We start from the raw sequence: 230686 nt of genomic DNA, 5'->3' as shown, positions 1-230686 counted from the left end.
GACTTGGAGAAAACGACTGAAGACAATACCCACACCCCGCATTTGTCCAGCAACGTAGGTGAGGGAGATAAAAATGGCTGCAACTACCGCCACCAAACGCGCCAGGTTAGAATCGTAGCGATCGCCTACAAAATCCGGCACCGTGTACTTACCAAATTTTCGCAGATAGGGAGCCAGCAACAATGCTAGCAGCACATAGCCACCAGTCCAGCCCATCAGATAAATAGAACCGTCATAACCCAAAAAAGAAATCGATCCCGCCATTGAAATAAAAGACGCTGCGGACATCCAGTCAGCAGCGGTAGCAGCACCGTTAGCAATTGATGGTATCCCCTGACCTGCTACAAAAAAGTCTTTCGTATTTTCAACTCTTGATTGCCAACCAATATAAATGTAGATTAGAAAAGAAAGTCCAACCAACAAAATAGTCCAAATTTCAACTGACACAGTTTTTCCTCACTTCCTGATATTGTATTTGCGGTCTAGCTTGTCCATTTGGAACGCATAAATGAAAATCAATGCCACAAATATCAGGATTGATCCTTGCTGCGCCATCCAAAAACCAAAAGGTACGCCAAAAAAACGGATCGCATTCAACGGCTGAACCAACAAAATACTAAAAACGAGGGAAACCAGCGCCCAGACAATTAAAAGATTACGAATTAAAGCAGTATTAGCACGCCAATAAGCACGGCGCTCAAGTTCATCCATCGTTGTTTACCCTAAGTGCAACAAAAATAATATCAATAAGCCGATATTTTAATAGCGAATTCTTATGTTATTTTTTATTTCTTTATTAGAGGATGTTTTAAAAGTCTTGGGCGAATATAATAGAGCCTCCGGCACCCGCAGGGTACGCTACTACACTGGCATTGTCCACCGACCTTAACGAAAAATCAACATTTTTAACCCGCGCAGGCGGGTTTTGTCTGTCTAGCCAAGCCACTGCGTTGGGGAGACAGCGCCGTGGTGAGGCAGTCCGATCTTGGGGGTCTCCCCCAGGAGGAACTGCCGAAAGGGTTTCCCGACTTGAGGCGACTGTCGTCGGCTCCGCCGACTTGTTCGCGCAGCGTCTCCCCTTGGGAGAAGCAAGTGGTGCGCGACTTCTAGTCGCCAGGGCTAGTAATAAATTAGACTTTACAAACATCCTCTTAGATATATAAAATTTTTAACCGTAAGAGGTCATTTATAAAGTAAACATACAACAACAGTAAGGTGTATTAGGCGCATATTACGAGCTAATTCATTTTTATATATAAAAAAAGTACTTTAACTAAAGCTTTTTCCGCAAACACCAATGAGAATTTACGGGAAAATAAAATGTAGCTTATTTAACCGTTATTATTAACAAAGTTAAAATTTTATTAATCCAAATATTCCCTATTAATTGTCAATACCATAATATCCCTCTTCCATCAAACAGGGAATTACAAAAATAATTTCCTAATTTTGAAATCCAGATTTGATAAAGGTTTGAACATTTTATTACTAACAAAATATGGTGAACATTTTGAAACGTTAATAAATCGCTCAAACCCCTGTTAAATAAAGGCTTCAAATTTTGCGTTGCCTAGAGTCATGGAAGAGGGATATAGTAGTTTACGCAACTTTATTTGAGAAATATACCAAAAAATTTGGTTTTAACTAATTTTAACGACTTCTAACTAGTTTTAACTAGTTTATGCTTTCAGCCGGAACTTTAGTTCACGGCTGTTGGCAATTAGTACAATAGCAGTTTTCAGATTTTACTCAAACTTCCCAACCAAATAGATTAGCTACTTGATACACAAGATTCATTGGCTCAAAAGGCTTGTCTAGCACACCCAAAATCCCTAACTGCGAAAATTGCGCTCTGTCTTCAGGCTGGAGTTTTGCTGTCAAAAAAATCACTGGAATATATTGGGTCGCAAAATTTGCTTGTAATTTTTGAAATGTTTCAATTCCACTCATTTGTGGCATAGAAACATCCAAAAGTATACCATCTGGATTTTGAGCCTCAGCCAATTGCAATCCTTCCTGGCCTGAACTAGCAAGTAAAACTTCCCATCCGGCAATGTCTTCTAAGCAACCCTGAATCACAGCTTGAATTGCATTTTCATCGTCAACGACCAGCACTCGTTTCGTAGACATAACTTAAAAAAGTTCCTAATTTTTGATCACGTATTTAGTGCGAGGGGCAATGTAAAGAAAAATGTACTACCTTGACCTAATCTGCTCTCTGCCCAAATGTATCCCCCATGTTGCCGTATAATTTTCTGGCAAATGGCGAGTCCCAGACCTGTACCACTTTTTTCCCGCGCATTGGAAGCATCGACTTGTTGAAACCAACCAAATATACTCTCTAATTTATCTGCGGGAATTCCCTGTCCTTCATCTTGTACCTGAAACAGGATATAAGGTGGTGTGAGGAAGTTAAAAATAGAACGATTGGCAAGATGGGAAAATATTTGTGCTTGAGTTTCTTTTGTCTCAATTAATTTATTACTGACAGAAATAGTGGTATGAGGTTCAGAAAACTTAATCGCATTGCTCAACAGATTTGTCAAAGTTTGAATAATGGCATCAGAATTAGCCCAAACTTCTACAGAGAGAGGTTTAACATTAAGATTGATGTGCTGTTTTTGGGCGATCGCTTGCATAGTATCCGCCGAATCTATAATTAACTTAGCCGCATCGCAGCGTTGTTTCACCAGCTTCATCTCGCCAGACTCTAATTTTTCTAGACAAAGAATATCATTAACTAACCGTACCAAACGCTCTGTTTGAGAGGCAGCAATATTCAGCATCTGGCTACGCTTGTCTGGCTTTTTGTCATAGACTTTACCCGCTAATAATCCCAAAGAACCATGTATTGCTGTTAATGGAGTTCGCAATTCATGACTGACAATGGAGATAAAATCCCTTTTTACTTGCTCAACCGCACGAATTTTTGTCACATCTTCTACAGTACCAATGTAACCACTCAAGTTCGTCTTCTCCATCAACATAGGAGCAAGTATAATTCGCGCATAGCGAGTTTTACCATCTTTGTGAAGATAGCGAATCTCGTGATCAAAAGTTTCTGGTATATCTTTGAAAACCCTCAACCATTGATTTAACAACTTCTCTTTATTATCCGCATTAATCAGTGCTAACCAACTTTGTCCCATCACTTCTGCCATCGTCAACCCAAAAATTTGTAGAAAACAGGGATTAGCATAAGTACATATCCCCTGTTGATCAATCACAAACAAACCTATGGGTAAACATTCACTTAGTGAGCGAAACTTAGTTTCACTTGCCTGTAGTGCTGCTTCTTTTTGCTTTCGGGACGTAATATCATTATTAATTTCTAGAATTTTTATAGGTCTACCTAGATCGTCTTTTTGTAACACCCAACGACTGAATACAGTTATAGAAATGCCATTTTTATCAGTATGAATTAACTCGCCTTCCCAATATCCTAGATTGAGTAATTGAGCTTGAATTTCTGCAAATGGCTGCGGAAATTGGGTTTGCAACAGTATGTGAGATACCTGTCCTACAGCTTCAGATTTTTTCCAGCCATACATCTGCTCTCCTCCTTTGTTCCAAAAGGTAATCACCATGTTTAAATCTAGCGTCAATATCGTATCGTGGGCTAAATCTAAAAGTTTTGATTGTTCCAAAAGAATTTGTTTCTTTTGTTTTACATCATCTAGGGTCAGACGTAGCTGTTTATTCAGTTCAGAGAGTTCAGCAGTCCGTTCTGCAACACGCATTTCTAATTCCACTTTAGCTAGGTGCAGTTCCGCTTCTTGGCGTTTGCGCTCTGTAATATCTGTAAGATTAATAATTGCTCCAATAATTTCTCCCATTGAGTTTAACAAGGGACAGGCATTCAATAGTAAATCAACCCGCTCGCCATTAGAACGTTGAAAGTAAACTTCTACTCCTTTATAATGCTGTCCCTGTAAAACTCTACTAATAGAAAAGCAATTTTCTATTAAAAAATTTTCTGTGACAATATTTTGGTCAGATTGAGTTTCTTGGGGTTTTATATGTATATCTAATTTAGAGTAATATAATGATAATATCTGGTCGAAGTCTTGAAAAAGATAATTTTCACAACATAGAGTTTTAAAAACTTGGCTAGCACGAATAATTATACCTTTTTGGTTACAAACCACTACAGACTCACCCACTTGTTCTAAAATGGATCTAGCAAATTTTTCAGAAGCGATAATTTCTTGATTTTGTCTGTTTTCTGTTAAATCAGTAATAATAATACAATTAATATAATGATTATCTACATTAAACTTATTAGCAGCCAGATAAACAGGTATTTCCTGTTCATTAATATTGACCAGTGATAATTCACCTATTGCTGTTAATTCTTGCTCTTGTTTTTTCCTTAAAGATTGAAATATATTAATATCTCGCTCTAAAATAAATTCTTGAAACCGAGAGCTAATAATCTTCTCTAAAGGATGTTTGAGTAAGTTAGCAAATGCTTGATTGGCGTATAAAATCCATCCATCTGATGTGATAATAACTGCTCCCTCACACATCTGCTCAACAAGCAAACGATAGGTATAATCTGCACTTTGCAGCGTAAATATCTTCTCACCTTCTGGAGTAGAAATAACAAAAGCATCAACTGTCCCTTGATGAATAGCTTGTAATGTATCTTCAGCGATAACTAGCCTTTCTCGCAGTACTTGATTTTCTTTCCACAGTTCTTCTGTTGAATAATTGAATAGAGTCATTTTTTTAATTTCCCTTGCTATCTGACACAATATTTAAACCTAAAAGCACTTTGGGTGTATTGGATAAATCACCAATCAATTTTTTGATGGGAAGAGGTAATTCTTTCACTAATGTCGGAACAGCCACTAAATTGTCTACAATAATTAATCCCGGTTGTTGATAAATATCAATTACTTCCAGACTATACTGTCTGGGTAAATATTCTTCACAGATATTCTTAATATTTTTTAAAGCAGCAAGAGAATGAAAATTAGCACCAGCCACATAAAGGCGTAAACAAAAAACTGGATTTTCTGCCTTTGTCATTAGCTTTTTAAATTCAGAACTCACATCTTCAGGATTGTCTTGTTCATTTTCATTATTCATCTACTTTTACCTCTAATTTATTAGTAATTAACAGGCTTGATTTCTAAACCCAACAACACTTTCTCTTGATTTGATAGATCCCCTATTATTTGCCTGATAGGAACAGGTAGCTGTCGGATTAAAGTAGGAATAGCAAAGATTTGATTTTCTCGGGCCAGATGAGGTTGTAGAAGTAGATCAACTACTTCAATTTGATATTTGCCGTGAAGATTTTGCTCACATATTTTTGTTAAATTGGCAAATGCTGTCACCGATTTAGGTGTTTGTCCAGCAACATAAAGCCGTAATTTCCAGAAAACTAATTCCTCTGAGTGATTAAGTTCTTCCACAACACAATCTCCTAAAATTTGCTAAAACTAATAGAGCAATCCTAAATAATTAAAGGTTTGTAGTAAGCGGCTCTCAGCCCTACTTTGTAAAGAGAAAGGGGGCATAGCTGCGCTTACTGCGTAGCGTCGATCACAGGAGATAGAGAGGGCTAAAGCCCTGACTACGAGCTAATTTAAACATTTGTTACTTTACTTAATATAGGTTTGATTTCTTTTTGCATACTTACTTAGAGACTCTAAACTAATAGGATTCAGATGTAGGTTGGAGAGCCACTCACCTGCGGGGGTTATCACCTTGGAGTGCAGTGGCATTTGAGGAACTAAACCCAACATTACCAGTGAATTATCGGAATCTGATTTGATTGATGATAGCTTGCATGGCGTAGCCATACTTACTCATAGAGGCTCTTAACAAGCAAAGAAGGGAGGTAGACGTGTAGGTAATTTTTTCAAAAATCAAACAGCAATTCTATAGCCCTCTTTTGTCACTTTCCGGGAGGGCAATCTCTGAAAGCCTTATCAACCAATCAATCCAACCTATCCTATTAGAAAAAAATGGGTGTTGTATTTATTATTAGAAAGAGATTGTGCAATCGCTTGGTAGATAAAAGCTCTAGAATTCAGAAATGGCAAATGTTTTCGGAGAGTGGCAGAACAGGGATAGTTGAATTTCACTTCATTCCCTACACTAAGCAAACTACAACCAAACTGAAGATAAACTTTCTTTTTCTCCAAAAAAGTTGAAACTAGTGGTAAACTAGAATGTCAGATTTTTTCTTGAACGAAAGTGGCAAAACAAGGCTAATCTGCTTTTCTTAATTGAGCTAGTATCTGGCTATATTCCTTTAAATTGCTTTGATTAAGAGCTTCTTGTTCTGTGAGAATGCAGAGTTCTTCTTGTTGCGCTGCCAATTCTGCCTCTAATGTAGAAATTTGGGAGCAAACTACCATTTGTTTGCGTTCCAATTCTCGTTTCTTTTGCTTTAACAACAGTCGGTGTTGACTGGCTGCTAATTTTTCTTGTGCTTCTTGAATAATTCTAGCACTACCAGTTAAGACAGTTCCTTGTCCTAAATACACATCTAACAGTTGAATACCTTGTTTAGTCAGTAAAAATTCCCGCACTTGGTTAGAGTGTTCCATACCACGAGATTTGAGAACATACAAAAGTCGGCTACGTTCCCCGTTGCTTTCTAGCATGCGGACTTCTATCCAAGTATCCATGAGGGAAGAAATTCCCATTTCCGTCTGCTCAAATGGGCCACCCCCAGCAGTTAGGTTATTGAGCAACACTGTAATTTGTTGGGATTTGAGAAAATCAACCAATCGGATAAAGAACATCTTGGTTTGATTGAGATTACCGCTTGAGGTGAGGTTGCTTATAGGATCAATAACCACGGTAGAGGGGTTAAATTTCTGTATGAGGTGATGTAAATTCACTAGGTGTGTTTCTAACCCATACTCGGTGGGACGGACAGCCTGAAAATTGAGCAACCCCTGCTGTAAATATGGTTCTAAATCTAAGCCAACAGACTGCATATTCCTGATAATTTGTTGTGGTGCTTCTTCTGATGCTAGATACAAACACCTTTCTCCTTGACGGCAAGTTTCAGCAGCAAAATGGCAAGCTATAGTAGTTTTACCTGTGCCAGCTGTACCAGTAAGAAGAATACTGCTACCCCGGAAGTATCCATTTCCACTCAACATCGCATCTAAACGAGGGATACCGGAGGAAATACGTTCTGTTGAGACTACATGGTCTAAGCCAACGGAGGTAATGGGCAAAACGGAAATGCCATCATCAGTAATTAAGAAGGGATACTCGTTAGAACCATGTTGAGAACCTCGATATTTAATAATTTGCAGTCGTCGTATTGCTAGCTCCTCATTAGTTCGTTGATCTAGCCTAATTACACAGTCAGAAACGTATTCCTCTAAACCTTGCCGTGTCAAGGTGTTGTCACCCCGTTCTCCAGTGATAATAGCAGTTAAGCCTTTTTGTTTAAGCCAGCGAAATAGACGACGTAACTCAGCGCGGACAATAGCAGCGTTGCTTAAACCGACAAATAACACTTCGATGGTATCTAGTACTATTCTTTTGGCATCTACTGAATCTACAAGCATACCAATGCGAATAAATAACGCTTCTAAATCATAATTACCTGCTTCTTGAATTTCTTGGGGTTCAATGTAGATGTGTTCAATAGCTAATTTTTTTTCCTGTATTAGCTGCTCTAAATCCCACCCCAGAGAAGTAACATTTTGCACTATTTCTTCTGGGGTTTCTTCAAAACAAATGAATGCTCCTGGTTCTGCATACTCGGTTGCACCTCGTACCAAAAACTCGATCCCCATTAAGGTTTTGCCACAACCCGCAGCACCACAAACTAATGTTGGACGACCTAATGGTAGTCCTCCATCTGTAATTTTATCTAAACCTTGAATGCCAGTTGGACACTTAGGAAGATAATTTTTTTGACCTGTTGCAGATGTATCTTGTTTAACCATAACCTATACTCATGTAGGGGAAATATGCTACTTTTGTCTTCCCATCATCGCTTTCTAATTTCCTTTTACATACAATACTAATACTTAATTCAAAAATTTCTCAAACGGCAGCCCAACTGATATCTGAGTTTTGCTGAAAATTGTAAATCTAAAATTTGAAGATTTTGTGAGGATTGACAATCCTAGGCTTCTATTGTCCAACCGAGAAGTTTAGCGACTTGTTCCGAGAGAAGCATGGGATTGAAGGGTTTAATAATTGCTCCCACCACATCTAAATTTGAACACAGTATATGTTCAGTTAACTTTGTACAGCCTGTCACTAAAACTACTGGTAAAAACTGGAAGTCTGGACTAGTTCTCAGTTCTTTTAAAAACGCTAGACTACCCATCTCCGGCATTATCCCATCAAGAATAATTGCATCTGGCTTTTCTGCCATGACTTTTGCTAACCCTTCGTATCCTGAACTGGCAGTCACTACATCCCAACCACCTATATCTTCTAAAGAATACTGCACCAACGTCCGGATATCAGGGTTATCATCAATCACCAAAACTTTTTTCTTTACTATTGTGTCAGGGGTGCAGGATTGTAACTTACTGTTCATATATCTATTTCAACCTACCTCAACTATTTTTGAGATTACACAATAGTTTTGAAGATTTTTTGAAGATGGCAAAACTTTAATTACTCTAGATTTAATACAGTTTTGTTCAGTAAATTTATTTATTCAAGTGAGGGCTGTGAGACAACAAAGCTTACTCTGAAGTGTATTGCTATAGAATGATTTTTTTATCTTAGTATTTAAATTTACTAATAAGCCCGACTTTATCCATAAAACAGATAACAGAGAATAGTTTAGTTAGATGTGCTTCTTTGATGTGTTGCTAGTGGCAATAGTTGCTAATTAGAGGCTTACATCTTCTAGCTTTTTCTCAAAAAAATCAGAAATACATCTTTTTGGGCATAAAAATAAGAGTTTTAAGCTCATTCATTCACAATATTTGCACTTTCTAGTCCTGATGCAAGATGCCTGGTTATTATACAAAACCTTACTTAAAAGTATTGTGTAAAATAGATTTATAGTCTTGCTCATCCTGTTGTACTGTTGGGCTTTAATACTTTTACTATCAACCAAAAAACAACAAATTACCTTAAATAAGGGCAAAATCAACATATAGGAGCCAAAAAGGTGGTGAAAATATTATTAGTAGAAGATGACAGTATTACCCGTGAGATACTTGCCAATATATTAACTGCCCATCAATATCAAGTCAGTTTAGCTAGCGATGGACAGATGGCCTTAGAATTGATAGAACAGTTTGAGTATGACTTGGTAATATTAGATATTGTAATTCCTAAAATAGATGGAATTAGTCTATGTAAGCAGTTGCGAAAGCAAGGCTACGAAACTCCAATTTTGTTACTTACTGCTAAAGATAAAATAACAGAAAAAATTATCGGACTTGAGGCGGGAGCAGATGATTACGTTACAAAACCCTTTAATTTAGAAGAATTACTAGCAAGAGTTAATGCCTTATTACGCCGGGGTAAATATCTCAATCCTCAGGAAATAATTTGGGAAAATATCCACTTTGATTCAGTAAATGCCAGGGTAACTTATGGCAATCAACTTTTACATCTCACACCCAAAGAGTATTGGTTATTGGAATTATTTTTACTTAACCCTAAACGGATATTTAGTCGTCAAGCTATTTTAGACCGGCTTTGGGATTTTGCTGAATCTCCCAGTGAAGGCACTGTCAGTACTCATATTAAGAGTTTACGTCAAAAGTTAAAAGCTGTGGGAGCAAAAGATCCAATTGAAACCGTGTATGGATTGGGATATCGTTTAAACAGTCCCAGCGAATCTTGTCACTGCTCACTTCCTACACAGTCAAGCGCTCTAAATATTAAAGATGATGCCAAACAAAAAGCCCAGACTATTACCTCAGGAATATGGGAAAAATTTCAGACTCAGTATGCAGAACAAGCCAGTAAATTAGCACAAATTATAACTATTTTGTCCTCGACAAAATCTGATCTAGAAGTACAACATCAAGCCGAGGAAATTGCTCATAAATTAGCTGGAGCTTTGGGAATTTTTGGTTTGGTGAATGCATCCCAACAAGCAAGAAAGCTAGAGTTGTTGTTGAAACAGACAGTTTTAGATGCCATGCATATCCAGCAAGCAAGAGAACTGAGCAAAGTTATACAACAAGAAATCAGCCACTGGAGTTTAGACCATACTAAATGGGTAATGTGAAAAAAAACAGGGTGTCTGATTGAATACAGTTACCCTGTGAGCAAAATACACCAAGAAGTAAGCGGGTTGAATTAAATATAAAACCTTTGTACTCGGTTTTATCGTAGAAAGTACAGCACTATTTTCGGTTGTCGGTGCGTTACGGAAGCCATAACACACCCTACACTTTTATGGTTTATCGAACAGAGGAAACAAAACCTCACCCTAGTTCTGCTACGCGTCACCTATTTGCTGTAATATTCATTCTGAGCATAGACGCTGATAATGCTATCACCGACTACAAAAAATGTGCCTTCCTGCTCATGTTTAGAAAACTGTAAATTGGGGAATTTAGAAGAAATTTCTTCAGCAGTCATGGCTTTAGCTGAAATTTCATCTGGTAACAGTCCCGTAGCACCAATGTAAAATACTAAAGGAGAAATCTTTTCCTGGTAAATTTTCTCAGCATATTGCTCTAATTTACTATTAGCTGCTGTCATTGCAGCAATAACTTCCTCATTGCTGACACTTTTACCAGCGTGTTTAGCTTGCAATACTAGCACCAAAATATCAGCACCAACTTTGCTCAGAATTTCTGCGCCTCGGTGATTTTGCTCTAGTCCGAGAAGGTCATCAAAAATTGGTTTCATCAACTCATCAACCTTGGTAATCTTCATCCGCGCCGAAATTGATTTTGGTCTAAAAGCTATATTTTCATTAAGTGCCATTTCACAGCTAGGACTGGTAAAAATCTCCCCAGTTTCTTTATGATAAGCTTCATATCTTCTTTCTAAGAATTTATTAGCAGAATAAAGCTTGCTGAGGTTGAGGATGTCTTGACTACCAATATCGATTTTATAGCTAACGCGGGAGTCGATTATCCCGTTATTTATAGCTTCCTTGATGTCTCTGTAATCGTTGGTTGAGGGAAAATTGAGGTACAGATTTTTAGATAAGTAATGTTTTTTCAACTCATCTAATTGTTCTGAGATAAACACATCTGATTCATCATGCAAGTAAGCAGAAATAATACTAGAGACAACTTTGATTTCTGCTAGTTGAGTGAATAAACCATCAATGCTGCTGTAACTTCCATCAAAGGGTACTAAAGGTAAGTTGTCTAACTGGATGGTGTATTCAGCATGAAAATCAAATTTTTCAGCATCGATAACACCTTTGTCTTTCAATAAATCAAAGGCTTTTTTATTGCTGATTTTAACTTGCAGAGATTTGACATTTATTTCACCATCACTGACAATGGTGTAATTATTAAAAGTAGCTAAGTCATTTACCAACAAACCTGCAACTTCAACAATGGGGGTTTTGTCTTCAGCTTTGACAAGCTTGACTTTGCGGTTAACAAGCATATTGATAGTGGCGGTGTTGTGATTAATTTCAAACACGCCCATTTCCACATAATCGCCTTGAACGATATTTTCTGTTTGTAACCAAGGCTTGACAAGTTCGCCATTTTCATCTCGTACACCTTTCACCCGCTTGACACCTTTTCTTTGATAGTTATCTTGCAGATTTTTGATGTTGACAATGATGCTTTGACGATGTTCCGCAAAAATTTGCATGAGTTCGAGTAAAGAAATTTTATTGTTAACTTTTACTCCATCAAGTATTTCCTGCTTTTCTAGAACATGGGGGTAAAATAAAACTACATCAATATCTTGAGCCAAGCTAGAAATATCTCGATTGGTAAGCGCTTTAGCGTGTTTTTCTGTTAATGTGGCGTTAAATGTACTCGCTAGGGCATACTTAGCAGTATTCAAATTTCCTTCAGCTAAATTTGCTTTAGCAAAAGCATAAACTGATTCATGATTCTGCATCACTGGGATATCTTGAAGTTGTTCATAAGCATCTTTTGTGACTTGCTTATATTTATAGATAATCCCTTCATCTTCTGGTTTCAAACCCAAAATCTTGAGCGTGTGACTTGTACCGTAAATTTTCTTTGCAGTTTGGGAAAAAAACACCTGATAACTGTAATCACTACCTAAGGATTCTTCGATTGATATTCCTACTGCTTCACTTAATAAGTTTGCAGTGCTGTAAATGGCATCATATACTTCTTTGATGTTTCCAGCTTGCACACAGCTACCAGAGACATTATTGGCAATTTTAGCCAATAATTTAAAATCAGAATAAGGTGAATAGGCGATAGTATTGACAAAAACATCTAGGTGTTTGAGTTCGTTACATATCGCATCTAAAGCTTTTGCTTCTGTAGTTGGGCTGCTATCATTAGCATAACCGTCACTGTGCAAAGTAATCGCTGTCAATTCACCAGCTTTAATTAGGGTTTTAGCTAATTGTAATGACTGAGAAATGCAGGTAAGATAGCTGGCGCGAATTTTTTGTATTTCTTCCAAGTACGGTGAATTTCGACTCATCACTTCTTGAATTGGTATGCGTTGGAAATGACAAGTAACATCACCCTGAGAAGAATAAGATATTAGAGAAATAGCTAACTGAGAGTTGCTATATTCATCTAAAGTCAAAAGTTTAATTAGCGTGTCTTTTAAAGCGTCGATATCACCAGACATTGAGCCAGAACGGTCGATGATAATGATACTATGAGTTACTGATTTTTTGGGGATAGCATCAGGTTTGATTTCTAGATTAACTCTGTCTACTAAATAGTAAGCTTTCTCTTTACCAGCTAAGTTGTAAAGAGTGAATTTTGCTGTTTGAGTTGACATAGTTTTATGTGTGGTTTTATACTGACATTTTACAGTCTTAACTCTTAATTAGAGGCTGTTTGTTTTTACCGCAAGATCTAGCAAGGGTTTTTGCTCTACGGCGATTATTGGTTTAAGCAAATCACTAAATTGCCTAAGAGGATGTCTGAAAAGTATCAAAATTGATCGAGATCCCCCCTAACCCCCCTTAAAAAGGGGGGAACAAGAGTCAAAGTCCCCCTTAAAAAGGGGAGCCAGCGCGGTCTTGGGGGTCTCCCCCATGAGCGACTGGCGTGGATTTAGGGGGATCTACCAGTGTTTGATTTATCACTAACAACTTCTCAGACATCCTCTAAAAGAAAAAAACAGAATGTTTTCCAATGTATTAGGATTTGTGGTCACCAAAAAATCCGCGTTTAAAATTTTATGCCTATGTTAAAATTGACATAGGAAACACTTTTTTACTATGTGGTGATAGTTGCATTTACAAAACTGGTGCTATAGACTTTCCGCAACTACAAATCTGGGGTATCACCTTGTAAATTGCTTGGCACACTTAATTGAAGGTTTATAAGTATATAGTACATTAGTACTATTAAAATGTCAAGTGGCTTTCAGGTGAGAGGCGGCGAGAATGCTGAATAATATAAGAGAGCGCTTCATAATTCTTAATTATTCATTTGTACTGGAACAATGGCGAGAGATTTACGGGGATTCATTAAAATTCTGGAAGAAAGAGGACAATTACGGCGAATTTCCGCTTTAGTTGACCCGGAATTAGAGATTGCGGAGATTTCCAACCGGATGCTGCAAAAGGGTGGACCAGGGTTGTTGTTTGAAAATGTCAAAGGTGCTTCCTTCCCGGTGGCTGTGAATTTGATGGGTACCGTGGAAAGGATTTGCTGGGCGATGAATATGCAGCGTCCAGAGGAGTTGGAGACTTTGGGGAAAAAGCTGAGTATGCTGCAACAGCCAAAACCGCCGAAGAAGATTTCTCAGGCGATAGATTTTGGTAAAGTGCTGTTTGATGTGGTGAAGGCGAAACCGGGACGGGACTTTTTCCCCGCTTGTCAGCAAGTGGTGCTTCAAGGCAATGAGTTAGATTTAAATAAGTTGCCTTTGATACGTCCTTATATTGGTGATGCTGGCAGGATTATTACGTTGGGGCTGGTGATTACTAAGGATTGTGAGACTGGTACGCCAAACGTTGGTGTGTATCGCTTGCAACTGCAATCTCCGAAGACGATGACAGTTCATTGGTTATCAGTGCGGGGTGGGGCGAGACATTTGCGGAAAGCTCAAGAACGTGGGAAAAAATTAGAAGTGGCGATCGCACTTGGCGTTGACCCTTTAATCATTATGGCAGCTGCCACACCGATTCCGGTAGACTTGTCAGAATGGCTATTCGCGGGGCTTTACGGCGGTTCTGGGGTGCAGTTAGCCAAGTGTAAAACCGTAGATTTGGAAGTTCCCGCAGATTCAGAATTTGTGTTGGAAGGAACGATTACACCAGGAGAAGTTTTACCAGACGGGCCCTTTGGTGACCACATGGGTTATTACGGCGGCGTTGAGGATTCGCCCTTAATTTGCTTCCAGTGTATGACACACCGCAAAAATCCGATTTATCTCACCACATTCAGCGGTCGTCCACCCAAAGAAGAAGCGATGATGGCGATCGCATTAAATCGCATCTATACCCCCATCCTACGGCAACAAGTATCCGAAATTGTCGATTTCTTCTTACCAATGGAAGCTTTGAGTTACAAAGCGGCGATTATTTCCATTGATAAAGCATATCCCGGACAAGCGCGACGGGCAGCTTTGGCGTTTTGGAGTGCCTTACCCCAATTCACATACACCAAGTTTGTGATTGTCGTAGATAAAGACATAAATATTCGTGATCCGCGTCAAGTAGTGTGGGCGATTAGTTCCAAAGTTGACCCCACGCGGGATGTATTTATCTTACCAAATACCCCCTTTGACACCTTAGATTTTGCCAGTGAAAAACTGGGTTTAGGTGGACGCATGGGAATAGATGCAACAACAAAAATTCCCCCAGAAACTGAACACGAATGGGGTTTACCCCTAGAGTCAGATCCCGACGTGGCGGCGATGGTTGAAAAGCGATGGGCCGAGTATGGTCTAGCAGATTTGAAATTAGGAGAAGTTGACCCGAATTTGTTCGGTTACGATATGAAATAGAAAAAGGACATCAGCCTGAATTGCTGATGTCCAAACAGAATATTTTATCAAAGAAATGACAGCAAATTTAATAATAGGATTAGCAGCAAGTTTTCTAGGGATAAGTATTAATAGCAATATCGCTAATCAAATAGTTTTAGCTAAATCGATTAAACCCCAAACTTGCAATATTTTTGCCTACGTCACAGACAAAGATCCCCAAGGTTTAAATGTGCGGAGTGGTGCAAGTAACAGGAACAAAATTTTAGGGACAGTACCCACCAATGAAACAGTTAATATTATCGCTGTTTTGGGAAGTTGGGTACAGATTACTAATGCTAGTGATGGGTTTAAAGGAACTGGTTGGGTGTCTGTACCCAAGTTAGGTATATCAACGCGTGGCTATGGTACTAATGGCGTGAATCTTTACACAAAAGCTAATCAGCAAAGCCAAAAAGTAACGCGAATTCCCCCTGATGTGAGTGTCAAATTGTTAGGCTGTCAGAAAGATTGGGCACGGGTGGAATATCAAGGTATTAAGGGTTGGTTGAAAAGAGAAGATCAATGTGGTGCTGCGCTTACTAGTTGTTCTTGAAATTCACAAACCCCACCCCCAACCCCCTCCCCGCAAGCGAGGAGGGGGCTAAGATGATGCGAATTGATCAGGGTTTGGTATTTTTGCTGCTTGATGGGGAATACTAAGGTTAGGTTCCTTGTTAGATTAGAGTATATTTCTAGAAATATGGACTGGATATATTTACTTAGGGCGCAACAGGCTGATTTTATTGAAAGGCTTAAATCTGGTTGTCTCTTTCATTGTACAACAGAAGGCCAACACAGTGAATTGACAGTTATTTCCGGCGATAAGAAGTTAAATCAATTACAATCTTTTTGCCGGAGTATGGAACAGAAGTATCAAGAAAATGACCCAAAATGTCTCTTCATCAATAATATGAAGGGAAAGCTTGGTGAGGAAGTTGTCAAAACACGTTTAGGAAATCTAGTTTCTGAGGTAGATTATAAAATTAAAATTGGTGGTGATGGGAAAATTGATTTTACATTAATGGCTGACCCATCTGTTGGTATTCAAGTTAAAACTCGTTATAGCAATATTAGCAATATTAATACAGTTGCCTGGACAATTAAACAAGAAGAAATTAGGAAAAATGCCGTTCTAGTTTGCATTTTAACTCAAGAGAAAGTAATTGAAGATCAAACACAGTATCACTTAATACAAGCAGGTTTCTTGCCGACTGAAATGATTACTAATGATCAAGTTTTAGTTAAGATGGATGAATTACTATATTGTGGTGGATTACAAAGTTATTTAAATAATATATCTTCCACCGATAAAAAGGGGCAAAAAGAGAATAAATTACATACTTATATCTTCAACATTTTAAGTAAATCCTTTGCCAACTTTAGTACAGGTATTGACCATTTGAAACCTGGAAAATATGAAAAAGCGATTGAAAAATTTAATGAAGTTATTCGTCTTACTCCTGGAATGATTTCAGCTTATAGTATGCGGGCATTTTCTCAGCAATATCGCCAAAACTATGTAGGAGCAATTGAAGATTATACGCAAGCACTTCAAAAAATTCGTTTTTTAGAAGCACGCTATTTTTATTCTCGTGGTGTTCTTTTTGCTCATATGAACGAAAACGAAAAAGCGCTTGCAGATTTTCAGAAAGCCGCAGATTTTTTTAAAGAGCAAGGTCAGCAAACAGAGTATAAAAAAATAGAACTGTTGCTTACAAAGCTTCAGCAATAGCCAATCTGTATTTTTATTAACAATATCACTTATTTTAGGCAATTGTTGTTTTTGATTTAAAAAAAACCTTAAGGCATTTTTGATAAAATAATGTACTTCCAAAAACAACATCCTTAGCCCCCTCCTCGCTTGCGGGGAGGGGGTTGGGGGTGGGGTTCTATATTTGCAACCAACCCGTAATCACCTCCAAAACCCCCTCAATCCCCTCTAAAATATCCTCATTTCTAAACCGCACTACCCGCAACCCCAAACCTTCTAAAAACTCCTGACGAATTCCATCTTCTGCCTGGGTATAGTCGTGAATTCCTCCGTCTACTTCTATAATTAACCGCGCTTCATTACAATAAAAATCAACAATGAAACGGTCAATTACGTGCTGACGGCGAAACTTAAAACCCAAAATTTGCTTATTTTTCAACTTCTGCCAAAGTAGGCTTTCTGCTGGGGTAGATTCACGCCGCATCTGTCGCGCTAATGGCTTGAGTTTCTCCCAGAGTTCAGGTGAAGCTTGCCAAGGATACCCCGGAACCCCACCCCCTAGCCCCCTCCCCGCAAGCGATGAGGGGGGACTGGAGTTTGAAAGAGTGTTTGGTGTTAAGTTTTTATCTGGCGTCATCTGGCTAATTGGTAGTTAACTAATTTTTGTTTTACTTATTGTTCCTGGCGCATCCGCAAAAGCCCCACCCTGCAAGCGATGAGGGGGAACTGGAGTTTGAAAGAGTGTTTGGTGTTAAGTTTTTGTCTGGAGTCATCTGGCTAATTGATAGTTAGCTAATTTGTGTTTCACTTATTATTCCCAGCATGCCCCCCAAAGACAACATCCTTAGCCCCCTCCCTGCTTGCGGGGTAGGGGGTTGGGGGTGGGGTTCTAGGGAAAGATTTACAGGAACTGAAAATTTTAATAAAATAAGCTAAATTAAAAGATTCGCAGAACGAGAAATGGACTGGATTAACCTACTGCGATCGCTACAGTCTGACTTTATTAAAAGATTCAGTTCTGGTTGTCTGATTCATTCTGAAACAGAAGGTGAATATAGTGAATTAACTATAATTTCTGGAGAAAGGTTAAAGGCTTTACGGGAATTTTGCTGGCAGATGGCTGAAAAATATAAGCGCACTTCGCCAGTCCGGGGGGTTTTTATCAATAATCTTAAAGGCAAGTTAGGTGAAGAAGTTGTCAAACAACGTTTAGGTAATTTTATTACTGAAGTAGATTACGAAAAAAAATTCGGCGGCGATGGCAAAATTGATTTTACTCTGACTGCTAACTCTTCAATTGGTATTGAGGTGAAATCTCGTCACGGCAATATTGATAAAGTTAGATGGTCAGTTAGTTCCGAAGAGGTAGAAAAAAATGCCGTTGTCGTCTGCATTTTGATTCAAGAAGAGGTGAATGAGGCACAACCTAAATATCACCTGTTATTGGCTGGCTTTCTCCCTACCCAGATGATTAAGTTGAGAACTGGTAAAATTTCCTTTGGGATAAATCAATTGTTGTATGGTGGGGGTTTATTATGCTATCTAGAACAGTTGCAAGCTTCTACAAAATCTCATACTCTTAAGCAGAATAACCCAAGTTATCAACATACACCTAAGTTAGAACTCCCGCATCAAGTACCCAAGAATCAGTTAATAATTGCTGATAGAGAAAAACAAAATACAGACTTAAATATACTTTATAGAAAATTAGGTGATGAGTTTTTAGAAAAAGGCAATTATGTATCTGCTATTACTAATTATAGCCAAATATTACAAGTTAATATTCATGATTTTAAGGTTTATAATAAACGAGGTTTTGCTTATTATAAATTAGGAGATTACGCAGCAGCAATTGCAGATTACAATCAGGCAATTAGGATTAATCCTCATGCTGCTGTTGCTTATAAAAACCGTGCTGAAGTTCTTTTTCAGATAGGAGATCATCAGGGTGCAATTGAGGATTATACTCAGGCGATCAAAATTAATCCCCATTATGCTATTGCTGACAAACACGGAGGAATTCCTGCTTATTTATTAGCAAAAAAACAAGAAGTTGTGTCAGCAATGAATATTGAGCCGGATTTAGAAGATTACGAAGCCGCGATTGCAGATTGCACTCAGGCAATACAGGTTAATTCTCATGATGCTGATGCTTATTACAATCGTGGTAATGCTCATTTTGAACTAGGAGATAATCAGGGAGCAATTGATGATTTTCAAAAGGCAGCAGACCTCTATTGGAAAGAGGGAAAGCTAGAAAAACATAAAGATACGCGAGCAAGAATTGTAGATTTAGAAATAGAAGCATCATTAGATATTTTAAATTTCTAATAATTCGGTCTACACCAGCAACGGCAATCCTCAGCTACTGGGACTTAGACAAAATAGAAGATGAAAAATGGTATAACTGACATTCCGCACTTGAGAATGTAATATATTAATATTTTAATAAGTACTACCAAATGATCGTGATGGTATACTAAACCGAGTATTTATCGGTGGTTATGCGATCGCTATCTAACCGCCCATTAGCCAAATTTTTGTAACTTTTGTATATTTCAAAATGAATTGCGGAATGTGGGTTTAAAAAATAAAATGATTTTAGGCTTAAAAAATATCAGAGTTATCTTTGCATTAGTTTTGCTAGCTGGTGTTAATGGTTTCCATAATTCAGCTATAGCAGATGTTAATAGTCAGCCCCTGATGATGGCACAAGTGCGGGGTATTACCACCAATTCTCAAGTACATCAAGTTTTTCGCTCGATTCTGCCCAAATTAAAGCAAAAGACTCAGATTCAGATTTTATTGCCAAAGTTCGTTCCTGGGTCTGATGGAGAAAATCCACTTTACGCGATTATCGAAACTGCTACAAAAAATAAGTACGAAATTTTATTGGGTTTCAGCCCAGACTGCAATGGTGGGACTGCCTGTCGTCTGGGGGTTGTGACGGCCGAAGCCGTGACGAAAAAAACACCCCGTCTTAGCGGTAAGCCTGTATCTTTAGCCAAGGGGATCACTGGCTATTTTGAAGATTTTAAATGTGGTGCTAATTGCTCAGATGCTACTTTAAGCTGGCGGCACAAGGGTGTGCAATACGCTATTGGGCTGAAGGCTGGCGATCGCACTTCGTTGGTAAAAATGGCTAATTCGGCAATTTCACCGTAACTTTTAAATTGGACTTGCACAATAGTTTGGCGGCAAAGCTAAGTAATTATACTTAAAAATGGCATAAGATTATTTTATTTATCAGTCCCTTAGCCCAAGCTTCATTCCTATCTGCTGTTAACAGTGTAACATTCACTTGTAATGACACTTAACTTGCACTTTGTTAAGAAAATGACTAATTCGGCAATTTCACGATAGCTTCAGATTCGGACTTCCACAATAATAGGAGTTGCAACGTACACCAAGTAATTTTACGGTAATGAGCAACAACATTATCCATCAGTCCCAATTTATGAAGTACCTGAAATTTCCAGCTTTATCGGCAATATTAGGGGTTAATTTAGCCATTGCCGCCCTAGCACCTCAGGCATTAGCCGTAGATAAATTCATATCTGTCGGTACAAGTGTAACATTCACTTGTAATGACTCTGAAGCGAAAATCAAAGCCAAAAATGGCCCCAAGGTAACTGTTGGAACAACAAATATCTACGTTGGTTATCAGCAAGTATCATCTATTAACCAAGATCCTCGGATTATTCGTTTCGATAATGGTGTCAAGAAATGGTGTCGCAGCGACTACGAAACAACGCTTGACGATGGTAGAGGCTACGGGCTGCTTTGGGATGGAAAAGGCGTTTTATACGGCGTTTTTTCCTCCACTGGCAACCAAACTGGTAATGATTTTCGGCGCTTTTCTACTGGCCGTTGGCTACCCACCTATGGCAATGGTGGCGGGCCCAAAGTAGCCGTTATAGCTAGAATTGATCCAACCAATGGTAACGTTAACTACTCTACATATCTCACTGCTAAAAAGTATAGTGATGGTAAAACTAACTCTCTAGTGGTGAAAGCATTATCTTGGAATGGCACAAGCTTGACTGTAGAGGCAGATTCCTGGTGGTCTCCCCGTCGCGCTAATACAAGTTCCATGCTTTGCTCTGGTATTTCACCTTTTAAATACACTACTGTATTTAGTGGTGACTTAAAAACCGTTAGCTGGGCTGCTGCATCTGGCTGTAATTAATTCAGTTATCAGTTATTAGCTAACTGATAACTGTTGATGGGGGTAGGTTCTAATATCCGCCTTCTTCTTCGTATTCTGGCTGTTTTTCTGTCAGTTTCCTGGGAATATTCACTGGCTTTGGTGCATCCTCCCAAGCATCGCCTTCTAAGTCGTCATAATCGTCGTATTCTTCGGCGTAAGGCTTGTTGTAGGGTTGGGGTTCAAATTTTGGCGGTTGTTGATACTTATCCCTACCTGTGGCCTCACTCCAGTTATCTTCTTCGTCTTCTTCGTATTGAATCGATTCGTACTGTCGCGCCCTCATTACCTGACGCTGGGGTCTTTCTTCTTCCAAATAATCTTCATTCCATTCTTCTTCCTCCCGTGCTACGGGTTCGGGGGCGCGAACTTTTGGCTTTGGTGGCTGTAACGGCACTCCACTTGGCAGCTGATTTGGTGTGGCAATTGTCCGGGGAGCACTATAGCCATATTCTTCTTCGGCATCTCTTTCCCACGGTGGTTTACCGATACCCAGGCGTTCCAAGATACCGACTGTCAATTGGTTCACCCGTTCTTCGGCTCCCTCAAATACAATCAATCTGTTGGGTCCAGTACTGACGATTTCGTCTACTGATAACTCGTAAGTACTCAAAAATTGATCGGGGATTTGGGGCAATCCCAAAGAAGCGATGACGATGGAGTAAATTTTGCCGTTTTCGCCATTGAACTTGAAGCCCCGCACTTTGCCTAAAACTTCACCTGTTTCTGTAATCACTTCCCAGTTAACCAGGTTGCTGAGAGCCTCAACTTCAACATCTTCAATCACATCTTCGTTATCAACTAAGATAACGTCACCAATTTGGTTGATGCTATTGAGGTACATATAACGGGGCAGACCAGAAATAGAGATCAGGCTGTCTCGCAAACTAAGAGCCACAACCTCTCGCTGATCAATATCAACCCAGACTTGACTGATGATACCTAACCGCTTGCCGTTGTCGCGGGTGATCACCTGGGTGTTCAATATGTCGGAACGCCTAACTATCTGTTCAGAGGTCATTCTATACCGAGTCCTGATCTCGAATCCGGTTTGATCTATACACTATTTTTAACAGAAACTCAAGCCGATGCATTGGAAGATTTTAATTTTATTCCCAAAACTTGGGTATAAGCTCCTCGTGCTTGAGTAACACCAATTGTGCGTTCGGCTGATTCTATCATCGGACGACGCAAACTCACAACAATAAACTGTGCTTGTTGTGCCTGTTGTTTAATCATTCTAGCTAATCGTTCCACGTTTGCCCCGTCTAAAAACATATCAACTTCGTCAAATGCATAAAATGGTGATGGGCGGTAGCGTTGCAGCGCAAAGATAAAACTTAAGGCGGTGAGGGATTTTTCGCCCCCGGACATCGAAGCTAGACGCTGTACTGGTTTACCTTTGGGATGGGCAACTAAGTTCAGTCCACTGTTAAAGGGATCTTCTGGATTATCGAGTTGTAGATAGCCGTCACCGTCGGAAAGGATAGCGAAAATTGATTGAAAGTTTTCGTTGACAGCATCAAAAGCTTCTTTAAAGGCGCGTTGACGTAGGGTAGTAAAGTTTTCAATCCGTAAAAGTAGTTCGGTGCGCTCTGCTTCTAATGTCTGCAATTTATCTGTAAGTTCTTGGAGGCGGTTTTGGGTACGTTCGTATTCTTCCAAAGCCAGCATATTTACGGGTTCCATTGCCTGCAAGCGTTTGGCAAGCGATCGCAATTCTTTCTGCAATTCCTCTAAATCTACTTTATCAGGAACTTCTGGCAGGGGGCTGGGTAATTCAGCTCCTAAATCCCGCAATTGGGTTTGTAGAGTTCCTAGTTCTTCCCGCCGCTTCACCTGGGTTTCTTGGAGCTTTTCCAGTTCCCATTGTAATTGCTGCTGCCGCAACAGATGCGATCGCAATTCCTGTTCTGTAGCATCCCGTTTTTGCTTTTCTTCCCCTAAATTCAGTTCCTTTTCTCGCAAAGATGCCTGAGTTGCGGTAATTTGATTATTCAGTTCTGCTAATTGGTTGTTGACTGTTGCCTGTTGCCTGTTGCCTGTTGCTGCTGACTGTTGATATTCTGCAACCCGCGTTTCTCCTTCTTGAATTTTCTCTTGTAACCGCTGTTGCTGATTTTCTAGATTTTTTAATCTTTGCTCTGCTTCCCTTAAGGCGGTTTCCCGTTGTTGCAATTGTTGCTCTTGATTCCTAATTACCCCCTGGATTTGTTGCCATTCACTAGGGGTTTGGGAGGCTTCTAACTCTGCTAAGGTGTGTCGTAATTCTTGCAGTTGAGTTTCTTGCCCTGGTAATTCCCGCAATAAAACTTCGAGGCGAGTTTGAGAAGTGGCGAATTTTTCGCTGTTTTGGGCGAATTGCGATCGCGTCCCCTCTAATTGTGCTGTTAAAGTTTTAATGTCTTTTTGCAACTGTTCCAACTGCAACTGCTGTTCTCGCCGTTTTTGACGAGTTTCTGCGAGTTCCTGTGTTAAGGTTTTGGTACGGGTGGATAAAGTGGCGATCGCTTCACTACAACGTTCTAAAACCCGCTCAATATCCGCCAAACGGGTTTTTAAAGCCATTGTTTCTTCAGATTCCGTCGCTTCTCCTGTGCCAAACCGCAACGCCGAACGCTGGGTATTACTTCCCCCAGTCATTGCACCGCTAGTTTCCAGCAATTCCCCATCTAGGGTAACAATGCGATAAAGTCCGATGTTTTTCCGCGCCTGTTCGAGATTGGTAAATACCACCGTGCTGCCGAAAACATAGCTGAAAACATCTTGAAAACGGCGATCGCACTCAACTAAATTCACAGCATAATTAACAAAGCCGCTAGCGTAACGCAGGGTGGCATCTTGGGTAAATTTCGGCGCATGAACTTTATTTAGCGGTAAAAAAGTTGCTCTTCCGGCGCGTTTTTGTTTCAGCAATTCAATCCCAGCGGCGGCGATACTGTCATCTTCCACCACAATATGTCCCAAACGTCCACCAGCAGAAATTTCCAAAGCTAGCTGATAACGGGGTTCCACCTTCCCCAACTGCACAACCAACCCACAAAGCCCAGGCATACCCGATTGCAAAATCACCTTACTCGCTTGAGTACCTTGGACTTCTTGCTGTGCCTGGGTCTGTGCCTCAATTTTATCTAAAGTGCGTTGTTTTTCCCGCTGTTCTTGCAACAGTCGCTTTTGGGTTTCTTGCTGGATTTGCAACTCTTGTTCTGTCGCTGAGAGATTTTGAGCTAAAGCTTGAATCGGTTCGCTAGAGGCGTTAAATTCCGTTTCCATCCGACTGCAATCAGCTTGCTTTTCGACTAATTGCGGTTCTAAAGTAGCAATTAGCTGAGTTTGCTCTTGAATGAGTTGCTGTAATTGGTGATTGCGTTCCTGAAGCTGGGCTTGCTCAGTGCGTTGGGGTTCGAGAGTTTGCAACAAAGTTTCAATTTGGCGGTTTAATGCCGTTTGTTGCTGCACCCATGCTTCCGACGCCGAAGCGATTTCTGCTGCGGCGGCGCGAGAAGCCTCTATTGCTTGCTGTGCCTCATTCCGTTGTTGCTGGAGAGAAGAAACATTTGCGGTTTCGACAATTTGTTGTTGTGCAGCTTGTGCGAGAGAAAGCTGATGAAGTTGAATTTCTTGCTGAGTTTGCGCCAGACGCCGTGCAGTTTCTTGCAAAGCTGTTTCTAATTCCTTTTGCTGACGCTGGAGTTGCTTACGTTCCGCTTCTTGGGTTGCGAGGGTAGACTGTACCGCCAAAAGTTCCTCTTCTCCCAATGCTTTAACATGGGCGTTAAGTTGTTCAAGTTCAGCGGTTTTTTGGGTAATTGCTAAATTGAGGGTAGCGAGTTGGGTAGTGAGTTCGGCAAAATTGCGATCGCCATTTTGAATTTGCGCCACCAACTTTTCTTGCTGTGATTGCAGAGAACGCCAGGAGAGAACAGCTTCCCAAGATTGCTTGTGCTGAAATTCCGTGCGGAGTTTTTGATATTTTTCCGCCTTCGCCCGGTCTTGAGAAAGGCGATCGCGCTGTACAGTTAATTCAGTTTCGATAATCCGACAACTATCTTCCCTTTCCTTCACCTCATCCAAAGTAGACTTAGCTTGGACGATTTTGCGATCGTAAGTCGCCACCCCCGCCAACTCATCAATAATTTCCCGCCTCTCCCGCGCATTCATCGAGATAATACTCGTCACATCCCCTTGCAGCACCACGTTATAGCCTTCAGGATAAACCCGCAGCGTCTCCAACTCCTCATGCAACTCCGTCAACGTGCAAGCAACACCATTAATATAATAATTCGACGTATAAGTCCCTTGATGAGTCACCCGCAACTTTCGAGTCACACTCCACTCAGCCGATTTTGGATTTTGGATTTTGGATTTTAAATCTTCCTCCTCCTCTGCTTCCTCTACCTCTTCCCTTTGCGCCTCTGCGCCTTGGCGTGAGACATCCGAAATATCAAACGTCACCGTCACGCTAGCCTCGATAGAAGCCCGCCCCTTGGGCTTTTGAGCGTTATTTACCAAATCCGGCAAGCGATCGGCCCGCATCCCCTTAGAACTAGCGAGTCCAAGGCAAAACAGCAGCGCATCGAGAATATTCGATTTACCCGAACCATTCGGCCCAGATATGACAGTACACCCCGGTAGCAAAGGGACTGAAGTAGTACCGCCGAAGGATTTGAAGTTGGTGAGTTCAACGCGCTTGACGTACACCATAGGCACTGGTTGGCTGGGCTAAAAGAACAAGTGTATCAATTATTTTAAGGTTAGCAACTTGTGAGGGGGAGGAATTTAGGATTTAACGAACCGCCAAGACGCCAAGGACGCCAAGGGGATGATCAAGTTCCATAATAAAGATAGGTTTATATCTTGCACCTAGCGATTAGAAATCGCGGAACCACACAAACATAGTTCGCCTGCGCTGACTCACGAAAAATCAAGGGTTTTCAACCCACGGAGGTGGGTTTTGTCTGTGTAGTCGCGAATTATATTCGCCAAGTACAAGAGATCAAGAGGAATATCTTCTACAGGACTGCTTCCCAATGCATCAAACTGATCCGCCACGTTCTCCCCAGGAAGTATTACCCACTATGTATGATCTCAAAAGTGAAGATCCAGAGGAACCTGGTTTGCCTGATCATTTTCATTTATTACAACCACGTTTGTTAGACGAAACTTTTCATTCGCCTAGTTATCCTAGCGATAAAATATTTACCGCTAGTGATATGAATCTTTATTATGACTCTCGTCAGCCAATTTGGTATAAAAGACCAGATTGGTTTGCTGTTGTCGATGTTTCCCCGCTTTATCAAAATGGAGATTTACGCCTCAGTTATGTAGTTTGGCAAGAGGGGATTAATCCTTTTATTGTAGTTGAGTTACTCTCACCAGGAACTGAAAGGGAAGATTTAGGACAGACTTTGCGAGATGTAGAAAAACCGCCGACCAAATGGCAAGTGTATGAACAAATTTTGCGGATTCCCTATTATGCTATTTTTGACCGTTATACATATACATTTAGAATATTTAAATTAGATGGCGGTCGTTATGCGGAAGTCTCTTTATCAGATTCCCGTTTTTGGATACCGGAAATAGAATTAGGTTTAGGAGTATGGGAGGGCAGTTATCAAAATATTCAGCAGCCTTGGTTACGCTGGTATGATATTACGGGTAATTGGGTATTAACTCCAACAGAAGCGGAAAGACAACGCACAGAACAGGAAAGACGACAGAAAGAAAGATTGATTGCACAATTAAAGGCGCTTGGTGTCGAACCTGATTTAGGTTAAAATTGATATGTATATTTTTGAATCATTGTAACTTGCTTGAAACTTTTTTAAAGCAAAGCAAATTTAAACTATATCTAATCAACTCAAATTTTCTATTTCTATATTAATTCTGGCACAATAGAAATAAATAAACTGTGAACGCATAATGATTACTCAATTAATGGTTCAGCCCTCATCCTTAATATCTTCTGGTATCAAGATGAGTGAATTCGGTGATATTTATCTATTTAAGTTTACTGATGAATTACAATCTCGCTTTGAAGAACTGTTAGACAAGAAAAAAGCTGATATAATCACTCCTGAAGAAGAAGCCGAATATGTAGGTATCTCTGAGTTACAGCGAATATTTACCTTAATTAACGCTCAACTAGCGGCGAAAAGTAAATGGTGTCCGAACCAACTCGACGACTTATAAGAAAACGAGCTAAATTCCTCTGTGAATATTGCCACTCTCCTGAATATCTGAGTCCCGACCGTTTTACAATTGACCATATTATGCCGCAGTCCTTGGGTGGTTCAGATGAATTGGATAATTTAGCTTTAGCTTGTCATCGCTGTAATGAGCGTCACTATAATTTTATAGTAGGTACAGATCCCAAAACTCAAGAACAAGTTGCTTTATTTAATCCCCGTCAACAAGAATGGTCTGAGCATTTTATTTGGACAAAAGATGGTATAAAAATTTTAGGTACAACTCCTACAGGAAGAGCAACTAGCGAGCGTTTTGACTTTAATGATGAACGACGTGATGAGGCTTCTATTCAAGTTGCTCGTCGTTTTTGGGTAGAAGCGGGTTGGCATCCACCACTATCAGATCCTCGTCAAGAATAAAAATCAATTTTCTTGGGTGTTTACTCCAACGGAACAGGAAAGAAGACAGAAGGAAAGATTGATAGAACAGTTAAGGTTGTTAGGTTTAGAACCTGATATTTAAATTGTCTGAATCAGGATATCCAGGATTTAAGGATTGACAGGATTTAATAAAGTGATCAATCTCAATTATTTTTAATTTTTTAGCTACATAATAAATAGAATTAGGGTGATGGTGAAAATTCTTCAGCGCTTTATTCCTGACTGTAGAGACGTTCCATGGAACGTCTCTACGGGATTTATTTGATGCAACCTCACATAAAATTGGTATCAACAAAATAATCTCCACATAATCCAATAATCACAGATTATTTATATCAATCCCTTTAGCTTGCAATCTAGTTAATAAATCTTGATATCGCTGTTGTTCCTGTTCTAGTTGCAGAAGTGCTGCTTCTTTTGCTTGACGTTCTTGTTCACGCTGTTGATTTAATTCTACAGATGTGAGAAACTTTCGCCCATCAGGATAATAAATTTCTAAGGTATTTGGTGTTAATTGAAAACATATACCCAAAAGTGGACTTACCCAACCATTGATTTCTTCAATTTGCTGTAACCATTCCTCAGCACGTAAGAAACCAGTAAATTCCACTCTATCAGGATCATAAATATAATATTCTTCTACTCCATAACGTTGATAAAAAAGCGATTTGTTAGCCATATCTTGAGTTCGGTTTCCAGGTGATAGTATTTCAAATACTACCTGTGGAGGAATATTATTTTCTTCCCACTGTTTATAAGAACCTCTGTCTCCTTTTGGTCTGCCAAAAACAACCATAACATCAGGTGCTTGCCGAGTTTTCACACTTCCCTGCACGGGATACCAAAGTAAATCACCGGCAATAAACACATCATCTTGTGGTGCAAATAAAATTTCTAAGTTTTCTTTAATAGTAACAATCCAACGATACTGTTTAGTATTATCAGACATCGGTTTTCCATCGCTGTCAGGGTAGATGATTTCTGGTGCGGTTTCTGGTGTGAGTTGCTGTACCATGGCTATACCTCCAACTTTGGGAAGTTGCGCTGATAATTTTAGTTAATTTTAGCAAAGATTTAGAGGCAAGAAATTCGCTGAGATAAAAGTAGTTAATTTTATCCTACCTCAACCCCTTTTCTCGCAACAATGCATCTGCCCAAACTGCATCCGCTTCTGATAATGCTGGTACTGCTTCCTGGCTATAATCTACAACCAAATCATAATCATAAATGTCATATACCTGATTTAACAATGCTTGCAAATCTATTACTGGTTCACTATCACCAGAACGCAAAGGTAAGGGAAAAGCTGGAATTACATCTGGTAAATTAAAAGCATATAAATCAGCAATAGGATGACGATTACCGCGACAAATTAAAATCCGATAATGACTCTGAATATTCTTACCAGTCATCGGCATAAAATCGCCTTTACGTAATAAATCAATTTCTACTAAATTGGTGAAGCTGGCTAAAACTTGTTCTCGCTTTTTTTCATAAATACGCCGTTCTTTGCCCTGACGCTTATTGGTAGGAGATAAAATTTCAATAGTAGTAACTAATTCCTCTGTTCCTACTTCTCTTACTTCTAAATATCCTTCTTTGATAGCCACTGGCATAGGAACTTTGACTTTTACAGGTTCGGGTGCAGGGACAGTTACAAACGAGTTTTCATCGATTGTTTCATACATCCGCACTTCTACAGCGACTCGATATTTAGGACGCAGTTGGGGAGATAAAAATCTGGCAATTTCAATAATTAGTAGGTGATGTAGTCCGGGGAATAATTCGGGATGTTCTAAATATGGGTTCATTCCTGGGAATGGAGAAGGCATACAAACACCTCAAAATCAAAATTCTCTAATTACATCTTAGCCCCCTCCACGAAACAGGGTGGGGTTCTACGAAATTTTATCGATGTGGACTAAACAAAATTACAACCGTTCCTATGAGGGAAATTGCCACACCGAGAAAATCCCATCTATCGGGTTTGATGCCTTCAGCTAACCATAACCAAACCAGAGATGAAAGTATATAAATGCCACCATAAGCAGCGTATACTCTGCCGGCATTTGCCGCATCTACTTTGGTGAGAGTAATGGCGAAGAAAATTAGGGCGAAAATTCCGGGAATAATCCAAAATATGCTTTTTCCTAACTTCAACCATGCCCAAAAGCTATAGCACCCAGAAATTTCTCCGAGGGCGGCGAGAAATAAAAAGACAAGGCTTTGCATTCTTGACTATCAGTTTGGCAACAATATCTACGTTGATAATATCTGCTGGATATATCCCCAACCCCCCTTAAAAAGGGGAGCTAATTAAGATTCTTTTACCCAAGGTTTCAGTTAGCTTATTTGTTGGAGATCCCCCCAACCCCCCTTAAAAAGGGGGGCTAATTAAGATTCTTTTACCCAAGGTTTCAGTTAGCTTATTTATTGGAGATCCCCCCAACCCCCCTTAAAAAGGGGGGCTAATTAAGATTCTTTTACTTGAAAAAGGGGGGCTAATTAAGACTCTTTTACTTGAAAAAGGGGGGCTAATTAAGACTCTTTTACTTGAAAAAGGGGGGCTAATTAAGACTCTTTTACCCCCTTTTTAAGGGGGTCGCCACAGGCGGGGGGATCTTACGCTGGTACTACGAATTTCTCGCTACCTGCTAAATCAAAGGCGGCGTGAATGACTTGCAAAGCTTGCACACCTTGTTCTTGTGCTACAACGCAGCTAATTTTAATTTCTGAAGTGGCAATCATTTGAATATTGATTTGGTTTTCGGCTAGGGCTGCAAACATCTTGGCGGCGACTCCTGGTTGTCCCACCATCGCTGCACCGACAATACTCACTTTGGCGATCGCACTATCCAAGACTACTTCACCCCATCCTAACTCTGGGGCAATCTGCGAAAGTCTTTGCCGGGCGTTCTCTCCATCCATCTGGGCGACGGTAAAGGCGATATCCCGCCGAGGAATGCCATCAACCACCCGACAGCGCTGGGATTGAATAATCATATCAACGCTGATGTTGTGCCGCGCTAGCAGTCCAAATAACCTCGCTGCCATCCCCGGACGATCAGGTACTTGGCGAATAGCTAACCGGGCTTGGTTCATATCTAAAGCAACACCACGGACAGGAAGTGAGGAGAGAGGAATGTTAAGTTCTGAGTTCTTATATGGGGAGTTTTTAGTTTTGTTATCTACTGCTTCTATTTCAAAGGCTTCCCGGAGTGCAACGATCGCGCGATCGCATTCTGCGGTTGCAACTACGCAACTCACTTTCACTTCACTGGTAGAAATCATCTGGATATTCACCCCAGCTTCGGCTAAGGTAGCGAACATCTTCGCAGCTACCCCCGGACGCCCAATCATCCCCGCGCCGACGATGCTAACTTTGGCAATATTTTCCTCGATCATCACCTCGGCTTCATCTGAGTTCGGTTGATTTCGCAATGCTGGGGCGATCGCAGATGCTACCGCTTCCGCCCGTTTTAATATTGGTGTACTCACGGTAAAAGCAATGTCATTACTATTACCTTCGTGAATCGACTGAATAATCAAGTCTACATCGACGTTTTGGCGGCAAATCTCCCCAAACAGCCGTGCTGCTACCCCTGGTTTATCCGGTACGCGCAATAAAGCCACCTTCGCTTGGTCGGTGTCGAACTCTACATCATCCACAGGCAGGGCAATTTCTAAATTCACAAGCGATCGCCCTTGGGGTTTAGCTGTTGTCACCCAAGTCCCCGGTTCATCCGTCCAGCTAGAACGTACTACCAAGGGAACGCCGTAGTTCCGGGCAATTTCCACAGCGCGGGGATGTAACACTTTTGCCCCCAAGCTTGCCAATTCCAGCATTTCATCGCAGGTAATTTCCGTCATTAGTTGGGCTTCGGGCACGAGGCGGGGATCTGTAGTTAAAATTCCCGGAACGTCTGTATAAATTTCACAATAATTTGCCCCAATTGCTGCTGCCATCGCCACCGCTGAAGTATCGGAACCGCCACGCCCCAAAGTAGTAATTTCCATTTCTCCGCCGTTGGATATCCCTTGAAACCCGGCGACTATCACTACTTTACCTGCATTGAGATGCCGCAAAAGCCGAGCGGTTTCAATGTGCAAAATCCGGGCGCGGGTATGTTCCGCTTCGGTAACAATTCCTACCTGACCCCCAGTCAGAGAAATTGCTGGCTGTCCGATTTCCAGCAATGCCATACTAAGTAAAGCAATGGTTACTTGCTCACCAGTGGAAAGCAGCATATCCATTTCCCGGCGGTTAGGATTCGTTGATATTGCATTGGCTAGTTTGACTAGTCCATCGGTGGTTTTCCCCATCGCCGAAACCACTACCACCAGCGAATTTCCTGCTTTTACAGTTTTGTAAACGCGCTGTGCAACAGCCTGAATCCGTTCGACTGAACCAACAGAGGTACCACCGTATTTTTGAACTATGAGCGCCATAACTTTTATTCAATCAATTGTGCCTGCTTTGATCAACGCGGACGCCACGTCAGGAAGCCCGGAAACTGTCGCCAGTTATTCAGTTTACTAACTAATCAGCATCAGCGGATACACAAAATCTGAAAATTTTTTTGTTGGTAATTTTTTGCCTTAAGTTCGATAGGCGCATCTTCAAACACAAATGGTATAACTGCCGATTTACCAATGAGCAACGACACTTTTGAGGATGCCTTAGTCAGCGCCAAAATTCACCTACTGCGGGGAGTAGATATACTTTTGCCAATGGGGAACATCTGAAATAATGTCAGAGTGTGCAGAGTTGGTAAATTAGGCGATGACGGGGAGCGATCGCTAATTGATTAAAAAGCAACTGCATAAATAATATCAAGCCATGAACTAAACAAAATCTTAAATTTTGCTGCTTTCACCATCTTACAGCAGTTTTCGATTGATTAGACCACACTGTAGAGAAGTTGCATGTAACGTCTCTACAAGATATGTATTCCCTTCACATTCCCAGCGCTGTAAATGATAAAAGTAACTATTACCGTGGCTTTAGCCCGGTGAGGATGTCAACACAGGTATTTCATTAGCTGTGGCCCGTGCTGACGTTTCTGGGCGTTTTGGTTGGGCTTTGGCGGCGCAAGTGCGGTGTCGGCTTTTCTCCCACGGTAAACTGCGATCGCAATATGGATGTTGACTTCCTTGATATCAAGTTAGCCTAAAAAAGTACGTGACTAAAGGCTGATAACAAAAAGGAATATGGAAACTCAGCATATTTTAATACTGGATTTAACAATTGTTTTAGTAGCTACCTTACTGGGAGGTTTTCTGGCAAATCGGCTGCATCAACCGGTTTTGCTGGGCTATTTAGCTAGTGGATTTATTGTTGGTCCTTTTGGTTTCAAGTTATTAAGCAATGTTACAGAAATCAAATCCTTGGCAGAAATTGGTGTTGCTTTTTTGCTGTTTGTCTTAGGCGTAGAATTTTCTTTAGCCGAACTGAAACGAGTTAAAAAAATTGCCTTACAAGGAAGTCTACTGCAAATCGGCTTGACAACCATGCTAGTTGCATTTGTTACAATTATTACAGGCTTTGCTTCTAGTCTTAACCAAGGAATTTTCCTGGGAGCAGTCCTGTCTCTTTCTTCGACTGCTGTGGTCTTAAAAACACTGTCAGAAAGAGGTGAAACTAATACCATGCATGGACAAATCATGCTAGCAATTTTAATTGCTCAGGATTTGGCACTGGGTGTAATGTTAGCAATATTTCCAGCTTTGAACCAACCAGAAAATATCTCTGTGGCACTAGGTATTGCTGTGCTCAAAATTTTGTGCTTTACAGCAACGGCACTCGTCTTAAGTCGATGGATAGTTCCTCCTCTTCTGAGTATATTGGCTGCCACGGAGAGTGATGAATTATTTATGTTAGGAGTAATTGCCCTGTGTTTGGGGCTATCTTTGACAACAGTCGCTTTAGGTCTTTCAATAGCAATGGGTGCTTTTGTAGCAGGTTTAATGATTTCTGAAATTGATTATGCTGACCAAGCTTTAGCCAAGATTTTACCTTTGCGAGATACCTTTGCTAGTCTATTTTTTGCCTCAATAGGAATGCTCATTGACCCTGCTATTGTCCTCAATAATTTTGGACTAATTTTAGGATTAGTGACCCTAGTAATGCTGGGTAAAGCCATAATTGTTTTGCTGATTAGTCTGGGTTTTGGTTACTCTTTAAAAACTAGCATTATAGTCAGCTTTGGGATAAATCAAATTGGAGAATTTTCTTTTGTATTAGCATTGGTTGGTCTGGATTTAGGGCTGATCTCCCAACAAATCTATTACTTACTCTTGGGAACAACTGCTATTACACTCGTCCTGACTCCTTTATGGCTAGATGTTGCACCAAAAATAGCGGCTAGCTTGACCCGTATACCTTGGCTGACAGGGTTTTTGCAACGGTTTTACACAGCAAAAACTCTATTGATGCCAGAAAAAATGAGGGGTCATGTCGTGGTAGCTGGTTACGGTAGAGTAGGGCAAGTAATTGTCAATATTTTACAAGGCCAGAAATATTCAGTTTTAGTAATAGAAAACAGTGAAGCATCTCTGCAAAGGTTACGGATGCACAAAATTCCTTACATTTTTGGTGATGCCGATTCTGAATTAGTTTTAGAGAAAGCACATTTAGAAACTGCCAAGGCTTTAGCAATTGCGCTTCCAGACCCAGCCAGTACGCGTTTACTTCTCAAATATGCTCTTGCTATTGCTCCTAATTTAGATGTAATTGTGCGTTCCCACACTGATAAAGAAATTGATCTCTTGACTCAGATGGGTGCAAAGGAAGTGGTACAACCTGAATTTGAAGCGGCCCTAGAGTTGGGAAACCATCTGCTTAAAACCTTGGGTGCTGATGAAAGTTACATCCGAACCGTGATCAATGATATACGTACAGGTAAATACTTAAGTATTAGGACTGAAAGAATATAAAAATCAGATTTTATTGTTGAAAAAAACTCAGTACACATTAATCCTCTGGCCTTTCTTTGGGTTAGGAAAACTGCCCTGACAATTAGCTCCCCTATTTTGTGTGCATCAATACAAAGTAATATGGTGAAAATTAGTTATAAAAATTCTCTAGCAATAGAAATTGATGTAACATATTTTCTAAGCATTTATCAAATGCATAACTGATGCTTAGTTAGGTCATGCTCTCCGGTCTCACCCCTCAAAGCAAGATAGTGCAATAGCACCGCTGATTTGACTGCTTTGCTTAATCAATATCGATTTCACCCGTTTTGCAAGTATGAATAAAATAATTCCCGCCATCAGAGTTAAAAACTTCGGCTTTTATTACGGCACCCAAAAAATATTTGAAAACGTGTCAATGGATATTCAGCAAAACAAAGTAACAGCAATTATTGGCCCTAGTAGTTGTGGCAAGTCTACTTTTATGAAATCTCTAAATCGCATGAGTGAATTAGAAGGAGAAGTGCGAGTTGAGGGGAAGGTAGAATTTTTTGGCCAAAATATTTATGAGCGTCGCATCAACTTAAATCGGCTCCGCCGCCAAGTTAGTATGGTGTTCCCCAAGCCAAATCTATTCCCTATGAGTGTTTATGATAATGTTGCCTATGGGGCGAAATTAGTAGGATGGCATCCGAAAGTTGAGTTAGACAGGATTGTCGAATCAGCCATCAAAGCCGCAGATCTCTGGGATGAAGTGAAGAATAAACTGCATAAATCCGCTTTAGACCTTTCTGGCGGACAACAACAGCGACTATGCATTGCTCGCGTTTTAGCCGTTAAACCGAAAGTTCTCTTGATGGATGAGCCTTGCTCTGGTCTTGACCCCGCCGCCTCAATGAAAATTGAGGAACTGATTCAGCGTTTGCGTTCTGAACTAGCAATTGTGATTACCACTCATAATATGCAGCAAATAGCTCGGCTATCTGATGTTACGGCTTTCTTTCACAGCAATGAAAATCGCATTGGTCAAATGCTGGAATTTGTTCCCACAACTAAAATTTTTACCAACGCTCTTGACTCCCGCACCCGTGATTACGTTTTAGCCCGTCTCAGTTAAGGTTTTTCGGTTCTTACACCCAGCGCGAGGGGTTAGTTATACCGCTATAGATTTACCTGATGTCTAGGGAATTTACGCTTTGTTTTTTGCGACTTTCGGGGAAATATATTTTACAATAAGTATTAAATACACTATTCCGATAGACTTGTAGTATTTTGTATAGCCTAGAACAGGAGCATCTGCATGAAACTCAGATCCAGTCGGGCAAAATTAAGAAAATTACCGTTTTTTCTCCCTAAATCTCTTGTTTTGGTAGCAGTGTTCTTGGACTACCCGATTGTTATGGGGTATTAGTGCAATGTCTACCACTAAACCCGTAAACTTTGACCCAGTTAACAGCCGAATTTTTGTACCCCAGCGTTATCACAGACAACCTGTGATTTCTCGGCTGGTTTCGCGCTATGGTTTAACCGTGAATATCAAAGCGGCATCTCTAGCATCAGGTAATGACAGTGACGGCTGGTTTGATTTGGAAATTTCGGGACATTCTCAAGAATTGACCAGTAGCTTATCTTACTTGCAAGGATTGGGAGTGAATTTAGTGCAATTGGCGATCGCTAACCACATCCAGTCTAACCAAAACTCTCAATTTTTTCCCAACATAGAGAGCAATCAGACCCAGAGAAAACCTGAAATACTACTCAAAACTCAATGGCGGGAAGAATTCCAGCAATGGATTTCTACAGGTCAGACTAATCGACTACGCTTGCAACTGTGCATCCTCAAGGACTATCACGAGAAACCCATAATTTCTGAGTTAGTGTCTCGCTACGGGCTAACAGTCAACATTACCAGTGCAGCACTCAATCCCAATGTGCAAGATGACGGCTGGTTTGATCTTGATTTGTGGGGGAGAACCAAGCAACTCCACTCCAGTCTGAGATACCTAGAACAACTAGGGCTACCAATTTGGCTGGATTGGTCTTTCCTTTATAGCGATCGCAACTTGATAGATTAAGTGTAATACCCATGACAGCATTTAATAACGTTCAACTCACAGTCGGAGCCAGACTATCGCTAGTTCCTTCAGTTGAGGACAAAAGCCAAATCACCCAAACTCGCCTGCGTCTACATATTCCCCAGTCCTACCTTCAAGAACCAGTGATTTCTCAGCTAATTTCTGCTCATGATTTAGTTGTTAATATTACTGGGGCGATGCTACAAGCAGACAAAGGGGGCGGAGGATATTTTGACTTGGAACTTCGGGGAACGGTGCCACAAATATGTAGTGGTCTTGCTTACCTGGAATCACTAAATCTAAAAATTTTCGGCAAGCCAAATGCTGATAGCGATGCTTGGTATTACTAATCTAGCTAATTGTCAATCTGCAAATTCAAACCAGATAAATTGAATTTGCATCCAGGCAATTGCCTGGATGCAATCAAAAATTTTTGATTTTTGATTGGGTCAAATTTCATAGTACCAAATCTCTTCTTCTCGCACCACAATTCGATGTAAGGAGAGCCGATTAATCAAGCCCTCTTGCTCAAATTGCCCTAGGATACGAGTGATTGTCACACGAGTTGAACCGAGCATTTCCGCCAAGTCTTCATGAGTTAAACGCATATCTATTAAACGTCCCTTCTCAACTTCTGAACCAAACCTTTGAGATAACCATGCCAATAACTTAATCAGCATAGTATCTACTTTTTTATAGCTACGAATCACCATTAATTCTTCCGCTTGTTGGATGTGGACTAGCAAAGTTTCTGTCAGTTCTGGGTAATTATCTAGAGGTAAGATGGTCGCCTCAACTTTAGTTAGACACTCCATTTGATAGGGCTTGATTCTTGATAGAGATCTACCAACAATATCTCCAGGACCCCATAATCCCAGAGCGACCGTCGTCCCGTCTTCTAAATAGGTAAAAGTCCGAACAAAACCCCGTTCAATTTTCCAAAGAGCACTGTTCTGTTCTGGTAAAAATGACCGCCGTGTAAAAATATTCTGGGCATTTTTACTCGATGAATTGGTAAGACTTGTGTATAAAGTCAGTGACATTGTTGTGTATACATCCTTTTTCCGATACACTAACCGTAGTATATATATATTAGGTTCAAAAAAGCTATGAGTATTGTAGTTAACAACGTTTCTAAACACTTTGGTGCTTTTCACGCTGTTGAGCAAGTTAGCTTGGAGATTAAAACAGGCTCTTTGGTGGCGCTTTTGGGGCCGTCTGGCTCAGGAAAATCAACCTTACTGCGGATGATTGCGGGGTTAGAAAAGCCTGATGCTGGTGAAATTTGGCTGGTTGGTGAAAATGCCACCCATAAATCGGTGCAGGAACGCCATATTGGGTTTGTATTTCAGCATTATGCCTTGTTTAAGCATCTGACGGTGCGGGAGAATGTGGCTTTTGCCTTGGAACTGCGTCAGGCTCCAAAAAACAGGATAAAGCAGCGAGTGGAGGAACTTTTGGACTTGGTACAATTGCAAGGATTAGGCGATCGCTATCCTTCCCAAATGTCCGGTGGTCAACGGCAACGAGTAGCACTGGCACGGGCCTTGGCAGTTCAGCCACAAGTTTTGCTACTTGACGAACCCTTTGGCGCCTTAGATGCCAAAGTCCGCAAAGAATTGCGAAGTTGGTTACGACACCTCCATGAAGATGTGAATGTCACGACTGTAATTGTGACCCATGACCAGGAGGAAGCAATGGAAGTTGCTGATGAGATTGTGGTCATGAATCGAGGTCGGGTAGAGCAAGTTGGGACTCCAGCAGAAATTTATGACCAATCGGCAACACCTTTTGTGATGAGCTTTATTGGACCGGTGAATGTTTTACCTGCTAACTCTGGCATTCAACCAAAGAACAACTTGGTCACTTCAGACAATCAGGTATTTTTGCGCCCTCATGATGTTCTCATTCAAACAGATGCAGCCGAAGATACTGCACCTGCCAAAGTTGACCACATTATTCACTTGGGTTGGGAGGTTCGGATAGAGTTGCTTTTAGAGTTGGGACAAAGAATTAATGTTCACCTCAGCCGAGAACAGTTCCATCAACTCGAACTCCAAGAAAACCAGCGAGTTTATATCAAACCCAAAAAAGCCAAGGTTTTTCCCACTTACGCTTTGAGCTAGAAGACTAGAGACTCTTTACTGGGTAAGAGTTTTGCTCCCTTACCAATTACCAATTACCAATTACCTAAATTCCCGCACCATCTAGAAATGCTGCAATCATCGAATCAGAATTGCTCTGAATATTGGCAGTTTGTTCTGTTTCTACTTCTTCGCTTAAGTGCAAACTTGGGGTAGCTCGCAAAAGCTCAACTTGTTTTTCTAGGGTTTTGAGTCGTTCAAATAAAGCGCCTATGACTTCAGCTTCTACGTCCCGCACTTTATCATGAGCTAGAGCATCGGCATTTGAGTTGTTTTGACGAGTCACACGTCCAGGAATGCCGACGACGGTAGTGTTGCTGGGGGCATCTCGTAGCACTACTGAACCTGCGCCAATGCGGACGCGATCGCCTATTTGAATATTCCCCAAGACCTTTGCACCCGCTCCCACAACCACATGAGAGCCTAAAGTGGGATGGCGCTTACCGCTTTCTTTGCCGGTACCGCCCAGGGTAACACCTTGATAAATCAGGGCATAATCACCTACAATGGCTGTTTCGCCAATCACTACGCCCATACCGTGGTCAATAAATACACCCTGACCAATTACTGCCCCTGGGTGAATTTCAATTCCGGTTAAAAACCGACTAATATGAGAAATAAACCGAGGTATAAAGGGCAGCCCCATTTTATATAGCCAGTGTGCCACACGGTGGCTCAATAAGGCTTGAAGACCAGGATAGCAGAACAAGACTTCCAGCCAATTACGGGCTGCGGGGTCACGCTCAAAAATCGTTCGTAAATCAGTTAATAGCATACTTAGTTGAGTTCAGCGTTGGTAGGCGAAGCTGAGAAAATCAAAATCAAGATCATTCCCTCAAAAGATGAAGCTATTCGCGGGAATTGTGTAAGATAATCTACGGTAAGTCGATAGGGTTGGGGTTATATTGTGACATTAACTGGGATGCTATCACATGGGACACGTTGAGAAAATTAATTTCACAGAAAATACGATAAATCAATTGACCCACCGTAGTATATTGAGAACAGACTTGAATAGCCAAAACTACGCTCTTCTGGATCTTTCTTCCAAAGTGGAATATGCGCTGCTGGCACTATTAGAACTGGCAAGCCACCACGGGAAAAAAGTACCTCTGACTATGAGCGAGATCACTGCCAAACAACCGATACCTGAACGCTATTTGGAACAAATTTTGACCAATCTGCGGCGTGCTGGTGTGGTGCAGAGTCAACGAGGCTCTAAAGGAGGTTTTGTTTTAGTTCGTGAACCTTGGCAGATTACCTTACTAGAGATTGTCACTGTGGTGGAAGGTGAGCGCAAAGAGAAAGAAACCTCTGAGGCTTCCACTCTGGAAAGGAATCTGGTTCATGAAATTTGGGAACAAGCCAATGCCGCCTCTATTGAGGTATTGCGTAGCTATACACTTCAAGATTTATGCCAAGAAAGAGAGGCTCGGGCCCAGCAGAGTCCCATGTATTACATTTAGTTAGGGAGAAGTAGCGTTGTGCGGATAGCGAGAGATATTACAGAGTTAGTCGGAAGGACGCCTCTAGTTCAGTTAAATAAGATTCCCCAAGCGTTGGGAGCAGTTGCTCAAATTGTGGTGAAGCTAGAAAGCATGAACCCAGCTGCTTCTGTTAAAGACCGGATTGGCGTCAGCATGGTGCAAACGGCAGAGGAAGCGGGGTTGATTCATCCTGGAAAAACCACTTTAGTAGAGCCGACCTCTGGTAATACGGGAATCGCACTGGCAATGGTGGCAGCCGCTAAGGGCTACCATCTCATTCTAACGATGCCTGATACGATGAGCCATGAAAGACGGCTAATGCTCAGGGCTTATGGCGCTCAACTAGAGTTAACGCCAGGGGTAGAAGGGATGCGTGGAGCGATCGCCCGGGCAGAGGAAATTGTCGCCCAAACACCCAATGCTTATATGTTGCAGCAGTTCCGTAACCCGGCGAACCCCAAAGTTCACACTCTTACCACAGCCGAAGAAATTTGGCAAGATACTGATGGAAAGGTGGATATTCTCGTCGCGGGAGTTGGTACTGGGGGGACGATTACGGGAGTTTCTGAAGTAATTAAACAGCGGAAACCAACTTTTCAAGCGATCGCCGTTGAACCAACCAGTAGCCCCGTGTTAGCAGGTGGAAGACCAGGTCCACACAAGATTCAGGGAATCGGAGCCGGATTTGTCCCCGCAATTTACCGTTCAGAATTGGTTGACGAAATCATTCAAGTGAGTGATGAGGATGCGATCGCCTACAGTCGTCGTTTAGCCAAAGAAGAAGGATTGCTATCAGGCATTTCTACCGGAGCCGCTTTATATGTCGCCCTTCAAGTAGCCCAGCGACCAGAAAACGCCGGCAAGTTGATTGTGATGATTCAGCCCAGCTTCGGTGAGCGCTATCTCAGCACCTCACTATTCAAAGACCCCGAAGAAAATGAGTGGTTGGCTAAGGTTTAAAAAAATATCCTTTCCTTCTAGGGTGCGTTAGCCGTTGGCGTAACGCACCGCAATAGATAAACATAATAAACTGGCTGGTGCTTTACACCGCGTTAACGTACCATACAAAATTAGATAACTTATTTTTTGGTGTTCCCAAATAAAAAAAAACAATAACAGAACTTACGCCAAATGACTTTGAAAGCTTTGATTTGCCGGAGAATTCATGAACTCTACAGTTTGTGTTTTATGGGTAAGTCCCAAATAAGTTATTAACTGGGTTTAATATCCGACGCTTTAAGAAGTGATCTCATTATTTTTCACCAAAACCATCAAACAAATACAACTTGCAACTAATTTTATTGGGCTTAAAGCTTCACTTTGCCAGATAATAAAAGCACCCAATCCTATCAGCACAAAAGGTACAGAATAATTACCACAACGAGTTAAAATATTAGCTATTATTTTCTGGTTCTGGTTAGTTAATTGATATGCTGCATAGCACCAAATTGCCAGCAAGATAAAAAATATAATAATTATTATTAACAAATTTCCTAAGCTACTGCTGGCAAATAACGGCACATAAATGCTAACGTTATCGCTACCATTTGCCACAGTCATAGCCGCTACGCTATAAGTTTGGGGAGTAAGTAAACTAGCAATTGTGGAGGCTTCAGCTAGTTCTGTCTCCACAGCAACTTCTGCCGGTGATTCTACTTCTCGATTTACTAAACTGCTAATACCGATTGTGATAGGAATTAACCCCAATAATCCAATCAATTTTGGCGGTAAGATTAAACCCCCGAAGAAACCAGGTAAACTGAGAATTACCAGGATGGTAAAACCAAGATACTGACCAGCAATAATGTGCCGAGGACGAAAATTAGCATTTACTTGAGAAAAAAACAGCAACAGAATGACAATATCATCAATATTGGTGGCACAGAATGCAACTAAGCCTGTGCTAATTGCAGTGATGAAATTGTTCATATTTGTGTATCCTGATTTAGCAAATTAAACTTGTTAGTTCTATTAAGTAGTGTTTGCCGAAAACTTTACTATTAATTAGCATCATTTTTCAAATCAATACCATATTTATCTAACATTTTTAAGGAAATATCTGGAAGATTAAGCAGCATATCATCCCATGTACTGTGAGCTTGTAAAGCCTCCACAACTAATGAAATCGGCTCAGAAAAAATATTCTGAAATTCTGCTTCTTCCGAAAAATTAATTTTAAAGGCTAATTGTTCTTTTGGGGGGATAAATTGAGCATTAACATCTTGATGATTCCCTCTAGCATCAACACGATACCAAGCTATTTCTGGTAAGTAAACTGCATTAAACCCATGTAAGCTATAAGGTTCACCATTGTTGTTAAGGCTCAATCTCTGATAGCAAAACCCTGAGGGAATGCCATTAGCTCTTAGTAGTGCTGCTAGCAAATGACTCTTTGCAAAGCAATAACCTGTTTTGTATTTGAGTACGTCTGAAGCTCGACAGGTCACAGGATTCATTTGATAGTCGTAGCTATGATAAATTTCATCCCGTACCCACTCAAAACAAGCTTTGGCAATCGTTGTCGATGTTTGATATCTTGATGCAATCTTGTTAGCAAGTTCCAGAACTAGAGGATGTTGCCAGTCAATAACTTCGCTTGCTTGCAGATATTCTTTCATATTGCTCTTTTTACTTAGTAATTAGACAATTGAAGGTCTTAACAGACAGAAAATAGTAAATACGGGGTATGGTGTCAGTCATTAAACGTGCTTATTCGTGCGTTAGGGAACTCACGTTACAGGTAAGATGCCTAAAGAGACGCATCAAAAAATCCTGGAAAAAAGGTAAATTTGTACAGTGGGTAAGTCATAATTTATATGCACTAGAATGTTAATTTTCTATTTCGATAAATCATATTTTACAAAAATCTAGCATGAGAGACCTTGGCACAGCGTTTAGTGAAGGTATAATCGCCTTCGCAGCTACAAATATCGACGACCTGATTATCCTGCTACTATTTTTTTCACAAATAGACGCTAATTTTCGGCGGCGGCATATCTTTATTGGTCAGTACCTTGGTTTTGCAACCATTATTATCGCTAGCTTACCAGGATACTTTGGTGGTTTAATTATACAGCGAGAATTGATTGGATTACTAGGATTACTACCAATAGCAATTGGTATCAAGCAATTACTACATCGAAAACCAGAAAATACAGAAGTTCAGACAGTAACCACAGATTTTAAGCAGTCCTCACACCCTAATCCTATACTCTCTTTTATTTTAAGTATTCTGCATCCTCAAACTTATAAAGTGGCGGCTGTAACGCTGGCTAATGGTGGTGACAATATTGGTATATATATCCCGTTATTTGCTGGTCATGACCTTACCAGCTTGGGAGTAATTTTAAGTGTATTTTTTTTCATGGTAGGGGTTTGGTGCGCTATTGCTTACTTGTTAACCCGTCAACCTAGCATCGCAAATGTTTTAAGTCGCTATGGTAAAGCTGTTGTTCCTTTTGTCTTGATTGGCTTGGGTTTGTTTATCATGTATGAAAGAGGTACGTTTAACTTATTGCCTTGGTTATAAGTTTAAACTTGATTTTAAATATTAAACATTTAGGTGGATTTAAACGCAGAGATTTACAGATTTTTGGTGCGGGATGGTGTTAAGCAGAAATTAGATTAAGCTTGAGAAACCAACTTCAAACTCACCATCATTAAGATGGCATAAATGATAAATCGCAGTGGGCGTTGAGGAGCTATTTGGCAGATTTTAGCACCTAGCAAAACTCCCGGAACAGAGCCTAGCCATATTGGCAATACTAAACTCCAATCTACTGTTCCTAAGGTGAGGTGTCCGAGGGAGGTAAACAGCAATAAAATCGCCGCCTGTGAAATATCTGTACCCACTAACTTACGGGCATCAAGGCGGAAAAAAGCAATCAGCACTAGGGCAAACATGGAACCAGAGGAGACGCTAGTTAGACCAACAAAACAGCCTAAAACTGCGCCTAAAGTCACAGTGAAAAAACGTCCCCAGTTGGTTTTTAGGTCTAACTTTGGTAGTTCGGGTAAATTAAATTGGGGTAAAAAAGTCATCAACAACAATTGTATTAGTGATAATAATGTCACTAATAAAATCATTACCCCTAGTAACCGCAGCAAGATGCTATCTAGGTTATGTTCTCCCGTCCGCCTGATGAGGTGTAAAATTCCCACACCGGATAGTGAACCAGGAACACTCCCCAATGCCAGCCATTTGACGACTTCCACATCGAGGGTTTTCTGTTGCCAGTGCTTGACACTGCCCACTACCTTCATCAAGGTGGCAGCTACAACATCAGAACTCACAGCAATGGAAGGCGGAACTTGGAAGACAAAAATCAACATTGGGGTAATCAGAGAGGCCCCGCCAATTCCCGTTAAACCAACGATGATACCTACAAAAAAACTGAAGAGCGGTAGTAATAAATAGTGCATACTCCTGTCCGTAAATTAGGTTTTCAAGTGCAATAAAGCACAAACTGATTCGTCAGCTTGGGCTTGACTGCCGCAAACTACAACCTAGTGGTAGACGAAACTTCTGAAGGCAAGTTCAGGTCTTGGTAACCTTAAATTCCTAAAAAAAGCAGTCTTAAAGTTTTTTTAGCATGAAAAATGACTACCTACTGCTTATGGGTCACTCGTCCTGCTAAAATCTACTTCTGACTGAATTTTTTGTAGTTTTACAAAAAGCCCGGTAAGCCGATGCACTTACCGTATTTTACTCGTAAGTTGCATTTAACGTCCAGTCTTTGCATGTTAAACATCACCAAATTATCTGGAGTTACATGTCATGAGACTGGACTACTGTTATCTGGTTGCGAACAAAATGAAGGAGAAAGTTCTTCTCAAAGGTATACCTGTATGGAAATTTTAGGTATTTTCAGTATTTAAAAATATATATCGATGCATATAACTGTTGCGTAGGGATCGATGACTGATTCGGGTACAGAAATGGTCAACTCCCCTAATGGGTCAGAATTGAGCATGGAATCTATAATTGCACAGCGACTGGTGTAGGCTAGTTCTGTGCCATCAGCAAGAAGTGATACAGACTTAACTCGTTTAATCGGTATACCTCTCACGGATATAGTTTCATAAGGTTTCATTAATAGATGTAGATAAATCCGATTTTCTTTACGGGTTGAAGGGCCATAAAATTGCCAGGGTTCTAGTCCCGGTTTTGTACCAATGATACTTTCGGAGTGACGAGACATCCAACTGCCTATTTCTTCTAGACGTTCTAACTGTTCAGGAGGGATTTGACCATCACTCATCGGACTGACATTGAGTAGCAGATTTCCACCCTTACCTGCAACTTCGCACAGTGTATGAATTAGCTGGTGAGAGGACTTGAAGTTGTGATCGTTTGAGTTATATCCCCAACTTTCATTCATAGTCAGACAGGTTTCCCAAGGATGATCTGGGGGTTGAGGTGGAATAAACTGCTCAGGAGTCTGAAAATCTCCGCAGTTGGGTAGGCGATCGCTAATTAGAATATTAGGTTGTAACTCACGAATCATTTTTGCCAATTCTTCAGCCTGCCATTCCTCTGGAGTCCTTTCCCAGCTACCATCAAACCAAATAATGTCAATCTCACCATAGTTGGTCAACAATTCCCGTATCTGATTAAACATAAACTGCATATATCGCTCCCGCTGTTGTTGTGTGGGTTGCGGTATTTGATCAAAGCGATAAGGTTTATCAGCTTCTGTAAAAGCCGGATAGTCGGGATGATGCCAGTCAATCAACGAAAAATAAAGACCAATTCGCAATCCTTCAGAGCGCATAGCCTCGACAAATTGGCGCACAATGTCTTTGTTGTAGGATGCATTTTTAATAGAAAAGTCTGATTGCTGGGTATGGAATAGGGCAAAACCATCATGATGCTTGGCAGTTAAAATGGCGTACTGCATTCCGATTTTTTTGGCTAGATGTGCCCATTTTTGAGGATTGTATTCCTGTGGATTGAAAGTAAAGGCGGTACGGTGATACTCTTCAACCGGAATATTTTGGCAGAAAGGAAGGCTAAATACACCCCCGACCAAAGGCCAGGATAATTCACACCTTTGCTGAGAACTATGACCCCAATGAATAAACATCCCCAAGCCGGCTGTGGCAAACCAGTTATTGATAATTGACATAAACGAGGAATAATTAGTTTCAGATTTGACAGGATGAAAAAAATTAGTTATTTTTGATAACTGTTAGCGAAGGCACATCCTAAATAGCCTGAGACCTGGTCATGAAAAATATCTAGCCCTAGGGAATACTCAAATTCCCCAAAAATACAGTTTATTAGATTTACTGAAAGCCAGTAAAAATATTCAATTAGATAGATGAAAGTTGATTTTACATTCGTTCTGGAAAATTAAATTATTTAACATGAACAGAGGGAAAACAGTTAATCAGGAATACCACTCGCCGTTTGATTTTATCAAAAAGCTGCTGATAGCTCATTGGAGTTCGCTTGTGGTTCTCTTCATGGGAGTTTATTTACCTTTGCAGATTTTTCAAATTCTGGCTGTGAAGGTATGGCAGAATGAAGGCGGCTTCCCGTGGGATGTGTCAGTTTTGTTGGCAGTTCACTCTACAGCACAGCCACAACTGGATGTTTTGGCGGTAATGCTGACTAGGTTGGGGTCGTTTTGGACGGCGTTACCTATTTTGAGTGCGATCGCTATTTTATTATGGCGCCAACGAAAATGGCGATCGCTAGCTTATTTACTCACCACTGCATTCGGCAACCTAATCATCAACTACACAGCCAAGGGATTCATGCATCGAGTGCGTCCCCACCTGTGGGAGTCCAAGTCCCCTGAATTTGATTATGCCTTTCCCAGTGGTCATGCCATGACGAGTATGACGCTGGTAGTAATTTTGCTAATTTTGACTTGGAGTCTTCCCTGGCGCTGGTTGAGTTTGATTTTTGGCAGCTTGTTCGTCTTAACCATTGCCTGGACGCGCCTCTATTTAGGGGTTCACTTTCCTAGCGACATTCTCGCAGGTTGGATGGTTGCATTAGCTTGGTCAATTGGCGTAAGTCTAATTATCAAGCCTAATGCGACTAAAGCAACTCCCAAAAATAGCAGCCAACAGCAGGAAACCTCCTTGCTACCCGAAGAAGCAAAGTAACAGCATTTTATTTACCTAAATCCGTGAGGATGCTCCCGCCATAATCTCTTCAAGAAAGAACAAACACACGGCTCTGTTGAGTACAAAACCTGTGGGTGGAAGCTTTCTGTTGACCGCAGATACATCACTTTATCCGATGGATTTAAGGCAGGAGCTTTCAAACTTTGGGGAACTCGTGACCTGCACTTTTACCAACTCAAACAGTTTAAGAGAGTGCGGGTTGTACGTCGTGCCGATGGCTATTATTGCCAGTTTTGCATTGACCATGAACGAGTAGAAAGGCGAGCACCAACTGGTAAAACTATTGGTATTGATCTGGGATTAAACTACTTCTATACAGATAGTAATGGGGAAACAGTTGCTAACCCTAGACATCTTCGCAAAAGTGAGAAGTCTTTGAAGCGGTTGCAACGCCGAATGTCTAAAACTAAAAAGGGTTCTCGGAATAGAATATTAGAGAAAACAGCTAGATAATCTCTAATTCCCTAGCTGTTATTTTTAGAATTCATCGCTAATAGTTTAAGCCTTCTTAGTAGGTGCATTAGTAACTTGTGCATCTACAATTGCTTGCGATACATTAGGGATAAACCATTTGACTTCACTGGGTTTGACAATAGTTATACCAGCCTGATTAAATTCAATTGCTCCGGCATCTGGATTTGTCTTCAAGACTAAGTTAGTTCCATTAGGAACCTTAATCACAGCACCAGCAGTTAATTCTTGACTTTGCCCGTCTTGGCTCAAAGCAAAAGCTTTGATATCACTTGGTAGATAAATTCCCTTGCAATTCCATTTATCTTTCGTTGTCTGACCATCACCCAAAAAATACAGTGCAGCGCTGTCTGTGTATTCGTCATCATCTAAATTTGGTTCTGGCCCGTAGACAGCTATAGTTTTACCCGTCTGATTACTACACTGTCCCCAATCAATTCCTGACTCAAAGTCATATTTTTGTAATTCTAACTCATTAATTTTCTGGTCAATTGGCTCTGGGTCATAACCCTCTATTTCAGCATGTGTTGCTTTTACATTTTTCAACTTATTCAGTTCTTGAGTCAGGGCTATGTAATCAGGGTTCTTGCTATATTTCGGGCGATCAGCTAATGAAGGTTGAGCAAATACTAAACTTACAAACAATACCGCCACCATCAAAAGGTATTTTAATCCTTTCATATCTTTGTTCCAATTTTTACAAATTGCCGCTTATGCTCGTCTCACAGTATTGTCAATATTATAACGAATAAGAAAACCAATTTTTTATAAAAAACACCTCAGCAATGTCTCGAGTTTCTCAAATTGCAATTGAAAATTGCACCATATTATATCAATTTTGACTAGACAAACTTTTCCAATAGAGTAAAATTTATACTATTTTGTTCTAAGATAATTACATCACTCTAAACCGCTATTATCCAACAATATAGATAACTTTATATGAACCACTAAATTTAATACGCACAAAAACTTTAATTACTTATGTAATTTATAAGACTTAAAATATAAGTATAAACTATGTTATAGTTTAATGTAAATAAATTTGCCTAATTCCGATATAGGTAGTTTGAGTAAGGCAAAATTAAGAAAAAATAAAAATACATGGGTAGGATTAAATCTATCTAGAGAAATAAACCTAATGGTAGGTGTATCCAAGTGATAAAGAAATAAATATCTGGAGGTAAAAGTTGAGCATTGTGGCAAAGAATAAAGAAATTACACCCGAAAGCTATTTGTAATTTTTCATATCCCTATCGATATATGCGCCATTAGAAAAATTAAAACCCGCAATATAAAAAGGAAATACTATTTATTTAAATACTTGCCAGCAATTTAATTTCTCAAGCCTACAAAAACCATCTTATCCGCTTGACATACATATAATAATAAAGAGGAATGTAATTTGAATATTCTGGAATTTTCTTTACTAGTCTGGCTAGGAGCATTTAGCGCTGGCTTGGTAGGGGCGCTAACTGGGTTAGGGGGCGGGATAGTAATTGTTCCCTTATTAACTTCAGTATTTGGTGTTGATATTCGCTACGCGGTTGGTGCTTCCCTCGTGTCAGTAATCGCTACGTCCTTGGGAGCAGCATCTACATACATTAAAAAAGGCTACACCAATTTGCGATTGGGAATGTTTTTAGAGGTAGCGACAACCATTGGCGCCATAGTCGGAGCCTTGATTGCCACCTTTATTTCCGTGAAAATTCTGACTATCGTGTTGGCAATTGTGCTAATTTATTCAGCATACCTTTCTCAACAGCCTAGACTCGAACACCCTGAAGATGAGTCAGCAGATCCTCTAGCAGACTATCTGAAACTCAATAGTACTTACCCAACCCCTGATGGACTGATGTCTTACAAAGTGCATTCTATCCCAGCGGGATTTGGCGTGATGTTAATAGCTGGAGTGCTTTCTGGATTGCTGGGTATTGGTTCAGGAGGTTTCAAGGTATTAGCAATGGATCAAACCATGCGTTTACCCTTCAAAGTGTCTACCACCACTAGTAATTTTATGATCGGTGTCACAGCCGCAGCATCAGCAGGAGTTTACCTAGCACGGGGTTACATTGATCCAGCGCTGTCTATGCCGATTATGTTAGGGGTATTGCCTGGTGCTTTTTTGGGTGCAAGAATCCTCGTAGGAGCTAAAACCCAGATTTTAAGAATTATCTTCAGTTTTGTACTGGTGGTAATGGCTTTGAAGATGGTCTACAACAGTCTAATAGGGGGGCTGTAAAATGTATAAATTTAATTCTAGCGCTCAGTGGAAGTCATCAGCACAGCCAGAAACGGAAGTGGTAGCACTAGCCTTGGAGCCAGAAGATGCCGATCAGTTAAAAGAACAGCAAGTCAGCACCTTGTCACAGATACCTAATAGCTGTGAAATTGAGGTTAATCAGAACCTTAACAAAACACCAAGCGAGCAGCAACTAGAAATTTTACTCAGCGACTTGCTCAAATATGGAGTTCTGATTGCTAGCGCTGTCGTCTTGCTAGGGGGCATACTGTATTTGATTCGCCACGGTACCGAACCTGCTGAATATCAGATTTTTCGAGGAGAACCATCGGAATTTCGCTCGCCAGCCGGTGTAGTGAATGCAGTTTTATCTGGTAGCCGCCGTGGCATTATTCAACTTGGACTATTGATCCTAATTGCTACTCCAGTTTTGCGCGTGATAATTTCTCTATTAACTTTTTTACTACAACGAGAATTTATCTATGTGATTGTCACATCTCTAGTTCTGGCTAGTCTAACTTATAGCCTGATAGGAGCCTATTATTAATCCTCTTACTCAAGTAAAACTTAGTTAATTCAACCCATATTTTGTTGAATTAGTTTCGCAATATAAGTTTTAAATAAATCCAGCGTTTCCACAGGAAAACTTACTAGTAAAGCAGCAAATGCTAAACTCAAAAAACCGAGCAATAAAGCCAAGGTTCTGCCAAAGCACCCCGGATTAATTTCTGCAAAACCTAACTTTGTTTGTCCTAAAACAGCAATAGTTAGAAAAATAATTCCGGCTATCCACAAAGAGTTAGTTAAAGGAAAATTTGTCATCTTAATTAAGACTAGGCATCATTTTGATTATAGCAATAGCACAATCCTATCTGAGTTGCGTTGGCGTAGCCTGCCGTAGGCATAAAATCACCTTTTAAACGTAGACTAGGAGTGATGAGCTAGCGCGGTCTCTACGCCACGTGACTTTACTGTTTTGCCTCTAGCTCCGAGAGCTACGCTAACAAGTCTCTTAACCCTAGCCGAGGGTTGCCTCCTTTAAGCCTCTTAACTCTAGCCGAGCAGAGGATTTCGGCTTGTAGCTCTATTTTCAGACTAATTTGCTAAAACTAAGCACTGGTAGGACTTTCAAAAGCTAAAATTTCCAAGATTATCACCGCTGCACTAGACTTTTTCTCTGTTTTCCGAGTAAACTACACTAAGCTGGTAGGATATAGGTAGTTTACATGGAAAATGTCCAAAAAGTAAATCAAGTTCTGAGTACTGCCTCTGAGCAGTTAGAAAAAGTCGCTCAAGAAAACTTCAAAACAGACATTTGGAAAAAACTTAGAGGCGGATTATTACTAGTACTAGGTTATTTGCTATCCCCATTATGTTGGTGGAATGACTTATTATTTAATCTACCAATTGCTTACTTTTTTGGATATATCTGTAGCTTACTTTCCCCCAAATTATTACTACCCTGTACAATTATTGGCTACTGGCTTTCTAACATCATCGGTATACTCTTGATGCAAATTGGGTCAGTGGATGTTTTTCAAAAGGACGCCAAAGAGCGTAACCTTAAAAAAGAGTTATTTACAGGATTAATTTCTTCAACTGTTTTTACCTTGGTAATTATAGTATTGATTCAGTTAAAGATTCTGGATACTCCTGTTTTATTTACTAACTAATAGTTAACGCGCATGAATCAGTAAACACAGAGACTAAATTCTCTGATGTGGGTTTTATGCAATTTATATGACTATGCTTTCTTTATAGAGACGCGATGTATCGCGTCTTTGTTTTTTATGAAAAGCTCAATTGGCATAAGCTTTAATAAATTCCCGAAGATCCCAAAATTTTGGACTTTCTTTGCCCATAATTAATGGTAGTTTACCATTCCATTTTTCTATTGCTTGCCTTTGTAGTAATTCAGGCGTCAAATTATCACGCAGCAATCTTTGCGCCTCAGCCTCTCCTTTTGCTAGGTTGACTTTTGCCTCAGCTTCTTTTGTGGCTTTCAGGGCGATAAATTCTGCCCGTTTTGCTTCCTGTTCAGCGATTTGTTTGGCCTCCACCGCCTCACCAAAGAGTTCTGAGAAATGAACATGAACTAGAGAAATATCATCAACTGCAATGTGATAAGTACCCAGTCGCGTAGTTAATGTATCATCTACTCCACTTTTTACTTCTCCGCGTTTAGTAATAATTTCTTCAGCAGTATATTTAGCCATAACGGCTTTTAATACTTCTTCAACTGCTGGATTAATAATTCGGTCAACTATGTCTTTTTGTTCGCCAATTTGCTGAAAAATAGCATTGGCTTCTTCAGGGATAATATGCCAATTTAGGGCTACATCTGTAAAAACATCTTGCAGATCCTTAGATGAAGCCTCAGCAGAAATTTCTTGCTTTTGGACTCGAACGCTTAACTTTTTCACAGTATTAACTATGGGGATAATTATGTGAATTCCTTCGCCTAGTATCTGTTCTTGTACTTCACCAAATTCCATCAATACGCCCCGTTCCCCAGCACTGACAATCACAAAAGGCGTGAGGAATATAGTAATTAGAACTAAAAGTGCAGTCAGTTTACCAGCACTGTTAAAAGCTTGACTTTTTTTCATTGTTGAGGTGAAGCACTCTTCGTAATCATGCTCTAAACTCAAATAAAATGCAAAACTTTATTTAGCTCATGTTTTACTAACTAGACTCATCAGCTGCTTGTCTAAATCAATTAGATAGTCCTTACCATAAGCGCCGTTTTCTAAGGCTGTCACGAGATGACTGGGGATGTCTTGTCGGATTTCCTGGCTACAGGATGCAGCTGCGAGTGCGATCGCGGCCACTGTGTCTACATCTCCTGTAAAAGCGATACAATCTTGTAAAAGGTCGCTCATGCTGTCATTCCGCATCACCGCTGTAATTGCTGCCCTGACACTCATCCAGCCTTTAGACTTAACTTTACCTTGCCAAGGCTTAGACCAATCCCCAGATAATACATAACCTTCCAGAAACTGTCCTAATTTGCGTTTTGGCCCCAGTCGGTAAATAAAATAATGGGACATCAGCGCCGCTGCAACAGCGGCGTTAATGCCATCGGCTGTATTGTGGGTGATTGCGGCTTGAATTGTTGCCGCCTCGATAACTTTTTCAGGTGTAGGATAGACACCTATTGGTGCAGCGCGCATTGCTGCCCCACTTTTGTCGCTATCGGGGCGAATTCTTGCCAAAAACTCTGATCCATCCCGGATTTGTACCAGAAAATGGTAGAAGCTCCCCGCGTAACCTTCTCTGGGATCACGTTTGAAGGCTGTAACGAAACTATCGGCTAAAACTTTCGGCGTCCAAGGTGCTTGAGCAACTATCACTTCGGCGATGGCAATGCTCATCTGCGTGTCGTCAGTGTAGCTGCCTGGTATGAGTCGATGACGGGGATGTTGAACGTATCGACTCAAGTCGTTGGCAAATATCATCTCGTCAGCATATTCAAAGCCTGCACCATAGGCATCACCAATTGCCAACTCTAGCAGCATATTGTTATTAAACTAAGAATGGACGAGCCAGGAAAAAGCTAGTAATGGATTTAGCATCTATTGGTTCTCCTGCCACAATAGCTTTTTCCAGTTCTTCAGGGGTGAATAAAAAAGTTTCTATATCTTCGTCTGCGTCTTGCTTTGGTGGTGTCTCTAGCTTGGACAAACCTCTAGCGAGATAAGCATAGATAATCTCATCAGAATAACCGGGAGCAAGAAAAAATTCTCCCAGCTTATCCCACTTTTGCGCGTGGTAGCCAGTTTCTTCTTCAATTTCTCGTTTTATGGTATCTAGGGGTTCTTCGTTGGGTTCCACAGTACCTGCGGGGAATTCTAACACCCGTCCCTGAACTGCGAAACGATACTGGCGTACAAGTATCAGTTTACCTTCGGTCGTCACGGGCACAGCCAGAGCGCCACCAGGGTGACGAATACACTCCCATTCTCCCTCTGCTTTATTCGGTAAACGCAAGCGGTTGGCTTCAAAATTAAACTTGCGTCCTTTATAGAACAAGCGTTGTCTTAGCAGCTGTGGTAATTCTCTACCTAATGGCATAATAAAATTTGTTTGTCTGTAAATACACAGAATATATACGGGGCTTTCTGGCGGAATCAGGGTTCTTCTGCGTTTAATGATGGTAACTTTAATTGCCCATGACTAAATGTACATCAGAAGTGTCTACCTCTTTTAGTAAATCTTGGATCAAACGCCCAGAAACTGGTTCCAGCCAATTTGGGGCAATTTCTGCCAGTGGTACCAGCACAAAAGCCCGCTCTCGCATCCGGGGATGAGGAATCTGGAGAGTTGGCGTATCCACAATTAAGTCATCATATAACAACAAATCCAAATCAAGGGTTCGTGGCCCCCAATGTTCTTGACGCACACGCCCAAATTTTTGTTCAATTTCTAACAAAGTTTTTAACAAGGTTTGGGGCAAAATTTCTACTTGCAGTATGGCGCAACCATTCCAGTAATCAGGTTGTGGTGGACCCACGGCTTTGGTTTTATACCAACTGGATTTTGCTTCCAAGAAAATACCGGGTGTTTGGGCTAAATTTTCTAGAGCTGCTGCTAAGATTGCTTGTGAATCGCCCATGTTACTGCCAAGTGCGATCGCACTTGCTTTGAGTAAACCTCGCTCTAGGCTACTTTGGCTAGACTTCACCCCACCTGTTCCCAACGCTTTCAATAGTCTCTATCTTCCGTAAAATTATTTAATCTTTATAATTATTTTATACTAAACTATATTCATTTATGAATTCTCAAAGAACATTGTTCAGTACTGAATTTAGTTAATTATTTATGGGATATTATACTAACACAAAGATGGTGCGCTAACACCAAATTGTTCTGATGGTGTGAATATGGCAACGACTTTGAACAACGGTCAACTAAATTTAAGTATCTCTAACAAGGAAAAAGCTGCGATTGCCGCCTGGTAATCATCACGAAAATGAGGAGTCCACACATGAGAACTTACCACCGACAATGCTGGTGAAGGCAAAACAGTTACTGAGCCAGATGACAAATGTATCATCTGGGATGTTTGCCAGAATTGCCAGGAGCGATAAACCCTTTTATCGTCGTCTTTGGTTTTGGGCAGGCTTGGGTGTTGGCGGCGGCATTATCGCCTTTAACTACAGCATTGAGTCAATAGATCGCACTTTGCCAGATAAAGCTGAACTGAAAGCTGTGGTGCGAGAGCAAACTCTGACGATTAAAGCTGCTGATGGTACTATTTTACAACAGCAGGGAGAAGCGACCAGAGAACAGCTGAGGATAGAGCAAATACCAGATACCTTGAGAAAAGCTTTCATCGCCTCAGAAGATCGGAGATTTGAGCAACACAGCGGAGTTGATGCTCAGGGGATTGTCAGAGCAGTTTTGAACAATTTGCGATCGCAAGATGTAGTCGAAGGTGGTAGCACGATCACCCAACAGCTAGCGCGAATTCTCTTCCTCAAACAAGAGCGGACAATCTGGCGCAAGCTCAAGGAAGTCCGCCTGGCACAAAAAATAGAGCAAGAATTAACTAAAGACCAGATTCTGGAACGTTATCTGAATCTGGTTTATTTAGGTTCTGGAGCTTACGGTGTGGCAGATGCTTCCTGGGTGTACTTCAGTAAACCAGTGGATCAACTCACCTTGCCAGAAATGGCAACCATCGCCGGACTAGCACCCGCTCCCAGTATTTACGCCCCAGATAAAAATCCAACTGCGGCAATCACGCGGCGGAATCTGGTATTGCAGCGGATGCAGGAAGATGGATTTATTACAGCCGACCAAAAGCAAGCAGCAACACAGGAACAACTAACTCTGAAAAGTAGTTTGCCCAAGCGCTTGGAAGTAGCATCTCCCTACTTTACTAGCTACATTCAGAAAGAGTTGCCAAAGTACGTTGGAGCCGATGTCTTGGCTGGAGGGGGTTTAGTGGTGGAAACCACCTTGAACCTAACTTGGCAAGCAGCAGCAGAAGCAGCAGTTGCCAAAACTTTGAAAAATCAAGGTCGTTGGGAGAACTTTAAGCAAGCGGCTTTAGTAGCTATTGACCCTCGCAATGGTGAAATTCAGGCCATGGTTGGGGGAAAGGACTTTGGTAAAAATCAGTTTAATCGCGTTACTCAGGCGCAGCGACAGCCAGGCTCGACCTTTAAGGGGTTTGTATATGCCACTGCTATAGCTAGCGGCAAAAATCCTTACGACAGCTACCTGGATGCACCCCTTGTAGTGGATGGTTACGAGCCGAAAAACTACAGTTCCGACTTTCGGGGCTGGATAAACATCAGAGATGCCCTCACCCGCTCTGTGAATATAGTTGCAGTCAAGGTGTTGATAGACGTGGGATTTGAGCCAACGATTAAACTTGCCCATGATATGGGGATTAAATCGGAACTCAGGCCCACCTATTCTTTAGCTCTCGGCTCGAATGAAGTGAATCTGCTGGAATTGACCAGTGCTTACGGCAGCTTTGCCAATCAAGGATTGCACGCAGAAGTTCATGGGATTCGCCGCATCCTCAATCGCCGGGATGAGGTGGTTTGGTCAGCTGATTACCAGCCGAAGCGGGTCTTAGATGCTGATAGTGCTGCCATCATGACTTGGATGCTACGCAATGTTGTGGTGCAGGGAACTGGGAGTGCTGCCCAATTAAACAATAGACCGGTGGCTGGGAAAACAGGCACCTCTGACGAAGCTCGCGATTTGTGGTTTATTGGCTACATACCCCAAGTGGTGACAGGAGTTTGGCTAGGTAACGATAACAACCGCCCTACTTGGGGTAGCAGTGGTAGCGCTGCTTATACCTGGCATGAATTTATGGAAAAAGCCGTAGAGGGGATGCCTGTAGAAAAGTTTCCTGCACGACCTAAACTAGACGATCGCAAAGGCAGCATTAAAGCCAAGCCTGTCAAGCCCAAACGAATTGTGAATCGTCCTATTTCTACTGATCATGAAAAATCAGATGAAGATACGAATAGCAATTCTGAATCATCTACTAGAAGACGCAGAAGCAGCCGTCGCTATTCTCAATCAGAGCAGCAGCAGCAATCAGAGGATAAGCCAAGACGTAGACGGCGTTCTCAGCAGATAGATGACAATACGTCATCTAGACGGCAGCGTCGTGCGCGCAACACAGAATCAAGCGAGTCATCTCGATCAAGCGAATCATCTCGTCCAAAGCGGCGAGTGCGACAAGCAGAACCAGAGTCTCGGCGGTCTTCACCCCCCCCTAGCAATAGCTCCTCAGGTTCTTCATCGTCACAGCCTTCCTGGAGAGAGAGACTCAGACCAGGTCAATCTTCCTCAGAGTAAGTAGCAGGGGTTTCATTAAAGTTATCCTTTCATTGGCGGTTCCTTAGCCAAAATCTATTCGTTAGATGCGTAAACTCGGAAGCGCAACGCGGCATCACCCAATATCTTGTGTGAAACCGAGACTATATAAGCCGCCAACTAGCATTGGAACCGCCAATTTTGTCCAGGTTTTTCCCAAGCCAGAGGCAGAGAGAGATTAATTTTTAATTTCCCATCTCCCCACTCCTCTTTTTTTTTCTGCCTAAATAGCAAGTAATTCAAACTAGGGGGGGATGTAGATGATACGCTCGTCTTATACTCTTTGTTAAGAAGTATTACCTACACTAGGAGAATATACTCATGCATTTATTGCTCCAAATAGAAGCACCAGCAGCAGCAGGCTCCCATTTTCCCTTGGCTTTCACCTTAGTCTATGTAGTTGGTTTTATCGCTGCTGTCACCATTGGTTCCATTGCTTGGTACAACTCAAAACGTCCCGCAGGTTGGGAAAGCAAAGAGCGTCCTGACTTTGTACCAAAGGTTAATAAAGAAGAAACTCCAGGCCTGGGTGAACCGAAGTAGTAACTGGGTCATTGGTGATTGGTAATTGGTTGTTTATATTACCCATTACCCATTACCCATTACCCATTACCCATTACCAAAGTTGGATTAGTTTTGAACCTCAACCCAACGGCGGTAAAGCTTTTGAATTTGTTTAAGCAATACAGAATGGACTGGTTGGGTTGACTCATTTAACTTGGTTAACTCCTGTAATTTCGTCAGGAGTTTTGCTTCTTCAACGGCTACTTCACCATCACTGTAAATTAAGCCACTGATGGCTTCAATTAGATTTTCGCAATCTTCCAGGCTAGGACGATCGCCTAAATATTCTTTTACCCATTCATAGCACTCTTTTGGCTGTACGGGAACTAATTCATACAGCCAAGGTTTAATTTCTGGATCACTAGCCAAACCTTTTGCTTGAGCTATTTCGCGCAGATATTGCCGTTCTTCCGGCTGGATTCTGCCATCAATCCAAGCGGCTCCAATCAGGATTTTAACTAACTTTTTCACATGAGAATGAGTAGCCATTGCTGCCTCCTCTGGTAGATTCGGGCCTCCATCAAATGGTACAGTCACCGTTCGTATTCACTCGGAATTATTGGTTTTTCTTAAGCGCACCATAAAAAAGCCATCCATGTCCTGTTGATGGGGCCAGACTTTTAGCCAACCTGGCGGCACACTATAGGCAGAGTCGGGTAAATCAAGGCTGTCCGTCTCAATTTGCCAATGAGGATATTCAGCTAAAAATTGGGAAATTACGCCTTCATTCTCTGCCGGATGCAGGGTACAGGTGGCATAAACCAACACACCACCTTGTTTGACAAAAGTGGATGTATGCGCTAATAATTCTGTTTGCAGTAGCGAGAGTTCCCGAACAGATTCCGGAGTCTGTCGCCAACGCGCATCAGCATGGCGGTGCATAGTCCCCAAACCAGAGCATGGTGCATCTATTAATACGCGGTCAGCAGTGTTTTGAAATTGTGGTAAGTTGCGGCTGTCACCTGTGCAAATTTCAATTGAGTGCAAATTCAGCCGTTGAGCATTTTGTTGGAGTTTGCGGAGACGGGAGGGAGTGCGATCGCAAGCCCAGACTTTCCCATTATCCCCCATTAACTCGGCAATGTGGGTTGTTTTACCCCCCGGTGCAGCACAAACATCAATCACCACCTCACCCGGTTGGGGGTCGAGTAAATGGCTTACCAATTGAGCGCTACTATCTTGGACAGTCCACCAACCCTCACGAAATCCAGGTAAATTTTGAATCGGGCCAGTGCTACCAATCAATCGTAAAGCTTGGGGTAAACTGGGAATGCGCCTCACTAAAACACCAGCAGATTTAAATGCTGACTCAACTTGCTCAATTGAACTACGAAGCAGGTTTACCCGCAAATCAATAGTTGGCGTTTGGTTCATCCATTCACAAAGTTTTTCTGTCTCGACAAAACCCAGTTGTTCTAACCACACTTGAATTATCCAGTCAGGAAAGCTGTGCAAAATACCCAAGCGTTCCACCGGATTTTCTGGCAATTCTAACGGTTCTGGAGATTTTTCAGCCAGACGGATGTATTGACGCAATACACCATTCGCAAAACCTGTGAGTCCAGCAAAACCATTTTCCTTAGCTAGTTCAACGGTAGTATTTACAGCAGCAGAAGCAGGAATGCGTTCTTGATAGCGTAGTTGGTATAAGCCTAGATGTAGGATGGTGCGGAGGTCTGGCGGTTGTTGCTGAGATTTTTTTGTAGCCAGTTGGTCGATGAGGGCGTCGAGGGTGCGCTGTCTTCTGACACTGCCATAAACTAATTCTGTAACCAAACGGCGATCGCGATCTGCCAAATTAATTTTTTGTAGCACTCGGTCTAAAGCAACATCAGCATAAGCCCCCTTGTGAACATCTCGCAGGGCATTAAAAGCTATTTGACGGGGGTTAGTCATGGAAATATTTAAAGTATTATTTTAAAATAACCTCCTTTTTCTAGAGGTAATAAACTTTAGTTTGTTTCAACACTCTAAATTGCATTATTTTTTACAGCCACCAGCCTAACCAACTCTACGTCTAACTCCAACACCTCAGCTATTTGCTCTACAGATGCACCTAAACTCAACTTGACACTCCCGACCCTGCCTGACGGCTGAGGGTCAGGATTCTGTAATCTATGTCGCAACTTGTTCTACCAGGTTTGCACCCTTCGGGTTCGCCAGTCGCTGGATACTTTCGTCATTGTCCGCCATCCCCTCCCTACTTCGTTGAGGAAGGGGTATTACGGCGCTTTTGATAAAGCATCATTTTTGGGAACAAAGACACCATCAATACTGAAAGCGACTTGTTTAACTTCGACGGATGAAAATTGGTAGGTATTAGCCGTTTCTGGGGGTTCGTTGATGAGTTCAAAGAAAAAGCTAGGGAAGCTTTGGAATAGACGGTAGAATATAGTATTTGTTTTCACGCTGGTTGATGCTGGGTTAGTGGCGTAAGTTTTTAATTTTTAATTTTTTAAGCTTCTATTTCCAATCCAACACCTTCATACAACAATTCAATCGGAAACTCAAATTCAATACTTGATAAAGTGATGATATCTCCAGCAATGTAGGGATAATAAAGCCACATTCTGCCCTCTCCCCGACAGTAACGTTCAACAGAGATTTTTTCCGAGTCAATCAAGATATACTCTTGTAAAGTGGGTATTTTTAGGTAATATGTGAATTTTTCACCCCTATCTTTAGCACTTGTACCAGGGGAAAGGACTTCCGCAATTAATTTGGGATTTTGAATAAATTTGCGAGCGTTAATGTCTTGAGAGTCACAACTGACGATAACATCAGGATAGTAATATGGACTTTTAGGACTAACTTGCACCTTCACATCTGACACGTTCACTCGACAACCTCTAGAACGCAGATGAGGGTACAGGGTTCTGTAAAGATTTAGAGCAATATCATTATGGGGAATTGTCCCACCAGTCATAGCAAACACTTCGCCATGGACATATTCGTAGCGAAGGTCTTGCTGAGGTTCCCATTGGAGATATTCCTCAATGGTCATTTGCTGCGGTTGTTGGGGAATGGCTATCATAACAAGATTTTTTCTAGCTTGCTTTGATTGTAGCCAATGGTTAGCATTTGAGGCGTTGAAAGTCGGAAGCAGCGAATCTCTCAAAACTTTTTGGTTTTGAGAGATAAACCTCTTTATCAGCCCCCCTAACGAGACAGATATGGGCTTACGCTGTTGCTTTCAAGCTCACAAGCTTTAGAAACTACTTCTGCGGGTAATTTATCAAAACTGATTAATGGTAAATGAGCGGGATTGGCTATCAGTTCTTTGGCTAATAAATAGCCAGTAATTGTCCAGGTTTGATATTTCCTAGCTTGTTTACCAATTAGTCGCCCTTTCTTGCCATCGTAATATTCTGGCCATTCATCTTCACCTAAACGTGATTGGGCAATTTCAATCGCCTTTTCTGCCAAACTTGTTCTCTTAGTTTTCACTGCTGCGGCTGCTAACATCCACATTAAAACAGGCCAGCTACCAGCATTATGATATGACCAAGGTATATTTTTTGGATCACATCCCGTGACAACTCTGTACTCTTCATGTTCCAAAGCTGGAAAACAGATTTTCATCGGCATATCTCCCACCAAATCGTCCCATCGTTTCTCAATGAGATTCATAATGGCTTGGGACTGCTTCTCAGTAGCCAGATCAGAAACTATCGCCATTAAGTTTCCCAGTGAAAAGAAGCGAGTATCTAACTGCGATGGGCCAACATTCCCTGCTAAATAACCACCTTTTTTTGGTAGCCATTTATCTAAGTCATAATAAGGTAGGGAATCTGCATAGATGTTAAAAAGATTAACAGCCGCTTTGCCATATTCTTCACTCTTGAAGCGATAAATTGCATTTAGGCGATTAATATCTATCCAATAATGTTGACGAATATGACCACATAGCAGCGGTAATCGGTTATCAATTGCTTCAACAATCTCTTCATTTCCTCGACAAACTAGTAACTCACGAGCTGCACGCAATGCTGTAAAAAATAAAACTTGGATTTCCAACGGATGACCATAAATACCCATCCGCCGATCAATCATGCAAGCACCATCTGGAACTAACAGCGTTGGATACATATCAAAGCGATTAGCCAAGCAAATATCCATAATTAACCTGATGCCCTTTTGGAATTCAGGTTGATAGGCTAGAGAATAATCGTTTGTCGCAACTACATAAGCACGCAACAAAATCAGCCACCACAGGCAAGAATCAACTGGTGTTACTCTGGCGATCGCATGTTCACCAAAATCTGCTTCTAAAACTTCTTCTCCATCTGATGAAATAACTTTGAAGCTAGCTGGTATCAAACCACGACCAGGTTTATAGGCATCTAATGCCTTTTCTTTAGGCTGTAACTTTAATGTTTCTTCTAGAAAATTGCGAACAATATCTGTTCTACCTTTAATCAAAAAAATTAAGGCGGAAGAGACAAAGTCTCGGATAAAGCACTGGTCATAATTAAGCGCCTCAACAGAGGGATCGTAGGCAGCTAAAGTACCTACAGGACGCCCTTGATAGTAGAGAATTGAATTTTCTAGTGCTTGCCATGCCTCATTTTCTATATTTTCAGTTTCGCCTAATTCGTTTAGTTGCATTGCTAGAATAACTCCATTAAGAACGTGAATTTGTGGTAAATGCGTTTTTGTTTATTATTTCAGCTAGTCTCAGCATAACAAAAATGGTTTTTTAAAATAGCAAATATAAATAACTTTTGGGGAAATCTAATAATCATTAAATCATCTCAGCTAAAAATGCTGATTGTTATGCATTTAATTTGCTTGTAATCAATTTTTATTTTGGTGAATTATAGTTAGTTCTAATTCAATTCAAGCCATAAAATATTACCTAAAAACAGTCGCACAAGATATATTTTTAGCTGATTCATAGCCCCGTTTTTATCTTCGGAGCTTTGCTTCACTAAACAAAAACATATCTCTGGTGCTGTTCAAGGTTTTTGTGAAGTTTAAACCCCTTGCAGTATATTCACTCAATGAGGATTTAGTTATTTAAATTACAAGTTAAATTATTCCCCTATAAGTTAACAATTTATAACGTTTTTCCCCAATAAGCAAGATGAATGACTGAAGAATTTAGAATGTCAATATTCCTGAAGGGTTATATCCTGATTGTAACCTATTGATTCCTGAGCAGACGAGCTTCTGGCAGTAAAATCGAAAATGGCAAAGTATAGAAGAGTAAATGCCTCTCATAGCTTTTATTCCTGCCCCAGAAAGTAACTAAAGGCTATAAAATAGAAAATTAAGTATTTTTTTATCACACAACCTTAATAAGTCCAGTTAAAGAATAGTAACTCTACTCAAGGCATTATGAGTAAGATGGCTTTATTTAAAAGAAAAATTAAGCCAGATAGCATTCTATAGAGCTAATTGGTAAACTATTCTGGTATTTATCCATTTTTCCTGGCTTTATTGTCTAATAACTTCAATTTTAAAAGGCACACAACTGGAGTTTGCTACACCAGTTTCTATTGTAGAAGGAATGTAGCAGGTTTTGTTCCATGAGCGATCGCACTTTCCGCTTTTCTCAGTGTTTGCCAGTTAAGATTATGTAACTAATTAATCAAATATCTTTTATCCGTCAGCTGTCAATTGCGCCTGAAACTCCCGATAAGCTTGATTAACTGCTTGCATAGAAGCTTTTGCACTTACAGAATTGTTAACATCAGGATGATACAATTTGGCTAATCCCAGGTAGGCAAGCTTAGCCTCTTTGGGGTGCGTATACTGATCTACGCCCAAAACTTGCCACCATTCCCCTGATAAAATGCGGTTAGGTGTGAATTGATCAAAACCTGGCATTTGCTGCCAAATCTTGATGCTGCCGTTATTACCGCCACTTAAAAGCGTTTTACCATCGGGATGGAAGGCAAGAGGACTACAGCCAGAAAGCGTTTTCAGTAATTCCCCAGTTTGGATATGCCAAAGTTTGATTATGCCATCTCTGCTGCTACTGGCGAGGGTTTGTCCATCGAGACTGATAGATAGGGACAGAACCGCCGTTGAATGTCCAGTAAGGGTGCAGAATAATTCGCCGGTGTGGAGATTCCACAGCTTAATTGTGGTGTCATTACTTCCAATAATCAGAGTTTGACTATCTGGACTAATGACAACTGTATTTACTGCTGCTGAATGTTGAGTTAAGATACACCGCTGTTGATAATTTTGTAAATCCCAAAGTCTGATAGTTTTATCAGCACTGCTACTAACCAGCGTTTTGCCGTCGGGACTAATCGCAACAGCTAAAACTGCATCTGTATGTCCGTTTAAGGTTCGTTGGAAATTTCCCGTGTAGCGTCCCCACAGTCTAATAGTTTTATCGTTACTAGCACTAGCAATACTTGTTCCATCTGGACTGTAAGCAAGGGCGTGAATAAAGCCGTTATGACTGTAGGGAGAAGTTAAATAAGAAAATGTGCGGTTAAATTTTTTTGTATCTAGTTGCCAACTGCTGATTTTGCGATCGCTTCCAGCGGGCGCTCCGCGCCATCGCAACTACCACTAACAATCTGCTTACCGTCGGGACTGATAGCCACAGCTAACACGGCTTCTGCTTGCCCAGAAAAAGTATACAGCCATTTTCCTGTTTTCAAGTTCCACAGATGAACCTGTCTGTCATCGCTACCGCTGATAAAGGTATTACCATCGGGATGAATAGCGATCGCATTTACAGCGGCTGTATGTCCCTTGAGAGTCTGTACACACCTCCAAGTTTCCGGCGTCTGGCTTGTGATAATTACTGTTTCTGGTTCAATCTTGGGAGTGGAAGATTCCGGCTGCTTTAATTTAGCCTTCAGCGCTTGTAACTCATCCTCAACTTCCAAAGCGGCAAATTTTGAATTGATATCCTCACCAGATAAATCTAGCTCAATCACAGCAGCGCTGTATAAAACTTTTTCTTCCATCCGCTCAAAAACTTGTTCAGGAGTTTCTTTAACTCCAGATTCGTCTAACAGTTTGGCGACACCATAGGCAGCAAGTCCCATCACCGCACCAACTCCCGCCATTGGTATTGTACCCACGCCAAACGCTAAACCAATTTTTGGTGCAACAATTCCTATCCCACCAACAACGCTGGAAAAGCCTGCACCACCAAAAGCGCCAATTCCCATCGCACCAAAAGCTGCTGCATCTCCTTCTGCGATCGCTTTGAAGGTACCATACACAGCAGCACCAGCAACAGCACCAGCAGCAGTTACAGGAGTCGCGCCAATTCCCACAGCGCCAAATCCGCCTGCTAATCCCATTCCACCAACTGTTGAGGAGATTCCCGCACCTGCTAGGGTTCCGCCGGCGATGAATGCTGCACCTGTTTGGGAGTTTGGTGTCATTGGTTTGTGTTTGGAGGGGTTGAAAAGTAACGAACCGCAGAGGCGCAGAGGACGCAGAGAGAAATATTAGATAATTTTAGAGTAGCTGAGTTAAATGGCGATCGCTTTTTCTTCTCCGTTTGGCAATTTGGTCATACTTCCATAGCAATTCGCTGAACACCGACAAATTCTGGGTGTTGATATGATTTATTTTAGAGTACTTTGAGTGTGCGATCGCTTTTCTAGTATTATGTATTCCCCAAAACTAACTCTATCCTAAATTATTGTGTCATAGTTTTTTTATATACTATCAATCATTAGGAGGATGCCAACCGCTCATTACCCATCGTTTGCGAGCAACTATAATAACTGGATTATTCATACGTAACCTAGTTATTGTAGCGCGACCCACAGCAGTCATACCTTCTACCTTCGTACCGTCAACACTCCACACAAAATGCTCTGACCATTTCTGTTTACGAGGGTCAAAAAGTGATATTGCTTCACCACTTAAAGGATCTATAGACTCAGTTAAATTACTCTTAAATTCATTACAAGAACGACAAGCTAAACAAAGGTTTTCAAAATTTGTATCTCCACCCAGGGAAACTGGTTGAATGTGATCATATGTCATGGGGATGCCGCTATTAGCTTCGGATGTTAAGCAATAGCAACAACGCGATTTATCAGTATCTATAATTTGTTTTCTTAAACTTTCATTAATATATGTAGACACAAAATTTAAGGATTTGGTACACTATAGCCTCGCCAACGGAGTAAAACTGCTGCTTGGGCTTTACGTAACATAAACAGGTCAGTTTCATGCCTAAGTGATATTAAATTTAATCTTTCTGTTTCCGTTAAAGTACCACTAGAATTTCTTTCAAGTAGGATATTATATTGCTCCATATCTGTTGGTGTTTTATGACTACGGAAAACTTCCCAAAGAGTATTATTATCCACTTTGTCTAAAGCGGCAAGTTCCGTTTGAAATTCCTCTGGTACATCGTCCCATGCTGGTGGACTACCTACTTGTAAAGCATGAAGCATGACTTCCTCTAAAGGGCGCTGAGTAGCATGAGCAGTATTGACTAACCGTTGATAGATAATTTCAGGTATTTGCAGTGTAACAGTTTCACTGGGCATAATTACTCTTTGTAAGAATAGATTAGTTGTAAGGATATCTTTTCGATTGTTCTGAGAATTCTATATAGAACTTATATATGTCTTTTTTATCAATTGGTGAGGGATCTGTATTTGCTATCTTTCTAACAAAAATTTCTCCATTATATGCGATGGGTTGTTCTCCACGTATAATTTTCATGACAACAAAATCTTTATCATGGTATTTTGAAAAAAATACATTGCGCTGGATAAGTCTTTTTGTTTCTTCATCTATTGGTTCTTTATCTAATGTCTGTTGAAGTTTTTGCTGATAGGCATCAATATCTTTATGGTACTCCTCAGCTTCACTACCAATTCCAGTAATGTAGAAACTACTGTATTGTCTAGCAGCGATGCCATATTTTTCCTCATGTTTTTTAGCATCATCTTCCTTATCGGCAACTCCCAAAATTATATAATTCTCACCAGCATGTGAATTAGCCATAGCTGTAAGAGTTTTGACAATTTTAGAAACTAGTTTTTTATTAAAACTAGTATCTCCTTCAAGTGAATGAAGTCCGATTTTAAAATCGTAGCAAATATTTTCAGTGCTCGATTGATTTAAAATATTCTCAAGATTTTCAACCCAAGATACAAGCGTGGGATCTGCCCCTTCACGCGGTATAAACTGATTTTCTATAACTCCACAAACAGCATTAATCATCTGAATTCTATCTTCCAATTTCCATTTGCTATTTGATTCAAGTTTACCCATACATTGAGTTGCAACTCCTTTCATTAACTTGGCTAAATTATGGTAGTGCTGTATTTTTCTATTTTTATCTAATAAAAGCTTAAAAAAAGCAAGGAAGATAACTTGATAGGCGTTTTGAACTTGTGTGAATTTGTTATTATTGTAAATATGGTTGGCGAAACTGCCATCAAATTGATTAATTGTGTTACACAATTCGTCATAGACAAAGCAAAATTGCTTATATATTTTCTCAAAACCAACTTTTTCTAGAGCAGAAATGCATTTGATATAATCCTTCGTATTTTCTGAATAAACTCTATCCAAAAAAACTGATGTTGTCTGAGCATAATTTCTCAAAATAATATAAAGAAGAATATGAGATATAAGTTCTTCATCCCTTGATTCTAAAATATTACCAGTAGTTAAAATCCGGTTTTTAGCCCAAAAAGTATCTTCTATCTTTATCCCATAGTCTAAATCCTTGTTAGTCAGGCTAATTAATCGCATTTTATCTAACTCAACTATATCTTTATGGGCATCATCTTTCCGAATGTATTCTGCACACTTTCTTACAAGTTGAGAGAATTCAGATATTGAACCTGCTTGCCGTACTTCTTGCCTTGAAAGCCTTACTCCACCTGTATTTATGCGCCTAAATGTCTCATCAATATTTTTATTTGATGTATATGCATATGTAGATACAGGTAGCCTATAATTCAATATTTTCTTGCATTCTTCAAACTCTAGCTTTGGTTTTTTCTGTGTCAATTTACCTTCATTTAATAAACGATTGGTCTCTGCAACAACAGCTAAATCAAAAAACTTTTCTCGAATAGAAAAATTACCTTCTATAAAAGATGTTATTGCTTCTAATCTTTGCATACCGTCTAATATTTCAAAGCAGGTTCCTTTTATAGAGTCTTCAACACTAACCCCAAGAAACAGAGGTACTGGATACTGATTTAAAAGTGAATCAATAAAATTCTGTTTTTGAGTTAAAGTCCAAATAAGCTTCCTTTGGTATCGTCTATTGACAATGTATTTTCCTTCCTTATAGTCGCTATATACGCTTTGTACAGGTACGCCGTTAATACTGAGATTATTTTGCACAACAGATAGTTCCTTTGCATGTCATTATCTTCCAGTTTATCAGCCAAAACACGCAAAGCCAAAGCTTAAACCCTAGCCACAGCTTCTTGTCTTGTGTTTCCATAAGCCAACACACCAGGAAAATCAATCACCTCAGCAATAAACCGCCCATCCTCTTCTTGTTCAATCTCTATGGTTAACTGTATAACCTGTAAAGGTATTGTTATAAAAGCGCCGTCAGCATAAAACGAATTATTATGACTTCCATAGACTCCAACAAACATAAAAAAGCCAAAGCCTTAAAACCCACAAGCCGCCGTCCAGCCAAAGAACTCTGTAGCGAGTGCGGACTGTGCGATACATATTATATCCACTATGTCAAGGAAGCCTGCGCCTTTATAAATCAGCAAATCGGCGAACTAGAAACCCAAACCCACAACCGCCCCCGCAACCTCGAAGACGAAAATGAAGTATACTTTGGTGTTCATCAAGACATGATGGCGGCGCGGAAACAAGAACCCATCGAAGGCGCACAATGGACAGGTATTGTTAGCAGCATTGCCATTGAAATGCTAAATCGTGGCTTAGTTGAAGGTGTCGTCTGCGTGCAAAACACCAAAGAAGACCGCTTTCAACCCATGCCAATTATCGCCCGTACCCCCGAAGAAATACTAGCAGCACGAGTAAATAAACCCACCCTTTCCCCCAACCTTTCCGTATTAGAACAGATAGAAAAATCGGGAATGAAGCGGTTATTAGTCATTGGTGTCGGTTGCCAAATCCAAGCATTACGCGCTGTAGAAAAACAACTTGGTTTAGAAAAGCTGTATGTTTTAGGTACGCCCTGCGTAGATAACGTTACCCGCGCCGGACTGCAAAAATTCTTAGACACCACCAGCCGATCGCCTGACACAGTGGTAAGTTATGAGTTCATGCAAGACTTTCGGGTGCATTTCAAGCATGAAGACGGCTCAACCGAAACTGTACCCTTCTTCGGCTTGAAAACCAACCAACTCAAAGACGTTTTCGCCCCCTCCTGCATGAGTTGCTTTGATTACGTCAACTCCTTAGCAGATTTAGTTGTTGGCTACATGGGCGCACCCTTCCGCTGGCAATGGATTGTAGTTAGAAATGATACAGGCAAAGAAATGCTGGACTTGGTGCAAGACCAATTAGACACCCAGCCGGTGATGTCCCAAGGGAACCGCAAAGAAGCTGTACAGCAAAGTATTCCTGCTTATGATAAAGGTGTTACCTTGCCAATGTGGGCAGCAAAACTCATGGGTGTAGTGATTGAGAGAATCGGCCCTAAAGGTTTAGAATATGCGCGGTTTTCCATCGATTCCCACTTCACACGGAATTACTTGTATGTGAAGCGGAATCATCCAGAGAAATTAGAGGCGCACGTTCCGGAGTTTGCTAAACGGATCGTTGGGCAGTATAAGTTACCGGATTAAGATGTAACGCAGAGGAGGACACTTGCGTGAGCCTATCTTAAGCCGGGCCTATCGCCTCAATCGCCGCTTGAAGTGCGATCGCTACATGAGTCCAATGAGTCCCCCCCTGGCAATAAACCACATAAGGCTCACGTAAAGGCCCATCCGCTGACAATTCCAAAGTACTGCCTTCAATAAATGTCCCTCCAGCCATCACTACCTGGCTCTCGTACCCCGGCATATCATCGGGAATGGGGTCGAGGTAAGAACCAATAGGCGAATGCTGTTGAATCGCTTTACAGAAGGCTATCAGCTTTTTGGCTGAACCGAGTTTAATAGCTTGAATCACATCCCCACGAGGTGCAAGGGGTGCAGGATTCACAGGATAACCGAGTTTGTCAAATACGTATCCAGTCAGGTAAGTTCCCTTCATCGCCTCCCCAACCATCTGCGGTGCGAGAAATAAGCCTTGAAATAGCAGGCGATTTTGGTCAAAAGTTGCACCACCATAACTACCAATTCCCGGAGCAGTCAAGCGACAGGCTGCGGCTTCCACTAAGTCAGCACGTCCAGCAACATAACCACCAGCGCTAACAATCGTCCCACCAGGATTTTTAATCAATGAACCCGCCATTAAATCAGCACCAACATTTGTCGGTTCCTGGGTTTCAATAAATTCGCCGTAGCAGTTGTCTACAAAGCAAACGGTGTTAGGGTTTTGCTGTTTGACTAAATGGACAATCTTTTCGATATCGGCAATTGATAAGCTGGGACGCCAAGAATAGCCACAAGAGCGTTGAATTAATACTAAACGAGTGTTATCAGCAATACTGTTGCTTAAACCTTGCCAATCTATGGTTCCTTCAGGAGTTAGCTCCAATTGTCGGTAATTTATGCCAAACTCGATTAAGGAGCCTTGTCCTTGACCCCGTAAACCAATCACTTCTTCGAGCGTATCGTAGGGAGAACCAACTACTGCTAACATTTCATCTCCAGGACGGAGTACACCAAATAAAGCACAAGCGATCGCATGCGTTCCTGAAACAAACTGCACTCGCACCGCCGCAGCTTCGGCACCCATCACCTCAGCAAAAACTTTATCTAAAGTTTCTCGCCCTAAATCATCGTGACCATAACCACTTACACCAGCAAAATGGTGTGTACCTACACGGTGATTACGAAAAGCATCTAGCACTCGTTTAAGATTATGCTTAACCTGTGTGTCAATTACAGAAAAAATTTCTAACAGTGCCTGTTCTGCTTGCTGCATCTGTTCCAAGCTGTTCATCAGTTCCCCTTTCAAAAAAAAATTTAGATATGCGGATTTTAGGATCGCGCACCCTTAGGCTGAACAATTCCTATTCAGGTTAATGCATGACAATTGCTACCTCAACAAAACCTCAACTTAACTGGGTTAACACCCTATTTTTCGCTGCACTACACATTGGAGCTTTGTTTGCCCTTCTTCCTAGTAACTTTAGCTGGAATGCAGTTGGTGTAGCTTTATTGCTTTACTGGATCACCGGCGGTTTAGGAATCACCCTAGGATTTCACCGTCTTGTCACCCATCGCAGTTTTCAAACGCCCAAGTGGCTAGAGTATCTCTTGGTTCTCTTCGGGACACTTTCCTGTCAAGGCGGGCCAATCGAGTGGGTGGGTATACATCGCCTTCATCACTTACATTCAGATACTGGTAGTGACCCCCATGATTCCAATAAAGGCTTCTGGTGGAGCCATATGGGTTGGCTGGTCTATCACTCACCCGCTCAAGCAGATGTTCCTCGTTTTACCAAAGATATTTCCGAAGACCCAGTCTATCAGTTTTTACAAAAATATTTCATTCTCATCCAAGTAGCTTTGGGTATTGGACTATTGCTCTTGGGTGGCTGGTCTTTCGTTGTTTGGGGAATTTTTGCCCGCATCGTCTGGGTTTACCACTGCACCTGGTTAGTGAACAGCGCTACCCACAAATTTGGCTATCGCACCCATGATTCAGGTGATCATTCAACAAACTGCTGGTGGGTAGCCGTACTCGTTTTTGGCGAAGGCTGGCACAATAACCACCATGCCTTTCAATACTCAGCTCGTCATGGGCTGGAATGGTGGGAAATCGATTTAACTTGGATGACAATTCAAGTACTGCAATTACTAGGTCTAGCTACGAATGTCAAGCTAGCAGAGAGAAAGCAGTAACTCCAAAGTTAATATTTATATAGTCAATAGTCATATAGTCAATAAATCATTGACTGTGGGCTATTGACTCTTTGCTTGTGAATCTTGCTGACTTTTCAAGTCATGTAGTAGACCAGCCCACGAAAAACCTAACTCCCTAACCTCCTTCCCGACGCTCTAATCGAAAAAATTCAAAGTCTCTCTCCTTGTAGGAGAGAGATTTAGAGAGAGGTCTTCCAGATACCCTTGATTAATTTTCTCCAGTAACTAAAATATCTATGCGCCAATTCGGAAACGGGTCGCAAAAAATAAATCAAAAAATAAATATTTACACATGTGCTGTGGTAGCTTAGAAAGTTGATATAATCCGAAACATTAATGTTACAAAACTTTGCGACAAGCCACTTTCCTGAGTGACTTGGTGAAACATTTTGCCGTTTTTCAGGTATTCATGACTACTACATCAATTAAAAACGAAACATTTGGTAGAGACGAGATTAATCGTACCTCTACAGACCTTGGTAATTCCGACCTGAGGCTAAAAGATATTATCAAAAGCCTACCAAAGGAATGTTTTCAGCAGAATAAACGCAAAGCCTGGACAAGAGCGCTAGCTAGCGTCTTCATGGTTGCCTTATCCTACTTTTTCTTGGCAATTGCCCCTTGGTATCTCTTACCCCTAGCTTGGATTTTTACAGGGACTGCTTTAACAGGTTTTTTTGTAATTGGTCATGATTGCGGTCATCGTTCATTTGCCAAACGTCGCTGGGTAAATGATTTGGTAGGACACCTGTTCATGATGCCCTTGATTTACCCCTTCCACAGTTGGCGGATTAAACATAACTATCACCATAAACACACTAACAAGCTGGATGAGGATAACGCTTGGCACCCCATTAGACCAGAAGTTTTTTCTCTTTGGGATAAAACTAGGCAGTTTGCCTATGAGGGATTCATCAGTAACCGCCTCTGGTGGGTTGGTTCAGTTGGACATTGGGCAGTTGTGCATTTTGATTGGCGGAATTTCAAAACCAAAGACCAATCGAGTATCAAGCTTTCTGTGGCTGTGGTTGCTCTGTTTGCAGCAGTTGTTTTCCCCACTCTCATTGCGACAACTGGTATCTGGGGATTTGTCAAATTTTGGGTTATACCCTGGCTGGGATACCATTTTTGGATGAGTACCTTTACCATAGTTCACCATACTGCTGCCGATGTTCCTTTTAAAGTAGCTGACAAATGGAACGAAGCTTTAGCACAACTATCTGGTACAATTCATTGCGATTACCCTGCTTGGGTAGAATTTCTTTGCCACGATATCAATGTCCACGTCCCTCACCACATCTCTACTGCCATTCCTTCTTATAATTTGCGGTTAGCTTACAACAGCATCAAAGAAAATTGGGGAGATTATTTGCATGATGAATGTCAGTTCTCTTGGTCTTTAATGAAAGAAATTACAGACCAGTGTCAACTGTATACAACTGATGTTGGCTATAAGTCTTTCAAAGAATATTACGCAGAGCAATAAAAAAGCATGAAGCATGAAGTATGAATATATGTCACCATTATTTATCCTTCAGCTTTCATCCTTTTTCCAGAATATCTGGCAATTCTCTATATTAATTAAATTGCTAGATATCTATGTACAGTTTAGGGAAATTCTCAGAAATAACCAAAGCTGTGCATCATTTCAAGTGTGACTACCTTGCTATATCGAACAAAAAGAATCTAGTGCAATCAAATACAATCAATCTGAACCAGCCTGATAGCTTTGAATCATCTGAGAATACAGGTAAACTACCCTTTACCCTTCAGGATTTAAAAGCTGCAATCCCCGCTGAATGTTTTCAGCCCAATGTGGCAAAATCACTATATTACTGCTTTCGTGACATCCTGATTGTCGGGTTGCTGTATGCAGTTGCTAATTATCTGGATTCTTGGTATTTCTGGCCGGTTTTCTGGCTAATGCAAGGCACAATGTTTTGGGCTTTGTTTGTAGTTGGTCACGACTGCGGACACCAATCTTTTTCTAAGCATAAATGGCTCAATGATTTAGTTGGACATCTTACCCACACACCCATCCTCGTTCCTTATCACGGTTGGCGTATTAGCCACAGAACCCACCACAAAAATACTGGCAGTTTAGAGAACGATGAAAGCTGGTATCCTATCTCTGAATCAGAATACAACGAGATGCCCTTTTTGCAAAAAGTAGGGCGATTTTATGCTTTCTTATTCGCTTATCCGGTGTATTTGTTTCAGCGTTCTCCGGGTAAACAAGGCTCCCACTTTTCACCCAGTAGCCCGCTGTTCAAACCATCTGAAAAATGGGATGTTCTCACCAGTACTGCACTTTTGATTTGCATGGTAGGTTTGTTGGGTTTCCTCACCTATCAATGGGGTTTCTTATGGTTTATCAAAAACTATGCTGTACCCTACATTGTGTTTATCATTTGGCTAGACTTGGTGACGTTTTTGCACCACACTGAGCCTGGAATTGCCTGGTATCGTGGCGAAGAATGGTCTTTTTTGAAAGGTGCTATTTCTAGCATTGACCGAGATTACGGTTTGGTCAATCACATTCATCACGATATCGGTACTCACGTTGCTCACCACATTTTCCTCAATATCCCTCACTACAATTTGCTGAAAGCAACTGAGGCGATTAAACCGATTATGGGTGACTACTTCCATAAATCTGAAGAACCAATTTGGAAGTCTTTATGGCGTTCTGCTATCAACTGTCATTTTGTTCCAGATACAGGTAGTAAGGTTTATTACACCTCGAATAATCAGATTGTGAAGTAATCGGTAGATTATTGAGATAAAGCAAGTCCGCAAGATGCGGGCTTTTTTTTCGACTACATCATCAAATACAATCAAAACGTCTGAATCAGGATTTTTAGGATTTCAGGATTAACAGGATTATCTTATCTTGTTCCCAGTCTCTGGCTGGGAATGCCTTCTTGGAGGTTCTACCTCCTGTATTATAGAGGCATAGGCTCTAGATATGGGTTTCCAGATAGAGCATGGGAACGAGGGATTTCTGAATTATGACTGTCTGTGTTTGAGTGATTTTAGATGTAGGTTGTTAGAGGATGTTTAGAATGTTTAAAAATTTGCTGAAAGACCTCTCTCCAAACCTCTCTCCGAAGCGGAGAGAGGCTTTGAATTAAGCATTCCCAGCTAATAAAGGAAAATATGACTCAAGACAGAAGTGTTGAATGTTAAGAAAATTCCGATAAGAATAGCCCAAAATATGTTAGATTTTGGGCAAAGGATTAAAATATTTCGATTAACGATGATTATAAATTCATTTCCCAAGATTGTCAAAAATATCCTGGGAGGGCTACCAAAAAATGATTATCCTGTTTTGAACAGCCGTCTTTTTGTCGAGTGTTGGTTAGCTTATGCCCTGGATAATAGCTTAACGAGTATGAGGGATTTATTTAAACGATTAAACAATACAGGATTTGATGTAGATATTTCCACGTTTTCCAAAGCTAACACTCATCGAAGTCAAGAAGTATTCCAGAAGATTTATCATCAATTAAATCAATTAGTCCAGAATAAAGTCCAGAAGAAGTTACACAATAAATATGCAATATGTCCAATTGATTCAACAATTATTACATTGACAAGTAAGCTGTTATGGATTCTGGATTATCATCAAGTTAAACTGTTTAGTTCCCTAAATCTTGCTACAGGAAGTCCAGAAGATAATTTCATCAACTTTGGTCATAATCATGATTATAAATTTGGCTCAAAGATGATGTCTAATTTGCCAGCAGATGCTGTTGGAGTAATGGATAGGGGCTTTGCAGGTTTAAATTTTATTCAAGAACTAGTTCAAGAAAATAAATACTTTGTGTTACGGATTAAAAATAATTGGAAGTTAGAATTTGAATCAGAAAATGGACTGGTAAAAATTGGCTCATCAACAGATGCACAAGCTTATAGAGTGATTAATTTTTGTGATTTAGAAACGAGAACTGAATTTCGCTTAGTCACTAATTTACCAACTAATGGAGATGCAGCAGTTAGAGATGATGATATTAGAGATATTTATCGCTTAAGGTGGGGAGTTGAATTGTTATGGAAATTTTTAAAGATGCACCTAAAACTTGATAAATTAATTACCAAAAATGTTAATGGTATTACCATACAAATCTATGCAAGTCTCATTGCTTATCTGATTTTACAACTTGTATCTGTTCCTAAACAATGGGGTGAAAAAATATTAGATAAATTCCGCTATTTACAAGCCTGTATGTGTCAACAAATTAGTTATGTACATTGGATGGAAGATATTATGAAATGTTGACAATTAACCCTTGATAGGACAATTACATCTTAGTATGTAAAGTTTTATTGCTGCATTCAACGTTTCTGGACTCAAGAAAATAATTCAATCAATAGCCATATCGAAGCATATTTAGATTATTACTGTGGTTTGTCTGCACCTGGATTTGCAGTTTTACTAAAAGGTGAGTGGGGTTCTGGAAAAACATGGTTTATCAAACGATTTATCAATAAGTACCGGCGCGAAAATCTAAAAGATAAAAAACAGAAATTCTTGTATGTCAGCCTTTACGGAGTAACTAGCTTCTTGGAGATTGAGGACACCTTTTTTCAGCAATTAAACCCTGTACTGTCATCAAAGGAAATGGCAATAACAGGAAAGATTCTCAAAGGATTACTAAAAGGCACTCTGAAAATAGATTTGAATGGTGACAGCAAAGATGATGGAGCATTAAATATTCAAATTCCAGACATCAACCTTCCTGATTATCTTAAAAATACTGATAAAAGTATTTTGATTTTTGATGATTTAGAACGTTGTCAAATGGATATCGGTAATATATTGGGGTATATTAACTACTTTGTGGAGCAGCAAGACTTAAAAGTAGTTATTGTTGCCAATGAAAATGAACTACTAAAACAAGATAAATACAATACTATTAAAGAGAAGTTAATCGGTAAAACTTTTGGCGTTGCTCCTGATTTTGATGGTTCATTAGAAAATTTTATTTGTAGTGTAAATAATTTAAAGGTTAGAACATTTTTAACTGATAATGGTCAATTAATGCAAGAAGTATACAAAACGGCAGAATGTGAAAACTTAAGAATTTTAAAGCAAATCGTTTTAGACTTTGAGAGAATTTTTGAGAAATTACCAGAAAAGGGAAGAAGTAAACCAGATTTTCTTAAAGACATTTTAAAACTACTTATGGCTTTCTCCATCGAAATTAGACGCGGAAAAATGCTTCCAAAAGATATTAGCAAATTGAGAGAAGAATATATATTACTAATAAGTAAGCAGCAGAGTTCCCGTCAAGCAACCAGTTCAAGCATAAAGAAGAATAGCGCAGAGGAAGCTCCACTTCAGATAATGCTTGGTAAGTATACAGTACTGAATCTAAACCTACATGAGCCATTTCCAAGCAAAGTGTGGTGGGAAATATTTTTTGATAAAGGTATCTTAGATACGCAAGAACTAGATCAATCACTATTAACTAGTAAATATTTTCAGGATGAACACACCCCTAATTGGGTTAGATTGTGGCACTTTTACAGGCTTACTGATAATGATTTTGATGATTTACTCAAGAAGGTTGAATTACAATATGTTAATAGAGAATTTACTGTTTTGGGGGAAATCAAGCATATCACTGGACTTTTATTAAAGTTTTCTGATGTTGGACTATATTGTAAAACTAAAGAAGAGATTATACAGGACTCAAAGCTTTATATTGATCACCTCAAAGATAATAATCAACTAGATATTGTATCTCCATTGTATTCTTTAGTTGAAGATAACTATGGTGGGCTTATCTTTCAAGGTAGAGAAATTAACGAGTTTACAGACTTTTGTTCTTACATCGATCAAGTTCGAGAGTCAGCAAGAGATGTAAATCTGCCCAGTGCTGGTAAAGATTTACTGGTTATTATGCAGAGCGATATATGGAAGTTTAACAGAATGGTTTGCCAAAATAACTCGCATAATGGGGATTCATTGAAGCAGAGATACTATGACGTTCCTATATTCAAACACATATTACCAGAAGAATTCATAGAGAAATTTTTACCTATGGATTATAAAGATAGAGACTCGATTCTTTCGATATTAAAACAACGATATGAGTTAGTTCATATTCATGAGAAATTGCTTGAAGAATTAGATTGGCTTAAATCTGTTCGGAGTCTTTTGTTAGAGAAAGCTGAATGCAAAAAAGGTAAGGTTAGCGGATATTGGTTAAAATTCCTGACTGAACATTATTTGAATGAAGTAATCCAAAAGCTAGAAGCAAAAAGCTCATAGGGAAAATGAGCAGTCATACAGAAAGTTACGCTTTCTAAAACCGCCCATTTCCTTGGACAATGTGCTTAACAGTCGTCAAACTTTCCAAACTGATAAATCCGCGACGATGGCCTTTTTGATTTGACATACCTAAAAATGCCGAATCTCCCCGCGAGGGGTTGCGGTAAAAACGGGGGGATGCGTTGATGTAGGTGGAGGCGGTGTTGACTCCTAGGGCAAATTGGCGGCTTTCTTGGTAGGAGTCGGTGACAATGCTGTCGGCATGACCGCTACTATAATGATTAATCCAGGCGATCGCACTTTCTAAGCTATCCACCAATTTAAAAGCCACTGTCTTGGTTAAATACGGGTTTCCCCATTCACCTTCTTTCGCTAGCTGCAACTGAGGAAAAGCTTCTACTAATTCCTCATCCCCTTTGATTTCAAAGCCTTTTTCCTTCAAGCTGTTCCACAGCACTGATAAGGAAGATGGCAATGATTGACGATGAATGAGAACTTTTTCGATGGCATTTACCGGATCTGGTTCGCTCTGGTGGCTATCGAGAATCATCCAGCGCACCATTTCCAAGCTACCATTTAGCGACCAGTAGAGGTAACAGTTGCCCATAGCTGACTTTAACACAGGACTTGTTGACTGGCGTACAACTTGCTGGATTAAGCTAGAACGTCCATAGGGAATCACTAAATTCACGTACTGATCTTGGGTGACTAAATCCCGAATCGAAGCACCATGTTCTGCTGTGATTAATTCTACACAGCCTTCTGGTAGTCCAACTTCACTGATAGCAGTTTGCAGCACTTCTGCGATCGCCGCATTCGAGTGACTAGCTTCTGTACTACCTTTAAGAATCAGGCTATTACCAGTCTTAATACAAAAACCAGCGGCGATCGCGCCTAAATCGGGGAACGCCTCATAAATAAACCCAATCACCCCCAAAGGCATTAACTGGGAATAACTCTGGGAATCTTCCTGTTGATAGTCAGCGTTCCTCACACGTCGCAGTGGATCTGATAATTCCCCCAACCTCCGGAGAATCTCTACTGTGGCTTCTAGCCTGGAGGGAGTAAGCTTCAGCCAATCTAAAATCAACTCAGGCACAGCCATCTCCCGACTGGCTTCTAGATCCAAGGTGTTGGCTTCTAGAATGTCGTCAAATGAATGCTCAAGCGCCTGTGCCATTGCTAATACAGCACGACTCCGATCTGCTCCCTTTGTGATCCCCAACTTCAGGGAAGCTTGATAAGCGCGTTTAGCACTGTTTATTGGTTCGGGGTAATCATCCAAAACTTCAACGGTCATTGAGTTAACGTCTGTAGGTAAGCCAGAGCATTAGTGTCGGCAGGATAGTTAATACCACCGCCACCATTGCCCAAGCAATAAGGTTAGAATTATTTGCCAATCGCAGCGCTAATGGTAGCCATATAATCACTAACACGAAAATAATCCCTAGCGCTATGGGCAGATAGTTTTCTCCCAATCGAGGCTGGACAATACGCCAACTCTTACCCGTCCAACGCCAAGCTCGCTTGTAGAGATAGGTGGTAGAAAGTTGCTCTAGGACATAACCATTATCTTCGACAACAAATATTTGCTGACAGCGATTGCAACCAAATGCTTCTGTCAGCGTAATCGGAACTAACTGCCCCTGGCGACGGCAAGGACAGGTGTAATCCGTATTTAAGTCTATTTTTTCGGGTTTTTGAGATTGCACAAGCGATCTAATAACTTGAGCGTGTTTTACTAAACTGCGAAAACACCATTCCCCAATGTCTTGGGTGTTGGTTTCGAGATTATCAACTTTTGATCTGAAGTACCCTTGGGAAAAACCTGCTCAAATTTACTCATCAGGATAGGTGAGTTCATTCGTCAAGGTATCTAGCATTACAGGGTTAAACGGCAAACCCTTTATTCCCTAGTCAAAGACATCGGGAATTACTTTTCTCCTAATCAAAAATGATCTAGTTGCGTTTTGTGGGCATTTATTGTGTCGGCATATCTGGTACAATTTATAGTCTACGTGGCAACAAAGAAAGAAAACAACTCATTTGAGAAAGCTACGCCTACAAGCAGGAAACCCAGGAGTAACAGTTACTATGGTTCAAAACTGACCCCCGAATTTTCTGGAAGTTGGGGTTGGATTTTTCCAGTAATTCAGATTCTGTCGGGATTTATCCCTTCGTTATCCTTGACGGTCATCTGGTAAATATCTGCTATGTAAACTATTGACAACCGTAGACATCCTGACTTTACTAGACATTTCATCCGGTGAAGTAGGACATCAGCCCGTTAGCATGACTCTAACCCCTATTTTGGCTAATTTCACTGCCAAAAGAAGTATTGCACCCGACAATCTTACTACTTCCGCCATCACCTTTAGTTTAGTGTAGTACACCGCACCAAAAAAATCTAGGCTACACTTACCAATTTTGTGAGTCGCTTAGTTTAGACCTACCATAGGTTGAAACTGATTTTTAGATTCTTTTAAAAGCGGGTAACGCGATTCGAACGCGCGACATTCACCTTGGCAAGGTGACGCTCTACCACTGAGCTATACCCGCAATCTCTACTAAATATTATCTTCTCAGATTAATCCCCCGTTGTCAACCCCTAATTTTAATTTTGAGTGCTGAATTTTGAATTTGTTGACTCAGCACTCAGCACCCGCCTTAGCCCAATTCTTCTGACTCTGGGGCAAAGTTACCCACTAAAGAAGCTGGTAAGGGCTGGGCATTACGAACATAAGGTTCTGCCAGATTAGAGCGCAATTGCCGCATTAGGCTAGCCATTTCTAGGGCATTCATCGCGTACTCCCAGCCATGATTGCTTTTAATGCCTGCCCGTTCTAAGGCTTGCTGCATGGTGTCTACTGTCAAAATCCCAAAAATCACGGGTACACCTGTTTGAAAGCCAGCAGCAGCAATGCCCTTGGCTACTTCTGAAGATACGTAATCAAAATGGGGTGTTTGCCCTTTGATCACTGCGCCTAGGCAGATTACGGCATCGTAGCGTTGAGAGAGTGCCAGTTGGCGGGCGACGATGGGCACTTCAAAGCTTCCAGGTACCCAAACATAGTCTACCTGCTTGCCGTGGGGATTGGTATCGATGCCGTGACGTTTCAAGCAATCTTGACACCCCTCTAGCAGCTTAACGGTAACTAGGTCATTGAATCGACCAATTACTAGGGCAAACCGCAAAGGTTCTGTTTGAGTCTGGGTAAAAGTTCCCTCAAAAACTGCCATAACTGCCTTTTAACTCACTATTAAGTTCTCGGTCAATATACATTTCTGCTCTCAATGCAGAGGAGCAGGAAAGCACACTCAGGAAAAAAGAACAAAGAAAAAGGAAAAAATCTCTCCTTTTCTCTTGTGATCCTTTTGCCTTGGCTTTTCTGCTCCTCTAGTCTTTATATTATGTGCCTGTACCTGGGCAAAGCCGTCGTCTATACGACAAAAAAGTTTAATACTCCGACTAAAAGCACCAAAGCAATCCAAACTCCAGAACCTACCCAGAGCAGTTTTTTAGATTCAACCCAATTTTGGGGAGTGGCGTAGGCCACTGGAACACCAACGACTAGAACAAAAGATATCAGAACTAGAGATATTAAAGAGATTTGAAATACTACGGTCATTTTTGCTTCTCCCAAGATAGCGAAATAGTAACATTTGTTACGCGAAACTCAGCCAAAATTGACTATTCAACTAACCGGGGTTAGAGGTTTCGCTTCTCGCTTCGTCCAAGGGAGTTGGTTCCTTGTTGTCCACGAGCGTAAATTCGGATGTAACCCACCCTATTTTTTTTGAAAGCTTCTTCCCAACACTACCGCATTGCGGACAGGGTGGGTGTCTCAGTGACCCCTGTGAACTCACTGGGTATCTGCTGATAAATTAATATTTTAACCGAATCGGGTGGTAATTCCTCTCTCAAGAGAGCATTTGGACTGTGGAAAATTGCGTCAATATAGTTTTATGGTCAGTTCTTATCTGTCTGTTGTTTCCCAGAAACCAATCCAAGATTCACAATGTAGGAACTGACTATTGACGAATATGGATCTAATTCTTTGCCACACAACTGCTGATTTTGATGCTTTAGGGGCGGCGGTGGGGTTAACACGCTTGCTACCAGGAAGCAAGATTGTGCTTACAGGTGGATCTCACCCGCCTGTCAGAGATTTTTTGGCATTACATCGAGACGAATATCCGCTGATTGAAAGGCGATCGGTCAATCCCGAAAAAATTCGTTCTCTGACTGTGGTGGATACGCAACAGCGCGATCGCTTGGGTAAAGCTGCTGAATGGTTAGATTTACCGCAGATCAAGGAAATCATAGTTTATGACCATCACCTAGGACAAGCACTGAATATTCCCGCTACGCAATTGTATGTTTCTCCTGTGGGAGCTACCACCACTTTAATAGTGGAACAGTTGCAACAACGGCAAATTTCTCTCACTTCTGCCGAAGCGACTGTCATGGCCTTGGGTATTCATGTTGACACTGGCTCGTTGACCTTTGAGCAAGCTACACCAAGGGATGCTCTAGCTTTGGCTTGGTTGATGCAACAAGGGGCCAGCTTGTCGGTAATTTCTACTTATCGTGATCCCGGTTTGTCTCCCCAATTGCAGCAGCTATTAACTGAAGCGTTGGAAAATTTAGAATATCTCTGTTTACGGGGATATACGATCGCCTGGATAACTCTCAAAACTGAGGGTTTTGTCCCAGGTTTATCTAGTCTAGCCTCGGAACTTGTTGAGTTAACCGAAATTGACGCCATACTGTTGGCGAATGAATATCCTCTGGGGGAAGATGACTCGCGACTAACGGTAATTGGGCGATCGCAAATTCATGGTACAAATCTTAACCTCTTATTTCAACTCTTCGGTGGTGGTGGTCATTCTCAAGCCGCATCGCTAAACCTCCGCACCACAGACTCACAAGCAGTCTTAAACCAAATCCTGGAAGGATTAAAAGCCCAAATTCCTCATCCCCCCATCGCTAGAGATTTAATGTCCTCCCCAGTCCGCACCATTCGCCCCGAAACCACAATTGCGGAAGCACAGCGAATTTTGTTGCGCTATGGACACTCTGGTTTATCTGTAGTCAATACCCAAGGACAATTAGTTGGGATTATTTCCCGGCGGGATTTAGATATCGCCTTACACCACGGTTTTAGTCATGCACCAGTCAAAGGCTACATGACAACGAACCTCAAGACAATTACACCAGATACCACACTCCCTCAAATTGAGGCGCTGATGGTAACTTATGATATCGGGCGCTTACCAGTATTGGAGAATGGGCAATTAGTGGGAATTGTCACCCGTACTGATGTCTTGCGGGAATTACATCAAGGAAAAATTCAAAACTCTACATTCAAAATTCAAAATTATTCCCAAGACTCAGAACTCAACACTGAATTGCAAAATCGCCTTGCACCCCAATTATGGCAATTACTCACCACAGCATCTCAAGAAGCAGAAAAACGCGGTTGGCATCTTTATCTTGTTGGCGGTGCAGTACGGGACTCGCTATTAGCTGAAGCAGCACCAGGCACCTTAATGATTAAAGATATTGACTTGGTAGTTGATGGTTTTCACTCTTCAGCAAATGTTGGCGCGGGTGTAGAACTAGCAAAAGCACTCCAACAACTTTACCCCAACGCCCGGTTAGAAATTCATGGCGCTTTTCAAACTGCTGCTTTACTGTGGCACAAAGACCCAGAATTTGATTCATTATGGGTAGATATTGCCACTTCTAGAACAGAATTCTATCCTTACCCAGCAGCAAATCCCGAAGTTGAAGCGAGTTCCATTCGGCAAGACTTGTATCGCCGAGATTTTACCATCAACGCAATGGCACTGCGGCTGACGAACCCTCGTGCTGGTGAATTACTCGATTTTTTTGGCGGGTTACTAGATTTAAAATCCAAGCAAATTCGGACTTTACACGCCAACAGTTTTATTGAAGATCCTACCCGCATTTATCGCGGTGTCCGTTTTGCTGTGCGCTTCGGGTTTGAAATGGAATCGCGAACAGAAGAATATATTCGTTATGCCATCAACAGTGGCGTTTACGATCGCACTTCTCAAGAAAATACCAAAACCCCCGCCCTGCAAACTCGCCTAAAAACAGAATTAAAACACATTCTCGAAGCCCCCTATTGGAAATCCGCTTTGCAGTTACTCGATAACTTGGGAGCATTGCAGTGCATCCATCCTACCCTGAAGTTAGATCGGCAACTCCTGCACCAATTACGTTTGTTAGAGCGCTGTTTACGGCGATTTGACTCGCAACAAACCTTAATTCATTGGCAAATGCGTCTAGAAGCGTTAATTGCCCATCTAGCACCCAAATATCGGGCAAAAGTCGCAAAAAATCTGCAATTGCAAGACGATAGCATTGCCAGATTGAAAAATTTATCCCAAACCCAAACCGAGGTAATAACATCATTACCAACTTTTCAGAGTCCCAGTCAAATAGTGAAATTGTTGGGACAGTACGATTTACCTACCCTAATTTTAATCGCTTTACAAAGTCCGCGAGAAATTAAGAGGCAGATTTGGCAACATTTCACCATTTTGGCAAATGTACAACCGCTGTTAAATGGCAATGATTTGAAGCAACTGGGTTATAAACCTAGCCCTCTATATAAACAAATGTTGGATGAGTTATTAGCTGCGACGTTGGATGGAGTGATTAAAAATAGGATAGAGGCTGAGGAATTTTTACTAAGGCATTATCCCCGATGATTTACATTTGCAAAATGAGGCTTTTATGCAAATACAAACACCAAAAAAATATTACACCCCAGAGGAATATTTACAACTAGAGGAGATGGCAGAATTCAAGAACGAATATAGAGATGGAGAAATTATTCCCATAACTGGCGGTACAACTAATCACAACGAAATATTCTTGAATTTTTGTACCAACTTTAAATCTACAATGAGGGGTAAAAACTACAAGATTTACATAGGAGATGTCAAATTATGGATACCCCGTTATCGCATCTATACTTATCCAGATATTATGGTAATTCAAGGAGAGCCGATATATGAAGGTGCTGGTACTACTAAAGTAACGAATCCCTTAATGATTGTAGAAGTTTTATCCAGCTCAACCAAAAATTATGACAGAACAGACAAGTTTAGGTTTTATCGTTCTATCCCAGAATTAAAAGAGTATATTATGATTGACCAATATGAATATTTTATTGAGCAGTTTACAAAAAATTCAGAAGGTCAATGGGTATTAACTGAGTATGAATCAGCAGAAGATATTTTATTCCTTGAACAAATAGATTTTCAAATTTCCTTTAGTGAACTTTATGCAGGAGTTAATTTTGACATAGGGGAAGAATGATGACTTTTTGATAATTTATAAAAACAGGCAATTGCCTACAATTCTTCTAAATTTTATCTGGGTCGATATTTAACTCCCGCAGTTTTGCCGCCAACCTTTCTGCTCTTTTTTCTGCCTGTTGTGCCCTGAGAGTTTCTTGCTGTGCCTTGAGAGTTTCTTGTTGTGCTTTTAGAGTTTCTTGTTCTGCCGTTTCTTCAGGTGTCGGCACTATTTGCCCAACTGGTGTAAAAAACCGCAATAGTCCCTGATAAACCCCCAGATATAACCCTAGCTGTTTACTCCACAAATGTCCTTGCTCATTTGCTTCCAGAGGTTGATACTCTCCATCTAATAAATGAAAGCCAGCAAATTCTAATGTATAGGGGTCAAACCAAAAATAATCAGGTGTCCGAAATGTATTTTGATAAAGTTCTTTTTTGAATTCTTTATCAGTATTAGCTGTGGTTGGTGAAAGAATTTCTAAAATTACGTTGGGATATTTGCCATCTTCTTCCCAAACTACCCAACTTTTACGGGTTTTGCGATCAGTTCCCAAAACCACAAAAAAATCTGGACCTCGGAAATATTCTGATTTGCGTTGATGCGGACTGTAGTAGATGGTTAGATTTCCAGCAGCATAAAAATCATTTCTATCGCGCCAAAACCATTCTAGACATTTGAAAAGTAAGATTATTTGCCGTAGATGTAGTTCGGTTTCCACAGGAGGTTCGTCACTATATAAATCACTTGGGGGAAATATCACATCTTGGCAGATGCCTGCTTGAGAATCTAATTCTTGAGCAACAGTCATAGAAAGGATAAGGCATCAAGTAGTTATTGATTTATTTTATCACTGCTGTAGTTGGGCGATAGGATTTTACTCCCACTCAATAGACATCTCCGAGAATTAAATGTGCGTGACTTGAAACCCTTGTAGAGACGTTCCATGGAACGTCTCTACAATCTTTGAGAGGAGATGTCTATTCAGTTTTGATCAAAACTTGATTAGTGGTTAATTATGTCTTACTATGTAAGATAATGTAAGTTAGCTGGGTGAGCGTATGCCACAGACGCAACAAAAATCTGTTACCTTTAGAACCGAGGCAGCAAAACTCGCCACCCTTGATGCTCTTTCTGAGTCCTTAGGTCGTGACAGGACTTCGCTTCTCAATGAAGCTCTTGATGCTTTCATTGAGGTTCAGACTTGGCACAAGCGCGAGATTATGAAAGCACTAGAAGAAGTGCGTCGGGGTGAAGTTATTTCAGAAGAAGAAATGGATGAGTTTTTTAAAGAACTAGTTTCATGAAACTTGTCTGGTCTCCCACCTCAAAACGACACCTCATTGCCATCAAAGAATACCTTATAGACCGAAACCCCAAGGCTGCTGAAAGCGTCATTCTGGCAATTCAATCATCGGCAAAGGCTGTCAAAAAAACACCATTCATCGGACGACCTGGACGAGTAGAGAGCACCCGCGAACTCGTTATTCAAAAGACCTCTTTTATTATCGTCTACGCAGTTACTGAGCAAGTCGAAATACTCGCCGTCATTCACTCATCGCGGATGTGGCCAGACTCGTTTTCAACATAATTGAGATTTGAGAAAAATAGGTAACTGCCTACAGCACTAAATAGCAATTTATTCATTGTTGCTGGGTAAGATGTTGAATTTGCGAGGCTGACTCAATACATCTAGACTACTCTTAATACAGCCCTCATAAATCGATCAAAATTATTCATGAGGGTAATAATTCTGTGTTTCTTGTAAAAGGTGATTTGACTTTTCTATTAGTTTATCAACCTCTAACCTATCGTCACCTTCGGCAAATGAATTAAGAGCTTGTTTTAATTCTTGTAGCTGCTGGAATGGTAACTCTTGATCTTTAAGTGATTGAGATAGATCATCTCTATAGTTACCTAAGTAAGAGTCAAGAGCTTTAAAATATTCCTTAACTTTTTGCTGAAAGTATGATTCAGTATATGCTTCAGCTTGTTGTTTTATTTCCTCTCCCTTGCTTTCAATTAATTTTATAACTTTGAATATTAGACATGACTTTTAGATAAGTTAATATTATTTAAACCAATGTTTTTTATTTTACATTCAGTTATGTTTGCCACCTAACTAGGAAAATAAAAATATACTAAGTGGGTGTTAAACCCTTTATTTATAGCTAGTCTGTACAAGCTGACTAAGAAAGCGGAAAGGCTCCGCCTACTTATGTGTAGCCCCAGACTTCTAGCCAGAAGGTTAATTTAGACATTTGAGATGCTCCGACTTAAGCTAACTCCCCAGCACCAAGCCGCAAAGCATACGGGCAAGCTATAATTCTCTTGCGGAGCAACGTAACAAAAATTTATGAGTAACCCCCTTGTGCAAGCCTTTTTCGTAGGCAGAGCGGTAGCTGAAGTGCTAAATGAACGCTTAGAAGTCGCTTTGACAGACGCTTTGAGTGATTTGGGCAAATTTGATGCTGAAGCTAGAGAACAGCTACGCCAGTTCACAGATGAGGTCATAGAGCGGGCAAATCGGGCAGCAGAAGCTGCTGGCTCTGGTACAACCACAAGTAGTGGACAACCAGGTTCTGAGTCAGTTGACTTGCAAGCTGACATTGACGAATTACGTGCAGAAATTGCCCTTTTGCGTACCGAATTACAACGTTATCGCAGTAATCCTGTATAAACTCTCGGCAAAATTCCATACAGGAGCATTTTGGTCTTGAGATTTAAGAGCGAGGTTTTCCGGTATTTATCCTGTCTGCAATGGGCAGAATAAATTCTTTGGAGGCAATCGGAAATCCGCTCACCCCAAATCCCAAATCCCCAATTCGCACAAACCAGCACGGTATTTGCTCAAGCTTGATCTAAAACAGTTTAGGAATCAGAGTGTCTTTTCTTCCTGGTGATTCGGTTAAAACCCAACGGTACGCAAAAAATATGGAACAAGGTTATTCAGATAAGGCATACCGTTGGAATCGTGAAAACTACTCTAGCAGACGCCGGTTTGTGGACATTTGGTCTTTTGTCTTGACCTTAATGTACAAGCTTTGGCTTTATGACAAATCTTGGAGTTACGCTGGCGGTTTAACTGAGGTCAAGCAAACTGCCAGGCGTAAAGTACAAGCGGTCTGGATTCGCACTACGCTGCTGGAGTTAGGTCCAACTTTTATTAAAATTGGGCAACTTTTTTCTACCCGTGCTGATATTTTCCCCGGTGAATATGTAGAAGAACTGGCCAAGTTACAAGACAAAGTCCCAGCATTTAGCTATGAACAAGTAGAAGCGATTATTGAGCAAGAACTAGGCAAAAAGCTGCCTGAACTTTTCCAAAGTTTTGAACCGATTCCCCTGGCTGCTGCTAGCTTGGGGCAAGTACATAAAGCGGTGCTGCATACTGGAGAATCTGTTGTCGTTAAGGTGCAACGTCCTGGACTGAAGAAGTTATTTGAAATCGATTTACAAATTCTCAAGGGGATTACCCGTTATTTTCAGAACCATCCTACATGGGGAAGGGGAAGGGATTGGGTGGGAATTTACGAAGAGTGTTGTCGGATTCTCTGGGAAGAAATTGATTATCTCAATGAAGGTCGAAATGCTGATACTTTTCGCCGGAACTTTCGCGTTTACGATTGGGTAAAGGTGCCGCGGATTTTCTGGCGTTACACTTCGCCGAGAGTGTTGACTTTGGAGTATGTCCCCGGTATCAAAATTAGCCAATACGAAGCTTTAGAGGCAGCGGGTGTGGATCGAAAGGCGATCGCTCGTTATGGTGCCCAAGCCTACCTGCATCAACTGCTGAATAATGGTTTCTTCCACGCTGATCCCCACCCTGGTAATCTGGCTGTCAGTCCTGATGGTGCTTTAATCTTCTACGATTTCGGGATGATGGGGCGGATTAAAGCCAATGTGCGGGAAGGACTGATGGAAACACTGTTTGGGATCGCCCAAAAAAATGGCGATCGCGTGGTTCAGTCGCTGATCGATTTGGGTGCGATCGCCCCAACAGATGACATGGGTCCAGTGCGGCGTTCCGTCCAGTATATGCTGGACAATTTCATGGATAAGCCCTTTGAAAACCAATCGGTGGCAGCTATCAGTGATGACCTTTATGAATTAGCTTATAATCAACCATTTAGATTTCCCGCCACCTTCACTTTTGTGATGCGCGCCTTTTCTACTCTTGAAGGGGTAGGCAAAGGTTTAGATCCCGAATTTAACTTTATGGAAGTTGCCCAACCGTATGCAATGCAGCTTATGACCAATATGAATGGTTCAGAGGGGAATAGCTTCTTGAATGAATTAAGTCGTCAAGCAGTTCAAGTAAGTAGTACTGCGTTAGGATTACCACGCAGATTAGAGGATACACTAGATAAACTAGAGCGCGGCGATATGCGCGTGCGGGTTCGTTCCATAGAAACAGAGCGTCTGCTGCGGCGGCAGAGCAACATTCAATTAGGAATGAGCTACGCTGTGATAATCAGTGGATTTACCCTTTCAGCAACGATTCTATTAGTTAATCATTATGTATGGTTAGCACTGCTGGCTGGTTTAATAGCTGCCGCAGTTTCCGTGATCCTGATCCGCATGCTTCTGCGCCTTGACCGTTACGATCGTATGTATTAATTAATTCCCAAGAATCTATGAAACTTAACTTCACCGGTATTAGCGATCCGGGACTTATTCGTTCTAATAATCAGGATGCTTACTATATCGACCCAGAAGGGCGATTTTTCATAGTTGCTGATGGTATGGGTGGTCATGCGGGGGGCGAAGAAGCAAGTCGCATTGCCACCCAGGAAATTCAGACGTATTTGCTCGCAAATTGGCAATCCCCCAAGTCTTCGCCAAAATTACTAGAGCAAGCTTTGTTGGAAGCCAACGCCGCAATTTTGCAGGATCAGCAAACTCATGCCGAACGCGCCGACATGGGAACAACGGTTGTAGTGGTCGCTTTCCGGGAACCCGATTCGCCTTGGTGTGCTCACATTGGTGATTCACGACTGTATCGGTTACGGGAATCGCAATTACAACAAATAACAGATGACCATACTTGGGTAGCAAGGGCGATCAAAATTGGTGACATTACCGCAGATGAAGCACGGGTTCATCCTTTTCGTCATGTATTATCCCGCTGTTTGGGACGTGAAGACCTGCATCAGGTCGATGTACAACCGCTGGATGTAAATATCGGCGATCGCTTGCTGTTGTGCAGCGATGGTCTGACAGAAGAACTCGCCGACCACAAGATCGCTGATTACCTCCAAAACACCCCCTTGCTTGATAAAGCCGCTATATCTCTAGTCGAGGCGGCAAAAGACCAAGGTGGACACGATAACATCACCATCGTCATTATCACCCTTGAGGAAAATTCTTGAGGTTAGTCAGTTGCTAGTAGTCAGTTGTTAAGTGTTTCAACTGGCTGCTGACTACTGTGACTTAAGCATCTTTATAGAAAAAAGCCGAAAAAAGTAGATATACTCAGCTATTTGTTCAGCTTGAGCATTTTTCCTACTTACAACTTGATACAAATATTTTTAACCTCCTAAGTTACTTTAAGAGGCTTTATTTACATAATCTAGTAATATTGACATTTTGCACCTAATAAGGTATGGCAATCATCGTTTGCGCTTATTACCTTTTATCCCCCAGATCCTCAAGTCCCTACTGACATGAAAATATCTAATCCTCTCGTCAAAGAAGAGGTCTAGAAAGCTGGGGGGGGAAAGCACACTTAGGTTTCAACAAGGTCTATTTACCCAAAATATACCTTAGCGGACTTGGGTTGTATATCAGTAGGGTTAGGTGCAAGATATCTGAGTAGAAAAACCACCCATAAGGGTATGGGCAATTTAGTCAAACACTTGTTATCTTTCTTAATACGGAGGAACAAATGTATGACAGACAAAAGTCCAAGTATTATCCCTTTGGTCCTTCAGTAACCGAGATCACCTTAACGCGTTGTTTTTTTCGGAGTTAACTATGAGCCAACCAATTGAACTTTCCCTAGAACAGCAATTCAATATCCGCTCATTTTCCAGTCAAGTGCAGCAAATGAGTCCCGAACAAGCTAAAGACTTTTTAGTCAAGCTCTATGAGCAAATGGTCGTGCGGGAGGCAACTTATAAGGAGCTTCTCAAGCACCAGTGGGGCTTAGATTCAGGTTCCACTATGGCATAGAGTAGCTATTCTTGTGTCGCAGTGGGCGACCTCCTTCTCTTGCTTAGTTCCAAGGAGGAAAAGAGCTGGGGATGCCGGGGCGTCAACTCCGATCAGCCATTCTCATAACCGATCACATCTACAAACAAAGCGGAGAAATTCGCTCCACAATCCAGTAGCAGAACGAGTAAGCTTTTAAGTTGCACATCCTACTACGCAGTCTGAAATTCTCGGAGCTTTCAGGTTAATTTTGCTGTTTATGTTAGCCAAACTCATTCCAGGCTCGGCTTGCTTGATCGTTTGACCCGTCTATAGATTACTATTCCTTCTATTACTTACAGAGGAATATTACCGGGCGTTGAAGTCTAGCCAGCTTTAAAAGCTAGAATTTTTAGGCTTAATAATTTATATAACTAGAACTGACAACTATCAACATATTTCGTTTATAAAAATTAACATTATCTGGCTTGCTTCTCTTGGATTACATATAATTCATGTAATATGAGAGAATTTAATTTAGCCGGAAAGATCAAATGGGGAATCTGTATCCATCGTTTCCAGCTTGGCCAGAATTTGGGGCTTAATTTTTTCATACTCAGTTTTGAGTAAACTTTTACTAAGTTGAGGGTCGGCAGATGATGCCATGATATCGCTCGTTTTAACCCACTGTTGCAGTCGTTCACATTGGGCGGGGGCGACGCTGGAAAGTAGGACGTGGGCGCAGCGACCTGGGGACTCTCGTGCAAAAAACAACAGGCGATAGTAAGCTGTATGTCGCAGTAAGCGGATGATTTCTTGACCAAAAACGGTTTTGAGATCAAGGTAGTAAGGTAGCCATTTCGGGCCATATTTGCGGTTGTAGATGACAGTAACCCACAACAGCATCGGGTGGGGGATAGAGATGAAAAGAAATTGATTGTACCGAGTACAGACTAAGCGCTTTTGAATTTCTTGTTGGGGTAGCATAACCCACAGGGCTGGGACAATCTCCCCGTTGACATGGATGGGCTGGGGAAAAACAATATCAGCAATCGGTTTATTTTGGGGCCAAGAAGTGAAGCGGGTAATATCATCGTTTGATGGGGCTGCCTGCAAATTGGTTTTTGTCTTCTGTTCAGGCTCTGTGTGAACCGTAACAGCCTTAGATAGTGGGGGAGTATTTTGGGGAATTTTGGGTGTGTTTTCCTGCTGTTCTGCGGATGCTAACACCTCCAGGATGTCACTGATGCTTTGGGGGCGCGAGTTTGCTGCTTTAGCTAGACAACTCATCACCAAATCTTCCACTTCCTTTGGGATTTGCAATGTAGGAGCAACTTCAGCCAAAGAACGTGGTTGTTGGTACTGATGTGCTTTATACCATGCTCCAAAAGAGTGGCTTGAGGGCAGCAGTGGCATTTTGCCGGTGAGCATCTCAAACATCATCACGCCCAAACTATAAATATCGGAGCGGTTGTCTAGTTCCTTACCCTCCATTTGTTCAGGAGAAGAGTAAGCTAACGTACCTAAATAGAATTTCGTATGATCGCTATCTGACAGTAGTAACTTAGCAATACCAAAGTCTAGAACCTTGACCAACTCGCCAAAACTGGGATCTTGAATCACCAGCATATTGCTAGGCTTAATGTCGCGGTGGATAATGGGGCAGATAATGCCATCAACCAAAATGCCATTATGAGCGCACTGTAACCCCAGGCTGATTTGACGCGCCATACTGAGGAATCTTGCTAAAGAAAGATGTTGCTTACGAACCAGATTGTTCAGTCCTTCTCCCTGTAAATATTCCATGACGTAGTACGGGGTGTTATAGCGTTTCCCAGTCTAATGAAGTACACTGATTAAGATTAAAGCTGTGCATCTACTAAAGGTTTAAAATGAAACCATATTCCCTAGATTTTCGCCAAAAAATATTTGATACATACTTGGAAGATGGAATATCACAACGTCAATTAGCAAAAAGATTTTGTGTCAGTTTAAGTTTTATTCAGAAATTACTAAAGCAATATAGAGAAACAACAAGTATTGCTCCTAAAGTTAGGACGAAACAAACTCCTCCAAAGCTAAATAAAGAACAACTTAACATTCTCGAAGAAATACTTGAAGCTCAGAATGATGCTACTTTATCAGAAATTCGCTCAGCACTCAAAGAAAAAACAGGAATAACAATTGGTATCTCTACGGTAGACCGGATGTTACAGAGGATAGAAATAAGTCTAAAAAAAACATTGCACGCCTCAGAAAAAGAAACAGAAAGAGTTCAATTATTAAGAGTACAATTCTGGCTTCAACTTCAGGGAATATCGGCGGAAAACCTGATATTTATTGACGAAGCAGGAGCTAATCTATCTTTAATAAGACACTCCGCTCGTTCTAAAAAAGGTAAAAGAGCGCATGGCTCACGACCTCAAAAACGTTGCAAAAATGTCTCCATCATTGGTGCGATCGCTCTTCAAGGAGTGATTAGTCAATATAGTATTTTAGGAGCAACTGATGGACTGACATTTGAGGCTTATATTTCTCAAAAATTAGTTCCAAACCTGTGGAAAGGTGCTTATGTAATTATGGATAATTGTTCAATTCATAAAAGTGGAGAGATTGAGAAATTAATCGAAGCTGCTGGAGCTAAATTGATTTATTTACCACCATATTCTCCTGATTTTTCGCCAATTGAGAATTGTTGGTCAAAAATTAAAAATATACTACGTTCTATTGGAGCTAGAAGTTATCCGGACTTAGCAAAAGCAATTGAAACTGCTTTTAGTCAAGTCTCATTAAATGAGATTCATAATTGGTTTACCCATTCTTGCTACTGTACCTCACTAGACTGAGAAACGCTATATTGTCGTCTACGCCATAATCCATCACTCGGACAATATGAATACTTTTTTGCCCAAGCAAGGCACAGGTTTTTGCTTCTCGCTCAAACCGTTCTTGCAAGCGCATCTTTTCATTTTGGATTGACAAGGCGAGAAATTTAACAGCAACCGGTACGCCTCCCAACAAAATATCCTTAGCACGATAAACTCGGCCCATTGCTCCAGTACCAATTAATTCCTGAAGCTGGTAGCGTTTGCTGAGTAAGCGACCAAGGTTGGGGTCTGACATAGAAAAATTCAACTCTAATGTTCAACAATCGGGGGAGAAATTTTCCCAGTATATAGGTTTTGACAATCCCCTAGCTCGAAGCCTAGGAATTATTGGTTCAACTGCTTTCATTGCGGATAGTACCTATTTGGATGTTTGACCAATTGGGGTTGTCAGTAATCCAGCCCGAAGATCCGGGTCTTTTTTGTCAATTAAAGAAGCCAGTACTGAACGCGAACAGCGTCTTTGCCTGAAGAAGACTGGTTTCCCGTCGCAGGCAACTGACGTGGGAATTGTCTTGGTTTCCGACGGGTCACATTTGAGGCTAAAACCCAGTGTCTTTAGACTGGGGTAGCTTACATACTAGCATTGGCAATTACCTCTTGATGTGGTGATTTTCACCTAAGATGTACTGGTTAGCTAGACTATTCCCATCTAACTTGACTACAGCTAAGGGAGCCAGTGCCTTGCTCATGGCGTCAGTTGTAGCAGATGAAGTCCAATATTCCGAGCCTTAATTTTGACTCAGATTGCCAAAATTTGAGTTAGCTAGCCGGCTAAGGGTTGCCAAAAATAGGCATGAGTCACTTCTGTACTGCCACTTTTGCTATTTTGGTTGGCGCTCTAGGCTCGCTTCCATTGTACTGGTTAAAAAATGACCAGTTAGGATGCCACTGGTGAGGTAGTAGGCATCATCAGAAATTCGGTGTAGGGTTTCAAAGCCACTACGACGTTGGCGATCGCCTAGTACCCAGTAACGCTGCACAATAGTATCTGGACAAATCCAGCCCTCGCCTTCAATTTTCCCTAAAAGATTATGCTGGAGTAAGTAAGTGTATTGGCGCTCTCCATCATCCAAGTGTCCCTTATATCGCAAAGAAATTTCTGAGCGATCGCTTCCTGGAAAAATCAGCTTTGTTGCCATAGAAAACCAGTTATCTCGATTCCAAACCACTAAGGTCATACCCTTAACACTAATTGGCATACCATTACGTTCTAGCCAACTACCTTGGATGATCCAGCGTCCTGGTTCTAATAAAAAAGTTTGAGCCACCTTCTACATTCCTTGTCTTGATCCAGTACCGCAAGAGTGGAGATAAATTATGAAATTACCGACACGGATAATCCTTAGTATACTCAAGGCTTCCAGGAGGTTCATCCGCAGTGATTTTGGTGGATATCGCCAAAGAGTTGTGCTGTAGCACATCCAAAAAGCTAATCGGCGTCTGGAGATTGGGTACGCTCACAGCTTCATGACAGTCACTACCGCTCACGACATGAGTCACACCTTGCCTCCTTAATTCGCGCACACATTAGGGTGTATCATGCCAGCGACCCACCTGACCCAGGTTAATAAATATTTTCTTGTCTAAGGTTTCTGTGCGCTATTTGGTGGCATTGAGCAAACCATCTGCGCCAAATTTTTGCTAGTTTCAACGCCGTACTCGCTCCAAGAGAAGTAAGCCACGTAGCGCTGTATCTTTGTTTTCAGCCAGCCAGTCCGGAATTGCCACCACTATTTTCACATATAGGTGAGAATTTAGACTCAGTGTTTACCTGGCAGATTTGGAAATAATGATACTAGAAAGCTATTTCCAACAGAGGAGATGAATAGAATTAAATGTGATACGCGAGTAAATTGTATACAGTATAGGTTTGGTCAGTGTAACACTCTTCCTGTCTGAAGAAATTTCTCAATTATCAAAAAAGATATTGGTGAATCTCTCCCAACAGCACTGCTTGAGGTGCGCCAGTTGCGGCGGGTAAGTTACCAGGAATGCCCGAATATCGCCAATAGGCTAATACGGCAAAGGCGATCGCTTCTTTAAAATCTGCACTCAAACCAACTTCGTCTGTAGTCACAACAGGCACTGATTCTAGCAACGCTTCTAACCGTTGTTTCAAATAAAGATTGCGACTACCACCGCCGCATAGCAATACCCGTTGTGGCATTTGCTTCAAGAAAGTGCGGTAACTGTGAACAATTGAAGCTGCTGTAAGTTCTGTGAGAGTTGCCAGCAAGTCGGCTGGACTGAGTTGGTATGCTTGGGCGTCTTGTAAACACTGATGGAGGTAAGCCACACCAAATAACTCGCGGCCAGTAGATTTAGGTGGAGGTAAATGAAAGTATTCTTGACTAAGCCATTGTTCTACCAATAGATAGCAGGGAGTACCACTTGCTGCCCAATTGCCGTTTTCATCATAGGTTTTAGCACCAGCGGTTAAATGCGCCACTGCCAAATCCAACAGGCTATTTCCTGGGCCTGTATCCCAGCCGCAAATTTTATCTAGCCAGTCATCACGACGTGGGGGAATATAAGCAACATTCCCAATGCCACCGATATTTTGAATACACCTTCCCTCTTGGGGATGACTAAGCAAATAAGCATCGACTCTCGGCACTAAAGGCGCACCATGTCCACCAATGGCAATATCAGCGACACGGAAATTACTCACCGTTATCATCCCTGCCACATGAGCAATCAAGGCACCACGTCCTAGTTGCAGGCTGTAGCCTAGTCCTTTATCCCTTGGTGGCCGATGGTAAACTGTTTGACCGTGGGAGCCAATTAAGGTGGCTGGCTGGTAACCGATTTGAATATTTTGCGCGGCTTGGGCAAAGGCTAGAGCGATCGCATCATCTATTTCGGCTAATTCTGCCATTGAGATGGCCGTTCCTGCGCCAATTGCCAAAATGCGCTCTCTAAGTTCGGCAGAGTAAGGATATGTTTCCCCTGCTAGTAGTTCAACTTGCAGATCCAAATCTGTACCGGAAATATCTACTAAAGCAGCGTCTATGCCATCAACAGATGTGCCGCTAATTAAACCAATAACGCGAGTTGGATGCATTGGCACCAGATTCTTTGGTTAATTGCCAAAGGTAGTTTAATTCATGGCGCTGCCCATGTCAAAAAGCTAGCTAACACATTCAATTGAACCAGAGGAGTTGCAGGGAGATAAATATTTGCGAGTCGAACCACCCTGTGCTGATTTTCCTTCAGTGCTTGATTTTCCTCTTTTCAGATGCAGCAGGTGGTAATAATTATCCTGAATTTTCAGCCTGAGATGAAGATTTTTTTTCGCTGGCAATGATGTGCAAATCGACGTTTTTGAGCAAATGCACCAATGTTTGAATTAAAGAACCTTTCAGCAATAGTTGCCAACGCGATCGCTGACTGGCACCGATGACGATTTGGGTGATGTGGTGTTTATGTGCTTCTTGTGCGATCGCCTGAGCGACATTATTGTTGGTAACCCGAATAAAAGTCCCGGCAAATTCTTTACACAGCTTCTGGCAAGTGTCAACGTGTAGGCTTTCTTCTTTGGTGAGGAAGTGGTGAGGATCGGCGACAAATAGAGTATACAGCGGGGCGTTCATGTAACTAGCCAACCTAGCACCCCGGCGTAACAGTTGTACGGAGTTGGGATAGGTGGATACGCAGACCAAAACCCGCTCTTGAATATTATAGAATTGCCCGTTGGGGGTGGATGCGATCGCCTCTTCTTCGACGTTGTTTGCTACTTCCCGCAAAGCTAATTCCCGCAAAGCAATCAGGTTACGGCGTTGGAAAAAGTTATCGAGGGCTTGTTCGATTTTTGGCGGTGCATAAATTTTGCCTTCTATTAACCGTTCTTCCAGGGTTTCGGGCGTCACATCAACTACTACGACTTCATCTGCTGCTTCCAAAATGCGATCGCTCACCCGCTCACGCACTACTACGCCTGTAATTCGTGCTACTAAGTCATTGAGACTTTCCAAATGCTGAATATTCATTGTGGAATAGACATCAATGCCTGCGGCCAAAATTACTTCCACATCTTCATAGCGCTTTTTCCTTGGGGAACCAGGGACATTAGTATGTGCCAGTTCATCGATTAATACCAATTGGGGCGATCGCCTGATAATTGCCTCTGTGTCCATTTCTGTGAGCATCAACTCACCATGAGGAACTTGCCGATTCTTTACAATCTCCAGCCCCTCTGCTTTGGCTGCTGTCTCCTTGCGTCCGTGGGTTTCCAAAAGCCCAATGACAACATCAATTCCTTCTTGTTTGAGTGCGTGTCCTTCTTCTAGCATCCTGTAGGTTTTGCCTACACCAGGAGCCATACCAATAAATATTTTGTGTTTTCCTCGTCGCGCCAAAGACATAGCAGAACTAGCAGAAGTTAAAGGTTTAGTGTCAGCCGAACCAGTATTAGTATCATTCAACATCTCGCGCTGAGTAATCATCATCTAGTTCATCAACAATAACTAACAACTGACCGAATTTTAGATTTTAAATTTTGGATGATGGAATTGAATATTCAAAATCCAAAATTTTCAAAGGGTTACAAGCCTCCGAATTTATACTCGCTCCGCGAGAAGCAAAATACGTGAAACAAATCTAAAATCTAAAATCCATAATTAAATGATAAGCCCCTGACTTGATTGCTGGGGTCAATCTAAAATCTAAAATCTAAAATCCAAAATTGTTTGACCATTTATTGATTTTCCTTACGGTTAATTTCTTGCAGGTCAAGAGCATAATTCAATCGCAGAACATTGACTCCTGGCTCCCCAAAAATCCATAAAAATCTGCCATCAGTATATTTATTGATTAAAGGTAATATTTCATCTTCTCGGACTCCACGTATACGCAGCACCCTTGTTAACTGCTGTCGTGCTGCTTTCAAAGAAATATGCGGGTCTAAACCAGAGCCAGAGGTGTAAATCAAATCAGCGAACGGTTCCAGATTTTCATCTCGGAATTGATTTCCTTGCTCAAGAATCCGGTTCGTTAGTTCAGGATTGCTAGGAGCGAGATTACTAGCACCAGATATGCCTGTGGGATTAGCTTTTTTCCCTTGGCTATATCTCACAGCACTGGGACGTCCATGAAAATATTGGTCTGAGGTAAACACCTGGCCAATCAAAGCCGAACCAATGGGTTTAGCATCTATATTTTGGATGATGCTGCCATTAGCTGAAAATGGGAAAAAAACTTGACCCACTACCACGATCGCTAAAGGATAGATAATTGCTGTCAATAACCAAAGCACCAGAGTCATGCGAACTGCTCTGATGGTTTCTCGAAAAATATACATATAAATCTTGCAAAAACCTCTAAAAATTGCTGTAATTTATCAATTAACCTGATGACACTCTACTAGAATCGCTCCGGCTGAAAAACAACCACAAACAAGTAAATGACTAATGCTACCGCCACAAAGCCCAAGATGCCAATTGCCCAGGCTGAACGACGTTCTAAGATGCCACCACCAGCGGCATAAACAACAGGAGCAATTACCAAGTTCAAGCACAGCGTCATAAAAATCACGATTGGCATTTGTTGTTTACGGCATCGCGACCAGATCAAAGACACTGCCTGCATTATATCCATCGGCAAAAACTTTTCTAGTAAATCAACTCGTTTCATTATTTTCTTCTAACCTTTGAGTAACCACCCGGATGGCGGCTAATGCAGTTAATTTTTGATTTTTGAATTGTTTTAAGCTAATCCCACAACTGTGATGAGCATATCTATTAACTTAATGGCGATAAACGGCGCAATCACTCCACCTAAGCCATAAATTAAGATATTGCGTAGTAGCAGTTGATTAGCTGTCAAGGGTCGAAACTGCACGCCCTTCAATGCCAAGGGAATCAAAGCAGGAATAATCAAAGCATTGTAAATCAGTGCTGATAATATGGCAGAGTTAGTGCTGGTTAACTTCATAATATTCAAGCTCTCCAGGTTAGCAGCAGCAAAGATCACTGGGATAATTGCAAAGTATTTAGCAATATCATTGGCGAGAGAAAATGTCGTCAATGCCCCACGAGTAATCAGCAATTGTTTACCAATGCTGACAATATCGATCAGCTTTGTGGGATCGGAGTCCAAATCCACCATATTAGCTGCTTCTTTAGCCGCTTGGGTGCCTGTATTCATGGCGACGCCGACATTAGCTTGAGCCAGGGCTGGAGCATCATTAGTCCCGTCCCCAGTCATTGCCACCAGTTTACCTTCTGCCTGTTCCCGTTGAATGACGCTGATTTTATCTTCTGGTGTGGCTTCGGCGATGAAGTCATCTACCCCAGCTTCCTTGGCAATCACAGCAGCGGTAATTCGGTTATCACCAGTCAGCATCACGGTACGCACTCCCATCCGCCGCAGTTGGTCAAAACGTTCGCGAATACCAGGTTTGACAATGTCTTTGAGATAGACAACACCGTAGATTTCGTTATCTAAGCAAACAGCCAGGGGTGTACCTCCTAATTGGGATACTCGTTCATAGGCAGCATTTAGTTCTGGGGTCTCACGTCCGTTGCGGGAACGGACAAATCCTTGAATTGCTCCCACTGCTCCCTTGCGTACCTCACGTCCACCGGGTAAGTTAGTGCCACTCATGCGCGTTTTGGCGGAAAATTCCAGTCCTTGGGCGGAGTTGCGGTCAAAATCGAACTTTGCGCCTAACTTTTCTGCCAATCGCACAATGGATTTACCTTCTGGGGTATCATCAAAAACGCTTGCTGCCCAAGCAACACTAGCAATTTCTGACATTGAATGGCCGTTGATCGGGATAAACTCTTCTGCCAAGCGGTTACCGAGGGTAATTGTACCTGTCTTGTCCAAAATTAGGGTGTTGATATCACCGCAAGCTTCGACTGCGCGTCCTGAGGTGGCAATGACGTTAAATTGAGCTACTCGATCCATGCCGGCGATGCCGATCGCACTGAGTAAGCCGCCAATGGTTGTGGGGATGAGGGCTACTAACAGGGCAATTAAGACCGGTACGCTGATTGGACTTTTAACATAGTAGGCGAAGGCGGGCAGAGTTGCCACCACAAACAGAAATACTAAGCTGAGAACTGCCAGCAACACTGTTAAAGCGATTTCATTCGGCGTTTTGCTGCGTTCTGCCCCTTCGACTAAGGCAATCATCCGGTCAATAAACCCTCTACCTGGGTCAGCGGTGATGCGGATAATTAGTTCGTCGGAGATAATCCGGGTACCACCTGTGACAGAACTGGCAACGTCTGAACCTGATTCTTTGAGGACTGGTGCTGATTCTCCAGTGATTGCCGATTCATCGACTGAGGCGACACCCATAATCACTTCGCCATCGGCGGGAATCATATCACCAGCAACCACGTAGATGTTATCGCCCTTTTTCAAACTGGTGGAAGGGACTTGCGTAATTGTGCCGTCATCTGCGAGTTTTTTGGCGGTCGTTTCCGATTTTGTCGATCGTAAAGCATCGGCTTGGGCTTTACCCCGCCCTTCTGCCACTGCTTCGGCAAAATTGGCAAACCAAACGGTGAAGAACAAAATTGCTGTCAATAAGCCATTGAAAAGTCGTGGGTTATTCTGGGGGGTTGGCCCAAACAGGTCGGGATCAATTGTCACTGTCAGGGTGATGATTGTCCCGACCCAAACCAAAAACATCACGGGATTTTTGATGGCCTGTTTGGGATGAAGCTTGACAAAAGCATCCCTGATTGCCCTAAGGTAGAGCCATTTTTTACTTAACCGCGCCTTTTTGCGTCCTTGACGGCGATCGCTAGGACGATTACGTGGAGATCTAGGTTTTGAGGTAGGTGCCGCTTTCATATATGTGGTGTGTGAGGAGGTGGGTAAAATCAAAAGTCAAAATACTTGATTTTGCTTTTTGCTTTTTACCTTGTTTTAATTGCCAGAAGCTAATCTAAAGCCTTCGGCTATCGGGCCTAAAGCTAGAACGGGAAAGAAAGTCAGTACTCCCAAAACTAGGGTGACTCCAGCAGTGACACTGGTAAACATTAAGGAATCAGTTCTCAAGGTACCAGGTGTTTCTGGTACTGTTGGTTTGCCAGACATACTGTCAGCTAACAGTAGGATGGCAATAATCGGGATGTAGCGCCCTGCTAATAAGCTAATTAGAGTACTCAAGTTCCACCACAGGCTGTCATCCTTTAACCCCTCTAAACCAGAACCATTATTTGCTGCTGCTGAGGCGTATTCATAAACGACTTGAGAGATTCCATGAAAGCCAGGGTTGCTAATTCCAGACAAGGAGATTGGATAAGCTAAGGCGATCGCACTGGGAATCAAAACCACTATCGGGTGGATCAGCAGCACCACGCTAGCAAGGACGATTTCCCGTTTTTCAATTTTGCGCCCGAAAAATTCTGGGGTGCGTCCTACCATTAACCCGGTCAAGAATACGGTGAGAATTAGGTAAATGAATAGGTAAGCTGTGCCAGTCCCCTGTCCTCCCCAAATAATTTGGATAAATAAGTTGAATAAGGTCGAAAATGTTCCTTGGGGCATTAGGGAATCGTGCATCCCATTGACAGCACCACACATAGTAGCGGTAGTGGTGACTGCCCACAAGGCTGTTTGGGCCCAGCCAAATCGAACTTCTTTACCTTCTAAGTTGGGCTGTTCTAATCCCAAGTTATTATTGATCAGCGGATTACCTTGCAGTTCGCCGACTGCTGTCACCCAAACTAAAACGACAAAAATCACAAATACCATCCAAAAAAGTAACCAAGACTGTTTGATGTTGTTAGCAAATAAACCATAGGTGTAAATCAAGGCTGCGGGAATAGAAATCATGGCGATGGTTTCTATTAAGTTAGAAGCAGGATTGGGATTTTCAAAGGGATGGGCAGAGTTAACGCCAAAAAAGCCACCGCCGTTTTCACCCAACATTTTGATCATCTCAAAGGATGCGACGGGCCCTCTAGCGATATATTGCGTCCCACCCTCTAAGGTTTCTACAGCCATAGTCCCAGACAATGTTTGCGGTACGCCTGATGCCAGCAAGGCGATCGCCCCAATAATTGAGATTGGCAGCAATATTCGCATGATTGCACGGGTGAGATCGACGTAAAAGTTTCCCAGTTTTCTACCTGTCAACCCGCGAATAAAGGCAATTCCTACCGCTAAACCTGTGGCTGCTGAGGTGAACATCAAAAACCCTAAAGCCGCTACTTGGCTAAAATAGCTTAATGTGGTCTCGCCGCTGTAGTGCTGCTGGTCGGTGTTCGTCAAAAAGGAAATGGTGGTGTGTAGCAAAATATCCCAGGTAGGCGCACCAAAGCCATTGGGATTCCAGGGCAATATTCTCTGAAAATATATCAGCGAGTACACCAAAATACCCATGATTAAGTTGCTGTATAGTACCGCCCGGATATATTGCCAACCTGTCATATCTTCTTTTCTACTGATACCCGCTAGTACGTAGATACTTCGCTCTATCGGGTTGATGATCGGGTCAAGCAGTGTTCTTTCTCCCAAGAAGACACGCGCCATGTATCTTCCCAATACGGGAGTGATTGCAATGACGATACACAACGTTAAACCAATTTGTAAAAAACCTTGTCCCATGTATTTCGCTCTCAATTAAATTTAAGTACTAGCTAGGCAATTATTAGGGGATAACCGATGAATTACGGAATATTTTGATGAATAGCCCTTGAGAAATATCTTATATCTCCTCAATTCTCCAATCTGGATTTACTAATTTCCAGATGCTGCTTGAAGTTTTTGTTAAACATCTCTAATTTTTCCTCTGATTCATTTATTTGCTAGTTAATATTATCTGGTTATACAATAGAACGTCAAAATGTGCTACTTGGAAATATCTAAATTTAGTGATATTTTTATTACATTATTAGCGCTAGTCCAGTATAACTTTACACTTTTTGTCAGCCTGTTATTAACCATGACTGAGGTGGTAGCTATCTCACCGGAGTTGTCAAATTAATTTGAAAAATGAACTGAAAAGGATGCTGAGAGTATGTAGTGTAAAGCAGTAGCCGTTCGACCTATCCTTTATAAGACGCTTTACGCTTAGTCATTTCCTCCTGAAGCGGAGGCTAGCATTGAGAAACAAGGGAAGTTTTAACGAATCATTCAAGACTGATATAGCCCAGAATTATATTGTATATTTCACGCATTGACTGAATATAACTATTGTTGACAGCATTTTTAGATTCTAGATCTTCCTCATTTATGAATTTATAGGCATCAGATTTTAGATTTGGACTTGCAGCTTAATGCAGAATCCAAAATAGAAATATCTAAAATTTAAAATATATATATATCTGGCAGAGTCAGCCTTCAATAATGATTGTTCCTAGTAGTTGATTCAGATTCATTAATTTAATAGTTTTGATTGATTTGGGGAATGCTTTACTTATCTAAACTTGAAAAATTAATCTTTCTGGAAGTGCAAAAGAGCCAAAGAGAAAGAAGACAACATTTAAAAGTCATTACGGATATATCTGAACTCAATCGGATTAGTATCTGGGTAAGTTCCGTTTTTTGGAAGTTTAGATTTTTACCAGAAGACAGACAGCTTTAGCACCTATAGTTTTTTGAACTGAAAATTTTCTTGCTAAATATTTTATACAATAAAATTTTGGTAAATTTAATGGCACATTAGATATATTATCAGGCAAATAAACTATGCAGCAATCATATTTAAAATTTAAAAACTATATATCCAGAGATCGAGAGTATATTTGCAGATATAGATCTTAATTAAATAAGAATTGTAGCTTAATTAAATAGTTAGCTTGATTATATGGTTTTGAGTATTGAGAAAATTATGCCGATGTTACCTCGATTATTGACTAGGAAAATTGGTGTTTTAACTCTTGATGAAAGTTGGAGCACATACTGGCTAATGGCGATCGCCTTTGCTGTGGTGATTGGGTTGGAATACTTGACACCGCCACAGTATGTATTTGGCTATCTCTACACGGGGACAATTTTGCTAGCCAACTCCCGATTAAACCGAGCCGCAGTGCTGGTTGTCACCCTAGCAGCGGCGGGATTAACGCTGTTGAATTTGTTTGTCCCCGGATTAAAAGCGACTGATCCGCCAACAGTGTCGAATCGGTTGATTGCAGTACTAGCCCTGGTGGTGACGGGTTGGTTAAGCGATCGCAACCGCCGCAACGAAGAAGCGATCGCTTATACGCAAGCACAGTTACATGCTCAAAAACAACTGGCAAGGATGCGTGAAGATTTCGTTTCTACCCTGACTCATGACCTAAAAACACCCTTATTAGGAGCAATTGAAACGCTGAAATCTTTTGAAAAACAGCAATTTGGTGCAGTTACATCAACCCAAGAACAAGTACTGCAAACAATGGCTCGCAGTCATAGCCAGACATTGCAACTCGTGCAAACTCTTTTAGATGTTTACCGCAACGATGCCGAGGGGCTGAAACTTCAGCTATCCCCTGTTAACTTGCTGGCTGTGGCAGCCGATGCAATTACCACCCTGACGGAACTAGCGAAAACACGTCAGGTGTCTGTTTCTCTTGACAATGGCAAATCAGATTTTCGCAGTTTTTTTTGGGTAAATGGTGATGCTTTGCAACTGAGGCGAGTTTTCAGCAACTTGCTGATCAATGCCATTAACCATACGCCCCGTGGCGGTAAAGTGGAAGTAGTACTGGAGAATTATTCTGGGGATCAAGTTGTGAAAGTACTTGATAGTGGTTCTGGGATCACCGAAGAAGAGCTACCCCACTTATTTGAGCGGTTTTATCAAGTCCAAGGCGATCGGCTGATGTCAGGATCGGGACTGGGGCTTTATTTAACTAGACAGATTATTGAAGCACATGGAGGGACAATTTGGGCAGAGAATTGCTCACCACAGGGAGCAATGTTTGCTTTTCAGATACCTGCGTCACTACTTCCAGGGACTTAAGATGGAAAGGCTAATCAATTCAAAATGCAAAAATTGGATTCTTGATTTTGCTTTAAAATTTAAACATCAAGCCAAGCGACTGACAAATGACTAAAGCTGCGGCTACACTAAAAATCTTACTTGTTGAAGACGATGAACTGTTTCGCCTGGGCCTGCGGACGCGGTTGCAACAAGAAACGGGTTTGGAAATAGTCGCAGAGGCAGAGGATGGGGAACAAGCTGTAGAATTGGCAAACCGCTATCCCCTAGATTTGGTGTTGCTAGATATAGGTTTGCCGGGAATTGGTGGGATTGAGGCTTGTCGCCAAATTAAGCAGCAGCAGCCAAACTTACCAATTTTGGTTTTAACCTCTCGTTCCGACAAAGCCCTGATTTCCCGATTAATTATCGCAGGTTCTCAGGGTTATTGCCTCAAAGGCATTCCCGCCGAGTCACTGATACTGGCAGTACGATCAGTAGCAGCAGGTGCTTCTTGGTGGGATCAAACAGCGACAGTAGAAATTAGGGCAGCTTTTGAGGGCAATTCCCCAGCACTTTTACCCACAAAAACTGCCGAACCTTTAGAAAATCCCTTAACGAAGCGGGAGCAAGAAATTTTGGCGCTGGTGGCTGGTGGCAAAAGTAATCAAGAAATTGCCAAAATTCTCTACATTGCCCCCGGTACGGTGCGGGTTCACGTCCATGCCATTTTAAACAAGTTAGAAGTGCGCGATCGCACTCAAGCCGCTATTTTAGCTATTCAAAAAGGATTGGTAGCGCCAGAATTGTTGATTAATTAGCAAATCACCAATGATTACTAACTGGCTAAAAGATTCTCATTTAACTTTTTCAGTTGGGACATATAGCCCTAATTTTGTTATCTAAATAAATAATCATTGCATCAAGCCAGCGAATGAAACTGTGATGAATGCCAGGAAGACATTGAGAAGATGAGTTTGAATTAAGTTTAGAAAATTCGCTACATCCATCCTCAGAGAGAGAGATTTCAAGAAAGTCTTTGTGGAATACTCTAAGAGAGATTTCAAGAAACTACCGCATGCCTACTATCAGCATAAATAAAAAACAAATGTACTACTACGAGCGGGGACAGGGTTTTCCTCTCGTGTTTGGACATAGCTTTCTCTGGGATGGAACTATGTGGGAACCTACGATTGAGGCTTTGTCTGCTAATTACCGTTGTATTGTTCCAGATTTGTGGGCACATGGACGTTCAGACTTACCTGATTACAGCCCCTATCCAATCGAAAAAATTGCCGAAGATATGATGAGCTTTTTGCAAGCCTTAAAACTTCAGCGTTTTGTGATAATTGGGCTTTCGGCAGGCGGGATGTGGGGTACTCACGTAGCACTAAATCACCCTGAGAATGTGGCTGGATTAGTTCTCATGGATACTTATGTCGGTTCTGAATCAAAAGAAAGCCGCACTCAATATTCTCAAATTATGGCAGCGGTTGAGCAAGCAGGACTAATTTCTCCACTGCTGATAGAACAATTGATGCCGCTGTTTTTTTCGCCTTTAGCTCTGGAGACAAAACCGGAATTTGTGAAAACATGGAAACAAAATTTATTATCTCTTAATGCCGAACAAGCAAGCGCTATGTTTGCCGTAGGAAATGAGATTGTTAATCGTAATTCGCTGCTAAATAGATTAAATTCCATCACTTGCCCTTGCCTGATTATGGTTGGAGAAAACGACCATTTTCGACCACCGCATGAATCTGCTGAAATGGCTAATCATCTCAAAAATGCTAAACTAGAAATTATTCCCCATGCTAGACATATCAGTAATGTGGATCAGCCAGAAGTTGTCAATGGGATTTTGAAGCAGTTTCTTGGTGAAGTGATTAAGTCTTGAGTTTGATTGCAATTAAATCTATAGCAGTCCTAAATGAGTTCCGAACAAAAAGAAAAAGATCCCCGACTTCTTTAAGCAGTTGGGGATCTGAGCCAAGTTTAGTCTAGACAACAAATTAATCTAAACAATGCTTAAACACGAACTAGAAAAAGACAATACTGCCATATTTGAGCAGCTATGGGGGATAACAAATGAACTCCGCCAGAAATTAGACGCTCGTTTTCAGGTACATCCAGATCCATCGACGAAGAACTTACAAAGCTACTCGGCTTTGACTGGAAAAGCGCACGGATCGCTGAATACTTTCTCTGGTGAAGAAATTGATTGGCTAGTACATTCATGGTTGCGTGATCCCCAGTCAGGTTTTTGCAATATGCACCTGAGTATTTGGCTAAAACCGCATATCCGGGTTCCACATTTGGCTTTTGCTTTTGCCACTGTGCCAAAATTATTCTTTTATATGGATTACATCCCTCGCAGCGATCTATTTACTAACTTGGACTATTTGGATCGCTATTATGAACCTGTGAATAAGACATACCTGGAATTTCTTGGGGATTCCCGTTTCCAGCAATATATCAGCAAAACTCTGTATATCCGTCAGGCTCAGTCTCATACCAGTTTGTGTTACACCAGCCCAGTTACAGAAGAGACGATTGCTGTGGTTAACACAGTGGCCCATGAGATGATGGATCGTTGGCTGACTTGGGTAGATGAGGCTGAGTCTGTGCCAGATGATCAGCGTGCTGCCTTGTCTGAGCGTGATTTAATTGTACGCCGGGCGATCGCACAACGTGACCCAGACAACCAAATCGCTGTGCGGTTGTTTGGGGAAGAATTGACAGATAAACTGGTGCGATCGCTCTGGGGTGCTGACCGTATTCTTTAATTACATTATATTTATCGGGTCTACATCTATCGTTAAGCTGACAGATGAGGGACAAAGCGATCGCACAAATTCCCAATCGGGTAAGTTTGGCAATTCATTCGGGGCAAACTTGAGCAATATCTGCCAGCGATAACGATTAGCCACCCGCAAAATACTTGCGGGTGCTGGACCCAATATCTCAAATCCCTCACTAGCGCTCAAAGTTGTGGCAATGATTTGCGCTGCATTCTGCACTGCAATCGGATCAAGACTGCTTAAACGCAACAAAATCAACCGCCCATAGGGGGGGTAATTAAGTGCTTGCCGTTGTTCTAATTCGGCATCAGAGAAAGACTGATAATTATGGTGTCGCACCGCCTCAATTACCGCATGCTCTGGGGTATAAGTCTGCACAATTACCCTCCCCGGATCATCGCCTCTACCCGCCCGGCCAGCAACCTGAGTCAAGGTTTGAAATGCCCTTTCACTGGCGCGATAGTCTGATAAATGCAGCAATCCATCAGCAGCGACAACACCCACAAGTGTCACCTGGGGCAAATCCAAACCTTTGGTCAGCATTTGCGTTCCCACTAATAAATCTGCTTCTTTGTTGGCAAACTGGGTGAGTAAGGTACGATGTGAGCCTTTGTTGCGGGTGGTATCGCTATCAAAGCGAATCAATTTCAACTCTGGGAATTGGCGGTTTAATTCCTGGGCCACTCGCTGAGTGCCGCTACCAAAGAATTTTAAGTAAGGGGAACTGCAATCAGGGCAGTGTGGAGGATGCGATCGCACAAAGTTACAGTAATGACAGCGCAATAATTCCGGTGCGCCATCGTTTGTGTGGTGATAAGCCAATGACACATCACAGTTGGGACAATCGATCACATATCCACAACTCCGACAAGATACAAAAGTACTATGTCCCCGGCGATGGATAAATAAAATTCCCTGTTGTTGCTTTTCTTTTAGCTCTTGTAGCGCAGACTGTAGCGATTTACTAAATATAGAACGATTTCCCTGTTGCAACTCCTGCCGCATATCCACTATCTCAACTGGCGGTAAAGGGCGGGAATATATTCTCTCAGGCAAACTTAAGTAATAAGTCCTCCCTTGTCCCCCCTCCTTCCCGTGGTAGAGGGGGCTAGGGGGTGGGGTCTCCGGCTGCTGAGTTCCATCTTGTCCCCCCTCGCTGCCGGGGAGGGGGCTAGGGGTTGGGGTTCCAGGACTACCAACACTAATCCAACTTTCCAACGAAGGAGTCGCTGAACCCAAAATCAGGGGGCAATTTTCTAATTCTGCACGCCACTGGGCGACGGTGCGGGCGTGGTAGGTGGGGATCGGGGAATCTTGTTTAAAGCTGCTGTCGTGTTCTTCGTCTAAAATGATTAAACCCAATTTGGGTAAAGGAGCGAAAATAGCGCTGCGGGTGCCAATCACCACTTGGGGTTCCCCGGTGAGCATTTGTCGCCAAGTGTCGTACCGTTCACCGTCTGAGAGGGCGCTGTGATAGACGTTGACTCTGTTGTTACCAAATCGGGCGCGGAAACGATCTGTTAGCTGGGGTGTGAGTCCAATTTCTGGGACTAAAACGAGGACAGATATACCTTGTTCGAGTAAAGGTGCGATCGCTTGCAAGTAAACTTCTGTTTTGCCCGAACCTGTTACCCCATGCAACAAAATTTCCGCAAATCCATTTAAGGACTGTATGATTTCTAAAGCGCTAGCTTGAGCAGATGTTAAAGATTTAGGCTGATCCCCGGCTAATACAGGACTTTGTTCTGTTCGCAAGACTTCCCGCTCTTCAATCACGATATAGCCTTTTTGCACCATCGTTTTCAGAGTAGAAGTACTAGTATGGCAAATTTGCAGTAATTCACTTTGCCATAACTCCCCACCGCGTCGCCGCAGGACTTCTAAAATTTCTCGTTGGCGAGTAGTTAAGTCGCGATCGCTAATATCGATTAAAATGACAGCTTTTTGCAGTTTTGGTCGAGTTAATCGCGGCGGTTCTAAGTAACTTTCAACTAATCCCAATCGCAGTAACTCACGAATTCCCCGATAGGCAAATTTGACTTTTTGTTGTATGTAGGCGAAGCTATAATCTCCTGTTAATTGCCCTTGCAAAAGCTCCCAAATTTGCAGGGAAACTGGATTAAGGAAAGCTTGGGGCGATGGCAGTAAAAGATTATTCTCACGAACTGTCTGTTTTTCCCCCGCTCTCGCCAAAGAAGTCAAGCGAAGACGACGTTGCGATCGCCCCAGCAACCCTGGCGGTAGAGCCACCCGGATTACCTGAATCAAAGGCGTATAGTAATATGTGGCTACTCGATTGAGTAATTCCCAATACGAACTAGGGAAAAACCCCCCGCTCACTACATCATCTACGAACCGGATTTTTTCTAGCGGTAAATCAACATTTGGTTGTGCCAATAAGCGAATTGCGATCGCTCCTAGCTGTTGTGCCCCAAATGGTACGCTTAAAATATCACCTGGTTTTATTTCTAAATGGACTGGTAATCTGTAAGTAAACAGTCCTGAACTACCTGGATAGTCTACAAGCACTTCAATCCACCGATAGAGAGTTGTTTGGGATTGGTATGATCCCCCAGGTTCAGCCACAGCCAAAGGAGATAAATTTACGTCATTAATATACATAGTTTCTAACTTTATAGATAGATATTAGTTACACCTACCCCAAATTAACCTAGCTCACTAACTCAATGCTAACTTTTTGCTTGACTACACGTAAACTGTATTTCGCTACACTTTTATCACCCATAATACTTGATATGTTTCCTCTTATGTAATCTACTAGACAATTTTATGTCTGCTATACGTGCAATAAATATTTGATGCCTACTATACAAATAAAAGCACTATAGGCTATGTCTGAATCTGTTTCTCTATTGTTAGGGGGAATTGCGTTTTTCCACCTATTGATAGATATTCAACCCTTTAGCTATATGAGATGCTTTGATACAATCAATATCATCCGGATTTTAAGTTACCAATTTTGTAATTTGGATCATTTGGGCAACTTGATCAGGGATGCATAGCCCCACCACCAAGATTTCGATTAATTGAGCGACTCCTGGCATCTAAGCATTAAAAAACTTTAGAAAAATATATGAAAATTTAAGATGTTGGGTTCCTTCCCCCCGGAATTTTTTATATTTGTTAAGGTTGAGAATGTTTGAGGGGGTTTGACATATTTGGTGATTCAGAAAAAAATGAGGAATATATCTGTTGGTAGTCTGCGAAGATAGTTTTGTTGGGTGCAAATGACAGTATTCGTTATAGGTTGTATTTAACCGTAACCCAAAAACCACAGGCCAGCACTGATTTTGCTTCCTCAAGAGAAATTAGTAAAAGCTGGGATTTTGCCAGATAAACGGGTGTATTTGTCCCTTAGGGAAAACTACCAAGCCTCAAACGAGCAACTATCACTAAATTATGTACCAAACAAAGCAACGATCCCTAAAGGAAACTATGAATATTGCTGAATTGGGAACAATGGAAATACTGGAGAATGCTGCTGATCCTGAAGAACCATCACTAGATAGTCTAGATCCAGTGGTATATGAAGACTCTCCAATTGTAGAAAATTTGGAATCAGATGAACGAGACGGCGATGAAATGGCGGCGGCCCGTCCTTCTGGATACAATAAAACCGAGCATGATGATGCCGTAGGCGCATTTTTTAAGGAAATGGCGCGTTATCCGCTGCTTAAACCGGATGAAGAGGTAGAATTAGCGCGGCGAGTCAGGTTTCTCGAAGAAATCAAGGACTTACAAGAATCCTTAAGCACAGAACTGGGACAGCCGGCGAGCAAGTTGCAAGTGGCGAACCAGCTAGAAATGACGGAAAAACAACTAGAAAGCCGCTTGTATCAAGGTCGTGTAGCGAAACGCAAAATGATTCGCTCGAATTTGCGGTTGGTAGTCTCAATCGCCAAGCGCTATCTCAATCGGGGAGTACCTTTTCTGGATTTAATTCAGGAAGGAGCAATGGGTTTAAATCGCGCTACAGAAAAGTTTGACCCAGATAAAGGTTATAAGTTCTCTACTTACGCCTATTGGTGGATTAGACAAGCGATTACGAGAGCGATCGCTAATGATGCGCGGACAATCCGCTTGCCGATCCATATTGTTGAAAAACTTAACAAACTCAAAAAAGCCCAACGGGAACTCAAGCAAAAACTTTCTCGCAATCCCTCCGAAGCTGAAATGGCAGAAGCTTTGGAAATTACTGTGCAACAACTACGCCAACTACAACAACTACGGCGTCAAGCACTTTCCCTCAACCACCGCGTCGGTAAAGAAGAAGACACGGAACTGATGGACTTGCTAGAAGATGAAGATAACCAATCTCCCGAAGCAAAAATGAACGAAAACATGATGCGTCAGGAGATTTGGGAAGTCTTAGGGGACGTACTCACCCCACGGGAGAAAGACGTGATTTCTCTGCGCTATGGACTCACAACCAGTGAACCCTGCACCCTGGAAGAAGTTGGCAATATGTTCAATCTTTCCCGTGAGCGAGTGCGACAAATTCAAAGCAAAGCTATGCGGAAGCTGCGGCGTCCTCACATAGCAAAACGCTTAAAGGGTTGGTTGATTTAATAGTTATTAGTCGTTAGTCATTAGTCATTAGTCAAAAACTTTGCACAGTTGACTATAGACTATGGACTATGGACTATGGACTATGGACTAATGACTTCGCGTAGCGATTTAATTTTACGTTTTGCTCAACCAAGCGATTACATTGTACTGTTTGAATTAATTCAGCAGCTAGCAGAGTACGAAAAATTATCTCATGCTGTCACGGGCAATGCTCTAGAACTCAAAGAGCATCTATTTGGCTCGCGAACATACATAGAGGCAATTTTAGCCGAATCTGCGGGGCAAGCTGTGGGTTTTGCCCTATTTTTTCATAATTATTCAACCTTTCTGACAAAGCCAGGCATTTATCTGGAAGATTTGTTTGTCTTACCAGAATATCGACGCCAAGGTATTGGTAAGGCTCTTTTGGCAAAATTAGCCCAGGTAGCTCTAGAGCGAAGTTGTGGACGGTTAGAGTGGAGTGTGTTGGATTGGAACCTATCAGCGCAAGCCTTCTACCGCAGTATGGGAGCATCTATTTTAGATGATTGGCGAATTTGTCGCGTCCCGGAAGAGGCGTTGACACAGTTAGCTGATAAAGGATGAAGTGGCAAAACTGAGGTCTTGTATCTTGGGACATTTCATCCTTGATTATTAATTCTTTCTTCGTTATCAACTATGTAACTTTACATAAATTTGCATTTTCATCCAACTGAATGCCTCAGTGCTGAAACCTATCAATTGAAAAACCCGTAAAGCGAAAATTTCGCATTAGTTAGAGCGACGTTTGACAGCTTGTCTTTTGACGCGGGTAACTGCACCAAATGAAAATCATAAAGGACATTGCACCGATACAGCCGTTTTTTGCAGAGGGAACACGAAATGAAAAAGATTGTTTCAATATTACTGTTAGGCATAGCTATCTTCACCATTGCCTTCAGTAGTCCAGCTTTGGCAGCAGACGCTGCTAGTGGAGCTAAAGTATTTAGCGCTAATTGTGCCCAGTGCCATGCAGGTGGTAGAAATTTAGTCAACGCGGCCAAAAGCCTAAAGAAGGCAGATTTAGAAAAGTACGGTTTGTACTCAGCAGAGGCAATAATTGCCCAAGTTACCAAGGGTAAGGGTGCTATGCCGGCTTTTGGAGCGCGTTTAAAAGCGAACCAGATTGAAGATGTAGCTGCCTACGTGTTGGCACAAGCAGACAAAGACTGGAAAAAGTAAATCAACATCTAGCATCAGCTATTAATTAGCAATTAGCGGGGCTTTTGTCCCGCCAATTTTGTTTGTGCCGAAATTGTCTTTCTGAAGATGCTTATGACTTATTTCTGGCGATTAATCATCAGTGTGATGATTGTTTTGGCTCTAAATTTATTAACGCCGAGTGCCAATTCATCACCTCTTGCGAACACCCAAATTACAGAGAGTGATTTCTTCCAATTGGGTGTAGACAATATGCAGCGCGGAAATTATTTACAAGCGATCGAAAATCTGAATCTAGCGATTCAAATGCGAAAGGATTTTACCGCAGCTTATAGCGATCGCTGTTTAGCCTACCTTCAACTACAAGATTACCATCAAGCGATTGCGCGGAGCGCAGCGCCAAAGGCGATCGCAGATTGTACCCAGGCGATAAATTTAGCATTGGTGCCATTAGTGACTTTTCTCAAGTCATCAGGCTGAATCCTAGTAATGGCCAAGCTTATGTTAATCGGGCAGTAGCGCGATATAACTTAGGATACCATCAAGGCGCGATCGCTGATTTGCAACAGGCATCTGAATACTTTGGACACCAAGGGCAAAAGTTAGCCTACGAAAAAACTTTAGATTTACTCAAGACTGTGCAACAACAAATATCATCTGAATTAGAAATCGCTAGTCTCTAAGATTTAAGATTGGTGGGTAAATTATTAAAGGTTTGTAGTCAGCCGCTCTTAGCCTAGTTTTACCAATTAAATAATTTTCCAAATTCAAAATATTTTTTAAATGGCAAATTTGGTATTTTAAATTTGAATACAGCAGGTTTCATTTATTTGGACCACGGTGTAGAGACGTTGCATGCAACGTCTCTAATTTCTTTTTTAATGAACAACCTGTGGTACATGTACCTGAAAATAGCTGTAACCTTTGCCCTGCCAGTATTTAGCGATACTATGACATCTTGTCTTTTGACACCGTTTCTAGTAACCAGGACAATTCACTTAGTAAGTGATATTACCAGGTCTGAGGCATCTTCATGAATAAGTGTTTTTTTTTGTTTCCAGTTGCTGTACAGAGTTTATTGATTGCCTTTCCTGCTATTGCTGCTGATAAATTACCCGAAGTAATTTCCGAGATTCCTAGTTTGAGTGAAATTGAGTTACCCGCTACTAATGCTGAATTACTAACTCAACAAAGTGAAGTTCAGCAAGAAAATCAGCCAATCACAGAGCAAGAAACTGAGCCAACTCCTACAGATGATGCAGACATTTCTACAGAAGTGATTGGGGAGAAAGACACTATCCCTGAGTCTACACCCACTTATGTGATTGAACAAGAAGAGATTCAAAAACAGGGTGCTACAAGCGTAGCTGATATTTTAAAGAAAATGCCAGGTTTTGCCATTAATGACGTCGGTCATGGTGCAGATATCCACACAGGTACATACTACCGGGGAGCCTCAATTAATCAATCTGTATTTCTGATTAATGGCAGACAAATAAATACTAATGTTAATACTTATCATGGTGGAACTGATTTAAATAGCATTCCTGTAGAGGCTATTGACAGAGTCGAATTATACAGCGGCACCGCCTCCAGCTTATATGGTTCATCAGCCTTTGGAGGAGTTGTTAATATCATCACCAAAGAGGGTTATGGTAAGCCTAAATTGACTGGAAGTGTAGAATTTGGCTCATTGAGTTTAAATAATCAACAGGCAAGCTATGGTGGTTCATCTGGCGCTGTCAAGTACAACTTCAGCTTTGAAAGGTATTTTACAGATAACCGTTACCGCGTTCCTGTAGGTGCAGCAAATCGTGATGATCAGGGATTTTTATCTAATGCAGACACAGGCACAAGCACCTATTTTGGTAGCATTGACATAAATTTGAATCAAAAAAATTCTTTAACCTTGGATGTTACTAAACTTAGTAGTCGTCGAGGCTTAGTTTATTTTGGTTTCCCACTCCAAAAAGACCGATTAGACCATGATAATTTTAACGTTGGCTTATCTTGGAAAACTCGGCTTGGCGATGGAAAAAACTCTAATCTCACAACTTCACTTGGTTATAACCAAGATTACTTTAGCACCTATGGGCCTACAGTTGTTAACAACATAGAATATAACCGTACTGGGGTTTTAGATACACAACAAATCACAGCTAGGGTAGATCATGAGTGGCAACTTACTCCTAGTAATAAATTGCGCTGGGGATTAGATTTGAAAAACACTGACTTAAACGGTGATGTGTTGAGTAGCAACCCCAGTAGAATTGCCAATAATGAAACTGAAAATCGGAGTGTATTGAATACAGCATTATTTGCTGTTAATACTTGGAATGTTAGCGATATTTTTCAGGTAGATTTAGGGCTAAGACAGAGCTTTGACGGGCAGTTTGGCAATTATTTCAACCCTAGTGCTGGGTTACGTTATGCCTTCACACCAGCAGTTGCTGTGCGAGGAAGTTGGGCTGGAGGACAGCGCAATCCTGGTTTAGATCAGTTATATGTTTATGATACGGTTCATGGTTGGGAACCAAACCCCGATTTAAAACCAGAAACTGGCTCATCTTGGACTGCGGGTGTGGATGTCAAGTTATCTGACAATTTACTGGGGCAATTTACTTACTTCGGGAGTAGTTTAGATAATCGATTGGGAGTGATAAATGGGAAATGGGCAAATATTGGGTTAGTAGATACAGGTGGTTTAGAGGCAGCATTACAATTAAAAATTGCTTCTGGCTGGTCAACTTTCCTCAACTATACTTATACAGATGCCCAAATCAAAACAGGAACGGAAAAAGGGTTACAATTAGGTCAGATTCCCTATTCTTCGCTTCAGAGTGGTATCGGTTATCAAAATGCTGGATGGCAGGCTAATTTGTATGTGACTTACAACAGTGGTGCTCGTCGGTCTGTCTTTGCGAGAACTGGTGACAAAAATACAGATTTTGTCCCGTCTTTTGTGAATTTAGATTTGAGTGGTCGGATTCCTCTAACTAGCAATTTGGGTTTGACTATTTATTTAGAAAATTTGCTAGATGAGCAATATGAGCGAGTTAATCGAATCTACAGTCCTGGGTTTACTCTCCGTGTGGGTTTAAGTTCAAGTCTCTAGCCTTAGGGTTGAGATATTTAGATTATTAACCACAGACGAACAAGAGATAAATTATCTGTGTTCATCTGTGGTTTCATTTTCTTTCCAAATCAATTACAATGGCTGATATGAGAGCCAGAATTGAAAACAAGCTACTTTTTCTCCACCACGAGGATCTACCAGAGTTTAAAAAGGGTGGATCTGTGGTCAGGAATTCTTATTTTTGGGCGCTACGTTCAATTGCTGGTCATGCTGGGCGTAATCGTGATTGGGAATATGAATCAGAGGTTTGGCTAGCCCTAGCGCGGATGCTGTTGTCGTTTGCTGAGTCGGGATATTTGGGTTATCGAGAAACCATATTAGAGTTCCCCTTATCCCAAGGAGAAATTCCTGATTTGTTGCGGGTTGTGTCAACTTGGGAATAACTTTTTTGTAAAGTAATATAGCGCTTCTCGATTGTGTGCAATACAAAATGGGGTAAGCTCACCGAAGCTGACGTTTGCCGTGACAGTATTTTTTGGATGGACCGCGATTGGATATTGCAGCCAATTGCCTTATAAATCGAATAGCCATATTCTCTGTATTTCGTCCCAAATAGAACGTCTAAAAACAGACATAACAGCATCAAGATGTTCTTGAGCACCAGGAGCAGCCGGGGCATCGGTGAGAGGTTAGGGTAATTGCATTTTTGTCAAGTCGCTTTTTTTTGGTTAGAGGGGTTTGAGTGACACCCAAGAGTATTGGATGCCACCACAAAGTCTAATACTAGGGGTGTGCAATCATGTAGCGCGGTGATTCCAAAGTCCAATCCAGATTGCCGCGTAGCCAGGAGCGCAAACCTGATAGGTAGCGTTGGAGATTGGTATCTATTTCCGCTCCAAAAGACGGCAGTTGCGCCGACAACTCAATAAAGATTCGCACCTCAGCATTGTGAAGCTCGGCGGCGCGGTCAAACGCCTCTTGAAGAGGAATTTGGTATTCGTGCTGTAGAACAATGACTAGATTGTGAGTATTCCCCGCTCTTGTGTCCTTTTCAAAAGAGAAAATATCATTTGACCAGGCGATAACATTACTTGTCGCCAGATTCAGGCGCTTCACAATAGGGTGTTCGATGACTTCAGGCGGGAGAGAGATCCGAGCCTCTAACAGTATTAAGTCAATACAAGGATACATCCAAATCGTGAAATTACGTATTTTTGTAAAGGTGGCAAAATCTAGCGTAATCCCCTGCGAGTTGTTCAGAGCTTCCCAGCGCACTCCTTGGAAAACATCTTCCATATTCTTTGTGAAACGAAGCATCCACTCTGACGTCGCATGGGGAAACTGGTGTAGCCTTTGCACAATATCTCGCCATGCTCGCGCTACAGGCGTATCGATGTCCGTGACTTCCGCCCCCTTCAAAATATTGACTAACCGAGCGTGCTCTGGTTCCAATATTTCTGGTTGCTTGCTCATTCCAGCCTTCTCAAATTGGTCGTCAGCGAAGAAACCCCAGAACATGAAATCATTAAAAATTTTTAGCGTTTCAAGGGAGGCATTGGGGTAGCCGCGTGCAGTCTGAACGTGAAGGTTTGCCGCCAGCAAACTTTGGTAAACTGATTCATCTGTAACAAGATTGAAGGAACGCACCCAATCGAGAGTATGCTGGCCGGCAGCTTCGCAATGCTGATTAATGGCAGAAGGAAAGGGACAATAAAATTTGGGGAATTTGAGGTTATTCACAGGATTTTGTCAAAATTAGGGAAATTTGCAATTATTTTTGATTAAAATATAATACAACCCCACGGAACATATAGAGATAGTTAATGTACTCCTGTAAGTGACTGCGCTTAACTCGCCAGATATTACCAATCACTTTGGCTTTTAACTCCCCTGCTGTAATGACATCTTTGAGAAGTTCTTGCTTACAATCCCCTACATTTATACTTAATAAACCTCAACTCTGAGGTTTAGCTTAATCAAAAAGAAGCCCCACATCTGACCCGAAGGGCAGTGTGGGATGAATTTTTGGGCGATGACGAATTGACCCACAACCAAATCAATCCGTAGGATTGACAGGACAGTGGGTCGATGAGGAATCGCCATTTTTGACGTTAAGCGAATCGATAAAATCCTCAATTACATTGGTCATAGTTTTATCATGTTGAGCCGAATATAAACGCAGTTTATTTAATCTCCGCTCGGATATTCTCAGATTCAATGATTTGTTTTTCATAAATGCCTATACAACGCCTGTACGTTTATGCTATCGTTTGTATAGGTCGAAGGCAAGGACAAAAAATGAAAATCTCATACCAGTACAAAATTAAACCAACTAAAGAACAGGCGGAAAAAATCAATAAAACACTGGAAATGTTGCGTTGTCAATATAACTATTTGTTGGCTCAAAGATTTGACTGGTATGAGATGAATCGTAGTCCTATTGATAGATGTCCATTAATTTGTCATCTGCCCGAATTAAAAGAACAGCCTAACTATTACAATCAAAAAGCATCTCTAGTTCAACTCAAATTAGATAGACCTTGGTACAAAGATATTCACTCTCAGGTACTTCAAGAAGTTCCTAAGAAAGTTGAATTGGCTTTTGATAGATGGTTAAAAGGTGACATTAATGGCAAGAAATCAGGTAGACCTAGATTCAAGGGTCAAGGACAATACAAAACTTTTACTTATACCCAATTTAAAAGACATCATTTTGTTAACAACAAAATCACGCTATCAAAAATTGGAGATATCAAGGTAATTGTTCATCGCCCAATACCCGTTGGATTTGACATCAAAACTGTATCTGTCACCAAAAAAGCGGATGGTTACTACATCACTCTCAGCCTTGATGACAAATCAGTTCCTACAGTTAAGCCTGACTTTAATCCTGACAATATTGTTGGTATTGATGTTGGCTTAATTGATTTCTATGTAGCTTCTGATGATTCTAGAATCAAAGCACCTAAATATCTACGCAAAGCTGAACGCTTGCTTAAATCATTGCAGCGTATGGTATCAAGGCGTAAAAAAGGTTCTAACAGACGCAAAAAAGCTATTAAAAAATTGGGTAAACAGCATAAAAAAGTGGCTGATACTCGTAAAGACTTCCACTTTAAAACAGCTAAATTACTACTTGATAAGTATGATGTTATAGCTGTGGAAAAATTGAATATCAAAGGACTCGTTAAAACTAAATTGGCTAAAAGTATTAATGATGCTGCTTGGAGTCAGTTTGTAACCATACTTTTAAACAAAGCCGAGAATGCTGGTTTAAAAGTAATAGCTGTAAATCCAAACGGTACTAGCCTTGAATGCTCTAACTGCGGTCACAAGGTCAAAAAGTCGTTATCTCAAAGAATGCACAATTGTCCTGTATGTCATGCAAGCTTGTGTAGAGATTTAAATGCGGCTATAAATATAAAGAACCGTGGGACACACGGTCTTAAAGCTCAGTCAATGTCCGGATTAGGAGTCGCTGAGAAGCCCACACTTACCCAAAGGGAAGTGTGGGAGATGTCACCAATTCAATAAGCTTTTAGCGTGCAAAACAGTAAATGCGGAACAGTAAAAAACATCCCCAGTTGAGAAGGCCAGATGGCCCTAAGAACCCCCGTTTGGTGCAGATGCTGCAGTGGATTGCTGACCCTATCGGTTATCTGGAAACTGCTTCTAAACACTACGGTGACATTTTCACCGCGCAGGTGGGTTGGGGTGTTGCTCCCCACGTGTTCGTTAGCAATCCCCAGGCGATTCAGCAGATTTTAACTAGCGAGTCAAAACAGTTTTCCCCCTATAGTGAGTTGTTCATCAACTTTATGAAACCGTTTTTAGGGGAACACTCGATAATGAGGGTGGAGGGCGATCGCCACCGACGTCAGCGCCAACTGTTGATGCCTCCCTTTCATGGAGAGCGGATGCGAGCCTACGGAGCGCAAATCAGTAGCATCACCGAGCGAGTAATGAGCCGATTGGATCAAAGCAAACCCTTCAAGGCTCGCAACGTGATGCTGAATATCTCCCTAGAGGTGATTTCTCAGGTTGTCTTCGGCTTGCAGTCGGGAGAGCGTAGCGAACGGCTCAAGCAACTACTCAATGCATGGTTGGATGCAATGAGTTCTCCGGCTTTTCCCATCTTCCTGCTTTTGCCCTTCCTGCAAAAGGATTTAGGCGCAAGAAGTCCTTGGGGATACATCCAGAACCGGAATAAAGCACTGAGCGAACTGCTCTACGCTGAAATTCGGGAACGCCGCCAGAAATACGACCCCTCTGACAACGACATTATGACGTTGCTGCTGTCGGCAAAGGACGAAGCAGGTGTTGGGATGACCGATGAGGAATTATACGATGAGTTGCTGACACTCTTATTAGTGGGACATGAAACGACAGCAACAGCAATAACTTGGGCGCTGTGCTGGGTTCACCACCAGCCAGAAATTCGCAACAAACTTTTTGAGGAACTCGATACTTTGGGTGACTCCTCTGACCCAATGGCCATTTCCCGACTACCATACCTGACTGCGGTCTGCTTTGAAAGCCTGCGGATTTACCCGGTTCTTCCCCTAAATTTGCCACACGTGGTGAGAGAGCCAGTTGAGCTGATGGGCTACCAGTTGGAGCCTGGTACGAAGGTTGTCGCAAATATTTATCTAACGCACCATCGCCAGGATATATATCCAGAACCAGAGCGGTTTAAGCCAGAACGCTTTTTAGAGCGACAATTTTCTGCCTACGAGTATTTGCCCTTTGGCAGCGGTAGTCGTCGCTGTGTTGGGGCGGCGCTAGCACAGTTGGAAATGAAGCTGGTATTAGCAACTATTCTGTCGCACTATCAACTGGCGCTGTCAGACAGCCGTCCCGTGCGACCGCAGTTACAATTCGGTTCGTTCATCGTACCTCAAGGTGGGGTGAAGATGGTGATTGAGGGTGAGCGCTATCGTGTCGCACCCAAAGCGGGAAAATCAGACGTTAAGACTGAAAACCTTATCTAATAAACATCCTCAAAACTTATTGTTAAATATGTTTTCAATAAAAGTATTTCCATTTATCCTGCTCTACTTAAGAAATTGGTTCAAAGACCATTTGGGGAATTAATACGCCGTCTTGTGATTGTGCAATTCCTAAAAATCGGGTTTCTTCTTCGTAAATTCGCACTATTCCCTCAACTTCTGGAGTTACAGGAATGTTTTGACCTTGGCACCATTTTTTGGCTGATGTTGCTGGTAAACTCACAGATTTAAGATGCTGTAAGGGCGCATCTGGGGAGATGGGTTGAAATATTCCTGCTGACAGATGTGCTTCTAAGTCGGTTAAGGTGAGACTGTTTGTCAAGGGGAAACTGGAGCTTTCTGTGCGGATTAAGGCGGCGAGGGTGCCTCCTGTTTGTAAGGCTATACCTAAGTCGCGTGCGATCGCCCGAATATATGTCCCTGCGCCACAAGCGATCGCCATATCCAATTCCGGGAAATCCCCGTCGCGCCAGTCTAGAACCGAAATCTGGAATATTTCTACTGTCCGGGTTGGGGCTTGAACTATTTCGCCTTTCCGCGCCAAATCATACAGGCGTTTCCCTTCTACTTGAATAGCACTGTAACTTGGGGGAATTTGCGCGATTTTGCCCTGAAATTGTCCAAGTGCCGTATTTATATCTGCTAAATTCAACCCCGAACAAGGAACAGATGTGATAACTTCCCCTTCTAAATCATCGGTGGTGGTACGCACACCCAGGCGGATTGTGGCTTTATAGGCTTTTTCACCAGGTAAATATTGTAATAATCTTGTGGCTTTCCCCAAAGCGATAGGTAACACGCCGGTAGCCTTTGGATCTAAGGTTCCCGCGTGTCCTACACGTTTGAGGCGCAGGAGTTTTCGCACCCGCGCTACGCAGTCATGGGAAGTCCAGTCGAACGGTTTGTTTAAGTTAAGAAAACCTTGCACAGTCAAATTTTAGAGTTTTTATTATTGCCTCAGACATCCTATTTTATTTCACGCAGCGGAGCTAGTACCGCTTTGCAGAATTAAAAATTAGAAATTAAAAATTAAAAAGCTTGTGGTGTAAAGCTTTCAGCGATTTTGAATACTAGATTTATTTCTGCCGTGATGTATTAGTATGTGTGTGATTTACAAAAAAATCGTGACTTGCAATAGGGAAACACCGATATCTAATATCCAAAATCCAAATCTAACTATGATGTCGGGGGATTTTTTCCTGGCGGAGTTAGTGGCGTTAATATTATCACTCAGCACTGCTGCTAATTCTTTGGTACTTAGGGACTGAACGATGCTCAAACCAAGAGATTTACTAGAAATGCTTTTGGCGTAGGCGGCGTTAAGGTAGGAACTGGATTGTAATCTTCCCGCCACATAGCTTTGGAAAAAAGGCAGACTCAAGACATTGATGTAACGACGTGCTTGAGTAGCATCGCCAACCATCTCCGCAGGTAAGGCTACTTGTGTACTCTCAGGGTTACTATTACCAATGGTGGAAAAGTGGGTTGCACCAACTAGGATGACGAGATATTTGTGTGCATTAGCGAACCAGGAGAAAGGAAGGATTTGTTCGTATAAAGCTGGTGCTACAGTATCTTCACTGCTACCAACAAGCATCACGGGAGTTTTAATTTGGCTTAAGCCAAGTTTGCCAAAAATAGAGCTTGTCATGGGATTAACGGCGATCGCTGCTTTAACTCTCTCATCCCGCAAGTTAAGCTCTTTACCAGACTGCTTTGCGCTCAATTCTAAAGCGCGACATTGCAGCAGTAAAGACATATTCCAGGTATCTTGCAGTGACTCTGGTTGACAGTCTTGCTTTAGTTGCTGAAAGTTAATTTCTGCTCCTGCTAGAGCTAAAGCGGTGTAACCACCAAAAGATTGACCAAATACGCCAACTTGTTGCAGATTTAACCGATTTTGAAACCGGGAATCAGACTGGCTGCTCTCCTCAAGTTGATCTAGGATGTATTTTACATCCATTGGTCGGTCTTGAAATTCCTCTGGTGCTGCAACTTCACTAGCGCTACCATTCAGCAGCAATTGTAATTGTTTAGCATCACTACCCGGATGATTGGGAACAACGACAGTAAAGCCGTGGGAAGCTAGATGAGTGGCTAAATAGCGAAAGTTGCTGCTGTCTAAACCCAAACCATGAGAAATGACAATTACAGGTGCGGGACTTTGGACATGAGGAACATAAATATCTGTGAACAACAGGCGATCGCGCGTTGAGTCGAAAAACTTCAGATGATATTTGTCCATTGTAAACTGTCCCTCTGTCTGTAAATCTGGCAATGAGGATACATTTGCAGACGGGATGGTATCAGCTTCTATATTTGACTGTTTGATCACTAATGCGATCGCACGACTGGTTTCGCTAATCAGGTTTTCCAGTTCCGCAGCTATTCCCAGGCTATGGACTAAATCAAGATGAATGCTGCTGGTGGGATACTTACGCAACAGATTCAATAGCGTCAAGCCTCCCGGTTCCGCAGTGGCTAAAATCAACGCTGAACGCAAAGTCTGAAGTCCTGATTCTGCTTGATTCCAGGGGGTTTTAATTAATTTTGCCAACCGGCGCAGCAAAAATTCTCCTTGCGCTGTGTAGAGAAATTGCGAAACCACTGCTGGACTAACTTTTACCGGCTGGAGTAATACCCGCCGCAATTCTTGGAGTTGTGGCGCTGGCAGATACTGTTGATATTTGCTCAACTCGTCATTAATGGCACCTGTTTTTGCGTAGTTTTCTAAAATACTAACCGGAAAGGCTATCTCTAGGGGTGAATAAGATGCATATATTCGCTCTGCTGCCATGACAGAATTACTGATACCTAATATTGGCAGCAGTATTGAAAGAGCCAGCAATAGCAAACTTTTTCTCAGGGTGCTGGCCCAATTACCAAACAAACTATTCATCGCTCAACTTTTTCAGTGGTGTTGTTTCGCGAGGCGTTGGCTTTGGTAGTTATTCAAGCACCCTGGTTCATTTACTTAATATGATTCGCCTCAGTTTTATGGAATTTTTTCGAGATTTGTTTTTCTAGGACACAAATTCAAAACTTAAATGCTATAGAGCTACTCATGTAGGCAAAATATCGACCTGGCAAGAGTTTGACTCAACTTGGCTGCATTTACTTTAAAAGTATAACAAAGAAGAAATTACCTCACCTCAGTATTTCTAATGTAGCTTTGAATCGGAAATAAATTTATCCAGAGAATAATCGGATTGACATTTTGATAATTATTCCGATTAATCAGATTTTCCTAAAGCAATCGCTCCCGAACCAGCAACAACTAGCACTGCTCCCAAAATTCCGATTACAGTCAAGTGTTCTGGGGGGAGCAAAGTAGGTGCAATTGCTGAAGTCAGCCAAACTGAAATTAAGGTGATAATAGGGGCTAAAGTTAAGACTGCACTCACTCGTGACGCTTGCCAATGTTGTAATGATTCGGCAAAAGCACCATAGGCAATTAGAGTATTTAAGGCACAAAAAACTAACATTCCTAAATGTATTGTGTCAAGGGTGAGAATTGTTTTTACTCTGGCGAAAGGAGTGAATAATAAAGCACAGGCACCATACATTATCAGCATGATGTTTGATGAAGATAGCGATCGCAATAGCTGCTTTTGGGCCAAAGCATATATAGCCCAGGCCGCTGCTGCTAGTACAACCAAACCACTGCCAAGAAGATATGTACTAGGTGCTGTGATTAAATTCGTTAGCTGTGCATGAAAAAATAAAGCGAACCCCAGAGTCAGCACACTAACGCCAAGCCATTGACTCAGGGTATAACGTTCTTTGAACACAACCAAACCGCCGAAACCCAATAAAACAGTCGCTAACTGAATCAGCACCTCAGCGTTAGCCGGTGCTGTTAGCACTAAACCTTGGGTAAACAGAACGTAATTACTTGCTAAACCGATAATAGCGATCGCTAATAATTTCCCAGAAGCCGAGCGCAGTTGTTGTAAAGTGGGTAACTTTCCAGTTATCCCTGAATACGTAGCTAGCAAGGTAAACGCCACTAAAAAGCGAAACCAAACGACGGTATAGACATCTAGCGCTTGTAGCACCACCGTTAGAGCAATAGGTAGAATCCCCCATAACAAAACAGTCACCAGCGATAATGCTAGACCTAAACGCCAGCGACCGGAACTTTGATGCATCATTAAATTAAGTGTCAAGGGTCAATCGTCAATAATACTTAACATTTCGGATTATTAGACGTCTGGCAAAAGTGTTTAACGAGTAGGTAGAGACGTTGCATGCAACGTCTCTACACTGTGGTATGAATAAATGATTTCTGCTGTAACCGTAGCGGCTCATATGTTACAACAGGGAGTACCTTGAGCGCTGCAACCTATTGATTGAACTGATTAGGGGAGTCTTGAGTATTTTTACACCGTCCCAAGGCAGCGAGAACAACTATCCCCCACCACCCATCTTTTTCAGCAGGGCGTTGGGGGATATGCTAAGTTGCTCTCAAGATTCTTAAAGGGGGACTACAGCAGCAAACCAGGAGGTATCAACACTGTATCAATGATGTGAATATAGCCATTTCTAGCTTTGAGGTCGGATTTTTTGAATTTGGCCTTACCGATTTCAAAATAACCTTTCTTAAATTTAATTTCCACCAGTCCGCCTGCATAAGTTTTGATTTTTCCAGGCTTGATTTTTTTAGAATCAATTGAGCCATAAAGAACGTGGTAAGTCAAAACTTGCTGTAAGAGTAGTCTGTTTTCTGGTCTGAGCAGTTTTTCTAAAGTAGCCGGTGGTAAAGCCGCGAATGCAGCATCAGAGGGGATAAAAACAGTAAATAATCTATTGCTAGAGAGGGTTTCTACCAGTCCGGCTCTTTGGATAACGTTGACAAAAGTATTGCAGCCGCAAGTGCTGGTGCTGGCAACTTCGACAATTGAACCTACAGAACTTACTGGAGTAACTAAGACAGGTTGTATAACTTCTTGTTGATGCTTCTTTTTAGCCAAAGAGGGAGAACTAGCGAAAAGACCAGTTGCGGCGATCGCTATACCAGCTGTTGTAATAAGTAAACGGTGAGATGCTTTCATGAATGTAACCTTGATAACTTTTGCATTGTAAAACGGAGATTTTCAGTGATAAAAATCTCCTACCTGTGATAGGTGAAAATGTCTGGGAGGTAATTGCTTTTGAGAAAGCTAATATAGTATCCTTAGACACTAATAGCATCCCATGAATATTGACCTAGTTTACAGATTGCTGGTTCCCCAAAAAATTAAATCCGAATTATTTATACCGATTAAATTTTTTCCCACCCCCTAAAAGTGGCATGAAAAAAATATATCGACTGATCACTATTATTTTCCCTATTTACAGAGAAATACGTATTTATGTATTTTCGATACCCAAATATAATATGGACGGTTCTGCCTAAACAACAAATCGCTTCCTTTGCAGCGAATCGGACCCTTGAGCCAGTAAAAGCCCTGAAATACCGATGGAATTCAGGATTGATCATCAGCCAGAAATTCCCAGACTACAGCCACAAGCAAATGAGCAACGGTCAAGTATGAGCGAAACGCCAGAGCAAGCAAACCCCCAGGATGCTCTCAAACAAAACGAAGCACAGTCCAGCGGTGAGATGAGTGAGTGGATGGGAGCCAACACCGACACGACTGGATGCAACCAGACAGAAAGCAAACTGCGTGAGAACAAAGCATACTTACAGCAGGCCATTGAATATGCTCCTGTAGCGATCGCCATGTTTGATCGAGAAATGCGCTATCTTGCTGTCAGTAACAAATGGCTAGAAGAGTATAATCTGACGGATGAGATCATCGGCAAGTCCCACTACGAAGTCTTTCCTGACGTTCCTCCAGAATGGAAGCAGATTCATCAACGGTGTTTAGCAGGGGCAATCGAACAACGTGAGGAAGATGCGTTTCCACGTGCAGACGGGTTTGTCCAGTGGGTGCGCTGGTCAATCCGCCCTTGGTATCTCACCAGTGGCGAAATCGGCGGCATCATTCTGTTCAGCGAAGATATTACACAGCGCAAACAAGCTGAAGAAGCCCTACGCCAAAGCAACACGCTATTGCGCTCTATTTTGGAAAGTACACCAGACCTTGTTGTCGTTAAAGATTGTCAAGGGCGGCATGTCGCCCTCAATTTAAATTTGGCAAATTTATTTGGCAAGCCAATTGAGGAAATCATTGGCAAAGATGATTCTGAACTGCTGCCGCCTGAAGCTGCGCGTCAAATCATCTTAAAAGACCGCCAGGTGATGACAACAGGCATTACCCAGACTTATGAAGAAGATGTCTCTAATGGTAAGGTCAGCGGCACTTTTCTCACTACAAAAGCACCTTGGCGAGATGCTGATGGCAACATTCTCGGCATCGTTGCCACAACAAGAGATATTAGCGAACAGCAAGCGGCGCTACGCGATCGCCAAAAAGCTGAAGAAACCCTGCGCGAAAACAACTTGCTACTGCGTTCCATTTTAGAAAGTACACCAGACTTTGTCGTCGTTAAAGATGGCGACGGGTGTTACGTCGCCCTCAACTCTAACGCGGCAAACTTTCTTGGCCAGCCAATTGAGGAGATCATCGGCAAAAGCGATGCTGAAGTATTTCCGCCTGAGGTAGCGCGGGAAATCATCGCCAAAGATTGCCAGATTATCACAACAGGCATTACCGAGACTTACGAAGAAGATCTTTCTACCAGCAGCACCTATCTCACGACAAAAGGCCCTTGGCGAGATGCTGATGGCAACATTCTCGGCATCATTGCCACCACACGAGATATTACTGAGCGTAAACAAACAGAGATAGCGCTTCAACATAGCGAAGAACGATTTCGCTCGCTGATTGAAGCAACTACCAATATTGTCTGGTCTACTAATGCAGAAGGCAAATTTGTTACTGAACAAATTCAATGGAATGTATTTACCGGACAGTCTTTTGAGGAATCTTTTGGATTGGGCTGGCTGAATCAAATTCATCCCGAAGATAGAGCTGACACCACAGAGGCTTGGTCAAATGCCGTTGCTAATAAGGCACTTTATCAAATTGAGTATCGCGTGTGCCGTTACGACGGCGAGTACCGATACATGACTGGACGAGGTGTGCCGATGTTGTCTGCCGATGGCAGTATCCGAGAGTGGATTGGCATCAATACCGACATTACAGAGAGCAAGCTAGCGGAAATCGCGCTGGCCAAAGCAAAAGAAATAGCGGAAGCAGCAAATTACGCAAAAAGCGAATTTCTGGCCAACATGAGCCATGAATTGCGGACACCGCTCAATGGCATCTTGGGCTATGCTCAAGTTCTTCAGCGTTCTAAAAACTTGCACGAAGAAGAGCGATCGCGCATTGAGGTGATTTACCAGTGCGGTTCCCATTTGCTGACTTTAATCAATGACATCCTAGATTTATCTAAAATCGAAGCCCAAAAAGTGGAACTCATGGTGACAGATTTTCACTTTCCGGCGTTTCTGCAAGGTGTCGCCGAGATGTGCCGCATCCGCGCCGAACTCAAGAAAATTCAGTTTGACCATCAATTAGCTTCAGAATTACCCATCGGTATCTGTGCCGATGAAAAACGCCTGCGGCAAGTATTAATCAACCTTCTGAGTAATGCCATCAAATTTACCGATGCAGGCGGCGTCAACTTTACAATTAGCTATGCCGCTGAAGGCAAAATTCGCTTTGAAGTCCGCGACACAGGGATGGGCATCCCCCAGGATAAACTCCAAGCTATTTTTCTACCCTTTGAGCAAGTGGGAGACAGCCGCCGACAGACTGAAGGCACCGGCTTAGGATTGGCAATTAGTCAAAGAATTGTCGAGTTGATGGGCAGCACTATTCAGGTGCAGAGTGAGTTGGGTGTGGGCAGTATTTTCTGGTTTGATGTCAATCTGCCCCCAGCTGATGAGTGGGTCAAAACATCTCAAGCCGATGATTATGGACAAATTATCGGCATCAAAGACCGCCGACCAAAGATTCTCGTCATTGATGACAAATGGGCAAATCGCTCAGTCATCACTAATTTACTCAGTCCCATCGGCTTTGATGTTGCTGAAGCTAACGACGGACAAGAAGGCTGGCAGAAACTTGCCGAAATTCAGCCAGATCTTGTGATTACCGACATACTGATGCCAAAAATTGATGGATTCGCTCTCATCAAGCGCATTCGCTCCTCAGAAGCCTTCAAAAATATCGCCATCATTGTTTCGTCAGCAAGCGTGTTTGAAACTGATCAACATCGCAGCTTGGAAGTAGGAGGAGATGATTTTCTTTCCAAACCTGTAGAGGCGATCGTTCTGTTTCAGAAATTGCGGAAACTTCTTCAACTGGAGTGGCTTTATGAAGAGAAAAACACTGTCAGCCAGCCAGCAGGAGACGATGCTGGGCTAGTTGCTCCATCTACAGCAGAAATGGAAAAATTGTACAAGTTAGTTATGAAAGGCAACTTCAAAGGAATTATTAAACAAGCAGCATGGCTTGAACAAATGGATGAAAAATACATCCCCTTTGCGAAAAAATTGCACCAACTGGCAAAAGGTTTCCAAGACCAAGAAATTCTAGCACTCATTCAATCTTACAAGTAAGTACTATCGAATTTCCTCCCGTGCCAAAAGGCGACTGGTTTCTACACATCCCACAAAACTTTATGAATCTGATAACTGAGCAAATGGCAACAGTTCTGATTGTTGATGATAATCCGGCAAATTTAAGTGTCTTATCTGATGCCCTCGATTTAGCTGGGTTAGAAGTATGGGTAGCCAAATCTGGAAAAGTAGCGCTGGAAAGGGTCGAATATGCTCTACCAAATTTAATTTTGTTGGATGTGATGATGCCAGAGATGGATGGATTTGAAACCTGTAGTCAATTAAAGGCAAATCCGGCAACTAAAGATATTCCTGTCATCTTTATGACGGCACTTTCCGACACTGCTAATAAGGTCAAAGGATTTCAGACAGGCGCGGTTGACTATATTACCAAGCCCTTCCAGCAAGAGGAAGTGCTATCACGGGTTCAATTGCACTTAAAGCTGCATGATTTAGCAGAAAAATTAGAGCAAAAAAATCTACTTTTAACGCAAAAAGTTGGCGAAGTAAGCCTTGCTTATGATGAATTGAAACAGATGCAAATTAAATTAATTCAAAGTGAGAAACTGTCCAGTTTAGGACAAATAGTCACTGGAATTGCTCATGAGATTAATAACCCTATAAATTTCATTTATGGCAATCTAATTCATGCCAGTCAATATAACCAAGAAGTGTTGCAACTCCTGCATATCTATCAGGAAGAATTCCCAAATCCTACCCCGCGAATTCAAGCAGAACTTGAAAATATTGATTTAGATTTTATCCAGGATGACTTGTTGAAGCTGCTGAACTCAATGGATGTTGGTGTACAACGCATTCGCGAAATCCTCAAGTCTATGCGGATTTTCTCTCGTGTCTACGAAGCTGACATGAAACCAATTAATATCCATGAAGCTATTAATAGTACACTCACCCTTTTGAATTATCGCCTCAAAGCAAAACTAGAGCATCCCGGAATCGAAGTGGTTAGAGAATATTGTCAGTTGCCACCAGTTGAATGCTATCCAGGACAACTAAATCAAGTGTTTATGAATATTATTTCTAATGCCATTGATGCACTAGATGAATACAATCAACACCGTTCATTTGCCGATGTTCAGAAGCAACCAAGTCGAATTAAAATTCGTACTAGGATGATAGGAGATGAATCGGTTGCTATCCACATCGCTGATAATGGTTCGGGAATCAGTGAAGAAGTAAAAGAGCAGTTGTTTGACCCCTTCTTTACAACTAAAGCTATCGGCAAAGGAGCCGGATTGGGATTGTCTATCAGTCACCAGATTGTTGTAGAAAAGCATGGTGGCAGTCTCTACTACCAATCAACACCAGAAAAAGAAACAGAATTTGTGGTTGAAATCCCAATTTATCAGCAAGTTGCCCAAGTTACTTCTGCTGTGACACCTGGTGATTATTATTTGACTACTAATAATTAATTTATCTGTCTAAGGGGGGATGACAATAGTAGGTTTATTTTGTCTTCTCGACGAACGAATACTCAAACTTCCGCCCTTTTAGGGATATACCAATAACGACCCCCTGAAAAATTTTTACGAGAATCTGCATAAAGAAACAAATTGGAGAAGATATATATTGTGTAGCCATAACGACAAATTATCAAAAACATGAAAGCCGCAATTATCGCTTCTTTAACCTTACTCAGCTTGACTGCCCCAGCATTTGCCGCTACCACTAATCAATACAAATTCAAGGGGGAGAGCGCTTCAGCCTCTTTTTCCCAATATGACGGTTGCAATTCAACCTACGTTAATGTTTACGCTTTTGACAATGTGACTAAAGAGGCACCTGGTGCGCCAACTTCACAGAAAGAGGCTTACCTCTACTATTCAAACTATAACTACTGCACCGGAGTCGGGTCTTATGGGGATGGCTCTAGTAAAGACGCGACTTTCACAATTGGCAATTCACTACAATCTGCCTCTTTGAGTGGCACTTTTACACTCTATGATTATTCAACAGCAGTTAACAAAACCGCAGCAGTGAATTTGAGTTGGGCGGGTACGGGTGATACCTTCCGTGGTAACTCCCACAGCCATTATCAAGGGCCAGGCTACCAATCAAAATACCGCTCTGTTGGTGCCTATCGTGACGCAAGTGTTACAGGCACTGTTTATGTAGATGGGATAAACCTGATTGCAAATCTGCCCAGTTTTGGTTCTTTGAGTTCTAACAGCGGCGGTTCTCTAACCATTACCAAAAACTAGACTGTAGTTTGATTGGGGAAATTTCTTCGTTGCTTGGTTTAAGCAGAAAGAAGTTTCCCCATTTGGTTAAACAGGTTTGTAAGTGCCGTGGAAGCTGTGAGGTGTGACGCTGGGTAATCCGAGGAAAGCAAATGGGTTCTTTATTTAGGCACTCGAAGAGCAAATACCCAAACTTCACTCTTGCAACAACTCTATTAACTGCGCTTCACTTAATTGAGTAATTCCCAACGCTTGCGCCTTTTCTAACTTAGAACCAGCATCTTCTCCCACAACGAGAAAGTCTGTTTTTTTACTTACAGAATCAGTCACTTTACCACCTGATTTTTGAATCAAGGCTTTAGCTTCATCCCGCTTTAAGGTTGGTAAAGTGCCCGTAACCACAAAAGTTTTACCTGCTAACTTTTGATTGCCATCACCCACGGCTTTAGCTTCTGCGGTGGTGGCTAATTGCAACCCCGTGTCTTGGAGTCGAGAAATCAAAGTTTGATTGGCACTGATGCGGAACCATTGATATACAGATTGAGCAATTTCCGCACCGATACCGTAAACACCCTCAATATCTGATTGCCTGGCTGTTGCTAACTGCTCAACTGTGGTAAATTTATCGGTTAATAATTGGGCATTGACGCTGCCAACGTGACGGATGCCTAGACCATATAATACTCTTGACCAAGGTTGGCTTTTTGATTGGGCGATCGCATTCACCAATTTCTCTGCCGACTTTTGCCCCATCCTTTCCAATACACAAAATTTTTCTGCTGTCAAGTTATATAAGTCGGCAACGGAATGCACCAATTCTTTATCCACAAGTTGATGCACCAGCTTTTCGCCCATGCCTTTAATATCTAAGGCGTCACGACTTACCCAATGTTCAATCTCTCCCTTCAAAATCGCCGCACAGGAAGCATTAACGCACCGAGTCACCGCTTCACCTGACTCTCGCACCACCAATTGACCGCAAACTGGGCAATGAGTGGGCATGACAAAAGGTTGTGTATCAGGGGGACGGAGTTCTTTGAGTACCCGCACGACTTCGGGGATAATTTCCCCAGCTTTACGGACAATGACAGTATCGCCAATGCGGATATCTAATTGGGAGATGCGATCGCTATTATGTAAAGTAGCGCGAGAAACTGTTGTTCCCGCCAATTGCACCGGACGCATTTCTGCCAAAGGTGTCAATGCCCCCGTTCTCCCCACATTCACCGCAATATTTTCCACGCGGGTAGGTGCTTCTTCTGCTGCATATTTCAGCGCCACAGCCCAGCGGGGAAACCTCTGCGTAAACCCCAGTTGTTCTTGCAACTTAAAGGAATTCAGCTTCACCACTACCCCATCAGTCATATAGGGTAAATTGAGCCTTTCTGTATCCCAATATTGATAATATTCAGCAACTTCAGTCAAAGAACCGCACAACTTATGGTTAGGGTTGACATGAAAACCCATCTTTTCCAACAATTCCAGCGCTTCCCATTGGGTATTAGCAATACTGGCGTCATCCCTACCAGGAATATGCAGCGTATAGCCAAAAAAATCTAACCGCCGTTTAGCAACAACGCGAGAATCTAATTGCCTAAGTGTACCAGCAGCAGCATTTCGGGGATTAGCAAATAACTGCTCACCTGCTTTTTGCCTTTCCTCATTGATTTGTTTAAACACATCCAGCCGTAAAAACGCCTCACCCCGCACTTCCACCTTTTCTAATTCTTCTAACCCCTCAAAATTCAAGCGCAAGGGAATTGAGCGAATTGTCCGCACATTTTGGGTAATATCTTCACCCATCACCCCATCCCCCCTAGTTGCACCCCTTACCAGAACGCCATTTTGGTAGGTTAGCGCCAAAGCAGAACCATCAATTTTCAGTTCAGTGACGTACTCCACCGCCTCTATTTTCGGTGCTTGACGCCGCCAACGTTGCTCCCACCCTTGCAACTCATCAATATTAAAGGCATTCTCCAAACTGTATAGGGGGATATTGTGCCGTACCGAGGTAAAGTGCGTTGCTGGTCTTTCACCCACTCGCTGAGTTGGACTATCGGCAGACACCAATTCTGGATACTGAATTTCTAGCTGTTGCAATTCTCGATATAACTGGTCATAGACTGCATCCTCCATAGTGGGTGCATCTAGGACGTAATAAGCATAGCTTGCTTGTTGCAACAGCTGCCGCAGTTCTTTTACGCGCTTTAATTCAGGCTGAATCTGGATCATGAGACTTATGGCAAAATACGATTAAAGATCATAAAACCTGCTGAGTGCAGGCTAAATCAAGATTCCCTACTTCTTAGAGAAGTCGGGAATCTGATCTTAAACGTTAATCAGCGATCCCAATCTTCGACTTCATATAAAAATCGGGTCTTGCCAATCAATTTACGATTAGCAGAAGTACTTTGAACAAACACCACATACTTTTCTAGGTTACTCGGTTTGATCCGGATTGACGCATCCATCGGTAGACCTAACATTTCTCTAGCGGCGCTGCCGGCAAATAAATCACCTGTTGCCCGTTCCATCAAGATAATTTCTTTAGCAGCTTGGATAGTTTCGGTTTTTGTAAATTCATAAAAACCACGTCCCACTTTAAAGCTTAACCCATTTTCTAACACAAAAGCTTTAATTGAAATATCTTGATCAACCTCTAAAACCTGAAACCGTTGGGGAGAAACTGCCCGTAAGTCAGCCGATTCATAATATGATACGGCTTCTCGCTTCATCATGGAGTTAAATATTTTATTTAACCCCCGACTCATCCGCCCTTCGTCAATTACTTCTTTTTCATAAGCTTGTAGCTGATCATTTGATGATTGCTGATAGCAAACAGCTAAAAACAAATCGGTAACATAAGAAAATTGGTCAAGATTGATATGAAAACCGCCTGACTTTTCAGCGATTTCTCGATAAAAAGGAGTAGCATGAGAGCGATTGAGTGCTTGAACTCCATAAACCGTAATTTCTGCCTCAGCTAATTTATCTAACTCTTGGCGCCAATTTAGCTTTTGAGGATTGTGTGCTGGCGGGTGGGGAATATCATCACCAATCAAAACCAGTGATTTAGATGCAGACTTTGACCAAGCTAGAGATTGGGATTGATGTAATACTAACTCATAACATTCTGGCGCATCTCCGCCGCCAGTAGCTTCGACATTTTGGACAAAATCACAAATTTTATCAACATCACCAGAGAGGTTAAATATTTTAGTGACATAAGTTGAGCCGACATCACAATAGTCACCATGAGCAATAATCCCAATGCGGATTAGAGGAAGTTCATTAATTAATCTGGTAACGGTTTCTTTGATTTTTCGTCGTACTTGAGTCAGGCAAGGATACATACTTCCAGTAGTATCAAAACTAAAAACAACTTCGATATTGTTGTTTGTCATAGCTTTACCAGCACCCAGTTTTTACTTGATACTTCTATTTTAACTCTTTGGCGGTTTATCTGAATAAATTTATTTTAAAGATTTGGCTAAAATTTTCACCTTTTTTATCTCATTTTTTAAGTAAATTTTGGTTTTTACTTTAGCATATCTTAACAAGAAATTCCCTAACTACACCGTTGCCAAACTTATTGCTCAAACTGTGCTTTTTCTCTGGTTCAACGCTGCTTTTGATATTGATTATGTCCTGTGCAGTTTGTTCAAAAAAATCTTTGCATAAATTAGATAAAATGACTATAACAAAATCCCCAACAACAGAAATTTATGACTCATACATTTACAGGTAAACCCCCGATAATTATTGCCCACCGAGGGGCTAGTGGCTACCGTCCAGAACATACTTTAGCAGCTTATGAATTAGCGATCGCACTAGGGGCTGACTTTATTGAACCAGATTTGGTTTCCACCAAAGACGGGGTTTTAATTGCTCGTCATGAAAACGAAATTTCCGAAACCACTGATGTTGCTAGCCGTGGGGAGTTTGCTCACCGTCAAACTACCAAGATCATTGATGGTGAATCCAAATCAGGCTGGTTTACAGAAGACTTCACCTTAGCGGAACTGAAAACCCTCAGAGCAATCGAGCGAATTCCCGAAATGCGATCGCACAATACCGCATACAACGGACGATGGGAAATCCCGACGCTGCAAGAAATCATTGATTTAGTTCAAGGCAAAAGTGCCCAAATTAATCGCACCATTGGTATTTACCCAGAAACTAAACACCCTACTTATTTTAAATCTCTTGGCTTATCACTAGAACCGCCCCTACTGGCAACTTTAACAGCAAACGGTTATCAGGGAGCCAACGCACCTGTTTTTATTCAGTCTTTTGAAGTTAGCAACCTCCAAGAATTATCTCAAACAACTGATTTACCTTTAGTGCAATTGCTTAACGAGCATGGTTTGCCCTATGATTTTGTAGTCAGTGGCAATCACCGCACCTATGCAGATTTAGCCGCTACATCAGGGTTAAAGGAGATAGCTAAATATGCACAAGCAGTTGGTGTCAATAAAAACCTAGTTGTGAAGAGAGATAGCCTTGGTAAATTGCTCTCACCGACATCTTTAGTCACTGATGCTCATGCAGCTGGTTTATTGGTTCACCTCTGGACTTTCCGCAATGAAGATTCCTTTTTACCCCTAGATTTTCAAGGAAATCCCCAAGGAGAATATCAACTGTTCTTCAATTTAGGCATTGATGGGGTATTTAGCGATTACCCCGATACGGCTGTTGCTGTATGCTCAAGTACTGGATCTTGAAGCTCTATGCAAAGATGACTCTGGCAGGGGTCTATGCAAGCACTTTCATCAACACCTGAGATTTAACTATTACGCCGTAAGTCCCCCACTGAATTTGGTACTCCAAATCAGTGGCGGGATATAAGGCGGGAAAAACCGAAATCGTTCTCAATCAATACGAGGCATAGCCGAGTAAGAGCAAAGAACATTTGAGGTTTTTCCAAAATTATGTATTAAACTCTTATCAAAAATTATATATCATGGTAAAATAAATATCAAGGAGGTGATTTGATTGCTACACAAGGCTGTTCAGGTTCGTATATACCCATCAAAAGAACAAAAAACACAACTAGCGCAAGCTTTTGGATGTGCTAGATGGTGGTGGAATTATGCTCTAAACAAGTCAATTGAAACTTACAAAGAGACGGGTAAAGGACTTAACCGTGCTGCACTCAACGCATTTCTTCCTATACTCAAGAAAGCAGAAGATACTATTTGGCTAGGTGATTGTTACAGCCAAGTTTTACAAGCTACAACACTAAATCTAACCACAGCATACAAAAACTTTTTTGATAAACGTGCGGGGTTTCCTAAGTTCAAATCTAAGCATGGAAAACAGTCTATTCAATATCCTCAAAACGTCAAAATTGTAGATGGTAATATCAAAATTCCCGGCAATATCGGAATAGTCAAAGCCAAAATACATAGACCAGTTGAGGGGAAAATCAAGACTGTAACTGTATGTAAAACACCATCAGGTAAATATTTTGTATCTATCCTGACGGAAGTAGAAGGGGAAAATCCAACTATTACATTCGGGAAGATTTACGGTATTGATTTAGGGTTGAAGCATTTTGCTGTTGTTACTGATGGCGAAAAAGTTTCTCAGTATGATAATCCTAAACACCTTGCCAAGTACGAAAATAATCTCAAGCGCAAGCAGAAAAAATTAGCACGTAAACAAAAAGGTAGTAAATCAAGAAATAAATATCGCCAAGTTGTTGCTAAAGTGTACGAACGAATTAGTAATTCTAGGCAAGATTTTCTGCATAAACTTAGCTATAAGTTGGTCAGCGATAGTCAAGCTGTTATAGTAGAGAGTCTTCATGTCTTGGGCATGGTTCGTAATCACAATTTGGCAAAATCAATATCTGATGCAGGATGGGGAACATTCACCAATTTTCTAGCCTATAAGCTAGAATGCAAAGGCGGAAAGTTGGTTGAGATTGATAGATGGTTTCCCAGTTCCAAGCTCTGTTCTAATTGTTTCTATCAAGTGAGTGAGATGCCATTGGATGTCCGTGAATGGACTTGTCCTCATTGTGGCACTCATCATGATCGTGATGGAAATGCAGCGATAAATATTAGAGCAGAAGGTATCAGATTGATAAAGGCGGAAGGTTCAGCCGTCTCTGCTGTAGGAGGGGGGATAAGACCAAAATTTGGGCGAAAGTCTAAGTTGCGGCACTCCCCCGTGAGTACAGAAGCCGACACTGTACTTGGTACTCCAAGTCAGTGTGGGTAGTTCACGACGGCATCTACCAACAATTAAAAATAGTTTTTTAGCAGGAATAAGTTTGCATAAAACTTTTTCTTGAGGATGATTACTAATTGTACTACTTCACCCATATTCCTGTGTTTAACCCAAATTTTCTATTGTTATGCAATGGCAAATTGGGGCGATGTCTGACGTAAATAAACTCTGGAATCAAGGTGAAATTTATCCAACATATTTATCGGAGAATAGTATGCCGAGAATAAAAATCCAACTGGTGAATGTTCAGTGCAAAGATACTGAAGATGTAACAGGTGCTGATGAGCTTTATCTAGTCGGTGCGTTGGTAGGAGGGGGAATCACCAAGGCAATTCTGACAACTCCCATAGACATTAATGATGGAGAAGTCAAAAAATTTAAGCCAGATCAATCCATTTTATTTGAAGGCAATGTACCAGCCGATGAAAGCATTAAAGGAGGAATCAAAGCTTACGACGAAGATGCTGGCAAAGACTGGTCTAAGTACGGTGATACAGTTACAGGGATTACCAGCGCTGTATCAGCAGTATTAGCAGCAGCAGGCCCCAAAGGAGTACTGGCGGGAACTATACTGTCAGCATCTGTCAAGGGAGTGGGCATTCTTGCTAGTTTAGATAAAGATGACTTACTTGGTTCTACCGAATTAGTAATATCTTCCACCGGACCAGCCTTTGAAGAAGTTGCCTGGAGATTTAAAAAAACAGGTAGCTCTCTAGGCTACTCAGACTGGGATTACACACTTAGATATCGAATTACTCGTTCCTAAATAGCAGGTATAAGCTAACGGTATAGCACCGAGATTCTTGTAAAAAACTGCAAGATGTTTTGAAAAACATTGATTTTTTCCCTGTCTAGATTGGGGTTATCAGACCTAGAATGCAAGTAATTACAACATCTCGGTTCAATGCCGATCATACCTCACTAACCCTGCTAAAATATCTCGTTACTCCAGGACTTATTGTGGTGGTAATTGCACTGGTACAGAGACAGAATAAAAATGCGCGAACATATGTTAGAAATAAATCTGGAAATATCGATCGCCTAACTCATGACTAGAAGTCACGAGTATGCGGCTTGCAGAATTCAAAAAACTAGAAAGTGGAGTAATTTGAAACTTCCCTTATTCTTTTCCCAATGCCAAAAATACAATACTAATCAAGCAAATCAGGTTCTTCGCGCAAAATTCTGTCATAAAGTGGCTGGAAACTAAACCACCCGCTCGAATGTGACCCCACTTGGCTGCGTGCTAAAGTAGCAGTCTCGTGTTTGATGATATGGGGTTTGCCTGCGGCTTCTGCTAGCAACTGCGCTTGGCACGATCGCTCTAAACTTATGTACCACCAAGCCGCTGCATCAACTGTGTGTCCCACGGTCAAAATGCCGTGGTTCCGCAAAATAATTGCTTTCTTGTCACCCAAGGCTTCAGCTAAAAGCTTACCTTCGGAGGTGTCTAGCACTACTCCTGTGTAGTCATTGAATAACGCTTGGTCTTGGTAAAATGCACAGGCGTCTTGAGTCAAGGGATCAAGTAGACGACCCAAGCTAGACCAAGCTTTACCATAAAGTGAATGGGCGTGTGCTGCGGCTATGACATCAGGTCGAGCTTCATGAATCTGGGAATGAATGGCGAAAGCAGCTTGATTTACAGAACGAGAACCTTTAACAACTTCGCCTTCGCTGTTCACCAATAATAGGTCTGAGACTCGGATATGACCGAAGTATACGCCTAGGGGATTCACCCAGAAATGATCTGTAAATTCAGGATCGCGAGCTGTAATATGCCCGGCGATTCCCTCACTAAATCCTAACTTGCCAAATAGGCGAAAGGCTGCGGCTAGGCGTTGCTTGCGGTGCAGGCGTTCTTCTTCAACTCGATCAAATATCGGGGGTTGGGGTCGATTAAATGTGGACACGTTCTTTTTCTTCTTCCTGACAGGGAGCGTTGGCATATCCAGAACGAAATGGCTTGACGCTGTGGGATTCGGGAGTGAACTGGTGACGCCAGATGCAGCCAGTATCGTTACCGAGGATATGGATGGATATAGATGGAGTCTGGGATGTGGTTTTCACGGCGTGAATATCACCTTTTGGCGGTAAAAGGCGATAGATATCTCCCGGTTGGAGCGATGGCGCGGAGCGCCCGCCGGAGGCGATCGCACTTCGACTACTTGTAATTGTGCCTGGAGTGCTGAGGAACCATCATCTACACGCCGATATACTGTCTCTTCTTGATTGCCTTGGTATAAACCAATCAGTCCCCAAGCCAAATGATCATGAACAGGCGTTGTTGAACTAGCGGGAATCACCAAGCTGAAGACTGACAGAGCACGGTCTTTTGAGCGATAAAGCAGCCATTGACCAATCCCACCGCCCATTTTGCTTTTGGGGTTAACTTGGGCGAAATGTTCGGGCAACCATCCCTGTTGAGCGAGTAATTCTTGAAAATAGGGTTCTAATCTAGCTAGAGTTTGGGCGCGGTTATCAGCAATGCTGGCGTTAATTTCCCGCACTGTCGCCACAAAAGAACGTAGTTCTTGGCTTTGAATAAACCACTGGTCTTCTGGTAGCGGTTTTAGGCTGGTGTAGTTTGTCATTTGTTTCCTCGCTTCGAGAACCGACCAACATCAATAATATTGAGTTTTTGGCCTATCATGGGAGGGGTTTTGCCACTAGGTTGCATTTTAAACTCTAATTGCCCCAGTTTTGGGTGGCTAAAAGTTTCTTTGAGAATGATCGTAAATGGATATCGCCGAAACACAGTGGCTTTACCTTGTGACAATAATATCCGGGCTAGGCTGATGCGTATGGGATATAACGGTTGTTGATTGGCATTGAGAAGGAAAACTTTGGTCATGGGTTATCTACTCATCTTTGGTAAAAATGGACTAGACGACAACTGCTTGTCGCTCTCGCTGTTGCACTTCTGCTCGGACTAAGAAAATCAAATCACGACCGTAAGCGATCGCATCTTAAGCTTGGGTTAAAGCCGCGAATCAGCAGAGTTGTCACCCCCGCTAGTAATTCACCAGGGATTCCGCTACCTGTTCTGGAGTCCCCACAAGGGCTGTATTATTGCCATCAGCACCAGTAGCAGTGGCAATCGTCGATTTCGCTTTCTTGGGCAAACTGTTGAAAATTTATCAAGAAAGGATGAGAGCCTAAAGGTAAACTCTAGTACTCTCGCCTTGACCGCCTATTTAGCTGTGATATCAGTTCACCTATACTCCGGTAAGTCGCTCGGAAAACCGTTGAATTATCTCCAAGCAAAAGCTATCATGGACAGATTTAAAAATCAAGTCGGTTGATCGATTAAGCCTTGGTTCGGGATAATTCCTGATTGAGCACCCATTGGCCGACCTGGCGCACCTTGTAAGCTAGCGGCTCATCAAGGGTAAGCGATCGCAGATGGCGCGAGTAGCGGTCAAAACCGTATTCTGGATCTGTGGCGATCGCTTCCAGCGGGCGTTGCGCCATCGCACCCATCACCTCAAATATCTGATTAGTGATTTCTAGCCCCACTCTTGTAGCTAAGGCCGTAGCTGTAGTAATAGCGATCGCACTCTCATTAAACTCAGCCTCCGTGAGTTGTAGTCCCTGCTCCCATGCTGCTTGTAACTTAACCGCAGCTTCATCGGTGAGCGAGGTTACAGCTTGCAAATCAATCCACATCTGGCCGTAAGTCTGCAAAATATAGGGATCGGTACTCTTACTCTCAATATCTGATGTTTGCCATAGTTCGGTTTGGCTGGTAGTGTATTCCTTCGCTTGAGAAAACGCACCCAAAGCAATTCCTAACAAAATATTCGCCCTGACTAAGTGGGAAATATAAACTCGCAGTCCAGCAAAAGGACTACCTAAAGACTCAGGATCTGCCAAAATCTCAATTTCTTTGACCAATACGTTAGAAAAAGAAACACTACTACTATCTGTTTGCCGTTGACCAATATTATCCCAGTCATTATGGATAGTGATTCCGTGGCTGAATGTCGGAATAGCAAGCACAACTGGTTTAGATGCCCCTGCCAGCAGCGTTGATACTGTCAGCATATCGGAATCTTTTGCACCCGAACAAAAGCTCTTGATTCCATTGAGACGCAAGTTATTACCGTTGGGAGTGAGAGTCAGCCGCGAATCACGGGGGTTGAGGGCATTTCCCCAAAACCAGTTATTTCTAGCTGTCCATGTGTAGTAATTCACTTTTTGTTCTAAGGTGCCAAAAAGATGAGGCGTAACCACCTGCAAATAGTGATAGCCCAAAAGATGAGCAATAGAACCGTCTACTTTGGCGAACTCGCGCACAATTTCCAGTGCTGTGATCCAGGTTGCTCCCAGTCCGCCATATTCTTGGGGAATAATCAGTTTCAGCAAACCACTCCGGCGCAGACGGTCTCTTTCAAACTTCGCCGTTACCCCTTGTTTGTCCCTTTCCACCGCATTCTGGGCAAAATCTAGCGCTAAAGAAGTAGCCAGCGCGACATAGTCCTGAGATTCTTTGATAGCTGTTGGCATAAGTTGTCAATCAATAAGCTGACTGGTAAATCGGGTAGTTAGTAATTGGTAAGGGGAAAAGCGAAGAAAGAGACTTCATCAATAATTCCCCCTTCCCTTGTCCTCAGTCCCCTTTTCGGTCAAGGCAAGATTCCCTGTATAAATATTTCTGAAGTATTCACCCAGAAGACTTCCCATATTTTTTGTATAAACTACGGTAACTTGATTGACTTATCGGAGTTATTCGGTAAACTAGATAGGAGCATTCCACAAAAACTCATGAAAAGCAAGTATTTCCTGCTACATCTTCATATTTGTGATTGCGCCAAGCTAGGTTACTTAGCTGATTCAGCTATGCAATAATAGACGACCGTACCAGCTAAGTCCGGTTTATCTATTAACTTAACTTAGTATTGACAGCTAGAGACTTATCTGGAAAATTGCTACTGGGCTTTGATCAAATTATCGTTTTTGTCAGCCAAAACAGTTTCGTTGCCAAATATTACAAAATCAACTGGCAACGATAAACGGCAACTCGGATTAATTCCATTTAATAAACTATGGCTGACGAGATTAATCATGAATTTATACACCATATAAATCTTGGTGACTAATTTCTTTTGTCCAACTATTTACAATCTAGTTAAATTGGCATAATCGACAATTTAAAACTCGGAAAAATTTCTTGGATTTTAGGCTCATTGTTTTTTATACTAGGCTACTAATGCTCAGAAACTTAGAGAGCTTAGTTTCCCCCAAATAACTTGCAATATGAGAGCAAGCCAAAAACTACCAAATAGCTAACGACAGATACAATGCAATATAACCAACTTGGTGAGAGTGACCTAAAAGTTTCTGAAATTTGCCTTGGTACTATGACTTTTGGACGGCAAAACACAATTGAAGATGCCCACCAGCAGTTAGACTATGCCATTACTCAAGGAGTAAACTTTATTGATGCGGCTGAGATGTACCCAGTGCCTCCCAGTGCCGAAACTTATGGTTTTACAGAAAGTTATATTGGGGAATGGTTAAAGCATCAGCAACGGAATCAACTGATTATTGCTACTAAAATTGCTGGACCAGGTCGGGGATTTAAATGGTTACGTGATGGTTCTCAAGCAATCGACCGTAATAATATCAAACAAGCTATAGATGATAGTCTAGAACGATTGCAGACAGACTACATCGACTTGTACCAAATTCACTGGCCAGACCGCTACGTGCCACGTTTTGGTCAGACAGTTTTTGACCCATACCAGTTAGGAGAAACGGTTCCCATTGCTGAACAACTTGAAGTATTTGCTGATGTCATTAAAGCGGGTAAGGTTCGCTATATCGGTTTGAGTAACGAAACCCCTTGGGGAATAGTGCAATTTAGTTACATTGCCGAACAATTAGGTTTGCCCAAAGTTGTTTCCATTCAAAATGCGTACAACTTACTGAACCGTGTATTTGATGGTGCTTTAGCAGAAGCCGTTTATTATGAAAACGTTGGCTTATTGGCTTATAGTCCTTTAGCATTCGGCTTCTTAACTGGCAAATATATAAATAGCACACCAAAAAATACACGCGTTGCTTTATTTGAAGGATTTGGTCAGCGTTACCTGAAACCAATTGTCAAAGATGCAGTAGCAGCTTATGTAGAAATCGCCCAGCGTTATCAATTGAGTCCGGCACAACTAGCTATAGCCTTTGTGCGGAGTCGTTGGTTTGTTGCCAGCACAATTATCGGTGCGACGACAATAGAACAACTCAAAGAAAATCTGGAAAGTGTGAATGTAGTTCTTGATAAAGACATTTTGGCAGAGTTGGATGCAGTTCATGTTCGTTACCCGAATCCTGCACCATAGAGAGTGCTGAGTGAAATAAAAGAATCTTTCCAGAAAATCTTCTAGTCAAAATAATCTGGGGAAAGAAAAATCTCTAGTTGATAGATAAATTCTGCGTCAGCAGACTGAGAATCTGAGTTCTCAGTTTGTTGTCAAAGGTTAGTTAGGTAAAAATCTAGATACTTTGTAGGTAGAAAATGACTGTTACAAAATCATCAGTTGACCAAAATACTATTCGCCGCCGGGGTACTGGTTTAAAGGCTTACAACCCGGAAAAAGTATTCAAAGGATATACACTTTTTACGCCGCTGACTGGTGATGGTGAAGTCTATCTTTTGAATCTGGAAGGAGAAGTATTACATCAGTGGAATCTACCATATCCACCGGGGTTATATGGTTATCTTCTACCTAATGGCAACCTCTTTTATAACGGTAAGACTCCCTCAGAAAACCCACCACGTTTTCCGTTGTGGTCTGCATTCAAAAGCGGCGTTGTTTTAGAAGCAGATCCCCAAGGAAATATTATCTGGGAATATCAGCATCCAGACCACCATCACGATGGCCGCCGACTACGAAATGGCAACACAATTTTACTTGCCATTGAGAAGATTCCTCAGTCTTTGGTTCCCCTTATTCAAGGTGGGGTAACGGGAACTGAAGCAGACGGTGATATCTATGCGGATGTACTTTATGAAGTGACTCCTGGAGGTGAAATCGTATGGACTTGGCACGCCTACGAACACCTAGATCCGGAGACTTTTAGGATCACTCCCCAAGATCATCGTCATGAATGGACTCATGGCAATACTGTAGGCGAACTTGCTGACGGCAATATTGTGGTCAGCTTTCGTAATATCTCCACAGTTGTAATTGTCGATCGCCAAACAGGAAAGATCATCTGGACGTTGGGGGATGACGTACTAGCACAGCAGCACTTTCCCAACGAATTAGCTAATGGCAACATCCTGATTTTTGACAATGGCGCACATCGCCGTCACACTGCGCTCAATTTCTCCCGCGTGATTGAGGTCAACCGCCAAACGAAAGAGATAGTTTGGGAGTACACAGACAAACCACCCCAAAACTTCTTTAGTTCATATATATCAGGAGCACAGCGTCTACCAAATGGCAATACTTTGATTACAGAAGGTGCTTATGGTCGGATATTTGAGGTGACAGTTACCGGGGAAATTGTTTGGGAATACATCAACCCCCACTTTGCATCTCGGAATATTCCTGGTGAGAAGTCACCGGTGGCTCTTGGAGAGCAAAATTCGGTCTTCCGTGCCTTTCGCTACGCGCCGGAAGAAGTGCCTTGGCTCTAATCTGAGATTGAGATTTTGGATTAAATATTGCAATGCTGTTTGAGTTGTCTATCCCTTACGGGAGGCGTTGGCATCAAATCAATTTTTTCAACTAACGGTGCTGGATCAATTTACCAAGCTAATTGAAAGTTTCATATCCACAAAAAAAGGAAGTTCAATATGTCTGAAATCAAGATTTATAGTGCAGTTGTTTGTCCTTATGCTCACCGTTCGCGTTTAGTGCTGCAAGAGAAGGGCATTGATTTTGATTTGATTGAGATTGATTTGCAAAACAAGCCTGAAGGGTTTACAGATATTTCCCCTTATGGCAAAGTCCCGGCAATTACTCATGGAGAGCATCGTGTTTGGGAATCGGCAGTGATTAATGAGTATTTAGATGAGGTGTTTCCTCATCCGCCGCTGTTACCTAGCAGTGCTATTGGTCGGGCACAGGCTCGCATTTGGATTGATTTTGCTAATACTAGATTTGTGTCGGCTTTTTCTAATCTCTTACGTAGCCCAGATCCCCAAAAGCAAGAAGAAGCCAAACATGAACTATACAAACATCTGGAATTTATTGAAAACGAAGGTTTAGGTAAATTATCTGGGGAAGGGCCTTATTGGTTTGGTGAATCTATTAGTTTAGTCGATTTCACTTTTTACCCCTGGTTTGAGCGCTGGCCTGCGCTGAAGAACTATCGCGGCTTTGGGATTCCCCCTGAATTTACCCGTATCCGCCAATGGAAACACGCACTGAAGGAGCGGACATCGGTGCAAGCGATCGCACATTCTCAAGAATTTTACATTGAGCGATATGCCAAATTTGCTGCTCCTGTTGCTGTTTAGCAATCTGGGGTGGCACGCCAATATCTAATTTTCTGTTGCAGAATATGCGTTAGCTGTTAATAGTCAACGCATATTCTGAATCAATGCCACCACTGAGAGAGGCAAATGTATTTTTATGACAGATAGCAAAAAAGTTAGTGACGACGTGAGCATCACGGGACAAGTAACTCCTGAGCAGTTGCAACAGGCAGCAGAAAATGGATTTAAATCTGTTTTGAACCTACGTTCCCCTGACGAAACGGGTTTTTTGAATGACGAACAGCAGCGAGCCACTGCGGCTGGATTGGAATACGCAAATGTTCCCTTAAAGCCTACAGAAGCAAATCAGGAATTAACAGAAGTCGCAATTAAAGAGATTGAAAATTTACCCAAGCCAGTTTTAATCCACTGTGCAGCGGGAGCAAGGGCAGGCGGTATTGCCTTGATTGCTACTGCTATTAATCAAAATTTAACTTATGAGTAAATCACGGATAAAGCGCAAGAGATTGGTATTAATTTAGAGCAACCCCATCTCAAGCAATTTCTACTGGAGAAATATCTTGCCAAGCAGGTAGAGCAAAGCTAGGCATTCTCAGCCTTAGGTGATATTCGGTGAGGAACAATCTTACATCTTTTAGAATAAATGACCAAGGCTTTAATTCTCAGAATTAGTCTAAAGTAGATTGCAATAATTTGCCTAGCAAAAATGAATAACTTGCGACTAAGTCGTTTGGGCGAACTTGCCAAACTTTTTTTCAAACTGGGCATTATTGGCTTTGGGGGCCCAGTTGCCCATATCGCGATGATCGAAGATGAGGTAGTTAAGCGGCGTCAGTGGCTGACACGGGAGCATTTTCTAGATTTGCTGGGGGCAACTAACTTGATTCCTGGGCCAAATTCCACTGAAATGGCGATTCATGTGGGATATATCTATGCAGGATGGTTGGGGCTAATTGTGTCGGGTGTCTGTTTTATTTTGCCTGCGGTTTTGATTACAGGTGGGTTTGCCTGGGTTTATGTTGCTTATGGCACTTTGCCACAAGTTGCTCCTTTACTTTATGGCATTAAACCGGCTGTTTTAGCTATTATCCTCAATGCTCTTTGGGGCTTGGCAAAAAAGGCAGTGAAAACGCGGAAGTTGCTGGTGATTGCTGTAGCTGTGACGGTGCTAACTTTATTTTGGCAAGTCAATGAAGTGTTTGCCTTATTAATTGGGGGGTTATTGGGGATGCTTTGGTTGCATGGTGGTGATACACCCAAAGACCAGGCTAACTTGCTGATTGCTAGCTTAACCACTGGTGCGACGTTGAAAGCTACAGCAGCAGTTGCGGCATCGGTAACTAATGTATCTGTTCCTTTGTGGCAGTTGGGTTGGTTTTTTCTGAAAGTCGGTAGTGTCTTGTTTGGCGGTGGCTATTTGCTGGTGGCGTTTCTCCAAGGGGGATTAGTTCAAGAATATGGTTGGCTGACGCAACAACAGTTACTAGATGCGATCGCCATTGGTCAATTTACTCCAGGCCCGGTACTTTCCACCGCTACCTTTATTGGCTATATCCTCGCCGGCATACCCGGTGCAATTGTCGCAACTTTGGGAATTTTTCTGCCCTCGTTTTTCTTCGTTGCTGCCCTGAATCCCCTGATTCCCCGGTTACGCGCTTCTTCTTGGACAAGGGCATTTCTCGATGCTGTGAATGTGAGTGCTGTGGCGTTAATGGTAGTTACTAGCCTGCAACTAGGAAAAGTTACTTTAACGTTACCACAAGCACCTTATCTAGATTTTCTCGCCGTGGCGATCGCGATCGTCTCCGCAGTTTTCGCCCTTCGCTTCCGCCTCAATGCTGCTTGGTTGGTTTTAGGTGGTGCTTTAATTGGCTGGAGTGCTTCAGTATTGGGTTACATCCGCTGAATCACTCAATACAAGGATTTTGGATCTTAGATTAACCTAATGCCAGAATCCAAAATTTTAAATTTTTTACACTGGCACTTCTGAGTTTAAGAAAGCAATCAAGGCTTTGATTTAGATCCCAGTAGCTTAATCTACGAGAATTCTTTGTTTGCCGAGACAGGCGCTAAAGGGCGATCGCTTTGCCACGACAGGTGACTTGAACCAGACAACTTTGATAAATCTACTTGTTTAGTTTTGGACAATTCAAAGTAATCCCAATTCGCTATTGGTATGAGATTAATATTTTGCTCACTGCTATTAATAGAGTCGATAAATTCTTTAGCTTCATCAATAGCAAATTCTTCCCTAAACCAACAGCGCAGAGAGATTTCTGAGAGGTTTAGTTTGTGACCACTTGGGCTGTAGCACATAATCTCAAATCTTTTCTTGGCAAACCACTGATATATCTCAATCTTCCAATCTTGATAATTTATGGTCTTCATTAAATATTTATTCATGAAATTCTCTACCTTAAATATTTAGTTTTTACGTAGAACCTAAAAAAACATGGCATCTTTATATAGGTTAGTGTTTTAACCTAAAATTAATGCCCAACAACAGATAATGTACTGTATTAGCATTTGTTATACTTTTTATAATAAAATCTCTTTTAGATTTACATTAGAAAAGTTTATTATTCTTAATCTAATCGTTATATTTCGTCACAATATTCGGCGTTGCTTAATCAAAAGACTTGAGCAACTGGGATTTTTTATTTGCAGACATAGAGACTAAAAGGCGATGTTTTGGCGAATTTTAGATGTAAAGAATAATCAACCTAATTTTCCCCTGGCAATTGTTGTACTACCACCAAAAGTAGAACAAGACAACTACCAGCAAATTGAAAAAGCATATCAGAAAAATATCGCCACTTATCAGGAAAAAGGGGCAGATATTGTTAAAGAGAATGAAGTAGAATCTTGGGTCAGTAAGCAAATTATAAATGTGCATCTGACTCTACCAATTCGCGTTTAATCCCGAATCAAGATGAAAACCTTCAGCAATATACTTACCCTTTCCACCAGGGTGACGGGTATCATATCCGCACCCTTTTCTATATCCATTTATTTGTTATTGCGCCATATTCTCCCGGCGTTCTTTGAGTTTTAGCAGCATTTCTGCGTGCATCTCGCGGGTAATAGGATAAAAATAGGTTAAAACCAAACCACAAATTAAACAAACTGTCGGTATCGGCCCAACAGCAATGCGGATAGCTTGCAGTGCTGACTCAGGTTGTATGGGAAGGGTACTTTGCCCAACTACAGCCTCTTTAAAACCAGATACTTGCAAAGAATTGCCGACGACAAATAGCCCAAAAGCTAAACCGAATTTTTGCAGCAAAACCATGAAACCATAAAAAATTCCTTCCCGACGTTGTCCAGTTTGGAGTTCATCTAATTCAATGACATCAGGAATCATTGACCAGGGAACGAGATAAGCTGTGGAAACACCAAAACCTGCCATGATAGCCATCAAATACATCAAACCTATTTGACCTGGTTGTAAGAAAAATAGTCCGGCGGCGGCGATGATCCATAAAATCATTCCCAGAAAATAAACAACTTTCTTTCCGACCTTTTTACTCAAATAACTCCAAACAAATAGCATACCAAGGGCAGTTCCTTGCACCGCAATCATCACTGTAGGTACATCTGAATCTTTGAGGCGCATACAGTTGACCACAAAGTAGGGAATAATGCTGGCTGTTATCTGTACACCTAACCAAGAAAAGAGATATATCCCAATAACAAACAGAAAAGGTCGATTACTAAAGACAATCTTTAGCTGTTCACCGATGGGAATAGATGGGGGTTGTTCAACTTGAGTGCGTTTAGCTTCAAAAGCCAAAATGCGATCGCGCGTGCCAAAAACGCACCAATATAAGGATAAAACCGAAATCACCGTACAGACTGCGGCTAAAACGAGAAACTGTTGCTGGCGATCGCTAACATTGTCAAAAATAATTTTCGATAAAATTAAAGATAGGATGCTGCCACCAATGGAAAACGTAAAGCGAAAGCTGTTGAGGCTAGTACGTTCGTCATAATCCTGAGTTAGTTCTGGCGTCATGGCCGTGTAGGGCAAATTCACAACGGTGTAAAACACCTGAGATATCACCCCAATTCCTACGTAATACCAGAACAAAGGCCAAATATTGCTACTCTGATCGGCACTAAATCGCGGTACAATCCACTGCAAGAAAAAGAAAATCCCAAAGGGAATCGCGCCATATAAAATCCAAGGTAGACGACGCCCCCAGCGCCGGGACTCAGTTCTGTCAGTCAGTACCCCCACAAACGGATCATTTACCGCATCCCAGATTTTGCCAATCATCAAAATGCTGCCAGCTAAACCCGCCGGGATACCAGCGACATTGGTAAAAAACACTAGCAGATAAAATATGGCAATATTGGCAGTAATCGCCGGGCCTAAATCTCCTGCACCATAAGCTAGTTTGGTTTTAAAGTCCAATTTTTCGCTTTCAGGAGTTCTTTGGGCATCGCCATCAGCAACAGAATCGTTCATCTTACCCTGCTCTCATATTAAAATAAAAGATTTGCGTTTTCCTTCAGTACTATAGCCTTATGCCAGACCTTTACATTTCTTGGTCAGATTATCACCACAAGATTGAACAATTGGCAGTTCAAATTTATCAATCCGGTTGGCAATTCAACCAGATTGTTTGTCTCGCTAGAGGGGGACTGCGAGTAGGAGATATTCTCTCACGTATATACAATCAACCGCTGGCAATTTTAGCAACCTCATCCTACAGTGGCAGTGGCAAGCAAGAAAGAGGCAGTTTAATTGTTTCTTGCCACTTGACTATGACTACTGAAAAGTTAGGTTCGCGGCTTCTTTTAGTAGATGACTTGGTAGATTCTGGAATCACCCTCCAACAGACTGTTCCCTGGCTAAAGCAAAATAGTGATTCCCTAATTGAGGAAATTCGCACCGCCGTACTTTGGTATAAAGCCTGTTCAGTTATCGCCCCGGATTTCTATGTTGATTACCTACCAGATAACCCTTGGATTCACCAACCCTTTGAACACTACGAAAATATGAATCCGGCTGAAATCACAGCAAAGGTCAGTCAAGTCGCTTCGCTCCAATTCAAAATTCAAAATTAAAAATTCAAGACAATTAGTGGTAGCTCTGAACTCACCACTTTCTTGTTGACCGCCATAATCTTTGATTGTGATTGATTCACCATCTAAAAATCTAAAATCTAAAATCAAAACAGCCATAGCAAGACTGGGATAGTAACTACCAATACCACAACCCCCATTGCTAAGGCAGTAACTGCAAGGTCACGGTCAAGATTAAAGGTTTCAGCTATTACTAACGTGGCAAATGCTGGAGGCATAGCCATTTGTAGGATAATTACCTTGGCTGGGTCGCCAGTTACACCGAGAAATGGTAATAAACTCCCCAAAATCACGGGAACTAACAACATTTTAATGATCAAGCTGATTCCCGCTTGGGGAAATTTATCCCAAGAGTTCAGCCGTGAGAGTCGCATCCCAATTAAGACTAAGGACAAAGCCACCACAGTCCAAGCTAATATCTCTAGGCATGATTCAACTAAACTAGGAATTGCTACTTGGCGAAATAGTAACCCAAATCCAAAACTCCACAAAGCAGGATTAATTAAGATGGCTTTAGCTGTCTCTCCATAATTACTCACACTGCTGCTAAAATTGGCTGCTAGGGCGACACCCAAGCCATAAGATCCGAAAACTGACCCCAGCAAATCGTAAAAGAGTGCCCAGGCAAAGTATTCCTTGCCTACCATTGCTAGGGTAATGGGAAAGCCCAAATAGCCTGTGTTACCCACCATTGCTGCTAGGATCAAAGTACCCTGAGTTGGTTGTTGGGGGATGGTATTTGTGAAATAAGCTTGACCTTTAATTCCTAGCCAAGCGAGAAAGGCTCCTAGTAACATGGCTAAATAGGCGATCGCAGGTGCTATCCAAATCTGCCCCGATAAATCGGCTTGGCGTAAAAAAGATACGATACTGATAGGCCCTCCCACCCAAAAGAGAAACTGACCTAAGCGGGTGGGCACCGTGTGAGGTAGTTTACGTCCCAGCATAAATCCTACTAAGACTAATCCCCCCAGCTTGACGTATAGTTCTAGCAGGTTTATCAAAATTAAGCCTAGGAATGCAGATGTGAGATGTTACCTGTTAAAGTCACTTTTGTCTAGTTCATAATCTGTTATGGTAATTCAACAAATACAGGAGTTAATTTTTGAATAAGGCTGGGGTTCCTGGAAAACCGCAAAACTCATCGGCTTCATCTGGCGATGATATTCCAGTGGCTTTACGCGATCATCCAGATGTAGCAACCAAGATCCGCTTGCCAGCCCAGGTTTTGCTGATTGGGGGACTAGTGGGATTTTTGCTGCTGGCGGTAATTAGTGGGTTTTTGTTTTTCGTGACTGTACCCAAAAAAACAGATAATTCTCAACCAACGCCTGCTAGTACAGCATCTGCACCAAATACACAAACTGATAATTCTGTCAATACACCTGGGAATAATAACGATACTATATTGGGGCATTTGGCATATCCAGAAGCAGTTGAGTCAGAACTAGCTGCAATTTCCGCAGATGGACGCATGAGAATGCGAAAAGTTGCTGCCGAAAAGTTTCAGGCGATGTCGCAAGCAGCGCGGAGTGCGGGTGTCATTTTAGTACCAATTTCTGGATTTCGCTCAGTTAAAGAGCAAGAGCAGTTGTTTTTTGCTGTTGGTGCCCAGCGCAATCAAACCCCAGCACAAAGAGCCGCTCTCAGCGCTCCTCCTGGTCATAGTGAACATCATACAGGTTACGCTGCGGATATTGGTGACGGCGCAGTACCAGCAACAAATCTCCAAGCTAATTTCGACAATACTAAGGCTTATCAGTGGCTACAAACAAATGCAGCTCGTTTCGGTTTTGAGTTGTCTTTTCCCAAAGATAATCCCCAAGGTGTGAGTTATGAACCTTGGCACTGGCGTTTTGTTGGCGATCGCGATAGCTTGGAAACATTCTACAAAGCCAGAAATCTCAGACCCACTCAGCCCCAATAATTCAATCTTAGATTTTAGATTTTTGGATGATTTCTTTGATGCGTCTCTTTACGCATCCTACCCGTAGCGTGCGTTCCCTAACGCACGAATTAAAACTTTTAATCACACAAACCATACCCCATATTTAACATTTCCTGTCCGTTAAGTCCTAAATTGTTGGGTTTCACTTCGTTTAACCCAACCTACGATTTTTTAACTGAATCGTATGGGGTTTTGTAAAGTAAGAAATATTGAAATTAGCTTGTAGTGAGGGCTTCAGCCCTCAAAGTAGGGCTGAAGCCCTCACTACAAACCTTTAATTATTTACGTTGCTCTACTTAAACTTGGGGATTTTGTTGTGATATCAAGTCCGGTTCAATTCGATACTTAAACCCCTCCTCGCTTGCGGGGAGGGGAGATAAAGCACAGCTTTATCGGGGTGGGGTTCTTCAGGAATATAAAGTAATTCGCCGAACTTGATATTAGAAGTTATTTCTTATATTTCCCTGGATACTTCCGCGAAAAATAACCTTCCATCACTTCTAAAATCATCGGTGCAGCAACACTGCCACCGCCACCCCCAGAATGTTCAGCAAAAGCGACAATCAAAATTTCTGGTTTATCAGCGGGAGCATAAGCACCAAACCAAGCGTGATTTTCTTTCACCCCACGCCTCCAAGCTTCCGCTGTGCCACTTTTACCAGCAACTGGAGGAACTGTTGGCTGTTTCAAAGTCTTACCCGTACCATCAGACACCACCTTCCGCAGCCCCTGTTGGAGAACTTTGACAGTTTCCGGCTTCATATTTAGCGACTCTCGCCAGATGCTTGCGTCTTCACGATCTTTGAGCAAATGCGGCTTGACACGATAACCACCATTAGCAGGTACAGCGAACATCACAGCTACTTGCAGAGGAGTAGTTTGTAAAGCACCTTGACCAATTGACATATTAATGCTATCGCCTACAGTCCAAGGCATTTTAAAAACTTTCTGCTTCCAAGTCTCATCAGGAACTAAACCTTTTGCTTCTTCTGAGGTAAACTCAAAGCCAGTTTTTTGACCAAATCCATATTTGCGAGTCCATTCAATCAAAGCTGGCCCGCCAACCCCCCGACCAATTTGATAAAAGAAAGTATCACTACTCATAGCCATCGCCCCGACAAAACCCAAGGGGCCAAATCCGGCATGATTCCACTCACCAAAACGGGTACCGCCAATAGTTAAAGAACCGTAGGTTTGTAGCACAGTGTTAGGGGAAAATTTACCTGATTCTAGCCCGGCTGTGGTGGTGACAATTTTAAAAGTACTAGCGGGGGGAAAGGCACTGAGGGCACGATTGACCAAAGGATGCTCGTCACCTTGGACAGTTTTCCAATCTTTTTGGGAGAGTTTTTGCTTAGAGAAAATATTGGGGTCGAAGGTGGGGTAAGACACCATTGCTAAGACAGCACCGTTTTTTGGGTCAAGGGCGACGATCGCACCGTTGCGATTCTTTAAAGCTTTTTGAGCAGCCTTTTGCATCTCCAAATCTATCGTCAAGTGCAAGTCTTTACCAGCTTTTGCCTGTTTCTCTCCCAAAACCCGGAGTGGTCTACCAGCACCATCCACTTCTACCCGCTGACCACCCCATTCACCCCGTAGGGTTTTCTCATAAGCCTTTTCCACCCCCATCTGACCAATCACATCTCCCAGACGGTAGCCTAACGGCTTCTTTTTCTCTAACTGTTCAGGAGTTAGTTCACGGGTGTAACCGAGTATATGGGCCAATTCCTCACCGTGGGGATAATAACGAACTGCTTCCGTATGAATTTCTACATCTGGGAGTTCATTTGTATACTCCTTCAAAGCCGTGATTTCTGCTTCATTCAGGTTGCGAGCAATGCGGATGAGAGTAGAAGAGTTAGCACCAGCCTTTTCTAGTTTCTCTTCCATCTCTAATGGGGGGATATCAAGAATTTTCGCCAGACGCGGTCCCACAACTGACCATGAAGGCTTAGTATGTGCCATCGGCCACAAATATACAGACCGGGGATAGCGTGTACTAGCTAAAAGTTTGCCATTGCGGTCAAAGACGTTCCCTCGTTCAGGCTGTTTGGGAATCATCCGAATCCGGTTGGACTCTGCCCGTTTTCGGTGGTTTGCTCCTTCAACAATTTGCAAATAAGCCAAACGAACGCCTATTCCCGAAATCATCAACAAGGTAAATATGATTATAAATAGCGGCTGGAAATTCCGGCCAACTGTACGTGTATTTTTTTGTCCGCTCAGTGGAGATGGGTGCAACAAGGTCATAAGACTAAAGAAAATTTCAAAATTAGCATTATTTATCTACAATTGTGCTATATTCCTGCTCGGTATTTAGCGGACAATTAATCAAGAGAGCACAGTTTTGCTAAATTTTTTCTAATGCATAGAATCGAGTGAAATCTAATATTCTATCTGCTTAATATATCTTACTAGTTAGCCAGAGACTTACAAGTAGGTATTTTCCTGGTAATTTTAGCTCTAGAGCGGATGCTGAATTAGCGAAGGAAGAGGAATCATCAAAGCCCAACTTACGGCGATTTTCAGGTAAATGAGCCACACAACAGAAATTCTTTCTCCATGTAGAGACGTTGCATGCAACGTCTCTACACTACTGGTGTAATGGGAAAAGTTGATCCTTTCTCAAACTTCCTTGATTTAGTCGTCAGTTGTATTTGCGGAATTATGAGTCTCAGTTTCTGATTCCCCAGACTGGGCTTTCTGATATTTGCCAGGGTAATTATGCTGAAAATAGGCTTCTAGCACTTGCAAAGCCATTGGACCACAAATAGTCCCGCCATGATCGCCGGAGTTTTCACCAAAGGCCACAACCACAATTTCTGGTTTATCACTAGGGGCATAGGCACCAAACCAAGTATGATTTGGGCGACCAGCACCGGCTTCAGCTGTACCACTCTTGCCCGATGCAGGAGCAATTGATGGCACATTTAAGCGTTTACCGGTGCCATCACTCACCACCTTCCGCAGTCCGTCGCGGAGAACTTTGAGCGTTGACGGCTTCATTTCTAAGGATTCTCGCCAGCTTTTTGCTTGTTCATGGTCTTTGAGCAAATGCGGCTTGACTCGGTAACCACCATTAGCCGGCACAGCAAACATAATTGCTGCTTGCAGGGGTGTGACTTGCAAAGCACCTTGACCAATTGACATATTAATGGTGTCGCCTACAGTCCAAGGGATCTTAAAAACTTTCTGTTTCCAGATTTCATCGGGAACTAAGCCTTTGGATTCTTCATTAACAAACTCAATACCAGTTTTTTGACCAAACCCATATTTGCGACTCCATTCGATCAAAGTAGGGCCACCGACTTTCCTGCCAACTTGATAGAAGAAAGTATCACTACTCATAGCCATCGCCTCCGGAAATCCCAACGGGCCAAATCCGGCGTGATTCCATTCACCAAAGGTCACACCACCGATGGTCAGGGAGCCAAAGGTTTGTAGTACTGTATCAGGAGAAAATTTGCCCGATTCCAGCCCTGCTGTCGTGGTGATAATTTTATAAGTGCTGGCGGGAGGAAAGGCACTCAGGGCGCGATTAACCAAAGGATGATCTTTACCTTGGACGCTTTTCCAGTCTTTTTCGGAGAGTTTTTGCTTGGAGAAGATATTTGGGTCAAAGGTGGGGTGAGATGTCATTGCTAAGACAGCACCGTTATTTGGATCGATGGCGACGATCGCACCTTGGTATTTTCCTAAAGCTTTGTCAGCTGCCTTTTGCAGATCCAAATCTATAGTTAAGTGTAGATCATTACCAGCCTTTGCCTGTTTATCTCCCACAACCCGGATTGGGCGACCAGCACCATCCACTTCTACCTGCTGACCACCCCATTCTCCCCGTAGGGTTTGCTCATAAGCTTTTTCCACCCCCATCTGACCAATCACATCTCCCAGACGGTAGCCTTCCTGCTTTCTTTTTTCTAACTGTTCGGCAGTCAGTTCACGGGTATAGCCGAGTATATGAGCCAATTTATCGCCGTGGGGGTAGTAGCGAACGGCTTCTGTATTGATTTCTACGCCTGAGAGTTCATTTGTATACTCCTTTAATACTGTAATTTGGGCTTCATTCAGGTCGCGAGCAATGCGGATGAGAGAAGAAGAGTTAGCACCAGCTTTTTCTAGTTTCTGTTCCATCTCGGATTGGGGAATATCGAGAATTTTTGCTAGCCGTGGCCCCACAACTGACCATGAGGGCTTAGTATGTGCCATCGGCCATAAATATACAGACCGGGGATAGCGAGTACTAGCTAAAAGTTTGCCTTTACGGTCAAAGATATTGCCCCGTTCCGGCTGTTTGAGAATCATCCGAATCCGATTGGCCTCGGCACGCTGCCGGAGTTTTGTCCCTTCAGAAATTTGCAAATATGCCAAACGAGTCCCTATTCCCGACATCATCAATAGGGTAAATACAATTAAAAATATTGACTGGAATCCACGTCCGACGGTACGTGTATCTTTTTTGATGCTAAGTAGCGATGTTGGTAATATATCCATAAGACCAAGAAAGATTCTGTGATCAGCAATATCTGTATAAAATTTTTCGTAGATGCTACCCGGTATTGAAAATAAAACAATGGGGGTGTATATTCCTAATCTATTGTTTTTGGCGGATACAATAAACCAAAGAGTCATCTGTAGTCTGCTTAATAGACTACATTAATAGACTAAGTCTCGTAAGATCACGGCATTCTACTGAGGATTATGGCTCAAACTGTGATGCAAAATCAGAGGGGGATAACAAATTTTCAGCCACTTGATGTTGAACTGCGGAACGTGTTCAAGTTTTTCAACCAAGAACCGGCAGTACATGGAGTAGATTTGGATGTGAGACAAGGAGAATTTTTTAGTATCCTGGGTCCCTCCGGTTGTGGCAAGACTACCACACTGCGCTTAATTGCTGGATTTGAAACGGCTGACGCTGGCAAGTTATTGATTCGGGGTCAGTCCATGACTAATGTGCCCCCTTACCGCCGACCTGTCAATACTGTATTTCAAAGCTATGCTCTGTTCAATCACCTAAATGTGTGGGATAACATTGCTTTTGGACTACGGTTAAAAAAATTACCCAAATCAGAAATTGACAACCGAGTTACAGAAGCTTTAAAGCTGGTGAAAATGGAAAGTTTGCGATCGCGCTTTCCCAATCAACTTTCTGGTGGTCAACAGCAACGAGTTGCCTTAGCCAGGGCCCTCGTCAACCGTCCCGCAGTTTTGCTGCTGGATGAACCATTGGGGGCGTTAGACTTAAAACTACGTAAGGAGATGCAGGTCGAATTATCGAATTTACACAAAGATTTGGGCTTGACCTTTATTATGGTGACACACGACCAGGAGGAAGCACTGTCCTTGAGCGATCGCATCGCCGTCATGAATCAAGGCAAAATAGAGCAAATCGGTACTCCTAGCCAAATATACGAACATCCTCAGACATCCTTTGTTGCTGATTTTATTGGTGATACAAACTTATTCAGCGGTGAAATCGCGGCGGTAGACTCCAATTACGTGAAAATTGTCACAAAAACTGGACTCACAATTGTCGTCAGTCGCTCTGAAGATACACCAACTGAATTATCGCAAGTAGTTGTAGTCAGCGTCCGCCCAGAAAAAATTCAGCTCTCGCTTTATCAACCCAATATACCAACAAACTGCTTTGAAGGACGGCTTGTCAACGTCATGTATTTGGGTACTCACGTTAATTATGTTGTCGAGTTGACTAACGGCATCAGCATCAGTGTTTTGCAACCCAATACCTTTGGTAGTTTGCCAAATCGTGACACAACCATCTACGCTTGGTGGACAGAAACTGACTGTTTAGCAATTAGTCAAGAGTCAAAAGCTCATAGTCTATAGATGTTTAGTCAATATTTTCCAGAATTACTAAAAAACTCATGACCAATGACTAATGACTAACAGACGGCAATTTTTACAAGGGATAACAGCACTTGGGAGCTTGTCGCTAGCTGGTTGTGGCTGGAGGCTTGCTAATATCCGAGCTAATTCTCCTAGTGCTGGTCAACGTGACCAACTGTATATCTTTACCTGGTCGCAATATACTGATCAAGAATTACTCGCAGCATTTAGCGCCCAAACTGGCATGAAAGTTTTGGCAGATGTGTATGATTCCAACGATGTCATGCTGGCGAAGCTGCAAGTCGGGGGAGGTGGTACTTACAGCATCATCTATCCATCTGATAGTGCAGTGCAGAAGATGTTGGATCAAGATTTATTAACAGAAATAAATCGCGATCGCTTAGTCGGTATAGATAATTTATACTCCCGATTTCAAAATCCTAGTTATGACCCTAACAACAAATACTGCATTCCCTTTAATTGGGGGACAACAGGGTTAATTTATAATTCTGAAAAACTCGAAACCGCACCAGAAGACTGGGATTATCTTTGGCAAAACAAAGAAAAACTGAATAAGCGGATGACTTTGCTCAATGATGTCCGGGAGGTAATAGGCGCAACATTGCGGATGCTGGGTTACTCTTATAATTCGCAAAATGAAACAGAAATAAAACAAGCTTATGAAAAGTTGAAAGTCCTGAAACCAGCAGTTTCTGCCTTCGACACCGATGCTTGGCAAAACCAACTTTTGGCAGGAGATTTACTACTGGCAATGTGTTACTCAGGAGATGCGGTGAAAATGTCCAGAGAAAACCCCAAACTAAAATTTGTGATTCCTCGCAGTGGTTCAACATTATGGACTGATAATCTGGTAATTCCCAAAGATGCGCCTAATTTGGCTGGTGCTTATGCTTGGATTAACTGGATTTTACAACCAGAAGTATCAGCCCAGTTCACTGAACGTTTGAACATTGCTACACCGAATAGCGCCGCATTTGATTTATTACCAAAAAGACTCCAAGAAGATGAAAATTTATTCCCTCCAGAGTCAAGTTTAGAAAAATGCGAACGCGTGACTCCTTTAGGAAAATATGAAGAACTTTACCAGCGTTATTGGACTCAATTAACCAGCAGCTAACTTAAATTACAAATCTATTAATCAGGCTCGTGTCTACACAAATTAATAACTCTCCCCTAGATTCTCCTGGCAAAATTGCCAAACTCCAAAAAATCCGCCCAAAACTAGACTGGCTCTCACCCTTGACGTTACTTGCACCATCCGGCATTTGGTTATTACTTTTGCTAGTGCTGCCAACATTGATTATTTTTCAGTTGAGTTTAGTACCAGACATTCGTCCAGGAGATCTAGTCAATCCCAGTGGATTAGGTAACTACATTCGGATACTTGACCCCCTTTATTTACAAGTAATAATACAATCACTTTTTTTAGCAGTCAGTACTACAATAATTTGTTTAATATTGGGTCTGCCTGTGGCTTATTGGATTGCTCAAATGGCACCAAGACGCTGGCGAAATTTGCTCCTATTAGGCTTTGTCTTGCCTTTATGGACTTCTTCTTTATTGCGCTCCTATGCTTGGATTACAATTTTGCGTCCGACTGGCTTATTGAACAGTATATTAACTAATTTAGGCTTACCTGCTTTAGAATTACTTAACCGAAATTCAGCTGTATTAATTGGTATGAGTTACAGCTTATTGCCCTACATGGTATTAGTTTTATATGCCTCTTTAGAAAAGCTAGATAAGCAATTGCTAGAAGCAGCCGCTGATTTAGGTGCAAATCCAGTGGAAACTTTTTGGCAAGTGACCGTACCCCAAATTTTACCAGGAATTACTGCTGGTTCTATGCTTGTATTCATCACCGGTTTAGGGGATTTTGTTGACCCCGAATTACTTGGTGGTGCTTCGAGTATGACAGCAGCGCGGTTAGTTTATAACCAGTTTCTCGGAGCTACTCAAAACTGGGGATTTGGTTCAGCTTTGAGTATGACATTAATTATGCTTGTAAGTATGGCGATCGCACTTTTAATTAAGTTTGGCGAAGAACTACCGAAGCGATAGCAAAGCATTTTAAGGACTGAAGTCCTGACTACGAAATTTATTTTAATTTAATTTTCCTGCTTATTTCGCTTTTATAACAATTAAGCATTAATAATTGTACTATTTAATTGATCTATATATCTGTTACTTAAAGCATTGACCATAGAGATAAATTCATGCTCTAAATAAGGTTTGGTTAGGTAAGCGGTTGCACCCAATTCTTGCGCCAATTGACGATGTTTTTCAGCACTGCGAGAAGTGAGAATTATTACAGGCATATTGGCTAAATTTTGGCTTTGGCGGATATGGCTTAATAACTCAAAACCATTCATGCGCGGCATTTCCAAATCTGAGACAACAACTTCAATCTCAGGATGCAACTGCAACTGTTCTAAAGCTTCCACACCATTTTGTGCTTGTATTACTTGATAGCCAGATTTTTGTAAAGTGAGAGACAGGGTTTGCCGCAGACTAATGGCATCATCTACCACCAAAACCACTTTTGGTGATTTGTTGATTGCTTCTACATCATGACTTAGCTGGGGTTCTCTAGTCTCTGTGGCAGTAGATGCAGCAAGTAAGGGTGTGGATGAAGTGGGATAACCCGATATTGGTAAGGCTTGTTTCTTTGATGAATGAGGCTCAAGGGTTGCTTGCATCTCCTTAGACTCTACAAGTAAAGTGCCATCAATGATTAAGATCAGGTTGCCATTGGCCAAGCTACTACAACCATAAATATATTTTGGCGGTGCGATCGCATTTCCTAAAGGTCTGATTACCAATTCTTGTTCACCGATGATTTGGTCAACTTCTAAACCCATGATGCCTTGATTTCGCCGCAGTAAAAGCACGGGATTTTTCATGATTCCGGCTTCAACAGTACTTGATAGAGTATCTAGGGTAGTACTGTTGACAATTGAGCCATTGTAATATATTAAATCCGAAAACTTCCGGATGCTGACCATCTGTTCATCTTGGTCTGTATTCCAATGCAAAACTCTTTTGCCTTCAAATTCCCTGATTTGTTGAGCAGAGGGAATCAAGATTTTTTCGATGCTGTCTAACAGCAAAGCATAAACAACACCCCCAGCTTGGACTAGCATTAATTTATCTGTGGTCATAGAAAAAGGAATTTTGAGTAAAAATGTTGTTCCTTGGTTAGGTAATGATTGAACTGAGATCGAGCCGTTAAGTGCTTGCAACTGAGTACGCACAATATCTAACCCCATACCGCGTCCAGAAATTTCACTGACCTTCCCAGCAGTGGAAAACCCCGGTGAAAACATCAGTTCTAAAAGTTCAGCTTCAGTCGGGTGATGAACATAGCCTCCAGCTTCATCATCAGATGGTATGAGACGAAGTTCAATAGCTCTCTTGCGAACAGTCTCTAAATTCAACCCCTGTCCATCATCCCGGACTTCGATAACCGTTTGACTCCCCTGATTATAGGCAGAGATTTGAATTAACCCTTGTTCTGGTTTGCCAAGCTCACGGCGAATTTGTAGCGGTTCAATACCGTGATCAAAAGCATTCCGCACCAAGTGTAATAAGGGATCATAGAGCTTTTCGGCGATCGCTTTATCCACAAGTACTTGTGTACCAGTCAGCTTCAACTCTACAAGTTTCCCATAAACGTTTCCCAGCTTAGTTACCATCTGAGAGAAGCGATTAAGGATATTTCCCAAAGGCAACATCCGCGCCTCTACTAAATTATCTATAATACCAAGAGTTAAACTATGTGTTTTGTCACTAATTTGAGAAGCTTGTGTTACGAGTAAGTCCAGAGACTCTGTAGTCTCTTGTAGTTGTAGCGTCTCCTCAATTGCTTCATGCAATGTTAGTTGAAATTCTGTATATGCATCCATTTCCAGCGAGTCAAAGTTGACAGCAGCAACATTTTGGCTATTTTGCACTGCCACATTTTGCATCTGTAATGGCAAATCCCGCAATTGATTTAAAATTGTTTGATGTCGGGTAAGTTGCTGACTTAAGCGCTCAATTAATTCTTGGATCTGTTCATTCTGTAAAGACCGTCGTTTTTGATAAATCAGCAATTCTCCTGTCAAGTAGTTGAGGCGTTGTAGTCCCTCTACATCGACTCGTACAAATGAAGGTTGCCGAGAATTCTTATTTGGAGTAGCTAAAGATTTCTCTTCTATTTGCTGGTTGATTTCTGTCGCATTATCAGGAATAAGTTCAATCCCTGTTTCGGGAATAGTTGTAACTATCTGCTCACTGATAGCTGATGATGTAACACTTTCTAAATACTCATCATTTCTCACATCTTCTACAGTGTGATTTACAGTGACTTCATCAGTCAAATTTAGACCAGATTCATCTCCCCATATTGCTTCTACCAAACTATCGGTACTTGCTGCATAGGTAGAGGTAGATATTTCTTTGATAACTAATAATTTTTGTAACTTGGGACTGTTCAGCCAATTTTTTTCTTGAGCAGTAACAGGAGGAGAATTTTTATATTCTTTTGCCGATTGACGAATGTGCTTTCGTAGTGTTTTGATTACTGGGATAGCGCCGTGAGTTTTCTCAACCGAATACTGAAATTTAGCAACGGCAAGGAGGATGATTAAAACCACACCTTGGCGATAAATACAAAGGCTCTGGCTATCCTCTTCATCTTGGACAAAAGTCAAAAATTGGTTTAGCCAATTTTCCACATAAATTACCGGCTCTTCTCGCTCTGTCCGAGGAATCAATAAAGTTAAACGCAATTCTGACTCTGGTATTTCCATATAGTGATTAAACCAGCCAAAAATGTAGCGAATAACTTTTAAATAAAACTTGGCATTTGCTGGTTTTATCGGCTCATTTTTCAGAGTTCCAGGTTGAGTTAAAAATCTGTAAAAATCTACTGTGTTATTCAGAAAGATGTTAGCAAAAGATTTTGTGGTAGGTGTAATAGATAACTCATCTGTTACCACTGTTGTCAGTTTTTGCCAACTTGGAGAAGGTGCGCCTCCACTCGTGCGATCGCCTGCCAGCACTGCTTTGTGTGCCTGTTGTAAATCAGCAAGGGTGATTTCTGCAATCTGTAATACCTGGCTGGGATTTGCTGCCAATGCTGCCATAACGGTTTGGGAAATTTCACCCAATCCAGGTAGATTTAAAGATTGTGCCAAGCCGAGAAACACTTCAGCCTGAGAACGTAAAAAATTAACGAACTCGGCGTTATCTGGTGGATTTTTAAGAGTCTCAGCGATAGTTTCTAGGCGTTGCTGTACTCCGACTTCAAAGATAGACTGGACAATATCAAACCCCAATTCTTCGGATGTGGGAATATGTGCATCTGCACCAAAAGCATCACCTAATTTTTCTTGCAACTGTGCAAATACTGTTGTTGATCTCTGAAGTAGTTCTTCACTATTAATAGTATTTGCTGTTAGTTCTGCGGTTAGTGCCAGGCTAAGACACTCATAAGCTTGCAGTAGGAGTGTTTGCAATTCGGCATCTATTACCACATCTGGGCTATATAGAGCCTTAAACACATCTTCTAGAGAATGGGAGATCATTTTGATGATATCTAGCCCAACATTAGCGGCTCCACCTTTAATTGTATGAGTTGCCCGCATGAGGTTATGCACTTTGGCGGTGCTATAACCTTCTGATAATCCAAACAGTTCTTGTTCAATTATTTGTAATAATTCTGGTGCTTCAGCTAAGAAATAGCTGTAGCCTTGCTCGCGAATTGAAATATCTGTAATCATATTTTTGATTTTGGATTAGGTGATTTTAAAATTAGAAATTTAGATTTTTTTTGACAAAAATATTTTTATTTAGTTCACGCAGACACGCTCCAGACGCAGAGTAAGTTTAAGAGGAGGAGTTTTGTAGGGTGTCTTAGTGAGAGCGTAACGCACCCTACAAAAGTTCCAAATTATTGAAGTTTAATCCAAAATTTGATAATTTAGTTGACTTTGAATTTGCTGGCTGTGGCTAATAGGTCTTGTGCCATCCCTGATAAATCTTGGAAGACAACAGAAATTTCGTGAGATTCGGCAAATGTTTTGTTAGCAATTTCCGCTACATCTTTCATTGAGGTAGTGACTGTAACAGATTGCACCATTTGATTTTGGGTTGCTTCAGTAATTCGCTCGATCAGCTGACTAATTTCGGCAGTTGCAGAAACAATAGCGTTTAAGTTTTGACGGGTTTCACTGACAAGATTAGTACCTTCTACCACCTGCTGAATGCCTATTTCCATTGCCACTGCAACTTCCCCGGTTTCTGCTTGAATTTCTTGGACTAATTTTTCTATTTCGATGGTTGCTGCTGCTGACTGACGTGACAAAGAACGAACTTCGTCAGCGACGACGGCAAAGCCTTTACCATATTCACCGGCACGGGTGGCTTCAATGGCTGCATTTAAAGCTAGGACGTTTGTCTGTGTGGCAAAATTGCTGATCAAATTTACCACTTTGGAGATTTTTTGTGAGGATTCACTGAGGCGTTTAATCTTTTTACTGGTTTGGGCGACGGTTTCACGAATCGCTTGGATGGCCTTGACTGTCAGGTTCATGGCGGTGTCGCCAGAATCTACAGTTTTATTGGCTTGTTGCACCGCTATTTGCACTAATTGGGCGTTAGCTACCACAGCTTGGGTAGAGTCTAGCATTTGTTGAATATCACCTAAGGCTGTAGTAATTTCTGCGGACTGTTGTTCTGCCAAATTAGTTAGTCCTGCCAGTGAAGTATTACTGGTGCTGGAGGTTTGGGCAACTTGTTGGGCGGCTCCCTGTACCTGAAGTACAATTTGCCGCATTGCTTGGACGGTACTATTGTAAGCGTCGGCGATCGTGCCTAGCTCGTCTTCTGTTATTGGCGCCCGGACTGTTAAGTCACCTTTGAGGGCAGGTCTGAGGGCTGTTAGGAGTTGAATAGATCGTTGTTGGAGTAATTCCTTGGCTGCCTTTTCCCTGGCTGCTGCTTCTGCTAGTTTGGCTGATTGTGCTTGTAGTTGTAGCAAATATTCGGTCTGTTGTAATCCCAGTCCCAACTGGTCGCCAATGCGTGCTAGCAAGGTGACTTGGTTTTCTTGCCAATTACGAGTGCCGGAATTTTGATAAGCTGCCAGCAATCCCCACAATTTATCCCCAGAGAATACGGGAACTATCACATAAGCTTTGATTTCAAATTGCTCTAAAATCTCAAGGTGGCAAGAAGCATGGCCAGCTTGGTAGATGTCATTAACTGCAAAGGTTTCGCCTTTGGCATATCGACCTCCTTGGGTTTCTTGCAAGTGGATATCTTCCCAGACGGTTTTGATATCCGGGCCTACTAGTTTTACCCAACCTTGAGAGACTGATTCGGCGACAAATTCGCCACTCCAGTCTGGGTTGAAGCGAAAGACACCGACGCGATCGCATCGCAGTAACTGGCGTACCTCTTGGGTGGCTGTTTTGAAGATTTCTTCGACATCTAAAGCTTGACGGATGCGGTTGACTATTTTGGTGACAGCTTTTTCTTGTTCAGCTATCTGAGTCAGTTTCTCGGTTTTTAACCGCACTTGTTCTAGATAATCGACTTGTGACTTAGCTAGGCTAAATTGCAAGCCAATCTGAGCTAAAAAGTTGACTTCCCAAGGAAGCCATTCGCGAGGCCCGGAATTTTGATAAGCTGCCAGTAACCCCCACAATTTATCCCCCAGGAATATGGGGACAATCACGTAAGCTTTCGCGTCGAACTGCTCTAAAATTTCAATGTGGCAGGGAGCATGGCCTATTTTATAGATATCATTTACAGCAAAGGTTTCGCCTTTGGCATAGCGACCGCCTTGGGTATCTTGTAAGTGGGTATCATCCAAAACAGTTTTGATGCCGGGGCCTACTAGTTTTGTCCAATTATTACCCACTGACTCAGCGACAAATTCGCCACCCCAATCAGGATTGAAGCAATAGACGGCGACGCGATCGCATTTTAGAGATTGGCGTACGTCTTGAGTGGTTGTTTTGAAGACGCTTTCCATATCTGCGGCTTGACGGATGCGATTGACTATCTTGGTAACAGCTTTCTCTTGTTCGACGATCTGAGTTAGTTGCTCAGATTGCGATCGCACTTGTTCCAGATATTCTCCCTGTGAAATCGCTACACCAAATTGCAAGCCGATTTGCGCCAAAAAGCTTTCTTCCCAAGATTGCCAGTCACGAGGACCAGAATTTTGGTAAGCTGCCAGCAAGCCCCATAATTGTTCCCCAGAGAATATGGGCACAATTATATAAGCTTTCATTTCAAACTGCTCTAAAATATCAATGTGACATTGAGCATGACCTGCTTGATAGATGTCATTGACGATAAAGCTTTCACCCTTGGCATAACGTCCTCCCTGAGTTTCTTGCAAGTGAGAATCCTCCCAGACCATCTTAAAGTCTGGAGTTACCATTTTTACCCAACCATTACCCACTGACTCGGCGACAAATCCGCCACTCCAGTCAGGTTTGAAGCGATAGACACCGACGCGATCGCATCGCAATAATTGCCGCACTTCTTGGGTAGTTGTTTGAAAGATCTTATCGACGTCTGGTAGCCGTAAAATCTTACTGATAACTTTCCCTACTGATTTTCTCGCCAGCGTTCGCTGTTCCAGTTCTTTGGTAAATTCAAAGCTCTGTAATCTATAGATGAGTTCAGTCGCAATTTGAGATAATAGGGTGATTTCTATCTCTTGCCACCGCCGGGCTGAGGCACAGTTATTTACTACCAATAAACCCCAAACTTTCCCCTCTATCACAATTGGTAAACTCAAGCTAGATTTGACTTGAAATTTCTCCAGCAGTTGCCTTTGATAGGGGGTAAGTTGTATCTGATTGATATCGTCAATTGCTACAGGTTCTACATAGTCTTGACTAGTATATAAACCAAAAATAATGCCTGGAAGACTTTCACCTAGAGCCGGTGTCCAACCTAGGGTTCTGGATTCTGCTAACACAGTACCAGATTCAGAGGAAGTGAAGTGATAGATCAATGCGCGATCACCAGAAATTTTCTCCCTAACTTGTGCTACAGTAACTTTAAGTAATGTATCTTTGTCCAAAGCTTGGCGCATCTGAGTGGCGATGGCTTGTGACTGTTGCCGCAATATTTTAATTTTCTGAGCAATTGCATTTAATGTAGATAATTCATCGCTAGCAGTTTTTGCTGTGTTAGTGCCGCCATTTTGACGTTCTAAGTTTTCTGTTTCAGCAACCAGATTTTCACCTTCTGCGCTGTTGCTATATAAAATCGTCATTTTCTAAACCTCAGAAATTGTTAATAGTAATAATTTGATACTTTCAGGCTAAAAAGTGCATGGTTTTTTTACCCATGCTCGATTAATCATTCAGCAAATGCTCAACTATGAGTTACCCAGAGGGGTGATTGGATAATTGCTAAGGCATCCAAACTAAAAATCATCTCCTCAGAAATATTAATAAAATACCCTTGCAAAAAAGGTGTCATTGCTGGGTAAAATAATTCCGTAGATGGTAGTTTCATCTGTTGGGTATCCAGCCACTCAATATCCATCAACTGCCGTACCAAAAGACCTAAATATTTACCCTCACTTTCTAGCACAATTGCCATCATTCTTGAGAGGAAATTTGAACCTTGTAAAAGTGGTGGATAACCTAGCATCTCCTCTAAATCAACCAACCAAAGCATTTCACCCCGCCAGCCATAGATACCTAATACACAATTAGGCATTTGAGGAACGCCACAAATTTCTGTCAATGATACTTGTAAAATTTCTGTGATGTGCTGTAGCGAGATTACCGCTGTGTCTCTGACTCCTAAATTAAAGCTTAAAAATTTTTCTTTGGTATCCAAAGTTATTTATCCTTTGTCTTAACTGATTCATTTTTAGTCACTATTTGCAAATATCATCTAAAATTTAATAGTGACTTTTTTGGGTAATTTATTTGCTATTTATTTAGTTGAGCAACCGCTTGAGAGTAACTTCTAATTCTGCCTGATCAATCGGTTTTGATAGATAAGCTTCAGCGCCCAACATATTTCCCCATATCTTATCTACTTCACTATTTTTTGTAGAACAGAAAACTACAGGTATTTTGCTAGTATTCGGGTTATTTTTCAGTTCTCGGCAAATTTCAAAGCCGCTTTTACCCGGTAAAAGTACGTCAAGAAATATTACATCTGGCTTGGCAATATCTATTTTATCTTGTGCTTCTTCACTACTTGTGGCACCAATCACAGAATAACCTGCCTGTTGCAAGTAGCGTTTGAGAATTTCCATATCAGTCAAGCCATCTTCAACAACTAAAACAGTATTCATGGTAATTACCTATTAAATTATTCTCGGAGCCAGAACTAAACATTGAATATGCAATCATAATTTAGATAAATGCTAGTTTTTGCTTTTATCCAATTGTGATACATTATTTATCTATTTACATCAGGAAAAGCACGTAGTTAATATAACTTCACATACATATTCTAAATTGAAATAGTGTTAGTAACCGCTGAAATTAAATTCAACTGAGACTAAAAATGTTCGTTGTTAGAACAGAGCCTAAATATTTAGGGGGGAAGAGGTGTTAATCTAACTTGCTGACGACAAATCACCCTATTTGCAAGGCTCTAAATTAGCTGTGCTGGCAACTCTTGAGGGAGCCTGAATAGGCATAGGCAAATACTTACGCACTATACCCATGACCCGATCAGCTACCACTGGTTTAGTGAGAAAATCTGTAGAACCGACTACCTTGGCGCGAACTCTATCTAAAAGACCATCACTGCCGGTTAAAATAATCACTGGTGTATTGGCAAAAGCAGAAATTCGTCGCAACTGAGTACAGATTTCGTAACCACTGGCAACCGGCATGACCAAATCCAAGAAAATCAGGTCTGGTTTATCCTGAATCAGGGTTGGTAGAGCTTGCACTGCATCTTGAATCTTCATAAACCTCAGTCCATTAGCAGTGAGAATCTCCTCTAACATTTTACAGACTAGAGGGCTATCATCTACACAGGCTACCAAGGGAGCGATTGGCTTAATTGGTTGTGCGGTGGTAGAGTTGTGATCAACTTCAGTCATGGCTAAGGGCAAGTCAGGTACTTCTACCAGTTCAATGATGCCTTTGAGGATATAAGGAAGTAATGAACGAGCAACTGGCAATACATTCTGCTTCATTCTCACGGCTAAATCCCGCAGAGTGTATTTGCCATCGATGTGAGTCACAAAGTTTTTGTATACAGCTGGACTTACCAACTGCTGGAGTTGTTCTGGTCTCCGCAAAACTGGTGCTAAGTCAGGAGAAAAACTGGCTAGACCAGATTCTGACCAAATTTTCCATGAGTCCAGCATGAGTTTCATAGACAAGTCTGCGCTTGTGAAACTCATTGGTGTTTCTAGTATCGCTACTGGGTTACGCTGGCAAGTGATAGATGCAAAATTCGATTTCTGAGCTAGATCAAATAACAGTTCGGCGATGGTTTGTTCGACAATAGCGTTAATTTGTTCGCGCTGAATTTTCTGCCGCTTATATAAAATTCCCAGGAGGTGATAATCCCAGTAATCGATTGCTAAATCTTCAGAGCGAAACCGCATTTTATCTAAATCAAACTGGGGGCAATTTCGAGACATCTGTCTCCGCCAACGCCGGAAGGGATGAGTTCCTCCTGTAGCCCAAACTATCCTGCCGAGCCGATAGTAAAAAGTCCATTCGTATCCCTTGGAACTCTTAATATTTAAATTGCCATTGTATTGGAGTTGAGTACAGGTTTTAAACTCATTTAGTAAATTATTAGATTCTGTCAGTTCCGGGTGGGTCATACTTTGTACCTTTAATTAACAAGTCAGCCCTTAGAATACCCACGCTAGCTATACAGTGATTAGTAAGCATCTTAATTAATGAAAATACATCTAGCAAACTACTTTGAATAGTTGCTATGTACTTTATCTTCATTGGTATATAGCAATCCTCTATCTTGACTGAGAAGAGCGGGGGGGATAGTTCAGTAGAGGAGTAATCTCGGAATCTACACACCTGCGAATATTACTTCGCATCAATTGGGATTGCTATATTCTCAAATCAAGATGCATTTATTTATTGTATTTCATCATACACAGTTTTTTGACTTAAATATATCCGTGTAAATCCTGATTTTATGCCAATCAAGATAATGATTTCACAAAATTTTTACGCTGGAGATTCAGCTTGGTTAAAAATGTTAATTATCAACATATAACTTTATATATCTTAATAAATTTTGGCTAGAGAAGATTGTGACCGTCAGTCAGTTTCACTTTTCTATTTCAAGAAAGTCATGAGAAATTAAGCCTAGGGAGAAGTGTTGACATTGATACAAATATTTAATTTTCTTCATGAAGTCACTTGATAAAAGGTTTTTCCAGCACACCTTATTTTTTCATTTCCAGAAAATTATTGAAATTTTGGGACTTTTTACAAGGATCTAACTAAAGCAATAGAAGCATTAATTATCGTGCTAAATATTATTCATATATCTCTCTAAGTTATCAATTTTTGCTAAATTTAGTTGCCTACAAAAAAACTTTGAGCACATTTATAATTATAATCTTCCTCAATGACAGATTTGAATTTTTGGGTTGGCAGTATCGATGCCCTGGCTTCAAAGAAAGTAGGGTATATCTGCAATGTTGGCGAAATTGAAGAAAGTTTTCGCACCTAACAACAGATTATGTCTGGTGAGGGCTGGAAAGTTTAATGGGTAATGGGCTGGTGACCTATTACCCATGAATATGATTCAGGATTGTTGGTCGTTGTTGTAACTGGCAACAGCTGCCCGGAGATTGCTTTGGTGTGCGGATAGCAGTTGTTGGCCTGCTTCTTTTTCCAAACCAGTCCAGTGGATTAAGAGTGCTAACTTCACCCATTTGCCACTACGTTCTAGCAATAGACTGGCAGCTTCTCGACTTAAACCAGTGAGGTCTTGTAAAATTCGCAAAGCGCGATCGCGTAATTTTTGATTTGTTACCGCGACATCTACCATACGATTGCCATAAACTTTGCCCAACTTGACCATTACCCCAGTAGACAGGATATTTAAAGCTAGCTTGGTGACAGTACCAGCTTTTAAGCGAGTTGAACCAGCGAGAATCTCAGGGCCAGTCAACAGACGAATGTCAACATCAGCATCACAGCTAACTTGTTCAGCAGGAACACAGGCGATAAAAATAGTCAGAGCACCCCGCTGACGAGCTGCATTGAGGGCGCCGTGGACATAAGGCGTTGTGCCACCTGCGGTAATACCCACTACTACATCCAATTGAGTAATATGTCGTTGGGCGATCGCAGCTGCTCCATCTTCGGCGCTGTCTTCTAAATCCTCAGAACTGCGTACCAGTGCGCCGGCACCACCCGCAATAATCCCCTGTACCAACTCTGGGGGCGTACAAAAAGTAGGTGGACACTCAGCAGCGTCTAACACCCCTAATCGACCACTCGTCCCCGCACCGATATAAAATAGGCGTCCTCCGTGGTGCAACTGGTCTGCGGTGCGATCAATCGCTTCAGCTAACTTAATTTTTGCCGCCGCCACCGCCGCTACTGCCTTTTGGTCTTCGGCATTAAATAGTTCTACCAATTCCAGAGAACTGATCTGGTCTAAGTTAAGACTATGAGGATTTACTTGCTCCGTGAGGAGATGTCCGCGTTCCTGCAAGTTTGTCATTTTTCCTTAATTTATTCTCTGTCATTTGTCAGTTACTAGAAACTGACGACTAACGAATTACAATAACCCTTCAAGTTTACGACGAATGCTGTCTAGCTCAGAATTAGATAATTCTGGCTCGGCTGGGGCTATTGAGTTGGGGCGTCTAGTATCCTCATTTTCGTCTTCTGGCTGCCAGTCGGTTTCCTCAAGGTTAATTACTGGGGGAACGACTAAATTGCCGCCTTCTGGCACAATTTCCCATTCATAGCCGGCATCTTCGCAAAATTCCTTGATTTCCTCAGCATCCATCGCCTCTACTGTCGGTGATGCGAAATCCTGAGCTTCCAGCAACAGGGAATAGCGTGTGGCGTCGTCTTCTGACTCGAACATCAGAATTTTATTTTGCTCGCCTACTCGAATCGTGTGAATCCCCTCATTATCAGTACCAGCATTGAAAATTAACACAAAAACACGCATGGGTGTAATCATTTGTCTTGTTTTTCTGAGATCTTCTTCATCTTAAAGTTCTACATAGCACCGCAGAGAAAGTCATAACTACAATTTTCCCTCTCCTGCCAATTTGCCTAGCAGTACCAAAATTATCGAGCACACTTTTGATAAAGTTTTCCTTCTTTAAACTGCGCCCTCCCCTAGTTTTTTGGTCTGAGGGAACACAAATCTAGAGCCATTATGCCAAGAGCTACGTGATAATCCACAACCCAAAATATACAATTGGTTTGTATCCTGGAAATAGCATAGTGAAAGCGTGCCAGTCAGTAATAGCAATCTGCTAGCTACATCCGGCCTTTAATAGAGTGATAGCCAATGACTAACTCTAAAGATCCTCATTCCCCTTCCCCTACTCGCCAACGTCTATGGTTGATGATATTGACTCGCGGTGGCATTACCTTGGGAGCACTACTGCTAGTGGGAATTATCGGCGGTATTTGGCGATTGTGGACTTTTGTGCAAAAAGAGTTAGCGCCATTAGCAGAAACAAGTCTTACCACTACACTCAACCGTCCTGTAAAACTAGGCGGAGTCACAGATTTCTCGTTGACGGGAGTAAAGTTTGCAGCTTCATCTATTCCAGCAACACCCACAGATCCAGACAAAGCGACAATCGAGGCAGCGGAGGTGGGGTTTGACCCAGTTAAGTTAATTTTTAACCGCCAACTCAAGCTGGATGTTACCTTAGTCAACCCAGATGTTTATATCGAACAGGATAAGCAAGGTAGCTGGATTACCACTACCATAGCGCCACCTGGGAAAGGTGGGCCAATTAAAACCGATTTGGATAAACTGCGGTTTCGCAATGGCAAATTGCTGCTGTTACCCCAGAGGAGAGTCGGAAGGGGGCAAGGTGCTGGATTTGGAAGACAAGGAAGACAAGCAGCACAAGCAGGACAAGCAGCACAAGCAGGACAAGCAGCACAAGCAGGACAAGCAGGACAAGCAGTACAAGCAGTACAAGCAGGACAAGCAGGACAAGCAGGACAAGCAGGACAAGCAGGACAAGCAGGACAAGCAGGACAAGCAGGAAATTCTCTCTTTCCTTTGGCTCCCAATCCCCAATCCCCCAATATCCGACCCTCTGTAGCATTTTCTCAACTTAATGGCACAGCCCAATTGCTGAATCAAAACAAGTTGATTAGGTTGGATTTAGTCGGAATCGCCAACAGCGGCGGCAATGTTGCCATTCAGGGTGATATGCGCCCTAGTAAGGTTCTAGATGGCAACTTAAAGGTGCAAGCACAAGGCTTGCTAGCGGCAGATATTACCCGACTGATTAAGTTACCGTTTATTTTGCGGGCAGGTCGAGTTAACGGTGACTTACAAGTCCAACTGATACCAAATCAGGAGACTTTATTAGATGGCAGTGCAGCTTTGCAAGGGGTGACGCTGCGAGTGCCCAGCGTACCCCAAGCGTTGAGCAATACCCAAGGAAATATCAGCTTTCGGGGGCTGGAAGTGCGGCTGGACAGGGTGGCTACCAATTATGGCAAAATTCCTGTAGTAGCTACGGGCATCATTGACCGAAAAGCGGGCTTTAAGTTGGCAGGGCGGGTAAATGGGGTGAGTGTGGCTAATGCGGCAGAATCGCTCAAGGTGAAACTGCCTGTACCTGCTAGTGGTGAAGTTAAAGTAGACTTGCAGATTTTGGGGGCACTTGCACAGCCAGTTCTCTCAGGTACTGTGACTACGCTGAAAACTGCCAAGATTGACAGAGTTGATTTTCAGAAATTCAGTAGTAAGTTTGAGTTTGCGCCTAGTGCCTTTCTCATTACTTTGAATGATATTCAAGGGACACCCACATTAGGCGGTGATGTCAGGGGTGCTGGGACTATCAGACTGGGTACAGTACCCCGATTAGATTTTAATTTCACAGCGAAGAATTTGCCAGGGGATGCGATCGCTAAAGTTTATGACATTACATCCTCTCTTCGAGTGGGCACAGTCTCCGCCACAGCCCAACTAACTGGACCGACTAGCAATGTCCAAACTTTAGTAAAATGGCAGGCACCAGGAGCAACCTACGCCGCCAGTGGTGAAACCATCATCGCCGCAGACCGTACCGTTTCCTTCCGCAATGTGGCTGTCAATGTTGCTGGTGGTGTAGTGCAGGCTTATGGACGTTATGTTGATCAACGCTGGCAAGCCGTCGCCCAAGCCTCTGGTATACCCCTAACACCCTTTGTAGATCAAAAACAACTGCAAAATGTCTCTTTGGCCGGGTCACAATTTAACGGTCGGTTGATTCTATCGGGAACTACAGCACCCTTTAAACTGGAGACAATTCGCACTGATGGGGCAGGAGTTCAAATTGGTGGCGGGACAGTTGCCATTTCTAATATCCAGCTAAAAGATCAAAACTTTGCCGCCCAATTGGTAGCCAATGGTGTGCGGCTAGGACGAATATTCAAACAGTCTCCCCCAGCATTAAGTGGCCCTTTGGCGGGGACATTTCAAATTTTAGGCAACACAGAGAATTTCAGCCTCAAAACCTTATATGGCAATGGACAAGGACGTTTAGCTATTGATGGTGGTGTGGTTACCGCCTCTAATATTCAACTGGCTGATGGTCGCTATCAAGCGCAAATCCAAGCCAATAACGTGCCTTTGCAGCGGTTGGTGGCAGTACCACCGCAGTTGCGGGGAGGGCTTGCTGGTCAGTTTAATGTAGCAGGGTCTGTTGATTCCTTCAATCCGCAAACTATCCAAGCTACGGGTCAGGCACAGTTGAAGGTTGCTGGGGGAACGGTTACAGCTTCTAATATCCAACTGGCTGAGGGTCGTTACCAGGCATTAGTTAATAGTTCTGGTGTGCAATTAAATCGGTTAAATCAGCAGTTGCAAGGTCAGTTGGGCGGTAAGCTGCAACTGGCTGGTTTGGTGGGGTCCGCTAAATTAGCTGATCTGCGTGCGGCTGGGAATTTGCAGTTAAGCCAAGGTATCCTTGGTCTTCAGTCACCAGTAAATGCGGCATTAGCTTGGAATGGTCAAAAGCTCACCCTAGAACAAGTTACTAGCACCAATTTAAATGCCAGCGGTTATATATTAGCCAATGCTCAAAAACCAGGCATACCGGAATTTACTCAGTTAAATCTCAGCATCCAAGCACAGAATTACGATTTGCAACAGTTACCAGTTAAGCTTCCCAGTGCTTTGGGTGTGGTGGGGAAAGTTGATTTTAATGGGCTAGTGGCAGGCAAATTACCGACGCTAAATGTTACGGGTAAACTTGGTTTACGCGACTTTGCCGTGAAAAACTTTGCATTTGAGCCACTGTTAACTGGTAATGTGACCTTGGTGCAGGGCAGTGGCTTAAATTTGGATTTGGCAGGAAAGAAAGACCGAATTGCCGTAAATCTAGACGCCAAAAATCGCCCCCAATCTTTTTTGGTACAGTGGCAGGAAGCCTTAGCCACAGGTCAAACTCAAGGGGATAACTTGGCAGTTAAAGTCGCAAATTTCCCCTTAAAGGTTTTAAATTTAACCTTGCCTGTGAAAACTGCCTTGGGTAATACTGCGGTGGCAGGCTTGTTAACTGGAGATTTGCTCCTTAATCAGCAGACATTAGCAGCCAAGGGAAATGTAGCGATCGCCAAACCAGAAATAGGTCGCATCAAAGGCGATCGCTTCAGCACACAGTTCAGCTACAACAAGGGCAAAGCCACCCTCACAAATAGCGAATTTGCCAAAGGCGATAGTCGCTATACCTTCGGTGGTAACATCAGCCAAACCGCCCAAGGTCCACAACTCCAAGGAAAAATTAATATCGCCCAAGGAAATATTCAAGATATCCTCTCAGCAGCACAGATATTTGAAATCCAAGACCTACAACGTGGTTTAGCAGCACCAAATTACGGCACATCAGCGGATCTGACCACCAATCCGCAAGGGTTGCCCAATCAGCCCTTACTTAGCCAAATCCAGCGTCTTTATGAAATTGATGCCCTGCTAGCAGAACAAGAACAAAAGCGGCTAGCATCCAAGCCAATCCCAGATTTGACAGATTTCAAGGGAATTTTCAATGGCGAAATTTCTGTAGATACTGCCACAGCCAACGGACTTGAAGTGCTGTTTAATTTAAACGGTCAAAACTTTAGCCTAGGTAAAGAAACAGAACCAAATCGCTTTTATCGTGCTGACAAAGTCATAGCCGAAGGTGGCTTTTCTAAGGGTGTATTGCGATTGCAACCTTTACGAATTGAAGCCGAAAATCGGCTGGTTGCTTTCACAGGTAACATTGGCGGCAAAGAACAATCTGGTCAGTTGCGAGTTAATAATTTCCCAATCCAAGCATTAAGTAACTTTGTCAAGCTCCCAGTAGGAATTTCCGGGAATCTCAACGCCACAGCCGCTTTAGCTGGTAGTATTGCCAATCCCCAAACCAAAGGAGAATTGCAAATCACAGAGGGAACGATCAATCAGAATAAAGTAGAGTCAGCTACAGCCAGTTTCAGTTATGCCAATGGACGTTTGAACTTTGGCAGTACCCTCTTAGCTGCTGGCCCAGAACCTGTGAACGTTAGTGGCAGCATCCCCTATAAATTACCTTTTGCCGACGTAGAACCAGACAACGATCAAATTAGTCTGGATGTGAAGGTACAAAATGAGGGATTAGCAGTCTTAAACCTGTTAACTAACCAAGTAGTGTTTGAGAAGGGTGAAGGCGAAGTAGACATCAAGGTGCGGGGGACTAGACAACAACCCTTAGTCAATGGCATTGCTACTGTCAATAATGCCACATTTTCAGCCCAGGCTTTGCCAGGCAAATTGAGACGTGTTACAGGCAAGGTGCAGTTTGATTTTGACCGCGTCTTAGTAGAAAGTCTTCAGGGTAGATTTAGCCGAGGTAAGGTAGAGGTGGCTGGGGCAATTCCCATCTTCAACAACGATGATCGGAAAATAAACAATCCTCTCACCGTTAACCTCGAGCAGTTAACCATGAATCTCAAGGGATTGTACCAAGGTGGTGCTAGCGGTAATTTGCAAATTACTGGTTCCGTCCTCAACCCAATAATTGGTGGTAAGGTCGATTTGTTTGATGGTCAAGTGCTGTTATCAGAATCTAGCAGTTCCACTCAACCTGCTAATAGCAATCTCGCTTCATCACCCACAACAGCCAATAACCCAAACAAAACAGATGCCGGCAGTGGGATCACAAAATTGAATAATCTAGAAATAACCCTAGGCAAAAAAGTCAAAATTTCCCGACCCCCGATTATCAATTTCCAAGCAGTCGGTAACCTCATCGTTAATGGCTCCTTGAGCGATCCCATACCCGAAGGAACTATCAAATTAACCCAAGGTGGAGTTAATTTATTTACAACCCAATTTAACCTAGTTCGTGGCTATGAACAGACCGCAACCTTTAGAGCCAATCAACCCCGCGACCCCATCTTAGATGTGCGGCTAATTGCCAAGGTATTAGATGTAATTCAGAGTAGTGACATCAGCATCAGTAGACAAGGTTCTACAGGGTTAGCAGCTTTAGAAGGTGTGCGAGTCGAAGCTAGTGTTAAAGGCCCCGCTAGCAAAATCAACGATAATCTAGAACTGAAAAGCAGTCCAGCACGCAGTCAAACAGAAATCGTTGCATTATTGGGGGGTGGTTTTGTGGATACCCAGGGACGTGGGGACAGTACTTTGGGTCTAATTAATATCGCTGGTACGGCTGTGTTCAACAACTTTCAGGGAACTTTTAACCAGATTGGTGGTGCTTTGGGTTTAAGTGAACTACGTCTATTTCCTACGATCATTTCTGAAAATCCCGAAGCGGGAAAAAACAATTCCAGTTTAGAGTTAGCGTTAGAGGCTGGGGTAGATATTTCTCCCAAGATTTCCGTTTCTAGCATCAAAATTTTAACAGCCAGCGATCCCTTCCAATGGGGTATCAATTACCGGATAAACGACGAAGTTCGTCTGCGTGCTTCCACAAATTTAAATAATGACAGTCGCGCTGTAGTGGAGTTTGAAAGACGGTTTTAATTGAAGGAAGCAGGAAGCAGAGGTTACAATTAGTAAGAGTAGAATCACTTACTAAACTACTTCATTGTTTATATAAAGGATTAAGTTAATGTATAGCAGGGAACATAGAACTGTTAAAACTTCTTCCCAGAACGCTGATACACCGATGTCGAATCAGTTCGCACCGCGTCCCTTCGTCCACCAGCCCAAAATACAGACAGCAACACCCCAAGCGGAGCAAACAACTGATTTACAGGCTAAGTCAGAAAATTCAGAGCCACTTGATGATAACTGTATAAATGGAGCGCTATTAACTCGTCGTTCCCTAATAAGAGAGCCAATACAGATCCAATTATTACAGAAACAGCATGCGATAGCGAAGCGCTGCTGCTTTCAGCAGATCGCACAAGCCAAAAAAACCTCCAATCCAGAAGAGATAGCGTCAACTGCTCCGGCTGATAACGAGACAGCCATAACACCACCGCCGTCTAAATCAGCTAAATCAGTCCATTCTGATCCTTTTGAAGCAGCGGCCCTACTGCCAAATCCTGATTTCTTTGCGACCGATAGAGGGATAGCAACCAAAATTCTCGCCGGGAAAGAGTTTTATCATTTGTCTGATGACGGCTCAAAGAAAAAGGCAAAGCCGGAAAGTCAAGACTTACTAGTCAGTATCAAACTGGAGAAGGATGGTGGATATATCGTTTTCTCTAAGCTTGGTGATCTCTGGGTAGCCAAAGAAAACTTAACGGAAGTAAAATCAGGGTTCAAGAAAGTTGATACTCCTGTCTTCCCAGCAGACCCCAGATGGAAACCTTCACCAGATGATGTTCGACAAACAGGCTTGGGAGATTGCTATTTAGAGGCTGCACTTGCGAGTATTGCTGCCCAAAAGCCTGATTATATTAAGGAGATAGTTCGGGAAGATCAAGACAGTAATGTTACGGTAAGATTATATAAAGTCGATCAGACAGACTACCAAAACCCAAAATTTACACCTCAATATATCAAGGTAGAAAAGTCTGTTCCTATAAATAGAAATGGGGTAGAACTCTATAATAATGGCGCTCTCTGGGTGCGGATGATCCAAAAAGCTTATGCAGCAGGTTGCTTTACAGGAACAGGCCTGGCTCCTATTAGCAAAACTCCTGCTTACGAGAACATGGATGGTGGATTGTCTAGTTATGCCTTTGAAGTGTTATTGGGCAAACCCTCAACCACCTTGGATTTAAAAAGTGGACCGACTTATAACAAGAATAAAAAGCAGTATGAAGAGCGGCAGGACATTGTTGCAAAAGACAATACAAAACAGATTATCACCCCCAATAAAGTGAGTCTTCCCTGGGACGCAGGAGCAGTTACGGAATACGATCAGGTAAAATACTCAAAAACGCCTGATGATTATTCTTCTATGAAGCTGTTAATGGGAATATTTAAGAATGATCAGAATAAGGTTGATCAATGGATCACCTTTCTTAAAGGTGTTAAAGGAAACAATTTAAAACAAAAGTTTGTCGATCAGTCTCATGACAGAGCATCTATCGATATAAGAGATAACAAACTAGAGGGCAACAGCAATGCAATTACACTGAAAGATATTGACGAATTATTCAAAAATCAAGCCTTTAAAGATGACATGATGCAATGGCTGCAAGCCCAGCAAATTTTCCCTGGGGAATCGGGGACAGCAATCTATTCCCAAACCCAATTGGATACCTTTGAAAAAATCAAAGTAGCCTTGAATGGTGGTCAGGTTGTAGCAGCAAGCTCCTACAGTTCCATAGGAAAAGGAACCGGAGTAGAAGAGAAAACTCCCGATGGAGTGAGTTCAGGTCATGCCTACTCAGTTCTTGCCGTTCGGACAACAAACTCTCAGAATCCTGAAGATCAGAAAGTAGGTAAGTTTCATTGGGTCAAACTCTGTAATCCTTGGCAGAAAAATGGTCGGAAATCTCGTTTCCCTAACGGAAAACTTGAGGTAATAGAAGATCAGGCAAACGATACAAGGGAATTTTGGTTAGAGTTGAGTGATCTCACAAAATATTACTACAGAATTGATATTGGTAGCTTTCCAAATAAATAGAAAAGAGGAATGGCAATGATGAATATGTTTGATAGATTCAAATTGTATCAGACAAAGGCATTTGAGAGAAAAGCTGATATGATTTGGACTCTCATTTTGAGTGGATTTCTAATTAATATAGTTGGGATCTTGGCGATGCCACAAACTGCACAGGCTCACCGGACACCTTTATCTACCGATGAACTGGAAGAATCGGCTTGTTGTATTGTGGTAGGAAAGGTTAAAAGTCTTTCTAGTCGTGAGGTTAAAGTACAGTTGGGCAGTGAGCATCAATTTACCGCTATTGTAGAAGTCAAAAGTGTTAAAAGGTGGATACCAGAATCAGGGAGCAAACGTCCTGACGGTTCTTTTGCTCCACCATCGGATGCTCCCAAACCAGGAAAAAACATAGAGGTAAAATATAGGCGGCGAGGAGGAGCAACTGGCGTCACAAGTCAAGATTCTAATTTACCTCTAGATGCTCAGGTCAGATTATTTCTCACAACATATCCAGATGGGCATTTGCATTTATTAGAGCCAAATGGTTGGGAAGCTATCTCTTCTGATTAAAATTCTAAGTTAAGCAAAACAGCATAATGATCTGGGAAGGATATCTCATAAGTGGAAGATTAAAAGTATGAATGTTTCCATCTTATGGTGAGTAGTTGAGTTTGAAAGAAGATTTTCAAAATTTCCCAGGCAACAAGATTAATAATAATACCACGGCCGAAGCCGTGGGGATTGTCAAATAACTAAAAAGTCAAGAGGATAATCTGCCTTAATATCGGGTTCCCCGACGAATTTCTTGTAACCGACGAGATCCTTGTGCCCGACGGATTTCTTGTAACCGACGAGCTTCTTGTGCCCGGCGAATTTCTTGTTGGCGGCGGATTTCTTGTGCCCGACGAATTTCTTGTTGGCGGCGAATTTCTTGTGCCCGACGAATTTCTTGTCCCTGACGAATTTCTGATTGTCGGTTAATTCTATAATCGTAGCGGTTATCAGCTAGGGCAGGAGTTGCTGCCATACCACCCAAAGCAATTAAACTGGCTGTACCAATCAGGATTAGAGATTTGTGCAAACGCATAGTAGGTTTTTCTCACAATGAAATTAGTTGATTCTGGCTGAGGTTCCAGTTGCCTCAACTATAGAATCAGAGTTGAATTTAAACATGAGTCGTAAGTCACGAATATAAATGTGAGAAAAGTCATGTTATGGACTATTTTCAACTATTGTGTAGAAAGTTGTGTTATGACAAATATCCTGTTGCAGTGTCGTTCAGATAAATAATTATCTATATTTTTGTGCCATATCAAATATTGAGATTATTGCTATCTGGCTGATTAATGACTAATCTCAAAATTGATAAACCCAAAATAATCAAAAATAGTACTAGCCCAATTGTGCAGGCATAGCTAATTTCCAAATCGCTAAATGCTTGCTCATACAAATAGTAAACAATTGTCTTTGAGCTATTGAGTGGGCCTCCTTGGGTCATAATATAGACTTCTTCAAAAACTTTGGTGGCAGAAATAGCGGAAATTACCGCCACTAGGGCTAAATATGGTTGCATTAAAGGTATGGTAATATCCCAATGTTTGCGAATACTATCTGAGCCATCAATTGCTGCGGCTTCATAAACATCGGCGGGAATTGATTGTAATCCGGCTAGATAAATTACCATGTAGTAGCCTAGCCCCTTCCACACCGTCACAGCCATGACGCTGGCTAGAGAAATTGGCACAATCCCCAAAATTTTTGCTGGGCTAGTTAGCCAGGGAATTCCTTCGGGAAAAATCCCCACAGTTTTGAGCAATTGATTTAGTAAGCCGTTTTCTGCATACAACCATTTCCAAGCTATGCCGGCAACTACCATTGAAATTACTACTGGAGTGTAATAAGCGGCTCTAAACCAATTCATCCCCCGTAGTTTTTGATTTACCAAAATCGCCAACCCTAAGGGTAGCCCAACTAAAATTGGGACAACACCAACAAGATAGAGAAAAGTATTTTCTAAGGTTTTCCAAAAAACTGCGTCTTTTGATAAGCGGAGGAAGTTGGCAAAACCTATCCAGTGCGGGGCTTCACCAATATCTTGGTAGCTGGTAAAGCTGAGGTAAAATGCTTGCAGTGCGGGCCAAAATACGGTTAAACCTAAAATAATTAAGGCGGGCAGTAAAAATAAATAAGGTGTTAACCGCTGTTGAATAAAAATCCAATTTTTGGGCGTTAATTGCTTCATACTCTGAGAATATTGGCGGTTGATTGGCGATCGCTGGGCGCGTAGACGCTCCTCGGCTTCTGAAAATAGCGCAATCACCTACGGTGGGGCGCAGCCCATCGCTGGAAAGCGGGCCGAGTGTCCATCGCTCACCCAGAGTAGCAGAGTTTGATGAATCATTTAGTAGGATGGCTATAGATTGCGATCGCCTGATAAAGGGCGCCCCGCGCGATCGCAAATTAATTGCACAAAGAGGAAATATCATGGAAACTCAGAACAATCTGCCAATTGAACATCAAGCTGTACCAGTCAGCCACCAGGGACTGCATAATTTTTTATACAGTTCTGACGATGAACACGGCGCTACTGAGGTGAGTGTCACTCCTGAGTTAGCAAATAATGGGGTAGAAATTATCCCCCTTGAAGCTTGGCGTGGCGTTGCTCTTAATGGGAAAATTGCAGGTGTTTATGCGGTATTGAACACCGAACGCCGCACGCAGTACATAGGCTATTCTCGAAATGTCTTGCTTTCCTTGAATGGTCATCTTGCTCAAAATGGCGAGCAAAAGTGCGCTTTTGTGCGTGTGCAACCATTCAAGTTCCCCAAGCGTCAAGAAATGGAAGATTTGCGCGATGCCTGGATAGCAGAATTGGAAAACACTCCCCCCGGTAATGCTGCCGAAAGTAAGATGTGGGCGAGTACAGTGGGGGAAGTTGCTTCGTCGGTGATGTCAGCAGCAGAACGCCTTGCCTATGAGGAGAAAAAGCTAAAGTTGCGGAAAGCAATGGCTGACAGTAGCCTCTCTAAAGAGTTGGAAACAGTGGATGCAATAGAGTCCGAACGGCGAAGTCAACTAGAAGCGGCGGTGACAAATGATGACTGGAGTGGAGTTATCAACGCACAAACACAGGAAACTAAGTCTTAAAAAATTCAAAATTTAACAGTAACTCACCATTCGTAGCGGTGGGTTACACTGCGAATGGTGCACTCTACACATTGAATATTTTTATAGCAATTTTTGGCGTAGGCTTAGACCTTCGTAGACATCGCTTTTTTACCCCGTGAATGGTTACAAAACCTATGATTCAGATAAACTATTACTGTTAACTGTTAGCTATTTTTATTAAGCCTCATGCAATCTCGGAAAAATAACCAGAAAATATTAGTTTTAGGGACTCTACTAGCCTGCATCCAATTGCCTGCTGTTTGGGCAGATGTAATAACTCCCGGAGCATCTCCTGTTGATTACTGTTTTAAAATAGCGAATATTAACCAATATCCCAACTATTACTTAATTGCATATATCAAGTCAGCAAATCCCTCTATCCCCACATATAACAAAATTATCAAACAAGATAAATGTTTGGAATTAAATGGGTATCGAGAGTATAGCAATGTCTATGCTATAAAAAAGACTGACGTTAAGTTTCAGGATATTATTACCAATCAGCAGGGAGAATCATTGATTAAGTTTGATTCTAAAAAATCTAAATTAATTCCAGCAAAGGATGAGATTTATCCTCTGAGAACCCTACCAGACAAATATGGCATTGAGCAAGTCACTGATGTTTTAGAAATTGTAGCTATCAAACAAAAGTCTCTCAATTTAAGATACAAGGAAGTTATTTATACTTCTCAACCGGGAAAATCAGAAATAAAAGCTTATCAAACACAAAATAACCGACCATTCCCTTCTGGAAGTAACGGGCTTAATCTTTTAAACCTGATAATTCCCGGATTATCGCTAATTGGTATTATGTTGGTCTATAGGAAATCAATATTTTCTAAAAATCATGATTTATCATCATAGAAATTTGATGCGTCAATGGCTGCTGCGATTGTTTTAGTCTTGATAAGCGCAATATTATCTGTAGCTTTTCCCCTAGCTACTTACACCTTTACTTTGGCAACATTTGGGCTTACCCATATTTTAACAGAACTACATTACGTCGATAATCGCTTTTACATTCCATGCACTATGCGGTAGTTATTGGTGTGTTGCCTCAGTGGGATAACGCCAATCAATGGAGAACAACTAACGGTTTCTTCCCCTGGCACCAACAAAAGCAGTTTCGATGGTTGGTTACGCTACTGAGTGCGTTGTTATTTATCGGTTTTGCCAGATCATTCATCAATGCCCGTGCTGTGTATGGAATTGCAGCAGCAGTTCATGCTTGGGTGGAAATTCCGATTCTACTTTTAGCTTTGGCAACCCCAGAAGAAACCAAAGTGAATGATTAATGTTGATCATCTAAACAATTCATCAATTAGCAAACCTCCTAAAAACGAAGTTGCATTGGCAATAATGGACAAAAGCAAGCCTTTTTGCCAACCCAATTTTAAAATCAGCCAATAGAGAATACCTTCAGCGATCGCTACCAAACCCTCTATAAGTGTTGCCCTGACAGGAAATTCCATGTAAGGCATCAGCATTTGGTTACTTTCCCAAGCTAAGGGATGAGTTAAGAGAGTTGCCGCGCAGGCTAGAATAAACGCACTGCAAATATCCAAACGAGAAGACAGTTGCTGTGTAGTGAGTAACATAATTAACACTACTGGCACTTCAATTCCCAAGGAAATCAATAATCCTAACCACTGAGTCATACATTTGGATAAAATGCAAACATTTGGTCACTTTTCCCATACTTCGATGATTGAAAAACATCTTTGCATATTCACTAGAGTGTCGTAGACCCTATGCGCCTTCTGATTACAGATCCCTAGCTTGGACATCTGTCTGAGGGTAGGTTTCCACTATGCATCACTTTAATTTATCATTTTAAGGATAAATAATATTTGTCTTTATCAGTTAGGCGGCTTACATTCAATTCCCCAAAACATTTGTTGCTAACAAAAACCTCAACGTGGAGCAACCAGTTGGGGATAATAACAAAGTGCTTTTAATGAGCTAAATTCACACTGGAGATAGGGCACAAACCTGCAACCCCACAGGCGTCTGAATAATCACAGATTCTACCCCAAAAACTTGAGCGATGGTGTTTGGTGTTAGCACTGCTTCTGGTGTGCCAACTTCCCGAAGATGACCCTGTTTTAATAAGGCAATACGGGAACTGTAACGCGCTGCTAAATTCAATTCGTGTAAAACTGTGACGATGGTTAGTTTTTGCTGCTGATTTAAATCTTTGAGTAGTTCTAAGAGTTGTAGTTGGTAGTTAATATCTAGATAGGTTGTGGGTTCATCTAATAATAAAACTTTTGGTTCTTGTGCCAGAGATAAAGCTAAAAAAGCCCGTTGTCTTTCACCGCCGGATAGTTCTTCGATTAGGCGATCGCTTAAGTTTTCAAGTTGTGTTTTTTTGATTGCTGCTGTTACTTTATGCCAATCTTCGGCGGTTAATTCCCATTGCCACCAAGGCTGATGGGGCGTACGTCCTAAACCAACTAATTGCCGAACTGTTAAGCCCACAGGAACCGTTTGTTGTTGCGGTAACAATGCCAATTTTTGAGCAACTAAATTTGGGGGTTGAGAGTGAATTGCTTTACCATCGAGTAGCACTATTCCCTGCTGTGGCGAAAGAATGCGACTGAGCAATTTGAGTAATGTTGACTTACCGGAACCATTAGCGCCAACTAAACTTAACCATTCTCCTGTTTGTAAGGTGAGGTTAATGTTTTGAATAATTGGTGTATTGGTGTAACCACCTGTGAGATTTTGCAGTTCGAGGGGCATTTTTAGAAATTCAAAATAGGAAAATTCAAGAGTGCAACTGTTTACAGTTTACTCAAACTGCCAGAACGACGATAAAGTAACCAGATAAACAACGGCGAACCTAATAAGGCAGTGACAGAACCTACTGGTAATTCTACTGCTCCGAGCCTGGAGAGTAAATCTGCAAAGATGAGTAACCACGCACCTGCCAGCGCTGAGAGTGGTAAAACAAAGCGGTGATCTGTACCCACAATTAGACGGACACCGTGAGGAACAATCAGTCCGACAAAGCCGATTAAACCGCTGATACTGACTGCACCTGCGGCTAATAAAGTGGCGACACCGCCAATTAAAAGGCGCGATCGCATTAAGGATACTCCCAAACCCACGGTTAAATCATCACCCAAAGCTAACACGTTGAGCGATCGCGCCAGCAAACACCCCATCAGCAAAGCGGCGATAATGTAGGGGCCAGCCGTTGTAATTTCTTGCCAACCCCGGCCATTCAGACTACCCACCAGCCAACTCAGCGCGATTTGAATTTGACCATCTTCGGCTAGTAAAAGCAGTGTACTTTGGAGGGCACCCAATAAAGAACTCACCGCTACCCCACCTAAAATCAACCGTTCAATAGAAATTCCCGACCCCGTGCGTCCAAGTAAAATTACTAGGACAGAGGTCAAAATTGCACCCAGCCATGCCGCTAAGGGAATCGCCATGGGGAAGATTTGCAAAACGATCATCAGAATCACAATTAGTCCAGCACCTGCGGAAATGCCGAGGATAAATGGATCGGCTAAACTATTGCGTAACATTCCTTGCAGTAGTGCGCCAGACATTCCTAAAGCTGCACCGACAATCAGCGCCGCCACAATGCGCGGGAGTCGCAAATCCCAGAGAATCGTCTGTTTAACAGGATCGCCTTGGTGGAGAATTGCTTGCCAAAGTTCAGGAGCTTTCAAAGGTACTGCACCTTGAGAAAGAGACAGGGCTAGTGTTACTACTAAGGCGCTACTGAGGAGTAAAACTGCCCAGAGTAGGCGATGTTTGCTAAAAATTGTCTGCAATTTTCTAGTTAGCTAAAGGTTGAAATATACCTTAGACATAACATCTGTGGGCTGAAAAAGGTATAAAATTTAAAATATAATTGCAGTGCGTTACATCCATCTTAATAAATATATATATTTTGGAAACTTACTACTTTAGTAGAGTAAAAAAACATGAAAATCATATAGAAATATAAGGAAGCTAATCGGCATTTAATTTTTGCTTCATCAAGTCTTGAATTCAGGATTTACAAGCTTAATATTAGACGTCCGATAGCCTAAAAGGTTTATGTACACCAGTGAGCCAAAAATCATGGAAACCAAATCTAGACTATTCATCAAAGATTCATTGACAGAAAAAGTCTTGGAGTTATCTATCGAAGAACAGGAATTTATTTGTGGTGGTCAAGGTACTAATCCCAATTGGAGTGCTTTTGCTGCCGTTTATTCTCCTGTTTCTCCACCTAATAACAATCCAATACGTTTCTAAACGCGATGCGTGACTTTAAAACTATCATGATGAATGGACTGAAGCAAAATAAAGTATTTCATACTTTTTGCACTACTACTTTCCGTTCAAAATGACAATTTAATAAAAGTCGCACATGGCGAAAAGTAGAGAAGTTTCATGGAACGTCTCTACTTTCTTGATTCAATTCAGAACCGCTATACCTTTTTTTTCACTGTTCATTCTTTGATCAAGTCAATTCTAGCCAACCTTGATAGCCGGTTACAATGCGGTTACCATCTTTAAGAATGTGAACTTCTATCTGGTCGCTGGCCCAGCTAATCTGGTCTTGGAAGATGGGATTGAATACATGCACTCGTTGATTTTTGGAAGAAACGGGAGACGTGGGAGAATTAATTGCCTGAGATTCCACAAAAGGCCCGTCAATCAAAATATCTAATTGTTCTAACAATTTTTGAGAACTGGGCGGTGCGGATTCAGATTGCAGTTGCTTCAGGGTGAACCCAGTAAAAGACATAACGTTTAACCCAGCAGCTTTCAGCTTACGAGCTAAAGAGGCCAGTGCAGATGCTTGCCAAAAAGGTTCGCCGCCAGAGAATGTGACGCCTGTGTTGTTGGGGTTGCTGAGAATGTTTTCAGCGAGGGTATCAACAGCAATTAGCTGGTTAACTTCAAACGACCAGGAGTCGGGATTAAAGCACCCAGAACACTCGCGGGGACAACCTTGCACCCAGACGACAGCACGAGAACCAGGGCCGTTGACTTCTGACTGATCAACGTAACCCATGATGTTGAGATAGCCAGGGGGAATTTCTGTGAGTGCTAGCGATGGGTTGCTTGGCTTTGTTTCCATCTCTTTAGCTCCTTTTAGCCTTTGCCTGTTAATCGCTAATATAGCGAAGTTTTTACAAACATAGTATTAGTAAGGTTTTTAAGATATATTGCACCGATTACTACTCAAACGCTACTCGAAATGACTTAGAAACACCCGATCCAGTACTAATCGGCGCAATATTTTGCTACTCAAATGCTACTCATCTAAAAGCGATCGCACTTCACCCCAGAAACGCGATCGCAATTATATTTGTCTTTTATAATCACGAATATAATATTCGCGGCTATTTTTATGAAAATTTACCACTAAGCTTTGGCTTAGTAATCGTGTATATATTATATATACATACTAAATAAAACTTACTCATGGCTGAAAGAACCCTGACCGAAATTTTACCTGGTGCTACTCAAGACGTAACCAAGCTGGAAATACCAAAAACATCTTTGGTAGAGGCAACCGCTACGAACAAATTTACCCCAGCAGCAACGAACACACTAGAATCAATGATTGCTGGACTAAGCCAAATCCTTGCCGTAAAATTCCCTACGAGAGAGTATGGGGACGACACCACAAGAAATTTACAAGTTACAGTGGGCGATCCAACCGTTTCGACGTCAGGCGGCGTCACTTATACCGAAACTGTTTTTACTTACACGTTCCAAAGGGTATTGAGTGCCGATGAATTATCAAGCATTGCTCTCAAGCCGGATGGAATGTAATGGCAGTTGCAACAATCTACAGAACCAGCGTTAGCTCATCGATCACCCAAACGCTAATATACGATGCAATTAAATCTTCTTTAATTAGCTCTGGCTTGATTTTTGTCAGTGAGTACACCGCCAGCGGGACAAAACATTGCGTATTTAGCAAGACAGCGGGGACGGGAACCTATGCAACTGTTTACTACCGATTTTACGTAACCACAGCCCTAGCAATTACACACCAGCTTTTTACAGCATGGAACATTGCCACCAATACTGGCAGCAATGGCAGTGGTGATACACACAGTACAATATTCGCCAGTGGTAGTGACATTGCGATAATCGCGTTTAACGGCGGCACTGAGTACAGCCTTGTTGGAGTACTCCAGGGGTCTACGTTTCAGTTGTTGGGCGTCTTAATTCCGGAGAACAGCTTCGATGTCTGGACTTTAAACCGTGCTCCTAAAGCTTGCATCAATCAAACATCAACTGGATCGGCTTGGTCGTTAACTGCCATAAACATCTTCAGTAATACCAACCTCACCGCCGACCCAGTTGGAAATTCCCTGTTATCTGCATTCTGTACAGAATTTAATACCTATGCCCCCGAAAAGGGGGTCAAGCTGAGGAGCAACACAGGGCAAGGATGCTGGCTGTGGACTAGCAGCAATTTTGCGGCCGTACCAGGAAATAGCATTCCCCGGTTGAGCATATTTCAAGAACCAGGCACAGGAAAGAATTTCATGATGCTGGGAACTGGCAACGGTGCATTAGCCATTGAGGTGGCGAATGCCTAGCATTCCACTAGGAACGCAAAGCATTTTATCTGTCCCTTTTAGAGCGAACCTAAGTCTAAAAGGGCAATTCAATCTTGCTGTCCTTGTGGGTTTGGCTAATCTGAAAATAACCTGTAGAACAGTAGCGCAATTAAATCCAGGATTACAAATTCAGGTAATAGAAAAAAGATTCCTGCCATCGGGAGATATCACCCAATCAGCAACTTTACTCACTCTATCTAAGTTAGGCTACGTCGGATTTAGCCCCCAATACACCAACACACTAGAATCATTCCTCGCAGCATTTATCGCCTATCTGTCAACCACCATCTCAAACAAGCCTGAATCAAAAATTAATTGCGAACGCGTGTCTGTATATATTGATGGAAACATTTTGGCTTACGTATTTGAATTAAGGTTCAAAAAGTCCCTACTGATAACAGATTACGAATTACCCCAAGTATCAGAAACATTTAACCCTATGGATTACTGAGCATGGCAACACATTGCAAAGAAGGTGATAAACCAAAAATAACAATCACCTTTAAAGACAGAAAATATACTTTTAGCGCTAAATATGCGCCGATTGAAATAACCACCAGAGAGGTACCAGCCTCCGCAAGCAATGGTTACAAAGAAGAAGGTTATTACATAGATGGTGGAGCGTACAAATTAAGCGTAAGAGATCATGAGATATCCTACAGCAACGGATACGACTACCTCGTAACGTTTATCCCTTGCGATAGGACTTCTTACCTCCTCCAAAGCCCATGCACGGGAATAATTGGCGGGCTAGCCTATGGAGATTCTGTTTCGTTAGCGGCGATGGGATGTAGGTCTCAATTTTTCAGGATAGACACACATTTAAATGGGCGTCTAACGGTATCCCCTAGTCCCAAATGCCCGAACACCGCTGAAAAAAAATGCTCTATTGAAATTAAATACAAGGGTATTACCATTCACAAATCACAGGGAGAATGCCCCGCTAGCTATAGCATTCAGTGTGGAAGATGTCCGGATGGACAGCATGAATGTCAATCACCCAGCTACCCTTTTTACTGTTGTAGTGATTGCAGCCAAACTGCCAAGAAAATCAACAATTTAGCAGGTAAGTATACATGAGTCAATGTACGGATGTTGATGCCGCGTTAGCTCGCCTGGAAGCAAAAATCGACGCCCAAAACAAGCAAATTTCAGACTTAAAAAATAATAAACAGGATAAAAACAAAAATCCTTCAGCGGCACCGAATAAAGGATATGACGACAAAGAACTTAGGCTAAGAATAGAAAAGATAGAGAGATACATAAACAAATTAGATGCAGATTTGAAGGTGATACATGACATAGTCAACACCCTTACAGATGGTATTAAAGGTTTCCTCGCCATCTTTGATAATCTTTTCCAAAACGTAGCTACCTTTTTTGGAATATTAAAATGACAATACCCTCAACTCCTGCTAGCGCCGATTTAGCTAAGGGGCTTACTAACTTAAGTAAAAATTTTGGGAGAAGAAGCCCCTATCGTTTCAGTAACTGGAACATTAAAAATTTACCAAATCCTGGAACAAAATTACCTGACAGCGCATTTAAAAAACTAGGACGCGCAGCCAATTTTTTTAGAGAAGGGCATTACACTCTAGACCAAATTAAGGAAATACAAAAAAACGGTAAAAAAGTCAAAGAGACAGCCGATAGAGTTGCGAAAGAGTCGGGCAATATGAAAAAGCTATGGGATGCACTTTTAGATCCATTTAAAAAGGTGGGGGGGCAGGGTGGAAAAGCTGCGGGGGGGATAGGGTCTCTTGTTGCAACAATAGTAGGCTTTGGTGGTATAGCCGCAATCTTGGCAATTAAGATTAAAGTCGATGAACTGACACAAGAACAGCAGGATAAGTTTAATAATGTGGCTCAAGCCGACTTATCCAAAGCATATAGCCTAGCTAGCCGTGGCATTCTTGCCGCCAGAAAAATCAAAGCTGACATTAAAGAGGTGAAACTCGAAAATCAGCGCACCAGAGATAGGGTTTATAGTTTAGAGAAATTATTGGTTCCTATTAGAGAAAAATTAAACAACATTACTTATGAAGTCAAGGTAGGGCGCAAAATCCTAGACGCTGGTATCGCCGCTGCGAAAAAAGCTGCTAATGATTCACTGGCGGAAGGTCGCAGTTTTAATACGAAAAATTCAAATGCTATTAAAGCACTCCAGACTGATTTTAATAAATATATTAATGCAGCCAAAGATGGATTCCAGCAGAAGATAGAAGCCACAGTAAACACCCTTAAAAAGGGATTGGCAGATGCTCAAACAGCCAACAGGCAGGCTAATCAAAGTATTGCCAAAGCTAATGATGCGATTAGCTTGCAATCAAAAGTAATTACATCACTACAAAATGCCTTTAAGGCTTTGAAGCCTGCCACTCCGGCAGACACCAAGGCAATTACAAATGATGTTATCGTTCGGGTAAAAGAGTTTTTTAACCCAACTATCAATAAAATTCCAGCAATAGAGAAAAATGTTTTTGAGCTAAAAAGCTCTAATTCTACCTTAAAAATTAATTTAGAAAACTTTAAGCGTAGCCAAGGATATATTGATGCAGCCCTACGAGACAGAGATAACTCAATTGCTGGGGGCGTAACTAATCTAGCCACTGCCATTAACCAACAAAATGACAGAATCAGTCAAATAAAAAACGGTGTTGTGGTTTCCCCCCCAACCGAATTGGCACAAGCCGTAAAGCTGCAACAAACCACCTTGGAGGAACAAAAGAGAATAGTAGCGAGTTTAGGGGGTGACTTAAAAACCTTTAAAGAATCAGTAGCCGAACATGACAAAAAACTGAATCAGTTAACTACTGGAGTTAACGGCTTGAACCAACAAAACGCCCAACTTAAAACTGATTTAGGAAAGTTGGATAAAAACATAAAGGAACAAAGGGAAGTGAACATCGAAGGAAATAGGAAATTAGATCAAATGTTCCCGCTCTTGCAATTGATTCCTGCTATTCCTGGCAACACAGCCAATGCAATTAAGCCAAACATACCAACCGTGCCTCAGATTGGAAATGAGGTAGGGAAACAGATATGTAATTCTGCTAATGGCGGATGCATGAAAAATGCGCTAGATAAAAACGCATCCGATATTAACAACAATAGCAATGCGAACAAGGGTGAATTGCTAGACAAGCTAAATGCCGCAAACAACGCCGGGCAAGACGCAGCACTACTAGAAATACTTTCCCGCCTGGGGGATAAAGTACCAGGTGGCTTGTCAGGGAAATTGGTGGATGGCTTTAAGTGGTTGCAGCTAGACAGGGCGCTGAATATCCTTACTTTTGCAGCTACAGTACATAATGCAGCAATGTTAAGCAACAATCTTTCTCAAACCTTGTTAGGCGTTATAAATAACGGACTACAATTAATAGGATTCAAAGACAGTGAGGGTAACCAGTTAGATATTAATACCGTTATTAACAGCACTGTAGAAGACATAGTTAAAGGCTTAATAGGAAGTGAAAACTATGCGGTTTTTACAGCATCATGGACTAAGGCTAGCCGAATCTATCAATCGGCAGCAAACATGATTAGCTCTATTACTAATATGTCTGATGTTATCCTGAATGGATTGGAAGTAGTCGCTGGTCAAACCGCTAAGGTTGGTAATGCATTAAGAAACTGGCGTGTAATTGGCGAAAAAGCTTACGAAACTTTCAATCCACAGCCAAATTTAAAATGGGGTATTTTTTCTAAGCTTCAAAAAGCACAAGAGTCCGCCGACTTCATTTTACAAGTATCTCAAGTCCCAATTGATATAATCCAGGCCGGGACTGATTTCAATGAAAGCCTAGCCGAGGTGACAAAGGCACTTAAAGAAGAGCCAGAAATTCCGAAAGGACTAAAAATTGAAGATGCTTTACAGACCAAAGCTCAAGAGACTGTGGTTAAAGAATCATCTATTGCTGCAATTCTTAACGATATTGACTTAGACCCTGACGAAGATTAACTTGACGAAGATTAAATGGCAATCCCTATAAATCATTCACCAATCGAACACTTTCACGACCTTTTAAGAAAAAAGCACAACGCAAATGTTCGCGCTTTTTTTAAAAACCAAAAATTTGATGAACCTGGAGGAACTCCCAAGGAACAAGCAGCATACGCCTGCTTAATGCGGGATGACGATAATGCCGAAACAATGATTCTGCGAAAGTTATTTTTTGAGTTTGATTGTGGTCATGCTCAAAGCCTTCAAGCCCCTGTTTATGGTATCCCGGTTTCGGAGCATCAACGAGGGGTGAAGTTTAAGCCTCAAGTGAAATTGTATTTTGTCGAAAGATTAGGGATTGATGTAATTGACCGTAATAATCCTGCGTCAGGTGAAATTACGTTTAGATTGATGAATGAGTCTAGCAACACATATTCTAGAGCCAAGGCAGAAGCAATGGCTAAAGATATAAAAAGAGAATTCGGTACCCCTATATTTAATTGGGAAAAAGGATGGTTTTATTACTACTATAAAGATTTTGAGCGAGGCTATGATTTGCGATTATTGGTTAAAAATAAATCAGAAGGGGAACGTATTGCTAAAAATGTCCTCGCTATTCAAGGGCATCCCTTCAACAAGGATTTTGTGGATTTCCCAGACCATGACAGGACATATTCTTTGAATCCAGGCACACAATTAATTTATGGGCAGCAAACCAAGAAGTCTGTAGAACGCCCTAGGGTTGACGTCCGCTTTCGCTATGCTCAACTTTTGTTGCATGGACGGTTAAAAGCTATTAATTTGGTTGCCACTCCACAATCACGACTTAAACAAGTAATAGAACGACTGACCACTATTTAAAATCTTTCCTGGATAAGTATACTGTCCCAACTAACGTGCGTGGACTGAAGTTAATGCTAATACTGGTATACCACCAATAGGAAAATTAACTCATGGGAAAACGAAACGCCAAGCTAGATTATGCCTTAAAATTATTACGCCCACTGACGGGTGGAACTACACCGGATTTGTCGGACGGCACGCCACTGGGATTTTACCAGGCTGTAGTATCTGGGAAAAAAGCAGTAGAGTACGGGACCCGTCCGCAAGCGTCGCAACCTGGTAGCCTCGTTGTTTATGCGTTGATGCCATTTGCGGAACCTGTGGCGACGGCTGCAAAGGCAAAAGTACCTCTGTCTCTCCGCGCTGAAACAGCAGTTGGTACTGCAAACGTAACTGCCGCTCTCTTAAATATTTCAAAAGGCGCAGCTGAGACTGAAGCGGCTGTAGAGGTGAATGGTTTCGTGCCTGCAAAAGTTACTATTTCAATTCGGGCATCAGGTGATGGAACCCCAAAAACATCTAAACGCACGGGAAGAAGATATAACGACAGAAGTACCGCAAGTTACACTTATCCATTTGGCATGAAAAGCACGGCATTAACCGAAGGTTACAAGGCGCTTAAACTAGCCATAGCAACGGCGATCAAGGGCGAAGGTCGTGCCGCTTCTTTTAGCCCAGAAATATATAGATAACTGCCATGCCTCCAACTATAGATAATTTGCTACGTATAGAGATTCCTCTATTTGGAGAGATGTCTGACGATGAAATTCAGCTACGCATCGATCAAGAGGAAATTGCCTATTTAGCCAGACAAGCATTCTGTAAAGGAGCGATTTCGTTTCAAGAATACCTTGATGTTCTTGAGACTGTAGACGTAGAGATGGACAATTATGTAACCGCACTGGAAAACGACTTGGTGATTATAGGGGTGATGTAATTGAGTGAGTTTAGCGCTGACTTAAATAATTCATCTTTATGGCATCTGGTTTACCAGGAATTGAAAGAAGCGCCGAATGTCACGTCATTGGGAGGATATATTAAACTACCTCCCTTTGAGGTTCCTCTTTTGCTTTCAAGTCGGTTGCTGATTGTACAAACAGCGTCTACCATACCTGCTTTTAAAAGGTGGAAATGGGCGGGATATCTAAGGGCGTTTCAATCGATAAAGGGTATTAAAACTGAGATATTGCAAAAGTCCTTAGATTTAAATAATGCAGAATTGATTGAGTTGCCGTCTTTTGCTAGCACTTATTCTCTGATACTAAATAGCAATGGAGAAGCTCACTGGCTAAGGAATTTACAGCTAACTATATATGAATTCACTGGAGAAGTTGAGAACGCCATTACTGTTACAAGAGATGCAGTTCTGGACATCAAGGAATTGATTGGAGGATAGATGCCAGATGCCATTTACCGTGAATGATTCCGTATCTCCCAGCAATACTCCTCAAACTATTATTGGGGCTATAAATGCATTAGCCTACCAAGTAAAAAGCATCTCCGGCGGGGCTACTTGGAAGTCTACGCCACCTACAACTATCCAAGCTTTATCTAGTAGTGTTGGCAGTCAAAACGGTGTGTTTCAGAGTGTTGGGACTGTCGGTCAACTAAACGACATAGTTCAATTAAAAAATGGGTTTTCTACTCTCAAAATACAAGCACAGAGAAGTAATCAGCAGACGGATTTGTATTATCTGAACTGGTTTCCAGACACTTCATTAAACCCTGCATTGACTCCAGGCGGACTTTATTTCGGATATGAGCAAGGTGGGGCGCGGTTAGCGCTGAACAATTCGGACTTGGTCTTGAATCGCAATAATCAGTTTATCGGAGGTATTTCCATAATAAATGGCAATCAAATGATTTTTTATATTCCCAGCATAGAGGGGCTTAGACTCCGAACCGCTGGGTATAGCGGACACTCAATAGCGATATCGCCCTACAATGGAATAAAAATTTATGGATTTAATGGAGCGGCTATTCTTTTCGATATTGCAGAAAATTCCGGAGCTAATTTAAGAAATTACAATGCAAGCTTTAGTTGCCTGACAATACATGCTGCTTCTGGTCAGGCGGTGGACTTATTGCAATTTAAAAACATTTCCGGTGTGGCTAAACTGGGTATTTCAAATGATTTTAAAATAAATTTCCCAGAGAATAGCAATTCCCCTACAAATGCATCTGCACCAGTAGGTTGGGTTGAGGTAAAAATAAATAATCAAATTGCCTACCTGCCTGCATATAAATAAAATAAATATATGGCATTAGTCCTGAAAGCTGGAAAAAGTTTTGTGAACCCAGTTACTGGAGGTTCTTACCTCGCAGCATACTTGAAAGTAGGGCGTATTACATATGACCGAGATAATAGGCTAGTTGAATTCATTCTTCTAACATACAACTCAAAGGCTGATCGTGACGCCAGCCGCGAACCTATTACATTTAAAAGATTTAGTGCTACTGGAGCCGAATTTGATGCTAACTTTACTCCATCATCGCTGGATGCTTCAGGGAATATTGTAAAAAGAATTTACGAGTACTTATCCCAAGTTATAGATGAAGAAGGTAACTTGCTTTATCCAGACTGGGAAAGCGATGTAATGTAGCAAATTTAATTAATTAGATAGTTAGAGTGAGGGCAAGTTGAGCATTAAAGATTTTTCGGAAATAGTAGGTTTTTTGGTTTCGCTGCTGGTTGTTGTGTGGAAGATAGCAGAGGTCAAGGCAAAGCTTGAAGCATCAACATTGAGCCTAGAAAAAAATTTTTATAAAGACTTAGAATTAACCAAGGATTCATTAGAAAAACAAATCGCCGCTCTTGATAAAGCGCTTGACAGGCATATTCAATCGGCAACCTATGAAAGAGACATAATGAACGCTAAGGTTGCCGATCAGCATCAAGATTCTACGGAAGCAATGTCTAGAATAAATAAACGAATATCAGGCGCAATTGTCTTTGAGCGCATGGAGCAACGGATCATTACCCTTAGCGACGCGATTAAAAACCAGGGGCATTTATGAACCACTCCGACACGATCGCACTTGGCACCCTACTTTTTGCAATCTTGACCAACATGATTTGGCTCGCCGCCTGGTATCTAAGCCGCGAAAAGTCTTCTGAACGGAAAAGAGTGGAGGCGGAAAGGGATTTCAATCATTTAAAAAATAACCAACTTCAAATTTCGGACGCGATCGCAGAACTAATGGACGAATTCAAAGAGGATCTGGGCACCATCTCTAGGGACATTCTAGAGATTAAGATTATGCTCAACATCAAAGCCCATCACCAGGACGGTGAAACGAAGGGCGATCGCCAAACTCATTCTCGTTAAGCATCTGCGTTATTGCGAATGAGCTTGGCTGTCCGCTAATATTTTTCTTCGGCTAAAGCCGGGAAGAAATCAATTGCCACCTGATAAGCCGCCTGATCAACCCATATTTTTTTGCCTTTATTATTCTGGTACGAAGCGGCATCGTTATAAATTAAGTACCAACTGCCCCCTTTAATTCTTCGGAAAATTTTAAAGGAGGACAAGAAATTAGAAATACTAACTTCGAGCATTAAAAAAATATCCATTAGTCAATTTTATAGATTAGGAGCGATCGCACTTCACCCCAGAAATGCGAACGGCTGCGCTTGGTAGATGAGCCGCTATAACCTCTGTCAGCAAAGGATTACAGCCATCTAATTACTCCGCCCAGGGCGATCGCACTTCACCCCAGAAATGCGAACGGCTGCGCTTGGTAGATGAGCCGCTATAACCTCTGTCAACAAAGGATTACAGCCATCTAATTACTCCGCCCAGGGCGATCGCACTTCACCCCAGAAATGCGAACGGCTGCGCTTGGTAGATGAGCCGCTATAACCTCTGTCAACAAAGGATTACAGCCATCTAATTACTCCGCCCAGGGCGATCGCCTTTTTCATGACTCGCCAGGCGCCTGCCACCGGAATTCGGATAAATCACTCGCTACAATCGTCTTGCCATCGTGGCTAAATATATATTGATTAGAAAATGGTGGATTAGGGACGGACACGAGCGCACAATCTAACGCCCAAATATAATCAAGACAATCTTCGTCACCTACCTGCCGAACAGAGTAGAGCCTGCCCTTCTTTAGCATCGCCTTGGACTGCCACGCTTCAATCTTCTCTAGAGCGATCGCCTTAATTGCCTCAATGGATTTTTCTTTCCCCAATGTTGGGATAAAGGTATTCTTGAGCGTCGCCCCTTTCCCAGATGGAAAGGTGAAGCTGATATTAAAGGTTACGCCGCCCTTTTTCGGTCGTCCAGTGAATTCCACCAAAATCTTAGTTTCTCCAAATATTCCAGGGAAAGAAAATTCCATTGGTGTTGGCAGGGGTTTCTCTTCTGTGATGTTTAGAGAATTTTCCAGAGCTGGTGCTGGTGCTCGCTGTACCAGATCCAGAAAATCAAAAGGTAATCGTCCGTTCACCTTTAGCTTTGCTTCTTTCGCCATTGAGTAGATAGCGGTAATTTCATCCTCTTGCCCAAAGCAGTCGCAGTTTTGGTTGATGATTCTCACTTTGTCCCCAGGACCAAAATTCTGGGTTGCCTCGCAAACCTCGACTACTTTTTTTAAATAACCAACATAAACGAGCGAGTGGTCAACAGTGCGTATAAAGTTAAAGTCCCCTTCATAAGGGTAATCCTGCACAACAAGCTCTCCGCCTTGTAGTGGATGGGTGGAAAAAACCCGATCGCCTGGTTTGTATCCTCTGTCAGTGCCTAGCGTCTGGGAAGCGCGATCGCTTTCCTCCCCATCTGCTGCCTGTTGATTTTGCACAGAATTAATTACAAGTTCAGTTTTATTTACTCCCTCCCCCAGCGAACCCCCTGCAAATCCTACATATCCTACATCTTCTTTGCAGGGCAAGGCTTTCAACCCTACACCCAATCCTACACCCGACCCTACATCATCCAACACCCGGCTCATGAGCCAATAGTCATAGTGTGGAATTTCGTTATCCTTGACCGGAACTCTAAGCCGCAGCCCTTTAATGAACACGCCTGTTTTTGTGCGCTGTTTCTCGACGGGCCAGTTTAAGATTGTGTGGCATAGCTCTATAAGATCCGGGCTAAAGACCTTGCAACTCTTAGGTGAATCACCAGAAGCGAGGCAGTGACGAATATAGGAGCCAAACAAAGTGTAGACATCCGCCCCGTTAACACCTTCATTCCTGTCGTTACCAATTGGGGTTAAAGCCATCGGATCATAGACAACCCGTTCATTCACCCACGCGGCGACTGAATCACCCTTCATCTGGTTTTCCCAGAACTCAAGGGTACACTGGGGAATTTCCTTCTCTCCCTTTAGTACAGCGGTAACATGATCGTCAGCGAGTGAAAGCAGGTAGTTGGTGAATGCTGCTAATTCTGGCTCAAAGATTTTAGATAACTGTTTCCGCTGACCCTCCGAGACAATCTTGTTGCAGGGAACTGTAATTGTCCGGCGTTTAGCACGGCTGCTGCTGCCACCGCTAAAAACGGGAAAATTGGAAACTACCAGAGTCATCCCTTGATAGTCAAAGTTGAATGCTCGTTTACCTTTTTCCTCAGCCCTAACTTTATCTTCGCCAGTTAAGCTGAGGAATCTTCCTATGCTTCCTCTGTAGGGGTCTTCATCTGGGAATATCACCAGCCGCTTACCAAATGCGTTCGCTCCTTCAAACTGGTTCATGCACCAGGCTGGGAGGTTGGTTACCAAAACGTTCTGATCGCCAATCAATTCAGTTACCAATCGGGTAAAAGTACCTTTACCAGTTCCACCAAGTCCAATTAGGTGAATAAATTTCTGAAGGTCATACCGTCCCTTGATTACGGCGTTGCAGTAGCAAATCAACAGTTCTTTAATGTCAGCATTGCCATTTGATAAGTGTTCTAGGAAGTTGCTGATATTGTCCCAGCTACCGCCATCTGTTGAATATTCTCTTGGTAAACTCCAGGTGAGTTTGTAACCAGGGGTGTGAGGTAGTAGTTTCCTTGTTGCAATCTCCACCACGCCATTGGTAAAAGGCAGGTATTCACGGGGTGATACTTCGTTCCAACGCCGCTCTATAAGTTCATGGCGTAACAGCTTCAGGACACTGCTAACGTAATCTGCACCAAATGCAAATGCTTCGACCTCTTTGCCTACTAATATTTTGTAGACAATAGCCTCCATGTACTCGTTAGACTCAGGTGACCATATGCCAAACGGCAAGTCATCAAGTGAACGGTTAAGGTCGTCTCCGTATCTCATCCATTGCTTAGTTTCATCGTTAAAAGCCAGCTTGCCGCGATAGTCTTCAGCTATCTTTTTCGCCATCTGGTCAGGCGGTGCATTTTTATGTTTCTCTGGTTCGTCAGCCGTTCCACTAGCAGCTCCTGAAAATTGTTTTTCTAATCTGCTTAACGCACGGCTGTAAGCTGTGTCAAAGGCTCCAAATCCTTTGTTAACTATGAGGTCATCAACTCCTTTGCCATCTTCTGATGACCAAACAATATCCTCTATGTAGTTCTTGAATCCGTCCTTGGCTAAGACTTTTTCTAATTTGCGTTTGGCGGCGTTAACTTTTCGCCTAGTTTCCTCTTTGCTGTCACGGTCAAACGCTAGCAACCAAATTGAACCTTCCTGATTAAACTGTCTCAAATCGGGAATTAATCCTTCCCTCCCCCCACACGTACAACCGTAGAGCGATAGCGGAATGTAGCCTTGAGTGAGTAGAGCCAATCCCTTTTTACCGCCCTCAGTAACAATCCGTGGAACCTTTAACGGAACAAGGCTACCGGTGTAGGCGGTAAAATTACCATCTCCACCGGCCCGAGAAATTTCTACTTGAGTAGCTTCCTTCAGCCACTCCCAGAAACTACCCTCTTCGGGCACCTCTACCCCATAGCGTGAGCCTATTTTTCTGCGAATACTGTTAGGTACTGGAGGAAGAAAAACGCGATCGCCGTTTTGGGTTGGAGCCAGATATTGATAGGGCTTTTTGCTTTTTTCATCCCACCGACTAATTATGCCCTGCCATATACTGCCATCTTCATTTTTGAACATAGCCGCGTAGATTGTTTCGCGGGCTTGATGTCCATATATGGTTGGTTGTTTCCAGTTGAGCAACTCATGTATGGGATATTCGGCGTCGTTGCCAGCACTGGCTTCTAAATCTGTATGGAATTCTATACATTCGGCGAATAGTTCGGGGGCAATGCCACTGCCTTCTATGAAATTGGTCTTAACAAATGTTTTGAATTCTTGGAAGCTAGCAAACTTGTTTTGTTCCTGGCTTACTGTTTTCGTAGGCTGGATGTCTTGCGGCTGTGGCGTTTCGGCGTATTTATCTGATACAATTGAATCAGATTGTTTTAATTTTACTGCGGTTGAAGTTGACGCTTCGCCGCTTTTTTTTGTTCTTGCCATATTATACAATTCCTGTCGTTTTAAAGCGGCTATCTATGCCTGGAAGGGGATGCTGTGCTCTGTGAGTCGATTACATCAGCCTGATTATGTTGGGTGTAGGGTTGGTGTAGGGTAAGATGTAGGATTCGGTGTAGGGACGAAAGCCTTGCAGGATAAGGAAGATGTAGGATATGTAGGATTGGCAGCGGTTTCATTTGAGTAGTGATTGCCCGAATGCCTGGTAAACAATTTGTCCTGGTGTCATTGGTAATTGGTAATTGGTAATTGGTAATTGCGCGATCGCACTCCCAACACTCAGAAGCGCTGTCACAGGAAAATTAAAGCAGCAGGCACTCCAGACACTTGCTTTAAATCCTCTGGCTTAAAATCTTCCTGCCATGAACACTCATTGCTCGAATGGCAGGTGACTCTGGTTGTGCCTCTGCACCCTTGACCTATGTGAAGGTCGCCTACACCGCAATATGGACAAAATCCCTCAACGATAGAAAGATGTATTTTGTCGAGTGTCGTTGGTAATCGGTCATTGGGAATTGGTAATCGGTAATCGGTCATTGGGAATTGGTAATTGGTAATCGGTCATTGGGAATTGGTAATCGGTAATCGGTCATTGGGAATTGGTAATCGGTAATCGGTAATTAGTCCGATCGCACTCCTGACACTTCACCAAGAGCGCGATCTCACTTTCTCTACTGATTCCAAATCGCGGTGTCTTCATCTATGGGCTGCGCCGCGGTGAAATCAACGTAATAATCAGCCCCCACCTCAAACTGACTAGCAGCTGATGCGTTATCAATCTGCAACGTGATTTGACCGGACGGCGTAGCTTTCCAGAAAGTTAGGTTCTCTTGCGTTGGTGGGTTGGTAGTTACCGGGGAAAAAACAACTGTGGCTATCTGGGTTCCAGCTTCTTTTAGATTGACTTGGCAGGTGAATTTGGCTCTTACTGTCATTGGTCATTAGTCCTTAGTCATGGGTTGTTGGTTGCACTTGCTACTAACCGAGGGCGATCGCTTGTTCCTTCGCAAAAATCAAGCTCCCTTCTTTCGCCGCTGGGGTTTCGCTCGTTGTACTGGGAATTCTAGGTAAGGCGGATCAAGTTCGCAGCTTGACCCGCTTTGTTGTGTAACTAGAAAGAGAATGAATGTAATTACTTTGAAAGATGATGATGTCGTCTGTATAAATGTGAGCCAGAACTTCACCAAGACCACAACATCAAAAGTGAGTGAGGTTAAATACTCGATGATCACAGAATGGCTAAAAGGACTGGGTAACTGGATGGGCGATGGGGTTGATGGCAGCCTTCTACTATCAGAAGGTGGTGGCTGGCAAAAAGGTAGATTTAGACTTCGGATGGAGTTCATTCCTAATCAGCCAAAAGCATCGCCAAAACCACCAGACGATTCACTTTCACTTCAGCCACAATCACCGCTGGATGACCTTCGAGCAAATCTTAGCTAACTAATCACATACTGATCGCCTCCTTTTATTGCTGCCCACCTATATATAGGTGGGTTTACTTGTGGGTGCCGTCTTCAAATAAAGGTACTTGCTTATGTAGAACTCGGTCTGTCACAAAGCTTTCGCGCATTTTCAACGGCTGTGAGATCCTAAGAGTGAGCGGAGTGTGTTCAGCAGATCCGCTCACTAACCCTTTACTTCAGATGTGTGAAACATATTTATTAAACAGATATGCTAAACACATCTGCTTATCGTATACTATGACAAAGCAGCCTGAAAGAAAAGCATTAACTCCAATGTCCTTGAGAAAAAAAGTCAATCTAACTCAAAGACAAGTTGCCCAAGCGCTAGACATACAGACTCAAACTGTTGGAGGTTGGGAAAAAGGAGGTATTCCGCACCTTCCCCCATCCAAGATTAAAAAATTGTGTGAGGTCTACCAATGTTCGCTTGATGACTTGATAGAAGCCTTTGAAGCAGAACAGCCTGTTAGCGCTGGTTAATGTTGTTGCCTGGCAGGCTAAATGCCTGCCTCCACTCTCCCCCGCACACTGCCACCGTGCCCCGTGCGGTTCATTCAGGAGAAAGCACCCTCATATATTCCAACGGGACCGTGAGGAAAAGTTTAGACATCACCCAGTGATGATCACCTCCAAGCCACCCAACCAAAAGGAGTCCACAGACGAAAATCACAAGTAACTGGCATTTACTCACTATTAATTTAATGATGTAAGTTCGCCAGCAGTGTAGATGGCTGCTGGCTTTTATGGGAGATGTGGCGAAATTGGCAAACGCTAGCAAGGGTCACGCAAGGTACCACGAACTGTTGAAAAAGTAGTCAGATTCTTTCTAGAGAGAAACACTACACAGTCGAGACATAACCATGCAGGTTCAAATCCTGTCATCTCCCCTTTCGCGCTAGGGATGCCCTGCCAAATAACAGGGACTAGTAGCAATTCCAAGGGGAAACCTAGACACCCAAGGACGGGAACCCAGCCCGTAAAGGAGAGGCGAAAGTCAGCCGGCATTGACTGGGAATCAATATCGACACTTGGGTAAAACCGAAAGGTAACGCTGGAGTGATCGACTAGAGACTTGACTTTAAGGGTGGAGAGAAACCCTTTAAACCCCACAGCGAAATAAGGCAGAGAAGCAGCCTGCCAGTAAACCAACGAACTGCGATGCTGTGAAAAATTCAGTTCACAAGTTAAACAATGAATGAAGCAATTTTTCTCGTTGACGATGAATTCTCTCTCTGTGTATCCTGCTCATTCCTAAGGTTCCTGGATGGGCACAAACTTAAAAGAGTTCCTTTTTGCACTCATCCAACCAGTAACGAGCCTGTTGAGCACACAGAGATTTACTCTTGTGTGCTTTATCAGGAGATGCAAGGCATACCAATCGTCGAAGAAAGTAGTATATCGGTAAAACAAATGGAACCCCAGCAAATCCCAACCGAATTATCTAAGTTAGTAATTCGTCGCCAACAAGTCCTAGACTTGTATGTTCAAAAACAGCAAGAGCTAAGCCTTTTAAGCAAAGAATGCGGCAGACTTGCCACAGCAATATTTCAAGCAGCAGATAAGGAGGAATTCATCATACAGAATGGTGACGAATTGATTCTCATTAAACTTGACCCAGAGGAAGGATGCATCCTAGTTCAGAAACGAGTTCCATTAATCAAAGAACAATGAACATAAACCAACAACTAATGGCTATTGGTTACGCCGCGCTTTGGGGATGCTTTTTTTGGCTGACTTCCCCACCCTTCGTACAGTGGATACCCCAAGTATTCGAGGTGTGCCTATTTGGTCATATCTGCTTTTTATGGGGACGAAAAGGTGCAATAGATTGGCTCATGCTCCAATACCGAGATGGCAACTGGAAAGATTGAAAAATGCAAAAACTAACCTGTTTCCAACTCATCAACGGCATCAAAAACCGCATACCTAGAGGCAGATCCAAAGGCTCGACAATCATCTCCTATTTGGAGAAACACGGCTACATCGAGCAGCCACGCCCACACTTTTACAAAATCAAGGAAGGGGTCGTCGTTGGACGCCATGATGTAGAAGCAATAGCCGAAGCAATAATATCAAAACGCAGCATCACACCAACACTAAACCCAACAAATAATGGCTGAACTAAAACGCATTTTGTCAATGGCACAACGAGCCAGAAAGATTATTAATCCAAAGAAATGGTACACACAATCACACGGAGGCTGCATAGTTCGCTATGACAAATAACACCGCAGACTTTACCGCATCTCTGCAATCAATGGAGACTGAATTACAGCGACTAATTCAGTGTCAAGACTATGCAGACATTATAGCTAGCAAGCTTTACATCCCTGAATTCTCCCTCATGGATGCACTGCACGCCGTCCAGGAAGCCATAAGAGAGTATGAAGCTATAAAGACAATACTTTCTCAGTACCCTCACGACAAACCAGCCGACGCAGCAGCCAAACACTTGACAGGATTAGACAGTAAAAACTTTCTTCAGTTAATAGCAATAAACAATGATTGACATCGAACAATTAGCAAAAATAGCTTACAAAGCCAGACATCCAGAAGATGAACATATCTGGGAAGATGCATTAGATAGCAACAAAGATTTCTACAGGTTAATCGCAGCCGGACAAAAAACATTCATTGAATCTGAAATAAACCGACAGGTAAATAAGTCCATAAAAAGCTTTGTAGTCTGGGCAATCTATCGACTCATTCCAATCATTCAGGATGTCACCCACAGAGAAAAAGCAAGGATTGCCGGAGAACTATTAAAGGATTTGACCGAAATCAAATTCAAATCGGCAGAAGAACCAGATCCCGATGACATCCCTTTTGAACTCGGCGGCATACGTCCTGATATGTCGCCAGAAAACTATTAACTTTTAATATGGACACAACTCATTGGAGACAAAAATCTCAACAGGTAATCGCCAAGGTAGTAAAGGAGTTGCCCGAAGATGCAACTCCACAACAAATAAAGCAGGCGATAGACAAATCCTACCCATTTGGTAGTCGCGAAAACCATCCATACAAAATATGGTTGGATGAACGGCGAAAGACATTTTACGATTTAGGCTTGGCTGAAAAAAAGCCCGATAAAAAAGGCAGAAAGACCCGCATTCCAGCCATTAAATGCGACCACGTTGTAGAGGGGCAGTTGTCACTGTTTTATGATGACAAAATATTCAGATGAGGAAATACTAACCTTCGCGAAAAGCGAAATCAAATTCTACTTAACGCATGAATCAGCGCATCCAAATTATGAATATGACGATGACGACGAAATTATTTCAGATGACATAGGTTGCACTGTGTTTAGTAGCTGCACATCCTTTGAAGTCAAGGACGCAGCTATTGACCCTGAACATATTTCCGGCTATGAAAACTGCGTGGCTGGTGTGATTGTCACGGTTGACTGGTCCTGGTCTTCAGAGGATGAAGATGAACCTCAGTTTGAAGAGGATGTAGAGCTACTGATTGAAATTTACGACGTGGACGATGAACTAAGCGCCAACCGCCGCGAAATAGAAAGAGTTTAATATGGCTATAACCGTTGACCCTAAATCAAATAAATTGATAGTTCGCTTTAGAGTCACGGGACATATCAAACAATTTTACTTAAACTCCGGGCTAAAAGATTCAGCCAAAAATAGAGTGATCGTAGATTCTCGCTGGGAGGAAATCCAGCGAGAAATTTCTTTAGGTATATTTGACCCCACCCTCGTTCGCTACAGATTCGGGGTTAAGGAAATTCCACAGACTATTGAATACTCGCTCTCTGAACTATGGGAGAAATTTACAGAGTTCAAGTCTGCCCAACTAGAACAAACTACTCTGCTGGGCAAATACAAATCTGTTAGGCGATACGTCGACCGCCTGCCATCTCAAAAATTGGCTGATGCCGCTATCATCCGTAACTGGATGTTAGTGAATTTCACCAGTTATATGACTTGGCAGTTGCTAGGCGATTTTTGCAGCTGCTGTGAATGGGCCGTTGGGTGCGGTTTAATCAAAGAAAATCCATTCGCCAAACTCAAAATTCAAAAGCCCAAAAAGTCAAGCAGGGATGATGACTATCGCGCTTTTACCCTAGAGCAGAGAGACATAATTATCCAGGCATTTGAGAATCACCCAAAACATTCCCACTATGCCCCCCTAATAAAATTTTTATTCTGGAGCGGCTGTAGGCCGGGTGAAGCATTCGCTCTGACCTGGGGAGATATCTCTAATGATTGCTGTCGTATCTCAATAAATAAATCGCGAAACTATCACCGGATACTCAAGGGAACCAAGAATGGTAAGAAGCGAGTATTCCCTTGTCAATCCGGGTCAAAGTTGCAGTCGCTGTTGCTGTCTATTCGTCCGGTCGGCGCGATCGCTACAGACCTGGTATTTGTTTCAACAATTGGCAAACAGATAAACTCAGATTCTATGTCCGTCTTTTGGCGATCGCGGCGATCGCAGCGCGGCGAAATCAAATATAAATATCCTGGCGTAGTTCGCGAACTAGCGGATAAGGGCATTGTTCCCTACCTCAAGCCATATGCGACTCGCCACACCTTTGCTACATGGGCAATCAGCAGCGGCAACAGCCCGGACAAGGTGGCTTACTGGCTTGGTGACAATACCGCTACGGTGCTTGCTTACTATTGCCACCCAGAAGTAGCAGCCTCTGAGTGTCCTGATTTTTGATTCTACTCAAACACTACTCAGAGTTTTTTCAGAAAGCGCTCTGGTGTTAGGTATTAATATGTTATCCGAGACTATAGCGAAGCTACGGCAATAGAACGCACTGGAATTTTCGTAGTATCATTAATTTTGTTAGCCAGCGCAGTGAGGTCTTCGGCGCTGACACTTTGCGACATCGCCATCTGCTATCTTTCACTCAGTAGAGAATTGCCATATTAAAATTGCACTAGGCTTTAAATAAAGATTATTTAAAGCAAATAAATATTTGTGACAATGTATTTATTATATAATAATTAACACCAATTGGATTTGAGTTTACACAGAATAAAGTGATTAAAATTCTTGTGCAGCAAGAGTTTTGGGATTTTGGATGATGTCAAGCTTTACAGAGGATTGGCATCAGTATTTAAGAGTTTTTAGATGATACCAAGGTAATAAATAATATCCGTTATGAAAGAGGTTCTCGGCAATAATTTACAACCAGAGTCAGATATAGAAAACCACAAATCTGTAGAATCTTTAGCACAGCAATGGGCTAAAAAGTATTTGCAGAACCTCCAGGTTGATACCAGTGTTCAAGAAGACTCCGACCCGCTAAATTTGTCAGAGATAGTGTCGCTTGGGGGACGAGAGAAAACCGCCCAAAAAATAATGGAATCTTTACGGAGTGTCAGTGCTAAAGCCTGGAACAAAACGGAAGCGCTGCTATGTGAGGAACTCAAGCAGCATCGCATTGACCCCAACTTAATTAATCCGTGGGAGATTGCAGCTGATTCTTTTAAGATTTACCAAAAAGCTTTGGATGTATACACCCAACAAGCAGCGGTGCGACCCCTTTCTCTGGTAATGAAACTGGCTGAGGCAGGTAATCCGCTTTATGAACAGGGGTTGGAAGTTTATACTGAACAGATGGCTCCCAACCAGTTGGCTACGGTAATTAGTGCAGATATAGGAGCGCTCAGAAAGAAGTACACTAGTCTTGACCCCAGAGTTATCGGCTTTGTGAGTATGCAGTTTCATTACACTAGCGAAATGCTCACACAACAGCTTGAGCCTGTAGAGCGATCGCTTGTTGGTGCATACTTTAAAGTCATTGATGATCACCTATATATGCCACTGCAACGTGCTTATGAGGCAGCGGCTGGGCATAATTATGATTCCACTGTCATGTCCGCAGTGCAACAGCTATTACCAGTTAGTACACAAATTGCTAAGAAAATCTGCCAAAGGGTAGCTGAACTCTTCCCAACTTACCGCACTATGTCTGGATATTTGCTTGATTCAGCGGTGAGGACTTCTAGTATACGAGATGTGGAAATGTTCCAAGTCTACTTGTGGGTATGTGCTTTGGAAGGAAGCGTCGCTGCCATTCAACAAGAGTTATTTCCTCTGTGTGTCATGCTCTATCCCACATTAAAAGTGCAGTGGGAACTAGTTCGCCAAATGCTACATTTGTTAAGATATGAAATAAATGATCGCCTGACTGTTCAACAAGCTAACACTTTAATGCCATATTTTCAGGCTTTGTCGCATATGTTCTCTTCTGAGGTGTTGGGGTAGTCTCACTGAACCTCACTTCAGGGGTTAAGTAATCAATCGCAATAGATACCCAGTTTTTTAAATTTGTCAAAATAAAAGCCACCAGCAATGTTAGACAGCATTAGCTGACGGCTATTTATTGGGGTATTTCCGCAAAGCGGCTTTACCCTTTTGTTGGAGGTTATAGGATTGTTACTTTGGTTAAGTTTCCCAAATGATTAGCTATAGATTTAGGGGAAGCTGTATTTATGGAATTACTTGGAAGTTTTCAATTGTCAGGTATAGTTCTTCATCAGCTATCTGACTGTTGTAATCAATGTTAATTTGGGTTGGGTAGCCGAGTTTAGAGTCATATTGTACAGTCAGGCTGGATGCTTTGCTAGCGATCGCTTCTTTGACCACATTAAAAAGATTGGGAACTGTATCATATTGTTTGAATAGCTGTGAATCAACTGTCTCACCGGTAGCAACAGAAGTTACAGTCGTGACGCCCTCACGTACTTCCACAACTACCGGGCCTCTAGCTTCAGCGGTACAGAAGCAACTCCTAGTCAGTGTATAGCGGTAGTTGGAGATATTTTGCTGATTCCACAATTGGGAATTTCTCTTTAATTGTTGCAAGTCCGACTTGGCAGCCTTCTTTGTTGCTCGTACTATCTGGGTGGGGGTTTGAGCCATTACTGGTGCGTTCAAACCCAGAGAAATCAGTAAAACTGCACCAATAGCGATAGGTAAGCGCATAAAAATCCTTAATTTTTGTTTACTCTGGTGAATAATCTGCTCTACGGACTTTTAAAATCTAAAGATTTATATCAGTCTAAGTCAGTACAAATATCTAGACAGACATCAAGAGCCGTGAGTTCCCCAAGTACCGCGCGTGTTGCTAGTGCGATGGGCTACCAGGGGCATTAACTCCGAAGACAGCGCAGCGTATTGAAGAGAAGCGCTTTGACGATGACAACCTTCGGATCATGAACCATGATCATAGGATTTACGCATCGTGGATAGTCATCCTAATTTTGGGCTTTTTTAATAGTGTTCCGATTCGTTAGGGGAAGCTGCCTGTAGCATGCTGCCCAGCACGAATTACAGAAGTTTTCATCTATTTGAACCACATTTATCGTAGGGGCACAGCATTGCTGTGCCCCTATCGCGTGGTCTATTTACTCCTCCCAACTTAACTACCCAAAATCGCTTAAATTTCCACCATAATTTCAGCAACCCGCCTATCTTTTTCTAAGATAAAAGCCACCAATTGCTCTGGGAGTAAATGTTCAAAATCCGTCTTGTCATTTTGAGATAATCTTAGTGCAGCCAAGAAACCCCGATATGCTCTTCACTTCGCTGTTGCTACTTTCAACATGACAACAAAGTTGTACAACGAGTGTGTAAAGCAATTTATGGAGCAATATTACTCAAGAAATTCAATTGCTTTTCCATAGTTATATAGTTTGGTTAAAACATAATTTGCTATTTCTGCACGACCAGTATTTTTACGCCACATAAGTTCTAGTCGAACTTGCCCCACCTTTGTCTCACAAAATAAATCGGTTCGACGAGTTAATCCTTTACCGAAATCAACCTCAGCTTTGTAAGAAGATACTAAATTGCAAGCTACTAATGCTCTTCCAATCGTCTCATTCACCAACTGGTCGTCACTCTGCGTAATGGTTAATAACTTTTCAAATGATTCTTTAGTAGTTTCACCAGGTTTGTTTCCAGGAACGCCCAGACCAATAGGTTCTGATTTGAATGCTTTAGCCAATTCACTTTTAATTAATCTTTCATTAGCTGTTGTATCTTTTTTGAGACTCATGCCTAAGTCCTTCATTTTGTCTTGCAATTTTTCGTCAGCATACTCTCTCGCTATTGCGAGTACAGTTAAGATAGGAAGATGAATAATTCTCGCATCTAGTGCTGTTGCGAGAATGCCAATCTTATCAGGATATGCTTTTAGTTCTTTTACTATATTTGCCTCTGTAGCAACTATTAATCTTTCAATATCTGCTGTTGAGGATCTTCCTCTAGTTAGAGAAGTTACAGACTCTTCGCGATCATTACCTGTAATAACTATAACCCACATTCGACACATTTCTTTATTTAAGATTGCTTTCACATTTTTTTCATTTTTACGTAGTTGTTGGCGGACAATATTTAAGTAACAAAAGTTGTCGGAATATTAAACTCCTCAACTTCCTTATCTGCATACTTATGTAAAAATCTCTAAAATTGCCCTCGCTTCCTCTCCATATTCTTCAAAAAAGTCAGTCTGATGACGCGATATTTGTCCTAAACTACCCCAAGTTATACCAATTCCCTATAAGGTTGAAACAAATGAGATCCCCCCAACCCCCCAGGAATTGGGGGGCTAAGATCAAGCATATCTATCCAGCTTTAAGAGAAATGGTATTACCCCAAAAGATTTGGGACGAGTATTACACTCGTCCCTTTATTGCCATCAGGCTTGAATTGCTTTGTTTTAGCTGTTGCTTCTTAAAGGCGACAGGCGGATTTGAACCGCCGGATGGAGGTTTTGCAGACCTCTGCCTTACCACTTGGCTATGTCGCCGGACTCACAGATTTCTATATTAGCAGCATTTGACTGCAAAATGCATCCCCTGCCAGGAAATTTTTGGGGTTTGAGCAAATTAGGGGTCGGTTGGTACTTTGGCAAGATGTTTATTGCATGAAGATAAAACAAATTTTAGGACATCTACCGTAAGATGGATAAAAAAATAATTTAGTTAATTTCTGGCATGAATTGTATAAAAAATACATCAAACAATTAAGTACATTGCCGTTAGCTAAATTTATACATTGTCTATGATAGAGGAGGCAACTGGCGAGGGTGGTGAGGGTGTTGTAGCTATCAGGCTAATTTGGCTAATTGGGTTAAAATAAGTTACTTTTCGGGAAGGAGAATCGGATATTAAGACGCACACATTGCTTTCGGCGAAGATAAATCAAGTTTCTCCTGTATTCATTGCCCAACTAACGGATATACATCTGTTTGCTGCGGAAAATCAGCGGCTGTTAGGAATACCGACTATGGAGTCTTTCCAGGCGGTTATCAAGCGGTTAAAGGAACTACAACCTGAACTTGATTTTTTAATATTAACGGGAGATTTGTCTGGCGATGGTACGGTTGAATCTTATGAAAATCTACAATATTTACTGAATCCGCTACAAATTCCGACTTACTGGCTACCAGGAAATTATGATTGCGCGATCGCTATGGATGAAATTTTAACTCTGGGAATGGTTTCCCGGCGGAAATCTTTTACCCGTGGCAGTTGGAACTTTATCTTACTTAACTCTTCAGTACCGGGGTCTATGCACGGTCACCTTTCAGATAAAACTCTAGATTGGCTGGACTCCGAGTTAAAAATGCTAGGCGAAAACCCGACTGTGGTGTCACTACATCACCCGCCTATTTTGGTAAATTCTGAATGGCTGGATGTAAACACCCTGCAAAATTCCGAGGAATTGCTTGCTGTTCTTGATCGCCACCCGCAAGTCAAGCTAGTGTTATTCGGTCACATTCACCAGGAATGGAAGCACACCCGTGACGATGTTGACTACTTGGGTAGTCCCTCGACTTGTATTCAATTCCTGTCAGAAAGTCCTACTTTTGCCCTCGACGAAAAACTTCCTGGGTTTCGTCTGCTGAAACTGCACCCCGACGGGACTTGGGAAACTTGGGTAGAACGGGTTCCTTATTTTTGTCCCCCAGAGTCAGAAGTCAAGGAATTTTAGAAAAATGCTGAGTCACGAAGCACTCAACACTAACCACTCACTTTCACTTCATCGGCAAAACTACCCCAACGGACAAAGTGAAATGGCCCGGCTACGGAACCCCAAATATGTTCATTCGTTTCTAGATTCCTTCCCCGGTCAAGGCTGGTAAATTTCTCTTCGCTAATCTCAAATTCGCTATCTAAATAGGTTTTGTGTCCTTTGCGAACGACGATGCAGCCTTTGCCTGGTTCAACTTTGCCTTTAAAGCTGTTACCAGTCCACTCGACAAGCATATTACAGCCTGATAATTTTTCTAAATCATCGCTGTTTAAAGTTGTCAGACGTTGCAAGTCACGAGATGCACCATAGAACTTTTCTTCGTTTTTGACTATGTAGTTTTCGATTTGGATGTGATCTCCAGCGCTGATCAACTTCAACACCCGCAAGCGATAGGGGTCATTTAGCATATAGTCATAAGCTTGTTCGACAAACAAACCTACCCCTGATAACACTTCTAAGGGAAGGGGACGCATGCAAACGCGGATATGAGCAAAAAAAGGTGGGTTTTCAAATGCTTGTGCTTGATTACTAAAATCTGCTGCCATCCACCGGGCTAAGGTGGCAATATCTGTAGAATGAGTCATTTTGGGGATTGGGGATTTGGGGGAAAAATAATCTGGAAATATTTTAAAGCCTCGTCAGGGACAATGGGATATTTAAAGATGCTTGCTGCGTCAAACAAATTGGTCTTCGTCAAATAATTTACTTAATAAAGGTAAAGTAACGATGCTACGGCGCTTAAGTTTTATAGTTACTACTGTTATTTTCTGGCATCTGTGCAGTTCTGTGACGCTGGCAGAGACTAAAAATCCGGAACAATTGGATAAATTTCTGCCAGGTCCGTTAGAAGTTATTATACCCGATCCACTGCTACCGCCTTTGTGGGACAAACAGCCGTTAACTACCGAAGAAATGCAAAAGCTAGAAACGGCGTTAGATCAGTTAAATCTAGAAGCAGCAGCGACATTACAAGCGGGGGATAAGGTAAAGGCGTTTGAGATTTGGAATCGGGAACTGCGGTTGCGGCGTCTTTTAGGTTCATTAGCAGAGGTGCAAGCATTATCACGAGTGGGTGCGATCGCTTGGAACCGAAATGAGAGTGAAGAAATCCGCTATATTACGCAACGATTGCAAGTGATTCAAAAGCCGAAACCAGCTAAAAAAAAGGAGGCGCCAAAACCTCCTGATTTAGAACTTTTGCGATCGCTTGGTGACGCTTACCAAAAAATCCGCGTCCCCAAACTAGCCCTAGAAGTTTATAACCAAGTTTTAGCATTAGTGCGACAGCAACAAGATGCCACCGCAGAACTAGAAACCCTGCAAACAATTGGGGAACTGCATCTGAGTTGGTTTGATTATCCCCAAGCCGCTGCTACCTACGAAGAATTGCTAGGTTTTGCTACCACCAAGGGCGATGGACTGAATGAAGTCGCATATTTGCAAAAGCTAGTTTACATTTACGATCAGGCAAAACAGCCCCAGAAATCGATCAATGTACTTAGTAAGTTAGTAGATATTTACACCAATCAAAACGACCTTAGCCAAATTCCCCAATTAAAAATTGCGATCGCCACAAATTACGAAACCCTAGGACAGGAAAATCCCAGTTTACGACAAGAAGCTTTTAACAACTACCAAGAAGCTTATACCACCGCTTGGCAATTGCAACAGTTTGTTAATGCATCTGAAGCTTTGCAAAAGTTAATCGTGCTGTACCGTTCTCAAGGACAAATAGAAGCAGCCTTGCAAACTTGCCAGATTCTCCTAACCACAGAAGAACTAGCCACCAACTTTTACGGTTTGATGCAAGCCTACGACCAAATAGGAAAATTGTATTTGGAACGCAAACAATATCCCCAAGCGCTTACAGCCTTTGAAAAAGGGCTAGAAATAGCGCAAGAACTCAAACACGAAGAAGCATACTTTACCCAGCAAATCGAAAAACTGCCAAAAGCCAATTTTTAATCGCCAAAACGCCGCCTAGGGTTCCTAGGGATCGGATAAAAATCTGCAATGTTCGCCAATTCCTAATTTTTCGACTTGAGAATCAGGTAGCGGCAGAAATCATTTATTTAGACCACAGTGTAGAGACGTTGCATGCAACGTCTCTACTTTCTTTTTTTATTTCCAAGAAAGTGGTTCATTTACCTGAAAATATCTGTAAACCGAGAATACCCATAAATAAAGTCCGCTTTCGCGGACTTTGGACATTGGATAAGGTTAAGTTGTCACCAAGAGAGCCTACAAGTTGTTAGACTTATGTATATTTTTCCTGACTTCACTATAAAAATCAAGTCTTATAAATTAAATCTTGAGACATAATTCCAGGGATTATGTCTGAAAAAAATCTGTTTTAGCACCAAAATTTTTGGATATTTCTTGTTTGAGATAGTTGACTTAACACTCAGGAGACAAATAATGTAATTTAGGTCACTGTAACTTGGGATATAACTAAGATAATTATGTCTAAATTTTCCTCAATTTAAATATTTTTATATTTACCAGGCAACAATGATAGAAAAATAAAGAACCCCAGAAGCGATAACTTCTGAGGTCTGAATATTTTTAGGCACAGTCTAGGATAATAAAAAGGACGGTGTCAGTCAGGGCATACAATCACTCAACCAACAAGGACTTTGGCAGATTTATTAGGATCTCAAACTTGTAGCCTAAAAGCCCACAAGTTAATTACTTCAATACTCTATCAGAGACGATCAAAGACTTGTAGCCAATTTGGCACGTTTTTTACTGATCAGGGGTAGTTGAACGAAACTACCTATCACTGACTTTCTTATTTTCCCACTGGTACTTTTGATGAATTTTCAACTATCTGGTAAAGTTTATCTTCAAACTTTTGGCTACAAGCCGACCAATCAAATGCCAGAATAGAAGAGCGAGCTTGCTGAGTCATCTCTGCTTTGAGGTCAGGATTTTCTAGAATCGCAATTACCTTTTGGGCAAAATCTTTCGGGTTGTTGGGTTCTGCGAGGAAGCCGTTTTTACCAGGATATACTTGCTCGGCTGTTGAGGGTGCGACAACTGCAACTAAAGGAGTTCCAGAAGCCAGCGCTTCGTTATTGGTGGTGCAGAAATTTTCAGTCGCGGAGGGGTTGACAAATACGTCGGCGCTAGCGAACCAACCCAAAAGTTCTGTACCGTGAGACTCACCCCAAACAGTCACACCAGATCCAAAAGTTTGGGCACGCTGACGGATTTCTTCATCCATTGGGCCACTACCAATAATCACCAAATGAACATCAGGAATTTTGGCAGCGATCAACGGATATGCATCTAATAGTTGGTTGACATTTTTTTCCGCAGTTATCCGGCCGACAAACAATATCGTTGGTCGATGGTCATCAGGAATCGGGTCATAACAGATATTTCGGGGATGAAATTTTTCGCAATCAATACCTTGATAAGGGACGTATTCACTGCGTTGAGATTTCAATTTTTGGTATTTTTTGAGTTGTTCTTGAGAAGGAAATAAATTAATGTCGTAAGCCTCTGTTGTCTGCTTGACTAAAATTGGCAGAATTGGACGGATTAAGCTAAAGGCCAGATTGCCTAAATAATATTGGATATAGGCCACAATATCGGTATGGAACATTGATATAATTGGAATGCCCGTTCGCTTTGCGTATTCAGTGCCAACAGGACGACCATAACCTTGCAAAAAGAGTGAGTAGACTCCTCTCATTTGCGGTGCTTCTTCAACTACAATAATGTCGGGTTGAAATTTTAAGAGTAACTTGGTATCACTCCAATATCGATAGTGCAATGGTTGAGGCAGAGATTTGTAAAAAATCAGCGGTTTTGTGGGGAATGCATAAGAGGAGAAGTTGGGAAAAGACTGTAATTCTTCTAGCCCTGGCATGGGACGATTCCCAACATGTTTTGGGTACTGGTTGTTGATTTCTGGATGGATCAGAAAAACTTCATGTCCCTGCTGTAGCAACCAGCGAACCCGTTGATGCACTGCCACCGAGACTCCTGTTAAGAAGGGAGCATACAATCCTGTAAAAAGTGCAATACGAAGAGGTTGCTTTGTCATAATTAAAGCGGATGTTGCATGAAAAATGATTAATGGTTAATAGCTAATAGGTAATGGCTAATGGAAATAAAACAATTACCTATTACCCATTACCTACTAGCTATTACCTATTAGAGAGAAGTTTTTGGATCAACAGGTTGATCTAACCACTGGTAAGGGCGGTATTCAACTAGGCGAATATTCCAAGGGCCTTGGACTCGATAGGAAAGTCCGCGCCATTTAACTGTTGACATCCAAAGGGAAGATAGGATCGCTACCCCATAAACCCACTGTGTTAGAGGGATAGCAATCAACATTTTGATAACTGCGGTAGGTGACAATTTAGCGATTGTCTGACCTTGAACGCTCATTACTCGCTGTACCCCTTGTTCTAAGACAAGCATCAGCAAGAGTAGTCCTAGAATATAGATGCCATAGTAACTAAATAATTGAGCCGCAGCATTCCATTGTCCGACCAACAACGACTGTAGAATTAACACTATGACTAAAGTAGGAAACAAAATGCTGGAAATAGCATCACTCACTAAAGCCAACCAACGCGGGTGATATAGTCGAGAACAAAGTAATAAACGCTTGAGATGGTCTACTAAATCCGGTAAACTGCTTTCTTCCCGATTCACCATCAATAACGAAGGCACAAACTTCACCTGCAACTTATGTTTTTTCAGGACGTTGTGCATCATTAGATCATCGTTGAAAGCCTGACTCCACTTTTCTAGTAGTCCGGTTTGGTGAAGCACTTCTGTTTTGATCGCCAAAGTTCCACCCCAAGGAATCTGAAACAGGAACATTTGCACTACGGTGGAGACATTGCCTGCATATCGCACCAAAGTACCCCAATAATTACCTGTGGGTGAATACCAACGATTACCTGTTGTTGCTCCCACTTTCTCGTCAGCGAGAGGGCTGACTAATTCCCGCAGCCAATTGGGATGAACGATTGTATCAGCATCGACAAAAGCCACCACCTTGTAAGAATCGTCCAAATCTGAGACAGCTTGGACGAGAGAACTACATTTGAGACTGCAATTGTGGCGTACTGTCCGCAAATGGCTAATTTGGACATTGGTGGCCCCTAATTCGGCGATCGCTTCCGAAGCAATTTTTCCGGCTGGATCTTCCTGACTATCGAGGATTATCTTTAAATCATATTCTGGGTAATTCTGCTTTAATAGCGATCGCAAACAGTTGGGCAGAAATGGATCAGCACCTCGCAGACAAATAATCACCGCCGTTTTCGGTAACTGGTCATCTGGTAATAAGTCTTTCTGGCTTGGGCGCAAATACCAGACAAAGAACAGTGTTAAAACCACCTGAATTGCCAGCCAACTTAGCAAAGACTTAGACAGAAATATCGTTAAATCTTGCATTAAATCTCTAGTCTCCGGCAAAATATCGGCTTGTGTACAGGACTCTTTACTGGGGATTGGGTGAGCCAATTTGGGATTTTAGATGGGGTTTTGGTAAATATAGGCAGAAAATTCTGCCTAATTATCAAAATTTCACTAGAAATCCCAAATTGAATGCCCGTTACCTAATCGCCAATCTTATGAATCAAGAGAATATTTCATGAAAATGTTGATCGTCGTATTCTTTTTCATGGGGAAACTGACGTTGCGGAACTTAGGCGCACCTGTTTGGATTGATACAGTCGGATTCTTGGACATACCGAAACCTTCTGTGGGAACACCAAAAAAGTCTTTGTTGAGTTTGCGATCGCCATTTTGATCATCAACGACGGCAACAGCATAAGTACCTGGTTTCAAGCCAGAAAACACTTTTGTGACAGTAGTTCCCGTAATCTTAGTGCAGCCGCTTTGGACTTCACCAGTATTACTCATAGGAAATCCTTTTTCAGAGGCGTAAACCCTCAAACAAATTTCACCTTTTTGGTGAGTTATGCCATTTACTACCACAGTTAGTTTTGCAGTTGGTTCTGCATACGCAGCGTTAGCACAACTCATACCCAAAACAGTAGCGAGTAATACATGACGCAAGTGAGTTAACTTCAACATAATTTGGTAATTCCCTACAGGTGATTTTGCTATGGTATTAGCAACCAAAAAACTGCAACAGCAATCTTTTGCTTCTTAAAGAATTAATTTAAAGTGTAATTTGCTGTTCTTTAATTAGTGCTTTTCGCCAACGTTTCCAAAGTATTTGCAGTGCATTCAATAAATCTTTAAGTAAAACATTTTCTGGAGACTTAGATTGACTAATTATACTGTTATAGCAACACAGATGCTCAGATAAACTTAATGAACTATGCCATATAGAGAGCAAATACTCCCAGAGAATTCTCCAATGTGGTAACAAAATTCGCCCTTCATTTGCTGAATCAAACCAAATTGCATAGCCATAGTAATCAGGCAGTAAGCTCAATAATTCTTGCTGCTCATTTTTGGCAACCAACAAATAATTAGGAATAAACATATTCATTGATTGTTCTGGATGACATCTGGCAAAAAATAGGTATTCTGGTATTTCATAAAACCGACCACGCAAAGCTAGTCTTACCAATAAAACTCCATCTGCATTACCATAACTACCCATAGGTGGTATACTCTTAAGAGCACTACTACGAATTATTCCGTAACATTGATAACATAAATTTTTACCAAGTAATTCATGAAAACGCTCCTGTGGTTTTAGTGAATCTGTCTTAAGTTTTATATTGTAATTTTGGAGAAATTTGCCATTTTCATCAATGATATATACTTGAGAATGGCACAAGATTATACTAGGGTGTTCGTCGAGGACTTCAATACACCGCATAATAAAATCGGGAGCATGTAGATCATCATGAGCCGCCCACTTAAAATACTCACCAGAAGACAATTCAAAGACGCGATTGAAGTTACGAGCGCAACCGATATTCTTCTCATTACGGTAGTAGCGTATACGTTTATCTTTCTCGGCGTATGTTCTACAAATTTCCTCGGTTTTGTCCGTAGATGCATTATCACAAATAATTAGCTCAAAATCTTCAAAGGTCTGAGCCAACAGAGAATTTATCGCTTCTTTGATAAATTTTTCACCATTAAATACAGGTAACCCGATGCTCAATCGTGGCTGCTTATTGATCATGACAAACAAGTTTTTGGGAAACTTGTAGATAATATTATCAACACTTTTGTTTTACAGTTCAGTTTGTTGCATCCATTCTTTTCTGCGTTGCATTACTACTGAAAAATCAATTTTAGGTTTATAATTTTACAGATTTTTTGCTTTGGCAGCAGAACAAGCATAGGTCAGCATAATCAAATCTACTACTGCCGATAGATGTTGGTTTTTTTGAGAGAATTAGCTTCCTGATAACTTAGTTGAAGAAACCATTTGAGTCACTACTTTGGTAGAAATTCTTGAGATTCAGCACAAATTACAACTGTGAAGATTTCTCTAGTAGAAGAAGGCAATAGGCAATAGGCAGAAGGGAAGAAAGTTATTCTTGCTATGCTGGACTAGTAGAATTCATTTACCAACCGAATTATTTAGCTATGGATTAGCTATAGTTGACATTAAGTATACTTAATGTTAAAAACCAATCTGTAAGTAAGCTGATTTGTACTCACATAGCATCTTCCATAGCCAAATCTCTTGTAAAAGAGCGGGTTTGATTACTTGATTAATTTCTGAAGATCAGTCTTTTGCACCCATTCATGTGTGCGCCGCATTCCCTCTTGTAAGTCGATGGTTGGTTTGTAATTTAATAGGCTTTTGGCTCTGTCAATAGAATAAGCATAGGGACGAGTCATAAAATCTACAGACTCCGGCAGAATATCGGCTTTTTGCCGAAATAGTTTTTGTCCCTGATGACGCAGCTTGAGAAATAACTTCATTTCATCCTTGGGTAGGGACATAGGTGCAGGTAAACCTTCCATTGCTGCTAACTGGATAAAATACTCTTTCCAGGAAGTCTCTTTGCCGTCGGTGATATTGAAAATTTCTCCGTAGGTTTCTTTTTCTATCGCTAGGAAGATGGCATCAATCAGGTTATCTATATATACATGATTGATTACTCCTTTACCATCGTTGGCGTAGGCAAATAATTTTTGACGCATCATCAAAATTGGTCGGACTATCCAAGGGATACTTCCGGGTCCATAAACATCTCCGGCTCGCATGATGATGATGCCAAAATCTGGTGGTGCATTCAGCTTTAAAAGTTCGGTTTCAGCTTCGATTTTCGTCTGACAATAGGGATTATTTTCGCCAGAAAGTGGCCCAGATTCAGTAACTTCATTGGGATAGTTAAAGCCGTAGACCATTGCACTAGAGAGATGCACAAAGCTCTTAACCCCAGCCTGTTTAGCAGCTTTTGCTATGTTGAGAGCACCACCTACATTGACTTCACGAAAATGCTTGATTTCGCCAGCTTCTTGAGTAACTTGAGTTGTATGTAAAACGATATCTACTCCCTGACAAGCCTTTTGGGCAATAGCAGGATCGGTAACACTACCAACAATTATCTCAACACCCAAACTTTGCGCTTTTTTGTCCTGTTCTGGAGAACTTTGTAATCCCCGAACTTTTATGCCTTTTTCTCTGGCTAACTCGGCTGCACGCAAGCCGACAAATTCATCAGTTCCAGTGATCAAGAGAGTTTTATTGTTGAAATTCATAAGGTGTAAATAATTGGTAATGTTGATTTTAGTGGCTAACTACTGTCAAGTTAGTTTTGCGGGTTTGTAGTAAGCACTTCAGTGCTTAGAGAAATCAGGACTAAAGTCCTTACTACGAACTGGTTAAACTTGATGGACTACTAGAAGATATCAGCCGGGTCGGCGGAGCGGAGTTTGTTGATAGCTAGTGCCCCAGAAGTTATACACATCAAAACAGTTGAAACTAAGACTAATACCGCATTATTAGCAGTCATCATAATTGGTAATTTAGTAGATTTCATAGCAAAGTCATATAAAGCTATAGAAGCAAAAAATCCGGGAATGTAACTGGAAAAAGCCAAGATTAAAGCTTGTTGAAAAACCACATTTAATAAATATTTATTTGGATAACCTATAGCTTTTAAAGTTGCATAAGCAATGAATTGCGTGGCAATGTTACTGTAGAGAATTTGATAGACAATCACCACACCTACAATAGAAGCCATTGTCAGCATTAGATTGAGAATAAAACCAATAGGTGTTCTGACAGACCAGTATTTTTTCTCGAAGTCAATAAAACCTTGGCGAGTAAAAACTTGGACATCATTAGGTAAAAACATTTGTAAGTTTTTTAACACCTTAATTGGGTCAGCATCAGGTTTGAGGGTAATCAAACCTACATCGATCATTTCTGCTGGCCGGGTATTATTGGGGTTGATTCTGAGAAAAGTTGAGTCACTCACAACTAAATTGCCATCTACGCCAAAGGAAGGGCCTAAACTGAATAAGCCACCAACTCTGACTCTGTAGCCAATTAAGGAATTGAAGGGAAATATTTCAATTGTCTGGTCAGTATTTTCTGCGTAAAATTTTTCTACAATCGGGCCAAACTCTGGGCGGGAATCTCTGTCAAAAAGCATCACATCCGGAATTTTGAGTTTATCTAAATTTTGTTCAACTTCGGGAATATTGATCACAGGTTTTCCCGGATCAAAGCCAATTACATATATTGAATATTTTTCACCAGTGGCGGGATTTTTTAACTTGGCAAATTGTAAATACATTGGGCTAACTGACTCTACACCATCAAACCCCAAGGTTTGGTACAAACGAGTCCGAGAAAAGCTTTGATTGGAAGTCAAAGATTTATATTGGGAACTGACTAAAAATAAATCGCCGTGCAGCTTCTGATGGACTGCGGTAGCACTAGAATAGAGCGCATCTTGGAAACCAAGTTGAACAAACATTAGTAGCACAATAAAAGCAATCCCTGCTACAGCTACAATAAACCGAATTTTTTGTTGGGCTAGCTGTAGCCATGCCAAAGGAATCTTGAAATTCATAATTCAAGCAAAAGAAGATATAGTTTTGGAAGAAATTGCAGAGTCCCTTGGGTGATATTTAGATTTGAATGGCGACATCTACCTGTAAGTTAGTTAAACGAGCCACTTTTTGACTATCTGCGGGATTATCGATGCTGATTTTTACCTCAACTATTCGGCGATCTGTGTCTGAGCCGGGATTAATGCTGAAGATGCTTTGTTTGTCAACTTGCCAACCAATCTCGCTGACAGTGCCATGTATTTTTCCGGAAAATGCCGTGCTAGTAATGGAAGCTTTTTGACCTAGACGCACTTTTTCAATATCGGTTTGATACACTTCTGCTACTACATACATTTGAGATATCTTACCGACTTCAGCAAAACCAGAAGTGGCAATTACTTCTCCAGTTTTGGTGTGAATTTTCAAGATTTTGCCATCTATAGGAGATTGGATGTAAGTTAAATCTTGATCTGCCTTGGCTTGTTGGATGGCAGTTGTCGCACTTTTGACTTCGGCTTGTGCTGCGTCGACATCTACAGGACGTACTTCGCTAATGCTGTTGAGTTTGGCTTTAGCTTGCTTTAGCTGTTGTTGGAGAGTGTCTTGAGTGCGGTTGAGATTGGCTTTGGCTTCTGTTAGTTGCTGTTGGGCAGTTTTGAGTTGTAAAGCTTTAGTATCTGCTGTGGAAGCGGAAATCGCGCCTTCTTTTTTTAACTGTTGGTAGCGCGTGTTTTCGGTTTGAGCATTGTCTACTTCAGCTTGGATGCGGTTGATTGTCGCGGCTTGGGATGCGATGTCACCTTTTAATTGAGATGCTAAATTAGCGATCGCCGCTTTTTGAGCATTCACATCACCGGTTTTAGCCCCAGACTTTACCTGCGCTAGTTTGGCTTTGGCTACTTGCAGTTTGTCTAAAGACTGTTGCAGTGCGGCTTTAGCGCGAGCGTAATCTTCCAGATGAGCTAATACTTGCCCTTTCTTAACCTCATCTCCTTCCTTCACCAACAGCTTTTCTACTCGAACACCGTTGATTGAATTGGGAGCAGACAAATAAGTAACTTTACCTTCCGGCTGCAAGCGTCCTAAAGCTGTCACAGCCACTTTAGCTGGTGTCGCCTGGGGGGTATTGACTGGAAGAGGCTGAACAGCTTTTCGCGCCCCAAATTGTGAAAAACCGTAGAAAGAGACTAATCCAGTAGTTAAAGCGATAGAAGCTGCCAAAATTATTCTCCACTTACCAGTGGCTTTTTTGAGTAACTGGCTTGCTTTGTTTTCTGCCATATTTTCATTCCCATTATGCTCTGCCAGGGGATAGCCGAAAGGGCTATATCCGCCAATTTACCGAGAGGCTCTGTCCTCTAGAAGTTCACTTTCAGCCAGCGGACAGGTCTAATTAGTTTTGAATGAATTGTTGTACGCCTTTACCGCCGCCACAGATGATTAAAAGAGCGGCGAAATTAACACTGGCGAAAATTCAATTATCCTAAGTTTTATCGTTAATGGGCATTGAATGAAGTAGCGTAAAATACGATATCGCTAACCAGAAAATCTCAATCTCAAGTTGTAACGAAGCGCCAATAAAAACAACCAAAAATCTTAGATAAACTTGCCCTCAATTATTGCAAAAAACTTTCTAAATGTCAACCAATATAATTAGCACTTAGTTATCAAATCTAAACAGAATATCTGTTATAGATAAATTAAGAACTGAGTTTTTTCAATTGACAATCCTGACAGATTATTAACTCTCAACCAACCTTAGTATTATTAACCGACTGCTGTTAGCCCAGTTGTGTACCACATGACATTATCTTCAGGTAGCTAACTAAAATAATATTTTAGAATATCCTGATTTCCGGATTAAAGCATGGTTGGTGTTTTAACTAAGTAGAAAGATTAAATTGAAAAAGATCGTAGTAAGGACTTTAGTCCTGATACTGATTGGAGCGAGCGATAAATCGCTCACTACAAACAAAATTTTTATTTTACATTTAATTAATTATTATTTTATTCAGAAAAAACCCCATTTCTGTCCATTCAATAAATGTATATGTTTATGATTTTGTTACTTACTAGACAGCATACCGAAAATGCTGACTCAATCAAGACAGAATTACTGTCTAACCCTAATCACTAAAAGGTTTGCCAGTAAACAACAGTCATAGATTATACTAATAACTTAATTTGCGATTGAAAATTTGTATCACTGACAATCTATTTTTTTTCTAAAATAACTTTAAATGAACTTTTCAGGTTCTTTAAGATATGCTAGTGTTTTTATTAATTCAATGCTTCAGTAAAGGTAATTAGTTGATTAATTGAAATTGTTAAAGGAAAAAATACTAAACTTTAGATCAATTATCATCACCTAAAGACCAGTTAAGTATTTTTTCATATCCAGGATTCTGATTAAAAATGGTGTTCTTTCTGTAACGAATTTGGCAACTTTTTTTGGTCTTATACCCTAAAATATATTATCCCGGACGTTGAAACTAGACATGGTGTTTATCAAGCTACAGAACGTTGTAATTAACACCAGTTTCATTGCCGCATTAAGGCTAGACAATCGAACTGGGTTGAAAAAAAATACATCTCTGTTCCCATAACCACTTCTAAGTTTCAATTGTTCCAGTGGGATAGAATTGACCAAAATCTGTACCATTCCGAATGTGTTGAATTCCCCCTCACTGGCAGCTAAAGCACTCCTGTTGTCACAATATCAAGAGTCATTCGTTGTATAGAATTTTTTCACGATTGCAGCATTGCAAAACTGCCTCAAAGTGCCAAAAGCGTCAATTATTTAGGGCTAAGTGAGGTCAGTATGTGTCGTGTGGGATTGATTTGGAGAAAAGCATTTAGCAAAGCAAACGCAGATAAAATAGCTAGCTGCTTACTTTTCAGAGGTAAATCCTCATTATTCGTAGGCAACAGAAATTACTGTAGCTACACAATCCACAGTACTCAAAATTAGCCTATGTCTGCTTATTCAATTGATAATGCCTTGGCGGAGTTAGAAAGCCTTGTTAACAGTTGTGAAAAGGCTTTGATTAAGTCTATAGAGGAAAAAAAGATGAAGTCAGAAACATCGGTGTCAACCAGCAAAATTAATAGACAACTGCAACAAAATCCGATAGCGATTGTTGGGATGGCATCTCTGTTACCAAAATCGAGAAATTTACGAGAATACTGGCGCAACATCGTTAACAAAATTGATTGTATCACCGATGTACCAGAAACACACTGGAGCGTCAAAGATTACTACGACCCCAACCCCAGAACTACCGAAGATAAAACCTACTGTAAAAAAGGTGGTTTTATTCCTGAAGTTGATTTTAACCCGATGGAATTTGGCATTCCTCCCAGCATCTTAGAAGTCACAGATGTATCGCAACTGTTGAGTTTAGTAGTTGCCAAAGAGGCAATGGAAGATGCAGGATATAGCGAAGCGCGGGAGTTTAGCCGCGAAACTATTGGGGTAATCTTAGGCGTAGCCCAGGCAAAGCAATTGGGGATGCCACTGTCTGCCAGATTAGAGTATCC

At 41.8% G+C, this 230686-nt stretch carries 202 protein-coding genes, 3 tRNA genes and 4 pseudogenes (2 of these 209 only partly in view); 106 read left to right on the top strand and 103 right to left on the bottom strand.

Annotated elements, in window-relative coordinates; all coding sequences use genetic code 11:
• Both CYLST_RS13025 and CYLST_RS13020 read right to left on the bottom strand, forming a co-directional pair.
• Nucleotides 1-447: the start of a sodium:solute symporter family protein gene (locus CYLST_RS13025; RefSeq protein ID WP_015208193.1), read on the bottom strand. The gene continues 1209 nt to the left of window position 1, outside the view; 447 of the gene's 1656 nt are visible here — the first part of the coding sequence; the start codon lies at nucleotides 445-447; its stop codon lies off the left edge, out of view.
• Nucleotides 448-456: 9 nt separating this feature from the next.
• Nucleotides 457-711 carry a DUF4212 domain-containing protein gene (locus CYLST_RS13020; protein ID WP_015208192.1) on the bottom strand — a complete coding sequence of 85 codons (255 nt, stop codon included), beginning with the start codon at nucleotides 709-711 and terminating at the stop codon, nucleotides 457-459.
• Nucleotides 712-872: 161 nt separating this feature from the next.
• Here CYLST_RS13020 and CYLST_RS34480 point away from each other — a divergent pair, with 161 nt between their 5' ends.
• A complete protein-coding gene (locus tag CYLST_RS34480; protein WP_157162579.1) occupies nucleotides 873-1163 on the top strand; it encodes a hypothetical protein in 291 nt (96 codons plus the stop codon).
• 586 nt (nucleotides 1164-1749) lie between these two features.
• Here CYLST_RS34480 and CYLST_RS13010 read toward each other — a convergent pair.
• The 6 genes from CYLST_RS13010 to CYLST_RS12985 form a co-directional block, all read right to left on the bottom strand.
• Nucleotides 1750-2130, bottom strand: coding sequence for a response regulator (locus CYLST_RS13010; RefSeq protein ID WP_015208190.1), 381 nt, complete (start codon nucleotides 2128-2130; stop codon nucleotides 1750-1752).
• A gap of 26 nt (nucleotides 2131-2156) precedes the next feature.
• Nucleotides 2157-4727, bottom strand: a complete 2571-nt coding sequence (locus CYLST_RS32290; protein WP_015208189.1) for a PAS domain S-box protein — start codon at nucleotides 4725-4727, stop codon at nucleotides 2157-2159.
• A 4-nt stretch (nucleotides 4728-4731) separates the two neighbouring features.
• Complete coding sequence (locus CYLST_RS13000; RefSeq protein WP_015208188.1) at nucleotides 4732-5094, bottom strand: circadian clock KaiB family protein; 363 nt, start codon at nucleotides 5092-5094, stop codon at nucleotides 4732-4734.
• A 20-nt stretch (nucleotides 5095-5114) separates the two neighbouring features.
• Nucleotides 5115-5423: a circadian clock KaiB family protein gene (locus CYLST_RS12995; RefSeq protein WP_015208187.1), complete on the bottom strand. Its 309-nt coding sequence runs from the start codon at nucleotides 5421-5423 to the stop codon at nucleotides 5115-5117.
• An 801-nt stretch (nucleotides 5424-6224) separates the two neighbouring features.
• On the bottom strand, nucleotides 6225-7931 hold the full coding sequence (gene kaiC, locus CYLST_RS12990) for a circadian clock protein KaiC (protein ID WP_015208186.1): 1707 nt from the start codon (nucleotides 7929-7931) through the stop codon (nucleotides 6225-6227).
• A 182-nt stretch (nucleotides 7932-8113) separates the two neighbouring features.
• Nucleotides 8114-8536 carry a response regulator gene (locus CYLST_RS12985; protein WP_015208185.1) on the bottom strand — a complete coding sequence of 141 codons (423 nt, stop codon included), beginning with the start codon at nucleotides 8534-8536 and terminating at the stop codon, nucleotides 8114-8116.
• Between the two features lie 588 nt (nucleotides 8537-9124).
• On the opposite strand from CYLST_RS12985, the gene CYLST_RS12980 reads away from it, so the two are divergent.
• The gene (locus CYLST_RS12980; RefSeq protein WP_157162578.1) at nucleotides 9125-10195 is read left to right on the top strand and encodes a response regulator; all 1071 of its coding nucleotides are present in this window, start codon (nucleotides 9125-9127) and stop codon (nucleotides 10193-10195) included.
• A gap of 224 nt (nucleotides 10196-10419) precedes the next feature.
• On the opposite strand, the gene CYLST_RS12975 is transcribed toward CYLST_RS12980, so the two are convergent.
• On the bottom strand, nucleotides 10420-12882 hold the full coding sequence (locus CYLST_RS12975) for a vWA domain-containing protein (protein ID WP_015208183.1): 2463 nt from the start codon (nucleotides 12880-12882) through the stop codon (nucleotides 10420-10422).
• A gap of 672 nt (nucleotides 12883-13554) precedes the next feature.
• Here CYLST_RS12975 and CYLST_RS12970 point away from each other — a divergent pair.
• The 3 genes from CYLST_RS12970 (at nucleotide 13555) to CYLST_RS12960 (ending at nucleotide 16816) form a co-directional block, all read left to right on the top strand.
• Entirely contained in the window at nucleotides 13555-15063 is a 1509-nt protein-coding gene (locus CYLST_RS12970) for a UbiD family decarboxylase (RefSeq protein ID WP_015208182.1), read from the top strand.
• Between the two features lie 55 nt (nucleotides 15064-15118).
• Nucleotides 15119-15637 carry an SH3 domain-containing protein gene (locus CYLST_RS12965; RefSeq protein WP_015208181.1) on the top strand — a complete coding sequence of 173 codons (519 nt, stop codon included), beginning with the start codon at nucleotides 15119-15121 and terminating at the stop codon, nucleotides 15635-15637.
• Nucleotides 15638-15784: 147 nt separating this feature from the next.
• On the top strand, nucleotides 15785-16816 hold the full coding sequence (locus CYLST_RS12960; RefSeq protein ID WP_015208180.1) for a tetratricopeptide repeat protein: 1032 nt from the start codon (nucleotides 15785-15787) through the stop codon (nucleotides 16814-16816).
• A gap of 157 nt (nucleotides 16817-16973) precedes the next feature.
• Here the strand turns inward: CYLST_RS12960 and CYLST_RS12955 are convergent, their stop codons facing one another.
• Entirely contained in the window at nucleotides 16974-17432 is a 459-nt protein-coding gene (locus tag CYLST_RS12955; RefSeq protein ID WP_015208179.1) for an endonuclease domain-containing protein, read from the bottom strand.
• A gap of 323 nt (nucleotides 17433-17755) precedes the next feature.
• Between CYLST_RS12955 and CYLST_RS12950 the strand changes: the two genes are divergently transcribed.
• The 3 genes from CYLST_RS12950 to CYLST_RS12940 all read left to right on the top strand — a co-directional run bounded on the left by CYLST_RS12950 (nucleotide 17756) and on the right by CYLST_RS12940 (nucleotide 20984).
• A complete protein-coding gene (locus CYLST_RS12950; RefSeq protein WP_015208178.1) occupies nucleotides 17756-19126 on the top strand; it encodes a tetratricopeptide repeat protein in 1371 nt (456 codons plus the stop codon).
• 264 nt (nucleotides 19127-19390) lie between these two features.
• Complete coding sequence (locus CYLST_RS12945) at nucleotides 19391-19960, top strand: hypothetical protein (RefSeq protein ID WP_015208177.1); 570 nt, start codon at nucleotides 19391-19393, stop codon at nucleotides 19958-19960.
• Nucleotides 19961-20252: 292 nt separating this feature from the next.
• Complete coding sequence (locus tag CYLST_RS12940; RefSeq protein WP_015208176.1) at nucleotides 20253-20984, top strand: hypothetical protein; 732 nt, start codon at nucleotides 20253-20255, stop codon at nucleotides 20982-20984.
• Between the two features lie 49 nt (nucleotides 20985-21033).
• On the opposite strand, the gene CYLST_RS12935 is transcribed toward CYLST_RS12940, so the two are convergent.
• Together CYLST_RS12935 and smc are read right to left on the bottom strand one after the other, a co-directional pair.
• Complete coding sequence (locus CYLST_RS12935) at nucleotides 21034-22023, bottom strand: PRC-barrel domain-containing protein (RefSeq protein WP_015208175.1); 990 nt, start codon at nucleotides 22021-22023, stop codon at nucleotides 21034-21036.
• Between the two features lie 59 nt (nucleotides 22024-22082).
• Entirely contained in the window at nucleotides 22083-25706 is a 3624-nt protein-coding gene (gene smc / locus CYLST_RS12930) for a chromosome segregation protein SMC (RefSeq protein ID WP_015208174.1), read from the bottom strand.
• A 326-nt stretch (nucleotides 25707-26032) separates the two neighbouring features.
• On the opposite strand from smc, the gene CYLST_RS12925 reads away from it, so the two are divergent.
• From CYLST_RS12925 to CYLST_RS12915, 3 genes are all read left to right on the top strand, one after another.
• Nucleotides 26033-26779: a Uma2 family endonuclease gene (locus tag CYLST_RS12925; RefSeq protein ID WP_015208173.1), complete on the top strand. Its 747-nt coding sequence runs from the start codon at nucleotides 26033-26035 to the stop codon at nucleotides 26777-26779.
• 145 nt (nucleotides 26780-26924) lie between these two features.
• Nucleotides 26925-27194 carry a hypothetical protein gene (locus CYLST_RS12920; protein WP_015208172.1) on the top strand — a complete coding sequence of 90 codons (270 nt, stop codon included), beginning with the start codon at nucleotides 26925-26927 and terminating at the stop codon, nucleotides 27192-27194.
• Nucleotides 27164-27610 (top strand): HNH endonuclease, encoded by a 447-nt coding sequence (locus tag CYLST_RS12915; protein WP_015208171.1) that lies wholly within the window; start codon nucleotides 27164-27166, stop codon nucleotides 27608-27610. The genes CYLST_RS12920 and CYLST_RS12915 overlap by 31 nt, the downstream gene beginning before the upstream one ends.
• 340 nt (nucleotides 27611-27950) lie before the next feature.
• Here the strand turns inward: CYLST_RS12915 and CYLST_RS12910 are convergent, their stop codons facing one another.
• From CYLST_RS12910 to CYLST_RS12895, 4 genes are all read right to left on the bottom strand, one after another.
• Nucleotides 27951-28646, bottom strand: coding sequence for a Uma2 family endonuclease (locus CYLST_RS12910; protein ID WP_015208170.1), 696 nt, complete (start codon nucleotides 28644-28646; stop codon nucleotides 27951-27953).
• Between the two features lie 103 nt (nucleotides 28647-28749).
• Nucleotides 28750-29463, bottom strand: a complete 714-nt coding sequence (locus tag CYLST_RS12905) for a DUF4058 family protein (protein ID WP_015208169.1) — start codon at nucleotides 29461-29463, stop codon at nucleotides 28750-28752.
• A gap of 76 nt (nucleotides 29464-29539) precedes the next feature.
• Nucleotides 29540-29863 carry a YnfA family protein gene (locus tag CYLST_RS12900; RefSeq protein ID WP_015208168.1) on the bottom strand — a complete coding sequence of 108 codons (324 nt, stop codon included), beginning with the start codon at nucleotides 29861-29863 and terminating at the stop codon, nucleotides 29540-29542.
• Nucleotides 29864-30253: 390 nt separating this feature from the next.
• Nucleotides 30254-32080 (bottom strand): aspartate kinase, encoded by a 1827-nt coding sequence (locus tag CYLST_RS12895; protein ID WP_015208167.1) that lies wholly within the window; start codon nucleotides 32078-32080, stop codon nucleotides 30254-30256.
• Between the two features lie 762 nt (nucleotides 32081-32842).
• On the opposite strand from CYLST_RS12895, the gene CYLST_RS12890 reads away from it, so the two are divergent.
• From CYLST_RS12890 to CYLST_RS12875, 4 genes are all read left to right on the top strand, one after another.
• Complete coding sequence (locus CYLST_RS12890) at nucleotides 32843-34567, top strand: cation:proton antiporter (RefSeq protein WP_015208166.1); 1725 nt, start codon at nucleotides 32843-32845, stop codon at nucleotides 34565-34567.
• 316 nt (nucleotides 34568-34883) lie between these two features.
• Nucleotides 34884-35663: a phosphate ABC transporter ATP-binding protein gene (locus CYLST_RS12885; protein ID WP_015208165.1), complete on the top strand. Its 780-nt coding sequence runs from the start codon at nucleotides 34884-34886 to the stop codon at nucleotides 35661-35663.
• Between the two features lie 298 nt (nucleotides 35664-35961).
• Nucleotides 35962-36621, top strand: coding sequence for an NIL domain-containing protein (locus CYLST_RS12880; protein WP_015208164.1), 660 nt, complete (start codon nucleotides 35962-35964; stop codon nucleotides 36619-36621).
• An 11-nt stretch (nucleotides 36622-36632) separates the two neighbouring features.
• The gene (locus CYLST_RS12875) at nucleotides 36633-36971 is read left to right on the top strand and encodes an NIL domain-containing protein (protein WP_015208163.1); all 339 of its coding nucleotides are present in this window, start codon (nucleotides 36633-36635) and stop codon (nucleotides 36969-36971) included.
• 99 nt (nucleotides 36972-37070) lie between these two features.
• Here the strand turns inward: CYLST_RS12875 and CYLST_RS12870 are convergent, their stop codons facing one another.
• On the bottom strand, nucleotides 37071-37664 hold the full coding sequence (locus CYLST_RS12870; protein ID WP_015208162.1) for a Crp/Fnr family transcriptional regulator: 594 nt from the start codon (nucleotides 37662-37664) through the stop codon (nucleotides 37071-37073).
• Nucleotides 37665-37730: 66 nt separating this feature from the next.
• Here CYLST_RS12870 and CYLST_RS12865 point away from each other — a divergent pair, with 66 nt between their 5' ends.
• Nucleotides 37731-38747 carry a sulfate/molybdate ABC transporter ATP-binding protein gene (locus CYLST_RS12865; protein ID WP_015208161.1) on the top strand — a complete coding sequence of 339 codons (1017 nt, stop codon included), beginning with the start codon at nucleotides 37731-37733 and terminating at the stop codon, nucleotides 38745-38747.
• A 64-nt stretch (nucleotides 38748-38811) separates the two neighbouring features.
• On the opposite strand, the gene cysE is transcribed toward CYLST_RS12865, so the two are convergent.
• On the bottom strand, nucleotides 38812-39540 hold the full coding sequence (cysE, locus tag CYLST_RS12860; protein ID WP_015208160.1) for a serine O-acetyltransferase: 729 nt from the start codon (nucleotides 39538-39540) through the stop codon (nucleotides 38812-38814).
• A 235-nt stretch (nucleotides 39541-39775) separates the two neighbouring features.
• On the opposite strand from cysE, the gene CYLST_RS12855 reads away from it, so the two are divergent.
• Nucleotides 39776-40231: an RrF2 family transcriptional regulator gene (locus CYLST_RS12855; RefSeq protein WP_245587501.1), complete on the top strand. Its 456-nt coding sequence runs from the start codon at nucleotides 39776-39778 to the stop codon at nucleotides 40229-40231.
• Nucleotides 40232-40249: 18 nt separating this feature from the next.
• A complete protein-coding gene (gene cysK, locus CYLST_RS12850) occupies nucleotides 40250-41212 on the top strand; it encodes a cysteine synthase A (protein ID WP_015208158.1) in 963 nt (320 codons plus the stop codon).
• Nucleotides 41213-41488: 276 nt separating this feature from the next.
• On the opposite strand, the gene CYLST_RS12845 is transcribed toward cysK, so the two are convergent.
• Nucleotides 41489-42181 (bottom strand): cadmium resistance transporter, encoded by a 693-nt coding sequence (locus CYLST_RS12845; protein ID WP_015208157.1) that lies wholly within the window; start codon nucleotides 42179-42181, stop codon nucleotides 41489-41491.
• A 71-nt stretch (nucleotides 42182-42252) separates the two neighbouring features.
• The gene (locus CYLST_RS12840) at nucleotides 42253-42870 is read right to left on the bottom strand and encodes a transglutaminase-like domain-containing protein (RefSeq protein WP_015208156.1); all 618 of its coding nucleotides are present in this window, start codon (nucleotides 42868-42870) and stop codon (nucleotides 42253-42255) included.
• Nucleotides 42871-43124: 254 nt separating this feature from the next.
• On the opposite strand from CYLST_RS12840, the gene CYLST_RS12835 reads away from it, so the two are divergent.
• Nucleotides 43125-43781 carry a cadmium resistance transporter gene (locus CYLST_RS12835; RefSeq protein WP_015208155.1) on the top strand — a complete coding sequence of 219 codons (657 nt, stop codon included), beginning with the start codon at nucleotides 43125-43127 and terminating at the stop codon, nucleotides 43779-43781.
• A 95-nt stretch (nucleotides 43782-43876) separates the two neighbouring features.
• Here the strand turns inward: CYLST_RS12835 and CYLST_RS12830 are convergent, their stop codons facing one another.
• Nucleotides 43877-44674 carry a sulfite exporter TauE/SafE family protein gene (locus CYLST_RS12830; RefSeq protein ID WP_015208154.1) on the bottom strand — a complete coding sequence of 266 codons (798 nt, stop codon included), beginning with the start codon at nucleotides 44672-44674 and terminating at the stop codon, nucleotides 43877-43879.
• 452 nt (nucleotides 44675-45126) lie between these two features.
• On the bottom strand, nucleotides 45127-46380 hold the full coding sequence (locus CYLST_RS12825) for an alpha-L-fucosidase (RefSeq protein ID WP_015208152.1): 1254 nt from the start codon (nucleotides 46378-46380) through the stop codon (nucleotides 45127-45129).
• A 241-nt stretch (nucleotides 46381-46621) separates the two neighbouring features.
• On the opposite strand from CYLST_RS12825, the gene CYLST_RS12820 reads away from it, so the two are divergent.
• Nucleotides 46622-47371, top strand: coding sequence for a phosphatase PAP2 family protein (locus tag CYLST_RS12820; RefSeq protein WP_015208151.1), 750 nt, complete (start codon nucleotides 46622-46624; stop codon nucleotides 47369-47371).
• A gap of 48 nt (nucleotides 47372-47419) precedes the next feature.
• A pseudogene (locus CYLST_RS33355) lies at nucleotides 47420-47824 on the top strand (RNA-guided endonuclease InsQ/TnpB family protein); the annotation flags it as partial.
• A gap of 66 nt (nucleotides 47825-47890) precedes the next feature.
• Here the strand turns inward: CYLST_RS33355 and CYLST_RS12810 are convergent.
• Nucleotides 47891-48544: a hypothetical protein gene (locus CYLST_RS12810; protein WP_015208150.1), complete on the bottom strand. Its 654-nt coding sequence runs from the start codon at nucleotides 48542-48544 to the stop codon at nucleotides 47891-47893.
• A gap of 724 nt (nucleotides 48545-49268) precedes the next feature.
• On the opposite strand from CYLST_RS12810, the gene CYLST_RS12805 reads away from it, so the two are divergent.
• Nucleotides 49269-50105 (top strand): sulfite exporter TauE/SafE family protein, encoded by an 837-nt coding sequence (locus tag CYLST_RS12805; protein WP_015208149.1) that lies wholly within the window; start codon nucleotides 49269-49271, stop codon nucleotides 50103-50105.
• A gap of 1 nt (nucleotide 50106) precedes the next feature.
• A complete protein-coding gene (locus tag CYLST_RS12800) occupies nucleotides 50107-50652 on the top strand; it encodes a DUF1634 domain-containing protein (protein WP_015208148.1) in 546 nt (181 codons plus the stop codon).
• A 29-nt stretch (nucleotides 50653-50681) separates the two neighbouring features.
• Here the strand turns inward: CYLST_RS12800 and CYLST_RS12795 are convergent, their stop codons facing one another.
• Nucleotides 50682-50927: a hypothetical protein gene (locus tag CYLST_RS12795; protein WP_015208147.1), complete on the bottom strand. Its 246-nt coding sequence runs from the start codon at nucleotides 50925-50927 to the stop codon at nucleotides 50682-50684.
• Nucleotides 50928-51331: 404 nt separating this feature from the next.
• Here CYLST_RS12795 and CYLST_RS12790 point away from each other — a divergent pair, with 404 nt between their 5' ends.
• Entirely contained in the window at nucleotides 51332-51778 is a 447-nt protein-coding gene (locus CYLST_RS12790; RefSeq protein ID WP_015208146.1) for a DUF7980 family protein, read from the top strand.
• Between the two features lie 126 nt (nucleotides 51779-51904).
• On the opposite strand, the gene CYLST_RS12785 is transcribed toward CYLST_RS12790, so the two are convergent.
• The 4 genes from CYLST_RS12785 to folK form a co-directional block, all read right to left on the bottom strand.
• The gene (locus CYLST_RS12785) at nucleotides 51905-52714 is read right to left on the bottom strand and encodes a prohibitin family protein (protein WP_015208145.1); all 810 of its coding nucleotides are present in this window, start codon (nucleotides 52712-52714) and stop codon (nucleotides 51905-51907) included.
• Nucleotides 52715-52780: 66 nt separating this feature from the next.
• Nucleotides 52781-53623, bottom strand: a complete 843-nt coding sequence (locus CYLST_RS12780; RefSeq protein ID WP_015208144.1) for an ADP-ribosylglycohydrolase family protein — start codon at nucleotides 53621-53623, stop codon at nucleotides 52781-52783.
• A gap of 7 nt (nucleotides 53624-53630) precedes the next feature.
• A complete protein-coding gene (locus CYLST_RS12775) occupies nucleotides 53631-54179 on the bottom strand; it encodes an NUDIX hydrolase (protein ID WP_015208143.1) in 549 nt (182 codons plus the stop codon).
• Nucleotides 54180-54267: 88 nt separating this feature from the next.
• Nucleotides 54268-54720, bottom strand: a complete 453-nt coding sequence (gene folK / locus CYLST_RS12770; protein WP_245587518.1) for a 2-amino-4-hydroxy-6-hydroxymethyldihydropteridine diphosphokinase — start codon at nucleotides 54718-54720, stop codon at nucleotides 54268-54270.
• Nucleotides 54721-55112: 392 nt separating this feature from the next.
• Here folK and CYLST_RS12765 point away from each other — a divergent pair, with 392 nt between their 5' ends.
• Together CYLST_RS12765 and psb35 are read left to right on the top strand one after the other, a co-directional pair.
• A complete protein-coding gene (locus CYLST_RS12765) occupies nucleotides 55113-57434 on the top strand; it encodes a transglycosylase domain-containing protein (protein ID WP_085960609.1) in 2322 nt (773 codons plus the stop codon).
• A gap of 339 nt (nucleotides 57435-57773) precedes the next feature.
• Nucleotides 57774-57995 (top strand): photosystem II assembly protein Psb35, encoded by a 222-nt coding sequence (gene psb35 / locus CYLST_RS12760; protein WP_015208140.1) that lies wholly within the window; start codon nucleotides 57774-57776, stop codon nucleotides 57993-57995.
• Between the two features lie 87 nt (nucleotides 57996-58082).
• Here psb35 and CYLST_RS12755 read toward each other — a convergent pair whose 3' ends face one another.
• The 11 genes and pseudogenes from CYLST_RS12755 to CYLST_RS34475 all read right to left on the bottom strand — a co-directional run bounded on the left by CYLST_RS12755 (nucleotide 58083) and on the right by CYLST_RS34475 (nucleotide 68587).
• Nucleotides 58083-58505, bottom strand: coding sequence for a tellurite resistance TerB family protein (locus tag CYLST_RS12755; protein ID WP_015208139.1), 423 nt, complete (start codon nucleotides 58503-58505; stop codon nucleotides 58083-58085).
• 57 nt (nucleotides 58506-58562) lie between these two features.
• Nucleotides 58563-59912 (bottom strand): 16S rRNA (cytosine(967)-C(5))-methyltransferase, encoded by a 1350-nt coding sequence (locus tag CYLST_RS12750; RefSeq protein WP_015208138.1) that lies wholly within the window; start codon nucleotides 59910-59912, stop codon nucleotides 58563-58565.
• 347 nt (nucleotides 59913-60259) lie between these two features.
• Nucleotides 60260-60424: pseudogene (locus CYLST_RS33350) on the bottom strand (DUF2887 domain-containing protein); the annotation flags it as partial.
• 47 nt (nucleotides 60425-60471) lie between these two features.
• Complete coding sequence (locus tag CYLST_RS12745; protein ID WP_015208137.1) at nucleotides 60472-61050, bottom strand: Uma2 family endonuclease; 579 nt, start codon at nucleotides 61048-61050, stop codon at nucleotides 60472-60474.
• 125 nt (nucleotides 61051-61175) lie between these two features.
• Nucleotides 61176-62624 (bottom strand): glycoside hydrolase 100 family protein, encoded by a 1449-nt coding sequence (locus tag CYLST_RS12740; protein ID WP_015208136.1) that lies wholly within the window; start codon nucleotides 62622-62624, stop codon nucleotides 61176-61178.
• Nucleotides 62625-63620: 996 nt separating this feature from the next.
• Nucleotides 63621-64541 (bottom strand): DnaJ domain-containing protein, encoded by a 921-nt coding sequence (locus CYLST_RS35910; RefSeq protein WP_245587500.1) that lies wholly within the window; start codon nucleotides 64539-64541, stop codon nucleotides 63621-63623.
• Nucleotides 64484-65377 (bottom strand): hypothetical protein, encoded by an 894-nt coding sequence (locus tag CYLST_RS35905; RefSeq protein WP_245587499.1) that lies wholly within the window; start codon nucleotides 65375-65377, stop codon nucleotides 64484-64486. Before CYLST_RS35905 ends, CYLST_RS35910 begins: the two co-directional genes overlap by 58 nt.
• Nucleotides 65378-65666: 289 nt before the next feature.
• Nucleotides 65667-66092, bottom strand: a complete 426-nt coding sequence (locus tag CYLST_RS12730; protein ID WP_015208135.1) for an HNH endonuclease — start codon at nucleotides 66090-66092, stop codon at nucleotides 65667-65669.
• A gap of 5 nt (nucleotides 66093-66097) precedes the next feature.
• Nucleotides 66098-66502, bottom strand: a complete 405-nt coding sequence (locus CYLST_RS12725) for a hypothetical protein (protein WP_015208134.1) — start codon at nucleotides 66500-66502, stop codon at nucleotides 66098-66100.
• Between the two features lie 22 nt (nucleotides 66503-66524).
• Entirely contained in the window at nucleotides 66525-68324 is a 1800-nt protein-coding gene (locus CYLST_RS12720; protein ID WP_015208133.1) for a GmrSD restriction endonuclease domain-containing protein, read from the bottom strand.
• A gap of 65 nt (nucleotides 68325-68389) precedes the next feature.
• Nucleotides 68390-68587 (bottom strand): type II toxin-antitoxin system HicB family antitoxin, encoded by a 198-nt coding sequence (locus CYLST_RS34475; protein WP_157162577.1) that lies wholly within the window; start codon nucleotides 68585-68587, stop codon nucleotides 68390-68392.
• On the opposite strand from CYLST_RS34475, the gene CYLST_RS12715 reads away from it, so the two are divergent.
• Entirely contained in the window at nucleotides 68561-69760 is a 1200-nt protein-coding gene (locus tag CYLST_RS12715; protein ID WP_015208132.1) for a Coenzyme F420 hydrogenase/dehydrogenase, beta subunit C-terminal domain, read from the top strand. The genes CYLST_RS34475 and CYLST_RS12715 overlap by 27 nt on opposite strands.
• 37 nt (nucleotides 69761-69797) lie before the next feature.
• Here CYLST_RS12715 and CYLST_RS12710 read toward each other — a convergent pair whose 3' ends face one another.
• Nucleotides 69798-71027, bottom strand: coding sequence for a methionine gamma-lyase family protein (locus CYLST_RS12710; RefSeq protein WP_015208131.1), 1230 nt, complete (start codon nucleotides 71025-71027; stop codon nucleotides 69798-69800).
• Between the two features lie 86 nt (nucleotides 71028-71113).
• Here CYLST_RS12710 and CYLST_RS12705 point away from each other — a divergent pair, with 86 nt between their 5' ends.
• From CYLST_RS12705 to CYLST_RS12685, 5 genes are all read left to right on the top strand, one after another.
• Entirely contained in the window at nucleotides 71114-71932 is an 819-nt protein-coding gene (locus CYLST_RS12705) for an acyl-CoA desaturase (protein ID WP_015208130.1), read from the top strand.
• Between the two features lie 430 nt (nucleotides 71933-72362).
• The gene (locus CYLST_RS12700; protein ID WP_015208129.1) at nucleotides 72363-73439 is read left to right on the top strand and encodes a fatty acid desaturase; all 1077 of its coding nucleotides are present in this window, start codon (nucleotides 72363-72365) and stop codon (nucleotides 73437-73439) included.
• 203 nt (nucleotides 73440-73642) lie between these two features.
• A complete protein-coding gene (locus tag CYLST_RS12695; protein ID WP_041233618.1) occupies nucleotides 73643-74719 on the top strand; it encodes a fatty acid desaturase in 1077 nt (358 codons plus the stop codon).
• 493 nt (nucleotides 74720-75212) lie between these two features.
• On the top strand, nucleotides 75213-76235 hold the full coding sequence (locus CYLST_RS12690) for an IS4 family transposase (RefSeq protein ID WP_085960564.1): 1023 nt from the start codon (nucleotides 75213-75215) through the stop codon (nucleotides 76233-76235).
• Between the two features lie 54 nt (nucleotides 76236-76289).
• Entirely contained in the window at nucleotides 76290-78233 is a 1944-nt protein-coding gene (locus CYLST_RS12685; protein WP_041233089.1) for a P-loop NTPase fold protein, read from the top strand.
• A gap of 34 nt (nucleotides 78234-78267) precedes the next feature.
• Here the strand turns inward: CYLST_RS12685 and CYLST_RS12680 are convergent, their stop codons facing one another.
• The 5 genes from CYLST_RS12680 to psbZ form a co-directional block, all read right to left on the bottom strand.
• The gene (locus CYLST_RS12680) at nucleotides 78268-79533 is read right to left on the bottom strand and encodes a glutamate-5-semialdehyde dehydrogenase (protein ID WP_015208126.1); all 1266 of its coding nucleotides are present in this window, start codon (nucleotides 79531-79533) and stop codon (nucleotides 78268-78270) included.
• Nucleotides 79534-79537: 4 nt separating this feature from the next.
• Nucleotides 79538-79945 carry a hypothetical protein gene (locus CYLST_RS12675; protein WP_015208125.1) on the bottom strand — a complete coding sequence of 136 codons (408 nt, stop codon included), beginning with the start codon at nucleotides 79943-79945 and terminating at the stop codon, nucleotides 79538-79540.
• A gap of 775 nt (nucleotides 79946-80720) precedes the next feature.
• Nucleotides 80721-80792, bottom strand: a tRNA-Gly gene (locus CYLST_RS12670).
• A 108-nt stretch (nucleotides 80793-80900) separates the two neighbouring features.
• Nucleotides 80901-81473 (bottom strand): 6,7-dimethyl-8-ribityllumazine synthase, encoded by a 573-nt coding sequence (gene ribH / locus CYLST_RS12665; RefSeq protein WP_015208124.1) that lies wholly within the window; start codon nucleotides 81471-81473, stop codon nucleotides 80901-80903.
• A gap of 200 nt (nucleotides 81474-81673) precedes the next feature.
• Nucleotides 81674-81862 (bottom strand): photosystem II reaction center protein PsbZ, encoded by a 189-nt coding sequence (psbZ, locus tag CYLST_RS12660; protein ID WP_015208123.1) that lies wholly within the window; start codon nucleotides 81860-81862, stop codon nucleotides 81674-81676.
• Nucleotides 81863-82277: 415 nt separating this feature from the next.
• Here psbZ and CYLST_RS12655 point away from each other — a divergent pair, with 415 nt between their 5' ends.
• Together CYLST_RS12655 and CYLST_RS12650 are read left to right on the top strand one after the other, a co-directional pair.
• Nucleotides 82278-84977, top strand: a complete 2700-nt coding sequence (locus CYLST_RS12655) for a CBS domain-containing protein (RefSeq protein WP_015208122.1) — start codon at nucleotides 82278-82280, stop codon at nucleotides 84975-84977.
• 25 nt (nucleotides 84978-85002) lie between these two features.
• Complete coding sequence (locus CYLST_RS12650) at nucleotides 85003-85590, top strand: Uma2 family endonuclease (protein WP_015208121.1); 588 nt, start codon at nucleotides 85003-85005, stop codon at nucleotides 85588-85590.
• 46 nt (nucleotides 85591-85636) lie between these two features.
• On the opposite strand, the gene CYLST_RS12645 is transcribed toward CYLST_RS12650, so the two are convergent.
• Nucleotides 85637-86380 carry a Uma2 family endonuclease gene (locus CYLST_RS12645; protein ID WP_015208120.1) on the bottom strand — a complete coding sequence of 248 codons (744 nt, stop codon included), beginning with the start codon at nucleotides 86378-86380 and terminating at the stop codon, nucleotides 85637-85639.
• 250 nt (nucleotides 86381-86630) lie between these two features.
• Here CYLST_RS12645 and CYLST_RS12640 point away from each other — a divergent pair, with 250 nt between their 5' ends.
• The 6 genes from CYLST_RS12640 to CYLST_RS12615 all read left to right on the top strand — a co-directional run bounded on the left by CYLST_RS12640 (nucleotide 86631) and on the right by CYLST_RS12615 (nucleotide 91743).
• Nucleotides 86631-86876: a CopG family ribbon-helix-helix protein gene (locus CYLST_RS12640; protein ID WP_015208119.1), complete on the top strand. Its 246-nt coding sequence runs from the start codon at nucleotides 86631-86633 to the stop codon at nucleotides 86874-86876.
• Nucleotides 86873-87160: a type II toxin-antitoxin system RelE/ParE family toxin gene (locus CYLST_RS12635; RefSeq protein WP_015208118.1), complete on the top strand. Its 288-nt coding sequence runs from the start codon at nucleotides 86873-86875 to the stop codon at nucleotides 87158-87160. The genes CYLST_RS12640 and CYLST_RS12635 overlap by 4 nt, the downstream gene beginning before the upstream one ends.
• 765 nt (nucleotides 87161-87925) lie before the next feature.
• Complete coding sequence (locus tag CYLST_RS12630; protein ID WP_015208117.1) at nucleotides 87926-88249, top strand: DUF6825 family protein; 324 nt, start codon at nucleotides 87926-87928, stop codon at nucleotides 88247-88249.
• 254 nt (nucleotides 88250-88503) lie between these two features.
• Nucleotides 88504-90189 (top strand): ABC1 kinase family protein, encoded by a 1686-nt coding sequence (locus tag CYLST_RS12625; protein WP_041233088.1) that lies wholly within the window; start codon nucleotides 88504-88506, stop codon nucleotides 90187-90189.
• A gap of 17 nt (nucleotides 90190-90206) precedes the next feature.
• Entirely contained in the window at nucleotides 90207-90941 is a 735-nt protein-coding gene (locus CYLST_RS12620) for a Stp1/IreP family PP2C-type Ser/Thr phosphatase (protein ID WP_015208115.1), read from the top strand.
• 604 nt (nucleotides 90942-91545) lie between these two features.
• Nucleotides 91546-91743 (top strand): NblA/ycf18 family protein, encoded by a 198-nt coding sequence (locus CYLST_RS12615; protein WP_015208114.1) that lies wholly within the window; start codon nucleotides 91546-91548, stop codon nucleotides 91741-91743.
• A gap of 495 nt (nucleotides 91744-92238) precedes the next feature.
• Here CYLST_RS12615 and CYLST_RS12610 read toward each other — a convergent pair.
• Nucleotides 92239-93525, bottom strand: a pseudogene (locus CYLST_RS12610) (serine/threonine protein kinase); the annotation flags it as partial.
• Between the two features lie 68 nt (nucleotides 93526-93593).
• Between CYLST_RS12610 and CYLST_RS12605 the strand changes: the two are divergent.
• Nucleotides 93594-94547: an IS630 family transposase gene (locus CYLST_RS12605; RefSeq protein ID WP_015208113.1), complete on the top strand. Its 954-nt coding sequence runs from the start codon at nucleotides 93594-93596 to the stop codon at nucleotides 94545-94547.
• 10 nt (nucleotides 94548-94557) lie between these two features.
• Here the strand turns inward: CYLST_RS12605 and CYLST_RS12600 are convergent.
• The 9 genes and pseudogenes from CYLST_RS12600 to kdpA all read right to left on the bottom strand — a co-directional run.
• Nucleotides 94558-94824, bottom strand: a pseudogene (locus tag CYLST_RS12600) (serine/threonine protein kinase); the annotation flags it as partial.
• A gap of 586 nt (nucleotides 94825-95410) precedes the next feature.
• Nucleotides 95411-95857, bottom strand: coding sequence for a hypothetical protein (locus CYLST_RS12595; RefSeq protein ID WP_015208112.1), 447 nt, complete (start codon nucleotides 95855-95857; stop codon nucleotides 95411-95413).
• Between the two features lie 55 nt (nucleotides 95858-95912).
• Nucleotides 95913-96089: a hypothetical protein gene (locus tag CYLST_RS34470; protein ID WP_157162576.1), complete on the bottom strand. Its 177-nt coding sequence runs from the start codon at nucleotides 96087-96089 to the stop codon at nucleotides 95913-95915.
• Nucleotides 96090-96504: 415 nt separating this feature from the next.
• Entirely contained in the window at nucleotides 96505-97653 is a 1149-nt protein-coding gene (locus CYLST_RS12590; protein WP_015208111.1) for an anhydro-N-acetylmuramic acid kinase, read from the bottom strand.
• Between the two features lie 193 nt (nucleotides 97654-97846).
• Nucleotides 97847-99034: a universal stress protein gene (locus CYLST_RS12585; protein ID WP_041233617.1), complete on the bottom strand. Its 1188-nt coding sequence runs from the start codon at nucleotides 99032-99034 to the stop codon at nucleotides 97847-97849.
• A gap of 251 nt (nucleotides 99035-99285) precedes the next feature.
• Nucleotides 99286-99888, bottom strand: a complete 603-nt coding sequence (gene kdpC, locus CYLST_RS12580; protein ID WP_015208109.1) for a K(+)-transporting ATPase subunit C — start codon at nucleotides 99886-99888, stop codon at nucleotides 99286-99288.
• Nucleotides 99889-99950: 62 nt separating this feature from the next.
• Nucleotides 99951-100220 (bottom strand): K(+)-transporting ATPase subunit F, encoded by a 270-nt coding sequence (kdpF, locus tag CYLST_RS12575; RefSeq protein ID WP_015208108.1) that lies wholly within the window; start codon nucleotides 100218-100220, stop codon nucleotides 99951-99953.
• A gap of 72 nt (nucleotides 100221-100292) precedes the next feature.
• Entirely contained in the window at nucleotides 100293-102395 is a 2103-nt protein-coding gene (gene kdpB, locus CYLST_RS12570; protein WP_015208107.1) for a potassium-transporting ATPase subunit KdpB, read from the bottom strand.
• 75 nt (nucleotides 102396-102470) lie between these two features.
• On the bottom strand, nucleotides 102471-104156 hold the full coding sequence (gene kdpA / locus CYLST_RS12565) for a potassium-transporting ATPase subunit KdpA (RefSeq protein ID WP_015208106.1): 1686 nt from the start codon (nucleotides 104154-104156) through the stop codon (nucleotides 102471-102473).
• Between the two features lie 1231 nt (nucleotides 104157-105387).
• Between kdpA and CYLST_RS12560 the strand changes: the two genes are divergently transcribed.
• The 4 genes from CYLST_RS12560 to CYLST_RS12545 all read left to right on the top strand — a co-directional run bounded on the left by CYLST_RS12560 (nucleotide 105388) and on the right by CYLST_RS12545 (nucleotide 109238).
• Entirely contained in the window at nucleotides 105388-106494 is a 1107-nt protein-coding gene (locus tag CYLST_RS12560; protein ID WP_041233086.1) for a sensor histidine kinase, read from the top strand.
• A gap of 86 nt (nucleotides 106495-106580) precedes the next feature.
• Nucleotides 106581-107273: a response regulator transcription factor gene (locus CYLST_RS12555; RefSeq protein WP_015208104.1), complete on the top strand. Its 693-nt coding sequence runs from the start codon at nucleotides 106581-106583 to the stop codon at nucleotides 107271-107273.
• A 257-nt stretch (nucleotides 107274-107530) separates the two neighbouring features.
• The gene (locus tag CYLST_RS12550) at nucleotides 107531-108349 is read left to right on the top strand and encodes an alpha/beta fold hydrolase (RefSeq protein ID WP_015208103.1); all 819 of its coding nucleotides are present in this window, start codon (nucleotides 107531-107533) and stop codon (nucleotides 108347-108349) included.
• A gap of 127 nt (nucleotides 108350-108476) precedes the next feature.
• Nucleotides 108477-109238, top strand: coding sequence for a Red chlorophyll catabolite reductase (RCC reductase) (locus tag CYLST_RS12545; RefSeq protein WP_015208102.1), 762 nt, complete (start codon nucleotides 108477-108479; stop codon nucleotides 109236-109238).
• On the opposite strand, the gene priA is transcribed toward CYLST_RS12545, so the two are convergent.
• Nucleotides 109239-111875, bottom strand: coding sequence for a primosomal protein N' (gene priA / locus CYLST_RS12540; protein WP_015208101.1), 2637 nt, complete (start codon nucleotides 111873-111875; stop codon nucleotides 109239-109241).
• A gap of 798 nt (nucleotides 111876-112673) precedes the next feature.
• Here priA and CYLST_RS12535 point away from each other — a divergent pair.
• The 7 genes from CYLST_RS12535 to CYLST_RS12510 all read left to right on the top strand — a co-directional run bounded on the left by CYLST_RS12535 (nucleotide 112674) and on the right by CYLST_RS12510 (nucleotide 118541).
• A complete protein-coding gene (locus tag CYLST_RS12535; protein ID WP_041233085.1) occupies nucleotides 112674-113843 on the top strand; it encodes an RpoD/SigA family RNA polymerase sigma factor in 1170 nt (389 codons plus the stop codon).
• 90 nt (nucleotides 113844-113933) lie between these two features.
• Nucleotides 113934-114428 (top strand): GNAT family N-acetyltransferase, encoded by a 495-nt coding sequence (locus CYLST_RS12530; RefSeq protein WP_172642158.1) that lies wholly within the window; start codon nucleotides 113934-113936, stop codon nucleotides 114426-114428.
• Nucleotides 114429-114704: 276 nt separating this feature from the next.
• Nucleotides 114705-115043 carry a cytochrome c6 PetJ gene (gene petJ, locus CYLST_RS12525; RefSeq protein ID WP_015208097.1) on the top strand — a complete coding sequence of 113 codons (339 nt, stop codon included), beginning with the start codon at nucleotides 114705-114707 and terminating at the stop codon, nucleotides 115041-115043.
• Nucleotides 115044-115136: 93 nt separating this feature from the next.
• Nucleotides 115137-115502 carry a tetratricopeptide repeat protein gene (locus CYLST_RS36550; RefSeq protein WP_041233084.1) on the top strand — a complete coding sequence of 122 codons (366 nt, stop codon included), beginning with the start codon at nucleotides 115137-115139 and terminating at the stop codon, nucleotides 115500-115502.
• Complete coding sequence (locus CYLST_RS36545) at nucleotides 115439-115705, top strand: tetratricopeptide repeat protein (RefSeq protein ID WP_342663884.1); 267 nt, start codon at nucleotides 115439-115441, stop codon at nucleotides 115703-115705. Before CYLST_RS36550 ends, CYLST_RS36545 begins: the two co-directional genes overlap by 64 nt.
• Nucleotides 115706-116055: 350 nt before the next feature.
• Complete coding sequence (locus CYLST_RS12515; protein WP_015208096.1) at nucleotides 116056-118137, top strand: TonB-dependent receptor plug domain-containing protein; 2082 nt, start codon at nucleotides 116056-116058, stop codon at nucleotides 118135-118137.
• A 107-nt stretch (nucleotides 118138-118244) separates the two neighbouring features.
• Nucleotides 118245-118541: a hypothetical protein gene (locus CYLST_RS12510; RefSeq protein WP_041233616.1), complete on the top strand. Its 297-nt coding sequence runs from the start codon at nucleotides 118245-118247 to the stop codon at nucleotides 118539-118541.
• Between the two features lie 340 nt (nucleotides 118542-118881).
• Here CYLST_RS12510 and CYLST_RS12505 read toward each other — a convergent pair whose 3' ends face one another.
• The gene (locus CYLST_RS12505; protein WP_015208093.1) at nucleotides 118882-119838 is read right to left on the bottom strand and encodes a terpene synthase family protein; all 957 of its coding nucleotides are present in this window, start codon (nucleotides 119836-119838) and stop codon (nucleotides 118882-118884) included.
• A 558-nt stretch (nucleotides 119839-120396) separates the two neighbouring features.
• Between CYLST_RS12505 and CYLST_RS12500 the strand changes: the two genes are divergently transcribed.
• A complete protein-coding gene (locus tag CYLST_RS12500; RefSeq protein WP_015208092.1) occupies nucleotides 120397-121632 on the top strand; it encodes an RNA-guided endonuclease InsQ/TnpB family protein in 1236 nt (411 codons plus the stop codon).
• A gap of 23 nt (nucleotides 121633-121655) precedes the next feature.
• Nucleotides 121656-123089 (top strand): cytochrome P450, encoded by a 1434-nt coding sequence (locus tag CYLST_RS12495; RefSeq protein WP_015208091.1) that lies wholly within the window; start codon nucleotides 121656-121658, stop codon nucleotides 123087-123089.
• Nucleotides 123090-123156: 67 nt separating this feature from the next.
• On the opposite strand, the gene truB is transcribed toward CYLST_RS12495, so the two are convergent.
• From truB to CYLST_RS12475, 4 genes are all read right to left on the bottom strand, one after another.
• Nucleotides 123157-124035: a tRNA pseudouridine(55) synthase TruB gene (gene truB / locus CYLST_RS12490; RefSeq protein WP_015208090.1), complete on the bottom strand. Its 879-nt coding sequence runs from the start codon at nucleotides 124033-124035 to the stop codon at nucleotides 123157-123159.
• A gap of 183 nt (nucleotides 124036-124218) precedes the next feature.
• A complete protein-coding gene (locus tag CYLST_RS12485) occupies nucleotides 124219-126006 on the bottom strand; it encodes an alpha/beta hydrolase (RefSeq protein WP_015208089.1) in 1788 nt (595 codons plus the stop codon).
• Between the two features lie 334 nt (nucleotides 126007-126340).
• Nucleotides 126341-127261 carry a DMT family transporter gene (locus tag CYLST_RS12480; protein ID WP_015208088.1) on the bottom strand — a complete coding sequence of 307 codons (921 nt, stop codon included), beginning with the start codon at nucleotides 127259-127261 and terminating at the stop codon, nucleotides 126341-126343.
• Between the two features lie 333 nt (nucleotides 127262-127594).
• On the bottom strand, nucleotides 127595-128161 hold the full coding sequence (locus CYLST_RS12475; protein WP_015208087.1) for a fasciclin domain-containing protein: 567 nt from the start codon (nucleotides 128159-128161) through the stop codon (nucleotides 127595-127597).
• A gap of 407 nt (nucleotides 128162-128568) precedes the next feature.
• On the opposite strand from CYLST_RS12475, the gene CYLST_RS32285 reads away from it, so the two are divergent.
• The 3 genes from CYLST_RS32285 (at nucleotide 128569) to CYLST_RS12460 (ending at nucleotide 133904) form a co-directional block, all read left to right on the top strand.
• Nucleotides 128569-131682 (top strand): PAS domain-containing hybrid sensor histidine kinase/response regulator, encoded by a 3114-nt coding sequence (locus CYLST_RS32285; protein ID WP_015208086.1) that lies wholly within the window; start codon nucleotides 128569-128571, stop codon nucleotides 131680-131682.
• Between the two features lie 62 nt (nucleotides 131683-131744).
• On the top strand, nucleotides 131745-133115 hold the full coding sequence (locus CYLST_RS12465; RefSeq protein ID WP_015208085.1) for a sensor histidine kinase: 1371 nt from the start codon (nucleotides 131745-131747) through the stop codon (nucleotides 133113-133115).
• A gap of 189 nt (nucleotides 133116-133304) precedes the next feature.
• Nucleotides 133305-133904 carry a hypothetical protein gene (locus CYLST_RS12460; RefSeq protein ID WP_015208084.1) on the top strand — a complete coding sequence of 200 codons (600 nt, stop codon included), beginning with the start codon at nucleotides 133305-133307 and terminating at the stop codon, nucleotides 133902-133904.
• Nucleotides 133905-134078: 174 nt separating this feature from the next.
• On the opposite strand, the gene ligA is transcribed toward CYLST_RS12460, so the two are convergent.
• Both ligA and CYLST_RS12450 read right to left on the bottom strand, forming a co-directional pair.
• Complete coding sequence (gene ligA / locus CYLST_RS12455; RefSeq protein ID WP_015208083.1) at nucleotides 134079-136115, bottom strand: NAD-dependent DNA ligase LigA; 2037 nt, start codon at nucleotides 136113-136115, stop codon at nucleotides 134079-134081.
• Between the two features lie 107 nt (nucleotides 136116-136222).
• A complete protein-coding gene (locus CYLST_RS12450) occupies nucleotides 136223-137287 on the bottom strand; it encodes a vWA domain-containing protein (protein ID WP_015208082.1) in 1065 nt (354 codons plus the stop codon).
• A 321-nt stretch (nucleotides 137288-137608) separates the two neighbouring features.
• Between CYLST_RS12450 and CYLST_RS12445 the strand changes: the two genes are divergently transcribed.
• The 3 genes from CYLST_RS12445 (at nucleotide 137609) to CYLST_RS12435 (ending at nucleotide 140886) form a co-directional block, all read left to right on the top strand.
• Complete coding sequence (locus tag CYLST_RS12445; RefSeq protein ID WP_015208081.1) at nucleotides 137609-138607, top strand: glycerophosphodiester phosphodiesterase; 999 nt, start codon at nucleotides 137609-137611, stop codon at nucleotides 138605-138607.
• Nucleotides 138608-138878: 271 nt separating this feature from the next.
• The gene (locus tag CYLST_RS12440; RefSeq protein WP_015208080.1) at nucleotides 138879-140111 is read left to right on the top strand and encodes an RNA-guided endonuclease TnpB family protein; all 1233 of its coding nucleotides are present in this window, start codon (nucleotides 138879-138881) and stop codon (nucleotides 140109-140111) included.
• Between the two features lie 157 nt (nucleotides 140112-140268).
• Nucleotides 140269-140886 (top strand): hypothetical protein, encoded by a 618-nt coding sequence (locus CYLST_RS12435; RefSeq protein ID WP_216595239.1) that lies wholly within the window; start codon nucleotides 140269-140271, stop codon nucleotides 140884-140886.
• A gap of 385 nt (nucleotides 140887-141271) precedes the next feature.
• Here CYLST_RS12435 and CYLST_RS12430 read toward each other — a convergent pair whose 3' ends face one another.
• The 6 genes from CYLST_RS12430 to CYLST_RS12415 all read right to left on the bottom strand — a co-directional run bounded on the left by CYLST_RS12430 (nucleotide 141272) and on the right by CYLST_RS12415 (nucleotide 144629).
• Entirely contained in the window at nucleotides 141272-142033 is a 762-nt protein-coding gene (locus tag CYLST_RS12430; protein WP_041233083.1) for a class II aldolase/adducin family protein, read from the bottom strand.
• The gene (locus CYLST_RS36540) at nucleotides 142020-142190 is read right to left on the bottom strand and encodes a hypothetical protein (protein WP_342663883.1); all 171 of its coding nucleotides are present in this window, start codon (nucleotides 142188-142190) and stop codon (nucleotides 142020-142022) included. Before CYLST_RS36540 ends, CYLST_RS12430 begins: the two co-directional genes overlap by 14 nt.
• Complete coding sequence (locus CYLST_RS12425; RefSeq protein ID WP_342663882.1) at nucleotides 142187-142714, bottom strand: cysteine dioxygenase family protein; 528 nt, start codon at nucleotides 142712-142714, stop codon at nucleotides 142187-142189. The genes CYLST_RS36540 and CYLST_RS12425 overlap by 4 nt, the downstream gene beginning before the upstream one ends.
• Nucleotides 142711-142974: an RRXRR domain-containing protein gene (locus CYLST_RS12420; protein ID WP_015208077.1), complete on the bottom strand. Its 264-nt coding sequence runs from the start codon at nucleotides 142972-142974 to the stop codon at nucleotides 142711-142713. The genes CYLST_RS12425 and CYLST_RS12420 overlap by 4 nt, the downstream gene beginning before the upstream one ends.
• Nucleotides 142975-143134: 160 nt before the next feature.
• Entirely contained in the window at nucleotides 143135-143245 is a 111-nt protein-coding gene (locus CYLST_RS35900) for an LLM class flavin-dependent oxidoreductase (RefSeq protein WP_245587497.1), read from the bottom strand.
• Nucleotides 143246-143429: 184 nt separating this feature from the next.
• Nucleotides 143430-144629, bottom strand: coding sequence for an acyl-CoA dehydrogenase family protein (locus CYLST_RS12415; protein WP_015208076.1), 1200 nt, complete (start codon nucleotides 144627-144629; stop codon nucleotides 143430-143432).
• 794 nt (nucleotides 144630-145423) lie between these two features.
• Between CYLST_RS12415 and CYLST_RS12410 the strand changes: the two genes are divergently transcribed.
• The 5 genes from CYLST_RS12410 (at nucleotide 145424) to chrA (ending at nucleotide 150475) form a co-directional block, all read left to right on the top strand.
• Nucleotides 145424-146461: an NADP(H)-dependent aldo-keto reductase gene (locus CYLST_RS12410; protein WP_015208074.1), complete on the top strand. Its 1038-nt coding sequence runs from the start codon at nucleotides 145424-145426 to the stop codon at nucleotides 146459-146461.
• Between the two features lie 176 nt (nucleotides 146462-146637).
• The gene (locus tag CYLST_RS12405) at nucleotides 146638-147765 is read left to right on the top strand and encodes an aryl-sulfate sulfotransferase (RefSeq protein WP_015208073.1); all 1128 of its coding nucleotides are present in this window, start codon (nucleotides 146638-146640) and stop codon (nucleotides 147763-147765) included.
• A gap of 159 nt (nucleotides 147766-147924) precedes the next feature.
• The gene (locus tag CYLST_RS12400) at nucleotides 147925-148590 is read left to right on the top strand and encodes a glutathione S-transferase family protein (protein ID WP_015208072.1); all 666 of its coding nucleotides are present in this window, start codon (nucleotides 147925-147927) and stop codon (nucleotides 148588-148590) included.
• A gap of 115 nt (nucleotides 148591-148705) precedes the next feature.
• Nucleotides 148706-149053: a protein tyrosine phosphatase family protein gene (locus CYLST_RS12395; RefSeq protein ID WP_015208071.1), complete on the top strand. Its 348-nt coding sequence runs from the start codon at nucleotides 148706-148708 to the stop codon at nucleotides 149051-149053.
• A gap of 222 nt (nucleotides 149054-149275) precedes the next feature.
• Nucleotides 149276-150475 (top strand): chromate efflux transporter, encoded by a 1200-nt coding sequence (gene chrA, locus CYLST_RS12390; RefSeq protein WP_015208070.1) that lies wholly within the window; start codon nucleotides 149276-149278, stop codon nucleotides 150473-150475.
• A gap of 131 nt (nucleotides 150476-150606) precedes the next feature.
• Here chrA and CYLST_RS12385 read toward each other — a convergent pair whose 3' ends face one another.
• Nucleotides 150607-150972, bottom strand: coding sequence for a hypothetical protein (locus tag CYLST_RS12385; protein ID WP_015208069.1), 366 nt, complete (start codon nucleotides 150970-150972; stop codon nucleotides 150607-150609).
• Between the two features lie 283 nt (nucleotides 150973-151255).
• On the opposite strand from CYLST_RS12385, the gene CYLST_RS12380 reads away from it, so the two are divergent.
• A complete protein-coding gene (locus CYLST_RS12380; protein ID WP_015208068.1) occupies nucleotides 151256-151489 on the top strand; it encodes a hypothetical protein in 234 nt (77 codons plus the stop codon).
• A gap of 96 nt (nucleotides 151490-151585) precedes the next feature.
• On the opposite strand, the gene CYLST_RS12375 is transcribed toward CYLST_RS12380, so the two are convergent.
• Nucleotides 151586-153040, bottom strand: coding sequence for an MFS transporter (locus CYLST_RS12375; protein WP_015208067.1), 1455 nt, complete (start codon nucleotides 153038-153040; stop codon nucleotides 151586-151588).
• 59 nt (nucleotides 153041-153099) lie between these two features.
• Between CYLST_RS12375 and CYLST_RS12370 the strand changes: the two genes are divergently transcribed.
• The gene (locus CYLST_RS12370) at nucleotides 153100-153642 is read left to right on the top strand and encodes a phosphoribosyltransferase (RefSeq protein WP_015208066.1); all 543 of its coding nucleotides are present in this window, start codon (nucleotides 153100-153102) and stop codon (nucleotides 153640-153642) included.
• A gap of 104 nt (nucleotides 153643-153746) precedes the next feature.
• Here CYLST_RS12370 and CYLST_RS12365 read toward each other — a convergent pair whose 3' ends face one another.
• A complete protein-coding gene (locus tag CYLST_RS12365) occupies nucleotides 153747-154664 on the bottom strand; it encodes an AEC family transporter (RefSeq protein WP_015208065.1) in 918 nt (305 codons plus the stop codon).
• A gap of 101 nt (nucleotides 154665-154765) precedes the next feature.
• On the opposite strand from CYLST_RS12365, the gene CYLST_RS12360 reads away from it, so the two are divergent.
• Nucleotides 154766-155587 carry a M15 family metallopeptidase gene (locus CYLST_RS12360; RefSeq protein ID WP_015208064.1) on the top strand — a complete coding sequence of 274 codons (822 nt, stop codon included), beginning with the start codon at nucleotides 154766-154768 and terminating at the stop codon, nucleotides 155585-155587.
• Nucleotides 155588-156055: 468 nt separating this feature from the next.
• Here CYLST_RS12360 and mrdA (CYLST_RS12355) read toward each other — a convergent pair whose 3' ends face one another.
• The gene (gene mrdA / locus CYLST_RS12355; RefSeq protein WP_015208063.1) at nucleotides 156056-157858 is read right to left on the bottom strand and encodes a penicillin-binding protein 2; all 1803 of its coding nucleotides are present in this window, start codon (nucleotides 157856-157858) and stop codon (nucleotides 156056-156058) included.
• A gap of 390 nt (nucleotides 157859-158248) precedes the next feature.
• Nucleotides 158249-160102, bottom strand: a complete 1854-nt coding sequence (gene mrdA / locus CYLST_RS12350; RefSeq protein WP_041233608.1) for a penicillin-binding protein 2 — start codon at nucleotides 160100-160102, stop codon at nucleotides 158249-158251.
• A 207-nt stretch (nucleotides 160103-160309) separates the two neighbouring features.
• On the opposite strand from mrdA (CYLST_RS12350), the gene CYLST_RS12345 reads away from it, so the two are divergent.
• The 3 genes from CYLST_RS12345 to CYLST_RS12335 are packed head-to-tail and all read left to right on the top strand — an operon-like array spanning nucleotide 160310 to nucleotide 163540.
• On the top strand, nucleotides 160310-161458 hold the full coding sequence (locus CYLST_RS12345) for an ABC transporter ATP-binding protein (RefSeq protein ID WP_015208061.1): 1149 nt from the start codon (nucleotides 160310-160312) through the stop codon (nucleotides 161456-161458).
• A 52-nt stretch (nucleotides 161459-161510) separates the two neighbouring features.
• Entirely contained in the window at nucleotides 161511-162596 is a 1086-nt protein-coding gene (locus CYLST_RS12340) for an ABC transporter substrate-binding protein (protein WP_015208060.1), read from the top strand.
• Nucleotides 162597-162625: 29 nt separating this feature from the next.
• The gene (locus tag CYLST_RS12335) at nucleotides 162626-163540 is read left to right on the top strand and encodes an ABC transporter permease (protein ID WP_015208059.1); all 915 of its coding nucleotides are present in this window, start codon (nucleotides 162626-162628) and stop codon (nucleotides 163538-163540) included.
• 80 nt (nucleotides 163541-163620) lie between these two features.
• Here the strand turns inward: CYLST_RS12335 and CYLST_RS12330 are convergent, their stop codons facing one another.
• The 7 genes from CYLST_RS12330 to CYLST_RS12300 form a co-directional block, all read right to left on the bottom strand.
• Nucleotides 163621-167244 carry a hybrid sensor histidine kinase/response regulator gene (locus tag CYLST_RS12330; RefSeq protein WP_015208058.1) on the bottom strand — a complete coding sequence of 1208 codons (3624 nt, stop codon included), beginning with the start codon at nucleotides 167242-167244 and terminating at the stop codon, nucleotides 163621-163623.
• 200 nt (nucleotides 167245-167444) lie between these two features.
• Complete coding sequence (locus CYLST_RS12325) at nucleotides 167445-170762, bottom strand: GAF domain-containing protein (RefSeq protein ID WP_015208057.1); 3318 nt, start codon at nucleotides 170760-170762, stop codon at nucleotides 167445-167447.
• Nucleotides 170763-170863: 101 nt separating this feature from the next.
• Nucleotides 170864-171337 carry a chemotaxis protein CheW gene (locus CYLST_RS12320; protein WP_015208056.1) on the bottom strand — a complete coding sequence of 158 codons (474 nt, stop codon included), beginning with the start codon at nucleotides 171335-171337 and terminating at the stop codon, nucleotides 170864-170866.
• A 103-nt stretch (nucleotides 171338-171440) separates the two neighbouring features.
• A complete protein-coding gene (locus tag CYLST_RS12315; protein ID WP_015208055.1) occupies nucleotides 171441-171803 on the bottom strand; it encodes a response regulator transcription factor in 363 nt (120 codons plus the stop codon).
• Between the two features lie 291 nt (nucleotides 171804-172094).
• Complete coding sequence (locus CYLST_RS12310; RefSeq protein ID WP_015208054.1) at nucleotides 172095-173303, bottom strand: response regulator; 1209 nt, start codon at nucleotides 173301-173303, stop codon at nucleotides 172095-172097.
• A gap of 953 nt (nucleotides 173304-174256) precedes the next feature.
• On the bottom strand, nucleotides 174257-175183 hold the full coding sequence (gene murQ, locus CYLST_RS12305; protein WP_015208053.1) for an N-acetylmuramic acid 6-phosphate etherase: 927 nt from the start codon (nucleotides 175181-175183) through the stop codon (nucleotides 174257-174259).
• A 57-nt stretch (nucleotides 175184-175240) separates the two neighbouring features.
• Nucleotides 175241-175654 (bottom strand): DUF3110 domain-containing protein, encoded by a 414-nt coding sequence (locus CYLST_RS12300; RefSeq protein ID WP_015208052.1) that lies wholly within the window; start codon nucleotides 175652-175654, stop codon nucleotides 175241-175243.
• Nucleotides 175655-175990: 336 nt separating this feature from the next.
• On the opposite strand from CYLST_RS12300, the gene CYLST_RS12295 reads away from it, so the two are divergent.
• The 3 genes from CYLST_RS12295 (at nucleotide 175991) to CYLST_RS12285 (ending at nucleotide 184271) form a co-directional block, all read left to right on the top strand.
• Nucleotides 175991-181660, top strand: a complete 5670-nt coding sequence (locus CYLST_RS12295) for a translocation/assembly module TamB domain-containing protein (RefSeq protein ID WP_015208051.1) — start codon at nucleotides 175991-175993, stop codon at nucleotides 181658-181660.
• Between the two features lie 592 nt (nucleotides 181661-182252).
• Entirely contained in the window at nucleotides 182253-183722 is a 1470-nt protein-coding gene (locus CYLST_RS12290; protein WP_172642157.1) for a C2 family cysteine protease, read from the top strand.
• Nucleotides 183723-183800: 78 nt separating this feature from the next.
• A complete protein-coding gene (locus tag CYLST_RS12285; protein WP_245587496.1) occupies nucleotides 183801-184271 on the top strand; it encodes a hypothetical protein in 471 nt (156 codons plus the stop codon).
• Between the two features lie 208 nt (nucleotides 184272-184479).
• Here CYLST_RS12285 and CYLST_RS12280 read toward each other — a convergent pair whose 3' ends face one another.
• The gene (locus CYLST_RS12280; protein ID WP_015208048.1) at nucleotides 184480-184788 is read right to left on the bottom strand and encodes a hypothetical protein; all 309 of its coding nucleotides are present in this window, start codon (nucleotides 184786-184788) and stop codon (nucleotides 184480-184482) included.
• A gap of 225 nt (nucleotides 184789-185013) precedes the next feature.
• Nucleotides 185014-185943 (bottom strand): carbohydrate ABC transporter permease, encoded by a 930-nt coding sequence (locus CYLST_RS12275; RefSeq protein ID WP_041233606.1) that lies wholly within the window; start codon nucleotides 185941-185943, stop codon nucleotides 185014-185016.
• Between the two features lie 83 nt (nucleotides 185944-186026).
• Between CYLST_RS12275 and CYLST_RS12270 the strand changes: the two genes are divergently transcribed.
• The 3 genes from CYLST_RS12270 to CYLST_RS12260 all read left to right on the top strand — a co-directional run bounded on the left by CYLST_RS12270 (nucleotide 186027) and on the right by CYLST_RS12260 (nucleotide 188164).
• Nucleotides 186027-186848, top strand: coding sequence for a GIY-YIG nuclease family protein (locus CYLST_RS12270; RefSeq protein WP_245587495.1), 822 nt, complete (start codon nucleotides 186027-186029; stop codon nucleotides 186846-186848).
• A gap of 207 nt (nucleotides 186849-187055) precedes the next feature.
• Nucleotides 187056-187733, top strand: coding sequence for a hypothetical protein (locus tag CYLST_RS12265; protein ID WP_015208045.1), 678 nt, complete (start codon nucleotides 187056-187058; stop codon nucleotides 187731-187733).
• A 185-nt stretch (nucleotides 187734-187918) separates the two neighbouring features.
• Nucleotides 187919-188164: a hypothetical protein gene (locus tag CYLST_RS12260; protein WP_172642156.1), complete on the top strand. Its 246-nt coding sequence runs from the start codon at nucleotides 187919-187921 to the stop codon at nucleotides 188162-188164.
• Nucleotides 188165-188170: 6 nt separating this feature from the next.
• Here the strand turns inward: CYLST_RS12260 and CYLST_RS12255 are convergent, their stop codons facing one another.
• The 3 genes from CYLST_RS12255 to CYLST_RS12245 form a co-directional block, all read right to left on the bottom strand.
• The gene (locus CYLST_RS12255; protein ID WP_015208042.1) at nucleotides 188171-188527 is read right to left on the bottom strand and encodes a hypothetical protein; all 357 of its coding nucleotides are present in this window, start codon (nucleotides 188525-188527) and stop codon (nucleotides 188171-188173) included.
• Between the two features lie 310 nt (nucleotides 188528-188837).
• The gene (locus CYLST_RS12250; protein ID WP_015208041.1) at nucleotides 188838-189614 is read right to left on the bottom strand and encodes an ABC transporter ATP-binding protein; all 777 of its coding nucleotides are present in this window, start codon (nucleotides 189612-189614) and stop codon (nucleotides 188838-188840) included.
• 41 nt (nucleotides 189615-189655) lie between these two features.
• Nucleotides 189656-190660, bottom strand: a complete 1005-nt coding sequence (locus CYLST_RS12245; protein ID WP_015208040.1) for a FecCD family ABC transporter permease — start codon at nucleotides 190658-190660, stop codon at nucleotides 189656-189658.
• Nucleotides 190661-190952: 292 nt separating this feature from the next.
• On the opposite strand from CYLST_RS12245, the gene CYLST_RS12240 reads away from it, so the two are divergent.
• On the top strand, nucleotides 190953-191129 hold the full coding sequence (locus CYLST_RS12240) for a hypothetical protein (protein WP_157162575.1): 177 nt from the start codon (nucleotides 190953-190955) through the stop codon (nucleotides 191127-191129).
• Nucleotides 191130-191337: 208 nt separating this feature from the next.
• On the opposite strand, the gene CYLST_RS12235 is transcribed toward CYLST_RS12240, so the two are convergent.
• Nucleotides 191338-191961: a 4Fe-4S single cluster domain-containing protein gene (locus tag CYLST_RS12235; protein ID WP_015208038.1), complete on the bottom strand. Its 624-nt coding sequence runs from the start codon at nucleotides 191959-191961 to the stop codon at nucleotides 191338-191340.
• A gap of 347 nt (nucleotides 191962-192308) precedes the next feature.
• On the opposite strand from CYLST_RS12235, the gene CYLST_RS12230 reads away from it, so the two are divergent.
• From CYLST_RS12230 to CYLST_RS12165, 13 genes are all read left to right on the top strand, one after another.
• Complete coding sequence (locus CYLST_RS12230; RefSeq protein ID WP_015208037.1) at nucleotides 192309-192662, top strand: hypothetical protein; 354 nt, start codon at nucleotides 192309-192311, stop codon at nucleotides 192660-192662.
• A complete protein-coding gene (locus CYLST_RS12225; protein ID WP_015208036.1) occupies nucleotides 192662-193441 on the top strand; it encodes a hypothetical protein in 780 nt (259 codons plus the stop codon). Before CYLST_RS12230 ends, CYLST_RS12225 begins: the two co-directional genes overlap by 1 nt.
• Nucleotides 193434-193913, top strand: a complete 480-nt coding sequence (locus CYLST_RS12220) for a hypothetical protein (protein ID WP_015208035.1) — start codon at nucleotides 193434-193436, stop codon at nucleotides 193911-193913. The genes CYLST_RS12225 and CYLST_RS12220 overlap by 8 nt, the downstream gene beginning before the upstream one ends.
• A 625-nt stretch (nucleotides 193914-194538) precedes the next feature.
• A complete protein-coding gene (locus CYLST_RS12210; protein ID WP_015208033.1) occupies nucleotides 194539-194859 on the top strand; it encodes a hypothetical protein in 321 nt (106 codons plus the stop codon).
• Nucleotides 194856-197423: a hypothetical protein gene (locus tag CYLST_RS12205; RefSeq protein ID WP_015208032.1), complete on the top strand. Its 2568-nt coding sequence runs from the start codon at nucleotides 194856-194858 to the stop codon at nucleotides 197421-197423. Before CYLST_RS12210 ends, CYLST_RS12205 begins: the two co-directional genes overlap by 4 nt.
• Nucleotides 197424-197438: 15 nt before the next feature.
• A complete protein-coding gene (locus CYLST_RS12200) occupies nucleotides 197439-198266 on the top strand; it encodes a hypothetical protein (protein WP_015208031.1) in 828 nt (275 codons plus the stop codon).
• A gap of 92 nt (nucleotides 198267-198358) precedes the next feature.
• On the top strand, nucleotides 198359-198940 hold the full coding sequence (locus CYLST_RS12195; RefSeq protein ID WP_015208030.1) for a hypothetical protein: 582 nt from the start codon (nucleotides 198359-198361) through the stop codon (nucleotides 198938-198940).
• A 5-nt stretch (nucleotides 198941-198945) separates the two neighbouring features.
• On the top strand, nucleotides 198946-199185 hold the full coding sequence (locus CYLST_RS12190) for a hypothetical protein (RefSeq protein ID WP_015208029.1): 240 nt from the start codon (nucleotides 198946-198948) through the stop codon (nucleotides 199183-199185).
• Entirely contained in the window at nucleotides 199186-199644 is a 459-nt protein-coding gene (locus CYLST_RS12185) for a hypothetical protein (protein ID WP_015208028.1), read from the top strand.
• Between the two features lie 7 nt (nucleotides 199645-199651).
• Nucleotides 199652-200497, top strand: coding sequence for a hypothetical protein (locus CYLST_RS12180; protein WP_015208027.1), 846 nt, complete (start codon nucleotides 199652-199654; stop codon nucleotides 200495-200497).
• Nucleotides 200498-200506: 9 nt separating this feature from the next.
• On the top strand, nucleotides 200507-200851 hold the full coding sequence (locus CYLST_RS12175; protein WP_015208026.1) for a hypothetical protein: 345 nt from the start codon (nucleotides 200507-200509) through the stop codon (nucleotides 200849-200851).
• A 37-nt stretch (nucleotides 200852-200888) separates the two neighbouring features.
• Nucleotides 200889-201266, top strand: coding sequence for a hypothetical protein (locus tag CYLST_RS12170; protein WP_015208025.1), 378 nt, complete (start codon nucleotides 200889-200891; stop codon nucleotides 201264-201266).
• The gene (locus CYLST_RS12165; protein ID WP_015208024.1) at nucleotides 201263-201577 is read left to right on the top strand and encodes a hypothetical protein; all 315 of its coding nucleotides are present in this window, start codon (nucleotides 201263-201265) and stop codon (nucleotides 201575-201577) included. The genes CYLST_RS12170 and CYLST_RS12165 overlap by 4 nt, the downstream gene beginning before the upstream one ends.
• A gap of 35 nt (nucleotides 201578-201612) precedes the next feature.
• On the opposite strand, the gene CYLST_RS12160 is transcribed toward CYLST_RS12165, so the two are convergent.
• The 4 genes from CYLST_RS12160 to CYLST_RS12150 all read right to left on the bottom strand — a co-directional run bounded on the left by CYLST_RS12160 (nucleotide 201613) and on the right by CYLST_RS12150 (nucleotide 206617).
• Nucleotides 201613-201822, bottom strand: coding sequence for a hypothetical protein (locus tag CYLST_RS12160; protein ID WP_041233080.1), 210 nt, complete (start codon nucleotides 201820-201822; stop codon nucleotides 201613-201615).
• A 347-nt stretch (nucleotides 201823-202169) separates the two neighbouring features.
• Nucleotides 202170-205667 carry a phage/plasmid primase, P4 family gene (locus tag CYLST_RS12155; RefSeq protein ID WP_015208022.1) on the bottom strand — a complete coding sequence of 1166 codons (3498 nt, stop codon included), beginning with the start codon at nucleotides 205665-205667 and terminating at the stop codon, nucleotides 202170-202172.
• Nucleotides 205668-205973: 306 nt separating this feature from the next.
• Nucleotides 205974-206219, bottom strand: coding sequence for a hypothetical protein (locus tag CYLST_RS34465; RefSeq protein WP_157162574.1), 246 nt, complete (start codon nucleotides 206217-206219; stop codon nucleotides 205974-205976).
• A 134-nt stretch (nucleotides 206220-206353) separates the two neighbouring features.
• On the bottom strand, nucleotides 206354-206617 hold the full coding sequence (locus CYLST_RS12150; protein ID WP_015208021.1) for a hypothetical protein: 264 nt from the start codon (nucleotides 206615-206617) through the stop codon (nucleotides 206354-206356).
• 187 nt (nucleotides 206618-206804) lie between these two features.
• Between CYLST_RS12150 and CYLST_RS12145 the strand changes: the two genes are divergently transcribed.
• From CYLST_RS12145 to CYLST_RS12100, 12 genes are all read left to right on the top strand, one after another.
• Nucleotides 206805-207125: a KGK domain-containing protein gene (locus tag CYLST_RS12145; RefSeq protein WP_015208020.1), complete on the top strand. Its 321-nt coding sequence runs from the start codon at nucleotides 206805-206807 to the stop codon at nucleotides 207123-207125.
• A 260-nt stretch (nucleotides 207126-207385) separates the two neighbouring features.
• Complete coding sequence (locus CYLST_RS12140; protein WP_015208019.1) at nucleotides 207386-207628, top strand: helix-turn-helix domain-containing protein; 243 nt, start codon at nucleotides 207386-207388, stop codon at nucleotides 207626-207628.
• A 266-nt stretch (nucleotides 207629-207894) separates the two neighbouring features.
• Nucleotides 207895-208035: transfer RNA gene (locus CYLST_RS34460), tRNA-OTHER, on the top strand.
• A 475-nt stretch (nucleotides 208036-208510) separates the two neighbouring features.
• Nucleotides 208511-208819, top strand: a complete 309-nt coding sequence (locus CYLST_RS34455) for a hypothetical protein (RefSeq protein ID WP_157162573.1) — start codon at nucleotides 208511-208513, stop codon at nucleotides 208817-208819.
• On the top strand, nucleotides 208816-209019 hold the full coding sequence (locus tag CYLST_RS12130; RefSeq protein WP_041233079.1) for a hypothetical protein: 204 nt from the start codon (nucleotides 208816-208818) through the stop codon (nucleotides 209017-209019). The genes CYLST_RS34455 and CYLST_RS12130 overlap by 4 nt, the downstream gene beginning before the upstream one ends.
• Nucleotides 209020-209022: 3 nt before the next feature.
• Nucleotides 209023-209268: a hypothetical protein gene (locus CYLST_RS34450; protein WP_015208016.1), complete on the top strand. Its 246-nt coding sequence runs from the start codon at nucleotides 209023-209025 to the stop codon at nucleotides 209266-209268.
• A gap of 95 nt (nucleotides 209269-209363) precedes the next feature.
• Nucleotides 209364-209657, top strand: a complete 294-nt coding sequence (locus tag CYLST_RS12125) for a hypothetical protein (protein ID WP_041233078.1) — start codon at nucleotides 209364-209366, stop codon at nucleotides 209655-209657.
• On the top strand, nucleotides 209650-210021 hold the full coding sequence (locus CYLST_RS12120) for a hypothetical protein (protein ID WP_015208015.1): 372 nt from the start codon (nucleotides 209650-209652) through the stop codon (nucleotides 210019-210021). Before CYLST_RS12125 ends, CYLST_RS12120 begins: the two co-directional genes overlap by 8 nt.
• Before the next feature lie 8 nt (nucleotides 210022-210029).
• Nucleotides 210030-210335 carry a hypothetical protein gene (locus tag CYLST_RS12115; RefSeq protein WP_015208014.1) on the top strand — a complete coding sequence of 102 codons (306 nt, stop codon included), beginning with the start codon at nucleotides 210030-210032 and terminating at the stop codon, nucleotides 210333-210335.
• A complete protein-coding gene (locus CYLST_RS12110; protein ID WP_015208013.1) occupies nucleotides 210313-210681 on the top strand; it encodes a hypothetical protein in 369 nt (122 codons plus the stop codon). The genes CYLST_RS12115 and CYLST_RS12110 overlap by 23 nt, the downstream gene beginning before the upstream one ends.
• Nucleotide 210682: 1 nt before the next feature.
• Complete coding sequence (locus CYLST_RS12105; protein ID WP_015208012.1) at nucleotides 210683-211834, top strand: site-specific integrase; 1152 nt, start codon at nucleotides 210683-210685, stop codon at nucleotides 211832-211834.
• A 447-nt stretch (nucleotides 211835-212281) separates the two neighbouring features.
• A complete protein-coding gene (locus tag CYLST_RS12100) occupies nucleotides 212282-213391 on the top strand; it encodes a hypothetical protein (protein ID WP_015208010.1) in 1110 nt (369 codons plus the stop codon).
• A gap of 225 nt (nucleotides 213392-213616) precedes the next feature.
• Here the strand turns inward: CYLST_RS12100 and CYLST_RS12095 are convergent, their stop codons facing one another.
• From CYLST_RS12095 to CYLST_RS12085, 3 genes are all read right to left on the bottom strand, one after another.
• Nucleotides 213617-214111 (bottom strand): DUF6174 domain-containing protein, encoded by a 495-nt coding sequence (locus tag CYLST_RS12095; RefSeq protein ID WP_015208009.1) that lies wholly within the window; start codon nucleotides 214109-214111, stop codon nucleotides 213617-213619.
• Nucleotides 214112-214781: 670 nt separating this feature from the next.
• The gene (locus tag CYLST_RS12090; protein ID WP_157162572.1) at nucleotides 214782-215486 is read right to left on the bottom strand and encodes a hypothetical protein; all 705 of its coding nucleotides are present in this window, start codon (nucleotides 215484-215486) and stop codon (nucleotides 214782-214784) included.
• Between the two features lie 381 nt (nucleotides 215487-215867).
• Nucleotides 215868-215939: transfer RNA gene (locus CYLST_RS12085), tRNA-Cys, on the bottom strand.
• A gap of 389 nt (nucleotides 215940-216328) precedes the next feature.
• Here CYLST_RS12085 and cpdA point away from each other — a divergent pair.
• Nucleotides 216329-217126 (top strand): 3',5'-cyclic-AMP phosphodiesterase, encoded by a 798-nt coding sequence (gene cpdA / locus CYLST_RS12080; RefSeq protein ID WP_041233602.1) that lies wholly within the window; start codon nucleotides 216329-216331, stop codon nucleotides 217124-217126.
• Between the two features lie 29 nt (nucleotides 217127-217155).
• Here cpdA and CYLST_RS12075 read toward each other — a convergent pair whose 3' ends face one another.
• The gene (locus tag CYLST_RS12075; RefSeq protein ID WP_015208006.1) at nucleotides 217156-217752 is read right to left on the bottom strand and encodes a chromophore lyase CpcT/CpeT; all 597 of its coding nucleotides are present in this window, start codon (nucleotides 217750-217752) and stop codon (nucleotides 217156-217158) included.
• A gap of 142 nt (nucleotides 217753-217894) precedes the next feature.
• On the opposite strand from CYLST_RS12075, the gene CYLST_RS12070 reads away from it, so the two are divergent.
• A complete protein-coding gene (locus CYLST_RS12070) occupies nucleotides 217895-219133 on the top strand; it encodes a tetratricopeptide repeat protein (protein WP_015208005.1) in 1239 nt (412 codons plus the stop codon).
• Nucleotides 219134-219959: 826 nt separating this feature from the next.
• Here the strand turns inward: CYLST_RS12070 and CYLST_RS12065 are convergent.
• The 7 genes from CYLST_RS12065 to CYLST_RS12035 form a co-directional block, all read right to left on the bottom strand.
• Nucleotides 219960-221222, bottom strand: a complete 1263-nt coding sequence (locus CYLST_RS12065; RefSeq protein ID WP_015208004.1) for a glycosyltransferase — start codon at nucleotides 221220-221222, stop codon at nucleotides 219960-219962.
• 110 nt (nucleotides 221223-221332) lie between these two features.
• Nucleotides 221333-222592 (bottom strand): glycosyltransferase family 2 protein, encoded by a 1260-nt coding sequence (locus CYLST_RS12060; protein ID WP_015208003.1) that lies wholly within the window; start codon nucleotides 222590-222592, stop codon nucleotides 221333-221335.
• 177 nt (nucleotides 222593-222769) lie between these two features.
• Entirely contained in the window at nucleotides 222770-223237 is a 468-nt protein-coding gene (locus CYLST_RS12055) for a DUF2141 domain-containing protein (protein WP_015208002.1), read from the bottom strand.
• Nucleotides 223238-223325: 88 nt separating this feature from the next.
• Entirely contained in the window at nucleotides 223326-224309 is a 984-nt protein-coding gene (locus tag CYLST_RS12050; protein ID WP_015208001.1) for a glycosyltransferase family 2 protein, read from the bottom strand.
• Nucleotides 224310-224839: 530 nt separating this feature from the next.
• On the bottom strand, nucleotides 224840-225844 hold the full coding sequence (locus CYLST_RS12045) for an NAD-dependent epimerase/dehydratase family protein (protein WP_015208000.1): 1005 nt from the start codon (nucleotides 225842-225844) through the stop codon (nucleotides 224840-224842).
• Nucleotides 225845-225984: 140 nt separating this feature from the next.
• Complete coding sequence (devC, locus tag CYLST_RS12040) at nucleotides 225985-227166, bottom strand: ABC transporter permease DevC (RefSeq protein ID WP_015207999.1); 1182 nt, start codon at nucleotides 227164-227166, stop codon at nucleotides 225985-225987.
• Nucleotides 227167-227224: 58 nt separating this feature from the next.
• Entirely contained in the window at nucleotides 227225-228427 is a 1203-nt protein-coding gene (locus CYLST_RS12035; RefSeq protein WP_015207998.1) for an ABC exporter membrane fusion protein, read from the bottom strand.
• Between the two features lie 1693 nt (nucleotides 228428-230120).
• Here CYLST_RS12035 and CYLST_RS12030 point away from each other — a divergent pair.
• Nucleotides 230121-230686: the beginning of a type I polyketide synthase gene (locus CYLST_RS12030; RefSeq protein ID WP_015207997.1), read on the top strand. It continues 4819 nt past the right edge of the window; only the first 566 of its 5385 coding nucleotides appear in the window; its start codon is at nucleotides 230121-230123; its stop codon lies beyond the right edge, outside the window.

Origin of the sequence: Cylindrospermum stagnale PCC 7417, assembly GCF_000317535.1 — a bacterium.
GTDB classification, from domain to species: domain Bacteria; phylum Cyanobacteriota; class Cyanobacteriia; order Cyanobacteriales; family Nostocaceae; genus Cylindrospermum; species Cylindrospermum stagnale.
The sequence above is the reverse complement of the archived record's forward strand: the minus strand, read 5'-3'. Positions and strand labels throughout refer to the sequence as shown.

What these genes read in the sequence shown, in the direction of transcription:
- CYLST_RS12955 (WP_015208179.1), bottom strand. Translation starts at nt 17,432, where the DNA reads ATGACGCCAGATAAAAACTTAACACCAAACACTCTTTCAAACTCCAGT.
- CYLST_RS12545 (WP_015208102.1), top strand. Translation starts at nt 108,477, where the DNA reads ATGCTTAAACACGAACTAGAAAAAGACAATACTGCCATATTTGAGCAG.
- CYLST_RS12145 (WP_015208020.1), top strand. Translation starts at nt 206,805, where the DNA reads ATGAATGTAATTACTTTGAAAGATGATGATGTCGTCTGTATAAATGTG.
- CYLST_RS12370 (WP_015208066.1), top strand. Translation starts at nt 153,100, where the DNA reads ATGCCAGACCTTTACATTTCTTGGTCAGATTATCACCACAAGATTGAA.
- CYLST_RS32290 (WP_015208189.1), bottom strand. Translation starts at nt 4,727, where the DNA reads ATGACTCTATTCAATTATTCAACAGAAGAACTGTGGAAAGAAAATCAA.
- CYLST_RS12035 (WP_015207998.1), bottom strand. Translation starts at nt 228,427, where the DNA reads ATGGCAGAAAACAAAGCAAGCCAGTTACTCAAAAAAGCCACTGGTAAG.
- CYLST_RS12750 (WP_015208138.1), bottom strand. Translation starts at nt 59,912, where the DNA reads ATGACTAACCCCCGTCAAATAGCTTTTAATGCCCTGCGAGATGTTCAC.
- CYLST_RS12620 (WP_015208115.1), top strand. Translation starts at nt 90,207, where the DNA reads ATGAAACTTAACTTCACCGGTATTAGCGATCCGGGACTTATTCGTTCT.
- CYLST_RS12655 (WP_015208122.1), top strand. Translation starts at nt 82,278, where the DNA reads ATGGATCTAATTCTTTGCCACACAACTGCTGATTTTGATGCTTTAGGG.
- CYLST_RS12585 (WP_041233617.1), bottom strand. Translation starts at nt 99,034, where the DNA reads ATGATTACTCAGCGCGAGATGTTGAATGATACTAATACTGGTTCGGCT.
- CYLST_RS36550 (WP_041233084.1), top strand. Translation starts at nt 115,137, where the DNA reads ATGACTTATTTCTGGCGATTAATCATCAGTGTGATGATTGTTTTGGCT.
- CYLST_RS12800 (WP_015208148.1), top strand. Translation starts at nt 50,107, where the DNA reads ATGTATAAATTTAATTCTAGCGCTCAGTGGAAGTCATCAGCACAGCCA.
- CYLST_RS12415 (WP_015208076.1), bottom strand. Translation starts at nt 144,629, where the DNA reads ATGCCAACAGCTATCAAAGAATCTCAGGACTATGTCGCGCTGGCTACT.
- CYLST_RS12560 (WP_041233086.1), top strand. Translation starts at nt 105,388, where the DNA reads ATGTTACCTCGATTATTGACTAGGAAAATTGGTGTTTTAACTCTTGAT.
- CYLST_RS12160 (WP_041233080.1), bottom strand. Translation starts at nt 201,822, where the DNA reads ATGGATATTTTTTTAATGCTCGAAGTTAGTATTTCTAATTTCTTGTCC.
- CYLST_RS12110 (WP_015208013.1), top strand. Translation starts at nt 210,313, where the DNA reads ATGATGACAAAATATTCAGATGAGGAAATACTAACCTTCGCGAAAAGC.
- folK (WP_245587518.1), bottom strand. Translation starts at nt 54,720, where the DNA reads ATGGGCGATTCACAAGCAATCTTAGCAGCAGCTCTAGAAAATTTAGCC.
- CYLST_RS12905 (WP_015208169.1), bottom strand. Translation starts at nt 29,463, where the DNA reads ATGCCTTCTCCATTCCCAGGAATGAACCCATATTTAGAACATCCCGAA.
- CYLST_RS34475 (WP_157162577.1), bottom strand. Translation starts at nt 68,587, where the DNA reads ATGTTTGTTGGAGTCTATGGAAGTCATAATAATTCGTTTTATGCTGAC.
- CYLST_RS12175 (WP_015208026.1), top strand. Translation starts at nt 200,507, where the DNA reads ATGGCATTAGTCCTGAAAGCTGGAAAAAGTTTTGTGAACCCAGTTACT.
- CYLST_RS12845 (WP_015208157.1), bottom strand. Translation starts at nt 42,181, where the DNA reads ATGAACAATTTCATCACTGCAATTAGCACAGGCTTAGTTGCATTCTGT.
- CYLST_RS12485 (WP_015208089.1), bottom strand. Translation starts at nt 126,006, where the DNA reads ATGAATAGTTTGTTTGGTAATTGGGCCAGCACCCTGAGAAAAAGTTTG.
- CYLST_RS12875 (WP_015208163.1), top strand. Translation starts at nt 36,633, where the DNA reads ATGACAGCATTTAATAACGTTCAACTCACAGTCGGAGCCAGACTATCG.
- mrdA (WP_015208063.1), bottom strand. Translation starts at nt 157,858, where the DNA reads ATGACCTTGTTGCACCCATCTCCACTGAGCGGACAAAAAAATACACGT.
- CYLST_RS12885 (WP_015208165.1), top strand. Translation starts at nt 34,884, where the DNA reads ATGAATAAAATAATTCCCGCCATCAGAGTTAAAAACTTCGGCTTTTAT.
- CYLST_RS12065 (WP_015208004.1), bottom strand. Translation starts at nt 221,222, where the DNA reads ATGACAAAGCAACCTCTTCGTATTGCACTTTTTACAGGATTGTATGCT.
- CYLST_RS12705 (WP_015208130.1), top strand. Translation starts at nt 71,114, where the DNA reads ATGACAATTGCTACCTCAACAAAACCTCAACTTAACTGGGTTAACACC.
- CYLST_RS12295 (WP_015208051.1), top strand. Translation starts at nt 175,991, where the DNA reads ATGACTAACTCTAAAGATCCTCATTCCCCTTCCCCTACTCGCCAACGT.
- CYLST_RS12050 (WP_015208001.1), bottom strand. Translation starts at nt 224,309, where the DNA reads ATGATCAATAAGCAGCCACGATTGAGCATCGGGTTACCTGTATTTAAT.
- chrA (WP_015208070.1), top strand. Translation starts at nt 149,276, where the DNA reads ATGAATAACTTGCGACTAAGTCGTTTGGGCGAACTTGCCAAACTTTTT.
- CYLST_RS12870 (WP_015208162.1), bottom strand. Translation starts at nt 37,664, where the DNA reads ATGTCACTGACTTTATACACAAGTCTTACCAATTCATCGAGTAAAAAT.
- CYLST_RS12935 (WP_015208175.1), bottom strand. Translation starts at nt 22,023, where the DNA reads ATGACCTCTGAACAGATAGTTAGGCGTTCCGACATATTGAACACCCAG.
- CYLST_RS12830 (WP_015208154.1), bottom strand. Translation starts at nt 44,674, where the DNA reads ATGCACTATTTATTACTACCGCTCTTCAGTTTTTTTGTAGGTATCATC.
- CYLST_RS12975 (WP_015208183.1), bottom strand. Translation starts at nt 12,882, where the DNA reads ATGTCAACTCAAACAGCAAAATTCACTCTTTACAACTTAGCTGGTAAA.
- CYLST_RS12640 (WP_015208119.1), top strand. Translation starts at nt 86,631, where the DNA reads ATGCCACAGACGCAACAAAAATCTGTTACCTTTAGAACCGAGGCAGCA.
- CYLST_RS12835 (WP_015208155.1), top strand. Translation starts at nt 43,125, where the DNA reads ATGAGAGACCTTGGCACAGCGTTTAGTGAAGGTATAATCGCCTTCGCA.
- CYLST_RS12410 (WP_015208074.1), top strand. Translation starts at nt 145,424, where the DNA reads ATGCAATATAACCAACTTGGTGAGAGTGACCTAAAAGTTTCTGAAATT.
- CYLST_RS12460 (WP_015208084.1), top strand. Translation starts at nt 133,305, where the DNA reads ATGAAAGCCGCAATTATCGCTTCTTTAACCTTACTCAGCTTGACTGCC.
- CYLST_RS12900 (WP_015208168.1), bottom strand. Translation starts at nt 29,863, where the DNA reads ATGCAAAGCCTTGTCTTTTTATTTCTCGCCGCCCTCGGAGAAATTTCT.
- CYLST_RS12340 (WP_015208060.1), top strand. Translation starts at nt 161,511, where the DNA reads ATGACTAACAGACGGCAATTTTTACAAGGGATAACAGCACTTGGGAGC.
- CYLST_RS12795 (WP_015208147.1), bottom strand. Translation starts at nt 50,927, where the DNA reads ATGACAAATTTTCCTTTAACTAACTCTTTGTGGATAGCCGGAATTATT.
- CYLST_RS12605 (WP_015208113.1), top strand. Translation starts at nt 93,594, where the DNA reads ATGAAACCATATTCCCTAGATTTTCGCCAAAAAATATTTGATACATAC.
- CYLST_RS12465 (WP_015208085.1), top strand. Translation starts at nt 131,745, where the DNA reads ATGAATCTGATAACTGAGCAAATGGCAACAGTTCTGATTGTTGATGAT.
- CYLST_RS12380 (WP_015208068.1), top strand. Translation starts at nt 151,256, where the DNA reads ATGTTTTGGCGAATTTTAGATGTAAAGAATAATCAACCTAATTTTCCC.
- CYLST_RS12375 (WP_015208067.1), bottom strand. Translation starts at nt 153,040, where the DNA reads ATGAACGATTCTGTTGCTGATGGCGATGCCCAAAGAACTCCTGAAAGC.
- CYLST_RS12230 (WP_015208037.1), top strand. Translation starts at nt 192,309, where the DNA reads ATGGCTGAAAGAACCCTGACCGAAATTTTACCTGGTGCTACTCAAGAC.
- CYLST_RS12550 (WP_015208103.1), top strand. Translation starts at nt 107,531, where the DNA reads ATGCCTACTATCAGCATAAATAAAAAACAAATGTACTACTACGAGCGG.
- CYLST_RS12680 (WP_015208126.1), bottom strand. Translation starts at nt 79,533, where the DNA reads ATGACCGTTGAAGTTTTGGATGATTACCCCGAACCAATAAACAGTGCT.
- CYLST_RS12395 (WP_015208071.1), top strand. Translation starts at nt 148,706, where the DNA reads ATGACAGATAGCAAAAAAGTTAGTGACGACGTGAGCATCACGGGACAA.
- CYLST_RS12225 (WP_015208036.1), top strand. Translation starts at nt 192,662, where the DNA reads ATGGCAGTTGCAACAATCTACAGAACCAGCGTTAGCTCATCGATCACC.
- ligA (WP_015208083.1), bottom strand. Translation starts at nt 136,115, where the DNA reads ATGATCCAGATTCAGCCTGAATTAAAGCGCGTAAAAGAACTGCGGCAG.
- CYLST_RS12650 (WP_015208121.1), top strand. Translation starts at nt 85,003, where the DNA reads ATGCAAATACAAACACCAAAAAAATATTACACCCCAGAGGAATATTTA.
- CYLST_RS12165 (WP_015208024.1), top strand. Translation starts at nt 201,263, where the DNA reads ATGAACCACTCCGACACGATCGCACTTGGCACCCTACTTTTTGCAATC.
- CYLST_RS12945 (WP_015208177.1), top strand. Translation starts at nt 19,391, where the DNA reads ATGATTTTAGGCTTAAAAAATATCAGAGTTATCTTTGCATTAGTTTTG.
- CYLST_RS12140 (WP_015208019.1), top strand. Translation starts at nt 207,386, where the DNA reads ATGACAAAGCAGCCTGAAAGAAAAGCATTAACTCCAATGTCCTTGAGA.
- CYLST_RS12300 (WP_015208052.1), bottom strand. Translation starts at nt 175,654, where the DNA reads ATGATTACACCCATGCGTGTTTTTGTGTTAATTTTCAATGCTGGTACT.
- CYLST_RS12825 (WP_015208152.1), bottom strand. Translation starts at nt 46,380, where the DNA reads ATGTCAATTATCAATAACTGGTTTGCCACAGCCGGCTTGGGGATGTTT.
- smc (WP_015208174.1), bottom strand. Translation starts at nt 25,706, where the DNA reads ATGGTGTACGTCAAGCGCGTTGAACTCACCAACTTCAAATCCTTCGGC.
- CYLST_RS12075 (WP_015208006.1), bottom strand. Translation starts at nt 217,752, where the DNA reads ATGACTCATTCTACAGATATTGCCACCTTAGCCCGGTGGATGGCAGCA.
- CYLST_RS12155 (WP_015208022.1), bottom strand. Translation starts at nt 205,667, where the DNA reads ATGGCAAGAACAAAAAAAAGCGGCGAAGCGTCAACTTCAACCGCAGTA.
- CYLST_RS12880 (WP_015208164.1), top strand. Translation starts at nt 35,962, where the DNA reads ATGTCTACCACTAAACCCGTAAACTTTGACCCAGTTAACAGCCGAATT.
- CYLST_RS12205 (WP_015208032.1), top strand. Translation starts at nt 194,856, where the DNA reads ATGACAATACCCTCAACTCCTGCTAGCGCCGATTTAGCTAAGGGGCTT.
- CYLST_RS12420 (WP_015208077.1), bottom strand. Translation starts at nt 142,974, where the DNA reads ATGACCAAAGTTTTCCTTCTCAATGCCAATCAACAACCGTTATATCCC.
- CYLST_RS34455 (WP_157162573.1), top strand. Translation starts at nt 208,511, where the DNA reads ATGCAAGGCATACCAATCGTCGAAGAAAGTAGTATATCGGTAAAACAA.
- CYLST_RS12960 (WP_015208180.1), top strand. Translation starts at nt 15,785, where the DNA reads ATGGACTGGATATATTTACTTAGGGCGCAACAGGCTGATTTTATTGAA.
- CYLST_RS12970 (WP_015208182.1), top strand. Translation starts at nt 13,555, where the DNA reads ATGGCGAGAGATTTACGGGGATTCATTAAAATTCTGGAAGAAAGAGGA.
- CYLST_RS12100 (WP_015208010.1), top strand. Translation starts at nt 212,282, where the DNA reads ATGAAAGAGGTTCTCGGCAATAATTTACAACCAGAGTCAGATATAGAA.
- CYLST_RS12385 (WP_015208069.1), bottom strand. Translation starts at nt 150,972, where the DNA reads ATGAATAAATATTTAATGAAGACCATAAATTATCAAGATTGGAAGATT.
- CYLST_RS12120 (WP_015208015.1), top strand. Translation starts at nt 209,650, where the DNA reads ATGATTGACATCGAACAATTAGCAAAAATAGCTTACAAAGCCAGACAT.
- CYLST_RS12920 (WP_015208172.1), top strand. Translation starts at nt 26,925, where the DNA reads ATGATTACTCAATTAATGGTTCAGCCCTCATCCTTAATATCTTCTGGT.
- CYLST_RS12495 (WP_015208091.1), top strand. Translation starts at nt 121,656, where the DNA reads ATGCGGAACAGTAAAAAACATCCCCAGTTGAGAAGGCCAGATGGCCCT.
- CYLST_RS12325 (WP_015208057.1), bottom strand. Translation starts at nt 170,762, where the DNA reads ATGACGATTTTATATAGCAACAGCGCAGAAGGTGAAAATCTGGTTGCT.
- CYLST_RS12965 (WP_015208181.1), top strand. Translation starts at nt 15,119, where the DNA reads ATGACAGCAAATTTAATAATAGGATTAGCAGCAAGTTTTCTAGGGATA.
- CYLST_RS12715 (WP_015208132.1), top strand. Translation starts at nt 68,561, where the DNA reads ATGACTTCCATAGACTCCAACAAACATAAAAAAGCCAAAGCCTTAAAA.
- CYLST_RS12060 (WP_015208003.1), bottom strand. Translation starts at nt 222,592, where the DNA reads ATGCAAGATTTAACGATATTTCTGTCTAAGTCTTTGCTAAGTTGGCTG.
- CYLST_RS12740 (WP_015208136.1), bottom strand. Translation starts at nt 62,624, where the DNA reads ATGCAACTAAACGAATTAGGCGAAACTGAAAATATAGAAAATGAGGCA.
- CYLST_RS12280 (WP_015208048.1), bottom strand. Translation starts at nt 184,788, where the DNA reads ATGCGTTTGCACAAATCTCTAATCCTGATTGGTACAGCCAGTTTAATT.
- CYLST_RS12180 (WP_015208027.1), top strand. Translation starts at nt 199,652, where the DNA reads ATGCCATTTACCGTGAATGATTCCGTATCTCCCAGCAATACTCCTCAA.
- CYLST_RS12940 (WP_015208176.1), top strand. Translation starts at nt 20,253, where the DNA reads ATGAAGTACCTGAAATTTCCAGCTTTATCGGCAATATTAGGGGTTAAT.
- CYLST_RS12195 (WP_015208030.1), top strand. Translation starts at nt 198,359, where the DNA reads ATGGGAAAACGAAACGCCAAGCTAGATTATGCCTTAAAATTATTACGC.
- CYLST_RS34450 (WP_015208016.1), top strand. Translation starts at nt 209,023, where the DNA reads ATGCAAAAACTAACCTGTTTCCAACTCATCAACGGCATCAAAAACCGC.
- CYLST_RS12425 (WP_342663882.1), bottom strand. Translation starts at nt 142,714, where the DNA reads ATGACAAACTACACCAGCCTAAAACCGCTACCAGAAGACCAGTGGTTT.
- CYLST_RS12745 (WP_015208137.1), bottom strand. Translation starts at nt 61,050, where the DNA reads ATGATAGCCATTCCCCAACAACCGCAGCAAATGACCATTGAGGAATAT.
- kdpB (WP_015208107.1), bottom strand. Translation starts at nt 102,395, where the DNA reads ATGAAAGCGGCACCTACCTCAAAACCTAGATCTCCACGTAATCGTCCT.
- CYLST_RS12400 (WP_015208072.1), top strand. Translation starts at nt 147,925, where the DNA reads ATGTCTGAAATCAAGATTTATAGTGCAGTTGTTTGTCCTTATGCTCAC.
- CYLST_RS12790 (WP_015208146.1), top strand. Translation starts at nt 51,332, where the DNA reads ATGGAAAATGTCCAAAAAGTAAATCAAGTTCTGAGTACTGCCTCTGAG.
- CYLST_RS12315 (WP_015208055.1), bottom strand. Translation starts at nt 171,803, where the DNA reads ATGAATACTGTTTTAGTTGTTGAAGATGGCTTGACTGATATGGAAATT.
- CYLST_RS12055 (WP_015208002.1), bottom strand. Translation starts at nt 223,237, where the DNA reads ATGTTGAAGTTAACTCACTTGCGTCATGTATTACTCGCTACTGTTTTG.
- priA (WP_015208101.1), bottom strand. Translation starts at nt 111,875, where the DNA reads ATGTATATTAATGACGTAAATTTATCTCCTTTGGCTGTGGCTGAACCT.
- CYLST_RS12250 (WP_015208041.1), bottom strand. Translation starts at nt 189,614, where the DNA reads ATGCCCCTCGAACTGCAAAATCTCACAGGTGGTTACACCAATACACCA.
- CYLST_RS12275 (WP_041233606.1), bottom strand. Translation starts at nt 185,943, where the DNA reads ATGAAGCAATTAACGCCCAAAAATTGGATTTTTATTCAACAGCGGTTA.
- CYLST_RS12915 (WP_015208171.1), top strand. Translation starts at nt 27,164, where the DNA reads ATGGTGTCCGAACCAACTCGACGACTTATAAGAAAACGAGCTAAATTC.
- CYLST_RS12045 (WP_015208000.1), bottom strand. Translation starts at nt 225,844, where the DNA reads ATGAATTTCAACAATAAAACTCTCTTGATCACTGGAACTGATGAATTT.
- kdpA (WP_015208106.1), bottom strand. Translation starts at nt 104,156, where the DNA reads ATGGGACAAGGTTTTTTACAAATTGGTTTAACGTTGTGTATCGTCATT.
- CYLST_RS12615 (WP_015208114.1), top strand. Translation starts at nt 91,546, where the DNA reads ATGAGCCAACCAATTGAACTTTCCCTAGAACAGCAATTCAATATCCGC.
- CYLST_RS12515 (WP_015208096.1), top strand. Translation starts at nt 116,056, where the DNA reads ATGAATAAGTGTTTTTTTTTGTTTCCAGTTGCTGTACAGAGTTTATTG.
- cysE (WP_015208160.1), bottom strand. Translation starts at nt 39,540, where the DNA reads ATGCTATTAACTGATTTACGAACGATTTTTGAGCGTGACCCCGCAGCC.
- CYLST_RS12200 (WP_015208031.1), top strand. Translation starts at nt 197,439, where the DNA reads ATGGCAATCCCTATAAATCATTCACCAATCGAACACTTTCACGACCTT.
- CYLST_RS13020 (WP_015208192.1), bottom strand. Translation starts at nt 711, where the DNA reads ATGGATGAACTTGAGCGCCGTGCTTATTGGCGTGCTAATACTGCTTTA.
- CYLST_RS12725 (WP_015208134.1), bottom strand. Translation starts at nt 66,502, where the DNA reads ATGCCCAGTGAAACTGTTACACTGCAAATACCTGAAATTATCTATCAA.
- ribH (WP_015208124.1), bottom strand. Translation starts at nt 81,473, where the DNA reads ATGGCAGTTTTTGAGGGAACTTTTACCCAGACTCAAACAGAACCTTTG.
- CYLST_RS12310 (WP_015208054.1), bottom strand. Translation starts at nt 173,303, where the DNA reads ATGACCCACCCGGAACTGACAGAATCTAATAATTTACTAAATGAGTTT.
- CYLST_RS12095 (WP_015208009.1), bottom strand. Translation starts at nt 214,111, where the DNA reads ATGCGCTTACCTATCGCTATTGGTGCAGTTTTACTGATTTCTCTGGGT.
- CYLST_RS12500 (WP_015208092.1), top strand. Translation starts at nt 120,397, where the DNA reads ATGAAAATCTCATACCAGTACAAAATTAAACCAACTAAAGAACAGGCG.
- psbZ (WP_015208123.1), bottom strand. Translation starts at nt 81,862, where the DNA reads ATGACCGTAGTATTTCAAATCTCTTTAATATCTCTAGTTCTGATATCT.
- CYLST_RS13010 (WP_015208190.1), bottom strand. Translation starts at nt 2,130, where the DNA reads ATGTCTACGAAACGAGTGCTGGTCGTTGACGATGAAAATGCAATTCAA.
- CYLST_RS12530 (WP_172642158.1), top strand. Translation starts at nt 113,934, where the DNA reads ATGACTTCGCGTAGCGATTTAATTTTACGTTTTGCTCAACCAAGCGAT.
- CYLST_RS12625 (WP_041233088.1), top strand. Translation starts at nt 88,504, where the DNA reads ATGGAACAAGGTTATTCAGATAAGGCATACCGTTGGAATCGTGAAAAC.
- CYLST_RS12700 (WP_015208129.1), top strand. Translation starts at nt 72,363, where the DNA reads ATGACTACTACATCAATTAAAAACGAAACATTTGGTAGAGACGAGATT.
- CYLST_RS12445 (WP_015208081.1), top strand. Translation starts at nt 137,609, where the DNA reads ATGACTCATACATTTACAGGTAAACCCCCGATAATTATTGCCCACCGA.
- CYLST_RS12130 (WP_041233079.1), top strand. Translation starts at nt 208,816, where the DNA reads ATGAACATAAACCAACAACTAATGGCTATTGGTTACGCCGCGCTTTGG.
- CYLST_RS12330 (WP_015208058.1), bottom strand. Translation starts at nt 167,244, where the DNA reads ATGATTACAGATATTTCAATTCGCGAGCAAGGCTACAGCTATTTCTTA.
- CYLST_RS13000 (WP_015208188.1), bottom strand. Translation starts at nt 5,094, where the DNA reads ATGAATAATGAAAATGAACAAGACAATCCTGAAGATGTGAGTTCTGAA.
- CYLST_RS12115 (WP_015208014.1), top strand. Translation starts at nt 210,030, where the DNA reads ATGGACACAACTCATTGGAGACAAAAATCTCAACAGGTAATCGCCAAG.
- devC (WP_015207999.1), bottom strand. Translation starts at nt 227,166, where the DNA reads ATGAATTTCAAGATTCCTTTGGCATGGCTACAGCTAGCCCAACAAAAA.
- psb35 (WP_015208140.1), top strand. Translation starts at nt 57,774, where the DNA reads ATGCATTTATTGCTCCAAATAGAAGCACCAGCAGCAGCAGGCTCCCAT.
- CYLST_RS12820 (WP_015208151.1), top strand. Translation starts at nt 46,622, where the DNA reads ATGAACAGAGGGAAAACAGTTAATCAGGAATACCACTCGCCGTTTGAT.
- CYLST_RS34465 (WP_157162574.1), bottom strand. Translation starts at nt 206,219, where the DNA reads ATGACCGATTACCGATTACCAATTCCCAATGACCGATTACCAACGACA.
- CYLST_RS12450 (WP_015208082.1), bottom strand. Translation starts at nt 137,287, where the DNA reads ATGACAAACAACAATATCGAAGTTGTTTTTAGTTTTGATACTACTGGA.
- CYLST_RS12190 (WP_015208029.1), top strand. Translation starts at nt 198,946, where the DNA reads ATGCCTCCAACTATAGATAATTTGCTACGTATAGAGATTCCTCTATTT.
- kdpC (WP_015208109.1), bottom strand. Translation starts at nt 99,888, where the DNA reads ATGTATATTTTTCGAGAAACCATCAGAGCAGTTCGCATGACTCTGGTG.
- CYLST_RS35905 (WP_245587499.1), bottom strand. Translation starts at nt 65,377, where the DNA reads ATGACACCAAACTCCCAAACAGGTGCAGCATTCATCGCCGGCGGAACC.
- kaiC (WP_015208186.1), bottom strand. Translation starts at nt 7,931, where the DNA reads ATGGTTAAACAAGATACATCTGCAACAGGTCAAAAAAATTATCTTCCT.
- CYLST_RS12635 (WP_015208118.1), top strand. Translation starts at nt 86,873, where the DNA reads ATGAAACTTGTCTGGTCTCCCACCTCAAAACGACACCTCATTGCCATC.
- CYLST_RS32285 (WP_015208086.1), top strand. Translation starts at nt 128,569, where the DNA reads ATGGAATTCAGGATTGATCATCAGCCAGAAATTCCCAGACTACAGCCA.
- CYLST_RS12405 (WP_015208073.1), top strand. Translation starts at nt 146,638, where the DNA reads ATGACTGTTACAAAATCATCAGTTGACCAAAATACTATTCGCCGCCGG.
- CYLST_RS12755 (WP_015208139.1), bottom strand. Translation starts at nt 58,505, where the DNA reads ATGGCTACTCATTCTCATGTGAAAAAGTTAGTTAAAATCCTGATTGGA.
- CYLST_RS12690 (WP_085960564.1), top strand. Translation starts at nt 75,213, where the DNA reads ATGATTATAAATTCATTTCCCAAGATTGTCAAAAATATCCTGGGAGGG.
- mrdA (WP_041233608.1), bottom strand. Translation starts at nt 160,102, where the DNA reads ATGGATATATTACCAACATCGCTACTTAGCATCAAAAAAGATACACGT.
- CYLST_RS12240 (WP_157162575.1), top strand. Translation starts at nt 190,953, where the DNA reads ATGGAAACCAAATCTAGACTATTCATCAAAGATTCATTGACAGAAAAA.
- CYLST_RS12910 (WP_015208170.1), bottom strand. Translation starts at nt 28,646, where the DNA reads ATGGTACAGCAACTCACACCAGAAACCGCACCAGAAATCATCTACCCT.
- CYLST_RS12480 (WP_015208088.1), bottom strand. Translation starts at nt 127,261, where the DNA reads ATGATGCATCAAAGTTCCGGTCGCTGGCGTTTAGGTCTAGCATTATCG.
- CYLST_RS12510 (WP_041233616.1), top strand. Translation starts at nt 118,245, where the DNA reads ATGAGAGCCAGAATTGAAAACAAGCTACTTTTTCTCCACCACGAGGAT.
- CYLST_RS12070 (WP_015208005.1), top strand. Translation starts at nt 217,895, where the DNA reads ATGCTACGGCGCTTAAGTTTTATAGTTACTACTGTTATTTTCTGGCAT.
- CYLST_RS12925 (WP_015208173.1), top strand. Translation starts at nt 26,033, where the DNA reads ATGCATCAAACTGATCCGCCACGTTCTCCCCAGGAAGTATTACCCACT.
- CYLST_RS12780 (WP_015208144.1), bottom strand. Translation starts at nt 53,623, where the DNA reads ATGCTGCTAGAGTTGGCAATTGGTGATGCCTATGGTGCAGGCTTTGAA.
- CYLST_RS12890 (WP_015208166.1), top strand. Translation starts at nt 32,843, where the DNA reads ATGGAAACTCAGCATATTTTAATACTGGATTTAACAATTGTTTTAGTA.
- CYLST_RS12645 (WP_015208120.1), bottom strand. Translation starts at nt 86,380, where the DNA reads ATGACTGTTGCTCAAGAATTAGATTCTCAAGCAGGCATCTGCCAAGAT.
- CYLST_RS12235 (WP_015208038.1), bottom strand. Translation starts at nt 191,961, where the DNA reads ATGGAAACAAAGCCAAGCAACCCATCGCTAGCACTCACAGAAATTCCC.
- CYLST_RS12765 (WP_085960609.1), top strand. Translation starts at nt 55,113, where the DNA reads ATGCTGGTGAAGGCAAAACAGTTACTGAGCCAGATGACAAATGTATCA.
- CYLST_RS12220 (WP_015208035.1), top strand. Translation starts at nt 193,434, where the DNA reads ATGCCTAGCATTCCACTAGGAACGCAAAGCATTTTATCTGTCCCTTTT.
- CYLST_RS12630 (WP_015208117.1), top strand. Translation starts at nt 87,926, where the DNA reads ATGAGTAACCCCCTTGTGCAAGCCTTTTTCGTAGGCAGAGCGGTAGCT.
- CYLST_RS12810 (WP_015208150.1), bottom strand. Translation starts at nt 48,544, where the DNA reads ATGAAAGGATTAAAATACCTTTTGATGGTGGCGGTATTGTTTGTAAGT.
- CYLST_RS12785 (WP_015208145.1), bottom strand. Translation starts at nt 52,714, where the DNA reads ATGAAAAAAAGTCAAGCTTTTAACAGTGCTGGTAAACTGACTGCACTT.
- CYLST_RS12345 (WP_015208061.1), top strand. Translation starts at nt 160,310, where the DNA reads ATGGCTCAAACTGTGATGCAAAATCAGAGGGGGATAACAAATTTTCAG.
- CYLST_RS12435 (WP_216595239.1), top strand. Translation starts at nt 140,269, where the DNA reads ATGTCTGACGTAAATAAACTCTGGAATCAAGGTGAAATTTATCCAACA.
- CYLST_RS12895 (WP_015208167.1), bottom strand. Translation starts at nt 32,080, where the DNA reads ATGGCGCTCATAGTTCAAAAATACGGTGGTACCTCTGTTGGTTCAGTC.
- CYLST_RS12535 (WP_041233085.1), top strand. Translation starts at nt 112,674, where the DNA reads ATGTACCAAACAAAGCAACGATCCCTAAAGGAAACTATGAATATTGCT.
- CYLST_RS12775 (WP_015208143.1), bottom strand. Translation starts at nt 54,179, where the DNA reads ATGCCATTAGGTAGAGAATTACCACAGCTGCTAAGACAACGCTTGTTC.
- murQ (WP_015208053.1), bottom strand. Translation starts at nt 175,183, where the DNA reads ATGACAAACTTGCAGGAACGCGGACATCTCCTCACGGAGCAAGTAAAT.
- CYLST_RS12255 (WP_015208042.1), bottom strand. Translation starts at nt 188,527, where the DNA reads ATGACTCAGTGGTTAGGATTATTGATTTCCTTGGGAATTGAAGTGCCA.
- CYLST_RS12210 (WP_015208033.1), top strand. Translation starts at nt 194,539, where the DNA reads ATGAGTCAATGTACGGATGTTGATGCCGCGTTAGCTCGCCTGGAAGCA.
- CYLST_RS12590 (WP_015208111.1), bottom strand. Translation starts at nt 97,653, where the DNA reads ATGCATCCAACTCGCGTTATTGGTTTAATTAGCGGCACATCTGTTGAT.
- CYLST_RS12950 (WP_015208178.1), top strand. Translation starts at nt 17,756, where the DNA reads ATGGACTGGATTAACCTACTGCGATCGCTACAGTCTGACTTTATTAAA.
- CYLST_RS12555 (WP_015208104.1), top strand. Translation starts at nt 106,581, where the DNA reads ATGACTAAAGCTGCGGCTACACTAAAAATCTTACTTGTTGAAGACGAT.
- CYLST_RS12105 (WP_015208012.1), top strand. Translation starts at nt 210,683, where the DNA reads ATGGCTATAACCGTTGACCCTAAATCAAATAAATTGATAGTTCGCTTT.
- CYLST_RS12710 (WP_015208131.1), bottom strand. Translation starts at nt 71,027, where the DNA reads ATGAACAGCTTGGAACAGATGCAGCAAGCAGAACAGGCACTGTTAGAA.
- CYLST_RS12840 (WP_015208156.1), bottom strand. Translation starts at nt 42,870, where the DNA reads ATGAAAGAATATCTGCAAGCAAGCGAAGTTATTGACTGGCAACATCCT.
- CYLST_RS12475 (WP_015208087.1), bottom strand. Translation starts at nt 128,161, where the DNA reads ATGAAAGCATCTCACCGTTTACTTATTACAACAGCTGGTATAGCGATC.
- kdpF (WP_015208108.1), bottom strand. Translation starts at nt 100,220, where the DNA reads ATGAAACGAGTTGATTTACTAGAAAAGTTTTTGCCGATGGATATAATG.
- CYLST_RS12265 (WP_015208045.1), top strand. Translation starts at nt 187,056, where the DNA reads ATGCAATCTCGGAAAAATAACCAGAAAATATTAGTTTTAGGGACTCTA.
- petJ (WP_015208097.1), top strand. Translation starts at nt 114,705, where the DNA reads ATGAAAAAGATTGTTTCAATATTACTGTTAGGCATAGCTATCTTCACC.
- CYLST_RS12985 (WP_015208185.1), bottom strand. Translation starts at nt 8,536, where the DNA reads ATGAACAGTAAGTTACAATCCTGCACCCCTGACACAATAGTAAAGAAA.
- CYLST_RS12125 (WP_041233078.1), top strand. Translation starts at nt 209,364, where the DNA reads ATGACAAATAACACCGCAGACTTTACCGCATCTCTGCAATCAATGGAG.
- CYLST_RS12865 (WP_015208161.1), top strand. Translation starts at nt 37,731, where the DNA reads ATGAGTATTGTAGTTAACAACGTTTCTAAACACTTTGGTGCTTTTCAC.
- CYLST_RS12150 (WP_015208021.1), bottom strand. Translation starts at nt 206,617, where the DNA reads ATGACAGTAAGAGCCAAATTCACCTGCCAAGTCAATCTAAAAGAAGCT.
- CYLST_RS12285 (WP_245587496.1), top strand. Translation starts at nt 183,801, where the DNA reads ATGATTTGGACTCTCATTTTGAGTGGATTTCTAATTAATATAGTTGGG.